161 protein-coding genes, 1 tRNA gene and 1 pseudogene (1 of these 163 cut by a window edge) are annotated in these 172,473 nt (G+C 65.6%); 68 read left to right on the top strand and 95 right to left on the bottom strand.

The genetic code is table 11. The features are described from left to right. From AC6H42_RS08510 to AC6H42_RS08490, 5 genes are all read right to left on the bottom strand, one after another. Positions 1-2,535, bottom strand: a 2,535-nt coding sequence (locus AC6H42_RS08510; protein WP_497547826.1) for a TonB-dependent receptor, incomplete at its 3' end; no start/stop codon positions are given. Between the two features lie 196 nt (positions 2,536-2,731). Then, a complete protein-coding gene (locus AC6H42_RS08505) occupies positions 2,732-5,314 on the bottom strand; it encodes a TonB-dependent receptor (protein WP_497547825.1) in 2,583 nt (860 codons plus the stop codon). A 34-nt stretch (positions 5,315-5,348) separates the two neighbouring features. Then, a complete protein-coding gene (locus AC6H42_RS08500; protein WP_497547824.1) occupies positions 5,349-7,781 on the bottom strand; it encodes a beta-galactosidase in 2,433 nt (810 codons plus the stop codon). 110 nt (positions 7,782-7,891) lie between these two features. Then, positions 7,892-9,538 (bottom strand): NAD(P)-binding protein, encoded by a 1,647-nt coding sequence (locus tag AC6H42_RS08495; protein ID WP_497547823.1) that lies wholly within the window; start codon positions 9,536-9,538, stop codon positions 7,892-7,894. Continuing rightward, a complete protein-coding gene (locus AC6H42_RS08490) occupies positions 9,538-11,049 on the bottom strand; it encodes a polyamine aminopropyltransferase (RefSeq protein ID WP_497547822.1) in 1,512 nt (503 codons plus the stop codon). Before AC6H42_RS08490 ends, AC6H42_RS08495 begins: the two co-directional genes overlap by 1 nt. Before the next feature lie 61 nt (positions 11,050-11,110). Between AC6H42_RS08490 and AC6H42_RS08485 the strand changes: the two genes are divergently transcribed. From AC6H42_RS08485 to AC6H42_RS08445, 9 genes are all read left to right on the top strand, one after another. Beyond that, positions 11,111-11,497 (top strand): DUF350 domain-containing protein, encoded by a 387-nt coding sequence (locus AC6H42_RS08485; RefSeq protein ID WP_082551664.1) that lies wholly within the window; start codon positions 11,111-11,113, stop codon positions 11,495-11,497. 27 nt (positions 11,498-11,524) lie between these two features. Continuing rightward, entirely contained in the window at positions 11,525-12,568 is a 1,044-nt protein-coding gene (locus tag AC6H42_RS08480; RefSeq protein ID WP_497547821.1) for an SPFH domain-containing protein, read from the top strand. A gap of 10 nt (positions 12,569-12,578) precedes the next feature. Next, complete coding sequence (locus AC6H42_RS08475; RefSeq protein ID WP_497547820.1) at positions 12,579-14,045, top strand: DUF4178 domain-containing protein; 1,467 nt, start codon at positions 12,579-12,581, stop codon at positions 14,043-14,045. Continuing rightward, entirely contained in the window at positions 14,042-14,218 is a 177-nt protein-coding gene (locus AC6H42_RS08470; protein WP_200953936.1) for a hypothetical protein, read from the top strand. Before AC6H42_RS08475 ends, AC6H42_RS08470 begins: the two co-directional genes overlap by 4 nt. After that, on the top strand, positions 14,215-14,592 hold the full coding sequence (gene speD / locus AC6H42_RS08465; RefSeq protein WP_057154299.1) for an adenosylmethionine decarboxylase: 378 nt from the start codon (positions 14,215-14,217) through the stop codon (positions 14,590-14,592). Before AC6H42_RS08470 ends, speD begins: the two co-directional genes overlap by 4 nt. Before the next feature lie 253 nt (positions 14,593-14,845). Further along, the gene (rsgA, locus tag AC6H42_RS08460; RefSeq protein WP_057154298.1) at positions 14,846-15,895 is read left to right on the top strand and encodes a ribosome small subunit-dependent GTPase A; all 1,050 of its coding nucleotides are present in this window, start codon (positions 14,846-14,848) and stop codon (positions 15,893-15,895) included. 173 nt (positions 15,896-16,068) lie between these two features. After that, positions 16,069-16,434 carry a VOC family protein gene (locus AC6H42_RS08455; protein ID WP_057154297.1) on the top strand — a complete coding sequence of 122 codons (366 nt, stop codon included), beginning with the start codon at positions 16,069-16,071 and terminating at the stop codon, positions 16,432-16,434. Between the two features lie 44 nt (positions 16,435-16,478). Then, positions 16,479-17,030, top strand: a complete 552-nt coding sequence (locus AC6H42_RS08450) for a hypothetical protein (RefSeq protein ID WP_057154296.1) — start codon at positions 16,479-16,481, stop codon at positions 17,028-17,030. A gap of 52 nt (positions 17,031-17,082) precedes the next feature. Beyond that, positions 17,083-17,316, top strand: coding sequence for a DUF433 domain-containing protein (locus AC6H42_RS08445; protein ID WP_082551663.1), 234 nt, complete (start codon positions 17,083-17,085; stop codon positions 17,314-17,316). Here the strand turns inward: AC6H42_RS08445 and AC6H42_RS08440 are convergent. The 15 genes from AC6H42_RS08440 to AC6H42_RS08370 all read right to left on the bottom strand — a co-directional run bounded on the left by AC6H42_RS08440 (position 17,303) and on the right by AC6H42_RS08370 (position 30,922). After that, positions 17,303-18,262 carry a DUF2268 domain-containing putative Zn-dependent protease gene (locus tag AC6H42_RS08440; protein WP_497547819.1) on the bottom strand — a complete coding sequence of 320 codons (960 nt, stop codon included), beginning with the start codon at positions 18,260-18,262 and terminating at the stop codon, positions 17,303-17,305. The genes AC6H42_RS08445 and AC6H42_RS08440 overlap by 14 nt on opposite strands. Positions 18,263-18,375: 113 nt before the next feature. Beyond that, positions 18,376-18,798 carry a F0F1 ATP synthase subunit epsilon gene (locus tag AC6H42_RS08435; RefSeq protein WP_057154294.1) on the bottom strand — a complete coding sequence of 141 codons (423 nt, stop codon included), beginning with the start codon at positions 18,796-18,798 and terminating at the stop codon, positions 18,376-18,378. A 60-nt stretch (positions 18,799-18,858) separates the two neighbouring features. Next, positions 18,859-20,259: a F0F1 ATP synthase subunit beta gene (atpD, locus tag AC6H42_RS08430; RefSeq protein WP_025595448.1), complete on the bottom strand. Its 1,401-nt coding sequence runs from the start codon at positions 20,257-20,259 to the stop codon at positions 18,859-18,861. A 30-nt stretch (positions 20,260-20,289) separates the two neighbouring features. Then, complete coding sequence (gene atpG, locus AC6H42_RS08425) at positions 20,290-21,165, bottom strand: F0F1 ATP synthase subunit gamma (RefSeq protein WP_057154293.1); 876 nt, start codon at positions 21,163-21,165, stop codon at positions 20,290-20,292. Positions 21,166-21,226: 61 nt separating this feature from the next. Further along, entirely contained in the window at positions 21,227-22,768 is a 1,542-nt protein-coding gene (gene atpA / locus AC6H42_RS08420; protein WP_057154292.1) for a F0F1 ATP synthase subunit alpha, read from the bottom strand. Positions 22,769-22,839: 71 nt separating this feature from the next. Then, the gene (locus AC6H42_RS08415) at positions 22,840-23,373 is read right to left on the bottom strand and encodes a F0F1 ATP synthase subunit delta (RefSeq protein ID WP_057154291.1); all 534 of its coding nucleotides are present in this window, start codon (positions 23,371-23,373) and stop codon (positions 22,840-22,842) included. A 2-nt stretch (positions 23,374-23,375) separates the two neighbouring features. Further along, positions 23,376-23,846: a F0F1 ATP synthase subunit B gene (locus AC6H42_RS08410; RefSeq protein ID WP_057154290.1), complete on the bottom strand. Its 471-nt coding sequence runs from the start codon at positions 23,844-23,846 to the stop codon at positions 23,376-23,378. 38 nt (positions 23,847-23,884) lie between these two features. Continuing rightward, positions 23,885-24,166, bottom strand: a complete 282-nt coding sequence (atpE, locus tag AC6H42_RS08405) for a F0F1 ATP synthase subunit C (RefSeq protein ID WP_057154289.1) — start codon at positions 24,164-24,166, stop codon at positions 23,885-23,887. A gap of 63 nt (positions 24,167-24,229) precedes the next feature. Continuing rightward, positions 24,230-25,027 (bottom strand): F0F1 ATP synthase subunit A, encoded by a 798-nt coding sequence (gene atpB / locus AC6H42_RS08400; RefSeq protein WP_057154288.1) that lies wholly within the window; start codon positions 25,025-25,027, stop codon positions 24,230-24,232. Between the two features lie 22 nt (positions 25,028-25,049). Then, positions 25,050-25,418: an ATP synthase subunit I gene (locus AC6H42_RS08395; RefSeq protein WP_057154287.1), complete on the bottom strand. Its 369-nt coding sequence runs from the start codon at positions 25,416-25,418 to the stop codon at positions 25,050-25,052. A gap of 216 nt (positions 25,419-25,634) precedes the next feature. Beyond that, a complete protein-coding gene (locus tag AC6H42_RS08390; protein ID WP_497547817.1) occupies positions 25,635-26,522 on the bottom strand; it encodes a ParB/RepB/Spo0J family partition protein in 888 nt (295 codons plus the stop codon). Between the two features lie 12 nt (positions 26,523-26,534). Beyond that, on the bottom strand, positions 26,535-27,305 hold the full coding sequence (locus AC6H42_RS08385; protein ID WP_057154285.1) for a ParA family protein: 771 nt from the start codon (positions 27,303-27,305) through the stop codon (positions 26,535-26,537). 96 nt (positions 27,306-27,401) lie between these two features. Continuing rightward, complete coding sequence (gene rsmG / locus AC6H42_RS08380; protein ID WP_057154284.1) at positions 27,402-28,046, bottom strand: 16S rRNA (guanine(527)-N(7))-methyltransferase RsmG; 645 nt, start codon at positions 28,044-28,046, stop codon at positions 27,402-27,404. Continuing rightward, on the bottom strand, positions 28,043-29,974 hold the full coding sequence (gene mnmG, locus AC6H42_RS08375) for a tRNA uridine-5-carboxymethylaminomethyl(34) synthesis enzyme MnmG (RefSeq protein ID WP_497547816.1): 1,932 nt from the start codon (positions 29,972-29,974) through the stop codon (positions 28,043-28,045). The genes rsmG and mnmG overlap by 4 nt, the downstream gene beginning before the upstream one ends. Positions 29,975-30,160: 186 nt before the next feature. Continuing rightward, the gene (locus AC6H42_RS08370; protein WP_497547815.1) at positions 30,161-30,922 is read right to left on the bottom strand and encodes a TSUP family transporter; all 762 of its coding nucleotides are present in this window, start codon (positions 30,920-30,922) and stop codon (positions 30,161-30,163) included. A gap of 199 nt (positions 30,923-31,121) precedes the next feature. Here AC6H42_RS08370 and AC6H42_RS08365 point away from each other — a divergent pair, with 199 nt between their 5' ends. Beyond that, positions 31,122-32,288, top strand: coding sequence for an iron-containing alcohol dehydrogenase (locus AC6H42_RS08365; RefSeq protein ID WP_057154281.1), 1,167 nt, complete (start codon positions 31,122-31,124; stop codon positions 32,286-32,288). A 67-nt stretch (positions 32,289-32,355) separates the two neighbouring features. Here the strand turns inward: AC6H42_RS08365 and AC6H42_RS08360 are convergent, their stop codons facing one another. The 8 genes from AC6H42_RS08360 to AC6H42_RS08325 form a co-directional block, all read right to left on the bottom strand. After that, complete coding sequence (locus tag AC6H42_RS08360) at positions 32,356-34,431, bottom strand: 3-hydroxybutyrate oligomer hydrolase family protein (RefSeq protein WP_497547814.1); 2,076 nt, start codon at positions 34,429-34,431, stop codon at positions 32,356-32,358. Positions 34,432-34,525: 94 nt separating this feature from the next. Continuing rightward, complete coding sequence (locus AC6H42_RS08355) at positions 34,526-35,497, bottom strand: branched-chain amino acid ABC transporter permease (RefSeq protein ID WP_057154279.1); 972 nt, start codon at positions 35,495-35,497, stop codon at positions 34,526-34,528. 12 nt (positions 35,498-35,509) lie between these two features. Continuing rightward, positions 35,510-36,394: a branched-chain amino acid ABC transporter permease gene (locus AC6H42_RS08350; protein ID WP_057154278.1), complete on the bottom strand. Its 885-nt coding sequence runs from the start codon at positions 36,392-36,394 to the stop codon at positions 35,510-35,512. 85 nt (positions 36,395-36,479) lie between these two features. Beyond that, a complete protein-coding gene (locus AC6H42_RS08345) occupies positions 36,480-37,688 on the bottom strand; it encodes an ABC transporter substrate-binding protein (protein WP_057154277.1) in 1,209 nt (402 codons plus the stop codon). Between the two features lie 44 nt (positions 37,689-37,732). Further along, positions 37,733-38,440, bottom strand: coding sequence for an ABC transporter ATP-binding protein (locus AC6H42_RS08340; protein WP_057154276.1), 708 nt, complete (start codon positions 38,438-38,440; stop codon positions 37,733-37,735). Then, positions 38,440-39,210, bottom strand: a complete 771-nt coding sequence (locus AC6H42_RS08335) for an ABC transporter ATP-binding protein (protein WP_057154275.1) — start codon at positions 39,208-39,210, stop codon at positions 38,440-38,442. The genes AC6H42_RS08340 and AC6H42_RS08335 overlap by 1 nt, the downstream gene beginning before the upstream one ends. Positions 39,211-39,362: 152 nt before the next feature. Next, entirely contained in the window at positions 39,363-40,994 is a 1,632-nt protein-coding gene (locus tag AC6H42_RS08330; protein ID WP_497547813.1) for a GMC family oxidoreductase, read from the bottom strand. Positions 40,995-41,021: 27 nt separating this feature from the next. Next, positions 41,022-42,059 (bottom strand): NAD(P)H-dependent flavin oxidoreductase, encoded by a 1,038-nt coding sequence (locus AC6H42_RS08325; RefSeq protein ID WP_057154273.1) that lies wholly within the window; start codon positions 42,057-42,059, stop codon positions 41,022-41,024. A 379-nt stretch (positions 42,060-42,438) separates the two neighbouring features. Between AC6H42_RS08325 and AC6H42_RS08320 the strand changes: the two genes are divergently transcribed. Next, the gene (locus AC6H42_RS08320; RefSeq protein WP_057154272.1) at positions 42,439-44,718 is read left to right on the top strand and encodes a bifunctional diguanylate cyclase/phosphodiesterase; all 2,280 of its coding nucleotides are present in this window, start codon (positions 42,439-42,441) and stop codon (positions 44,716-44,718) included. A gap of 547 nt (positions 44,719-45,265) precedes the next feature. Then, entirely contained in the window at positions 45,266-45,976 is a 711-nt protein-coding gene (locus tag AC6H42_RS08315) for a 5'-methylthioadenosine/adenosylhomocysteine nucleosidase (RefSeq protein ID WP_497547812.1), read from the top strand. 48 nt (positions 45,977-46,024) lie between these two features. Here the strand turns inward: AC6H42_RS08315 and AC6H42_RS08310 are convergent, their stop codons facing one another. Together AC6H42_RS08310 and putA are read right to left on the bottom strand one after the other, a co-directional pair. Continuing rightward, the gene (locus AC6H42_RS08310) at positions 46,025-46,717 is read right to left on the bottom strand and encodes a transposase (RefSeq protein ID WP_057154270.1); all 693 of its coding nucleotides are present in this window, start codon (positions 46,715-46,717) and stop codon (positions 46,025-46,027) included. 139 nt (positions 46,718-46,856) lie between these two features. Continuing rightward, entirely contained in the window at positions 46,857-50,489 is a 3,633-nt protein-coding gene (gene putA, locus AC6H42_RS08305; RefSeq protein ID WP_057154269.1) for a trifunctional transcriptional regulator/proline dehydrogenase/L-glutamate gamma-semialdehyde dehydrogenase, read from the bottom strand. Between the two features lie 221 nt (positions 50,490-50,710). Here putA and AC6H42_RS08300 point away from each other — a divergent pair, with 221 nt between their 5' ends. Together AC6H42_RS08300 and AC6H42_RS08295 are read left to right on the top strand one after the other, a co-directional pair. Further along, entirely contained in the window at positions 50,711-51,166 is a 456-nt protein-coding gene (locus AC6H42_RS08300; protein WP_028833852.1) for an Lrp/AsnC ligand binding domain-containing protein, read from the top strand. A gap of 37 nt (positions 51,167-51,203) precedes the next feature. Next, on the top strand, positions 51,204-52,760 hold the full coding sequence (locus tag AC6H42_RS08295) for a methyl-accepting chemotaxis protein (RefSeq protein WP_057154268.1): 1,557 nt from the start codon (positions 51,204-51,206) through the stop codon (positions 52,758-52,760). 47 nt (positions 52,761-52,807) lie between these two features. Here the strand turns inward: AC6H42_RS08295 and AC6H42_RS08290 are convergent, their stop codons facing one another. Beyond that, positions 52,808-53,776, bottom strand: a complete 969-nt coding sequence (locus tag AC6H42_RS08290; protein WP_057154267.1) for a LysR family transcriptional regulator — start codon at positions 53,774-53,776, stop codon at positions 52,808-52,810. 177 nt (positions 53,777-53,953) lie between these two features. Here AC6H42_RS08290 and AC6H42_RS08285 point away from each other — a divergent pair, with 177 nt between their 5' ends. Then, positions 53,954-54,196: a hypothetical protein gene (locus tag AC6H42_RS08285; protein WP_229418109.1), complete on the top strand. Its 243-nt coding sequence runs from the start codon at positions 53,954-53,956 to the stop codon at positions 54,194-54,196. Between the two features lie 76 nt (positions 54,197-54,272). Here AC6H42_RS08285 and AC6H42_RS08280 read toward each other — a convergent pair whose 3' ends face one another. The 5 genes from AC6H42_RS08280 to AC6H42_RS08260 form a co-directional block, all read right to left on the bottom strand. After that, complete coding sequence (locus AC6H42_RS08280) at positions 54,273-54,866, bottom strand: chalcone isomerase family protein (protein WP_057154265.1); 594 nt, start codon at positions 54,864-54,866, stop codon at positions 54,273-54,275. Positions 54,867-54,909: 43 nt separating this feature from the next. Next, positions 54,910-55,185, bottom strand: coding sequence for a YfhL family 4Fe-4S dicluster ferredoxin (locus tag AC6H42_RS08275; protein WP_057154264.1), 276 nt, complete (start codon positions 55,183-55,185; stop codon positions 54,910-54,912). Positions 55,186-55,194: 9 nt separating this feature from the next. Next, positions 55,195-55,698, bottom strand: a complete 504-nt coding sequence (gene coaD, locus AC6H42_RS08270; RefSeq protein WP_028833720.1) for a pantetheine-phosphate adenylyltransferase — start codon at positions 55,696-55,698, stop codon at positions 55,195-55,197. 91 nt (positions 55,699-55,789) lie between these two features. Beyond that, positions 55,790-56,428, bottom strand: coding sequence for a 16S rRNA (guanine(966)-N(2))-methyltransferase RsmD (gene rsmD, locus AC6H42_RS08265; RefSeq protein ID WP_057154263.1), 639 nt, complete (start codon positions 56,426-56,428; stop codon positions 55,790-55,792). Positions 56,429-56,473: 45 nt separating this feature from the next. After that, a complete protein-coding gene (locus tag AC6H42_RS08260) occupies positions 56,474-57,373 on the bottom strand; it encodes a DUF6279 family lipoprotein (RefSeq protein WP_497547811.1) in 900 nt (299 codons plus the stop codon). Positions 57,374-57,397: 24 nt separating this feature from the next. On the opposite strand from AC6H42_RS08260, the gene glmU reads away from it, so the two are divergent. The 10 genes from glmU (at position 57,398) to AC6H42_RS08210 (ending at position 70,586) form a co-directional block, all read left to right on the top strand. After that, a complete protein-coding gene (glmU, locus tag AC6H42_RS08255) occupies positions 57,398-58,786 on the top strand; it encodes a bifunctional UDP-N-acetylglucosamine diphosphorylase/glucosamine-1-phosphate N-acetyltransferase GlmU (RefSeq protein WP_057154262.1) in 1,389 nt (462 codons plus the stop codon). A gap of 472 nt (positions 58,787-59,258) precedes the next feature. Next, positions 59,259-60,437 (top strand): efflux RND transporter periplasmic adaptor subunit, encoded by a 1,179-nt coding sequence (locus AC6H42_RS08250; protein WP_057154261.1) that lies wholly within the window; start codon positions 59,259-59,261, stop codon positions 60,435-60,437. An 8-nt stretch (positions 60,438-60,445) separates the two neighbouring features. Next, positions 60,446-62,449, top strand: a complete 2,004-nt coding sequence (locus tag AC6H42_RS08245; RefSeq protein ID WP_497547829.1) for a MacB family efflux pump subunit — start codon at positions 60,446-60,448, stop codon at positions 62,447-62,449. Between the two features lie 13 nt (positions 62,450-62,462). Beyond that, positions 62,463-64,244, top strand: a complete 1,782-nt coding sequence (locus tag AC6H42_RS08240; protein ID WP_497547810.1) for a TolC family protein — start codon at positions 62,463-62,465, stop codon at positions 64,242-64,244. A gap of 87 nt (positions 64,245-64,331) precedes the next feature. Next, the gene (locus tag AC6H42_RS08235; protein ID WP_057154335.1) at positions 64,332-64,814 is read left to right on the top strand and encodes a sigma-70 family RNA polymerase sigma factor; all 483 of its coding nucleotides are present in this window, start codon (positions 64,332-64,334) and stop codon (positions 64,812-64,814) included. Continuing rightward, complete coding sequence (locus AC6H42_RS08230) at positions 64,811-65,743, top strand: FecR domain-containing protein (RefSeq protein ID WP_057154258.1); 933 nt, start codon at positions 64,811-64,813, stop codon at positions 65,741-65,743. The genes AC6H42_RS08235 and AC6H42_RS08230 overlap by 4 nt, the downstream gene beginning before the upstream one ends. Positions 65,744-65,835: 92 nt before the next feature. Beyond that, positions 65,836-68,262, top strand: a complete 2,427-nt coding sequence (locus tag AC6H42_RS08225; protein WP_497547809.1) for a TonB-dependent siderophore receptor — start codon at positions 65,836-65,838, stop codon at positions 68,260-68,262. A gap of 28 nt (positions 68,263-68,290) precedes the next feature. Then, positions 68,291-68,632: an iron transporter gene (locus AC6H42_RS08220; protein ID WP_497547808.1), complete on the top strand. Its 342-nt coding sequence runs from the start codon at positions 68,291-68,293 to the stop codon at positions 68,630-68,632. After that, positions 68,629-70,254: a PepSY-associated TM helix domain-containing protein gene (locus tag AC6H42_RS08215; RefSeq protein ID WP_497547807.1), complete on the top strand. Its 1,626-nt coding sequence runs from the start codon at positions 68,629-68,631 to the stop codon at positions 70,252-70,254. The genes AC6H42_RS08220 and AC6H42_RS08215 overlap by 4 nt, the downstream gene beginning before the upstream one ends. Continuing rightward, positions 70,251-70,586, top strand: a complete 336-nt coding sequence (locus AC6H42_RS08210) for a DUF3325 domain-containing protein (RefSeq protein ID WP_057154256.1) — start codon at positions 70,251-70,253, stop codon at positions 70,584-70,586. The genes AC6H42_RS08215 and AC6H42_RS08210 overlap by 4 nt, the downstream gene beginning before the upstream one ends. A gap of 150 nt (positions 70,587-70,736) precedes the next feature. Here AC6H42_RS08210 and AC6H42_RS08205 read toward each other — a convergent pair whose 3' ends face one another. Continuing rightward, positions 70,737-71,204, bottom strand: coding sequence for an Lrp/AsnC family transcriptional regulator (locus AC6H42_RS08205; RefSeq protein WP_057154255.1), 468 nt, complete (start codon positions 71,202-71,204; stop codon positions 70,737-70,739). Positions 71,205-71,345: 141 nt separating this feature from the next. On the opposite strand from AC6H42_RS08205, the gene glmS reads away from it, so the two are divergent. Both glmS and AC6H42_RS08195 read left to right on the top strand, forming a co-directional pair. Next, complete coding sequence (gene glmS / locus AC6H42_RS08200) at positions 71,346-73,175, top strand: glutamine--fructose-6-phosphate transaminase (isomerizing) (protein ID WP_497547806.1); 1,830 nt, start codon at positions 71,346-71,348, stop codon at positions 73,173-73,175. A gap of 3 nt (positions 73,176-73,178) precedes the next feature. After that, a complete protein-coding gene (locus AC6H42_RS08195; protein ID WP_057154253.1) occupies positions 73,179-74,144 on the top strand; it encodes a CE1 family esterase in 966 nt (321 codons plus the stop codon). Here the strand turns inward: AC6H42_RS08195 and AC6H42_RS08190 are convergent. Further along, positions 74,128-75,657: an FAD-dependent monooxygenase gene (locus AC6H42_RS08190; protein WP_497547805.1), complete on the bottom strand. Its 1,530-nt coding sequence runs from the start codon at positions 75,655-75,657 to the stop codon at positions 74,128-74,130. The genes AC6H42_RS08195 and AC6H42_RS08190 overlap by 17 nt on opposite strands. A gap of 411 nt (positions 75,658-76,068) precedes the next feature. On the opposite strand from AC6H42_RS08190, the gene AC6H42_RS08185 reads away from it, so the two are divergent. Then, complete coding sequence (locus AC6H42_RS08185; protein WP_497547804.1) at positions 76,069-76,866, top strand: alpha/beta fold hydrolase; 798 nt, start codon at positions 76,069-76,071, stop codon at positions 76,864-76,866. A 114-nt stretch (positions 76,867-76,980) separates the two neighbouring features. Here AC6H42_RS08185 and AC6H42_RS08180 read toward each other — a convergent pair whose 3' ends face one another. Together AC6H42_RS08180 and AC6H42_RS08175 are read right to left on the bottom strand one after the other, a co-directional pair. Continuing rightward, positions 76,981-77,667, bottom strand: coding sequence for a choice-of-anchor E domain-containing protein (locus AC6H42_RS08180; protein ID WP_162249885.1), 687 nt, complete (start codon positions 77,665-77,667; stop codon positions 76,981-76,983). A 242-nt stretch (positions 77,668-77,909) separates the two neighbouring features. Beyond that, positions 77,910-78,575, bottom strand: a complete 666-nt coding sequence (locus tag AC6H42_RS08175) for an O-methyltransferase (protein WP_497547803.1) — start codon at positions 78,573-78,575, stop codon at positions 77,910-77,912. A 79-nt stretch (positions 78,576-78,654) separates the two neighbouring features. Here AC6H42_RS08175 and AC6H42_RS08170 point away from each other — a divergent pair, with 79 nt between their 5' ends. Then, positions 78,655-79,353, top strand: a complete 699-nt coding sequence (locus tag AC6H42_RS08170; protein ID WP_497547802.1) for a TetR/AcrR family transcriptional regulator — start codon at positions 78,655-78,657, stop codon at positions 79,351-79,353. A gap of 108 nt (positions 79,354-79,461) precedes the next feature. Continuing rightward, entirely contained in the window at positions 79,462-81,204 is a 1,743-nt protein-coding gene (locus AC6H42_RS08165) for a cation:proton antiporter domain-containing protein (protein WP_497547801.1), read from the top strand. A 126-nt stretch (positions 81,205-81,330) separates the two neighbouring features. Here the strand turns inward: AC6H42_RS08165 and AC6H42_RS08160 are convergent, their stop codons facing one another. The 3 genes from AC6H42_RS08160 to AC6H42_RS08150 form a co-directional block, all read right to left on the bottom strand. Further along, on the bottom strand, positions 81,331-82,356 hold the full coding sequence (locus tag AC6H42_RS08160; RefSeq protein WP_057154247.1) for a MerR family transcriptional regulator: 1,026 nt from the start codon (positions 82,354-82,356) through the stop codon (positions 81,331-81,333). A 29-nt stretch (positions 82,357-82,385) separates the two neighbouring features. Continuing rightward, entirely contained in the window at positions 82,386-83,252 is an 867-nt protein-coding gene (gene accD / locus AC6H42_RS08155; RefSeq protein WP_057154246.1) for an acetyl-CoA carboxylase, carboxyltransferase subunit beta, read from the bottom strand. Between the two features lie 97 nt (positions 83,253-83,349). Next, positions 83,350-84,093 carry a beta/gamma crystallin-related protein gene (locus AC6H42_RS08150; protein WP_229418105.1) on the bottom strand — a complete coding sequence of 248 codons (744 nt, stop codon included), beginning with the start codon at positions 84,091-84,093 and terminating at the stop codon, positions 83,350-83,352. 250 nt (positions 84,094-84,343) lie between these two features. Between AC6H42_RS08150 and AC6H42_RS08145 the strand changes: the two genes are divergently transcribed. The 6 genes from AC6H42_RS08145 to AC6H42_RS08120 all read left to right on the top strand — a co-directional run bounded on the left by AC6H42_RS08145 (position 84,344) and on the right by AC6H42_RS08120 (position 91,625). Beyond that, on the top strand, positions 84,344-84,859 hold the full coding sequence (locus tag AC6H42_RS08145; RefSeq protein ID WP_057154244.1) for a sigma-70 family RNA polymerase sigma factor: 516 nt from the start codon (positions 84,344-84,346) through the stop codon (positions 84,857-84,859). After that, on the top strand, positions 84,859-85,929 hold the full coding sequence (locus AC6H42_RS08140; RefSeq protein WP_497547800.1) for a FecR domain-containing protein: 1,071 nt from the start codon (positions 84,859-84,861) through the stop codon (positions 85,927-85,929). The genes AC6H42_RS08145 and AC6H42_RS08140 overlap by 1 nt, the downstream gene beginning before the upstream one ends. Positions 85,930-86,021: 92 nt before the next feature. Next, positions 86,022-88,451, top strand: a complete 2,430-nt coding sequence (locus tag AC6H42_RS08135; RefSeq protein WP_157200853.1) for a TonB-dependent siderophore receptor — start codon at positions 86,022-86,024, stop codon at positions 88,449-88,451. 37 nt (positions 88,452-88,488) lie between these two features. Continuing rightward, complete coding sequence (locus AC6H42_RS08130) at positions 88,489-88,845, top strand: iron chaperone (protein ID WP_057154242.1); 357 nt, start codon at positions 88,489-88,491, stop codon at positions 88,843-88,845. Positions 88,846-89,058: 213 nt separating this feature from the next. Next, positions 89,059-91,344 carry a hypothetical protein gene (locus tag AC6H42_RS08125; protein ID WP_497547799.1) on the top strand — a complete coding sequence of 762 codons (2,286 nt, stop codon included), beginning with the start codon at positions 89,059-89,061 and terminating at the stop codon, positions 91,342-91,344. A gap of 11 nt (positions 91,345-91,355) precedes the next feature. Further along, positions 91,356-91,625: a hypothetical protein gene (locus AC6H42_RS08120; protein ID WP_057154240.1), complete on the top strand. Its 270-nt coding sequence runs from the start codon at positions 91,356-91,358 to the stop codon at positions 91,623-91,625. A 19-nt stretch (positions 91,626-91,644) separates the two neighbouring features. Here the strand turns inward: AC6H42_RS08120 and AC6H42_RS08115 are convergent, their stop codons facing one another. The 5 genes from AC6H42_RS08115 to AC6H42_RS08095 all read right to left on the bottom strand — a co-directional run bounded on the left by AC6H42_RS08115 (position 91,645) and on the right by AC6H42_RS08095 (position 96,078). Further along, the gene (locus AC6H42_RS08115) at positions 91,645-92,952 is read right to left on the bottom strand and encodes an epoxide hydrolase family protein (protein ID WP_057154239.1); all 1,308 of its coding nucleotides are present in this window, start codon (positions 92,950-92,952) and stop codon (positions 91,645-91,647) included. 32 nt (positions 92,953-92,984) lie between these two features. Further along, complete coding sequence (locus tag AC6H42_RS08110; RefSeq protein ID WP_497547798.1) at positions 92,985-93,440, bottom strand: Ohr family peroxiredoxin; 456 nt, start codon at positions 93,438-93,440, stop codon at positions 92,985-92,987. A 71-nt stretch (positions 93,441-93,511) separates the two neighbouring features. Next, a complete protein-coding gene (locus AC6H42_RS08105; protein WP_057154237.1) occupies positions 93,512-93,967 on the bottom strand; it encodes an OsmC family protein in 456 nt (151 codons plus the stop codon). Positions 93,968-94,120: 153 nt separating this feature from the next. Beyond that, on the bottom strand, positions 94,121-94,405 hold the full coding sequence (locus tag AC6H42_RS08100; RefSeq protein WP_157200852.1) for a hypothetical protein: 285 nt from the start codon (positions 94,403-94,405) through the stop codon (positions 94,121-94,123). Positions 94,406-94,653: 248 nt separating this feature from the next. Then, complete coding sequence (locus tag AC6H42_RS08095; protein WP_057154235.1) at positions 94,654-96,078, bottom strand: glycoside hydrolase family 28 protein; 1,425 nt, start codon at positions 96,076-96,078, stop codon at positions 94,654-94,656. A gap of 185 nt (positions 96,079-96,263) precedes the next feature. Between AC6H42_RS08095 and AC6H42_RS08090 the strand changes: the two genes are divergently transcribed. Next, positions 96,264-96,674, top strand: coding sequence for a VOC family protein (locus AC6H42_RS08090; RefSeq protein ID WP_057154234.1), 411 nt, complete (start codon positions 96,264-96,266; stop codon positions 96,672-96,674). Here AC6H42_RS08090 and AC6H42_RS08085 read toward each other — a convergent pair. The 3 genes from AC6H42_RS08085 to AC6H42_RS08075 all read right to left on the bottom strand — a co-directional run bounded on the left by AC6H42_RS08085 (position 96,671) and on the right by AC6H42_RS08075 (position 101,025). Continuing rightward, positions 96,671-99,127: an FtsX-like permease family protein gene (locus tag AC6H42_RS08085; protein WP_497547796.1), complete on the bottom strand. Its 2,457-nt coding sequence runs from the start codon at positions 99,125-99,127 to the stop codon at positions 96,671-96,673. The two genes, AC6H42_RS08090 and AC6H42_RS08085, sit on opposite strands and share 4 nt — an antisense overlap. 148 nt (positions 99,128-99,275) lie before the next feature. Then, positions 99,276-100,241: a 2-hydroxyacid dehydrogenase gene (locus AC6H42_RS08080; RefSeq protein WP_497547795.1), complete on the bottom strand. Its 966-nt coding sequence runs from the start codon at positions 100,239-100,241 to the stop codon at positions 99,276-99,278. A gap of 25 nt (positions 100,242-100,266) precedes the next feature. Beyond that, a complete protein-coding gene (locus AC6H42_RS08075; protein ID WP_497547793.1) occupies positions 100,267-101,025 on the bottom strand; it encodes a substrate-binding periplasmic protein in 759 nt (252 codons plus the stop codon). A gap of 74 nt (positions 101,026-101,099) precedes the next feature. Between AC6H42_RS08075 and AC6H42_RS08070 the strand changes: the two genes are divergently transcribed. From AC6H42_RS08070 to arsH, 4 genes are read left to right on the top strand one after another with little or no spacing between them, the layout of a single operon-like run. Then, positions 101,100-101,453 carry an ArsR/SmtB family transcription factor gene (locus AC6H42_RS08070; RefSeq protein WP_497547792.1) on the top strand — a complete coding sequence of 118 codons (354 nt, stop codon included), beginning with the start codon at positions 101,100-101,102 and terminating at the stop codon, positions 101,451-101,453. Next, positions 101,454-101,933 carry an arsenate reductase ArsC gene (locus AC6H42_RS08065; RefSeq protein WP_057154230.1) on the top strand — a complete coding sequence of 160 codons (480 nt, stop codon included), beginning with the start codon at positions 101,454-101,456 and terminating at the stop codon, positions 101,931-101,933. Beyond that, positions 101,930-102,598 (top strand): aquaporin, encoded by a 669-nt coding sequence (locus tag AC6H42_RS08060; protein ID WP_057154229.1) that lies wholly within the window; start codon positions 101,930-101,932, stop codon positions 102,596-102,598. The genes AC6H42_RS08065 and AC6H42_RS08060 overlap by 4 nt, the downstream gene beginning before the upstream one ends. Continuing rightward, positions 102,595-103,308 carry an arsenical resistance protein ArsH gene (gene arsH / locus AC6H42_RS08055; protein ID WP_497547791.1) on the top strand — a complete coding sequence of 238 codons (714 nt, stop codon included), beginning with the start codon at positions 102,595-102,597 and terminating at the stop codon, positions 103,306-103,308. The genes AC6H42_RS08060 and arsH overlap by 4 nt, the downstream gene beginning before the upstream one ends. On the opposite strand, the gene AC6H42_RS08050 is transcribed toward arsH, so the two are convergent. Next, a complete protein-coding gene (locus AC6H42_RS08050; RefSeq protein WP_057154227.1) occupies positions 103,309-103,869 on the bottom strand; it encodes a PEP-CTERM sorting domain-containing protein in 561 nt (186 codons plus the stop codon). It lies immediately after the preceding gene. 135 nt (positions 103,870-104,004) lie between these two features. On the opposite strand from AC6H42_RS08050, the gene AC6H42_RS08045 reads away from it, so the two are divergent. Then, a complete protein-coding gene (locus AC6H42_RS08045; protein WP_373888163.1) occupies positions 104,005-104,502 on the top strand; it encodes an arsinothricin resistance N-acetyltransferase ArsN1 family B in 498 nt (165 codons plus the stop codon). A 10-nt stretch (positions 104,503-104,512) separates the two neighbouring features. On the opposite strand, the gene AC6H42_RS08040 is transcribed toward AC6H42_RS08045, so the two are convergent. Beyond that, positions 104,513-104,635, bottom strand: a complete 123-nt coding sequence (locus AC6H42_RS08040) for a hypothetical protein (RefSeq protein ID WP_267877824.1) — start codon at positions 104,633-104,635, stop codon at positions 104,513-104,515. Then, entirely contained in the window at positions 104,632-105,831 is a 1,200-nt protein-coding gene (locus AC6H42_RS08035; RefSeq protein WP_057154226.1) for an MFS transporter, read from the bottom strand. The genes AC6H42_RS08040 and AC6H42_RS08035 overlap by 4 nt, the downstream gene beginning before the upstream one ends. A 182-nt stretch (positions 105,832-106,013) precedes the next feature. Between AC6H42_RS08035 and AC6H42_RS08030 the strand changes: the two genes are divergently transcribed. Then, positions 106,014-106,343: a DUF2917 domain-containing protein gene (locus AC6H42_RS08030; RefSeq protein ID WP_057154225.1), complete on the top strand. Its 330-nt coding sequence runs from the start codon at positions 106,014-106,016 to the stop codon at positions 106,341-106,343. 53 nt (positions 106,344-106,396) lie between these two features. Here the strand turns inward: AC6H42_RS08030 and AC6H42_RS08025 are convergent, their stop codons facing one another. Both AC6H42_RS08025 and AC6H42_RS08020 read right to left on the bottom strand, forming a co-directional pair. Further along, complete coding sequence (locus AC6H42_RS08025) at positions 106,397-107,335, bottom strand: LysR substrate-binding domain-containing protein (protein ID WP_497547790.1); 939 nt, start codon at positions 107,333-107,335, stop codon at positions 106,397-106,399. Positions 107,336-107,405: 70 nt separating this feature from the next. Then, positions 107,406-109,565 (bottom strand): TonB-dependent receptor plug domain-containing protein, encoded by a 2,160-nt coding sequence (locus tag AC6H42_RS08020; protein WP_497547789.1) that lies wholly within the window; start codon positions 109,563-109,565, stop codon positions 107,406-107,408. A gap of 149 nt (positions 109,566-109,714) precedes the next feature. Here AC6H42_RS08020 and AC6H42_RS08015 point away from each other — a divergent pair, with 149 nt between their 5' ends. Both AC6H42_RS08015 and AC6H42_RS08010 read left to right on the top strand, forming a co-directional pair. After that, complete coding sequence (locus AC6H42_RS08015; RefSeq protein ID WP_497547788.1) at positions 109,715-110,821, top strand: sensor histidine kinase; 1,107 nt, start codon at positions 109,715-109,717, stop codon at positions 110,819-110,821. Beyond that, positions 110,818-111,624: a LytR/AlgR family response regulator transcription factor gene (locus AC6H42_RS08010; RefSeq protein WP_057154222.1), complete on the top strand. Its 807-nt coding sequence runs from the start codon at positions 110,818-110,820 to the stop codon at positions 111,622-111,624. The genes AC6H42_RS08015 and AC6H42_RS08010 overlap by 4 nt, the downstream gene beginning before the upstream one ends. 9 nt (positions 111,625-111,633) lie before the next feature. Here the strand turns inward: AC6H42_RS08010 and AC6H42_RS08005 are convergent, their stop codons facing one another. Further along, positions 111,634-112,431 carry an SDR family NAD(P)-dependent oxidoreductase gene (locus AC6H42_RS08005; protein WP_057154221.1) on the bottom strand — a complete coding sequence of 266 codons (798 nt, stop codon included), beginning with the start codon at positions 112,429-112,431 and terminating at the stop codon, positions 111,634-111,636. 92 nt (positions 112,432-112,523) lie between these two features. On the opposite strand from AC6H42_RS08005, the gene AC6H42_RS08000 reads away from it, so the two are divergent. Beyond that, on the top strand, positions 112,524-113,465 hold the full coding sequence (locus tag AC6H42_RS08000) for a GlxA family transcriptional regulator (protein ID WP_057154329.1): 942 nt from the start codon (positions 112,524-112,526) through the stop codon (positions 113,463-113,465). Between the two features lie 28 nt (positions 113,466-113,493). Here AC6H42_RS08000 and AC6H42_RS07995 read toward each other — a convergent pair whose 3' ends face one another. Both AC6H42_RS07995 and AC6H42_RS07990 read right to left on the bottom strand, forming a co-directional pair. Then, entirely contained in the window at positions 113,494-117,015 is a 3,522-nt protein-coding gene (locus AC6H42_RS07995; RefSeq protein ID WP_497547787.1) for a response regulator, read from the bottom strand. A gap of 110 nt (positions 117,016-117,125) precedes the next feature. Beyond that, positions 117,126-117,569, bottom strand: a complete 444-nt coding sequence (locus tag AC6H42_RS07990) for a MarR family winged helix-turn-helix transcriptional regulator (protein ID WP_057154219.1) — start codon at positions 117,567-117,569, stop codon at positions 117,126-117,128. 110 nt (positions 117,570-117,679) lie between these two features. On the opposite strand from AC6H42_RS07990, the gene AC6H42_RS07985 reads away from it, so the two are divergent. Genes AC6H42_RS07985 through fnr form a run of 3 tightly spaced genes read left to right on the top strand, consistent with a single transcriptional unit; the run spans position 117,680 to position 119,211 of the window. Beyond that, on the top strand, positions 117,680-117,901 hold the full coding sequence (locus AC6H42_RS07985; protein ID WP_057154218.1) for a YgaP-like transmembrane domain: 222 nt from the start codon (positions 117,680-117,682) through the stop codon (positions 117,899-117,901). Further along, positions 117,888-118,406, top strand: a complete 519-nt coding sequence (locus tag AC6H42_RS07980; RefSeq protein ID WP_057154217.1) for an RNA polymerase sigma factor — start codon at positions 117,888-117,890, stop codon at positions 118,404-118,406. The genes AC6H42_RS07985 and AC6H42_RS07980 overlap by 14 nt, the downstream gene beginning before the upstream one ends. 46 nt (positions 118,407-118,452) lie before the next feature. Continuing rightward, entirely contained in the window at positions 118,453-119,211 is a 759-nt protein-coding gene (gene fnr / locus AC6H42_RS07975) for a fumarate/nitrate reduction transcriptional regulator Fnr (protein ID WP_057154216.1), read from the top strand. Positions 119,212-119,217: 6 nt separating this feature from the next. On the opposite strand, the gene AC6H42_RS07970 is transcribed toward fnr, so the two are convergent. The 13 genes from AC6H42_RS07970 to AC6H42_RS07910 all read right to left on the bottom strand — a co-directional run bounded on the left by AC6H42_RS07970 (position 119,218) and on the right by AC6H42_RS07910 (position 133,896). Beyond that, complete coding sequence (locus tag AC6H42_RS07970; RefSeq protein ID WP_057154215.1) at positions 119,218-119,733, bottom strand: FixH family protein; 516 nt, start codon at positions 119,731-119,733, stop codon at positions 119,218-119,220. 23 nt (positions 119,734-119,756) lie between these two features. Next, complete coding sequence (gene ccoG, locus AC6H42_RS07965; protein WP_497547786.1) at positions 119,757-121,142, bottom strand: cytochrome c oxidase accessory protein CcoG; 1,386 nt, start codon at positions 121,140-121,142, stop codon at positions 119,757-119,759. Beyond that, positions 121,117-122,085 carry a cytochrome-c oxidase, cbb3-type subunit III gene (gene ccoP, locus AC6H42_RS07960; RefSeq protein ID WP_057154213.1) on the bottom strand — a complete coding sequence of 323 codons (969 nt, stop codon included), beginning with the start codon at positions 122,083-122,085 and terminating at the stop codon, positions 121,117-121,119. Before ccoP ends, ccoG begins: the two co-directional genes overlap by 26 nt. Beyond that, positions 122,078-122,236, bottom strand: coding sequence for a cbb3-type cytochrome oxidase subunit 3 (locus tag AC6H42_RS07955; RefSeq protein ID WP_057154212.1), 159 nt, complete (start codon positions 122,234-122,236; stop codon positions 122,078-122,080). The genes ccoP and AC6H42_RS07955 overlap by 8 nt, the downstream gene beginning before the upstream one ends. A 1-nt stretch (position 122,237) precedes the next feature. Then, positions 122,238-122,852 (bottom strand): cytochrome-c oxidase, cbb3-type subunit II, encoded by a 615-nt coding sequence (gene ccoO / locus AC6H42_RS07950; RefSeq protein ID WP_057154211.1) that lies wholly within the window; start codon positions 122,850-122,852, stop codon positions 122,238-122,240. A gap of 30 nt (positions 122,853-122,882) precedes the next feature. After that, positions 122,883-124,301, bottom strand: a complete 1,419-nt coding sequence (gene ccoN / locus AC6H42_RS07945; protein WP_057154328.1) for a cytochrome-c oxidase, cbb3-type subunit I — start codon at positions 124,299-124,301, stop codon at positions 122,883-122,885. 102 nt (positions 124,302-124,403) lie between these two features. Next, on the bottom strand, positions 124,404-124,547 hold the full coding sequence (gene ccoS, locus AC6H42_RS07940; RefSeq protein WP_057154210.1) for a cbb3-type cytochrome oxidase assembly protein CcoS: 144 nt from the start codon (positions 124,545-124,547) through the stop codon (positions 124,404-124,406). 10 nt (positions 124,548-124,557) lie between these two features. Next, complete coding sequence (locus AC6H42_RS07935; protein ID WP_082551652.1) at positions 124,558-127,092, bottom strand: heavy metal translocating P-type ATPase; 2,535 nt, start codon at positions 127,090-127,092, stop codon at positions 124,558-124,560. After that, on the bottom strand, positions 127,089-127,967 hold the full coding sequence (locus tag AC6H42_RS07930) for a sulfite exporter TauE/SafE family protein (protein ID WP_057154209.1): 879 nt from the start codon (positions 127,965-127,967) through the stop codon (positions 127,089-127,091). The genes AC6H42_RS07935 and AC6H42_RS07930 overlap by 4 nt, the downstream gene beginning before the upstream one ends. 7 nt (positions 127,968-127,974) lie before the next feature. Beyond that, complete coding sequence (hemN, locus tag AC6H42_RS07925; protein ID WP_497547785.1) at positions 127,975-129,468, bottom strand: oxygen-independent coproporphyrinogen III oxidase; 1,494 nt, start codon at positions 129,466-129,468, stop codon at positions 127,975-127,977. 14 nt (positions 129,469-129,482) lie between these two features. Further along, positions 129,483-131,147, bottom strand: a complete 1,665-nt coding sequence (locus AC6H42_RS07920) for a methyl-accepting chemotaxis protein (protein WP_497547784.1) — start codon at positions 131,145-131,147, stop codon at positions 129,483-129,485. Positions 131,148-131,261: 114 nt separating this feature from the next. Further along, the gene (locus AC6H42_RS07915; protein WP_497547783.1) at positions 131,262-131,729 is read right to left on the bottom strand and encodes a MarR family winged helix-turn-helix transcriptional regulator; all 468 of its coding nucleotides are present in this window, start codon (positions 131,727-131,729) and stop codon (positions 131,262-131,264) included. A gap of 43 nt (positions 131,730-131,772) precedes the next feature. Then, positions 131,773-133,896: an EAL domain-containing protein gene (locus AC6H42_RS07910; RefSeq protein ID WP_497547782.1), complete on the bottom strand. Its 2,124-nt coding sequence runs from the start codon at positions 133,894-133,896 to the stop codon at positions 131,773-131,775. Positions 133,897-134,017: 121 nt separating this feature from the next. Here AC6H42_RS07910 and AC6H42_RS07905 point away from each other — a divergent pair, with 121 nt between their 5' ends. Next, the gene (locus AC6H42_RS07905; RefSeq protein WP_057154205.1) at positions 134,018-134,353 is read left to right on the top strand and encodes a TfoX/Sxy family protein; all 336 of its coding nucleotides are present in this window, start codon (positions 134,018-134,020) and stop codon (positions 134,351-134,353) included. 21 nt (positions 134,354-134,374) lie between these two features. Here the strand turns inward: AC6H42_RS07905 and yiaA are convergent, their stop codons facing one another. Both yiaA and AC6H42_RS07895 read right to left on the bottom strand, forming a co-directional pair. After that, the gene (gene yiaA, locus AC6H42_RS07900) at positions 134,375-134,800 is read right to left on the bottom strand and encodes an inner membrane protein YiaA (protein ID WP_057154204.1); all 426 of its coding nucleotides are present in this window, start codon (positions 134,798-134,800) and stop codon (positions 134,375-134,377) included. A 62-nt stretch (positions 134,801-134,862) separates the two neighbouring features. Next, entirely contained in the window at positions 134,863-135,810 is a 948-nt protein-coding gene (locus AC6H42_RS07895) for a DUF808 domain-containing protein (protein ID WP_057154203.1), read from the bottom strand. A 187-nt stretch (positions 135,811-135,997) separates the two neighbouring features. On the opposite strand from AC6H42_RS07895, the gene AC6H42_RS07890 reads away from it, so the two are divergent. Then, positions 135,998-136,651, top strand: coding sequence for a LysE family transporter (locus tag AC6H42_RS07890; protein WP_497547781.1), 654 nt, complete (start codon positions 135,998-136,000; stop codon positions 136,649-136,651). Positions 136,652-136,774: 123 nt separating this feature from the next. Beyond that, entirely contained in the window at positions 136,775-138,685 is a 1,911-nt protein-coding gene (locus tag AC6H42_RS07885; protein ID WP_497547780.1) for a DUF6600 domain-containing protein, read from the top strand. A 201-nt stretch (positions 138,686-138,886) separates the two neighbouring features. Here AC6H42_RS07885 and AC6H42_RS07880 read toward each other — a convergent pair whose 3' ends face one another. Then, positions 138,887-139,372, bottom strand: coding sequence for a phage regulatory CII family protein (locus AC6H42_RS07880; RefSeq protein ID WP_057154200.1), 486 nt, complete (start codon positions 139,370-139,372; stop codon positions 138,887-138,889). Positions 139,373-139,454: 82 nt separating this feature from the next. On the opposite strand from AC6H42_RS07880, the gene AC6H42_RS07875 reads away from it, so the two are divergent. The 4 genes from AC6H42_RS07875 to AC6H42_RS07860 all read left to right on the top strand — a co-directional run bounded on the left by AC6H42_RS07875 (position 139,455) and on the right by AC6H42_RS07860 (position 142,341). Further along, complete coding sequence (locus tag AC6H42_RS07875; RefSeq protein ID WP_497547779.1) at positions 139,455-140,387, top strand: hypothetical protein; 933 nt, start codon at positions 139,455-139,457, stop codon at positions 140,385-140,387. A gap of 19 nt (positions 140,388-140,406) precedes the next feature. Continuing rightward, positions 140,407-141,171 carry a DUF2491 family protein gene (locus AC6H42_RS07870; protein ID WP_229418103.1) on the top strand — a complete coding sequence of 255 codons (765 nt, stop codon included), beginning with the start codon at positions 140,407-140,409 and terminating at the stop codon, positions 141,169-141,171. A 49-nt stretch (positions 141,172-141,220) separates the two neighbouring features. Beyond that, positions 141,221-141,991 carry a hypothetical protein gene (locus AC6H42_RS07865; protein ID WP_057154197.1) on the top strand — a complete coding sequence of 257 codons (771 nt, stop codon included), beginning with the start codon at positions 141,221-141,223 and terminating at the stop codon, positions 141,989-141,991. Positions 141,992-142,062: 71 nt separating this feature from the next. Beyond that, complete coding sequence (locus AC6H42_RS07860; protein ID WP_057154196.1) at positions 142,063-142,341, top strand: DUF493 family protein; 279 nt, start codon at positions 142,063-142,065, stop codon at positions 142,339-142,341. A 5-nt stretch (positions 142,342-142,346) separates the two neighbouring features. Here the strand turns inward: AC6H42_RS07860 and gcvA are convergent, their stop codons facing one another. Beyond that, on the bottom strand, positions 142,347-143,240 hold the full coding sequence (gene gcvA, locus AC6H42_RS07855; protein WP_057154195.1) for a transcriptional regulator GcvA: 894 nt from the start codon (positions 143,238-143,240) through the stop codon (positions 142,347-142,349). A 128-nt stretch (positions 143,241-143,368) separates the two neighbouring features. Here gcvA and yfcF point away from each other — a divergent pair, with 128 nt between their 5' ends. Genes yfcF through lipA form a run of 3 tightly spaced genes read left to right on the top strand, consistent with a single transcriptional unit; the run spans position 143,369 to position 145,718 of the window. Then, the gene (gene yfcF, locus AC6H42_RS07850) at positions 143,369-143,992 is read left to right on the top strand and encodes a glutathione transferase (protein WP_057154194.1); all 624 of its coding nucleotides are present in this window, start codon (positions 143,369-143,371) and stop codon (positions 143,990-143,992) included. A 42-nt stretch (positions 143,993-144,034) separates the two neighbouring features. Beyond that, the gene (gene lipB, locus AC6H42_RS07845) at positions 144,035-144,718 is read left to right on the top strand and encodes a lipoyl(octanoyl) transferase LipB (protein WP_497547778.1); all 684 of its coding nucleotides are present in this window, start codon (positions 144,035-144,037) and stop codon (positions 144,716-144,718) included. A gap of 4 nt (positions 144,719-144,722) precedes the next feature. Next, positions 144,723-145,718, top strand: a complete 996-nt coding sequence (gene lipA / locus AC6H42_RS07840; RefSeq protein WP_057154192.1) for a lipoyl synthase — start codon at positions 144,723-144,725, stop codon at positions 145,716-145,718. A 359-nt stretch (positions 145,719-146,077) separates the two neighbouring features. Here the strand turns inward: lipA and AC6H42_RS07835 are convergent, their stop codons facing one another. Further along, the gene (locus tag AC6H42_RS07835; RefSeq protein WP_497547777.1) at positions 146,078-147,121 is read right to left on the bottom strand and encodes a 2-dehydropantoate 2-reductase; all 1,044 of its coding nucleotides are present in this window, start codon (positions 147,119-147,121) and stop codon (positions 146,078-146,080) included. Between the two features lie 131 nt (positions 147,122-147,252). Here AC6H42_RS07835 and AC6H42_RS07830 point away from each other — a divergent pair, with 131 nt between their 5' ends. The 3 genes and pseudogenes from AC6H42_RS07830 (at position 147,253) to AC6H42_RS07820 (ending at position 149,006) form a co-directional block, all read left to right on the top strand. After that, positions 147,253-147,675, top strand: a complete 423-nt coding sequence (locus AC6H42_RS07830) for a PaaI family thioesterase (RefSeq protein ID WP_497547776.1) — start codon at positions 147,253-147,255, stop codon at positions 147,673-147,675. Between the two features lie 17 nt (positions 147,676-147,692). Next, positions 147,693-148,094 (top strand): annotated as a pseudogene (locus AC6H42_RS07825) (group I truncated hemoglobin); the annotation flags it as partial. A gap of 45 nt (positions 148,095-148,139) precedes the next feature. After that, complete coding sequence (locus AC6H42_RS07820; RefSeq protein WP_057154325.1) at positions 148,140-149,006, top strand: DUF3034 family protein; 867 nt, start codon at positions 148,140-148,142, stop codon at positions 149,004-149,006. 30 nt (positions 149,007-149,036) lie between these two features. Here AC6H42_RS07820 and AC6H42_RS07815 read toward each other — a convergent pair whose 3' ends face one another. The 5 genes from AC6H42_RS07815 to AC6H42_RS07795 form a co-directional block, all read right to left on the bottom strand. Beyond that, positions 149,037-149,546, bottom strand: coding sequence for a TlpA disulfide reductase family protein (locus tag AC6H42_RS07815; RefSeq protein WP_057154188.1), 510 nt, complete (start codon positions 149,544-149,546; stop codon positions 149,037-149,039). A gap of 2 nt (positions 149,547-149,548) precedes the next feature. Further along, positions 149,549-150,172: a BON domain-containing protein gene (locus AC6H42_RS07810; protein ID WP_057154187.1), complete on the bottom strand. Its 624-nt coding sequence runs from the start codon at positions 150,170-150,172 to the stop codon at positions 149,549-149,551. After that, positions 150,165-150,761 (bottom strand): phosphoheptose isomerase, encoded by a 597-nt coding sequence (locus AC6H42_RS07805; RefSeq protein ID WP_497547775.1) that lies wholly within the window; start codon positions 150,759-150,761, stop codon positions 150,165-150,167. Before AC6H42_RS07805 ends, AC6H42_RS07810 begins: the two co-directional genes overlap by 8 nt. 76 nt (positions 150,762-150,837) lie before the next feature. Next, on the bottom strand, positions 150,838-151,194 hold the full coding sequence (locus AC6H42_RS07800; RefSeq protein WP_497547774.1) for a YraN family protein: 357 nt from the start codon (positions 151,192-151,194) through the stop codon (positions 150,838-150,840). 9 nt (positions 151,195-151,203) lie between these two features. Beyond that, positions 151,204-152,349, bottom strand: a complete 1,146-nt coding sequence (locus AC6H42_RS07795; RefSeq protein ID WP_497547773.1) for a penicillin-binding protein activator — start codon at positions 152,347-152,349, stop codon at positions 151,204-151,206. 201 nt (positions 152,350-152,550) lie between these two features. On the opposite strand from AC6H42_RS07795, the gene rsmI reads away from it, so the two are divergent. Beyond that, on the top strand, positions 152,551-153,462 hold the full coding sequence (gene rsmI, locus AC6H42_RS07790) for a 16S rRNA (cytidine(1402)-2'-O)-methyltransferase (protein WP_497547772.1): 912 nt from the start codon (positions 152,551-152,553) through the stop codon (positions 153,460-153,462). A gap of 127 nt (positions 153,463-153,589) precedes the next feature. Continuing rightward, complete coding sequence (locus tag AC6H42_RS07785; protein WP_057154183.1) at positions 153,590-154,240, top strand: hypothetical protein; 651 nt, start codon at positions 153,590-153,592, stop codon at positions 154,238-154,240. 16 nt (positions 154,241-154,256) lie between these two features. On the opposite strand, the gene AC6H42_RS07780 is transcribed toward AC6H42_RS07785, so the two are convergent. Continuing rightward, on the bottom strand, positions 154,257-154,943 hold the full coding sequence (locus AC6H42_RS07780) for a hypothetical protein (protein ID WP_497547771.1): 687 nt from the start codon (positions 154,941-154,943) through the stop codon (positions 154,257-154,259). Between the two features lie 120 nt (positions 154,944-155,063). Here AC6H42_RS07780 and AC6H42_RS07775 point away from each other — a divergent pair. Further along, positions 155,064-155,140: transfer RNA gene (locus AC6H42_RS07775), tRNA-Pro, on the top strand. A 137-nt stretch (positions 155,141-155,277) separates the two neighbouring features. On the opposite strand, the gene AC6H42_RS07770 is transcribed toward AC6H42_RS07775, so the two are convergent. From AC6H42_RS07770 to AC6H42_RS07715, 12 genes are all read right to left on the bottom strand, one after another. Then, entirely contained in the window at positions 155,278-156,189 is a 912-nt protein-coding gene (locus tag AC6H42_RS07770) for a hydroxymethylglutaryl-CoA lyase (protein WP_057154181.1), read from the bottom strand. 13 nt (positions 156,190-156,202) lie between these two features. Next, positions 156,203-157,135, bottom strand: a complete 933-nt coding sequence (locus AC6H42_RS07765) for a 2-hydroxyacid dehydrogenase (RefSeq protein WP_497547770.1) — start codon at positions 157,133-157,135, stop codon at positions 156,203-156,205. 13 nt (positions 157,136-157,148) lie between these two features. Then, positions 157,149-159,206 (bottom strand): acetyl-CoA carboxylase biotin carboxylase subunit, encoded by a 2,058-nt coding sequence (locus tag AC6H42_RS07760; RefSeq protein ID WP_057154179.1) that lies wholly within the window; start codon positions 159,204-159,206, stop codon positions 157,149-157,151. A 110-nt stretch (positions 159,207-159,316) separates the two neighbouring features. Beyond that, complete coding sequence (bioB, locus tag AC6H42_RS07755) at positions 159,317-160,360, bottom strand: biotin synthase BioB (RefSeq protein WP_497547769.1); 1,044 nt, start codon at positions 160,358-160,360, stop codon at positions 159,317-159,319. A 13-nt stretch (positions 160,361-160,373) separates the two neighbouring features. After that, positions 160,374-161,093 (bottom strand): dethiobiotin synthase, encoded by a 720-nt coding sequence (gene bioD / locus AC6H42_RS07750; RefSeq protein ID WP_157200858.1) that lies wholly within the window; start codon positions 161,091-161,093, stop codon positions 160,374-160,376. Between the two features lie 133 nt (positions 161,094-161,226). Then, complete coding sequence (gene bioF / locus AC6H42_RS07745) at positions 161,227-162,423, bottom strand: 8-amino-7-oxononanoate synthase (RefSeq protein ID WP_497547828.1); 1,197 nt, start codon at positions 162,421-162,423, stop codon at positions 161,227-161,229. Continuing rightward, a complete protein-coding gene (bioA, locus tag AC6H42_RS07740; protein ID WP_057154177.1) occupies positions 162,423-163,760 on the bottom strand; it encodes an adenosylmethionine--8-amino-7-oxononanoate transaminase in 1,338 nt (445 codons plus the stop codon). Before bioA ends, bioF begins: the two co-directional genes overlap by 1 nt. 10 nt (positions 163,761-163,770) lie before the next feature. Beyond that, positions 163,771-164,556 carry an enoyl-CoA hydratase/isomerase family protein gene (locus AC6H42_RS07735; protein WP_497547768.1) on the bottom strand — a complete coding sequence of 262 codons (786 nt, stop codon included), beginning with the start codon at positions 164,554-164,556 and terminating at the stop codon, positions 163,771-163,773. Positions 164,557-164,567: 11 nt separating this feature from the next. Then, positions 164,568-166,190, bottom strand: a complete 1,623-nt coding sequence (locus AC6H42_RS07730) for a carboxyl transferase domain-containing protein (RefSeq protein WP_057154175.1) — start codon at positions 166,188-166,190, stop codon at positions 164,568-164,570. A gap of 45 nt (positions 166,191-166,235) precedes the next feature. Further along, positions 166,236-166,664 (bottom strand): YchJ family protein, encoded by a 429-nt coding sequence (locus tag AC6H42_RS07725; protein WP_057154174.1) that lies wholly within the window; start codon positions 166,662-166,664, stop codon positions 166,236-166,238. Between the two features lie 161 nt (positions 166,665-166,825). Beyond that, positions 166,826-168,094, bottom strand: a complete 1,269-nt coding sequence (locus AC6H42_RS07720) for a D-amino acid dehydrogenase (RefSeq protein WP_497547767.1) — start codon at positions 168,092-168,094, stop codon at positions 166,826-166,828. Positions 168,095-168,204: 110 nt separating this feature from the next. Then, positions 168,205-169,599 carry a serine hydrolase domain-containing protein gene (locus tag AC6H42_RS07715; RefSeq protein WP_497547766.1) on the bottom strand — a complete coding sequence of 465 codons (1,395 nt, stop codon included), beginning with the start codon at positions 169,597-169,599 and terminating at the stop codon, positions 168,205-168,207. 180 nt (positions 169,600-169,779) lie between these two features. On the opposite strand from AC6H42_RS07715, the gene AC6H42_RS07710 reads away from it, so the two are divergent. From AC6H42_RS07710 to AC6H42_RS07700, 3 genes are all read left to right on the top strand, one after another. Beyond that, entirely contained in the window at positions 169,780-170,523 is a 744-nt protein-coding gene (locus AC6H42_RS07710; protein ID WP_497547765.1) for a GntR family transcriptional regulator, read from the top strand. Between the two features lie 123 nt (positions 170,524-170,646). Next, positions 170,647-171,528: an N-acetylmuramic acid 6-phosphate etherase gene (locus AC6H42_RS07705; protein ID WP_497547763.1), complete on the top strand. Its 882-nt coding sequence runs from the start codon at positions 170,647-170,649 to the stop codon at positions 171,526-171,528. Between the two features lie 20 nt (positions 171,529-171,548). Beyond that, on the top strand, positions 171,549-172,473 hold the 5' portion of the coding sequence (locus AC6H42_RS07700) for an MFS transporter (RefSeq protein WP_057154169.1). It continues 341 nt past the right edge of the window; the window shows 925 of its 1,266 coding nt (coding positions 1-925); the start codon lies at positions 171,549-171,551; its stop codon lies beyond the right edge, outside the window.

Raw genomic sequence — 172,473 nt, 5'->3', positions numbered from 1 at the left:
CGAGAAGTGGTTGCGCCAGTTGTAGCTCACGCGGGCCGAGAACTTGCTGTTCTCATAGAAGATCGAGCCGTTGTACGACTGCGGCGACAGGCCGGGGTAGCCGCAAGCGGACGGACCGCCGTTGCGGCTTGCCTGCGCATCGACGTAGGTGTAGTTGGCGGCCACGCCGAAGCCCTGCAGCCAGGGGATTGCGGTGTCGAAGGCATACTGGCCGGCCAGCTCCAGGCCCTTGATCTTGCCCGACTGCCCGTTGCGCACGCGCGTGTCGTGCACCACTTCCGTGTATTGCGGAATCCGCAGGTCCACCAGCTGGGTTTCCAGGAAGTTGGAGACCTTTTTCTGGAACAGCGCGGCGCTGACGTAGTTGGTCTTCGACAGATACCATTCGTAGGACACGTCGAGGTTCTTCGACTCCATCGGCTTCAGGTAGGGATTGCCGCCGCCGGTCTGCACGTCGCCAAAGCGGCCGCCGTACCAGTTGTCCACGCCCATCTGGTTCAGGGTCGGGCGGGTTTCGGTCTTGGAGGCGCCCAGGCGCAGCAGCATGTCGCTGCTCAGGTCGAACTTCAGGTTGGCCGACGGCAGCACGCTGTTGTAGCTGTTGCTCACGGTGGTGGTGCTGGCCGGGCCGTAGTTCAGGATATAGGTGGTGTCGTTCGGGCTCTTGGTCGCCGACAGCAAGGTGCGGCTGATGCCGGTGGAGGCCGAGTTCACGTGCACCACGCGCACGCCCGCGTTGGCGGACCAGCCCTCGCCTTCCCATTTCGAGTCCACGAAGAAGCTCGATACCTTCTCCTTCACGCCCCACATGTTCGGCTTGGTGTAGTCGATCGCCATCGGGCCGTTCGGGAACCTGGTCTTGTCCGAGTACAGTGCCGGATCGTTCGACTGGGCCAGCAGCGCGGGCTGGTTCAGGTAGTTCATGTAGGCGTACGGGTCGAAGCTCAGATACGCATCCGGCATCTTCACGTCCGCCCCCATGAACTTGTCCATCGGCGTGACCGTAAACAGCGACGACGGCAGCGCCACGTGGTAGCCGCTGAAGGCGTTCCACGAATCGCTGTTCCACTGGCTGCGGCCCACACTGCGCTGCGAATAGGCGACGCCCGAATCGACGCCTTTGAAGTAGCCCATCTCGTGGTTCCAGGACAGGTTCATGCGCCCTTCATGCAGCTTGTCGCTGTTGCGGATGTCGCCGTACGACACCGCGTGCGCGCGCACGGCGGTCGGGTCGGCAATGCCGTCGCCGAAGGTGATGCTGGGGGTACCGTTGAAGGACAGCACGTCGCCGTTTTTCGGCACCATGCCGGCCACGATCCACATGTCCGGCGACTGGGAACTGGTGCGGGAACTCGACACGTCCGCCTCCAGCTTCCACTCCGGCGCCAGCGCCCACCTGGAGTTCAGGCCGAAGGCGCGCGTGGTCGACAGGCGGTCGCCGCCCTTGACGATCATGTCGTTGGAGTTGGCCTCGCCCAGCAGCTTGCCGCTGCCGGCGATGGCGGGATTGTTGGCGTAGAAGGTGGCGCCGGGACGCAGGAAACTGGTGATCTGGTTGTTGGAATCGTACTTCACGCCCAGCTGCTGCGGGTTGTTCCAGTCGCTGAAGGCGATCACCGCGTTTTCCTGGTCCAGGCGGGAATACAGGGCGTCGGCGGTCAGCTTCCAGGTCGGCGACGGGTTGTATTGCACCGTCAGGTTGCCGACCAGGCGCTTGCGGGTTTCGTTCTCCTGCTGGAAGCCGTAGCTTTGCGGGATGTACAGCTTCCTGGTGGTCACGTCGGCCATGGTCAACCCCTTGGAGTTGAGGTCGCCGTTGATCATGTTCACGTCGCGGTAGTTCCAGGCGTCGGTGACGGCCTTGTTCTGCTTGGACTTGCGGTCGGTGAAGGACAGCGAGCCGGTCACGCCGAAGGTGCGTTCCTCGTTGGCGAAGGAGTACATGCCGCTGGCGTTGGGCGTGTGCTTCCGGGAATTGGAGTCCCAGGAATCGGACACGTTGAGCACCGAGGAGTGGCCGGTCTTGCCGGACAGCGGGCGCGCGGTCTGGATATCGACCGTGGAGCCGATGCCGCCTTCTGGCAGGAAGGGCTGCGAGGTCTTGTAGACCAGCGCTTTCGAGATCAGGTCGGAGGACAGCAGGTCGAAGGAGAACTCGCGGCCGCCGGTGTCGCTGGTCATGGTGCGGCCATTCACCAGCACGTTGTTGAACTCCGGCCCCAGGCCGCGCACCGAGATGTAGCGCCCCTCGCCGTTGTTGCGCTGGATCTGCACGCCGGTCACGCGCTGCAGCGATTCGGCGATGTTCGTGTCCGGGAACTTGCCGGCGTCTTCGGCCGACACGGCGTCCACCACGCCGTCCTGCATGCGCTTGGTGGTCAGGGATGAGGACAGCGAGGCGCGGATGCCGCTGACGATGACCTTGGCGCCGGCCTCCACCGGTTCGGCTGCGGTTTGCGCGGACGCGGAACCCGCCACCAGCATTTCGGCGATGAGCGCCGCCAGTACGGTCTTCCGCATGTGGGATTTTTGCATTTTCGTCTCCGTTGGTTTTTATGATTGCGCTTTTGCCAGCGCTGAATTCATGCTACGCAATTGCAGAATGGCCAACCAATCTCCAATTCGATCAAACGTATGATCATTTCGTATAGCTCAGGCCGCCAAGGCGATGTGCGCGCGCGCGCAAGCGCACCGGGCGCCGCGGCGCCCGGTGGCAGAGGTATGGCAGGCCTTAGAACTTGTACGTCAGGCCGAGGTTATAGCGGCGGCCGAACTCGGTCACTTCCTGCTGGTATGGATTGTTGGCGCTGGTGTAGACCACCTTCTGGTTGGTCAGGTTCTCGATGCCGAAACGAAGCTGCAGCTGCGGCGTGAGCTGCCTGGCCAGGTTCATGGAGACAAAGGTTTCGGCCTCGTTCTCGATCAGCTGCCCGGCGTTCCAGGTCGGATTGCGTACGAAAGCGCTGTGGTAGTTGGCCGACAGGCGCGCCTCGTAGCCGTTGCGCTCATACCAGAGCGTGGCGCCGCCGTTGTGCCGCATCAGGCCTTCGATCGGGAAGCGGTTCCCAGCCGGGAAATGCTCCTTGATATCGCTGCTGGTGTACGAGTAGTTGCTGGAGATGCCGAAGCCGTTGGCGAAAGACTGCTGGTAGATCAGCTCCAGCCCGCGCACATAGCCGCCCTCGCCGTTTACCGAGCGCGTGATTTCCGCTGCGCGTCCGTTGATGACGGTGGAGTCGGCGGTGATGCCGATGTAGCGGCTGATCTTCTTGTAGAACAGGCCCGCCGACAGCAGCGAACCCTTGTCGAAGTACCACTGGTACGCCAGGTCGGCCTGGTTGGCCATCATCGGCTTCAGGCCGGGATTGCCGGCGCTGCCGGTGAGCGGCTGGGCGGGGTTGGAATCGACGTTCAGGTTGCGCGAACCGCGCATTTCATCCAGCGGCGCGCGCGACATGGCGCGGGCCAGGCTGAAACGCACCTGGCGCTCCTGCTTCTCGTCCAGGTTGAAGATCAGGTTCAGGCTGGGCAGGAACTCGGTGTAGCTGCTGTTCTCGCTGACAGCGGTGGGCGCGGCGCCGTTCAGCGACTGCATGCCGGCGCCGGTCTGGCGGGTGCGCAGCACGCGCAGGCCGATATTGCCGCGATAGTTAGCGCCTTCCAGTTCGCCCTGTCCGTACAGCGAAGTGCTGCGTTCGGTGACCTTCCAGCCGGACAGCAGGTCGTTCTGCGTCGGCGTGCGGCCGGCCGGATCGAAGGCACTGGCGCCGAACACCTTGGAGGTGGTGCCGAGGAAGTCCCTCAACGCGATGTAGGGTGCGAAGCCGCTCACCACCACGCGCTCGTAGTCGGCATCGGCGATGCTGGCGCCGGCGGCCGGCGACAGGCTCCATGTGGTCTGGCCGTAGCGCTTCTCCCGATCGGTGGCGCGCGCGCCCAGCTTGATGCGCTTGAGCGGACCGGCTTCCACGTCGCGGGCTGCGCTCAGGTGCAGCGCGGCAAGCTTGTCGTTCAGGTGGCCGTCGGTATCGACATACAGCGTTGCCGCGCCGAAAGCGGCCGGGTTGCCGGTGTCCTGGCCGAAGGAATAGTCCTGGCGCTCATTGCCGGTGAATGCCCAGCTGATGGTGCCGGTGCCCTTGCTCACCTGGCGCAGGTCGCGCCACTGGCTGTCGCGGCCTGAGCGCGAGCTCGACAGGTCGCCTTCCAGTTTCCAGGCGCCTGCGTTGAACTTGCCGTTCAGGCCCAGGGCCAGCGTGTCCATGTCCTGCGTCCACAACGTGTCGTTGGTGGTCAGGCCCACGTCCTTCACGCTGGCGCCGACCACATAGCCGTCGCGGATGTCCACGTTGCTGTAGTTCGGCTTCTGCCAGTTGTCCCAGTTGCCCACGTCGCCGCTCCAGTGCGACAGGCCCGGTTCACGGATCCTGGCCGACGAGTAGTAGGCGTCGGCCGTGATGAAGGCGTCCGGGCTGGCCTTGAACTCGACCTTGCCCAGCACGCTGGAACGCTTGTCAGTACCGCGCTTGACGCCGTCCTCGAAGCCCCATGGCGACTTGTCCACCTTGCCGTCGCCATTCAGGTCGCCGGAATTGAATTCGTTGAAGCCCCAGTGCTTGATGTTCTTCTGCACTGAAGGCTGGTCCTGGTAGCTGAAGGCCAGCGCCACGCCCAGCGTGCGGTCGTTGAACTGGTCGATGTAGACGCCGCCCACGCGCGGCGCGGTCTTGTCTGCGCCGGGAACGTCCCTGGCGATCGGGTAGTACAGCGCATCGGCGCGCAAGCTGGCCTGGCGGCCGTTGTACTTCAGCGGCTGCACGGTCTGCAGGTCGATGGTGGTGGCCACGCCGCCTTCCACCAGTTCGGCCGACTGCGTCTTGTACACGGTGGCGCCGCTGAGCGACTCGGACGGGAACTGCTCGAAGCGCACCGCGCGCGCCGGTTCGGAAGAGGCCAGCTCGCGGCCGTTCAGGGTGGCGCCGATGAAGCGCGGGCCGAGGCCGCGCGCCACGATCTGGCTGGCGTTGCCCCGGTCCAGCCCGGACGACAGGCCCGGCAGGCGCGCCAGCGATTCGGCGATGGTGGTGTCGGGCAGCTTGCCGATGTCTTCGGAGGCGATGACTTCGACCATGCTGTTGGACGCTTCCTTGACGGCCAGCGCGTTGCGCACCGAGCTGCGGATGCCGGATACGGTCACTTGCTGGACCGCTTCAGCCGCCTTGGCGTCGGCCGTTGCCTGCGCCATCGCTTCCGTGGAGGCGAGCGGCATCGTGAACAGACTGGCGATCAGCCAGCTGAGCTTCTTTTGTTTCATGGAGATCTCCCTCGATTTTATTTGTATGTGTTTTTTATGGTTGTATTGCCAGCGTGTAGACCGGCGTGACTTTCACGCCGCGCAGCTCCGCCACCTGCTGCTTGCCGCCGAAATCGGGACGGCCTTCCCTGGGAAGATAGATGGGCGCGTCGGCGCGCAGCGGCAGCACCGACAGTGTCAGCGGGCCGGCGCCCGCCTGCGCCACCGGGTACTGCCAGCCATAGCCGCTGTAGTACCAGTCGTCCAGCATGCGGGTACCGTTGAACAGGCGGCCGATATCGCCCACGAAGTCCAGCTCCACCAGCGCGTTCTTCTCGCCCTGCGGCAGCTCGATGCGCCAGGCGGCCGCGTTGCGGAACGATTCCGGTATCGGCTGGATGGCGGCGCGCGCCAGGCCGCCGACCACCACGGGCGCTACGTTTTTCGCTTCGCGCAGCGGCGTGATCCTCGCTTCGGCGCGGCGCTCCGGCAGCTTCGCTTCAAAGGCCTGGAACACGCCGTCCGCGCTGGCGCGCAGCGGCGTGCCCGACTTCGGCGCTTTCGCCAGCGCAGGGTAGACCGCGAAGCGGAACGCAGGATCGCCGTCCGAACGCATGCGCAGCGCGCCGCCGTCGAACCAGGCCTGCTGCCCGCTCAGCACCAGGCGGCGCTGGCCGGCGAACTGCTCCACCGTCATGCTCTCGGCCTGCTGCGGTGTGAGCACCAGCAGCGTGACGGGCGGCTGCTGCGGACGCTGTATCGTCACGGCCGCGCCGGTGCCGGGGGTAATGCCTTCAACGACCAGGTCGCCGTTCGCGCCGCCGTTCGCCGTCACCATCCGCGCGCCGGGCGCCGACAGCCGGCCGGCTGCGCCGCCTTCAAACGCCAGCTCCACCGGCACGCCGGCGCTGGCGGCGAACACGTAGGTAATGCCGGCCTTGCCGCTGTCCAGGCGTGCCACCGGCTGCGCAGTGGCGTAGGACAGGCGGGTACCGTCCAGGTCCATATTCACCGGCCAGATGAAATAGCTGCCGTTGGCAAGGTCCACCGGCTGGCGCGGGAAGGTCTTGGTGCCGCCGGGCAGCTGCACCGAAAAGCGCAGCTGTTTCTGGGCCGGCATGGCGTACTGGCGCACATGGTTGCTGACAAAGAGGAAACCGCTGTCGCCCTTGCTGCGCAAGGCGAAACGCGGCGTTGCCAGGTCCGCCGGAGTGCTCGGCGTGACGTCCGGCTTGCGCACCGTCATCGGCGCCAGGCGGTCGCCGAAATCGCGCATGAACAGGTGGTAGGGGCGCAGCTTGGCCAGCACCGGGCGCTGCTGGCCATCCGGGCCGAGCGGCGCCTGGAAGTCGTAGCTGATCATTGGCGTGTCGTTGTAGCCGCCGCTCAGCGAGCTTTCCTCCAGCGAGGTCAGGTCCATGGGATTGCGGCCGCCGTGGAACATGTAGTAGCCGATCAGGTTGACGCCGGAGCCCAGCTGCACCGGCAGCATGGACGCGATATCGTCCGGCGACACCACGGTGCGGCGGCGGTACATGAAGGGCAGGCCCGCACCGTATTCGGCGCCGAGGAAAGGCGTGGTTTCCATGTCGGAGTCCGCCGTGCCCTTGCCTTTGGCCTTGGTCTGGGCACCGAGGTCGCCGCTGACGCGGCTGTCGAAGCGGAAAGCGTAGGTTTCCTTCGGCGGCAGCTCCTTGGTGCTGACCGCCCACGGCTCGTCGGGATAGCCGCCGAACACCGGCGTCACTTCGCCGGACGGGTAGACGGTCTGGTCCCAGCCGGTGACCGTGTACAGCGGCACGTCCACGCCGGCCTTGCGCGCCAGCTGCTTCAGCGCGCTGATGTGCGCAGCGCCCTCGCCCGGGCCGTCCAGGTTGTATTCATTCTCCAGCTGCACGCCGACCACCGGGCCGCCGTCTTTCCACAGCAGCCCCTTGATCTGCGCGGCGATCTGCTGGTACAGGCGCTCCGTGTGGCGCATGTATTGCGGGTCGTTGCTGCGGGTCGGCATGGCGTTCACCACCCAGTCGGGAATGCCGCCGTAGCGCACTTCCGCGTGCACCCACGGCCCCATGCGCACCACCACTTCCAGCCCGGCCTTGGCGGCCAGCTGCACGAAGCGGCGCAGGTCGCGCTGGCCCTTCCAGTCGAACTGGCCGTCGCGCGGCTCGTGGTGGTTCCAGATCACGTAGCTGGCGACGATGTCGATGCCGGCCGCCTTCATTTTTTTCAGCTCGGTTTCCCATTCGGCGGCGGGCGTGCGGCTATAGTGGAACTCGCCCATCACGGGCAGCCATGGCTTGCCGTCGCGGGTCAGGTACTGGCTGTTGGCGCCCAGCCTGACGCCAGCCGGCGACACGGAAGCGCCCATTTGCAGCTTGTTTTCGAGTGGGGTCTTGGCGGGGGCGCTGGCGTCGATGCGCAGCAGTGTTTCGGCGTTGGCCATGCCTGCGGCCAGCAAGACGCTTAACGCGTATGCTTTTTTCATTACGTTTCTCCGGAAGTCTAGTTATGTTTATTGCCAGTGAGTGTAAGTTCACCAACTAGAACGGAAATATGAATAATGACGCAAGATCTATACAATAATCACATAGGTGATTATTTATCCGCGAGCTGCGCGGCGCGGCAGCCCCACCACGCGGCTTCCTCGAACACGGAAAAACCGGACAAGTCCGCGTGCGCAAACAGGATGGGACCATCCAGTTCGCGCAACGCTTTCAGGCCGGCGTTGCTGCGGAATCCGGGCAAGGGCGCGGCCATGGCATGGCCGCGCAGCGTGATGTCGACACGCTCGACGCACGAGGCGAACTGCGCCCCGTAAGCGGTCTTCAAATCGGCGCTGGCCAGTTCCAGAAGCTCCTCCGGTCTCGCCGTCACCATCCAGCGGCGCGCGCTGACGGGCGTGCGGTGCGACAGCGCGACGTAAGCGCTGAAGACGGTTTTCTCCGGCGGCGTCACGCGGATGTCCTGATGCGTGGATACCACAAAGCCGAGGCCGGGCTCCTGATAGACCACGTTGTCCCACGACAGCGGCGCATGCGGCAGCTCGGCCGGGAAGCGCTTGAGCAGGAAGTTCGCCACCATCCACGGCGCGTAGACCGGCGTATCGCGCTGCGCCTGATAGCCCATCTCGCCAATGCCCTCCACTACGCGCTCGGCGACGTACAGCGGCATGGCGCATATGGCCTTGCGCGCTCTCACCAGGTAGCTGCGCGGCTTACCATTTTCGAGGCGGAAGCAAAGCGCCTCGACACGCGCTCCGGCGCCGCTTCCAATGCGCTTCACCGACACCACCGTGCCACCCACGCGCTTGACTCCCGATGCGCGCCCCATGCCGGAAGCGAGCGGCTGCAGGCCGCCCGGCCACGTGAGCCAGGTGCCGTTCTCGGCGTTGGCCGCATGGCCCCAGCGGCTGCAGTAGTAGTGCAGGCCAGCCCATGCCGAGACCTGGTCGTAGCGCGCGCCGTAGTCGTCGCGGCAGCAGTAGTTCAGATACCAGTGCAAGGTGGGCGAACGGTAGCCGTTCTGTTCCAGCCACTGCTTGAGGGTGACGTCGTCCAGCTTGCGCCACTCGGGATCCTCCGACGACTGCACGGTGGGGAACACGAAAATCCGGCGTCCGTCGCTGCCGCGCGTCTGCCGCAGGCGCTCCACTTCGGCGAAGAAGCGTTTGTGCTCGGCCAGTTCTTCCGGTCCCACGCCCTCGGTCGGAATAAAGCCTTCCTGCCACTGGCCCTTGTACAGCAGGCGCTCCTCCGGCGCGTGCAGCAGGAAGCGCTCGTCGTAGTAAGGCTTATCGCCATACGGATCGCGCTGTATCACACCCAGGTCGGCCAGGATTTCCCGCACATGCAGCGACTCCGGCGACGGCAGCGGCAAATAGTGGCCGCCGGTCGGATATTCGAGGTCGCCGAAGCGGCCCCCGGCCGCGTTGCCGTAGGGCTGCGGTCCGTCCACCATCAGAAAATCCTTGCGCCCCAGCTTGTTCAGCTTCCACGCGGCCGACAGGCCGGCGATGCCCGAGCCGAGAATGGCGACGTCCGTCTCCAGCACTTCGGACGGCGGCGGCAAGGCGCGGCCGCCGTGTCCTGGGCCACGCATCAGGTCGCGCATGAAATGGCCTTCATCGCGCCCCGGGAAATGCAGCGTGGGCGTGATCTCCTGCCAGCGCTGGAAGGCTGCCACGCTGCCGGCGGCGGCCAGTCCGCTGGCGCCGGCCCAGGCCAGGAAAGAACGGCGCAGCATCAGCGTATCACCCGTCGCCAGTCCTGCTCGAACTCGTGCACCAGGGACTGCGTGTTGAGCCGGTTGGGCTCCATCTTCAACGGCTTCATATCCGGCGGGAAGATGAACATTTCGCGCGTGGTGTCCGCGTTCAGATAGCGCATCGGCAGCTTGTAGCTGGTGGGCGGCGCGTATTCCAGCTGCGGCGACGCCAGGATGAAGCCCCATTCCCCGAACGAAGGAACATAGGCGTGATATGGATGCGTTCTGAGGCCCACCTCTTGCAGCGTGGCGTTCACAGTCCAGTAGGCGTGCGGCGCGAAGAACGGCGAGGTCGATTGCACGACCACCAGCCCGTTGGCGGCCAGGTGCTTCTTCACCAGGCCGTAAAAAGGTACCGAATACAGCTTGCCCAGCGCGAAGCTGGACGGATCCGGGAAGTCGATGATGACCGCGTCGAACATCTCGGTGGAATTCTGCAGCCACACCGCTGCGTCGGCATTGATGACGCGCGCGCGCTTGTCGCGGAAAGAGCCGCCATTCAGCTTCACCAGCTCGTCGCGCGTGGTGAAGGCGCCGGTCATGGCCGGGTCCAGGTCCACCACGGTGGCTTGCTCGATGTTCGGATAGCGCAAAATCTCGCGCAGCGCCAGGCCGTCGCCGCCGCCCAGCACCAGCACCCGCCTGGCCCACGGCAGCGCTTCCATCACCGGGTGCACCAGGGCCTCGTGGTAGCGGTACTCGTCGCGCGACGAGAATTGCAGGTTGCCGTTGATGTACAGGCGCAAGTCGTCCTTCCAGCGCGTGATGACCAGGCGCTGGTAGGGCGTGGTGGTGGAGTAGACGATTTCGTCGCCGAACAGGCCCTGCTCACCCCAGTGCGTCATGCGGTCGGCCGAGGCAAAGCCGAAGATCAGCACGCACATCACCGCCGAGGCGCGCAGCACGCGGCCGGTGAGGTTGGCCAGCTCGGCGCGGAACACGTAGATGGTCCACAAGCCCACGCCGACGTTGAGCATGCCGAACAGGAAGCCGGTGCGCACCAGCCCCAGGTAGGGCGCCAGCACCAGCGGGAACAGCAGCGACACCGCCAGCGCGCCCAGGTAGTCGAAGGTCAGCACGCGGCTGACCAGCTCACTGAATTCGGTGTTGCGCTCGTTGAGCGCGCGCATCACCAGCGGCACTTCCATGCCCACCATGCAGCCGATCATGAACACGGTGGTATACAGCAGCGCGCGGAACGGCGCGGTCATCCAGCTAAAGGTGAGGAACAGCAGCGCGGCCGAGACGCCGCCGATCAGGCCCACCGCCAGCTCGATGTCGACGAAGCGCGCCAGCACGTCCTCGTCCTTGACGTATTTGGACAGGTGCGCGCCCACGCCCATGGCGAACAGATAGCATCCAATGATGGTGGAGAACTGCAGTATGGAGTCGCCCAGCAGGTAGCTGGACAGCGCCCCGGCGATCAATTCGTACGCCAGCCCGCATGACGCGACCACGAAAACGGACAGGATCAGAATCTTTTTTGTCATGTGGGTGCGAATGTTTTATGATGAACAATTATCAGGATAGCCACTTTAACCGAGGAACGCCGTGCCGCCCATCCTAAACTACGTAATTCACCTGTTTCTGGCCGCTGTGCTGCTGGTGATGTTCTTCATGATCTACACCCGCCTCACGCCGTACAACGAGGTGCTGCTGATCCGCCAGGGGAACAACGCGGCCGCCCTGTCCCTGAGCGGTTCGCTGCTTGGCTTCTCGATGACAATCGCCTCCAGCCTGATGCACACGGCGGATTACCAGCAGTTCTTCCTGTGGGCTTTCGGCGCCATGGTGGTACAAATCCTGGCGTACTTCTGCACCACGCGCGCGCTGCGCATGGCGCAGGACCATATTGAATCGGGCAACACGGCGTTCGGCGGCCTGCTGGGCGCCATTTCACTGGCGATCGGCGCCATCAACGCCGCCTGCATTTCCTGACACCGCTTTACTTTAAGGACGACTATCATGGGTCTCGGCAGCTTTATCAAGAAGCAGTTTATCGACGTTCTGCAATGGACGGAAGACAAGGAAGGCGTACTGGCCTGGCGCTTCCCCATGGCGGATATGGAAATCCAGAACGGCGGCGTGCTGGTGGTGCGCGAGTCGCAGGTGGCGGTATTTGTCAACGAGGGCCAGATCGCCGACGTGTTCGGCCCCGGCACCCACACCCTGACCACGCAAACCCTGCCGCTGCTGACCAACCTGAAGAACTGGGACAAGCTGTTCGACTCGCCGTTCAAGTCGGACGTGTACTTCTTCAGCACCCGCGTGCAGACCGGGCGCAAATGGGGCACGCAGCAGCCGATCACCATCCGCGACAAGGACTTCGACATGATCCGGGTGCGCGCCTTCGGCATGTACTCGTACCGCGTGGCCGATCCGCGCAAGTTCTACACCGAATTGAGCGGCACCCGCGAGGAATACACGCGCGACGACGTGGAAGACCAGCTGCGCGGCATCCTGATGGCCACCATGGCCAGTTCGCTGGGCTCGGCCAACGTGGCCTTCCTCGACATGGCCGCCAACCAGGCGCTGATGGCGCAGGAAGTGCGCGGCGACCTGGCCGACGCCTTCGCGCGCTACGGCATCGGGCTGGACGAATTCAACGTGGCCAGCGTGAGCCTGCCGGAAGAACTGCAGGCGGCGCTGGATGAACGCATCTCGGCCGGCATGAAGGGCGGCCTGAGCGCCGACAAGATGAGCGGCTTCACCAAGTTCCAGACTGCCACCGCCATTCCGCTGGCGGCGCAGAACGAAGGCGGCATTGCCGGCATCGGCGCCGGCCTGGGTGCGGGCGTGATGCTGGGCCAGGCCATGGGCCAGGCGGTCGGCTCCACGCTGGCGCCGGCCAGCTCGCACCCCGGCGCACCGGTGGCAGCCGCAGCCCCGGCCGAAGAAGGCATCGAAGCGCGCCTGGAAAAACTCAAGGGCCTGCTGGACAAGGGCCTGATCTCGGCCGCCGACTACGACAGCGCCAAGTCCGAGCTGCTCAAGAAACTGATAGGCTAAGACCGCGTACATGCAAATTGTTTCCTGTCCCAGCTGCGGCGCGGAAGTCCAATTCCGCTCGCACGCCTCGGTCATGGCCGTGTGCGAGTACTGCAACACGCGCGTGCTCAAGGATGCGGACGCGGTCAAGGACCTGGGCAAGATGTCCTCCGTGCTGGAGGACTACTCGCCGCTGCAGATCGGCACCTCCGGCGTGCTGGGAGGACGCGCATTCAATGTGATCGGCCGCATCCAGCTGCGCTATGCGGCGGGGATGTGGAACGAGTGGTATCTGATGTTCGACGACGGCGCCACGTCCTGGCTGGGCGATTCGTCCGGCCTGTACACCGTCACTGCCGCCCGTGAAACACCGGCGCCGTTGCCCGCGTTCGACGAACTGCAGGCCGGCGAAATGGTGCGCGTGGGCGCCGAGCGGCTGATGGTCTCCGAGGTGCGCACCGCCGATTGCATCGGCGGCCAGGGCGAGTTGCCGTTCAAGGTCGGCGACGGCTGGCAAGCCAAAGTGGCCGACTTCCGGCGCGGCGGCACCTTCCTCACGCTGGACTATTCGGACGGCCCGGAGCCGGTGGTGTACACCGGCGTGTCCGTCACGCTGGAAGCGATGCAGTGCCAGCTGCTGCGCGACGACGAGCAGATCCAGCGCAGCGCCGGGCGCTACCGCGGCAAACTGACGGCACTGGACTGCCCCTCCTGCGGCGGCGCCATCAACTACCTGCCCGGCCAGACCGCCAACCTGCTGTGCCCCTCCTGCCACGCCCAGATCGACGCGGCCAGTCCCAAGGCACAGGTGCTGGCGGCTGGCGAGCGCATGGAAAAAGTGGGCACCACCCTGTCGCTGGGCGCTGAAGCCACCATCAACAAGCAGCGCTACCGCGTGATCGGCTTCATGGTGCGCGAAGACGACGAGGGTTCGCGCTGGACCGAATACCTGCTGTCCGGCGCCCGTTCCGGCTTTACCTGGCTGGTGGAGACCGACGACGGCTGGTGGCGCGCCAACGTCATGCCTGAATGGCCGGCCTGGGAACGGGTGGGCGCGGACACGGTAATGCTGGACAAGATCAAGTACGCCAAGCTGTACGACTACGACGCCAGGGTCGTCTACGCGGCCGGCGCCTTCAATTGGCGCGTGCAAGTGGGCGACCGCGTGCACGTCTACGAATTCGAGGCCGGCCAGACCCGCCTGGCGGCGGAACTGAGCGCCGAGGAGCTGACCTGGTCGCGCTCGACCCGGGTGCCGGCCGACCAGGTCCACCTGTGGTTCGGCGTGCCGGTGAAAAACCTGATGCGGGCAGCGCCGCCGCAAAAAGGCCGCTACGCCAGCGCGGCGAAAAAATTCATCATGGTGATGCTGGCCGTAAACGCCATTCCCATGCTGGTGAATTTCGGCGGCTCCTTCACCTTCAACCTGCTCGGCGCGCTGGCCATCTACTTGCCCGCCCTGTTCCTGGACTCCATCGATAAAGGGGACAAGTCTTGAGCCGCTACATTATCTATGCGCTGGTGGTGTTCACCATGACCAGCTGCAGTAGCTGGGGGCGCATGTTCAACTCCTTCGGCCCGTCCACCGGCGGCGGCTCCGGCTGGAGTTCGCATACGGGCGGCGGCGGCGGCAGTTTCGGCGGCGGTTCGGGCGGCGGGGGCCACAAGTGAGCGAGGCCGGCGCACACCGCCTCCACCTGCCGGCCGGCAGCCACCTGCTGGCCGACCTGTCCGGCATCGAAGCCAGCCGCCTGGGCGACTGCGACGAGCTGGAGGCCCTGTTGCGTTCGGCGGCTGCGGCGGCCGGGGCGCGCGTGCTGCATAGCCACTTCCACGGTTTCGGCGACGGCTACGGCGTGACCGGCGTGGTGCTGCTGGCCGAATCCCATATCTCCATTCACACTTGGCCGGAAGACGGCTTCGCGGCTGTGGATATCTTCATGTGCGGCGCCAGCCGGCCGCAAACTGCGCTGGAGCTGATCCAGGCCGCGCTGGCGCCACAACATTGCCAGTTAAACACCGTCCGCCGCGCTGCCGGCAATTGACTGTTTCTGCCTCCGGTGCGACACTGGCGGCTTCCCCCACTCATCCACAGGAGACTAAAAAATGCGTACCTTGGACATTGCCCTCCTGTCGGCTGCCTGATCGCCCGTCTACGCCCCTGTTCTGACCGAGCTGGTGTCGAGCCGCGCCTGATCGCGCGCCGGCCTATCCCTGACTTTTCGCGCCTCCGCTTTTCGCGGATGGCTGTGCTCGCGCGCGCCGCGAGCGACCCCGGATACAGGAACACCACTCATCATGATCGAATTCAATTTCGAAGTTTTACGCCGCATCGGATTTCAGCAATTCACCGCCAGCCAATTACATACGCTGGAGCCCGCCGCTGAAGGCGCACGCCTGATGCGCATAACCGAAGTGCAGCGCAGCTGGTTCACGGTTCACGATGGCGAGCGCGAATATAAGGCGCGCGCGCTGCCCCGGGTGTGGGCTGACTGCACGCTCGCGGTAGGGGACTGGATCGTCCTTGAAAACCATGGCGAAAATGAACTGTGGATAAGCCAACGCTTATCCCCAGTCAATCTAATCGCCCGCCGCGCAGCGGACGGGCACCGTCAATCAATCGCCAGCAATATCGATACAGCATTGCTGGTAATGGGCCTGGATAACGATTTCAATCTGCGCAGACTGGAACGTTATATCGCGATGGTGCAATCCGCCGACATTGCGCCGGTTATCGTTCTGACCAAATCCGACATTTGCCGGAATACCGGCCAGCGTATTGACGCTATTCGCGATCGCTTGCCCGCTTATATCCCAATAATTTACACCAACGCATTAAGTCCGGAAGCGATCGGTGAATTAAAACCCTGGCTGGGCGCCGGGCAGACATTATGCCTGCTTGGTTCATCCGGCGCGGGAAAATCGACGCTGACCAATACATTAAGCGCAGCGCATCAGGAAACCGGCGGTATCAGAAAAGGCGACGGCAGGGGACGCCACACGACAACCGCCCGTTCCCTGCATTTGTGCCCGGATGGCGCTTGTATTATCGACACGCCAGGATTGCGCACCTGGCGGCCGGACGCGGATGAAGAAGCCTTGTCATCGGTATTCTCCGATATCGACATACTGGCCGCCGCTTGCCAATTCCGCGACTGCCGACATGAATCGGAACCCGGTTGTGCCGTGCGCGGGAATATCCATGCCGACCGGTTATTAAATTTTCACAAGCTTATGCGCGATGCGCAGCGCAGCCTGCAAACCCCGCTGGAAAGGATTGCGCAGCGGGCGAAGTGGAAAGTGCTGAACAAGGCTGGCACCAAGCGCAGCCACGATAAACGGAACTAAGCCACCAGGCGGACGCTGTGGGGTTTCAGAGCGTCCGCCCGGCCCTTTTCCGCCAAATTCATGCCAGTTTCTGGCTTGATCGTGCCTGATTTGTGCATAATCAACCCGGCACGCTTGAATGCGTGCCGCAAAGCGCCTAGTCTAGGAAAGTCGACTTAGTTCAGGAGGTGAAAATGGCGTTATGCAAAATTGGCCAGATCGCACTGGCCGTATCCGATGCGGACCAGGCCGAGAAGTTTTACGGCGAAACCTTGGGAATGCACAAGCTCTACCGTTTCGGCGAGCTGGTGTTTTTTGACTGCGACGGTGTCCGCTTAATGTTGGAAGGCACGGACCGACAGGTTTACCCTGGGCAAGGGACCTGTATTTACTTTACCGTGAAAGACATTGAAGCCGTCGCCGATAAGCTGAAAGAAAAATCCGTCCCATTCGATGGCACCCCGCATTTGGTGACAAAAATGTCGGATCATGAATTGTGGATGGCGTTCTTCCGCGATCCCGACGGCCATTTGCTGGCTTTAATGGAAGAGAAGCGCTGATTTCTGATACCATGCGGGTATTCAACTACTCACCGGTAATCCTTATGCGCCGCTACGCGCCTCTTTTCCTGTTGCTTGCCCTGGCCGCTTGCGGCGATAAGTACACTCCCGCCGACTTGTACCAGGCAAAAACGCCTGATTGCAGGAACTGGGTGGATGAATCGCGTTTTGATCTACCCGATGGCATTTATGTGACGGCCACAGCGCCCGTCGCAATACCGGAGGGCGGTGTGGAGATTGGGCTGGTTTATATGCTGCCTCGGAATACCCAAGCGCAATTCACCAGCCGCGCATTCAAAATTTACCAGCCCAAAGGCGCGCCGCTCATGAATGCAGAAATTGCCAGTATTTACCAGCGCGGCACCAGCGCGCGGCCTGAAATGGTGGAAGTCATCAAGGAAATGCCTGTGCTGATGGTGGCGACCGCAAGGTCGGACGCCACCCAATTCCGCTTCCGCCTGCAATTCAAAGGCAAGCTGCCGGACCGTTTCGATTTCACGCCGCCGCCGATGGTGATCGAACGCGAGCGTTATCCGGTCCGCACATTCACCTACCGTTATTTCGAAGACCGTAAAGCCTATGGCATGTGCAGTTGATTTTTCGCCGGCCGCGTACGGAGCCAGTATGGAGTAGTTGAAGGAGGCAAAAATGCACGCGACTGCCATTCAGGGCGACCCGCAAATCCAGGGGGTTCCAATCTTTGTCGGAACGCGTGTGCCGGTCAGAAACATGTTCGACTGCCTCGCGGCAGGAGATCCGCTTGAGGAGGTCCTCGATCAGTTCCCGTCCGTGAGCAGAAGCGCCGCTGTAGCGACATGGCTCGCCCAAACTGTACTAAACGCTTATGCCTTGGTACGCGACGGGCGGCTCAGTGTTCCTTGAGGGGCTGCTGCTGCAGACTGCGTATCGCTGCGGCCATCAGCGGACGCGCTTCCGCGCAGCTGAGCTTGGCGAGTTGCGCCGGGCTGCGGGATTTGCCCAGTTCCTGGGCGATCAGATAACCCAGCATATAGCCGCGCCGGGGCGGCAGCCCGCCTTCGCTACGGCCGTCCATCAGGAACAGACTCGCAAATTGCTGGCGGTCGCCACTGTCCAACACCTGCTCCAGTTGAGCCAGGCTGGCATAAATCCGGCTCCGGACGAGATCGGCGCTGCCTTTTGGCAGGTCAAGCAGCATTTCCTGGTCGCTGGCCTGCGGGTTCATGACTTTCGACATGTAGGTGGCCAAGCCCTCGGTCCACAGGCGGTCCGCCAGCCTGTCGTCGTCGCAGTTCACCGCCTGGGCCGCATGGTGGATATGGAACAGCTCGTGATGAAAAAAGGCGGCTTCGTCGCCGGCGCCGTGATAGCGCACCATGCCGTCGGCGCCGAAGATCAGATAGTTGCGGCCGTTCAGCTCGCGCGTGCCGCCGTCCATTTCGCCGAGCGAATGAACGAAGTAGGTGCTCACTGTCGGCTTAAACTCGGGAAACGCTGCAGTGAAGGTCGCGATGTGCCGCGGCAGATCCGCATCGAAGCGGGCCACTTTATCCAGGTAAGCCTGCCGCATCGGACCGAAGCCGGCCAGATTGCGGCGTATCAGCTCATCCTGCTCGGCCTGCGTGCGCGTGCCGGCGTAGCGTTCAATACCGTAGAACTCCGGGAAACGCGCGCCGATCTGTGTTTTAAACGCCGCCACGCGCTGCGCTTCCGGCATGCCCTGGCTGCCGTCCCAGAAGGTCACAAACTCCCGCGCAAGGCTGCGCACCTCGATGGTCGGCGGTGCATCAGCCGCAAAGCAGGGCAGAAAGGCAACCAGGCCCAGGCAGGCGATCAGATACTGTTTCATATGCGAATTTCAACCGGGAAATGCGCAGTTTGCCATAAAAGCAATAGTATAAATATATTTCGAGCAATAAAAAAGGCAGCCGAAGCTGCCTTTTTGGCGTCTGCTGACCGAGCTTATTGCTTGGCGCGCAGTTTGGCGATGGCGGCCAGTTGGCCGATCGCGGCGGCCAGCTCGGCTTGCGCTTTCGCGTAGTCGATGCTGCCGGTGTTGTTGGCCAGCGCTTCTTCCGCCAGTTTCTTGGCGGCCGAGGCTTTGGCTTCATCCAGGTCTGCACCACGGATCGCGGTGTCAGCCAGTACCGTGACGGCGTTCGGCTGCACTTCCAGCAGGCCGCCGGCGACGAAGACGAACTCTTCTTCAGCCTTGCCCGCTACCTTGATGCGTACCGCGCCTGGACGAATACGGGTGATCAGCGGGGTGTGCTTGGGGTAGATACCCAGCTCGCCCTGCTCGCCCGGCAACGCGACGAATTCGGCTTCGCCCGAGAAGATCTGCTCTTCCGCGGAAACCACGTCTACGTGTATGGTATTTGCCATGTGTGTCCTATCGGGATATGACGGCCCCGCCTTGCGGCGGGGCCGAAGCAAACTCAGCGATTAGTTGAGTTTTTTGGCTTTTTCGATTGCTTCTTCGATCGTGCCGACCATGTAGAACGCCTGTTCCGGCAGGTGGTCCAGTTCGCCCGAAGCGATCATCTTGAAGCCCTTGATCGTGTCTTTCAGCGAAACGTATTTACCTGGCGAACCGGTGAACACTTCAGCGACGTGGAACGGCTGCGACAGGAAACGCTGCATCTTACGAGCGCGTGCCACCAGCAGCTTGTCTTCCGGCGCCAGTTCGTCCATGCCCAGAATCGCGATAATGTCGCGCAGTTCCTTGTAGCGCTGCAGGGTGCCCTGTACGGCACGCGCGGTGTCGTAGTGGTCCTGGCCCACGACCAGCGGGTCCAGCTGGCGCGAGGTCGAGTCCAGCGGGTCCACCGCAGGGTAGATACCCAGCGAGGCGATGTCACGCGACAGAACCACGGTCGAATCCAGGTGGCCGAAGGTGGTCGCTGGCGACGGGTCGGTCAAGTCATCCGCTGGAACGTACACGGCCTGGATCGAGGTGATCGAACCGGTCTTGGTGGACGTAATACGCTCTTGCAGGCGGCCCATTTCTTCGGCCAGGGTAGGCTGGTAGCCCACTGCGGAAGGCATACGGCCCAGCAGTGCGGATACTTCGGTACCGGCCAGGGTGAAGCGGTAGATGTTGTCCACGAAGAACAGAACGTCTTTGCCTTCGTCACGGAACGCTTCGGCCATGGTCAGACCGGTCAGCGCGACGCGCAGACGGTTGCCTGGTGGTTCATTCATCTGACCATACACCATCGCGACTTTGGAATTTTCCGGGTTTTCCAGATCCACCACTTTCGCATCGGCCATCTCGTGGTAGAAGTCGTTACCTTCGCGGGTACGCTCGCCCACGCCGGCGAACACGGACAGACCCGAGTGCGCTTTGGCGATGTTGTTGATCAGTTCCATCATGTTCACGGTCTTGCCCACACCTGCACCGCCGAACAGACCGACTTTACCGCCTTTGGCGAACGGGCACACCAGGTCGATCACCTTGATGCCGGTTTCCAGCAGGTCTTGCGATGGCGACAGTTCGTCGTACGCAGGGGCCGTGCGGTGGATCGAAGCGATCTGGTCGTGCGCAACTGGACCGCATTCGTCGATCGGGTTGCCCAGCACGTCCATGATGCGGCCCAGCGTGGCTTTACCCACGGGAACCATGATTGGTTTGCCGGTGTTCTGGATCATCATGCCGCGGCGCAGGCCGTCGGACGAACCCAGAGCAATGGTACGGACCACGCCGTCGCCCAGCTGTTGTTGTACTTCCAGGGTCAGCTCGGAGCCTTCCATTTTCAAGGCATCAAATACCTTAGGCATCGCGTTGCGTGGAAACTCAACGTCCACCACAGCGCCGATACACTGAACGATTTTGCCATCAGCCATGTTCGTTCCTTCAAATATAGTTAAATTCGTTTAAACCGCAGCCGCACCGGCAACGATTTCGGAGAGTTCTTTGGTAATCGCAGCCTGACGCGTCTTGTTATAGATCAGCTTCAGTTCACCGATGACGCTACCTGCGTTGTCGCTGGCGGCTTTCATCGCCACCATGCGGGCCGATTGCTCGGACGCCAGGTTTTCCGCCACCGCCTGGTATACCAGCGCTTCAATGTAGCGCTCCAGCAGTTCGTCAATCACGGTCGCTGCATCCGGCTCGTAGATGTAGTCCCACTTGAGGCTACCCTTGTCGGCCGTGATGTTGTCCGCCGTCAGCGGCAGCAGCTGCTGCACTTGCGGCTCTTGCTTCATCGTGTTGATGAACTTGGTATAGCACAGGTACACTGCGTCGAGTTTGCCTTCCGTGAACTTCTCGAGCATGACCTTCACAGGCCCGATCAGTTTCTCCAGATGCGGCGTGTCGCCGATCTGCGTTGCTTGCGCAACAACAGGGACGCCTACCCGATTCAAGAACCCCAAACCTTTGTTACCGATGGCTACCGCTTCAACCTTGACGCCGGCCGTTTCCAGCTCGCGCGTTTTCGCCGTCACCATGCGCAGCACGTTGGTGTTCAGGCCACCGCACAGACCCTTGTCGGTCGTGACGATGATGAAACCCACTGCCTTCGCTTCGGTTCCCTGGGCTTGCGCCAGGAACGGGTGCGTGTATTCAGGGTTGGCGGTCGCCAGATTAGCGGCGATATTACGAACCTTGTCACTGTAGGGACGGGCGGCGCGCATGCGATCCTGCGCCTTGCGCATTTTCGATGCGGCGACCATTTCCATCGCCTTGGTGATCTTTTTCGTATTCTCTACGCTTTTGATCTTGCCACGTATCTCTTTGCCTACTGCCATGAGTCCTTACTCCTTCTGCGCTGAAGGCGGCCCGGGGTCGCAACCCCGGCCGCCGTGCCGCTTAAAATGCGCCGGATTTCTTGAAATCAGCAATGGCGGCCGACAGGGCGGCTTCGCCGTCTTTGTCCAGTTGCTTGGTTTCTTCGATCTTGGCCAGCAGAGCAGCTTGCTTGGTCTTCAGGTAGGCGTGCAGGCCGGCTTCGAATGGCAGTACTTTCTTCACTGCCACGTCGTCCAGGAAGCCCTTGTTCACTGCGAACAGCGATGCGCCCATCAGGGAAATCGACAGCGGCGAGTACTGCGCCTGCTTCAGCAGTTCGGTCACGCGTGCGCCGCGGTCCAGCTGTTTGCGGGTCGATTCGTCCAGGTCGGAAGCGAACTGCGCGAACGCAGCCAGTTCACGGTACTGCGCCAAGTCGGTACGGATACCGCCGGACAGGTTTTTGATGACCTTGGTCTGGGCCGCGCCACCAACGCGCGATACCGAGATACCCGCGTTAATCGCAGGACGGATACCGGAGTTGAACAGCGAGGTTTCCAGGAAGATCTGGCCGTCGGTAATCGAAATCACGTTGGTTGGCACGAACGCCGAAACGTCGCCAGCCTGGGTTTCGATGATAGGCAGTGCGGTCAGCGAGCCGGTCTTGCCTTTGACTTCACCCTTGGTGAAGGCTTCGACGTAGTCGGCGTTCACGCGTGCTGCGCGTTCCAGCAGGCGGCTGTGCAGGTAGAACACGTCGCCTGGGTACGCTTCGCGGCCTGGTGGGCGGCGCAGCAGCAGGGAGATCTGACGGTAGGCAACTGCTTGCTTCGACAGGTCATCGTACACGATCAGGGCGTCTTCGCCGCGGTCGCGGAAGTATTCGCCCATGGTGCAGCCGGAGTAGGCCGAGATGTACTGCATCGCTGCCGATTCCGACGCGGTGGCAGCCACGACAATGGTGTACTCCATCGCGCCGTGCGTTTCCAGCGAGCGCACGATGTTCTTGATGGTGGAAGCTTTCTGGCCGATTGCAACGTAGATGCAAGTCATGCCCTGGCCTTTTTGGTTGATGATCGCATCAACCGCCACCGCCGACTTACCAGTCTGGCGGTCGCCAATGATCAGCTCACGCTGGCCACGGCCAATCGGTACCATCGCGTCGATCGACTTCAGGCCGGTCTGCATAGGCTGCGACACGGACTCACGGGCGATCACGCCCGGTGCGATCTTCTCGATAGGCGAGGTCAGCTTGGCTTCGACCGGACCTTTGCCGTCGATCGGCTGGCCCAGGGCGTTGACCACGCGGCCGCGCAGTTCAGGACCGACTGGCACTTCCAGGATGCGGCCGGTGCACTTGACGGTGTCGCCTTCCGAGATGTGCTCGTAAGCACCCAGGATCACGGCGCCGACCGAGTCGCGCTCCAGGTTCATCGCCAGGCCGAAAGTATTGCCTGGGAATTCCAGCATCTCGCCTTGCATTACGTCCGACAGACCGTGGATGCGGCAGATACCGTCGGCTACGGAAATAACCGTGCCTTGATTGCGCACTTCAGCGCCGCCATCAATGCCTTGGATCCGGCTCTTGATCAGCTCGCTGATTTCAGATGGGTTGAGTTGCATACTAACTCCTAAATGTAGTTCTCTCCGCTTGCGCGAGGGTATATTTGGTCTGCCGTAGCGGCCAGCGGGTCTTAAGCGACCAGCGCGACGCGCATCTGCTGCAGCCTGGCGCGGACCGAAGTGTCGAGCACTTCGTCACCGACGACCACGCGCACGCCACCGATCAACGATGGGTCTACGGTCACGCTCGGGTTGATCTTGCGGCTGAATTTCTTTTCCAGCGTGGCAACCAGCTCGGCAACCTGGGCGGCGCTCATGTCGAACGCGCTCGTGATCTCGGCATCCGCCGCACCTTCCGCGCTGTTTTTCAACAGCTGGAATTGGGCGCCGATCTCCGGCAGCAATTCGATACGATTGTTGGCGACCAGCATGCCGAGGAAGTTATTGGCTTCCGCGTTCAGCGGCGATTTCACCAGAGACTGAATGGTGGCGATGACATCGCTTTCCGAAACTTTCGGATTGCGGGCATAGTCCAGCACATCGGCGTTGCCGCCGATCTGGGCCAGTTCGGACACCAGATCGGACCACTGCGCGAGGTTGCCGGCTTGGGCTACGCGGAAGAGGGCTTCCGCGTAGGGACGGGCGACGGTTGCGAGTTCAGCCATGATTACAGCTCAGTCGCGAGGCGGGCCAGCAGGTCGGCGTGGGCCGACGCGGTGACTTCACGCTTCAAGATCTGCTCGGCACCTTTGACCGCCAGGTCGGCCACCTGGGCGCGCAGAGCTTCGCGGGCCTGGGTAACTTGCTGTTCGGCTTCAGCTTTGGCTTGCGCAATGATGCGGTCCGCTTCGGCTTTGGCGTTGGCCTTGATTTCTTCAGCCACCAGTTGCGCACGCTTCTCGGCGTCCGCGACGCGCTGGGCAGCTTCGTCGCGGGCGGAGGTCAGGGCTTCGGAAGCACGCTTTTCAGCGATTTCCATCGAAGCCTTGCCCTGGTCGGCCGCAGCCAGACCATCGGCGATACGCTTGGCACGCTCGTCCAGCGTGGAATTCAACGCTGGGAAAACGAATTTCATCGAGAACCAAACGAGCACCGCGAAGGTGATCATCTGGCCGATGAGCGACATATTAATGTCCATACCTTGCTCCTAAAAAGTTTCCCCGGTTGGAGCGGTGATTACTGCGCTACAGCGGCGGTCAGGGCGGTCAGGAACGGGTTGTTGAACGTGAACAGCAGAGCAACACCAACGCCGATCATGGAGATCGCGTCCAGCAGACCGGCGATAACGAACAGTTTGGTTTGCAGTTGTGGCATCAGTTCTGGTTGACGTGCCGAAGCTTCCAGGAACTTGCCACCCAGGATAGCGAAGCCGAGTGCGGTACCGATGGCGCCCAGGCCAATGATGATTGCTACGGCCAGAACGGTCATGCTTTGTACTTGTGCGATCAGAGCTTGCATTAGATTTCTCCTAAATTTAAAAAAAACGAAAGATACTTCAAAAACTAAAAATAAAGTTGCTGATTAATGCTTCTCAACCGCGAGGGAGAGGTACACAACCGTCAACGCCATAAACACAAAAGCTTGCAGAGTTACAATCAGGATGTGGAAGATTGCCCATGGACCACCCAACAGCCACTGCGCCCACCAAGGCAACAACGCGATCAGAATGAAAATCAGCTCGCCGGCGTACATGTTGCCGAACAGTCGCAGCGACAGCGAAATTGGTTTGGCCAGCAGTTCCAGCATCTGGAAGATGAAGTTGACCGGCGCCAGGAAGATGGCGGCGATGCCGTGCGCGTGGAACGGGGCGGTAAACAGTTCCTTACCCCAGCCGCCGACGCCCTTGGCCTTGATCGAGAAGCCGATAATGCACAGCAGCACGCCGATCGACATGCCGAAGGTGTGGTTCACGTCGGCCGTCGGCACCACGCGCAGCTTGTAGACGCCGAAGAATTCCAGCACTTTCGGCAGCAGGTCAACCGGCAGGAAGTCCATCGCGTTCATCAGCCATACCCAGACGAAAATGGTGATGGCCAGCGGCGCGATGACGGCGCTCTTGGCGTGGAAAGCGGAATTGACGGTGTCGTTGACCAGTTCCATGATCCATTCGACGAAATTCTGCAGCTTGCCCGGCACGCCGGGGGTGGCGCGGCGCGCAGCCATGGCGAACACGCCGATAAACACCAGGCCCAGAATGGCCGAAACCCAGAACGTGTCCAGGTTGATGGTGGCGTCCGCATTTTTCAGGTGCGACAAGTGGTGCTGAATGTACTCTGTGGCGTTAGCCGGGGCCGCGTGGCCCCCGTGTTCAGTGGTCATAATGTTTGCCAGATATTGTTAATTAAACTGCTAGCAGCGCGAACCAGTAAGCCAGGGTCGCTACCGCGAAACCTATGATCAGCCATAACCATGCGGCCGACGAGAACAGTACCAGCGCCGCAATGAACAGCGCTGCCGTTATGAAAACTTTAACCATCTCGGCGCGGAAATGCGTCCGGAATGCTTTCTTGGCGTCATTCGTTTCGCCCGCGACAATCATCGCGTACACCAGGCTCCCGATGACTGCGATCGCTCCGCCTAAAGCGGCAGACCAGCCTCTCTCAACGCTGCCGAAATATGCGGTGGCGGCGGAAAAAAACGTGGCGATTGTGAACTGCAAGGCAACTACTTTAAACACCGGAGAGGCAATGCGCTGAAAAAAATCACTCACTTGCCGGGTTCCCAGAGAAAGCGTATACACCTAAAGACACGGGATTATATTAGGAATTGCTTAGTTTGGTCAAACATGGTGCGCCGCAACATGGCTGTTTGGGCAAGAAAGATACGGTTTTGCACCGCTTTTAGAGTAGATGCACCAAGATAGCGCACGGTGTGCGCGCTATCATAGTGTCAACGTTGCCACGACTTCTGGTTACCGGCTTGTAACTTAGCCGCGCAAGCGTGTCAGCAATCCGTCCAGCACATCCAGGTCGGCAAAATCGATCACCATCTGGCCGCGGCCCTTGGCGCCCATCTTGAACACCACTGGCGTGGCCAGCAGGTCGGCCAGTTCTTCCTCCAGGCGCAGGATGTCGCCGGACTTGTCTTTTTGCTTGCGCTGGGCCTGCTCGGATTGCTCCTCCTGCGCGCGCTGCACCAGCTTTTCCGTTTCGCGCACCGATAGGCGTTTCGCCACAACAACGTTAGCCAGGGCGATCTGGGTGGCGGCATCGACCGCCAGCAGGGCGCGGGCATGGCCCATGTCGATGTCGCCGGCCATCAGCATGGTCTGCACCGGCGCCGCCAGGTTGATCAGCCTTAACAGATTGGACACGGCGCTGCGCGAGCGGCCGACGGCCGTGGCCGCCTGCTCGTGGGTGAAATCGAAGTCGGTGATCAGGCGCTGGATGCCCTGCGCCTCTTCCAGCGGATTCAGGTCCTCGCGCTGGATGTTCTCGATCAGCGCCATGGCGGCGGCGGTCTTGTCGTCCACCTCGCGCACCAGGACCGGCACGTTTTCCAGGCCGGCCAGCTGCGCCGCGCGGAAACGGCGTTCTCCGGCGATGATTTCATATTTGACCACACTGCCCTTGGCCGGCGCGATCGGCCGCACCAGGATGGGCTGCATGATGCCCTGGGTCTTGATGGAGGCGGCCAGCTCGGCCAGCCCACCCTCGTCCATGCGCGTGCGCGGCTGGTACTTGCCGGCTTGCATCTGTGCCACGGCCAGCTCGGTCGGCGCGCTGCCGTTCGCCGCCGGGTTGGATGGATCGCCGTCGCCGCCCAACAGGGCGTCTAGGCCGCGACCCAGGCCTTTCAGTTTCTTGGTTGCCATAGTTTTATCCTGTTACATCTTCTTGATGCGCTTGACCATCTCGGCGCCGAAGGCGATGTACGCCTGCGCGCCCTTGGAGGCGGGATCGAAGGTCACGCCCGGCATGCCGTAGGACGGCGCTTCGGCCAGGCGCACGTTGCGCGGAATGATGGTCTTGAAGACCTTGTCGCCGAAGTGCTGCTCCAGCTGCGCCGACACCTGCTGCGACAGCGTCATGCGCGGATCGAACATCACGCGCAGCAGGCCGATGATCTTCAAGTCCGGGTTCAGGTTGGCGTGCACCTTCTTGATGGTGTTGACCAGGTCGGACAAGCCTTCCAGCGCGTAGTACTCGCACTGCATCGGGATGATCACGCCGTGCGCGGCGCACAGGCCGTTCAGCGTCAGCATCGACAGCGCCGGCGGGCAGTCGATCAGGATGAAGTCGTATTCCTTGTCGACCGCGGCCAGCGCATCCTTCAGGCGGCGCTCGCGGTTGTCCAGTTCCACCATCTCCACTTCGGCGCCGGCCAGCTCGCGGTTGGACGGCAGCACGTCGAAGCGCCCGGCTTCCGAACGCTGGCGCGCCGTGGCCACGTCCGACTGGCCCAGCAGCACTTCATAGGTCGATGCCGCAAGGCCGGCCTTGTTGATGCCCGCGCCCATGGTGGCGTTGCCCTGCGGGTCCAGGTCCACCAGCAGCACGCGCTGGTTCAGTTTGGCCAGTCCGGCGGAGAGGTTGACCGTGGTGGTGGTCTTGCCCACGCCGCCCTTTTGATTCGCTACACAAAAAATTTTGGCCATGTACTTTTCTTATTCGCTATATCGTTTATTCGGTATAAATCGTTTATATGGTTTATTTCGTTTATACGGTATAAATGATTTATACCGTTTATATCGTTACTGTCTGGCGATGAAAACTAGGTGGCGCTCCGCCGCCAGTCCCGGCACTTTCAAAGCCTGCAGCCGCTCCACCTTCCACGGCTCCGGCAGGCGCTCGCGCTCGTCCTGTGGCGCTGTGCCTTTCAGGGCGATAAAGCGGCCGCCTTCGGCCAGCAGGTGCCCGGACCAGTTCACGAAGTCGCTCAGGTCGGCGAAGGCGCGCGACGTGATCACGTCGAACGGCTGCTTGACCTCCAGTTCCTGCACCTTCTTGGTGTACACGGTCACGTTGGCCAGGCCCAGCTCCGCCTTCACCTGCGTCAGGAAGGCGGTTTTCTTGTGCACGGTGTCGATCATGGACAGCTTCATGTCCGGCTTCGAGATCGCCAGCACCACGCCCGGCAGCCCGCCGCCCGCGCCCACGTCCAGCACGTTCTGCGCCCCCTGGAAGGCCGGCACGGCGGCCAGCGAGTCCAGCAAATGCAGCGTCATCATCTGCATCGGATCGCGCACCGAGGTCAGGTTGTAGACGCTATTCCACTTGTTCAGCAGCGCCAGGTAATCCAGCAGCTGCTCCTGCTGCGCGGCGGACAGCTCCAAACCCAGTTCCGCCACGCCCTTGTTCAACACTTCGGCCAAAGCTGCACGGTCGAATACCTTCATTGCACTGCCTCATCTTTCAAATTCACGAAACCGCCGAAACCGGTCTTTTTCAGGTGCACCAGCAGCAGCGAAATCGCCGCCGGGGTCACGCCGGAGATGCGCGAGGCCTGGCCCAGGGTCTCCGGGCGCTGCGCGTTCAGCTTCTGGCGCACTTCCACCGACAGCGCGGTGATGTCCAGGTAGTTGAAACCTTCCGGCAGTTTCAGGTTCTCGTAGTGCTCGTGGCGCTCCACTTCCTTGCTCTGGCGGTCGATATAGCCCGAATATTTGAGCTGGATTTCCACCTGTTCCTGTACCGCCGCATCGTCCACGCCGGGGCCGGCCAGGGCCTGCCCTTCCATGCCGGACATGGTCATCAGCTTATCGTAGGCCACGCCCGGACGGCGCAGCAGGTCGGCCAGCGAGTACTCGCGTTCGATGGCCTGGCCAATCACGCGTTCGGACTCGTCCGCCGCCAGGATGCGCGGGTTCACCCACGTGGAACGCAGGCGCTCCAGCTCCCTGGCCACGGCTTCGCGCTTGCGGTCGAAGGCTTCCCACTGGGCGTCGCCGACCACGCCCAGCTTGCGGCCGATCTCGGTCAAACGCATGTCCGCGTTGTCTTCGCGCAGGCTCAAGCGGTACTCGGCACGGCTGGTAAACATGCGGTACGGCTCCTGCACGCCCTGTGTCACCAGGTCGTCCACCAGCACGCCCAGGTAGGCTTCCGAGCGCGCCGGGGTCCAGGCGTCCTTGCCCTGGGTCTGCAGCGCGGCGTTGATGCCGGCCAGCATGCCCTGCGCGGCCGCCTCTTCGTAGCCGGTGGTGCCGTTGATCTGGCCGGCGAAATACAGGCCGCCCACGGCCTTGGTTTCCAGCGACGCCTTCAGGCCGCGCGGGTCGAAATAATCGTATTCGATGGCGTAGCCGGGGCGCAGGATGTGGGCGTTTTCCATGCCTTTCATCGAACGCACCAGCTCGATCTGCACGTCGAACGGCAGGCTGGTGGAGATGCCGTTCGGGTAGAACTCGTTAGTGGTCAAGCCTTCCGGCTCCAGGAAAATCTGGTGCGATTCCTTGGACGAGAAGCGGTGAATCTTGTCCTCGATGGATGGGCAATAGCGCGGGCCGACCCCCTCGATGACGCCGGTATACATCGGGCTACGGTCCAGGCCGGCGCGGATGATGTCGTGCGTTTTGGTGTTGGTGTGCGTCACCCAGCACGGCATCTGGCGCGGGTGCATGGTGGTGTTGCCCATGACGGAAAACACCGGCACCGGGTCCAGGTCGCCCGGCTGTTCGGTCATGGCCGACAGGTCGATGCTGCGGCCGTCGATGCGCGGCGGGGTGCCGGTTTTCAGGCGGCCCTGCGGCAGCTTCAGCTCCTTCAGGCGGGCCGACAGCGAGATCGCGGGCGGGTCGCCGGCGCGGCCGGCCGAGTAGTTCTGCAGGCCGACGTGGATCTTACCGTCGAGGAAAGTGCCGGCCGTCAGCACCACGGCAGGCGCCAGGAACTTCAGGCCGATCTGGGTGACGGCGCCGACCACACGGTCGCCCTCCACCATCAGGTCGTCCACGGCCTGCTGGAACAGCCACAGATTGGGCTGGTTTTCCAGGCGCGAGCGGATCGCCTGCTTGTACAGGATGCGGTCGGCCTGGGCGCGGGTGGCGCGCACGGCGGGACCTTTGGAGGAATTCAGGATGCGGAACTGGATGCCTGCCTCATCGGTGGCGATCGCCATGGCGCCGCCCATCGCGTCGACTTCCTTGACCAGGTGGCCTTTGCCGATACCGCCGATGGAAGGGTTGCACGACATCTGGCCCAGCGTCTCGATGTTGTGCGTCAGCAGGAGCGTCTTCTGGCCCATGCGGGCAGAAGCAAGGGCCGCCTCGGTGCCGGCGTGACCGCCGCCAACGACGATGACGTCGAATTGGGTAGGAAATAACATTTTTGGTATTGGGGTGAATGCGAGGAATGAGATCAGATTATAGAGTCTTTTTGCTGCTGCGACTTTTTTAGGCAGAAATATCGCCATGAAATTTCTGATTGTTCCACGTGGAACACTGCGATTGGCCAGGCCCGGACGTAAAAAAGGGCGCCGAAGCGCCCTCATCCACTGTTCCACGTGAAACAATCACTTCAGGAACGCGTCGTACCCGGTCTTGAAGATCAGTATCGTCACCACCACCAGGAAAAGGCGGCGCACAAAGCCGCTGCCATGTTTCAGCGCCAGCTTGGTGCCGAGGATGGAGCCGCACACCTGGCACACGGCCATCATCAGGCCCAGCTGCCACAGCAGGTGCCCGCTGTAGCCGAACCACACCAGCGCCGCAAAATTGCAGGCCACGTTGACCACCTTCGCCACGGCGGACGCCGCCAGGAAGTCGAAGCCGAAAAAGCGCACGAACAGGAACACCAGGAAGCTGCCGGTGCCGGGGCCGAAGAAGCCGTCGTAGAAGCCGATCAGCGCGCCGATCACCACCGCCCAGGCCTGCTCGCGGAAACCCGTGTGCAACGGCGCATGCACGCTGCCCAGATCCTTCTTGCAGAACGTGTAGACAGCCACGGCGATCAGCACCACCGGCAGCAGGCTGCGCATGAAGTCGGGCGGAATCTTGGTGACGGTGTAGGCGCCCAGGAAGGCGAAGATCAGCGCGGCCGCCGAGGCCGGCGCAGCGGTGGACCAGGCGATGCGCACCCGGCGCGCATAATTGACGGCGGCAGCGGCGGTGCCGAAGATGGAGGCCAGCTTGTTCGTTCCCAGCAAGGTGGCCGGTGCCGTGGTGGGAAATACCGAGAACACTGCCGGGATCTGTATCAGCCCGCCCCCGCCCACCACCGCATCGACCAAGCCCGCCGCGAACGCCGCCACACCCAACACCAGATAATCAACCATAACGCCCCACTGAACACCGCCTGCACGGAAACAACCAAGCCCATCATTGTACGGAAGAAACAGCCCCCCTGCCGAGCTGAGCCGCATTACCCCCGATCCGGGGTCAGACCCCGAAGTGGGGCGAATGCGGCTCAGCTCGCCAGGTTTTGGTGTAAGCTGGAATGCCAACATTCCACGCCAGCTACTAGCCGACCTCGCCATGAATGACTTCCCTGCTTTCGCTTTCAGCACCGTTGCCCACATCGTTTCTGAACTGGGCGCGGCCCGGAAACTGGGGGAGCATGTGCGCTCCCGCTTCCCGTCGGCGCAGCGCGCGCTGCTGGTGACCGATCCCGGCTTCCTGAAAACCGGACTGGTGCAGGCGCCGGCCGACAGCCTGGCGGCGGCAGGGTTCCACGTGAAAATCTATTCGGACGTGGTGGCCGACCCGCCGGAGCACATCGTGCTGGCTGCCGTGGCTGCCGCGCGCGAGCATGGCGCGGACGTGGTCATCGGCCTCGGCGGCGGCAGCTCAATGGACGTGGCCAAGCTGATTGCCGTGCTGGCGGCAAGCGAGCAGCCGCTGTCGGCGATCTACGGCATCGGCAACGTGAAGGGCGCGCGCCTGCCGCTGGTGCAGATTCCCACCACCGCCGGCACCGGCTCCGAAGTCACCAACATCGCCATCGTGACCACCGGCGAAACCACCAAGATGGGCGTGGTGGCGCCGCAACTGTATGCGGACCTGGCCATCCTGGACGCCGAGCTGACCATGGGCTTGCCGCCCATGGTGACCGCGGCCACCGGCATCGACGCCATGGTGCATGCGATCGAGGCCTACACCAGCCGTCATAAAAAGAATCCGCTGTCGGACATGCTGGCGCGCCAGGCGCTGGGGCTGCTGTCGCGCAATCTGATCCCGGCCTGCGAGAACGGCAGGAACCTGGCCGCGCGCCAGGCCATGCTGCTGGGCGCCATGCTGGCGGGGCAGGCCTTCTCCAACGCGCCGGTGGCAGCGGTGCACGCGCTGGCGTATCCGATCGGCGGCATTTTCCACGTGCCGCACGGCCTGTCGAACTCGCTGGTGCTGCCGCACGTGCTGCGCTTTAACGCGCCGGCGGCGGCGCCGCTGTATGCCGAGCTGGCCGGCATCGTGGTGCCGCATGCGGCGGGATCGGTGGAGGCGAGGGCGGAAGCGCTGGTTGTTGCAATGCAGCAGATCGCTGTGATGTCGGGGATAGAGCGCACGCTGCAGCAGGTCGGCATCGCGGAAAGCGACCTGGACCGGCTGGCCGACGACGCCATGCTGCAGACACGTTTGCTGGGCAATAACCCGCGCGAACTGACCCGCGCCGACGCGCGCGCCATCTACGCCGCAGCATTGTGATGCCTTGTGGTTTACTGTCGCCAATCGCCCCCCACCTGCGTTCGCAGGCGAGAGGCGGCCGGCAGGCTTAGTTGGGCACGTCCACCGTGGTGCTGGTGGCGGTGATGGCGTTGGCGCCGGCCGAGGCGGCAATTGGCGGCAGGTTGGCGACCGTGATCGGCACCGCGTTGCTGGCGCGCGTGGTGGTGCGCACCAGCTGCGAGGGCGGCAGCGGCGCACCGGCCGGGTTGCGCAGGTTGGCGTACACCGCGTCCAGTGCGCGGAACAGGTACACGTGCAGCGGCACCACCGCCGTCGGCAGCGCATTGCTGAACGAGTCGAAGTGGTTGGCGTTGGTCACCTCGATGTAGCGCAGCTTGCTGGCACTGCCCTCCACGCTGGCGTTCAGGCCCAGGTAGGCACGCGCCGCATGGTTGACCGGAATCAGCGCGTCGCTGCGGCCGGACACGATGATGGCCGGCTTGCCCTTCAGGTTGCCGCTTGCCAGCACTTCGCCGATGCCGGCTTTCACCCGGGCGCTCTGCTCGGCCAGCGTGCCGCTGAGCGCGGCGCCGGTGACCGGATTCGTCCCCGTGGCCAGCGAACGCAGGCACAGGAAGCCGTCCAGCGACTGGTCGGCCGCATTGGTCGACGGCGACACGCCCAGGTTGTAGGCCTTGGCGCCCCCTACCGAGTTTTCATAGATCACGCTGCCGATGATGCCGTTCTGGCTGGCGAAGCTGGACGCCTTGACGGCGGCCGCCATCGGCGCCGGCGCGCCGCTGGCGTCCACGCCGGCGAAGCTGAAGCCGCATACCTTGTCGAGCACGCTGAACTTGCCGTAGGCGTAGGCGTAGGTCACGGCCACCAGGATGTTGGTGCCGGCGTGGGCCGCCTGCAGCACTTCGGCCTCCGGCGTCCAGCCGTAAGCCTTCAGGCGCGCGCGGGCGTCGTTCTGCTGCTCGGCCAGGCTGCTGCCGGTCAGCAGGCCCTTGGCGGCCAGCGCGCTGCAGCGCCCGCCAGCGGCCACTTCGGCCAGGCAAGGCTGGTACAGCGCGGCAAAGGTCGAGTAGTCGAACAGCGGCTTGCCCTGGGAAGGCACAGAAGCGCCGCCAAGGCGCACGGAGTAGCCGGTGGCTGTCCTGGGCTGGATTTGCGGCTCGGTGGCCGCCACGGCGCTGATAAGGCCCTTGGTGTCCTGCTCTGCAGCAAGCAGGGCCGCGCCGGCGCCGTTGGAGATGCTGGAGGCGATCGCCACGCTGTTCTTCGGCGTCAGCCGCACCAGATGGCTTTTGCCGTCGGCCGCCAGCTGGCCATAGCGTTCGTTCAGCACGTAGTAGGCGAACTCCACCGCCTGCAGCGTGAGCTTGCCCCAATCCTTTTCCGGGTTCAGCTGCGAGTGCGCATGCTTGAAGGCGACCCGGCCAGGGTTGGCGGCGGCGAACGCGGTGCGCTCGGCCTCGCTGATGGCCGGCGCAAAGTTGGCGTTCTTGCCGGCCGCGGCGCGGGTGGCGCGCTGGCCGTTCTGCAGGTTCACGCTGTCGTCCTCAATGGTGTAGAGACCAGTCCCGCTGCCCTTGTCGGCGTAGGCCACGGCGCAGTTGTTCTTCAGGCCCCACTCCCCTGCGCTGCCGATGGCGCCGTAGATGCCGCGCGAGCCGCTGGAGGTGCCGGTGACGATGCAGGGGTTGACCGGGTCAAAGGTGGCCGGCACCTGCACCAGCAGGGTCACGTTCTGCTTGCCGGTGCCGTCGTCCGCATAGGCCACGTATTCGGTGCCCGCCACCTTGCCCTCGCCGCTGCCGGCCACGCCGGCCGCGTTCACGTTGGGGCCGTACATGGTGCCGTAGCCGCTGTTGGCGTTAATGTCGAGCACGGCGCGGTAGTTGGCATAGATGGCGTTGCGGCGCAGTTCGGCGGCGGTCGGCTTGAGCGGGTCGGCATACGCAGGCGCGGCGGCGGCGGCCAGGCCGGTGCGGCCCAGGCCCGCCGTCAGCAAGTCGTCCGAATTGCCGTCGTAGCTGGTGCTGGTGACCGTGCCCAGGTAGGACGGCAGCACGTTCAGTTCTTCCGGCGCGTTGTTGCTGTCGCCGCAGGAAGCGAGGGTGGCCACGGCGGCGGCCATTGCGGTGAGCCTGGCCATGCGGATGTTGTTCTTGTTCATGTCTCCTCCATGCTTGCAGTTGGTTGTGGTGGTTGTGTTGGTTGTAAATAAGAAGTGAAAAAAAACGCCGGACGAGTCCGGCGTTCTTGCTTGTTCAGGCTGGCTTCTTGTGACCGAAGCGCGCCACCATCTCCCCTATTATTCCGCGCCGGAACAGCAGCACGCAGGCCACGAAGATCAGGCCGGTGACCATGCTGACCGCTTCGCCCAGCGTGTTGAACCACTCCACGCCGGTCAGGCTGGCGAGCAAGGTGCCGATGTCGCCCAGCTTGTTCTCCAGCAGGATGATGATGACGGCGCCCAGCATCGGGCCGGCCAGCGTGCCCATCCCGCCCACCAGCGTCATCAGGATCACCAGGCCGGACATGGTCCAGTGCACGTCGGTCAGGGTTTCAAAGCCCAGCACCACGGTCTTGGTGGCGCCGGCCAGGCCGGCCAGCGCGGCCGACAGCACGAAGGCCATCAGCTTGTACTTGTCGACGTCGTAGCCCAGCGAGATGGCGCGCGGCTCGTTCTCCTTGATGGCTTTGAGCACCTGGCCGAACGGCGAATGCACGGTGCGCACGATCAGCGCGAAACCGGCCACGCAGATGGCCAGCACGATGAAGTACAGCACGGTGTCGTTGGCCAACTCGACCGTGCCCAGCAGTTTTCCACGTGGAACGCCCTGCAGGCCGTCCTCGCCGCCGGTGAACGGGGCGCGCAGCGCGCCGAAGTACACCATCTGCGCCAGCGCCAGCGTGATCATCGAGAAATAGATGCCCTGGCGGCGGATCGCCAGGCCGCCCATCACCAGGCCGATCAGCGCGGCGGCCGCCACGCCGGCCAGCAGGCCCAGCTCGAACGGCCAGCCCAGGTCGCGCAGCACGTAGCCGGCCACGTAGCCGGCGCCGCCGAAGAAGGCCGCGTGGCCGAAGGACAGCAGGCCGGTAAAGCCGATCAGCAGGTTGAAGGCGCAAGCGAACAGCGAGAAGCACAGCAGCTTCATCAGGAATACCGGATAGCCGACGAAGGGTGCGGCCAGCGCGATGGCAAAAGCGATGGCATAGCCTATGTTTTTATTCATGGATGCTTCCTCTTATTTCTCTTTGCCGAACAGGCCGGCGGGACGCAGCAGCAGCACGATGACCATCACCACGAACACCACCACGGACGATCCCTCCGGATAGAGCACGCGGGTCAGGCCCTCGATCACGCCCAGCGCCAGGCCGGTCAGGATGGAGCCCATGATGGAACCCATGCCGCCGATCACCACCACCGCGAACACCACGATGATCAGGTTGGAGCCCATCAGCGGCGAAACCTGGATGATGGGCGCGGCCAGCACGCCGGCGAAGCCCGCCAGCGCCACGCCGAAGCCGTAGGTCAGGGTGACCATCAGCGGCACGTTGATGCCGAACGCTTCCACCAGCTTGGGATTCTCGGTGCCGGCGCGCAGGTAGGAGCCGAGCTTGGTTTTCTCGATCACGTACCAGGTCAGCAGGCAGACCGCGAGCGAGGCCGCCACCACGAAGGCGCGGTAATTGGGCAGGAACATGAAGCCGAGGTCGGTGGCCCCCTGCAGCAGCGCCGGCGTCTCGAACGGCTGGCCGGACACGCCGTAGAAGGAGCGGAACACGCCCTCCACCACCAGCGTGATGCCGAAGGTGAGCAGCAGGCCGTACAGGTGGTCCAGCTTGTAGAGCCAGCGCAGCATGGTCTTTTCTATGACGATGCCGAACAGCCCGACCACGATGGGAGCCAGCGCCAGCATGGCCCAGTAGTTCAGGCCGAAATACGTCATGCCCATCCAGGCCAGGAAAGCGCCCATCATGTACAGCGCGCCGTGGGAGAAATTGATGACGTTCAGCAGGCCGAAGATCACGGCCAGGCCGAGCGACAGCATGGCATAAAAGGAACCGTTGACGAGTCCCAGCAACAGCTGGCTCATCCACGCGGACAGGGGGATATCGGTTATAGCCATGGCTCGCGAGATAAAAAATCACCGGGACCGGTGATGTGGTAGAGACATGCCGCCCCCTGCGGGGGGCGGCGCGGGTGCAGCTAAGTTATTTCCAGAGCGCGCACTTGGTTTCGGCCTTGGTCACATACGCCTGGTCGCCGGGTATGGTGGCCACCACCTTGTAGTAGTCCCAAGGATATTTCGAGTCCGCCGGCTTCTTCACTTCCATCAGGTACATATCGTGCACCATGCGGCCGTCCTGGCGGATCACGCCGCCCTTGGCGAACATGTCGTTAATCGGGGTCTTCTTCAGGTGCGCCATCACCTTGTCCGAATCATCCGTGCCGACCGCCTTCACGGCCTTCAGGTAGTTGGCGGTGGCCGAGTAGTCGGCTGCCTGCAGCATCGACGGCTCCTTCTTCATCTTCTCGAAGTAGCGCTTGGACCAGGCGCGGGTGTCCGGGTTCAGGTCCCAGTACCAGCCGTCGGTCAGGTACATGCCCTGGGTGGTGTTCAGGCCCAGCGAGTGCACGTCGTTAATGAAGATCAGCAGGCCGGCCAGCTTCATCTTCTTGGTGATGCCGAACTCGTTGGCCGCCTTGATCGAGTTGATGGCGTCGCCGCCGGCGTTGGCCAGGCCCAGGATCTGCGCGCCGGACGACTGCGCCTGCAGCAGGAAGGAGGAAAAGTCCGACGCCGACAGCGGATGCTTGACGCTGCCCAGCACCTTGCCGCCGGCCGCTTTCACCACGTCCGACGTGTCTTTCTCCAGCGACTGGCCGAAAGCGTAGTCGGCGGTCATGAAGTACCAGTTCTTGCCGCCCTGCTTGGCGATGGCGCCGCCGGTGCCGCGCGCCAGCGCCACGGTGTCGTAGGCGTAGTGCACGGTGTAAGGCGTGCATTCCTCGTTGGTCAGGCGGGCCGAGCCGGCGCCGATCGAAATGAAGATCTTTTTCTTCTCGCCCGCCACCTTGGCCATGGCCAGGTTGGCGCCCGAGTTGGTGCCGCCGATCAGCAGGTCCACGCCCTGCTGGTCGAACCATTCGCGCGCCTTTGAGGCGGCGATGTCGGCCTTGTTCTGGTGGTCGGCGGAGATGAATTCAACTTTCTTGCCGGCGATGACCACGCCGGCATCGGCGATCGCCATCTTGATCGCTTCCGCGCCACCCAGGCCGTCGATGTCGGAGTACAGGCCGGACATGTCGGTGATGAAACCGATCTTGATGGTGTCGCCGGACACCTGTGCTTGCGCGCCGCAGGCCAGGCCCAGGGCGCACGCTGCTGCGGTTGCGGTGGCGATAGTTTTGAGTTTCATATTTTTGTCTCCGTCCTAAGGGTTTTGTAGTGGTACGGTAAAAATCAGACGCCGAGCAGTTCGGTCAACACTGGCATCTTTGCGCTCAACTCGGATGCAGCAAAAGTCTCGACAATCTGACCATGCTCCATCACGTAAAACCGGTCCGCCAACGGAGCGGCGAAGCGGAAATTCTGTTCCACCATGACGATGGTGTAGCCCTTCGCTTTCAGGGTGGTGATCATGCGCGCCAGGCCCTGCACGATGACCGGCGCCAGGCCTTCGGAAATCTCGTCCAGCAGCAGCAGGCGCGCGCCGGTGCGCAGGATGCGCGCCACCGCCAGCATCTGCTGCTCGCCGCCCGACAGCCGGGTGCCCTGGCTGTGCTTGCGCTCCTCCAGGTTGGGGAACATGGCGTAGATCTCCTCGACCGGCATGCCCTTCTCGCCGGTGGCCAGCTGCGGCGGCAGCAGCAGGTTTTCCTCGGTCGACAGCGAGGCGAAAATGCCGCGCTCTTCGGGACAGTAACCGATGCCGAGGTGAGCCACTTTGTGCGTCGGCAAATCGATGGCTTCCACGCCGTTCACCTTGATGGAACCCTTGCGCGCGCCGGTCAGGCCCATGATGGCCCGCAGGGTGGTGGTGCGGCCAGCGCCGTTACGGCCCAGCAAGGTCACCACTTCGCCCGGCTGCACCGTGATGTTCACGTTGTGCAGGATATGCGATTCGCCGTACCACGCCTGCAGATTGCTGATTTCCAGTGCGGCCGCCATCAGTGCGCCCCCACCAGTTCGCTTGCCTCGGTGCCCATGTACGCTTCCATCACTTGCGGGTTCTTCGATACCTCGGCATAGCTCCCCTCGGCCAGCATGGCGCCGCGCTGCAGCACCGAAATCTTGTCGCAAATACCAGATACCACGTTCATATTGTGTTCCACCATCAAAATGGTGCGGCCGGCCGATACCTTCTTGATCAGCTCGGTTACCCGGTGCACGTCCTCGTGGCCCATGCCCTGGGTGGGCTCGTCCAGCAGCATCAGCTCCGGCTCCATCGCCAGGGTGGTGGCGATCTCCAGCGCGCGCTTGCGGCCGTAAGGCATGTCCACCGTGACGGTGTCGGCGAATTCGGTCAGGTCCACCTCGGCCAGCAATTGCATGGCGCGCGCGTTCAGCTGGTTCAGCGAGCGTTCGCTCTGCCAGAAATGGAACGTGGTGCCCAGCTGGCGCTGCAGGCCGATGCGCACGTTCTGCAAGACGGTAAGGTGGGGAAATACGGCGGAAATCTGGAAGGAACGGATCACGCCCATGCGCGCGATGTGCGCAGGCCTGGCGGCCGTGATGTCATTGCCGTTGAACAGGATCTGGCCCGAGGTCGGCACCAGGAACTTGGTCAGCAGGTTGAAGCAGGTGGTCTTGCCGGCGCCGTTGGGGCCGATCAAGGCGTGAATGTGGCCGCGCTGGACCTTCAGATTCACGTCGTTAACAGCAGTGAAACCCTTGAATTCCTTGGTCAAATTTCTTGTTTCCAAGATGAAGTTTGACATCGTATCTCCTGGTTATTCTTTATAAACTGCCAAATTTTCAACCGATCATACACACAAAAAAAATCGTGAACAATACAGTATAAATACCATCAAGATAGCAAGTTTGGCTACAAACTGGGCAGTTTGATCTGGCTCAAAGTATGGCGCAAGGATCAGGAGTCTTTCCAGGTAGAACGTATGATCTGCGCGGCTTTCTCGGCAATCATGATGGTCGGGGAGTTGGTATTCCCAGACGTTATAAAGGGCATCACCGAGGCGTCCACCACCCGTAGTCCAGCTACACCGCGCACGCGCAATGCGCTGTCGACCACAGCGGAAGTGTCGTTTTTTCGCCCCATGCGGCAAGTGCCCACCGGGTGGAAGATGGTGGTGCCGATGGCACTGGCCGCCGCCGCCAGTTCCTCGTCGGTCTGGAACGCCGGCCCCGGCTTGAATTCCTGCGGCGAATACCTGGCCAGCGCGGGAGCGGCGGCGATGCGGCGCGTCAGCTTCAGCGCGTCGGCCGCCACCTGGCGGTCCTCCGGCGTGCTCAGATACATCGGCGTAATCTTGGGCGGCGCATAGGAATCCGCGCTGGCGATGCGGATATGGCCGCGCGACGTGGGGCGCAGATTGCACACGCTGGCAGTGAAGGCCGGGAAAGCATGCAGCGGATCGCCGAACTTCTCCAGCGACAGCGGCTGCACGTGGTATTGCAGGTTCGGCGTGGCCTGGCCGGGGTCCGAGCGGGCGAACGCGCCCAGTTGCGACGGCGCCATCGACATCGGTCCGCTCTGGAACATCGCGTACTCCATGCCGATGCGCATCTTGCCGAACCAGTTGCTGGCCAATACATTCAGCGTCTTCACGCCGTTCACCTTGAACACCATGCGCAGTTGCAGATGGTCCTGCAGATTGGCGCCCACGCCGGGCAGGTCCGCCACCGGTGTGATGCCGAGATCGCGCAGCATACCCGCCGGCCCGATGCCCGACAGCTGCAGCAACTGCGGCGAGCCGACCGAGCCGGCCGCCAGGATGGTTTCGCGCGTGGCCTGCGCCTGCCAGCGCGTGCCGCCCCCGGTGAACGCCACGCCGGAGCAGACGGGCCCCTGCTCGCCCTGCTCCACCAGCAGCTTTTCCACGTGGCAGCCGGTCATCAGGGTCAGGTTGGGGCGCGTGGTGGCCAGCTTCAAGAACGCCTTGGCCGTGTTCCAGCGGATGCCGCGCTTCTGGTTCACCTCGAAATAGGCGCAGCCCAAGTTGTCGCCGCGGTTGAAATCGTCCACTTTGGGAATGCCGGTCTGGTCGGCCGCGTCGCGGAAAGCATCCAGGATCTGCCAGGACAGGCGCTGCTTTTCCACCCGCCACTCGCCGCCCGCGCCGTGGAAATCGCTGGCGCCGCCGTGATGGTCCTCGCTCTGGCGGAACAACGGCAGCACCGCGTCCCAGCGCCAGCTGTCGTCGCCGCATTCCTCGGCCCAGCGGTCGTAGTCGCCGGCCTGGCCGCGCATATAAATCATGCCGTTGATCGAGGAACTGCCGCCCAGTACTTTGCCGCGCGGATAAATCAGGCTGCGCCCGCCCAGGCCGGGATCGGCCTCGGTGCGGTACAGCCAGTCGGTGCGGGGATTGTTGATGCAATGCAGATAGCCCACCGGGATATGGATCCACAGATAATCGTCCTTGCCGCCCGCCTCGATCAGCAGCACTTGCACGTTTTTATCGCGCGTAAGGCGGTTGGCGAGAACACAGCCGGCAGTGCCGGCGCCGATGATGATGTAGTCGAACTGTCCTGCAGATTCCAAAATCCACTCCTTGCGCCTAGGGCTAAGTCAGACTGCTTGCATTTCCTTCACCAGCGTTTCCACCAGCCGGGCCGCCGGCATGCCGCGCGCCCGGTCCACGCTGCTGCCGCACCACAGCGACATCCACTCCGTGTCGCCGCGCCGCGCCGCCTCCGCGCGGATGCTGCCGGTCAGCGCGTTCTGCACCGGATAGGCGGGCACTTCCAGTTCCACCTCCGCCATCATCTGCATGAAACGGTTCTCCAGGCCGCGCGCATAGCGGCCGGAAAACGCGCGCGTCTGCCGGGTCGGGCGCGCGCCGGCCGTCAGCAAAGCCTGCTTGTACGCCGGGTGGATGCCGGATTCATTGGTCACCAGGAAAGCCGTGCCCATTTGCACCGCCTTGGCGCCGGCCGCCAGCGCGCGCCGGATATCCTTGCCGTCCATGATGCCGCCGGCCGCGATCACCGGTATCCGCACCGCCGCCACCACCGCCGGCAGCAGCTCGAAGGTGGTCAGTGTGGCGTCCTTCTGCGCGCCGATGAAGGTGCCGCGATGGCCGCCCGCTTCCACTCCCGACGCCACCACCGCGTCCGCACCCGCCGCCTGCCAGGCCAGCGCCTCGGCGATGGTGGTCACCGTACCCACCACGGCAATGCCAGCGGCATGCAGCCGCGCGACCTGGGCCGGCGTCAGGATATCGAAAGTAAAACTGGCCACGGCGGGACGCAGTTCCAGCAGCGTTTCAAACTGCGCGGCGAAATCCTCGCACCACTTGGCAGGCGTCGGCAACTGGTCCCAGCCCAGTTCCTCGTAAACCGGCTTCAGCAGTTCCTTGGCGCGCGCCAGATCCGCTGCGGACGGCGTGGGCGTTCCCTGGACAAAGAAATTGAGCAAGAAAGGCTGCGCCGTCAGGGCGCGGATGGCCGCCACCTGGCTGCGCAGCGTGTCCGGCGACAGCAGCGAAGCGGCCAGCGAGCCCAGCGCGCCGGCGTTCGATACGGCCGCAACCTGCTCGGGCGTATTGCCGCCGCCGGCAGTCGGCCCCTGGATGATGGGATGGGAAAACAGGGACAGCAACTCCATAACAGCCTCCTGAGGCCTGTTGATAACTATCTGGATATCCACAGGCATGATTTGTGAGTAAGCAAAAGCTAAACCTGGACGCCAAAAATTGTCCAGATACAGTCCTTTCGCCGTACACCGTTTACGCGCCGCCTTGTACAAGACGCAAACGACTGATTCTAATCCAGTTAACCCGGTTATCCACAGAAAAGTGGCGACGTTAACAACTACTATTATTTTGTATACACAGCTTTAAAGTAAACCAAAGGCCGACGCTGCGTCACTTCCGCAACGAAAGCCACTGCGAATGTTGGCTTCTTGAAAAATTTGATTCTCGCCAGCTTGGCCTTTCCCCTATACTGAAATGGCAGCGATCACTCAGCCGGAAGCCGGAGTTGCCGTGGCCATACAGCGCAAAAAAACGGAAATCGTCCGCTCCAAAGCCTACCTGCGCTTTCGCCAGCGCTTGTTGTCCGGCTTGCTGACCATGGCGCTGATCGCCATCGGCATAGTCGCCTGGCAACTGCACACCGCCTATCTGGACCGGGAAGCCGGCTTGCGCCGGCAAACCCAGCACTTCGCGCGCGCCATGGAAGCCCATGTGCTGTACGCGATCCAGTTTGCCGACCTGTCGCTGATCGGTTTTTCCAATGCCATCAAGGTCTTGCCGCCCAACAGTTCGGCAGAGTCCATCGCCGCCCTGCTTTCCTCGCGCAGCAGCTCCTTCACGCACGATTTCTGGATCAGCTTTATCGACGCCAACGGCAAAGGCGTCGCCACCTCCAACCATCTGCCCATTAACGGCGTCGACTACAGCGACCGCGACTATTTCCAGTTCCACCAGGACAGCGCATCGCCGCACCAGCTCTTCATTGGCGGCCCCACGCTGGGGAAAGTATCGAAGAAAAAATTGTTTTACCTCAGCCGCAGAGTGGAAAGCAGCGACGGCCGCTTCCTCGGCGTCATCGTCGCCCCGCTGGATGCCACGCGGTTCGCCGCCGTCTTCGAGAATTCCCGGATCACGGACGACGTCTCCATCACCCTGGTGCACCGCAACGGCCGCATCATCGCGCGCGCGCCGCTGTTCGAAGAGGCCTACAACCTGGACCTGTCCAGCGGCGTGTTGTTTGCCAGCCTGAAAGACAGCCTGATCGGCACCTTCCGCACGCCCAGCCAGGTGGACAAAGTGTCCCGCCTGTTCAGCTACCGCGCACTGAACAATTTGCCGCTCATCATAGTTGTCGGCGGAACCGACAAGGATGCGGTCTGGTTCGCCAGCCCCACCTTCATCGTCGCCGGCGGCGGCCTGGCCCTGCTGCTGTTGCTGATACTGCTCAGCGGCATGTTTGCGCTCAAATCCTATGCAAAACTGGAAGAACGCGAGCTGCGCTACCGCCAGCTGTACGAATCGAGCCGCGAAATGGAAGCCAAACTGTCGGCCAGCGAGCAACGACTGCGCCTGATCGCCGACAATCTGCCCATCCTGATCACCTACATCGACCGCCAGGAACGCTACACCTTCACCAACCGCCGTTTCGATGAAGTGTTTGAAATCGGGCCGCAGGCGGCGCTGGGGCGCAAAGTGGAAGAAATCGTGGGTCCGGCTGCCTACGCGTTGTCCCAGCCGCACCTGCAGCGTGCCATGGCCGGCCAGGTGGTCCATTTCGAGCGTCCGATCCAGACCCGGCACGGCCAGCGCTGGGACGGTATCACCTATGTGCCCGATTACGATGCAAACGGACAAGTACGCGGCCTGTTCGTCATGGCCGAAGACATCACCGCCCGGCGCGCCACCGACGAAACCATGAAGCTGGCCAGCCTGATGTACCAGAACAGCAGCGAAGGCATGATGGTGACGGACGCCGACGGTAAGATCCTGTCGGTCAATCCGGCCTTTTCCCGCCTCAGCGGCTATAGCGAAGACGAAGTGAAGGGCCACTGGGCCTACGAACTGACCTCCGGCCGGCAGGACCAGGAATTTTTCCGCAAGATGCAGCACGCGCTGCGCCAGACCGGAGAATGGGAAGGCGAAGTCTGGCACCAGAACAAGCAAGGTGAGCACTACCTGGTATCGCTGCGCTTCAACGCCGTGTTCGACGAGCGCGGCCAGGCCTACCGGCGCGTGGCGCTGTTCTGCGACATCACCAAGCGAAAAGCCACCGAAGAACTGATCTGGCGCCAGGCCAACTTCGACGCCCTGACCGGATTGCCGAACCGGCGCATGTTCCAGGAGCGCATGCGGCTGGAAATGAAGAAGTCCGACCGCGCCGCCTTGCCAATGGCGCTGGTTTTCATCGACTTGGACGGATTCAAGGCCGTCAACGACAGCCTGGGCCATTCCATGGGCGACGTCCTGCTCAAAGAAGTGGCGGACCGGCTCAGCCACTGCGTGCGCGGCACCGACACCGTGTCCCGGCTGGGCGGTGACGAGTTCACCGTCATCCTTGGCGAGCTCAAGGACAGCACCGACGTGCAGCGCATTGCCCGGGACATCCTCGAGAACCTCGCTACGCCCTTCAAATTGGGGCCGCAAATCGTCCACATATCCGCCAGCATCGGCATTGCCTTGTATCCGGAAGACGCGGTGGACCCGGAAACCCTGCTCAAACAGGCCGACCAGGCCATGTATTCAGCCAAACAGCAGGGGCGCAACCGCTACCACTACTACGCAAGCAGCTAGCCTGTTGATAAGTCCATGGATATCCACAGGATGAGATGTGAGTAAGGAAGTGGAAAGTCCGGCGCTCAACATTTGTCCAAGTTTTACCCCTGCACTGGTACAAGCCTTGTCCAGCACCTTATCTTTTCTCCAAATCCCTGTTTTTTAAGCAGTTAACGTAGTTATCCACAGCGAAGAGGACGTTTACTATTACTATCATTTTATATAAAAGCCTTAGTTAACAAACTAAAGAAGCCGCTGATTTGCATGCAAGGGACTGCAGGACAAAAAACTGCGAAAAACACGTAATGTGGATAACCTCATGCATATCCACAGGATGACTTGTGCGTAAACCAGCCACTTCTGCACAGTGAAAATCTTGTCCAGAAGTCGTCCTGCGTAGATACAATGCTTGTTCAGGTGCTTGTAAACGCTGTAAACCCCTGATTCTTAGCTTGTTAACAGACTTATCCACAGAAAAGCGCTGGTTTACTATCTACTACTATTTTTTATATATATCTTTGTTGTAAACCTATAAAAAAACGCGAAGCCCAAAAACGGAGGAAAAATGCGTCTTGGCATCATCAGCGCACTCGCTGAAGAGCAAAACGGACTGATAGAAGCCATGGAAAGCCCGAACAAAGCGAGCCACGGCATGCGCGACTACACCGCAGGCAAGCTATGGAACGTAGACACGGTCTGCGTGCTGTCCCGCATAGGCAAAGTAGCTGCCGCCATGACTGCCAGCATCCTTGTGGAAAAGTTCGGCGTTACCCACATCGTCTTCACCGGCGTTGCCGGCAGCGGCGACCTGGGCGTCAGGGTGGGAGATGTGGTGGTTGCAGACAGTCTGGTGCAGCACGACATGGACGCCAGCCCGCTGTTTTCGCGCTTCGAAATCCCGTTAACAGGCCAATCGCACATCGCCAGCGACCGCGAACTGACGCGCCGCCTGGCAGCGGCAGCCCGCGACTTCCTGCAAAACGAGCCCGGCAGCCCCCAATTTCATCGCGGACTGATTGCCAGCGGAGACCAATTCATCAACAAACGCAGCCAGATCGCCGCGCTCAAGGATGCATTGCCCGAATTACTGGCAGTAGAAATGGAAGGCGCAGCGGTTGCGCAAGTGTGTTTCGAGCTGGGCATACCGTTCAGCGTCATCCGCACCATCTCCGACAACGGCAATGAAGACGCCGCGGTCGACTTCATGCACTTCGTCCAGACAGTCGCCTCCCGCTACGCCTACGGCATCCTCAAAAGCTTCTGTGGACAAACCTGAAGTTATCCCCACGCGCGCTCATTTCCTGCCCGACAAATGGGGTCAGGGTTAATTATCCCGGGCGCAAGGTCTGCCGGGCAGCAAGATGTCGCACCGCACTTCCGTCATTTTTTCCACCTTGTGGAGAAACTCCGGGTTACCCACAGGCTTGTTGTGGTTGAGTGCGTTGCGTATTGCGTGCAGAAGATCGTCGCCTAGGCGGCTGCCGAAGATAGCGCGATAAGTGGACTGCCTTTCAGCGGCGTCTTTTCCCAGGCCCATGTACAGCTCGTGCTGCGTGAGCAAAGGATTCCGTTCTCCCAGCGCGTTGGCGCGAAAGCTGCTCCAGCGGTAGAGGTCCGGCGCCTTCACCATGCGCGCCCGCACCGGATTGAGCTCGATGTAACGGTGACAATGGAACAAATAGGCTTCGGCCTGCACCAGCGAAGAACGATAGCGACCCTCCCACAGCGTGCCGGACCTGTCGTACTTTTCGTTGATGTAGCGTACATACCGCCGACCCATGGACATAAACAGCCTGGCCACGCTGTCGCGATGCTCGGGCGTGAGGAGCAAATGCACGTGGTTCGTCATCAGCACATAGGCATGCAGCGAGCATGCATGCTCGTCGAGCGCACGGCCCAGGCAATGCAGATAGAACTCGTAGTCGTCATCGTCGAAAAAGCAGTCGGCGCGATTGTGTCCGCGCTGCACCAAGTGCAGGGGAACGCCGTCTAGCTGGATGCGGGGTGGGCGGGACATTTGGCAAGCTTATGCCGGGCAGCAATTGGCGTCATGACGTGACGCAATAATTGCAAAATTAATTAACCCTGACCCCATTTTGGTTTGGGGCAAAAAAAAGCCAGGCGGGGTGCCTGGCTTGAGGGGAGACGCCGGAAATTTAGGCGCTGAGGGTCATCAGGCTGGCGTTGCCGCCGGCCGCCGTGGTGTTGACGCACAGGGCGCGCTCGGCTACCAGGCGCCACAGGGGGATGGCTTCTTCCGCCGAGGTGTCGATAACGGCCACCAGAGCCCCGTCACGGGCCGCCAGCTGCTCGCGTACACCCGGGGCCAGGGCGGACTCAACCAGCGCCACCTGGAAGCTGCAATCGATGCTGGCGAGGCTTGCCGCCTGCTTGACCTGGTCCAGCACCGCCGCCGGCAGGTCCGCCGGCAGCGATGCCGATACCACCACCGCCCGGTTGCCCGTCGCCAGCACAGCGGCGATCTGGTTCAGCAGCACCTCGGCCGAGTTGGCCAGGCAGACCACGTTGCCGCGCGAAGCGAAGCGCAGGGTGTTGCGCTCGCCCGTCGGGCCCGGCAGCTCGATGGTGCTGCCCAAGGTGGTGCTGTGGGCGTACTGGTCGGCCAGCGAGACCAGGCGCTCGCGTCCCTGCCCCTTGGCCCACACTTCCAGCGCGTCCAGCGCCGGCGTGGCCAGGCGGGCGTGCTGGGCCGGCGCGGCGGCGCCGCGCTGCAAGCGCTTGAGGTACAGCGGGCCGCCGGCTTTCGGGCCGGTGCCGGATTTGCCTTCGCCGCCGAACGGCTGCACGCCCACCACCGCGCCGACGATGTTGCGGTTGATGTAGATGTTGCCGACGTGCGCGCGGGCGGTGATGAAGTCGATCGTCTCGTCAATCCGCGAGTGCACGCCCAGCGTCAGGCCGTAGCCGCTGGCGTTGATCTGCTCGACGATCTTGCCCAGGTCGGCGCGCTTGTAGCGGATCACGTGCATCACGGGGCCGAACACTTCCTTGCTCAGCTCGTCAAGCGAGCGGATTTCCAGCACGGTCGGCGGCACGAAGGTGCCGGCCGAGGCCACCGGCAGGTTCAGCGAGAAGTGATTGAGCGCGGATTTTTTCATCGCGTCGATGTGGTTCAGCAGGTTCTGCTGCGCTTCGCTGTCGATCACGGGGCCGATGTCGGTGACCAGGCGGTCCGGGCTGCCGATGTTGAGCTCGCTCATCGCGCCCTTCAGCATTTTGATGGTCTTGTCGGCAATGTCTTCCTGCAGGAACAGCACGCGCAGCGCGGAGCAGCGCTGGCCGGCGCTGTCGAACGCGGACGAGATCGCGTCCTGCACCACTTGCTCGGGCAGCGCGGAGGAGTCGACGATCATGGCGTTCTGGCCGCCGGTTTCGGCGATCAGCGGGATGTCCGCGCCCTCGGCCACGGCGCGCTTGGCCAGGGTGCGGTTGATCAGCTGCGCCACTTCGGTGGAACCGGTGAAGATCACGCCTTTGACGCGCGCGTCGTTGCACAGGCCGGCGCCGACCACTTCGCCGCGGCCCGGCAGGAATTGCAGCGCGGCGCGCGGGACGCCCGCTTCGTGCATCAGTTCGACCGCGCGGTGGGCGATCAGCGGGGTTTGCTCGGCCGGCTTGGCCAGCACCACGTTGCCGGCCGCCAGCGCGGCGGCGGCCTGGCCGGTGAAGATGGCCAGCGGGAAGTTCCACGGGCTGATGCAGGTCACGGGACCAAGCGCCAGCGTATTGGCGGACGAGCCCACCTGCTGCGCGTAGTAGCGCAGGAAGTCCACCGCTTCGCGGATCTCGGCGACGGCGTTGGGCAGCGACTTGCCCGCTTCGCGGATGGCCAGCGCCATCAGCTCCAGCATGTTTTTCTCGAACAGGTCGGCCGCGCGCATCAGCGCGGCGGCGCGCAGCGACGGCTCGGTGGTTTGCCAGTCCATGGCGTAGGCGCTGGCGCTGGCCAGCGCGCTGTCGACATCGGCGGCGGTCGCTTCGGTGACGCTGCCGACCACGTCGCTGCGCTGGGCCGGGTTGATCACCGCTTGCGATGGCTGGCCGATGGTCAGCGCGCCCGCCAGCAGCGGGCCGGCGCTCCAGCTGCGCGGCTCGGCCAGCGCGGCGGCCACCTGGCGCAGCACGTCCTCGTTGGACAGGTCCAGGCCGGCCGAGTTGCGGCGCTCGTCGCCGAACAGGTCCAGCGGCAGGCGGATGGCCGGATGCGGCAGGCCGCCCTGTTCGCGCGCGGCGTCGATCGGGTTCTTGATCAGCGATGCGACCGGAATCGCTTCGTCCACGATCTGGTTGACGAAGGAGGAGTTGGCGCCGTTTTCCAGCAGGCGGCGCACCAGGTAGGCCAGCAGCGTTTCATGCGAGCCGACCGGGGCGTAGATGCGGCAGGCCTTGTCCAGGTTGTCCTTGCCCACCACCTGGTCGTACAGCGATTCGCCCATGCCGTGCAGGCACTGGAACTCGTAGTTGCTGACGCCCGCTTCCTTGGCCCAGGTGTAGATGGTGGCCAGGGTTTGCGCATTGTGGGTGGCGAACTGGGCAAAAATGCGGTCGGTGGCGCCCAGCAGCTTCTGCGCGCACACCAGGTAGGACACGTCGGTGTACACCTTGCGCGTGTAGACCGGGTAGCCGGGCATGCCGTCCACCTGGGCGCGCTTGATCTCGGCATCCCAGTAGGCGCCCTTGACCAGGCGCACCATGAATTTGCGGCCGCTGCGCTTGGCCAGGTCGATCAGGTAGTCGAGCACGAAGGGGCAGCGCTTCTGGTAGGCCTGCACCACGAAGCCGATGCCGTCGAAGCCTTCCAGCGCCGGGTCGAACGCCATGGCTTCCATCAGGTCCAGCGACAGTTCCAGGCGGTCGGCTTCTTCGGCGTCGATGTTCAGGCCGATGTTGTATTGCTTGGCCAGCAGCACCAGCGCGGTCAGGCGCGGCAGCAGTTCTTCCATCACGCGGGCGTGCTGGGCGCGCGAGTAGCGCGGGTGCAGCGCGGACAGCTTGACCGAGATGCCCGGGCCGTCCTTGATGCCGCGGCCGTCGGACGCGCGGCCGATGGCGTGGATCGCTGTCTCGTAGGCGGCGTAGTAGTTGGCCGCGTCCGCTTCGGTCAGCGCCGCCTCGCCCAGCATGTCGTAGGAATAGCGGTAGCCGCGCGCTTCGTTGGGCTGGCCGTTCTTGATCGCCTCGGCTATGGTCTGGCCGGTGACGAACTGGTTGCCCAGCATGCGCATGGCCAGGTCCACGCCTTTGCGGATCAGCGGTTCGCCGCCCTTGGCGATCAGGCGCGTGATGGCCGAACCCAGGCCCTGTTCGCTGCTCGAGCCGACCAGCTTGCCGGTTACCAGCAGGCCCCAGGTGGCGGCGTTGACGAACATGGACGGCGATTCGCCCAGGTGCTTGCGCCAGTCGCCCTTGCTGATCTTGTCGGCGATCAGGCGGTCGGCGGTGGCGCTGTCGGGTATGCGCAACAGTGCTTCGGCCAGGCACATCAGCGCCACGCCTTCTTCCGACGACAGCGAAAACTCGTGCATCAGCGCGTCCACGCCGGAGGCGCGGGTGCGTTCCTTGCGCACCGACGACACCAGGCGGTGCGCCAGCGCCTGTGCGTCGGCGGTGCCGCTTTCGCGCACCTGCCCCAACAGCCACTGCACGGCGCCGGCTTCGTCGCGGCGGTAGGCGGCTGTGATGGCGGCGCGCAGCGGGCTGGGCTGGCGCAGGATTTCGGCTTGCAAGGTGGAGAACGGAGTGGCCGGAGCCGGGGTGGCTGCTTGCATGAAGAGAGGCTTTCTACAATGAGGATTTCAACGCGCACACAGTAAAAAACGCCCGTCCGGCACCAGGCTGGGCGAGCGTAATCGTCTGTTTTGCTACCGCGCTGCTAATGATTCGATTGTAGAGTGAAATCTTCTGGATTAATTCTGGTATTACTAAAGACTAGCCATACATAGTTTTTGATGAGAGAATTTAACCAAATATAATTTGAGGGGGATAACTCATGCTGGACAAGATCAGTAAGAAGATACTGATGGAGCTACAGAGCGACGGACGCATCAGCAACGTGGAGCTTGCTGCGCGTGTCAACCTGTCGCCTGCGGCATGCCTGGAACGGGTGCGCAAGCTGCACGAGTCCGGCTACATCATGGGCTACACCGCCCAGCTCAACCCGCAATTGCTGGATGTGTCGCTGCTGGTGTTTATTGAAGTGGTGCTAGATCGTACCACGCCCGAAGTCTTTGATGCATTCAAACATAGCGTCCAGGTGATCCCCGAAGTACTCGAGTGCCATATGGTGGCCGGCGGTTTCGACTACCTGGTGAAGGCGCGCGTCAAGGACATGGCGGCCTACCGCGAGTTCCTGGGCAAGACCTTGCTGCAAAAAGGCGTGCGCGAGACGCATACATATGCTGTGATGGAGGAAGTAAAAAATACGAGCAAGCTGCCGATCAAATAACTGATTTGCAAGCCTAAGCCGCTACTAGGGAGGTCAGATGAAGTTGCAGCACAAGCAGGTGCGACAGATTTTACGGATACTCGGCGCCACGGCGGCGGGCGCTTTGGCAGCGTGGCTGGCACAGACGGCTGGCGCCGGCGCGCTGTGGCAGGCCACCCTGGCTGGCCTGGTGGCGGCGCTGACGGCGCAGCTGGCCCAGGCGGCGGCCGGCAACGGCGACGACGGCACGCGCCGCTTCGCGCACACGGTGGGCGAGGAAATCGACGCCATCATGATAGGCGCGGCGGAGACCTCTTACTTCGTCGATTCCGTCAAAAAGAAAATCGAAAGCGACGTGCGCACGGCCAGCGAGATCGTGGCCAGCTCCAGCCACAACGCGCGCGCCACCGAGCAGATCGCGGCCAACGCCGAGCGCGCCGCGCAGGTGGCGGCGCGGGTCCGCGCCGAAACCGAAACCGGCCGCGCCGAGGTCGACCAGGGCCTGTCCCGCATCAGCCGCGCCCGCGGCGACGCGCAGCAGGCAGCGGCCACCATGGTCAGCCTGCAGGAAAAGGCCAAGCGCATCTACGGTTTCACGGAAGCCATCACCGAAATCTCCGCGCGCACCAACCTGCTGGCGCTGAATGCCGCCATCGAGGCCGCGCGCGCCGGCGAACAGGGGCGCGGCTTTGCGGTGGTGGCCGGCGAAGTGCGCCAGCTGGCGCAGCGCACCAAGGAAGCCACCGACGAGATCAGCGCCATGGTGCGGGCCATTAACGAGCAGGCCGTGTCGGCCACCGCCGGCATGGCTTCGCTGGCCGGCATGGTGAGCGAGGCGGCCGGCAATGTGGAAACGGTGCACGGGCTGCTGAGCAGTATCGAGCAGTCGTCCGGCGTGTCGGAAAAAGAGATCGGGCAGATCGCCCAGGCTTCGCGCGAGCACGTGGAAACCACGCGCGTGATCGCGGACGCCATCACCCAGATCCGCGACAGCATGCTGTCCACCGACGCCGAGCTGCCGCGCGCCACAGGTTCCGCGATGGCGCTGGCCGAGCGCGCCGAAGTCATCACGGCGGCGCTGGGCCTGTCGGAGATACCGACCGCGCACGATGAAATCCGCACAGCGGCGCAGACAGCCGCAAAGGAAGTGGGCAAGCTGTTCGAGGCGGCCATCGCCAGCGGCAAGATCACGCACGCGGCGCTGTTCGACCGGCAGTACACGCCGATCCCGAACACCGACCCGCCCAAGCACAACACCAGGTTCGACGCCTTCACCGACCGCGTGCTGCCGGACTTGCAGGAAAGCCTGCTGGCGCGCATGCCGCACCTGGCGTACGCGGGCGCGGTGGACAACAACGGCTACTTCCCCACCCACAACAAGAAGTTCTCGCAGCCGCTGACGGGCAATTACGATGTCGACATCGTCAACAACCGCACCAAGCGCATCTTCAGCGACCGCACCGGCAAGCGCTGCGGCTCAAACACCAAGCCCTTCCTGCTGCAAACCTACAAGCGCGACACGGGGGAAGTGATGCATGACTTGTCGGCGCCTATCTTTGTCAACGGCCAGCACTGGGGCGGGTTCCGCATCGGCTACCGCTCGGCTGCGCACTGATCGGCGCGCGGTGACGGGTGAGCGGCACCGCCGCTTAACCCGCCGGCTCAGTAGGTATCGCTGCGCGGGCTGGTGCCCGGCGCGGTGCGCTGGGCCACGCTGTTCATGCCTTCCAGGTTGGCACGCAGCCATTTATGCGCCGGGCTGCGCGCGTCGCGCTCGTGCCAGAGCATGTCCAGGTGCACCGCCGGTAGCGTGAACGGCAGTTCCTTGTGGATCAGTGCCTCCGTCATGCCGGTGGAGGCGATCAGGTGCTTGGGCAGCACGGTGATCAGGTCCGAGTTGGCCACCACGCGTCCGGCCGTGAAGAACTGGTTCACCGTCAGCAAAATGCGCCGCTCGCGCTGGATCTGCGCCAGCGCTTCGTCCACCAGGCCGTGTGCGCGTCCCGAGAAGCTCACCAGCAGGTGGTTGGCCGCGCAATAGTTCTCCAGCGTCAGGTCGCTCTTGGCCAGCGGATGGTCGCGCCGCATCACGCACACATAATGTCCGGAATACAGGCGCTCATGGCGAATCGGCGAACTGGTGTCGCTCGACAGTTGGGCCGCCACGCCGGGGAAAAAGCCCACCGCCAGGTCCACGTCGCCGCGCAGCAGCATCGGGCGCGGTTCGCGCGTGGTCAGCGGCACCATGCGCACGTTCACCCCCGGCGCCTCGCGTTCGATCGAACGCATCAGCGACGGCAGCCAGAAGGCGGCGGTGGCGTCGGCCATGGCCAGGCGGAAGGTGGCATGCGCCTTGGACACGTCGAAAGTCTCGGGCGTGACCGCCGCCTCCAGGCTGGCCAGCGCGCTGCGCACGGACGGCCACAGGGCCTCGGCGCGCGGGGTCGGCTTGACGCCGTAGGCGGTGCGGATCAGCAGTTCGTCGCCCAGGCTTTCGCGCAGGCGCTTGATGGCGTTGGAGACGGCCGGCTGGGTCATTGCCAGGTGGCCGGCGGCACGGGTGAGGTTTTGCTCGGTCATCACCGCGTCGAATACACGCAGCAAGTTCAAGTCCAGCGTCAGGAAGCTCATAAATACTCGGCTCGGTGGTAAGGACTCTTATTCACGTTCCGTATAGTTGATATCGGGAAACGGAATTGGATTTATATGTTGCAGCGCACTATAGTGACACTTGATTGTAATTGCACCTGAACTTCAATGTCTACCTTCATTTCTGCTGTACAAGCCTTAACTACTGGAATTTCTATCATGGAAGCCGTTCAAATCCTGCTGGGCGCCGTGCTGGCGCTGGCCATGCTGCTGTTGTTCAAGCCGCTGCTGCGCGGTATCGCGCGTGCGCTGCTGCTGGTGGTGAAACCCAAGCTGAGCAAGGAAGAACGGCTGCAGCGCCGCCTGATGAAGGACGCCATGATGCTGAACCGCATGCTGAATTCGATGGAAAGCGCCCCCAGCCACGCCGCCGAATTGCGCGCCATGGCCGCCCGCGCCTGAGTTGCCCAAGATTTACGCAGCACAGATGGTATTGCGCGGCAGAACGGTTTAATACGTCTGCCGCGCCGCAACAACTTTATTTTTCCCCCAGCAGCTGAGGCTTCAGCGAGCTGTCCACCGGCTTGTCGCCCAGCCAGATGCGCAGGATGGCGTTATAGAACGCCACGTCCGGCAGCGTGCCTCCGACATTCTTGCCGTTCAACATCACCTGCGAACCGGTACCCGGTATCCAGTCCACCGTCAGCACATCGCCCTTCTTCAGCGCGGGGAACATGGCGAACATTTCACCGAATTGTTTGGTTTGCGGCACCAGCTTGGCGCGCTCGGCCGCGTCCGTGTTGTCATTGAGGCCACTCATGAAGGCTTTGCCGAACTCGTCCGACGTGAGCTCGCGCAGCACCACGATTTTCACACGGCGCGGGCCCTCGGCGGCCAGGATCTCGGCCACGGTCGATTTCTTTTCAGGGAGATACAGGCCCAGCGCGTAGACCTTGAAGATGACTTTGGTGCGCAGGCCGGCGCCATTCAGTTTCAGCGTGGCGCCGTTGACGGCGATGGTCTCGTCGAACTTCACGCCGGCCACGTCGGCGGCGAAAGCGGGCAAGGCGGCCAGCGCAAGCACAGCGGCTGCGGCGGCGCTTTTCAGGATGGAACGGCGGGCAAAGGTCATGTTGTCTCCATAAAGGTGTTATGGAGGCAAATATACCATTCCTTTAAGCGTTGTCAGCTTCGCCTTCACCCTTGCCTGCGGTCAAACGCTCGTATTTCGCCATCAGCTGCTCCTTGGTCTCAATCCAGGCCGGATTGAGGGGGATGCATTCCACCGGGCAGATCGCCACGCATTGCGGCTCGTCGAAGTGGCCGACGCATTCGGTGCACTTGTTGGGGTCGATCTCGTAGATCTCGGCCCCCATGTAGATGGCGTCGTTCGGGCACTCGGGCTCGCACACGTCGCAGTTGATGCACTCGTCGGTAATCAGTAAAGCCATGGTAAATCCTTAGCCCGCCGCCTGCGCGCCCTTGATCGCTGCAATTTTCTTTTGCAGCCAGCGGTCGACGGAAGGGAATACAAATTTGGACACGTCGCCGCCCAGCATGGCGATCTCGCGCACGATGGTGCCCGAAATGAACTGGTACTGGTCGGACGGGGTCAGGAACAGCGTTTCGACGTCCGGCAGCAGGTAGCGGTTCATGCCCGCCATCTGGAACTCGTACTCGAAGTCGGACACGGCGCGCAGGCCGCGCACGATCACCCGCGCGTCGTGCTGGCGCACGAAGTCTTTCAGCAGGCCGGAGAAGCTCTCCACTTTCACGTTCGGATAGTGGCCCAGCACCTCGTTGGCGATTTCCAGGCGTTCTTCCAGCGAGAAGAAGGGGTTTTTGTTCTGGCTGTCGGCCACGCCCACCACCAGCGTGTCAAACAGGCCGGAGGCGCGGCGCACCAAATCTTCATGCCCGCGGGTCAGCGGATCGAACGTTCCCGGATATACGGCTACTACCATTGCGGCTCCCTTGCGACGCACCATAGAACGCGCATTATGCCTGAAAATCAGGCGCTCCCGCAGGTCCGGGCCGGGTTTGGCCTGGTCCAGCCTAGCCCTGGTACTGAAGTAAATGATAGAACACCATCCCGGCCTTGTCAGCCCGGACCACGTTCCAGCCATTCATCCACTCGGGCGCCTCGCCCTCTTCGAAGGTCAGCGGCAGCCCGGATTCGGCATAGACCAGACCCTTTTCCTTGAGCAATTTGCTGCAAAGCGGCAAAACGCGCGCCAGGAAGTCCTGCTGGTAGGGCGGGTCCAGGAAGATCAGGTCGAACTTCTGGCCGCGCACGGCCAGCGACTGGGCGGTGGCCAGCGCGTCGCTGCGCAGCAGCTGCACATTGGCGGCGTTCAGCTTATTCTTGATCGCGTCCAGCTGGCGCACCACGGCGGTGTTGGTGTCGGCCATGATGACGCCGGCGGCGCCGCGGCTGGCGGCTTCGAAACCGAGCGCGCCGCTGCCGGCGAACAGGTCCAGCACCTGGGCGCTGGCCCATTCGCCGTCGCGCAGGTGGCTGATCCAGTTGAAGGCGGTCTCGCGCACGCGGTCCGGCGTCGGACGCAGGCCCAGCGCTTCCAGCACGGGCAACGGGGTGCGCTTCCAGGCGCCGCCGATAATGCGGACCTGGTTGCTGTGTTTTGGCCCGTGGACGGGCACTTTGGCGGGTTTTTTAACGGGCTTCTTTTGCATGGCGGCACTATAACATGCGGCGCCGGGCCGCTTCCCGGGCTGCGCCTACCTGGCCTGCACCGCCAGCGCGTTCAAATCCTCGATCCAGCCCTGCATGCGCTTGTGCGCGTGCGCCTTTTGTTCCGGCGTGGCGATGCGGATCACGGTCAGCACCAGTTCCATGGTGCCGTTGGCGTAGGCGTCGAAGAAAGGCTTGCGGTCGGACGGCTTCTCGGTGCGCTCGAAGTTTTCCTGGATCAGCTCGCGCACCATGGTCTCGGCCGCCGCCTGCGACGGCTTTTCCTGCTGGATGCGGTGCGCCAGCGCGAGAATGCCCTTCTGGCGCCGCATGCGCTCGTCCAGCCACAGCTCGTTGTCCAGCGGACGGGCGTCGGACGCCTTGCGGATCACGGCCTCCTGCTCGCGGCTGAAATTGCCGAACCATAACTCGAACTGCTCCATGGATTTCTTGTAGCGGAACTTGAGCTGCTCGTCGCGCCCGCCCTTCATGTTCTTTTTGCGGAAGTCGCGGTTGTTCTTGTCGAACTTCTCTGCCATCTGCTCGAGCTGCTCCGGCTTCAGCGACAGTGCCAGCTCGGCGATGTCCGGCGCCGCCTTGAGCAGCATGGCCTGGGTGCGCGCGCGGATGTCCTTGTAGTCCGCCTGCAAATCGGCCAGGCTGGGATTGGCCTGCAGTTGCTGCTGGGCGCGCTGCAGCACCTGGGCGTAGTCCTGCAGCTGGGTTTTGCGGTGCCAGCGGAAGAAGTTGCCGATGTCCGACTTGACCGGCGGCTTTTGCGCCGAATCCAGGTCCACATAGGCGTCCAGCCACCAGAACAGCAGCGTGTCGCCGTTGTTATAGGCCAGGCGCAGCGAGCTGCACGCGCCCAGCAGCACCAGGAAAAGGAAGGCGAAAATGTACCGTGCGCCCCGGTTGCGGGTGTCCTGCATGTTAAACTTTTCCATATTCTTAACTCTTTGAGTAGGCCTATGAACGTAGTTATTCTCGCCGCCGGCATGGGCAAACGTATGCAGTCCGCATTGCCCAAGGTATTGCATCCGCTGGCAGGCAAGCCGCTGTTGTCGCACGTGATCGATACTGCGCGCGGCTTGTCCCCGGCCAAATTATGCGTGATTTACGGCCACGGGGGCGCAGCCGTGCTGGAGCAGCTGGAAAAGGAGAAGCAGGTGCCCGGCGCCGATATCTCCGCCGCGCTGCAGGAACCGCAGCTGGGCACCGGCCACGCCGTCATGCAGGCGCTGCCGGTGCTGGACGAAGCCCACCCCACCCTGATCCTGTACGGCGATGTGCCGCTGACCACTTCGGCCTCGCTGCAGCGCCTGGTGGACGCGGCCGGGTCGGACAAGCTGGGCATCCTCACCGTGGAGCAGGATGATCCGTTCGGCCTGGGCCGCATTGTGCGCGAAGGCGGGCAAAGGACCGGCCAGATCATCCGCATCGTCGAGGAAAAGGATGCCAGCGCGGAAGAACGCGCCATCAAGGAAATCAACAGCGGCATCATGGTGGCGCCTACCGCGCGCCTGAAGAAATGGCTGGCCGCGCTGCAGAACAATAACGCGCAGGGCGAGTACTACCTGACCGACATCGTGGCCCAGGCGGTGGCGGACGGCGTGCCGGTGGTCTCGGCCAACCCGGGCGGCGTGTGGGAAGTGGCGGGCGTCAATTCCAAGGTGCAGCTGGCCCAGCTGGAACGCATCCACCAGCTCAATATTGCCCAGGCGCTGCTCGAGCGCGGCGTGACCGTGATGGACCCGGCCCGCATCGACGTGCGCGGCGAACTGGTTTGCGGCCGCGACGTCACCATCGACGTCGGCTGCGTGTTTGAAGGCAAGGTCGAGCTGGCCGACGGCGTCACTGTCGGTGCGCACAGCGTGCTGGTCAACGCCCGCATCGCTGCCGGTGTGCAGATCAAGCCCTTCTGCCACATCGAAGACGCGGTGGTGGGCGCCAAATCCATCATCGGCCCCTACGCGCGCCTGCGCCCGGGCACCGAGCTGGCCGAAGACGTCCACATCGGCAACTTCGTCGAAATCAAGAACAGCCAGATCGCCGCGCACAGCAAGGCCAACCACCTTGCCTACGTGGGCGACGCCACCGTCGGTTCGCGCGTGAACGTGGGCGCCGGCGTCATCACCTGCAATTACGACGGCGCCAACAAGTTCCGCACCGTGATCGAGGACGATGCCTTCATCGGCAGCGACAGCCAGCTGGTGGCCCCGGTGACGGTGGGCCGTGGCGCCACTATCGGCGCCGGCACCACGCTGACCAAGGATGCGCCGGCCGAGCAGCTGACCATCTCGCGTCCCAAGCAGCTGACCATTCCCGGCTGGAAGCGCCCGGTCAAGATCAAGAAGTAAGTTTCCGCATGCAGTGCACGGCGCCTTCGGGCGCCGTTTTTTTTGTGGATAACCATGTGAGCAAGCTTGTAGACAAGCTGTCCATATGCGGTGGGCAAGCAGGGGGTAAGTTGGCATAGGCGCAGTGGCTACTTGCTTGCTAGCTTTAGCGAGGTGCGCATGCGGACGGCTGCGCCGATTGTGGATAAGATTGTTGATATCCCACTGAAAAAGTCCTGAACAAGTGTTGGATAAGCCGGTATAAGCGGATTTTGATTCCGGACGGCCATATTTGCTGTGTGCATAAGCCTGTGGAAATCGGCAGGAAAACTGCTGGATAACAGGGCTCCGACCGGGTGACGGCTGGGCGGCCGCCGGAGCACGCCGGCCGCGCGCTGATTTTTTTGCCCGCGCTGACCCCTTTTTCCGTTTCGGCGGTCATGGATAGTAAGGATGCCTTCGGCGTCCCTCCTGTCCGAAAAGGTTTGAGTGCATGGCAATTCCGCTTCCTTCCAAGTTCCGCCGCAACGCCGTGCTGGCGCTGCTGGGCGCCGCCGCGATAGCGGCCGGCGTTGCCGCATGGCGCCAGCAGCAGGCGGCGCCCAAAGTTGAAACCGTGCGCGTGGCGCGCGCCAGTATCGAGGCCAGCGTCATGGCCATCGGGACGCTGCAGCCGCGCAGCTATGTGGACATCGGCGCGCAAGTGTCCGGCCAGGTGCTGCGCCTGCATGTGGCGCCCGGCGCCGTGGTCGAAAAGGGCGACCTGCTGGTGGAGATCGACCCCAGCGTGCAGCAGGCCACGGTGGACGCGGGCCGGGCCGCGCTGGCCGGGCTGACGGCCCAGCTGGCCGAGCAGCGCGCCCAGCACCGCCTGGCCAGGCAGCAGGATGCGCGCCAGCAGCAAATGGCGCGCGACGGCGCCACCCGCGAAGAGGACGTGCAAGTGGCCGCCGCCGCCGTGGAGACGGCCGTTGCCCGCATCGCCAACCTGCGGGCGCAGATTGCGCAGACCGAAGCCGCGTTGAAGGCGGACGTGGCGCGCCTGGGCTACACCCGCATCTACGCGCCCATGGGCGGCACCGTGGTGTCGGTCGAAGCGCGCGAGGGGCAGACCTTGAACGCCACCTACCAGACGCCCAACGTGCTGCGCGTGGCGGACCTGTCGGGCATGACGGTATGGACCGAAGTGTCCGAGGCCGACGTGCGGCGAGTGAAGGCCGGCATGCCGGTCTATTTCACCACCCTGGGCGCCAGCCAGCGCCGCTGGGAGGGCAAGGTGCGGCAGGTGCTGCCCGCGCCTGCGGCCCAGCCGCGCGACGGCGCCACCGCGCTGGCGCCCACGCCCGGCAAGGTGATTCTGTACACGGCGCTGTTCGACGTGGACAACGCGGACGGGGAGCTCATGCCGCAGATGACGGCGCAGGTGTCCTTCGTCACCGCCGCCGTGAAGAACGCGCTGGCGGCGCCGCTGCCCGCCCTGGCCGCACGGGAAGGCAAGCCGGGACGCTACACCGCGCGCGTGCTGAACGGCGCGGGCGAGCTGGAACAGCGCGAAGTGGAAATCGGCGTGCGCGACCGCCTGCACGGGCAGGTGCTGCAAGGCCTGCGCGAAGGCGAGCAGCTCGTCCTGCGCGACATCGCGCCCGAAGGCACGGGCAGGTTCCAGCTGTGAGCGCGGACATGTACGCGCCGCCGCGCGCGCCGCAAGCTGGGGCCACCCGGTTGCTGCCGGCGGCCGCGCAGCCGCTGATCGCCCTGCGCGGCCTGCGCAAGCGCTACGGCGGCGAGAACGGCTCCCCGGCGGTGGAAGTGCTGCGCGGCGTTACGCTGGACATCCATGCCGGTGAGTTTGTCGCCATCGTCGGCGCCTCCGGCTCCGGCAAGTCGACCCTGATGCACCTGCTGGGCTGCCTGGACCGCCCGAGCGAAGGCAGCTACCGCTTCGCCGGGCACGACGTGGCGGACCTGGGCGCCGACCAGCTGGCATGGCTGCGCCGCGAAGCATTCGGTTTCGTTTTCCAGGGCTACCACCTGATCGCTTCCGAAACCGCGCGCGAGAACGTCGAACTGCCCGCCATCTACGCCGGCATGCCGGAGCACCAGCGCAAGGAGCGCGCCGGGGCGCTGCTGCGCCGCCTGGGCATGGGCGAGCGCCTGGAACACCGTCCCAGCCAGCTGTCCGGCGGCCAGCAGCAGCGCGTGTCGATAGCGCGCGCGTTGATGAACGGCGGCCGCATCCTGCTGGCCGACGAACCCACCGGCGCGCTGGACAGCGCCAGCGGTGCGGAAGTGATGGCGCTGCTGAACGAGCTGGCCGACGCCGGCCACACCATCATCCTCATCACGCACGACCGCAGCGTGGCCGCGCAGGCGCGCCGCGTAATTGAAATCCGCGACGGCGCCATCGTCGGCGACAGCGGCGCCGCGCCGTCCGGACAGGGCCTGCCCGCCCCGGACATGGCCAGCGCTGGCGCCACGGGGCACAGCGCTGCTTCCTTCTGGGCCGACCTGCGCGAGGCCGCGCGCGCCGCCTGGCGCGTCATGTGGATCAACCGCTTCCGCACCGGGCTCACCTTGCTGGGCATCGTCATCGGCGTGGCGTCGGTGATCGTCATGCTGGCGGTTGGGCTGGGCGCCAAGCAGCGCGTGGTGGCGCAACTGGGCGCGTTCGGCTCCAACCTCATGTACATGTCCTCCATCGGCGCCAGTTCGCGCATGCCGGGCCGCAGCATCACACTGGCGGACCTGGACGCGGTCGCTACACTGCCCAACGTCGCGCACGTGCTGCCGAATGTGACCGGCAACCAGGTGGTGCGCTTCGGCGGGCGCGACGTGCAGACCTATGTGCGCGGCAGCGGCCCCGCACTGCCCGAAATCCAGACCTGGCCGGTGGCCAGGGGCGGCTTCTTCACTCCGGACGACGAGCGCGACATGGCCAATGTGGCGGTGCTGGGCCATAAGCTGGCGCGCGAACTGATGCCGGACGTGGCCGACCCGGTAGGCAAGGTGATCCTGATCGGCAACCTGCCGCTGCAGGTGATCGGCGTGATGTCGGAGAAGGGCGCCATCAGCGGCGACCGCGACGAGGACAACCTGCTGATCCTGCCGTTCTCGACCGCCGGGCTGAAGGTGTTCGGCCAGCGCGAGCCTACCTACACGGTGATGGCGGTCGACGACGTCAGCCGCGTCGCGCAGACGCAGGCCTCGGTGGAAGCGCTGATGCTGGAGCGCCACGGCCTGCGCGACTTCGACATCGGCAACGCCGCCGCCTCCATCGCCGCCGAGGCGAAAACCGGCGACACCATGACGCTGATGCTGAGCCTGATCGCCGCCGTGTCGCTGGTGGTGGGCGGCATCGGCGTGATGAACGTGATGCTGATGACGGTGCGCGAGCGCACCCGTGAAATCGGCATCCGCATGGCGACCGGTGCGCGCCGGCGCGACATCCTGCGTCAGTTCCTTACCGAAGCGGTGCTGGTCACGCTCACCGGCGGCAGCATCGGCGTGGCCGTGGGGCTGGCGGTGGGGTCGGCCCTGCTGTGGTGGGACGTGGCGCTGATCTTCTCGCTGAGCGCAATTGCGGGCGCGTTCGGCTGCGCGCTGGTTACCGGGCTGGTATTCGGCTTCATGCCCGCGCGCACCGCCGCCGCGCTGGACCCGGTGCAAGCGTTGGCCTCCGACTGAAATGGAATCGACTATGACAAGAATATCGGGGCTGCTGGTCCTGCCCCTGCTGGCGCTGGCCGGCTGCCGCACCGTGCCGGTTTCGGAGCGCTTTGCCTCCCACCCCGCCCCCCCCGCCGCCTGGCGCCAACCAGCGCCAGCAGTCTCAGCGCCCCTCGTCGCGCCGTCCGCCGCTGCGCCGCCATTCGCTGTCGCCGCCGCACGGCCGCCAGCCGCTTTGCCCGCAACACCCGGCGACGGCTGGTGGCGCAACTTTGGCAGCGCCGAACTGGCCGAGATGGTCGAAGCTGCGCAGCGCGACAGCTTTGACCTGGCCGCCGCCATCGCCCGTGTCGGCCAGGCCGACGCCGCATCACGCGTGGCCGGCGCCGCCCGGCTGCCGGTGCTCTCCACATCGCTGGAGGCCAGCGGCGGCGGCAGGGCGGACGGCCTGGCTCGCGGCAGCGTGGCGCCAGCCTCCGGGGCGGCCGGCAACACCGCCAGCACCGGCGGCGCCTACGGTCTCGCCTTTCGCGCCAGCTACGAAGTCGACCTCTGGGGCGGCAACCGCGCGCGTGACGACAGCGCCGCCGCCCTGCTGCAGGCCAGCCGCCACGCGCGCGACGCGGCACGGCTGGCCGTCACCGCCAGCGTGGCAGCCGCCTGGCTGCAAAGCGCCGGCTTGCGCGACCGCCTGGGCGTCGCCGACAGCAACCTGGCCAGCGCCGAGCGCATGCTCGCAATGGTGGCTTCCCGCTCCAGCGCTGGCGCCGCGCACCCGCTCGAACTCGCCCAGCAGCGCGGCCTGGTCGCCGCCCAGCGCCGCCAGCGCGCCGAACTCGCCCAGCAACTCGAGGACAGCCGCACCACCCTCGCCATCCTGCTGGGCCGCACTGTTGCCCCCGCCGCCCCGGACGTCGTCCCCGTCCCGGCCGTCTCCCCGGGGCCCGCTGCTGCCGACCCTGCAGTCGCCACCATCCCGGCCGCCGCCGTAGCCGCCGCCCCCTATCCCGCCCCGGCCGCACGCCTTGCCGACCCTGCCGCCGCCACCGCCGCCAACGCCAACGCCAACGCCAACGCCAACGCCAACGCCAACGCCAACGCGAACGCCAACGCCAACGCCAACGCCAACGCCAACGCCAACGCCAACGCCAACGCCAACGCCAACGCCAACGTGGCGCCGCCAGCCCCCAGCCTGCTCGCCAGCCTGCGCTTGCCCGCCATTGATGCCGGCCTGCCGTCCGCCCTGCTGGCGCGCCGTCCCGACATAGCGCAGGCCGAAGCCCAACTGGCCGCAGCGGACGCCGACATCATCGCCGCCCGCGCCGCCATGCTTCCCAGCGTCGCGCTGGGCGGCATCCTGCAATCCAGCGGCCACCGCCCATCCGGCTTGCTCGACAACCCGCTCTACAGCCTCGCCGCCAGCCTGGCCGCCCCCATCTTCAATGGCGGCCGCCTCGCCGCCCAGCGCGACCTGGCCGCCGCCCGCCGCGCCGAACTGCTGGCCGGCTACCGAAGCGCCATCGTGGCTGCCTTTGGCGACGTCGAACGCGCGCTGAACGCGCTGTCCTCCCTTGCCGAACAGCACGCCGCCCAGGAAGAAGAACTGGCCCAGGCCAGCCGCGCCTTCGACCTGGCCAGCGCCCGCTACCGCGCCGGCGCCGACAGCGCGCTCACCCTGCTCGACGCCCAGCGCACCCTGTACGCCGCGCAGGACGCCGCCCTGCAACTGCGCCTGGCGCGCCTGCAAGCCTCGGTGGCCCTGTACCGCGCGCTTGGTGGTGGATGGCAAATCGATACCGGAAACGGCGCCTGATATGTATAATGAGAATCATTCGCATTTATATGTCAGGATGTTCCCGTGTCCACCATCGCCCGCGCGCCCCGCTCCGACCTCGCCGCCATGTATGTGGACCACCACGGCTGGCTGGTGGGCTGGCTGCGCCGCAAGCTCAATGGCGCCGACCATGCGGCCGACCTCGCGCACGACACCTTCATGCGCATCCTCTGCCTGCACCAGGAAAAGCGCGCTCCGGCCATCCAGGAGCCGCGCGCCTACCTGACCACGGTGGCGCGCCACTTGCTCATCAACCACGCGCGCCGGCAGTCGCTGGAACTGGCCTATCTGGAAGTGCTGGCGCAAATGCCGCCCGCGCTTGCCCCGTCCCCCGAGGAGCGCCTGGCGCTGCTGGAAACGCTGCACGAAATCGACGCCATGCTTGACAGCCTGCCGCAAAAAGCCCGCGAAGCCTTCCTGCTGTCCCAGCTCGAAGGGCTAACCTATGCCGAGATCGGCGAACGGATCGGCGTCACCGTGCGCACTGTCAAGCGCTACATGGCGCTGGCTTTCGAGCAGTGCATCCTGCACGCGCCGGACCACGCATGAACCTCTCCCAGCGCGCCGCGCGCGAAGCCGCGTATTGGATGATGCGCATGCAGGACGGCGGCCTGTCCCCCGCCGCCCGCAGGCGCTGGCGCGCCTGGCGCGCCGAAAGCGAAGAGCATGAACGCGCCTGGCGCCGCGCCGAACAAGTCACTGGAACACTGGACAGCGTGCCATCCGCCCTGGCCGCCCCCGCACTGCGCCGCGCCGCCAGCCGCCGCAACGCCGTCAAGACGCTGGCGCTGGTGCTCACCGGCGCCCCACTGGGCTGGGCCGCCTGGCGCGCCGCGCCGTGGGACGAATGGCGCGCCGACCAGTGCACCGCCGCCGGCGAGCGCCGCGATATCACCTTGCCCGACGGCAGCAGCCTCACCCTCAACACCGATACCGCACTCAATGTCCGCTTCGATGCCGCCACGCGCACCGTGCACCTGCTGCGCGGCGAGATCCTGGTCCAGACCGCGCCCGATCCGGCAGGGCGGTCTTTCATCGTGCGCGGTCCGCAAGGCTCCATGCGCGCGCTCGGCACCCGCTTCACGGTGCGCCTGGATGAAGCCCACACCCGCCTCGCCGTGCTGCAAGGCGCAGTCGAAGTCTCCCCAGCCAACGCATCCGCCTACCGGTTGCCTGCCGGCAGCCAGACCCGTTTCAGCACCGCCGGCGGCGCCGTCGAAGGCCTGAACGAGGACGCGGCCGCCGCCTGGGTGGACGGCGTGCTGTACGCCGAGCGCATGCCCTTGGGCGAATTCATCGCCGAACTGGCGCGCTATCGTCCCGGGCTGCTGCGCTGCGACCCCGCCGCCGCGCATCTGCGCGTTTCCGGCGCCTTCCAGCTGCGCGACACGGACGGCGTGCTCAAGGCCTTGGCCTCCTCCCTCCCTGTGCGCCTCCAGGCGCGCACCCGCTACTGGATCACCGTGGCGCCGGCCTGAGCTTATTTCGCGCCGGCGTGTCCCCTTTCCGAACCTCGCGTGTCAAACAACTCAGGAGCAGCACAACTCATTCACGCACAAGGAAAGTTTTCATGGTTCGCACGTCCATCACCGCCGTCATGATCGCCGCCGCAGCGGTCGCACCTACCCTGGCCCTCGCCAAGGACTACCAGATCGCCGGGGGCGCCCTCAGTCCGGCGCTGTCGCGCTTCGCAGGCCAGAGCGGCGTCACCCTGTCGTCCAACCCGGCGCTGACCGACGGCCTGTCCACGCGCGGCCTGCAAGGCAACTACGGCGTTGCCGAAGGCTTCGCGCAACTGCTGGAAGGCAGCGGCCTGGAAGCGGCCCAGCAGGGCGGCGGTGTGTACGTGCTGCGGAAAACTGCGGCCGCAGCCACAGCGCAAAACGCGGCCGTGATGCAGCAGGTGACGGTGCTGGGCCAGGCGCTCGGCGCCAGCACCGAAGGCACCGGTTCCTATACCAGCGGCGCCATGCGCACCGCCACCCGCATGGAAATGTCGGTGCGCGATACGCCGCAGTCGGTCAGCGTCATCACCCGCGCGCGCATGGACGACCTGGGCATCAGCCGCCTGGACGAAGCGCTGGCGCAAACCACCGGCATCATGGTCGGCCAGCAGGACAGCGAGCGCACGCGCTACTATGCGCGCGGTTTCGGTATCAACAACATCCAGGTGGACGGCATGCCGCAAGGCGGTAACGCGCCGCTGTCGGACACCATCCTGTACGACCGCGTGGAAGTGGTGCGCGGCGCCAGTGGCCTGATGGGCGGCACCGGCGACCCGTCCGCCGCCATCAACATGGTGCGCAAGCGCCCTACGCGCACCTTGCAGGGCAACGCCGGGGTGGTGCTGGGGCGCTGGGACAGCAAGCGCGTGGAAGCCGACCTGTCCATTCCGCTGGCGGCGGATGGCAGCGTGCGCGGACGCGCCGCCGTGGCGCACCAGGAACGCGACTCCTACATGGATATGTACCAGGAGCGCAAAACCGTCGGCATGGCCATCGTGGAAGCGGATCTGGCCGAACGCACCCTGCTGACCGTGGGCGCGGACTTCCAGCACAACGCCCCCAAGGGCTCCACCTGGGGCGCAGTGCCGTACTGGAACTCGGAAGGCGGACTGGCCAACCTGCCGCGCAACTTCAGCCTGAGCGCACCGTGGAGCACCTGGGCCAACGAACAGGAAACCGTGTTTGCCTCGGTTGACCAGCGCTTCGCCAACAACTGGAAACTGCACGCCGGCTATGCGCGCACCACCAGCCGCAACAACACCGCCGTGGTCAACGGCGGCAGCGGCTACCCGAATGCCGCTACCGGCGCCGGCATGACGCTATGGACCGGTGTGTGGGGCGAAGGCGAATACGTGGACGACAACTTCGACGTCTACGCCACCGGCCCCTTCTCCCTGCTGGGCCGCCGCCACACCCTGATCGCAGGCTGGAACGGCGGCAACCAGACCTACACTACGCAAGGCGGTGAAGCGGACGTGAAATACCCGGCCAAGATTCCGGATTACCGCACCTGGACCGGCAATATCCCGCGCCCCGTATTCATCCCGGACGGCACCCGCAGCGAAGGCGTCACGCGCCTGACCGGCGCCTATCTGGCCGGCCGTTTCAGCCTCGCCGACAGCCTCACCGCCATCGTTGGCGCGCGCATTAGCAGCTACCGCACCGAGACCCGCAACTTCGATTCCAGCGGCAAGCACACCGGCACCACCGACTCCGTCGCCATGCCCGACGAGCGCACGCCCTACGTCGGCCTGGTGCTGGACCTGGGCGACAACCTGTCTGCCTACGCCAGCTACACCACCTTGTTCAATCCGCAAACCAGCAGAGACAAAAACAACAACTTCCTGCCGCCGGAAACCGGCACCAACGCGGAACTGGGCATCAAGGGCGAATACCTCAACGGCCGCCTTAACGCGTCCGCCGCCGCCTTCCAGACCAAGAAAAAAAACCTGGCGGAACTGGACAAGAGCGTGGCCCCCGGCTTCACGCTGCCGGACGGCGGCATGGCCTATGTGGCCAACGGCGAAGGCATCACCGCGCGCGGCCTGGAGTTCGACCTGTCCGGCCAGGTGGCGGCGGGCTGGAACCTGAGCGCCGGCTATACCTGGCTGGACGCCAGCGAAGCGAACGGCAAGCGCGCCGTGCCCACCCAGCCGCGCCACCTGCTGCGCCTGTCCGGCGCCTACGACTTCGGCGGCGCGTGGCAAGGCCTGAAACTGGGCGCTGGCATCACTGCGCAAAGCGCTACCTACGGCGAGTCGTGGTACGGCCGTCCGAAGGCGCCGAAGACCGAAGAAGCGCGTCTCGAACAGGGCGCGTATGCGCTGGTGAGCGCCATGGCCTCCTACCGCATCAACCGGCAGGCCAGCGTACAGCTCAACATCAACAACCTGCTGGACAAGCACTACTACCGCAACGTGGGCTTCTACGACAGTGTGTTCTGGGGCGAGCCGCGCAATGTGTCGCTGTCGCTGAACTACCGCTTCCAGTAAGCATCACCAGCACCGATCGGGAGCCATCATGACCACCAAGCACGCTGCCACCGCCACCAGCCGGCTCGCACTCCTCCTCAACACGCGGCGCCCTGTGCTCGCGCGCACCCTGGCCGCGCTGCTGGGGGGCTATCTGTTCGCATCTGCCGGCGCCGTGCTGGCCTCGGTGATGTTCGTCGACCGCGACGGCCTGCCATCCGATGCGCTGCTGGGCGGCGCGCTGTGGGGACTGGTGCTGTACGCGCTGGCCATCATCTGGGCCTTCGGCGTGCGCAGCCCGGCCAAGGCATGGGGTAGCCTGTTGGGCGCGACCGTCGTGCTGGGCGCCTCGGCGGCATTGCTGGTGCTGGCGCAGCGGGGTGCGGCGTGAGCGGCGGCCTGCGGCAGCGCATGTCCTGGCTGCACACCTGGGGCGGCCTGTGGTTCTGCTGGCTCGCCTTCGCCATATTCCTGACCGGCACCCTGAGCGTCTTCACCGACGCCATCTCCGACTGGATGCGCCCGGAAGCGCCGATGCACGCCGACGCCGCGCCCTACGCGCGCGCCGGCAACCATGACGCGCAACTGGCGCACGGGCTGGCGTTGCTGCAGCGGAAAGCCCCGCACAGCAACATGTGGGAATTGTGGCCGCGCGAAGGCGAACAGCGCTTCAACATCTATTGGCTCAATGCGCAGGGCCGCTACGAGGACGCGCACGTCTCCACCGCCACCGGCACCGAACTGCCGGAGGAAGCGCGCACCGTGCGCGACACGGCGGGCGGCAACCACTTCGTGGAGTTCCACCACGCGCTGCACGCCGGCGTCGCCGGCCTGTGGATAGTCGGCGCCGCATCGGTGGCCATGCTGGTGGCGCTGATCTCCGGCGTCATCACCCACAAGCGCATCTTCAAGGACTTCTTCACCTTCCGTCCCGCCAAGGGCCAGCGCTCCTGGCTGGATGCGCACAACCTGCTGGGCGTGCTCACGCTGCCCTTCCTGTTCGTCATCGTCTACAGCGGCCTGGCGATCAGCTGGCACACCTACGTGCCGGCTGTGCTGTGGGCGCAGCAGCTGCGCGGCGAAGGCCACGTTAACGTGAAGGACTACGGGCCCGAACGGGGCGCAACCGGCAGGCCAGGCGTGCTGGCACCACTGGCGCCGCTGGTGCGGCAGGCCGAGGAAACCTTCCGCAGCCCCGTATTCGCGGTGGTGATCAACCATCCGGGCGACGCCGGCATGACGGTGCAGGTGTACGGCACCACGTCCCCCGCCACGCAGGACGGTAACCTGCTCAGCACGCGCGGCGTGCTCACCTTCGACGGCGTCAGCGGGGCCCTGCTGGAGACGCGCATGCCGCACCGCGCGCCCGCCAACGGCGCCCGCGCCACCATGAGCACCCTGGACGAGCTGCACCGCCTGCACTTCGCCGGCAGCGCCATCCGCTGGCTGTACTTCGTGTCCGGCCTGGCCGGCACCGCCATGATGGCCAGCGGCGCCGTCCTGTTCATGGTGAAGCGGCGCCAGAAGTCGCAGCGCGAGTTCGGCGCGCGCACGCCGCAGGTGTACCGCCTGATTGAAGTGCTCAACGTGGCCTCGATTGCAGGCCTGTCGCTGGCCTGCATCGGCTACCTGTGGGCCAACCGCCTGGTCCCGCTCGGCATCGACGAGCGGCATGACTGGGAGATTCTCGCCTTCTTCGGCGCCTGGCTGGCCACCCTGTTGCACGCCGCCCTGCGTCCCGCCGCGCAGGCCTGGCGCGAACAGCTGCTCGCCGCCGCAACGCTTTGCCTGCTGCTGCCGGCGCTGAACGCCGCCACCACCGGCCAGCACTTCGCCGGCTACGTCGCGCAAGGGGACTGGGAGCGCGCCGGCGTGGAGTTGACCTCGCTCGCCTTCGGCCTGCTGTTGGTAGCCGCCGCCTGGCGCGTGCGCGGCGGAGCGGCCGCCAAGCCTGCGGCGAGCAATACCGCCGCTGTCGCCGGCGCCCGCACCGCCGGCAAGGCCGGTGCATGATGGCCGCGCTGCAAACTCTGGGCGCGCTGGCGCTGTGCTACGCGGGCATGGCTGCCCTGGCACTGGCCATGGACCGCCACCACCAGCAATGGCGCGGCCGCGATGCCACGCCCCTCGCGCGCAGCAGCCTGCGCGTGGCCGGCGCGCTGCTGCTGGCGGCAGCCCTGCTTTCCTGCAGCGATTTGTGGGGCGTCGGCGCTGGCGTAGTCGGCTGGACCGGCTTTCTCACTGCCGGCGCGCTGATCCTGGCCTTCCTGTTGCCCTACGGAGCAAGGCTGGGTGCGGCTTTGGCGCCCGTCAGCGCCATTTTCGGCCTGTGGACAACCCTGTAGAAAACCCTCTGGAAAAGCATGGAATAAGGCTGGTATAACCGTGGTAAAGATGGTGGATAACCCCGTGCATAAGCGGTGAATATACGGTGGATATACGGTTGGGTAATCGTTGGATAAACCTTGGATAAGCTATGGATAAGCCTGTATAAGCTACACCGCGATGCGCGTTTCGAACTTGCTGCGCAGGGTGGAGAAGTAGGTTTTCACGTTGCGCACGTTGGTATGCGCCGCGAACAGCCGGTGCGCCAGCGCGTTGTAGGCTGGCATGTCCGCCACCTGTATCACCAGCACGAAGTCCGGCCCCGGCGACACCCGGTAGCACTGCAGCACCGCGTCGTCGCCTGCTACATGCTGCTCGAACTCCGCCATGCGTTCGGCCGCCTGCACATCCAGCGTGATCTCCACGATGGCAGTGAGGCGCGCGCCCACGCTTTCCGGTGATACGATAGCGACCTGCCGCTGGATCACCCCGGTTTCCGTCAGCTGCTTCACGCGCCGTAAGCACGTGGGCGGCGACACGTGCACTGCAAGTGCCAGCTCGGCATTGGTCAAAGCCGCATTCTGCTGCAGCACGTTCAGGATGCGACGGTCTACTTCATCCAGTTCTGGAATATTCATAAAATATAAGACAATAAATGAAATTTAATTTCACGATTATACTTGAGTGAAAGAATATTTCATGCACGATTGAATTTAGAAAGCTTATTTCAAGACCGCTGCTCTAGTATGGATTCATTAACTATCCATACAGAGGTTTTCATGTGCGGCATCGTCGGCGCGGTAGCGCAACGTAACATCACCCCCATCCTGCTCGAAGGCCTGAAGCGCCTGGAATACCGAGGCTACGACTCCTGCGGCGTGGCGCTGCACGTGAACGGCCAACTGCAGCGCTCGCGCAGCACCTCGCGCGTGGCCGACCTGGAAAAGCAGGTCGCGGAAACCGGCCTGAGCGGCTTTACCGGCATCGCCCACACCCGCTGGGCCACACACGGCGCACCCGCCTCGCACAACGCCCACCCGCACTTCTCGCCTAGCTCGGACAACGCGCGCATCGCGCTGGTCCACAACGGCATCATCGAAAACCACGACGAGCTGCGCGCCGAACTGACCGCGCTGGGTTATGTGTTCCAGAGCCAGACCGACACCGAAGTGATCGCCCACCTGGTCGACCATATGTACAACGGCGACCTGTTCGAGACCGTGCAGCAAGCCGTCAAGCGCCTGCACGGCGCTTACGCCATCGCCGTGTTCTCGCGCGAGGAGCCGCACCGCGTGGTGGCAGCGCGGCAGGGCTCGCCGCTCATCGTCGGCATCGGCGAAGGCGAAAACTTCGTCGCCTCGGACGCGATGGCGCTGGCCGGCACCAGCAACCAGATCATCTACCTGGAAGAAGGCGACGTGGTCGACCTGCAACTGGGTAAAGTGTGGATCGTGGACGTCAACGGTAAGTCCGTCGAGCGCGAAGTCAAGACCGTGCACGCGCACACCGGCGCGGCCGAACTGGGTCCGTACCGCCACTACATGCAGAAAGAGATCTTCGAGCAGCCGCGCGTCATCGGCGACACGCTGGAAGGCATCACCGGCATCATGCCCGAGCTGTTCGGCGACGGCGCCTACAAGGTGTTCAAGGAAATCGACCGCGTGCTGATCCTGGCCTGCGGTACCAGCTATTACGCCGGCTCCACCGCCAAGTACTGGATCGAATCGATCGCCAAGGTCCCGGTCAACGTGGAAATCGCCAGCGAATACCGCTACCGCGACTCGGTGCCCGACCCGCGCACGCTGGTGGTCACCATCTCGCAATCCGGCGAAACCGCCGATACCCTGGCCGCGCTCAAGCACGCGCGTTCGCTGGGCATGGAGCACACCCTCACCATCTGCAACGTGGCCACCAGCGCCATGGTGCGCGAATGCAAACTGGCCTACATCACCCGCGCCGGCGTGGAAGTGGGCGTGGCCTCGACCAAGGCCTTCACCACCCAGTTGGCCGCGCTGTTCCTGCTCACCTTGACCCTGGCGCAAGTGAACGGCCGCCTGACGGACGAAGAAGAAAGCGCGCACCTGAAAGCCATGCGCCACCTGCCATCGGCCATCACCTCGGTGCTGGCGCTGGAGCCGCAGATCATCGCCTGGGCCGAAGAATTCGCGCGCAAGGAAAACGCCCTGTTCCTGGGCCGTGGCCTGCACTACCCGATCGCGCTGGAAGGCGCGCTCAAGCTCAAGGAGATTTCCTACATCCACGCTGAGGCCTACCCTGCGGGTGAACTGAAGCACGGCCCGCTGGCGCTGGTGACCGAGGAAATGCCGGTGGTGACCATCGCCCCGAACGACACGCTGATCGAAAAGCTGAAATCGAACATGCAGGAAGTGCGCGCGCGCGGCGGCCAGCTGTTCGTGTTCGCCGACGTCGATTCGCGCATCACCTCCGGCGACGGCGTGCACGTGATCCGCATGCCCGAGCACTACGGCCAGCTGTCGCCTATCCTGCACGTGGTGTCGCTGCAGCTGCTGGCCTACCACTCCGCCCTGGCGCGCGGCACCGACGTCGACAAGCCGCGCAATCTGGCCAAGTCGGTGACGGTCGAGTAAGGCTTGCGGGACTTCTTCCGGGGCAGCGAGACCAGCACAGGCGCTAAGGCGCGCATTGAAACCGGTACGCTGTTCCGCCCCGAAGGCGTCCGCCACTTCCTGAAGGCGGTGCCCAGCCGCGCCGCTATGGGCAAGCGGCCGCTGGTGATATTGCTGCACGGCGCTGGTTCCTCCGCCGAGCAATTGCTCGGGCTGAGTTTTCCGCCGTCTCCCTTGTCGCTGTGGCTGGAAATCGCCGAGCGCGAACAGCTGCTGGTGATTGCGCCGAATGGCAGCAAGCGCCGGGGCGAGCGCGCGTGGAACGACAGCTACGCCGGTGTCACCGCCAATCCCAAATCCGACGACAGTGCGCTGATCGGCGCCTTGATAGACCGCGCCATTGCGGAGGATGACGCCGACCCGGCGCGGGTCTATCTCATGGGCGTTTCCAAGGGCGGCATGATGGCCTACCGTGCGGCGACGGAGATCGCGCCGCGCCTGGCAGCCTTGTCGGTGGCGCTGGCCGCCATGCCCGTTGCCAGTAACTGCGGCCAGCCCCGCACGCCGCTGCCGGTCCTGTTCATGGCAGGCACGGCCGATCCCTTTATTCCCTACACGGGGCGTAAGTTCCTCTACCAGTTCCGCATCTTCTCCTCGCTTGCCGCGCCGATGACCAGCGTGGAGGAATCGGTCGCCGTGTGGCGCGAGCTGGCCGGTTTGCGTGGCGAACCCGCCGTCACCGCCATCGCGCAGCAGCGGCCTGGCGCCGCCACGCGCGTTACCCGCTATACCTGGGGCGCCGACCCCGCGGCGCTGCAGGTCTGCTTGCTGAAGATAGAAGGCGGCGGCCATGCCGAGCCCAGTGCGCTGAAACGCTATCCTGGCCTGTTTTCCTGGTTCCCCGGCGCCCAGAACGCCGACATCGAGGCAGCCGAGGAAGCATGGGCCTTTTTCAAGGACAAGCGCGCTCCGGTTACCGCATCAGCGTAGCGACCAGTTCGCCGATGCTGCCGCCGTCGGGCGCGCCCTGGCTGCGCCAGCCGATGACGCCGTCCGGCCGCACGACGGTGGCGCCTTCCGGCGGTACGCCGAACAGGGCGCCGAAGGGTTGCGCGGGCGGGAATACGATGCCGGTGCCCGCCGCCACGGGCTGCAGACCCAGCTCCCCGGCCACGGCCAGCCACGTCTCGCTCGCCGAGATCAGCACATAAGCCTTACCGAACAGGTCGAGCGACGACATGCGCCGGCCCGCCCTTTCCAGCCACACGTGCGGCGCGCGGGTTCCGGGTTGGCCGATCCATTGCCCGGGCGCGGCGGCGGCCGGCAGGTCCGGGCCTGCGCCGGCCACTGCTGCGGATCGAACCAGCTGGCCAAACTCCAGGGCGTCGTTGCCGAATAGCGGGTCTGGTGTGAAGGCCGCGCCGGCCCGCGTCGCGTAATCGGGTCGGGAAAACGTCTGCTGGTGCCGCAGCCAGCCGATCGGCCGCCGCTCCGCGTCGTAGGTATCAAGCAGGCCCGGTGCCGCCTCGCCGGCGAGCACGCGCTTCAATTTCCATGCGAGGTTCCAGGCGTCGTCGATGCCGGTGTTGGCGCCGAAACCGCCGCGCGTGGGCGGCAGCTGATGGGCAGCGTCGCCCGCCAGGAAGATCGGCCCGTGGCGGTAGGTATCGGCAACGCGCCCTGCCAGTTCCCAGCGCCCCGTCGTGATGATCTCGAAGGCCAGGTCCGCACCGAGCGCGCGGCGGATCGCCGACTGCAGCTCCGCGCCGGTGCGGTCTTCGTCGCCGTCCAGCATCAGCACCCAGCGGCTGTCGCCATACGTGGTCAGGAAGGCGCGGTATCCCTGTTGCTCGATGGTGAACTGCTGCGCGCCGCGCTGCAGAAAGGCATCCGCGCCCGGACAATAAAACAGTACGCTGCGCAATACGCCAAGATGGCCAACTCCGCTGCGCGGTATGCCGAGTTTTTCGCGGATGGGACTGGCGGCGCCATCGGCTGCGATCAGGTAGCGCGCGCCGATTTCATACTGCTGCCCGCTAATACGGTCGCGCACCTGCGCCAGCACGCCGTCCTGCTCCAGACGGAAATCGATGAGTTCGGTACTGGTGCGGCAATCCGCGCCGCGCTTGATTGCCGCCGCCCGCAGAATCGGCTCCAGCCGGTCCTGGGCGATGGCGGCACCGGTGCACGGCGATAGTTCGCTCGGCCGGACCGGCGCTTCGCCGGGTGTCCAGGCCTGTTCGCTTTTCCAGTCCCCGGCCAGGCTGTCCACTGTCACGCGCCGCAAGCGCGTGCCGGCCGGCACCTGTGGAATCTGGTCGGCGATGCCGACCGCGCGGTAATGCTCCAGGGTGGTTTCGGTAAAGCCCATGGCGCGGGGATGCGGCGAACTGCCGGGGTGCTTGTCGATAACGATGTGGGCCACGCCGTGCCACGATAGGAACAGCGAGGTGGAGAGTCCAACCAGGGACCCGCCGACAACGAGGATGGGAGTATGTTGCATGGGAACGTCCTTTCTTGCCTATGGCTACAAAGGACGCGCGTCGATCCGCGAGAACCACAGCCCCGCCGGGCGGCAGGGCACGTCAAAAAAGTTCCACGAGAAATCGGCGCACGTCCGCTCTCGTCGTGGTTTTCAGCGCTGAGGCTGAGAAAATACATCACTCCATGCCTGGAGTTGGCCGGGGCTCACCACGCCGGCCCACCTTTTTCGACAGGGCGATTGTAGCATCGCAACGCGGCGCCGATTTTGTCCTCTTCGCACGCCTGAAAAATTTTTACAAAAATAGCTTGCTATTGATTAGCGTACTACTTATACTTCTTCACATCGGTTGCAAACAAAGAAGCCTGTAGTAAACAAGTAGTGCACTATATATTGGTTCGCTAAATAAAATCTCTCACGAAAGGATTCACCATGAAAGCCATCAAAAACATCGCCCTCGCCCTGTCGATCATCGGCGCCGCCGCCGCACCTGCCATGGCAGCGTCCGCAGCGCCTGCAAGCAGCGTCAAGCCGACCGTGGTCCTGGTGCACGGCGCCTTCGCCGACGCAACCAGCTGGAACGGCGTCGCCGCCAAGCTGCGTGCAGACGGGTACAACGTCATCGGCGCAGCCAATCCGCTGCGCAGCGTGAAGGGCGATGCGAATGTGGTGGCCGATATCGTGCGTAGCGTGAAAGGCCCGGTCGTGCTGGTGGGACATTCCTACGGCGGCGCCGTCATCTCGGCGGCAGCGAACGGCCAGCCCAACGTCAAGAGCCTGGTGTACGTAGCCGCGTTCGCCCCTGAACAGGGTGAGACCGCGCTCGAGCTGTCCGGCCGCTATCCAGGCGGCACGCTGGGCGGCGCGCTGGCCGAGCCGGTGGCGCTGGCGGACGGCGGCAAGGACTTCTACATCCAGCAAGATAAGTTCCACAAGCAGTTCGCTGCCGACGTTCCGAAGGCTGAGGCCGATCTGATGGCAATTGCCCAGCGTCCTATCGCCGAGGCGGCCCTGGCCGAAGCGGCAGGTGCGCCAGCCTGGAAAAGCGTGCCGTCCTACTTCGTCTACGGCACCGCCGACAAGAACATTCCGGCTGCGGCACTGGGCTTCATGGCTGAGCGCGCCAAGTCGCGCAAAACCGTCGCCATTCCGGGCGCTTCGCATGTGGTGATGACCTCGAATCCGGCCGCGGTGGCCAAACTGATCGAGGAAGCGGCGCAGGCCAAGTAACACGCCGCGGATCAGCGCCGTCAAACGACAAAGCCGTCTTGCCGATCGAGGTTGGCAAGACGGCTTTTTTGTTCGCGGCAGGCCAGTGCGGCCAGCCCTTACGGCGTTACGGTATTACGCCTGCTTCTTCGCGCGGCGGCGTACGGCGCCCATCAGGCCGAGGCCGGCGATCAGCGTTGCCAGGGTTGCTGGCTCTGGCACTTCGCCGGTAGGCGTGTAGGTGTAGGTGACCAGCACGTTACCGGCTGCCGACGTGTTGAACTGGGTCAGCAGGTTGCCGGCGCCGGTGCCGCTCGAATTGCCGATGGCGTTCAGGCCCAGATTGATGGTGCCGCCACCCAATGCCGAGAACAGCGAGAAGTCGCTGGCATTGAAGCTGGTGAAGGAGTTCGAGCCGTTTGCCGACACGGTGCCGGTGCTGCCGCCGGAAGCGCCGCTGAAGTTGATGGTGCCGTCGAAGGCGCCGAATTCGAATACCTGGCTAAACAGAGGATTGGTCACAACCAGCGTGCTGCCGTCTGGACGGGTCAAGCCCAGCAGTGCGCCCAGGCTCAGGGTGACGCTGGAAGCTGCGGCATCCAGGCTCTCGGCGTTGCCAGCACCCTGGACCGTGCCGCTCAGGTCGAATTTGATTGAGGTCAGGGTGCCCAGGCTGCTGTCGAATTTACCGAAGCTGAGGAAATCGGTCCAGTTCGTGGTGGCGATGGATTTGGTATCGGCAAAGCTGATGGTGGCGGCTTGGGCGCTGGCAAACGGGGACAGGGCGGCGGCAACCGCCAAGGCTGCAAAGATTTTTTTCAAGATAATTCTCTGGTTGAAAGGAAATGATCGGATAGGTGCTACGGCTGTATCGTTATGGAAGCGAAGTCGTTGGAAGTCTGATTCCTAATGAATACATCGATTACCTAAGAGCACAATCTATGCCAACTGGAAATGTTTCCTTAAAAACAAAGACTTAACTCTCGCACAACTGATATGACCTCTGCGGATGTAAAATTTGCCGACAGCCCCGTATCCTCCGCGACACATTTCCCCCTGGCCTGCTAGCCGCACTTCATCGACAGCTCCACATCGCCGCCGAACGGCAGGGACAGATACCCGCTTTGCGGCGCGCGTACCAATGCCAGGTACTCGGGGCAGTAGTCGGCGTTGTCGGCAACGATGAGGGCGCCGGGCCGGAGCTGCTGCTCCACCAGGCGCAGCACATCCGCATACAGCGCCTTGGCGCCGTCCAGCAGCAGCAGGTCGATCCATTCCGGCAGGTCCGCGCGCAGCGTTTCGAGCGCGTCGCCTTCGCGTATTTCCACCAGGTCCAGCAGGCCGCCGGCATCGAGATTGGCGCGCGCGCGCTGCGCCTTGGATGGCTCGAATTCCGTGGTGATCAGCCGGCCGCCGCCGTTGTCGCGCAAGGCTGCGGCAAGATGCAGGGTCGAGATGCCGAACGATGTGCCGAACTCGACAATGGCGCTGGCCTGAGTGCTGCGCGCCAGCATGTACAGCAGCGCGCCGGTCGCGCGGCTGACCGGAATCGCGGTCTCTTTCAATTGCGCGTACAGCTCGCGGTATTCGGTCTTGCTGCCCATCATGCGTGCGCGCTCCGCCGGGAGCAGCGCGGCGAACGCCGCCATTGCAGGTATCGGCGTGCTGCTGGCCTCGGCGAACAGACGCTCAAGCAGCGGGCCGACAGGGGTGTTGGTCAGGGTCGTCATGGGTATTCCTTTCTGAATTGAGAGCAGTAATAATATGAAGAATCCTTCACATTTCATATTCGCGTTCCCTGCTCCCGCCATGACGCCACCCCGCAGCCCCCGCATTTCCTCGCGCAGACAGCCGAAACAGGCACGTTCGAACGAGCTCGTTTCCGTGATTTTGCAAGCGGCTATTCAGGTTTTGGCGAAGGAAGGGGCGCACCGCTTCACCACCACCCGTGTGGCGGAGCGCGCCGGCGTGAGCGTGGGGTCGGTGTACCAGTACTTTCCGAACAAGGCGTCCATCCTGTTCCGGCTGCAAAGCGATGAATGGCAGCAAACGTCGGCCATGCTGGCCAGCATTCTGCAAGAGGCCGGCACGCCGCCGCTGCAACGCCTGCGCATGCTGGTGCACGCCTTCGTGCGCTCGGAATGCGAAGAAGCGGAGGTCCGCACGGCGCTCGACGATGCCGCGCCCTTTTACCGCGACGCGCCGGAAGCGGCCGAGGCCAGGGCCGCCGGAGACCGCATGGTCCAGGCCTTCATGCTGGAAGTGCTGCCGGCCGCCGCCGAACCGGTGCGCGCAATGGCAGGCGATCTGCTCATGGCTACCCTCGGCGCCGTCGGCAAGCAGTTCTCGGAAATGCCGCGCACGGATGGGGAAATCACGGCATATGCGGACGCCCTCGCCGACATGCTGTGCGCCTACCTGGCCACGCTGTCCGTGCGCGGCGGCCTGGACGCTGACAGGCGCCCCGCAGTCAGCGGCGCAGCTGGCGAGCCGGCAGATGTTCCATGATAAAGCTCATCTCTTCCGGAAAAACGCACTGGGAACTGCCCGCCTTACTTGTGCCGCCGCCATCGGGCCCCTACACTCGCAGCAACCCTACACCGCCCTGGATCCCGCATGTCCGCCTACGAACTACGTGAAGCACTCTTGTTTTTGGCCTTGGCCGGCATCCTCGTGCCGGTAATGCAGCGCCTGCGCATCAACCAGATGCTGGGCTTCCTGATCATAGGCGTTTGCTTCGGACCGCATGGCCTTGCCAGCTGGGCTGGCGGCATGCCTTGGCTGTCGCATGTCACTTTCCATGACGTTGAGCGCATCCAGCCGCTGGGCGAACTGGGCATTGTGTTCATGATGTTCATGATCGGGCTGGAGCTGTCGCCAGGCCGCTTGTGGGCGCTGCGGCGCGACGTATTCGGCACCGGCGCTGCGCAGGTGGTGCTCACCGCCGTTGCCATCGGCCTGTTCGCATTCGCGTTCGGCAATCCGCCACCTGCCGCCATGGCCATTGGCATGACACTCGCCATGTCCAGTACCGCCGTGGCCATGGCGCTGCTGAGCAAACAGCATGCGCTCAAGACCCCCCTGGGACAGAAGTGCTTCGCCATCCTGATGCTGCAGGACCTGGCCGTGGTGCCGGCCTTGATCCTGGTCGAGGGCCTCGCAGGCGATAGCGACGAGGCGCTGTGGCTGTCGCTGCTGCTGGCGGTCGCGAAAGCGGTTGCGGCGATTGCGCTGATCTACATCGTCGGGCGGCGCGTCGCCCGGCCCCTGTTCTCGTCGGCAGCCGTGCAGCGCCAGCCGGAAGTGTTTGTCGCCCTCATCCTGCTGCTGACGCTGGGGATCGCCGCCCTCACGGCAGCGGGCGGCCTGTCGCTGGCGCTGGGCGCCTTGCTGGCTGGCTTGCTGCTGGCCGATACCGAGTTCCAGTACGAAGTGGAAATCATCGTCGAACCGTTCAAAGGCTTGCTGATGGGCCTGTTCTTCATGTCGGTCGGCATGGGCGTCGATTTGCGCGTGGTGGCGGACTACCCGTTGCTGCTCCCGGCCTCCGTGCTGGGGCTGCTGGCGATCAAGGCGCTGGTCATCATGCTGCTGCTGGCGCCGCTGGGCTGGGCCACCGCCTTGCAGGGCGGGCTGTTGCTGGGACAGGGCGGTGAATTCGCCTTTATCATCCTGGCCTATGCGGTCAGCACGCAGTTGCTGACGCCCGCCGACAGCCAGTTTCTGCTGCTGGTGGTGAGCCTGAGCATGCTGCTCGCCCCCGGCGCGGCGGCGGCCGGCGCGTTCATCGCGCGGCGCGGCCGCGCCGGCCAGGACGCAGCGGGCGAAGCGCGTGGCGATGGCCAGGCGCTGGGCCACCGTGCCGGCCACGTCATCATTGGCGGCTACGGCCGGGTCGGCCAGCTGGTTGCGGATGTGCTGGGGCGCCAGGGTATCCAGTACATCGCGGTGGAGCGCGACCGCCATTTGGTGGAAGACGCGCGCAAGAAGCGGCAGGAGGATTGCGTGTATTCGGGCGACGCCGCCTTGCCCGAGCTGTTGCAGCGCCTGGGCAGCGTTGACGCGGCTTGCGTGGTGCTGACCATGGACGACCCGCGCGCGGCCCTGCAGGCAGTGAGCGCGCTGCGGCGCCACTACCCGCACCTGTGCCTGCTGGCCAGGGCGCGCGACGCGCGGCACGCCCAGGCCCTGAAAGCCGCCGGCGCCACGGAAGTGGTGTCCGAAGCTATTGAATCCGGCCTGCAGCTGGCCTGCTTCGCGCTGAACGCGGCGGGCATGCCGATGGGGACGGCGGGCTATCACATCGAACAGGAGCGCGCCAACCAGCTCGCCCGGATAGCCGACGCACCGCCCGGTTGAGACTGCCGGCAGCTCGCCCCATTCAAGCTGGCTGCCGAAGATGGACCGCGCCGGCCGCGCTGGCATCGCGCACCATCGGCAGGGACGACAACCGCAGGACCGGTTCCGGTTCGACAGTCGTGACGTTCAACCGCTGAAATCGGCCTGCGCGGCGCGGATGTAGTCCAGCATGGCAGCGCTGACCCAGGTGCCCTTCAGCAGCGCTGGTTCGCGCTCGTGCGCAAGCCGGATTCGCTCCAGCGTGGCCGGATCGCCGCCGCAGCGCAAATGGAATAGTCTCATCCACTCGGCGGCCAGTCCCTGCGATGACGGTTCATGGGCCGCAATGCCGCTGGCCATGTGGCGGTGCACCGTCACGATCAGCGCCATCCACGCGCGGAAGTGCTTGCCGCCATGCTCGCGCATGTGCTGAACTTCGGCGGCATGCAGGTATTTCGCATACAGCGCCAGGCGGTGCGCGCCCCATGCCTCGGCCACGTACTGCTTGAGTTCCGGCGTGATGCGGGTGAGCCGCTGCGCCGAGGCTTCCTGCTCCAGCATGCGCGTCATGCGCCACGCGAATTCCGGATCCCCGCCGGTGTCGTCTTCCAGCATCTGCATCCAGCGCTGCGCCAATGCGCCGGCTTCCGGGGCGGCGGCGGGCAGGCCGCGCGCAATCGCCTCCAGCAGTTCGGTAACCAGCGTGGCCCAGGCCTGGTTGCGGCGCGCGTCCTGCTGCCAGAAAGGTAGCCGGCGCAGCTCCTCTTGCGAGAAGTATTGCTCGTACAAGTGCATATGTTCCAGGGTGGCCAGCCAGTCTTCCAGCTCCGGCTTGCCGCCGCCGTCCATATGCCGCTGCAGTTGCGTGAGCTGCGCCCGCAGCGCCGACGCTTGCGCGATCTGGCGGTCGAGCGCTTCGATCTGCTGCGCCACGACGCCGGCAAACGGCGCGTCCGGGCTGGCCAGCAAGGTGCCGATGTCGGCCAGCGCCATGCCGAATTTGCGCAGCGCCAGAATCTGGTGCAGGCGCGCGGCGTCGTCCCGGTTGTACAGGCGGTGGCCGGAATCGGCGCGCGCCGACGGCCGCAGCAGGCCGATGCTGTCGTAGTGGTGCAGCGCGCGCACCGTGAGTCCGGAGCGTGCCGCCAGTTCGCCGATTCTCAGTGCTTTCATGTCAGTGCTTTCATGCGCGCCAGTGTACTTCACACCACTGCGTCGCTGGGCAGCTTGAGCAGCAGCGCTAGCAGCGCCGCCAGCTCGGTGCGCATCTCGCGCCGGTCGACAATCATGTCGATGGCGCCGCGCTCCAGCAGGAACTCCGGCCGCTGATAGCCGTCCGGCAGCGTGACGCCGAGCGTGCTTTTGATCACGCGTGCGCCGGTGAAGGCAATCAAGGCCTTCGGCTCAGCGATCACCAGGTCACCCAGGAAGCAGAACGAGGCGGAGATGCCGCCGGAAGTGGGATCGGTCAGCACCGACACGAATGGCAGGCCCTGCTCCGCCAGCTTGGCCAGCATGGCGGTGGTCTTGGCCATTTGCATCAGCGACAGCAAGCCTTCCTGCATGCGTGCGCCGCCGCTGGCGGTGATGCAGACGAAGGGCACGCGCTGGTCGATTGCCGCCTGCACGCCGCGCACAAAGCGTTCGCCCACCACGGAGCCCATCGAGCCGCCCATGAAATTGAACTCGAAGCAGGCCACCACCACCGGCACCGACAGCACCGCGCCGCCGATGACGATCATGGCGTCGGTTTCGCCGGTGCTGTCCATGGCGGACTGCAGGCGTTCGGGGTAGCTTTTGCTGCCTTTGAATTTCAGCGTATCGACCGGCAGCACTTCCTGGCCGATTTCGTAACGGCCGCCCGCATCGAGCAGCGCGTCCAGCCTGGCGCGCGCGGCGATGCGCATGTGGTGGCTGCACTTGGGACAAACCTGCAGGCCCGCTTCCAGGTCGGGGCGGTACAGCACCGCTTCGCAAGCCGGGCATTTGATCCACAGTCCCGCCGGTACCGCCTGGCGCGCGCTGCCGCCCTTGATGCGGGGCGGCAGCAATTTTTCAATCCAGCTCATAGGGTCGCTCGCATGGTGTAGTCATGCGGTGCATCCTAAATCCTCACGTTACGTCAGGTTCAAGCGGAATTTCGCGCGCCTGCGGCAACGCGCCTTCCTACATGCGCGGCACGCCGTCGCGGTTCACCGGAATGTACTCACCCGGCGCCGAAGCCAGCTGGGTACGGTGTTCCACGCCGCGGTGCACATAGGTAACGTCCCAGTACTGCGGCGTGGCGTTGGCCACGTTTTCGCAGCGCCGCACATCCTGGCCATAGGTGTTGTTGCCGCCCCGGCCTGCGTTGGCGCCGATCGCGCCGCCGGCCAGCGCGCCGCCCACGGTCGCGATGTCGCGTCCCGACCCGCCGCCCACCTGGTGGCCCAGCACGCCGCCGAGGATGGCGCCGGCCAGCATGCCGCCGGTGCTGGGGCGGTTGTCCTGGGATTGCACTTGCTGGCGTTCAACCCAGCAGCGCTGTTCCGGCGGCCCCACCACGGCGCGCACCGAGGTCACGCGCGCCTCATAGGTGCGTTCGTTCGGGCGCTGGCGGTATTCGTAGCTGGGTTGCGGCATCGGCGCCGGGGCCTCGTTGTCGACCCGGCGGTTGCCGCGCACCTGGCGCACGGACGAAATGCTGTTGTTCAGGCCCATGCCGGCCAGCGAGTCATAGCTGCCGCGCTTGAGGATGCGGCATGCGCCACGGAAGCCGGCGTCCTCGCACACCTCCCAGCGGCCCTTTTCCACCACCACGGATGAGGCGCGGTCGTTGAAGTCGGCCCGGCGCAAGTCGTCCGAGGTGCTGGAAATGGTGACGGCGCGTCCGCGCCAGCCTTCGCCTTGATACAGCGTGATCTGAGCCATTGCTTGTCCGCCAAGCAGCATGGTGCAAGCCGCAAGTGTTGTTTTTAATGGGAATTTCATGATGGTCTCCTAGTCATTAGGCCTTGAACAGCCCGGTATCATCAAGCTACCCGATAACAAACAGTTGGTCTGTGCGGAAGCGCGCTTAGGACACTGCCAGATGGCAATTGCTTAAACAATAAGCGTGCGCTAAAATGAGAATAATTCTTATTCACATTTGTCGGTGCCCGGCACCTGACCGGGAACTGTCATGTCCGTCGCCGAACCGGCCCTCCTTGAGCTGCAGGTCCACAGCCTCTACAGCCACCACCACGGCTGGCTGCAGGGCTGGCTGCGCAAAAAGCTGGGCTGCTCGCACCGCGCCGCGGACCTGGCGCACGACACCTTCCTGCGCCTGCTGGCGCGCGACGAGCCGGTCGCGATAGCCGAACCTCGCGCCTTCCTCACCACTGTGGCGCAGCGCGTGCTGGCCAACCACTGGCGCCGCGAGCAGATCGAGCGGGCTTACCTGGACGCGCTGGCGCAGGCCCCGGCGGCGCTGTCGCCGTCGCCCGAAGAGCGCGCCATGCTGCTGGAAACGCTGGTCGAGATCGACTGCCTGCTGGCCGGCTTGCCGCCGCAGGTCAAGCGGGCTTTCCTGTACGCCCAGCTGGACGGGTTGAGCCAGGCGGAGATTGCCGCCGAGCTTGGCATTTCGGTCAGCACCGTCAAGCGCCACCTGGTGCGCGCGGGTACGCAGTGCTACTTCGCCCTGGCGCAGGACTGATGCGCGGCGCCGACACCGCCGAAGCCGCCGCCGCCGATGCCGAGGTCGCCGCCGCAGCGGCAGCTGCGCCGCCTGTACCGCCAGCGGTGGCGCGGCGCGCGGTGGAGTGGCTGGTCGAGCTGCAGTCCGCCGAGACCGGGGACGCCGCCCGCGATGGCCTGGGGCGGTGGCGCCAGCAGCATCCGGATCATGAACGCGCCTGGCAGCGCATAGCCGCCGTCAACGCGCAGTGGCGCAGCGCGCTGGGCGGCTCTGCCGCTGCGGGACGGGCGGCGTCCCCGTTCGTGTCACAGGTGGCCCGTGGCGCGCTGCTCGATGCGCCGCAGGCCGGTCCGCACCAGGCCCGGCGGCGCGACGCCATCAAGACGCTGGCACTGCTGTTCGGCGCCGGCGGCGGTGCCTGGCTGGCGCAGGAGCACACGCCCTGGCGCGCGTGGAGCGCGGACGAACGCACCGGCGTGGGCCAGCGCCGCACAATCGCGCTGGCCGACGGCGGCAGCATCGACCTGAACACCGGCACTGCCATCAATGTGCGCTATTCCGGCGCCGAACGGCGCGTGCACCTGGTCAGTGGCGAGATCCTGGTGCGCACCGGCAAGGACGGCGCAGGCCGGCCGTTCGTGGTCGAAACCGTCCAAGGCGAACTGCGGCCGCTGGGCACGCATTTCGCCGTGCGCCAGCATGCCGCTCACGGCCGGGTCGACGTCTTCGAAGGCGCCGTATCGGTGCAACCGCGCGGGGGCCCTGGGCGCATCCTGCAAGCCGGCGAACTGGCCCGCTTTAGCGGTAGTGCCGTTTCGCCCGCCGAAGCCGTCAACGGCGACAGCATCGCCTGGAGCGACGGCATGCTGGTTGCCAGCGGCATGCGCCTGGATGACTTCCTGGCGGAAGTGGGGCGCTACCGCCATGGCCGCCTCGGCTGCGACCCGGCTATCGCCGGCCTGCGTGTGTCGGGCAGCTACCCGCTGGCGGATACCGGCCTCATCCTGGACACGCTGCGCGCCACCCTGCCGGTGGAGACACAGTTCATCACGCGCTACTGGGTCACGCTGCGGCCTGCGCACCGCTGAAAATATTTTGCGCCAGGGTGGTCTGTTTTCGGTTCTCGCGGGACATGGAAGGTGAGCAACGCACATCTTCAACTTTGTCCAAGGAACCGATCATGGGAGCACGCGCCCAATTGCCTTACTCTTTCAAGCACTCCGCCCTGCTGGCCGCCCTAAGCCATGCCCTGGCCGCCGGCACGGTCGCCGCATCAGCGTGGCCGGGCGCAGCACTGGCAGCTGAGGGCGCCGCCGAGGTGGCCCCGGCGCCCAGGGCCTACGCCATTCCCGGCGGGCCGCTGGAAGCGGCACTGAACCGCTTCGGCAGGGAAGCGGGCATCTTGTTGTCCTTCACCACCGAGACGACCGCCGGCTTGCACAGCAAAGGCTTGAGCGGCAGCCACATGGTGCCGGACGGCCTGGCCCTGCTGCTGCACAACACGGGCCTGGCGGCGGTGCCGCAGCCCAACGGCAGTTATGTGGTGCGGAAGCGTGCTCCTGCCACCGCTGCCGCTGCCGACAGCTTGCCGGTGGCGGCGCAGACCCTGTCCGAGATCACGGTGCAGGGCAGCGCCGCCGAGGACAGCGCCACCGGGCCGGTGGTCGGCTACGTGGCAGCGCGCAGCACCACGGCCACCAAGACTGCCACCCCGACGCGCGAAATACCGCAGTCGATCTCGGTGGTGACACGCGATGCGCTGGACGCGCGCGGCGTATCCACTCTTGCCGAGGCGTTGGAATACCTGCCCGGATTCACGCCCCGCACTTACGGCCGCGACGACCGCTATGACTGGTCGATCGCGCGCGGCATCGGCAACACCAACGGCGCGAACTTCCGCGACGGCTTGAAGGACAAAGGCCACAACTACGCCGTGCCGCGCCTGAACAGCTACGGCGTGGAGCGGGTGGAATTCATGCGCGGGCCGGCCTCCCTGATGTTCGGCAGCAACATCCCCGGCGGCGCGGTCAATTCGCTCACCAAGCGCCCCACGGAGGCGGCGCAGGGCGAGATCCGCCTGCGTGCTGGAGAGATTGACCGGCGCGGCGTGGCGGGCGATCTCTCCGGCCCCGTGAGCAGCGACGGCGCCGTGCGCTACCGCCTGGTGGCGCTCGCCGAGCAGTACGACCTGATGACGCCAGGGGCCAGCAAGGAAGAACGCTACTTTGCGCCTTCGCTGAGCTTTCGGCCCGGCAGCGGCACCGAGGTGACGCTGCTGGCCGACTACCAGCAGGACCGCATCGACGGCGACGCCTACCCGTACAACTACTACGAAGCGGTGGGCCGCTACATCCCGGTCGCGGAAAAAGGCTGGGACCGCTTTTACCGCGATCAATGGTCGGCTGCCCTGCTGCTGGACCACCGTGTCAGCGAACGCCTCAGCTTCCACAGCCGCAGCCGCTACAGCCGGGTCAAGCTGGACTACCGCGTCAATTTCCTCCGTGGCTTGGTGAGCGACACCGTGGTCACGCGCGCCGCCCAGCACATCGATGACGCATCGCGCGCCTGGCAGACCGACAACTACCTTGAGGCGCGCTGGAACGCCGGCAAGTGGGAGAACAGCACCATCGCCGGAATCGACTTCAGCAAGCTGACCGGCGCGCTGTCTCGTGGCGACGGTGACGCCATGCCCTACGACCTGGCACAGCAGCGCGGCCCCGGCGCGTTCGTCTCGCCCGCGCTGGCGCCCAACTATGTCTCCGCAACCCGGCAGACCGGCCTCTACCTGCAAAACCAGGCCAAGTTCGACCAGCGCTTCGTGATCGTGGCGGGCGTGCGCAATGACAGATACCGCGAGCGCGCGGTGGCTGCCTGGGTCGAGGGGCCCGTGCGCCACAACAAGGCCACCGGCCGCCTGGGCGGCGTCTGGCTGTTGCCGGCCGGCGTTTCGCCCTACGTCAGCTACGCCACTTCCTTCGAGCCGCAGTCCGGCGCCACTTACGAAGGCGCGTCTTTCAAGCCGACCTCGGGACGCCAGTATGAAGCCGGCGTGCGCTACGAGCCGGCCGGCGCGAACGCCATGTTCTCGGCAGCGGTATTCGACATACTTCAGCAGAACGTGCCCGCCGGCGATCCGCAGCATCCCGGCTTCAACGTCCAGCGCGGCGAAGTGGGCTCGCGCGGCCTGGAACTGGAGGCGAACGCCAGCCTGGCGCAGGGACTGGATTTCACGGCCAGCTACAGCTACACCGATGCCAGGATCACGCGGGACACCAATCCCGCTGCGGTAGGCCTCAAGAGCGGCCTGGTGCCGGCGCACAAGGCGGCGCTGTGGCTCAACGCGCGCCTGCCCGGCGACTGGCTGCGCGGCGCGAAGGTCGGCCTGGGAGCGCGCTACAACAGCAAGGTGCCGGACTTCGACAATACCCGCTGGGTGCCGGGCGTGACCCTGGTGGACGCGCGCATCGGCTACCAGTTCGATACGCACTGGGAGCTGGCGGTCAACGCCCGCAACCTGTTCGATAAGCAGCACCTGGGCAACTGCAGCTACGGCAGTTGCTATCCCGGCGACCGGCGCGAAGTGATCGCCACGGCGAACTACCGCTGGTAAGCTGGACGGCGCGCCCGCATGTGTGTAAAACACGGGGATGAGCGCGCCGAAATTCCATTCCGTCGAGGACTACCTGGCCACACTGGAGCCGGTGAAAGCCTCGACCGTCAAATCCATCATCGATTTCACATTGGCGGAATTTCCCGGCCTGGAAGCGAAGATCGCCTGGAACGTGCCGACCATACACCGCAAGGGCCAGTACGTCGCCGGCCTGGCCGCCTACAAGCGCCACCTGACTTTTTCTCCGTGGAGCATCTGGGTCATGGAAGACTTCAAGGACCGGCTGCAGGGTTTCGTGGTGTTCAAGAATTGCTTTCAGATTCCGGTTGACTGGGAACTCGATAAAGATCTGGTGCGCGACCTGGTGCGCGCCAGGCTGGCCGAACTCGAGTAAGAAGGCGGCACGCTAGCGGCCGCCGCACGCGCGCCTGCGAACTGGCATACTGGGCTACAATCGCTCCCACTTCCTGCAAGCAGGCCTCGCAGGCACGGCGACAATTCCCGGGTAGTTCAGTGGCAGAACGCTTGGCTTCAGACCGAGAGGGCGCAGGTTCAATTCCTGCCCCGGGACCCTTTACCCTGGCGAGGTTGCGACTTCGGGCGACATATGACTGACGGAAAACAGCACGGTAGCCCGGCCCCGGCCTATGCGGCCTTTCAGCTTGCCAAAGCCCTTCGGACCAGCGAGGACCACCAGCACCCGGACACCCGCGCGCGGGCGCTGGGCAAGGCCTCCACCTGGCAGGCGATTCTCGACAATATGCTGAGCGGCGCAGTGGCCTACGGCTCGCGCCAGCCCCTCGAAGGGATACCCGAGTGGGCCACGCTGGATGTTGCGGCCGGCGGTTTCGCCAGCGGGCGCCTGCTCGCGGGCGGGCCGCTGCTGCCGCACGAGCAGGCGCTGCTGGCTACGCTCCCGGCAGGCGCGGCGCGCGGCGGCCGGCTTGCCCTGAACGCGCATTTTCTGACCGAGGCGGGGCTGGCGCAGCTTCAGGAACGGCTGCGCACGGCCTGCTACCAAGTGGACGTGCCCGAGGAAGGCGCGCTGCTGGTGGTCGCCTGGCTGGCGGTGCACGGCCACGCTGAGCAAGCGCGCACAGTGCTGGACCAGATCGCTCCCTTCTTTTCCTCGCTGCGCTTCTATCCGGCGCCGCGTGACAAGCCGCAACGCGGCGGGCCGCAGGTGCATCGCCAGGATGTGCGGGCAACGGTGGAAGAGCTCCGCGGCATCAGGGAGCACCAGCGCATTCAGCGCCAGAAAGAGGCGGTGGAAATCTGGGCGCCGCTGTACGACCGCATGGTTGCAATGTTTTTGGAAACCGTGGCCGAAGACTGGCCGTGCAGGCAGTATCCGCAAGGCTGGGATGCGCGCGCCCGCGCGCTGCTGGCCGACTACGCCACGCTCAGGGAGCGGCACCGTTTGTGCGGCAAGTTCGAGCGCAGCGGCGCGCACAGCGCACAGCTCAGGGAGTTCCTGGGCCGCTGCGCGCGCGATCCGGCTTCCCTGTCGGGCCGCGATGTGGGACGAATCCGCCTGATCCTTCAGCGCTACCGGGACAAGCGCGGCGAACCTGGCTCCCCGGCCTGCAGCCGCATGCGCAGCCAGCAGGCGGCCGACGTGGGCGCACCCTCCTTCCCTTCGATTGCGCGCGTGGTGCTGTCGCGCCTTGCCGGCTATCCGCAGGATGAGGGCCTGGACGAGGTAGGCATCCTCGCGCACGCCGTGACTGCGGAGGAAAGCACCCGCACCGGTGTGCCGCAGGATACCGCGATTCCTCCGTCCATGCGGGCCAAGGCGGAGCGCTGCCTGAACGACACCATCGATGCGCTGATCGAACGCGGGCTGATCGGCTCGGGCGAAGTCCTGGCGCAGGTATTGCCGCAGATGACGTCGGACATCCGGGCTGCCGGCATAGACGAGCCGGTACTGCGTCAACTGTACGCCGCCATCTACCGCGCGTTCCGGCGCCGCCGCTCTTTGCTGTTGTTGAGTATGGAGAAGCAGGTGCAGCTGGAGAGCCTGCCGTGGGTGGCCGCAATCGACCGTTACCGTTCCACAGAGCCGGATGCGCGCAGCCTTGCCAGGCAAACGCTGGAAGAGCTTGCAGTCGCCACGCTGGCGGCGTTCCCGCAGGCCGTGGTGCCCAACAAGCTGATACAGGAATTCGACGCGCTGGTGGCCGGCGCCGGCTTGCAGATTCCCCTGGTGAACCAGCTGGCCACGGACATCTTCATGGGGCAGTTCTCCCCGAAATTCACTGCGGCGGCAAAGGTGGCCGCCGGGCTGCTGAAGGGCAGCCTGTATGCAGCCTATTACGGGATCGACTATGACGAAATCGAGCGCCTGCCTGCCGGGGAAAAAACCGCGCGGGGCGCCGATGCCTTCGCCCGGATTTGCGCGGCGCGCGCCGGGGTGCCGCCAGGCGGATGGAATCCTGCAGTCAACGGCATGCTCATCGAGCAGCAACAGATACTGACCACCCAGAACCTGGCCGCCCTCTGCGCCGGCCTGCACTTGTCCCAGCCGCTGGCCGCCCGCCTGCACGACATGGCGATGCGCTGCTTCACCTGGATGTGCAGCCGCCAGCAAGTCAAGGCGGAAGGCTGGCACGCCCGGCTTATCGTGGTCAAGAACACCGCGTACGCCTGGCGCCAGATGCTGTTCTTCCTGGCCCTGCTTCCGCCGCCAGGCCTGCAGCAGTTTCTTCGGCTCGCGGCTGCACACCTCAAAGCGCAACCGGACCAGTACCAGGCCCGGTTTGCCCCCGCGATGCAAGGCTTGCTGCTGGCTGCCGCCGGCGTGCCGCTCGACAGCGCGCAGGCGGCCGGCGCAGGCGCGCGCCGTTTTCTGGGATGGTCGCGTCCCGGCACCAGCCACTGGCTGCTACCTTGATGGAGATACGCATGTCAAAACCACTGCCGCAGTACATTCCTGTCAGCTGCGAGTTCCACGACCGGCTGGAGGATCTCGCCACGCTGCGCAAGCAGGCCAGCGTCAGCTACCTCGACGGCGGCGGCGTGCTGCAGCAGCGCGACGCCGTCATCAAGGATGTGTTCGCCCGGGAAGGCGCCGACTATGTGGCGCTCAGTTCCGGCGAGACCGTGCGGATGGACCGCCTGGTGGAAGTGGACGGCTACCAGCTGGCCGACTTCCCGCCGGACTGCGCGCTGTAGCCGGGCAGCGGCGCTGCGCTCACTTGCGCAGCGGACGGAAGCCGGCCCGCACTTCCTGCGTGAACAGCGCCGGCTGTTCCCATGCCGCGAAGTGGCCGCCCCTGTCGAGCTTGTTGTAGTACACCAGGTTCGGGTACGCGCTCTGGGCCCAGCTCTTCGGCGGCTGGTACAGCTCGTCCGGGAACACGCTCACGGCGGCCGGGATCTTCACGCCCTTGACGGCGAAGAAGGGATGCTTGTTTTCCCAGTAGAAGCGGGACGACGAGACCGCCGTGTTGGTCAGCCAGTACAGCGTGATGTTGTCCAGCACGTCGTCCCGCGTCAGGCCTTCCGTCTTGCCGTTGAATACGCGGCTGATCAGCTCCTGGCTGGGGCCGTCGTGATCCAGCAGGAAGGCCGCCAGGCCCACCGGCGAGTCCGTCAGGCCGGTCAGCGTCTGGGGACGCGAGCCCATCAGGCGGGCGTAGGCCACGTGGTCGTACACATAGGTCAGCTGGCCGGTCGCGCTTTTCTCCTCGGCGCTCAGGCCCGCCGGCAGCGGATTGCCGGCCCACAGCGCCTTGTCGATATCGGTCGGCACCGCGCCGGCCATATTGGTGTGGATGCCGATCAGTCCCGGCGGCGCCTGCACCGCCATCAGGTCGGTCACGATGGCGCCCCAGTCGCCGCCCTGCGCCGCGTACTTCTTGTAGCCCAGGCGCGTCATCAGTTCAGCCCAGGCGCGCGCGGTGCGGTCCGGACCCCAGCCGGTTTCGGTCGGCTTGCCCGAGAAACCATGGCCCGGCAGCGACGGGATCACCAGGTCGAACGCGTCCTCCGCCTTGCCGCCGTGCGCGGTCGGATTGACCAGCGGATCGATGATCTTCAGCTGCTCCACCACCGAGCCCGGCCAGCCGTGCGTGACGATCAGCGGCAGCGCGTTCTTGTGCTTGGAGCGCACGTGGATGAAGTGGATGTCCACGCCGTCGATCTTGGTGACGAACTGCGGCAGCGCGTTCAGTTTGGCCTCCACCTTGCGCCAGTCGTAGCCGGTGGCCCAGTAGTCGGCCAGCGCCTGGACGGTGGCCAGCTTCACGCCTTGGGTCGAGTCGGTGACGGTTTCGCGGTCCGGCCAGCGCGTCGCCTTGATGCGTGCGCGCAGGTCGGCCAGTTGCGCTTCCGGCACGTCGATGCGGAAGGGGCGGATCTGGCTGGCGTCGGCGGTGGCCGCGGCGGTTGGCGCCGTCGCTGCTGCCGTTGCCGCGCCGGCAAAACCTGGCGCGAAGGTGAAGGCGGCGGCCACGGCGAGGCTGGCGGCGGTCTTGAAGAGGTTGCGGCGGATGTGCATGGTGTTTTCCTTAGGGCGGTGGGCAGCGGCGCTCAGGCGGTAACGACGGTCAGCGCGACGTCGATATTGCCTTTGGTGGCTTTCGAGTAGGGGCAGATGGCGTCGGCGCCGTGGGCGATGGCGGTGGCCACTTCGAGGTCGAGGCCGGGCACGATCAGGTTGATGCGGGCCTGGATGAAGTACTCGTTGCCGCCCAGGCCCAGATCCACGTCCAGCTCCACCGCCGTGTCGGCAGGCAGCGTCACGTTCATTTGCCTGGCGACGATGCCGACCGCACCGCTATAGCAGGCCGACCAGGCGCCGGCAAACAGCTGCTCGGCGGTCGGGTGGGCTACCACGGCGTCGAAGCGGTATTCGCGCACGCCAGGGTTGCCCGGCGCAGTCAGGTGGATGTCCAGCTTGCCTTCGTGGTTGCCGGAGAAGATGGCGGCATCGGTGCCGGTGGTGCGGGTCTTGCCGGTGGTCAGGACTTTGGTGATTTTGCTCATGATAATTACTCCTTTAAAGCGTTATTTTGTTCGCATACGTTTACATCGCATGCGATATGTGTATCGTTGTTTTAAGCGGTCACGACGTTGATGGCCACGTCGATGTTGCCTTTGGTGGCTTTCGAGTAAGGACAGATGGCGTCGGCGGCATGGGCGATTTTGGCGGCCACTTCGGCATCCAGGCCGGGCACGATCAGATTGATGCGGGCCTGGATGAAGTACGCGGCGCCGCCCAGGCCCAGGTCCACTTCGATTTCCACGGCAGTGCCGGCCGGCAGCGCCACGTTCAATTGCTTGGCCGAGATACCCACAGCCGCGCTATAGCAGGCCGACCAGGCGCCGGCAAACAGCTGCTCGGCGGTCGGGTGCGCTTCGACGGCCTCGAAGCGGTGCTCGGGGGCAACTGGGTTGCCGGGCGTGGTTAGATGGATCTCCAGCTTGCCTTCATGGTTGCCGGAGAAGATGGCGGCGTCGGTGCCGGTGGTGCGGGTCTTGCCGGTGGCCAGGACTTTGGTGATTTTGCTCATGATATTTCCTCTGTAAAGGTACGGTTCACTCCGAGTGGATTTGTGTCGCACTCGTTTAGATCGGATGCGATGAATGAATCATAGACCTCCGAAACGCGGAGGTCAAGCATTATTTTCGCATCCGATTAAAGCGTTTGCGATATAAATCCTAGCTTACCGGCGCGCCCGGCCGCATTCGGCCACGAGGTAGCGCCGCAGCTTGGGGCCGGACGGGGTGCGTTCGGTATTGTGGTAGCGGTCCAGGATGGTGTATTTGCCGTCGCAGGCATCCGCCGCTGCGTTGTAGCAGGCGTCCCAGTCCTGCTCGCCGCCGTCGCAGGAGACCACGAAGCCGGCGCGGCCGTTCGGCGTTGTGATGGGTTTGACTTCAGCCACGCAGCCAGCCAGCAGCGCAACCGCCGCTGCGGCGAGCGCAAATTGGAGAGAGTGAGAAAGCATGATCGACCTCGCATGGTTGCTGGCGGCCACATTGCCGCCGGACGCAGTGTGCGGGCCGGGCATGAAGAAAAACTGATGGGTGCGTGAAGATTGAATTAAGCGGGGCCGGTCAAACGCCTGTCATAAACGGGCGATACCATGCAAGCCGGCTCAAGAACACGGGCCACTATCAAGCGCCACTCGATGGCTGCTCTACCGGCGCCGGCGGTCGGGAAACATACCGGCACCAAACAAGACCCGCGCTGCGCCTACGCGGCGTGCACGAAACCCTGCACGTTGACGGTGCTGACCGGGGCTTCGAGCACCTTGGCCACCGTCACCCCGCGCAGCGAGACGTCCTTCACCGGCATTTCCGCCTCGCCCTGGATGCGGCACACGAAGGCGGCCTCGTCCACCTTCACATTGCTCACGTGCAGGCCCTCGATCGGCGTCAGCCGCCGCTCGTAGGTCGGTACCAGGTCGCGCCACTGGTATAGCACGTCCGTCTCCACGCTCAGCACGCCGCCGGCGATCCTGGTCGCGCTCACGTTCGACACGTGGATATTCTTCACGTAGCCGCCGCGCCGCTCGTTGGTCTTGACGAACAGGATGTTGTTGATGGTGCTGCGCGCGCCGGAGCCGGCATTGTCGAAGTGGCAGTTGTCCACGAACACGTTTTCCACGCCGCCGGACAGCTCGCTGCCGATCGCCATCAGCTGGTGGCCGTTCTTCACGCGGCAATTGCGCATGATGATGTTGCGGGACGGCACGTTGAGGCGCCAGGCGTCCTGGTCGCGGCCGGACTTGACCGAAATTGCGTCGTCGCCCTGGTCGAACACGCAGTCCTCCACCAGCACGTTCTGGCTCATTTCGGGGTCCACGCCGTCGTTGTTGTGGCCGTGTGCGCGCACCTTCACGCGGCGGATCACCACGTCGCGGCTCAGGTAGGGATGCAGCACCCAGAACGGGCTGTCGACGATGCTCACGTCCTCCACCAGCACATTGCGGCAGCGGTTGAACTGCACGAACTGCGGGCGCAGGTTGGCCTGGCCGACAGCCATCTGGCGCTGCTCCACCGGCACGCGCTTGGCGGCCAGGTGGTACAGCGCCACCAGCGCGTCCATGTGCGGCTTGGGGCGCGCGTACCAGACCTTCCACACGTCCAGTTTGGCCTTCAGCGTGCCCTCGCCGGTGATGGCCACGTTGTCGCACCCGTAGGCGTACACCAGCGGCGAATAGTTGTAGCACTCCAAGCCTTCCCAGGTCGTCATGACGGCGGGCAGGTAGTCGTCCGGGCGTTCCGAGAACAGCAGCGTGGCGCCCTTGGCGACATGCAGGTTGACATTGCTTTTCAGATGGATCTTGGCGGTGGGCCACACGCCCTCCGGCACCACCACCACGCCGGACCCGGCGGCATGCGCCGCTGCAATTGCCTGGGCGATGGCGGCGCTGGTCTTCTGCTGGTCGCCCTGCGCGGCGCCGAAATCGGTGATCGGGAAGCGCCGGCTGGCGGAAAAATCCGGTACGCTGATGTCGGGCATGGGGAATGGCGCGGCAGCGCGCACCCGCTCCTGCGGCAGTTGACGGGACGATGCCGATGCGGTCCCCGCGCGCGGTAGCGGCGCGCAGCCGGCGGCGGCGAGGGCCAGGCCGGCCAACAGGGCCTGGCGGCGGGAGGGTAAGTGGCGTGTCAAAGCGGTCTCCAGAGTGTTTTTCCCATGGTAAACCGCCCTGCCGTGCGCAGCGGCCGGGCCGGGCAAACACTCACGCAATTGATCCGGAAAAAATAATTTGTCGAATTTGTCGAATTCCGGCGGCGCCAGCCGTCGTGCCTGTGAAAGCCACCGAAATACATTGAACCACCTAACCTGGAGACATCATGAACAAGCAAATTTTCGTCAACCTGCCCGTCAAGGACTTGCCACGCTCGAAAGACTTTTTTGCCGCCCTGGGCTATAGCTTCAACCCGCAGTTCACCAATGACCAGGGGGCTTGCATGGTGATCTCGGAGAACATCTTCACCATGCTGCTGACGGAAGAGTTCTTCAAGACCTTCATCAACCGCCCGCTGTCCTCCGCGCACGAGTCGGCCCAGGTGATCAACTGCCTGTCCTGCGAAAGCCGGGAGGAAGTCGACGCCACCGTGGCCAAGGCGGTCGCCGCCGGCGGCGCCACGCTGCGCGAGCCGCAGGACATGGGCTTCATGTACAGCCACGGCTTCTCCGACCTGGACGGCCACCTGTGGGAATTGGTATTCATGGACCCTGCGGCCGTCCCGCCGCAAGCCTAAGCCCGCAGCGCGTCCGCCGCCCGCATGCGCATGGCCAGCCAGGCGTGGCGGGCTACGGCGGCGGCGGCCACCGCCAGCGTGGCCGCCAGCGCCAGCAGCAAGGTCCAGCCGCCTATCGGCGCGTGCTCGACATAGCCTGCCAGGTAGCGCTGGATTGCGAGCGCTGCCGGCGGCAGGCCGATCAGCGCGGCCAGCAGCGCCAGCAGGCCCACTTCCTTGACCACCAGCGCGCCGATGGCGCTGCTGCCCGCGCCGTACAGCTTGCGCAGCACGATCTCGCGCGCGCGCCGCTGCACGGTGTGCGCCGACAGCACATAGGTGCCGAACGCCGCGATGGCCAGCGCGATGCCGGTGGCCAGCGCCAGCAGGCGCGCCATGCGCGCGTCGTCGGCGTAGTTGACGGCCAGGATGTCGGCGGCCGGCCGGGTTTTCAGCATCGCATCCGGGAAGTACCTGGGCCACAGCGCGCGGATCGCCGGTTCCAGCCCGGCGGCCCCGGCGCCGTTGCCGCTGTCCGCGCGCACGCTGAGGGTAATGCCGGCGGTCCACAATTCATAGGCCACCGCGCGCGGCGCGGTGCGCAGCGAATGGAAGCGCAGTTCGGGCGCGATGCCCACCACGCGCTTGTGGATCACCTTGTTGTCGAAGCCGCTGAACAGCAGGGTTTGGCCGATGGCGGCGGCCGGATCGGCAAAGCCCAGCTCGCGCGCGGCGATGGCGTTCAGCACCAGCGGCACCGGGTCGTCTTCCTGGTCCAGCCGTGCATCGAACAGGCGGCCCGCCTGCGGCCGGATACGGTATTGTTCGAAGAAGTTGGCGCTCACCGACTTCATCTCCATGGCGGCGCTTCTGCCGTCCAGCCGCTTCAGGTCGCGGAACCAGGACACGTTGCTGCGCCCTACCGCATCCTCCGAAATCGCCACGCCTGCCACGCCCGGCTGGGCCTTCAGCGCCGCCACGAAGCTGTGCGCCGTGGGGCTCATGCGCACCGGCTCGGGCAGGTCCACGATCAGCAGCGGCGCCGGATCGAAGCCGGGCGAGGCACGCATGGCGTACCCGGTTTGCCAGCTGATGGCCACGGCCACGCTGGCCAGTCCCATGGCGGCGGCCACCTGCAGCACGGTCAGCACGCGGCGCGTGCGCAGGCCGTGCGCGGATTCGGCGTCGCCCCGGCCCGCCAGCACCTGGCTGGGCCGCACGCGCAGCGCGATCCAGGCCGGATAGAGCGCCGTCAGCACGCCGAGCAGGCAGCCCAGCAGCAGCGCGGCGCCCACATAGCCCGGCGATAGCACACTGTCCAGCCTGCGGTTTACCAGTGCCGAGAACAGCGGCAGCGCCAGCCACGCCAGCAGCAGGCCGATGACGGTGGCCAGCATGGCCACCAGCATCGATTCGGCCAGCAGCTGCAGCGCGATCTGGCGCGCACCGGCGCCCAGCACTTTGCGCATCGCCACTTCGCGCTGGCGGCGCAGCACGCGCACCGCAGCCAGGTTCACGTAGTTGACTGCCGCCAGCGCCAGGATCAGCAGCGCCACGGCGCCCAGGCCGGCAATGGCGGCCGGATGGGCGCGCGGGCCGGGCGCGGCGACGAAGTTCTGCGCCACGTCGGTGTCGAAGTAGGCGTCCTTCAGCGGCGCCAGCGCCACATCCATCACCTTGCGCTGGCCCAGGCGCTGGCGCACTTCGGGCGGCTGCTTCTTCAGGCCCGGATTGGTGTCCACCGCGCGCTGCAGCGCCTCGGTGATGGCGGGCACGGACGCTCCCGGCTGGACGCGCACCAGCATCTTGCCCCACCAGCCGCGCGCGCCGGACGCCAGTTCGTCGCGCACCTCTGCCTCCACCAGTACCGAGTGCACGCCGAGCAGGGTTTCAAACGGGATGGTGCTGCTGGGCGGCGGCGTGCGCAGCACGGCGCCCACGCGCAGCAGCTTGCCTTCGGCCAGCATGGTCATGCCGAGCGCGCCGGTCGTGCCGAACAGGCGTTGCGCGGCTTCCTCGGTGATGGCAAAACTGTCCGGCCGCTGCAGCGCGGCAGCCAGGTCGCCCTGCACCGCCTGCAGGCCCAGCATGGCGGCGAAGTCGGGCAGCACGGTCAGGCTGTCGAGCTTGCGCAGCTGGCCGCCGATGCGCACCGTCAGGCCCATGCTTTCCGCCCGCGAGGGCAGGTAGCCGGTGGCTGCGGCCACGCCCGGGGTGCCGGCGGCGGCGGCGCGCAGCATCAGCGGCGCCTGGTCGAACCAGGGCGCCTTGGGGTCGGCATTGAAGCGCTGTTTCACCACGTAGACCTGCTCCACCTCCGGTATGTGGCGGTTGTATTGCCAGGAATGGCGCACCAGCCCGAGCAGCAGCAGCGCGGCGGCCAGGCCGATGCCGAGTCCGGCAACAACGACGAATGAGTATGCCGGGTCTTGCAGCAAGCTGCGCCAGCCGATACGGAAGTCCCGCAGTGTCATGATGAGAGCGTAGTGGTTGATCCGGGCTGGTAGGTGCAACATCTGTGCCACGCCGGGGCGGCGCGCCGCTGGGCGCGCCGTTGCGCCGCCTGGCGGCCCGGCGTCCGGAAGCGGACGCTGCGGTGTGCGCTTCCGGACAGTGTCCGCGCTAGGGCAGCGGCGTCAGCAGCGGCTGGCCGGCGAAGTGAGCCAGCAGGTTGTCCACCGCCAGCTGGCCCATGGCGTGGCGCGTCTCCACCGTCAGGCTGCCGATATGGGGCGTGAGCACCACGTTGTCCAGCGCGCGCAGCGCCGGCGGCACCTCCGGCTCGTGCGCGAACACGTCCAGCGCCGCCGCGCCCAGCGTGCGCGCCTGCAAGGCGGCGATCAGCGCGGCTTCGTCCACCAGCGCGCCACGGGCGATGTTTACCAGCGTCCCCTCCGGGCCGAGCGCTGCCAGCACGGCGGCGTTCACCGCGTGGCGGGTGGCCGCGTTGGCCGGGGCGCTCAGCACCAGGTAGTCGCTCTCATGCGCCAGCGCCAGCAGCGAGTCGGCGCGCGGCACGGCAACGCCCTGCACCGCCGCGCCGCCCACCGGGCGCGGCTGGTAGTAGCGGATCTGCATGCCCAGCGCAGCGAGCCGGCCGGCGATGGCCTGGCCGATGCGGCCGAAGCCGAAGATGCCGGCCACCTTGCCGCGCACGCTGCGCGACGGCGCCAGCGGCTTGCGCGCGCTCCAGTCGCCGTCCCGCACGTAGCGGTCCATGGCGGGCAGGCGGCGCGCGGCGGACAACAGCAGCAGCACGGCAAGGTCGGCCACGTCGTCGGTCAGCACGCCAGGCGTGTTGGTCACCGGGACGCCGCGCGCGCGCAGCGCGTCGAGGTCGATCTTGTCGTAGCCCACGCTGTTCAGGCTGACGATCTCCAGCCGCGGCAGGCGCGCGGCCAGCGCCGCGTCCACGCCCAGCGGCCCGGTGGTGACGATGCCGCGCACCCGGGCGGCCACGCTGTCCACGTAGGCCTCCTGTTCGGCGGCGGGAATCGACCACAGGTGGTGGCACTGGAAATGCGCATCGAGCTGCTGCATGACGGAAGCCGACGGGCTGGGGGCGAATACGAGGATGTCTGGTTTCATGGGGCTTTGAATAGGGGGGGCGGTTTCAATCCAGGCCGTATCTGGCCAGGATGCGGCGGCTGCTGCCGTCGGCGGCCATGGCGGCCATGGCGCGCTGGAACTGCTGGACTTCGTCCGGGCTGAAATCGAGCGAGCCGGCCAGCCAGGCGGTGGTGCTGCGCAGCGGCGCACTCAGTTCGAAATCGGCCTCTTCGCCCCGGTTGCGCAGCGATGTGCGGATGATGTTGCGCTCGCCAAAGGCGGCGTCGGCGATGCCGGTCAGCAGGAAGCGGTGCACTTCGTCTATGGAGGCAGCTTCCACCAGGTTGCTGTAGCCGAGCTCGCGCAGCATGGCCGCCTGTCCCGCCCCGCGCAGCATGGCAATGCGGCGCGTCTTCATTTGCTGCCCACTGCGCACGTCGAACGGTCCCTTGCGCAGCGCCAGGAACACGTAGTGTTCGTCGTACAGCGGGGCCAGCCAGCGGTACTGGGCTTCGCGCTCGGGCAGCCGCGTCAGCGGGTAGATGGCCGTGGCCGGCATGGTGGTGGCCAGGAAGGTGGCGCGCCGCCATGGCACGAACTGGGTCTGCGGCGCCAGCTGCATGCGCTTGCACAATTCCGCCACCAGCTCCGTCAGTGCACCTGGCCGGGCGCCCCCGTGCTCGAGCACCAGCGGCGGCAAATGCGTGGTGACGAGCCGCATGCGGGCGGCGGCAGGGCTGGCGGCGGTTTTGGTAGGGGCGGCGGCCCAGGCATGGGGCGCGAGGCCCAAGATGGCGGCGGCAATGACAAGTCGTCTGTTCATGCGGCTAGTTTCACACATTTCCACCGTGTTGTAGTATATTTCGATAATCGTTGAAATATCGAATTGGAGCAAGCATGGACACCAAACAAGTTCTGGCGGCGCTGTCGGCACTGGCGCAGGAATCGCGCCTGGCGGCGTTCCGGCTGCTGGTGCAGGCCGGTCCGGACGGCCTGGCGGCCAGCAGGATCGCCGAGCAGCTGGATATGGCGCCGTCTTCGCTGTCCTTCCACTTGAAGGAGCTGGCCCATGCCGGGCTGATCGTGGCGCGCCAGGACGGCCGCTTCATCATCTACAGCGCCGGCTTCGACACCATGAACGGCCTGCTGGCCTTCCTCACCGAAAACTGCTGCGGCGGCGTGCCATGCGCGCCGGGCGCCGCCGGCACCCCGGCCTGCTGCGATCCGGCCACCACCACCAAGGAAGCCTAAATGAACGTTTTAGTACTGTGTACCGGCAACTCCTGCCGTTCCATCCTCGGCGAAGCCACTTTCAACCACCTGGCGCCGGCCGGCTGGCATGCCGTGAGCGCCGGCAGCAAACCGGCCGGCTATGTCCACCCGCGCTCGCTGGCGCTGCTGGCCCGCGAAGGCATCGCCACCGAGGGCTGCCACAGCAAATCGTGGGACCAGCTGCCGGTCACGCCGGACATCGTCATCACCGTGTGCGGCAGCGCGGCGGGCGAGGAATGCCCGGCCTACCTCGGCCCGGTGCTGCGCGCGCACTGGGGCGTGGAAGATCCGGCCCATGCGACCGGCACCGAAGAGGAAATCGACGCGGCCTTCCTGCACGCCTACCGCGTGCTGCGTGCGCGCATCGAAGCCTTCTTCGCGCTGCCGCTGGAGCAGCTGAAAAACAATCCGGCCCGCCTGAAGGCGGAGCTGGACAAGATCGGCGCCCTGCTGCCATGACCCTTGCCAAGCGCATCGTGGCCGAAGGCCTGGGCACGGCGCTGCTGCTGGCGCTGGTGGTCGGCTCGGGCATCATGGCCGAGCGCCTGGCCGGCGGCAATGTCGCCATCGCCCTGCTGGCCAATGCGCTGGCCACCGGCGCCGGGCTGGTGGCGCTGATCCTGATGTTCGGCCCCGTGTCCGGCGCCCATTTCAATCCCGTGGTGACGCTGTCGGCCGCCTGGCAGGGCCTGCATGCGCCGCGCGAAGTGCTGCCCTACCTGGCGGCGCAGACCGCCGGCGCCCTGGCCGGCGTGGCCGCCGCGCACGCCATGTTCGGCCTGGAGGCGTTCACCGCGTCGGTCCACGCGCGCACCGGCGCGGCGCAGTGGTGGAGTGAATGCGTGGCCACCTTCGGCCTGCTGGGCGTGATCATCGGCTGCACCCGCAGCCGGCCCGGCGCCACGCCGTTCGCGGTGGCGGCCTACATCACCGCCGCCTACTGGTTCACCGCGTCCACCTCGTTCGCCAATCCCGCCGTCACGCTGGCGCGCAGCGTGACGGACACCTTCGCCGGCATCCGTCCCGTGGACGCGCCCGGCTTCATCGCCGCGCAGCTGCTGGGCGCGGCCGCCGCCACCATCTTGTTCCGCTGGCTGTACGCGGAGAAAAAGGAGTTGTCATGAGCATCCCCAAGCTGCCCAACATCAAACCCGAGCTGCTGGACATGCCCACCCTCGCCAAGCTGGCGCCGGTGGGCGAGCTGGACCATCCGCCGCGCATCCTCATGCTGTACGGCTCGCTGCGCGAGCGTTCCTTCAGCCGCTTCCTGGTGTACGAGGCGGCCCGCATCCTGGAGCAGTTCGGCGCCGAGGTGAAGATTTTCGATCCGATGGAATTGCCGATGGCGGGCAGCGTGCCCGAGACCCATCCCAAGGTGGTGGAACTGCGCGAGCTAAGCTTGTGGTCCGAGGGCCAGGTGTGGTGCAGCCCGGAGCGCCACGGCGCCGTCACGGCCGTGATGAAGAACCAGATCGACTGGATACCGCTGGAACAGGGCGCGCTGCGCCCCAGCCAGGGACGCACGCTGGCGGTGATGCAGGTGTGCGGCGGCTCGCAATCCTTCAATGTGGTCAACACCTTGCGCTTGCTGGGACGCTGGATGCGCATGTTCACCATCCCCAACCAGTCCTCGGTGCCGATGGCGTACAAGGAGTTCGACGAGGAAGGCCGCATGCGCCCATCGGCTTATTACGAGCGGGTGGTGGACGTGATGGAGGAATTGTTCAAGATAACCCTGCTGCTGCGCGGCCGCACCGGCTATCTGACGGACCGCTACAGCGAGCGCAATGAACGGGCGGTCAAGGCCATCGACCGCCAGATTCAGAAGATTTGATCAGGCCTGGCCGGCCTTGCGGCGGCGCGCGGCCAGCAGGCCCAGCAGGCCGATGCCGGCCAGCGCCAGGCTGCCAGGTTCGGGCACGGCGCCGTTGCGGGTGATGCTGGCGGCGGTGAACCTGCTGGCGCTGGAGGCGCTGGCGTTGTTGTAGTAGCTGATGTAGCTGCTGTTGTTCAGGATGAAGATATCCGCACCCGGGGTGACGCCGTAGGTGGTATCGATATTCCAGGCGGTCGGCAGGAAGTTGGCAAAACTCATGGCGATGGTGAAGCGGCTGGTGGTGCGCACGTTGTCGAAGGTATTGTGGCCATCCTGGAACATCCATTTGATGCCGGGGTGGATCTGGCCGTGCGACGTGGAAATGTTGCCGGTGCCCTGGGCGCTGAGCAGGCTGGAATCGAAGCTTACATAGCCGGTGATGCGGTCGGCGGTGGTGAACGCGCCGCCGACGTTGGTGAAGGCCGGGCCGTTGAAGGTGTAGGTGATCGGGGTGGCCTGGGCGGTGGCGCAGGACAGGGTAATGGCGGCGGCCAGGGCCAGTTTGGAAATCAGGTTCATCGTGACTCGGTAAATAAATGGATGTGGCATGATGTTAAGCAATAACTGTTCCACTATAGAAATATCAACCACTTAGCGGAAATTCGTGTATTTTCATATATAAATATTTTGCGACTGTAAAGTTTTCCGACACCCATGCCCATGCCAACCATCCGCCCCGCCCGTGCCGCCGACGCGGCCGCCATCGCCGCCATCTACAACCACTACATCGCCACCACCACCATTTCCTTCGAAGAGCAGCCGGTGCCGGCCGAGGAGATGGCCGGCCGCATCGAGACCGTGGGCGCCATGCTGCCGTGGCTGGTGTGCGAGCACGATGGCGCCGTCGTGGGTTATGCCTACGCCACGCCGTGGCGGGTGCGCAGCGCCTACCGCTTTTCGGTGGAAAGCAGCGTCTACGTGTCGCCAGAGCATCCGCGCAAGGGCGTGGGCACGCGCCTGTACCGCGAACTGCTCGACCAGCTGCGCGCGCGCGGCCTGCACATGGTGATCGGAGGCATCGCCCAGCCGAATGAGGCCAGCGTGGCGCTGCACGAATCCATGGGCTTCAGGAAAGTGGCGCACTTCGCCGAGGTCGGCATGAAGTTCGGCCGCTGGATCGACGTCGGCTACTGGGAGCTGAAACTGGCCTAGTCTGGTCCGTTCAGCACAGCGCGGCCAGGCTGGCGAAGGACAGCAGATTGTCAGGCCGCAGTATCGCCAGCCAGGCCCAGCCGCACACGGCGGCCAGCGCGCCCCACAGCAGCAGGCTGTGCAGCGGCTTCATGCCGGCTCCAGCCCGGCCACGGCGCGGTCGTCGATGGGCCAGTGCAGCAGCGCTGCCACCAGGCCGATGCCGACCGACGCGGCCCACACCAGGTCGTAGGATCGGGTGGCGTCGAACACCGCGCCGCCCAGCCACACGCCGAGGAAACCGCCCAGCTGGTGGCCCACGAACACCAGGCCGAACAGCGTCGAGATGTATTTCACGCCGAACAGCTGCGACACCAGCCCGTTGGTCAGCGGCACCGTACCCAGCCACGTCAGTCCCATCGCGAACGAGAACAGGTAGATGCTGGCCGTGCTGATGGGCGCGGCGACAAACAGCAGCATGGCGGCCGAGCGCGCGCAGTACAGCCAGGCCAGCAGGTGCTTGCGCCGGTAGACGTTACCCAGCTTGCCGCACAAATAGGTGCCCGCCACGTTGGCCAGCGCCACGATGGCCAGCGCCATCACACCGGTGCTGGCCGAAAAGCCCTTATCGAGCAGGTAAGCGGGAAAGTGCCCGGCGATGAAGGCGAGCTGGAAGCCGCAGGCGAAAAAGCCCAGGTTCAGCAGCCAGAACCCCCGGTGCGCCAGGGCCTCGGCGATGGCGCGCCGCATGGACTGGCCGGGCCGCTGCGGCGCGCTGGCGGCGGCGCTGTCGTCCATGGGGAAGGCCAGCGGCGCGGCCAGCGCCAGCACGAAGGCCAGCACGGCCAGGGCGGCCATCCAGCCGGCGCCGGCGATCAGCCCTTGCGCGGCGGGCACCATGGCGAACTGGCCCACGCCGCCCACCGCGCCCGCCAGGCCCAGCGCCCAGCTGCGCCGCGCCGGCGGCACGATGCGGCTCAGCGCGCCGTACACGGTGCCGAAGGCGGTGCCGGACAAGGCCATGCCGATCAGCAGGCCGCCGGTGAGCGCCAGCTGCATGCTGCTGGCCGCGTGCGCCATCAGGTACAGGCCGAGCGCGTACAGCAGGCTGGCGCCGGCCAGCACGCGGCGCGATCCGTAGCGGTCGGCGATCATGCCGGTGAAGGGCTGTGCGATGCCCCAGACCAGGTTCTGCAGGGCGATGGCGAGCGCGAACTCTTCCCTGCCCCAGCCGCGCGCCGAGGTCATGGGCAGCATGAACAAGCCTTGCACGTGGCGCACGCCCAGCGCCAGGCCCATGATGATGCCGCCGCACAGCACCGCCGCCAACGGCGTCTTCAGGAATTTCATCGCGTTTCTCCCCGGTTTTCTGCAAGTGTGCTGCCAGCATAGCCAGGACGGTGGCGTGCGCGCCAACGGTAAATCGGCATGCGACCCATGCGCCGCACGCATGGATGGCATGCCGCGATAACGGTTGCCGCCAGGTCGTCGCAAGGCAACAATGCAGGCATAGCCAAACCAGGGAGAAAGCCATGCAAATCACCTTGCACCCGAAGGAAGGCGCCACCATGGCGCCCGGCCTGCCAGTGCGCATCCACTGTCTGGCCGGCACGCTCTGGATTACGAGCGAGCGCGACAGCAATGACCGTGTGCTGACGCCGGGCCAGAGCATCGAGTTGCCGGCCACGCATCGCCAGTACCTGTCCAGCGTGGGGCGTCACGAACTGGTGTCGTTCGACGTGAGCGGCGCGCTGGCCCGCATCAGCGTGAACCGCAGCGGCGCGACGGCAGCCAGCCCAGCGCGCGACGGCGTGCGGGCATGGCTTCAAGGCGTCTGGAGCAGTGGCTGGAGAGTGGCCTGACGCGAGAGGCAACGGCTGAGCGCTATGCGGTTGGCAACTGCGTGTCTGGTGGGTCAGGCCATGGCGCCGTAGGCCTGCGCCAGCTCCTGCGCCGTCAGCGCGGCCTGTTGCACCAGCCAGTCGCGGAAGGCGGCCACTTCCGCGCGCTGGGCGCCGGGCGCCTCCATCAGCCAATAGCGGTAGTCGTCCACTTGCAGGCACTGGTCCATGCGCGCGGCCAGGCGGCCGTCCTTGAGCATCGGCAGCAGCAGCGGCAGCCGCCCCACCGCCACCCCGTGTCCACCCAGCGCCGCGTGGATCAACTGGTCGTAGTGGTTGAAGTGCAGCCGTCCTTTCGGCTTGCGCCGCTCCAGCCCTTGCTCCTGCAGCCAGTATTCCCAGTGCAGCCACGGCCCGACCTTGTCGTCCAGGTCCAGCAGCACATGCTGCAGCAGCGCTTCCGGCTTGCGGAACGCTCTGGCAGCCACCACCGGACTGGCCACCGGCGCCACCACCTCGTCGAACAGCAGCTGGCCGCCCTGCGTCGCGTGCGAGGCGGGGCTGTAACGGATGGCGAGGTCGATGCCGTCGCGTTCCAGGTCCAGCACGCGGTTGCTGGTGGCCACGCGCACGTCGATGTGCGGATGCGCGCTCTGGAACCCGCCCAGCCGGGGCAGCAGCCACAGCGACGCCACGCCCATGCTGGCCGAGACCGTCACCGGCCGCACGCGCTGGTCCTGCCGCAGCGACTCGGCCAGATCCACCAGGCGGTCCATCCACGGCGATGCCAGCTGGAACAGCTGCTCGCCCGCCGCCGTCAGCGCGATGCTGCGGTTGCTGCGCGTGAACAGCGGCGTGCCGAGGCGTTCTTCCAGCGCCTGGATCTGGCGGCTGACGGCCGATTGCGTCAGGCATAAATCGTCCGCCGCAGCGGTAATGCTCATGCGCCGCGCTGCCGCGACAAAGCCGCGCAGCGCGTCCAGCGGCGGCAGGGAAACGAGGCGGTTCTGCATGGCGGCTCCGGCAAGGTGAATACATGATTCTAGCGCATGGATCATCCGCGTGTGGGCAGCCGGGTGCGGACTACAGCGGCGTTTCGTACTGCAGGCGGATGCCGGCAGTGGTGGGGGCGGTGGTGCTGCGTCCGGTGCTGCCGAAGGCGTCGGCGTAGTACTGGGCGCTGCGGCGGTCCCGGTGCAGCGCGTTGGCCACGGACAGGCGCAGTTGGCTGGTCTTGCCGGGCTTCCATAGCGCGTACAGGTCCAGGGTGCGCGCCGTTGCGGTGTCGCTGCTGAGCGTCTGCGTGATACGGGCCGGGCCGCCGCCTTGGACGTTGAAGTTGAAGCCGCCGCTCCATGCTGGCGTGACCCTATAGTCGAGGCCGAGATTGGCTGTCAGCGGCGTCTGTTCGGCCAGGCGGTTGTGCGGCCCCGGCACGCTGTCCAGGCGCGACCAGTTGCGGCTGGCGTTGACGCGCAGATCGATGCCGGGCGCGCCGGCGTATAGCGCGGCCAGCGGGAACCTGGCGTCGAATTCGATGCCGTGCGATGCGGCGCGGCCGTCGTTGGCGAGGGTGCCGACCCAGGTGGCGCCGTCCTGGAACAAGCGCTGCACCGTCACGTCGCTGATGCGGCGCGCGTAGGCGGACAGGCTGGCCACGCCGCCCTTGCCGAAATAGCTTTCGTAGCCCATGTCCACGCCCCATGCCAGTTCCGGCTGCAGCTTCGGATTGCCTTCCACGTCCGGGTTGGTGGGGCCGTTGCCGTTGTTGATGGTGTAGCGGCGCGGCACCAGGTTGCGCGTCAGCGGCGCCTTGTAGGTGCGCGACAGGGCGAAGCGCAGCTGGTCGCGCTCGCGCTCGGGGAGCCGCCACAGCATCTGCAGCACCGGGCTCCACACGCTGGAGCGGCTGCGCACCTTGTCCATGGCGCGGCCCACGGTGCCGGTGTCCAGCCCTTCCCAGCGCAGCCCGAGGTAGGCCTGCAGGCGCGGCGTCACGTCCCATTCATCCTGCGCATACAGCGCCATGCGCCTCACGTCCGCCGTGTAGTCCTGGTCCAGCGTGTACAGCGGCGCGCCTTGCGGCGTGCTGTCCTGTTGCAGGCGCGTTTCGCGGCGGCGCGTGAAGCTGCCGTCCCAGCCGGCGCCGAAGCTATGGCCGGGCCACAGGGGCATCAGGTATTTGCCGCTGCTGCCGGCGCTGTTGTCGCTGGCGCTGGAGGTCACCTTGCGCACCAGCCAGGGCACACTGTTCGCGTCCGCGCCCTGGAAGACATAGTCGATGTCGCGCTGGTTGACGTTGACGCCAGCCTTGACGGTGAGCTTGCCATCCCCGCCCGTGCTGTGCGTCCAGCTGGCGTCGCTGCGCAGCGCGTCGTTGCGGATGCGGGAGCGGTAGGTGCTGACGGGCGAGCGCGTGGCGGCGCCTTGCAGCGTGGTTTCACGCGCGCCGCCGTGGTTGTCGATGCGCGCCAGGTCCAACAGGCTTTGCCAGGACACCGTGTCGCCGCCATCCAGCGTCCAGTTCAGGCGCGGCGCCAGGCTGGCCTTGGCGACGCTGCCGAGGTAGCGTTCGTCGAACCGGCGCTGCGTGGTGGCCAAGCCTGGTTCGCCGTCCGGGGCCGGTGCGCCTGCCAGCGTTTCTCCGATGCTGGCGCCGTTGTCGTAGCCGGTGCGCGACAGCGTGCCGGCCACCGAGTACGCGTAGGCGCCATCGCTGCCGGACAGCTGCATGGTGGCGGCGGGGTTCCAGCGCTGGTCATGCTCGGCTTGCAGCTTCAGCTCGCGCCGGGCGCGGCTGGCGCCTTTCCTGAGCACGATATTGATGCTGCCCGCCACCGCCTGCGCGCTGAATTCCGCCGCCGTGGTGCGCATGATCTCGACGCGCTCGATCAGCTCCGGCGCCAGCGTATCGACGGCGAAGCCCGGCGGTGCCGGATCGCCGTTGATGAGGATTTGCGTGTAGCCCGCGCCCAGTCCGCGCATGCGCACTTCGCTGCCGGCGACGGACAGCCCGGGCAGGCGTTTCAGCACGCCGGACAGGGCGCTGTCGCCGTACTGCAGCAGCTCGTCCCTGCCCACCACGAGCTTGCCCGCCGTGTCGTTGCGGCGCTGGTTCTCCGCACCCGGCCCGCTGACTTCCACCCTTGCCATCTCCGCAGGCGCGGTATCGGCCGCGCAGCAGGCGCCGGCGTGGAGCGCGCCGGCCAGGGCGCTGAGTTGAAGGCGGCGGAATGAGTTCATGCAAGGCGTCTGCGAGGTTGGTCGAGGCTGCGAGTGTAATGACGCCTCTGCCGGCGCGCCTCGGCCATGTGACGAAGCGGCCCGGGCGCGGGACGAATTCCTGGGCTTCGCCGATGTTCCGGTCCATCGCCGCGGGTATACTTCCCGGCATGAATTCTTACCTCTATGCCGCCCGTGTGCTGGCGATCAACGCCGCATTGTGGACCATGCTGTGCGCTCTCGGCGCCCTTGGCAGCTACAGCGACGGCCTGCGCGAAGGCATGACGCGTTCCTACGTGGTGCCGCTGTGGAACTGGTTCAGTACCCACCTGCTGATGATGGTGTTCAGCAGCGCCATGTATCTGCTGTTCTCGCGCCGGGGCGCCCTGCTGGGGCACGCGCGCCGCATCGCCGCCGTGTATGCGCTGGTGGTGCTGCTGTTCCTGCCGCTGGAACTGGCCTACGTGGGTGCGGTGTATGCGGTGCGCGGCGGCGCGGCCCTGTCGCCGGACCACGTGTGGGCCGCCGTGCAGCGCCTGCACAATTTCGACCTGTTCATGGAACTGGCATGGACCAGTTTCACCTTCATCGCTGTGGTGGCGGTGTGCACCTGGCAGCGGGCGCGCGAGCGCGAGCAGGCCTGGCGCCAGGCGCAGACCGACAACCTGTCGCTGCGGCTGGAACTGGAGCAGCAGCGCTTGCTGGCGCTGCGCAGCCAGCTGGAGCCGCACTTCATCTTCAACGCCCTGAACGCCATCAGCGCGCTGGTGCGCTCGGACGACAAGCGCGTGGCGCTGACCGGCATCAGCCGCCTGAGCGACCTGCTGCGCTACGCGCTGGCCGCCAGTTCGCGCGACCGGGTCAGCGTGGCCGAGGAATTGCAGTTCGTGCGCGACTATCTCGACCTGCAGCGCCTGCGCTATGGCGAACGCTTGCGCGTCAGCATCGAAGGCGGCGATGGGCCGGTGCTGGCGGCGGACTGTCCGCCGTTGCTGCTGCAGCCGCTGGTGGAGAACGCGCTGCGCCACGATCTCGATTGCCATGACGGCGCCAGCGATATCCGCCTGGAGCTGGTGTGCGAGGCAGGCCTGCTGGTGATCCGCATCAGCAATCCGCTGGCGCAGGCGGCGCCGCCCAATCCCGGCCTGGGCCTGGGATTGCGCAGCACGCAGGCGCGTTTGCAGATGGCGGCCGGCGCCGCCGCGTCGCTGCATACGCGGCGGGACGGCGGCCGCTTCGTGGCCGAGGTGCGCATGCCGATGGAGCTGGCGGCATGATTGGCGGGCATGGGCAAAGCCGGGACCAGATTCGGGCGCTGATCGTGGACGACGAGGAGCCCGGCCGGGTCAACCTGCGCTATGCGCTGGCCGAGCATCCGCATTGGCTGGTGGCCGGCGAATGCAGCAACGCCGCAGCCGCGCGCGCCGCGCTCGAGGGAAACGGTATCGACGTGCTGTTCCTCGACGTCCAGATGCCGAACGAATCCGGGCTGGTACTGGCGCGCGAGTTGGCACAGCGGCAGGAACCGCCGTTGATCGTGTTTGTCACCGCCTACAACAGCTACGCAGTGGAGGCCTTCGACGTGCATGCGCTGGATTACCTGCTCAAGCCCTTCGACGACCAGCGCTTCGCGCAGGCGGTGGAGCGCGCGCAGGCCATGCTGGCGCAGCGCCAGCGCGCCAACTATGGCGCCGCCCTGAGGGTGTACGCGCAGGATTCGGTGCAAGATTCGCCGCAGGATTCGCCGCAATACTGGCGGCAGCTCAGTGTGCGTTCGGTCGGCCGCATCGAGTTCGTGCAGCTGGAGGACGTGCTGTGGATGGAGGCGGCGGGAAATTATGTCGAACTGCACATGGCCGGGCGCCGCGTGCTGCACCGGGTGACCCTGGGCCGCCTGGAGCAGCACCTGGACCCGGCGCGCTATGCGCGCGTGCACCGCAGCGCCATCGTGCCGGTGGCGCAGATCGCCAGGCTGGAATCGAACGGCGACGGCATCTGCCAGGCGGTGCTGCGCTGCGGGGATACTGTCCCCGTCAGCGAGCGCCACCTGGCATCGGTCAAGGCGCGGCTGGGCGCGTAGGGCCTGCGGTCAGGCCGTGTAGCGCGCGGCAGGCCTGCTGCGCGAGAGGTTGGGGCCCATGGCCAGACGCGCGGCCTCGAACTTGTCCCAGTCGGCACGGTCCGGCAGCGACGGTATCGTCACCACTTCGCCCAGGTCCAGGCCGGCCAGCGCCGCGTCCACCAGATCGTTCACGTTCATCACGATTTCGCCCGGCAGGTGCGCCACCGGCACGCCCGCGTGGTCCCAGAACTCGGTGCCGGTGGCGCCCGGCAGCACGGCCTGCACGCGCACGCCCTTGGCGCCCAGTTCGTGCTGCAGCGATTGCGTGAAGGCCAGCACATAGGCCTTGGTGCCGCCGTAGGTGCCGTTCAGGACTTCCGGCGCCACCGCCACGATGGAGGCAATGTTGATGATGCTGCCATGTCCGCGCGCGGCGAAGCCCGGCGCCACGGCGCGCGTGAGGCGGGTCAGCGCGTGCACGTTCAGGAAGATCATGCGGTCCAGATCTTCCTGCTTCGACTCGACCAGCGGCGCGGTGGCGCCCAGGCCGGCGTTGTTTACCAGCATGGTGATGCCGGCGTCGTTCGCCAGCCGCTGCTGCACCTGTGCCAGGCCGTCCTCCTGCGTCAGGTCGGCGGGCAGGATCTCCACGTTGCGGCCGGTGGCGGCGGCCACGCTGGCGGCGACGGCTTGCAGGCGTTCGCGATTGCGCGCCACCAATACCAGGTCGTAGCCGCGTTCGGCCAGGCGCTGGGCGTAGCGCGCGCCGATGCCGGTGGAGGCGCCGGTGATGAGGGCAATGCCGGGATGTGCGTTGGTGTTCATGGTTGCTGTCCTTGGGTTTAAGTTGACAAGTGCAGTGTAGGCGCCTAGATTGAGTCCCGTATGCCATATATACCTCGTTTTGGGACATGAACATGACACGCAAGATAGGACTGCTGCTCTTCCCCCGCTTCCAGGTGCTGGACCTGGTCGTTACCACCGTGTTCGAGGTGGCCAATGAACTGAAGGGGGAAAGCTGCTACAGGATGGAGCTGTTGTCCGAGCACGGCGGCGTGGTGCCCAGCTCGTCCGGCGTGCCGGTGATGACGGAGCCGTTCGGCAGCCATAGCTACGATACGGTGCTGGTGGGCGGCGCGATGGAACTGGTGGTGTCGACGCCCGGCTTCATCGATTTCCTGCGCTCTGCCAGCGCGCTGTCGCGCCGCACGGCGAGCATCTGCACCGGCGCCTTCCTGCTCGCCGAAGCGGGCCTGCTGGACGGGCGCCGCGCCACCACGCACTGGTGCCAGGCGCGCGTGCTGCAGCATATGTATCCCAAGGTGAAGGTGGAGGAGGACCGCATCTTCACGCACGACGGCCGCGTGTGGACCTCGGCCGGCATGACGGCCTGCATCGACCTGTGCCTGGCGATGGTGGAAGCGGACCATGGCGTGGAGCTGGCGAAGGCGGTGGCGCGCAAGATGGTGGTGTACCACCGCCGCAGTGGCGGGCAGTCGCAGTTCTCGGCGCTGCTGGAGCTGGAACCGAAGTCGGACCGCATCCAGGTGGCGCTCACCTATGCCAAGAGCAATCTGCGCAAGCCGCTGTCGGTGGATGAACTGGCCGATGCGGCAAACCTGAGCAGGCGCCAGTTCAGCCGCACCTTCCGCATCGAGACCGGCCAGTCGCCGGCGCGCGCGGTGGAGGTGCTGCGGGTGGAGGCGGCGCGTGCGCTGATCGAAGCGGGCACGCTGTCCATCGACGTGGTGGCGCGTGAGACGGGATTCGCGGACCCGGAGCGCATGCGGCGCGCTTTCCTGCGCGCATATGGCCAGCCGCCGCAGGCCATCAAGCGCGCGGCGCGCGGGCAGGCATGAGGGAGCCGGCCGGGCCGTCCTGCTGCGCCTAGCGGTCGGTGCGCTCCAGCCAGTCGGCGGCTTCCTGCAGGGTGGCTTCCAGCACGCCGCGCACTTCGGCCAGGCGCGCGGGCAGTTCGCCGCTGCGCTGCTGGGAAATGGCGCTTTCCGCCTCCAGCGTGACGCGGATCAGGCGCTTGGCGCCCAGCACGCCGATGGCGCCGCGCAGTCCGTGCAGGACTTGGGCGGCCTCGGCGGCGCGGCCCTCGCGCCAGGCGCGGTCGGCGTCGTCCATCGGCTGCATGCCTCCTTCCAGCGCGCCGCGCACCATCTTGAACATGACCTGGCGGCCTTTCGGGTCCTTGCCCATCACCCGCACCAGGCTGTCCATGCTGAACAGGGGTTCGGCCGCCGCCGGGGCAGCGCTGGACGCCATCGCCGAGGCCGGCGCGGCGGCGGGGGCTGTCAGCGCCGGCGCGGGCGCAGGCGGCGCGTCGCCGGCGCGCTGGCCCGGCAGGTGGCGCTGTATCACCGCCATCATTTCCTCCACCACCACCGGCTTTGGAATGAAGTCCGTGATGCCCGCCTCCACGCAACGGTCGCGTTCCGAGGCCAGCACGCCGGCCGTCATCGCAATGACCGGCAAGGTCAGTTTGAACTCGCGGCGCAGCATGGCGGTGGCGCTGAAGCCATCCAGCACCGGCATCTGCATGTCCATCAGCACGATGTCGTAGCGGCCGGCGTGCTCGCGCATGATGTCCACCGCCTGCTGGCCGTCGCCCACCACGTCCAGCGTGGCGCCGGCCAGTTCCAGTATGCCGCGCGCCACCGCCTGGTTCAGCAGATTGTCCTCCACCAGCAGGAAATGCCGGCCCTGCAGGCGGCCGGCGATGCCTTCCGCCTGCGCATTGTTCTCCTCGCCGCTCTTGGCCACCAGCGCCTGGTGCAGTGCGTCGAACAGGCTGGAACTGGTGATGGGTTTTACCAGCACCACGTCGGCCTCCGGCGCGCCCGAGATCTCCTCCAGCTGGCCGCGCGCGAAGGCGTTGACCATGACCACGATGGGCTGCGCGTGCGGCCCGGCAGCCTGCCGTATGGCCTTGGCGACGGCCACGCCGTCCATGCCGGGCATGTGCCAGTCGGCCAGCACCACGTCGTAAGGCTTGCCGGCCTGTTGCTGTGCGCGGAAGCGCGCAATCGCTTCAGCGCCGGACGCCACCTCGTCCGCCGCCCAGCCCCAGGCGCGTATCAGCTTGCCCACCAGGTCGCGCGTGGTGCTGCTGTCGTCCGCCACCAGCAGGCGCAGCGCGCCCAGTGCGGGCTGGCGCTTGGCCGCAGGCGGCAGCACGGTAAACGGCAGGCTGAACCAGAAGCGGCTGCCCTGGCCCTCCTGGCTGTGCACGGAGATCTTGCCGCCCATGAGTTCTATCAGGCGCCGGGTGATGGCCAGCCCCAGGCCGGTGCCGCCGAAGCGCCGCGTGATGCTTTCGTCCCCTTGCGAGAAGGCGCCGAACAGTTGCCCCAGCTGCGCTTCGCTGATGCCGATGCCGGTGTCGCTGACGTCGAAGCGCAGCACTGTGCGATGGTCCGCCGCGTGCCCGCCATGGTTGCCCGCGGCCTGCTCCACGCTGACCCGCACCACCACCTCGCCCTGCTGCGTGAACTTGACGGCGTTGCCGGCCAGGTTGACCAGCACCTGCTGCAGCCGCAGCGCGTCGCCGTGCAGCAGGCGCGGCACGTCCGGCTCCACGGCGATGGCCAGCTCCAGTTCCTTGTCGCCGGCGTTCATGGTCATGGTGGTGGCCAGCGTGCTCATCACCTCGTCCAGGTCGAAATCGGTCGGCGCCACTTCCATGCGGCGCGCTTCGATCTTGGAGAAATCCAGTACGTCGTTCAGGATGGCCAGCAGGGTCTGGCCGGAGGACTGCACCATGGAAAGGAATTTGCGCTGCTGCGCCGTCAGCGGCGTATTGCCAAGCAGGTAGGCCATGCCCAGCACCGCGTTCATCGGCGTGCGGATTTCATGGCTCATATTGGCCACGAAGTCGCTCTTGGCGCGGTTGGCCGCCTCGGCGCGGTCGCGCGCCTGCTCCAGTTCCGCCGCGCGCGCCTCCACTTCGAGCTGCAGGCGGTGGCGCTCGGTGATGTCGGCGATCATGGCCAGCACCTTGGCGCCCTCGCCGGTCTGGATCGCGCTCAGGTTGACCTCCACCGGGAAGCCGCTGCCGTCCTTGCGCTGGCCGAACAGCTGCCGGCCCTCGCCCATGCGCACCGGCTCCGGCGTCAGCCGCGTGGCGGAGAAGCCCTGCCGCAGCCGGACATGGGCCGCACGCTGGACCGACGGCAGCAGCGTCTCGACCGGCTGTCCCAGCACTTCCTCCCGCTGGTAGCCGAAGTAGCGCTCGGCCTGGCGGTTGAAGGTTTCGATGCGGCCGTCCGCGTCCACCACTACGAAGGCGTTCGGCGCCAGTTCGATCAGGTCGTTCAGGCGCCTGTCGGCGGCCAGGCGCTCCTGCATCAGTGAATTGAAGGCGGTCGCCAGCGCGCCGATTTCGTCCTCCTGCCTGACCGTTATCGGCGTGTAGTCGGCTGCGTTGCCGCGCATGCGCTCGATGGCCCCGCGCAGCTGCGCCAGCGGCGACATCAGCCGCATGGTGAGCCAGCCGATCAGCGCGGCGGCCGCCAGCGAAGCCAGGCAGCTCCACACCGCCAGCCGCGCCAGCATGCCCTCGAAAGGCTCGAACGCCTCCTCCACCGGCAGCGAGGCGGCCAGCACCCAGTCCACCGACTTGAGGGTCTTGAAGCTGTTCAGCGCGCGCAAGCCGACGCTGTTGGTGCTGATGACCGTGCCCTCGAAGCCTTCGTTGAGGGCGCGCGTGGTGGCCGGATTGGCATTGGCCGGGCGCGGCTTCATCAGCCGGTTCAGGTCCGGGTACAGCACGTACAGCGGCACCTCGGCGCGCGTGACGGCGAAATAGTAGCCGGTGCGGCCGACCTTGGCGGTACGCAGGTGGCCCAGCACATTGTCCTTGTACAGGCGCAGCACGCCGATCAGCACGGCCCGCACTTCGCCCTTGTGGTCCAGGATGGGCGCGGCCATCTGCACGATGGGCTGCTTGCCGGTGCGCCCGATCACCGGCTCGGCGATCAGCGGCTGGCGCGTGGCCATCACGCGCTTGAAGTAGGCCCGGTCGCTGGCGTCCACGCCCATGCGGCCTTGGACCACCGGCAGGTCGGAGATCACCCGTCCCTGCGGGTCCAGCACCAGCACGTCGTCGAACAGGGACAGCACGGCGCGGTTGGCGTAGTAGGCGCGCAGGGCGGCCGCATCGCCGGCGATCTCCAGCGGCTGGTTTTTGGCCGACAGGGCGATAATCCCCAGCAGCATATTGAGCTTGTCGTCCAGCTCTTCGGCGGTGCGGTTGATCAGGGCGGTTTGCTGCGAAAACAGCACGCGCGTGAAATCGGCCTCCATGCGCTGCATTTGCATCACCGTTACCAGCACCACCATCACCACCGAGGTGATGCTGGTAGCCAGGGCAACCTTGACTTTGATACCGAGAGGTTTCATGTCTTCCTTGAGGAGGGACGCTGGGGAATTCTCCTATCAAAGTGGTTTTTTAGCAAGACACGCATGGTCCGGCGGCTGCGGGGTGTCGCCTTTCGCGCCAGCGTGGCCTTTCAGGAAAGGTTGCTGTTCAGTTTATCCAGCCCGCTGGCCAGCTGCTCCACATCCCGGTGGGTGATGGCGCAGGCGTGGGCGAACTGCTGGCTCACCCGCAGGCCGGCGGCGCGCAGCTCCTTGCCCTTGTCGGTCAGGGTCAGCACGCGGTTGCGCTCGTCCTGCGGATCGCGCCCGCGCAGCAGGTAGCCTTCCGCCTCCAGCCGCTTGACCAGGGGCGTGATCGAGCCCGAGTCCTGCTGCAGGCGCTGGGCGATGTCCTTGATGCCCAGGCCTTCCTGCTCCCACAGCACCACCATCACCAGGTACTGTGGATAAGTGAGATTGAGTTCGGCCAGCAGTGGCTTGTAGTGCTGCGTCATCTTCAGCGACGTCGAATACAGCTTGAAGCACAGGTGCTGGTCCAGCGTCGGGGGCTTGGGATGGTTATTTTTTTCGCTCATGGCGTGTAGCCTACCAAAATATTTTTGAATCCGCGAATCCAAACCCGCTTTGCCCGCCTCTTAGTAGCCGAGGGACGTCCTCTTGATGCAATCTACCAAAGGAGAGCAAAATGTTCTATGTGAAAAATGTACCGAATGGCGAGCGCGTGTTGCGCGTGGTGGCCGGCCTGGCGGCAGCGGCTATCAGCCTGATAGCGGTGGACGGCGCGCTGGGCGCGCTGCTGGCGGCGTCGGCGGGCGGCATCGCCGCCTCCGGCCTGTTCGGCTTCTGCCCCATGTGCGCCTTGGTGGGCCGCCGTCTCGATAAAGCGAAGAAGAATGGCACTGTCTGATCATCATTTGCCGGTGCTGGACGCCGCCCACCGCGGCGATCCGGCCGCGCTGGCCCAGTTGCTGCGCCTGTGCCAGCCCGACATCCGGCGCTACGCCCAGCGTTCCTGCCTGATCAGCGACGTCGACGACGCCGTGCAGGAGGCGCTGCTGGTGCTGTCGCGCCGTCTGGAGGCAGTGCGCATGCTGGCGGCGTTTTCCGGCTGGCTGTTCAAGGTGGTGCAGCGCGCATGCCGCCGCCTTGGCCGCGCCGCGCTGAACTACGACCCCTACGGCGAGGAACACGCCGAGCAATGGCTGGCCGCGCAGGACACGGCCGGTCTGCGGCGCGACCTGGTCAACACCCTGGAGTCGCTGCCGGCCGACTACCGCGAGGTGATACTGCTGCGCGACTTCGCCGAAATGAGTATCGCCGAAATCGCTGCGGAGCTGGGCTTGAGCGTGCCGGCGGCCAAGAGCCGTCTGCACCGCGCGCGCCAGATGGCGCGCGAATACCTGATCGCCTGAGTGCGGATTAGGCGATTTGCGGCGGTGCATCGTTTACACTGCGCGGATGACTATCGAGCTTCCATCCCTGACCATTCCCGGCATGACGGTCGACGTGCTGCGCGCCAAGTGCGCCAATTGCAGCATGCACCAGCTTTGCCTGCCGATGGGACTGGGCGCGGCCGACATGGATCGCCTGGACGAGATCATCGGCCGCCGCCGCAAGGTGCCGCGTGGCGGAACGCTGTTCCGCATCGGCGACCCCTTCGCCAGCCTGTACGCGATCCGCCTCGGCCACTTCAAGACCTACCAGGTGAACCCGGACGGCGCCGAGCAGATCACCGGCTTCCAGATGGCGGGCGAATTGCTCGGCATGGACGCCATCAGCACCGACCGCCACCACTGCAACGCCATCGCGCTGGAAGACAGCGAAGTGTGCGACATTCCGTTTGCCAGCCTGCAGCAGCTGCTGGCCGACATGCCGGCCCTGCTGCGCCACTTCCACCGGATGATGAGCCAGGAGATCACGCGCGAACAGAGCGTGATGCTGTTGCTGGGGAATATGCAGGCCACGCAGCGCTTCGCCGCGTTCATCGTCAACCTGTCCTCGCGCTACGAGGCGCGCGGCTACTCGGCGACGCAGTTCCAGCTGCGCATGTCGCGCGAGGAGATCGGCAACTACCTGGGGCTGACCATCGAAAGCATCAGCCGCCTGCTGTCGAAGTTCAAGAAGGAGGCGCTGCTCAAGGTCAGCAACCGCGAAATCGAACTGCTCGACCTGCCGCGCCTGAAGGCCATCACGGCCGGCACCGACCGCTGCGGCTGACCTTTCCTAGTCGGCCCGCACCGTCACTTCGCGCTGCGCTGGCCACTGCCAGCTGCCTTCCAGGCGCCAGTCGCGCTGTTCGTTTTCCAGCAGCACCTGCCAGCGGCTGCGCTCCAGCATCGGCAGCGCCGCTTCGAAGCTGCCGTCGGCGGCGGGCGCCAGTACCAGTTTGATGTCCCGCTCCGGCTGCGTGGCGTGCGCCAGGTGCAGCAGCACGCGTTGCGTTGCCGCGCCGCTGGAGACGCCGGCGACGGAGCCCCTCAGCACGCCGCGCGCCACGTCGTAGCGCAGCTCGGCCGACAGCCCCAGCGCGCTGGCCGCGCGGTCGCGCCGCAAGTCCTGGTTGATGGCCTTGCCGCGCTTGTAGTAGTCGCCCACCACCAGCGAATCGGGCTGCGAGAAGGCCAGCCAGCCGGTGTACAGGCCAGCCAGCAGCACGATGAACGGTCCCAGCATCAGCAGCCAGGGCCAGCGCTGCGACCACCACGGCTGGGGCGGGGCGGAAAAAGTAGTCGATTGCATGATGCGTCCCTCAAGTTATCCAGTTATCGCGGCACGATGAATACCGCTTCTTCCTTCACCCGCAGCGCCGGATCGTCCACCGCCGTCAGCTCGACGGCGATCTTGTTCGAACCCTTGGCGCCGTCGCCGTGGGCCGCGCGCAGGCGGATCGGCACCGCGCGCGTTTCCGTGCCGGCCAGCTCCACCTCGTTGTCCGTCACCACCGCCAGCGACGGCAGGCCGGACACGCTGATGCGGTAGCGGTGTCCCTGCTCGGAGGTGTTCATGATCTGCAGCCGGTACACGTTCTCTATCATGCCGTCCTCCACTTCGCGGCCCATGGCGCCGCGGTCGCGGATCACGTCCATCTTGAGCGGCGTGCGCAGCCACAGGGCGGCGCCGACCGCGCCGATGATGAACAGCAGGATGGCGCTGTAGATCAGCACGCGCGGGCGCAGCGCATGCTGGCGGATCTGCTTCGGCGTGTAGCGCTCGGCCAGCGCATGGTCGGTGCTGTAGAGCACCAGGCCGCGCGGCTGGCCGATCTTGTCCATCACGCTGTTGCAGGCGTCCACGCAGGCCGCGCAGCCTATGCATTCGTACTGCAGGCCCTTGCGGATGTCGATGCCCACCGGGCACACCTGCACGCACATGGAGCAGTCGATGCAGGAGCCGTTGCCGTCCTTCACGCCGCCTTTGCCGAGCGGGCCGCGCGGCTCGCCGCGCTTGGCGTCATAGGTGATGATCAGCGTGTCGCGGTCGAACATCGAACTCTGGAAGCGCGCATAGGGGCACATGTACTTGCACACCTGCTCGCGCAGCCAGCCGGCGTTGCCGTAGGTGGCCAGGCTGTAGAACAGCACCCAGAACCATTCCCATGGTCCGAAGCTCAAGGTCAGCGCTTCCTGCGCCAGCGACTTGATGGGCGTGAAATAGCCCACGAAGGTGTAGCCGGTCCACAGCGCCACCGCGCCCCAGGCCAGGTGCTTGCCGCCCTTGCGCCAGGCCTTGTTGAAGGTGGCGCCCTCCTTGGCCAGCCGCATGCGCGCGCTGCGCGTGCCTTCGAACTTGCGCTCTATCCACAGGAAGATCTCGGTGTATACGGTCTGCGGGCAGGCGAAGCCGCACCACACCCGCCCCGCGATGGCGGTGGCCAGGAACAGCAGGTAGGCGCAGATGATCAGCAACGCCGCCAGGTAGATGAAGTCCTGCGGCCACAGCACCAGGCCGAAGATGTAGAACTTGCGCGAGGCCAGGTCGAACAGCAGGGCCTGGCGGCCGTTCCACGTCAGCCACGGGGTGCCGTAGAAGGCCAGCTGCGTGAGCCAGACAAACGCCCAGCGCAGGCTGGCGTAGCGGCCCTTGGTCTCGCGAGGATAGATCTCCTCGCGGGCCGCGTACATCTTAATGACTTGTTCCGGCGCGTTCATGCTCGCTGCTTTCAGCCTTGGCTACGGCCGGTTGGTTCGACAAGCCCCACACGTAGGCGGCCAGCACGTGCACCTTGCCTTCGCCGAGGAAGTCCGCGAAGGCCGGCATGGTGTTGTTGCGGCCCTTGCGGATGGTTTCCATGATGGTCTCGGCGCTGCCGCCGTACAGCCACACCTTGTCCGCCAGGTTGGGCGCGCCCAGCGCCTGGTTGCCGGTGCCGGCGCCGGTATGGCAGCCCATGCAGGCGTTGAACTTGTTCTTGCCGAACACCACCTTGATCGGGTCGGCCGCGCCGCCGGACAGGCTCAGCACATAGTGCGCCACGTTCTCCACGTCCTTGTCCGACCCGAGCGCCGCGCCCATCGGCGGCATCACGCCGTGGCGGCCGTTCATGATGGTGGTCTTGATGACGTCCGGCGCGCCGCCGTACAGCCAGTCCTTGTCGGTCAGGTTGGGGAAGCCCTTGTTGCCGCGCGCGTCGGAGCCGTGGCACTGGGCGCAATAGGTCAGGAACAGGCGTTCGCCAATGGCCTGCGCCTTCGGATCGGCCGCCACCGCCTGCACCTCCTGCTTCAGGTACTGGTTGAACAGCGGGCCGTACTCCGCCTCGGCCAGCTTCAGCTCCTTGGTGTACTGGCCGCTGGACTGCCAGCCCAGCTTGCCGGCGTAGTCGCCCAGGCCGGGATACAGGAACAGGTAGGCCAGGCCGAACACGATGGTGATGTAGAACAGCCACATCCACCAGCGCGGCATCGGCGTATTCAGTTCCGTCAGGTCCTCGTCCCAGATATGGCCGGTGGTGCCCACCGGCGCGTTCACATCCTTGAGCGCCTTGACCTTGTGCTTGGACTGCGACCAGAGCAGCACCGCGCAGCCGAACACGCCGAGCAGCGTGAGCGTCACAATGTAGTAGTTCCAGAAACCGCTGGTGAAGTCAGACATGGTCTTTCTCCTCGTCGGCGAATGGCAGTTGCGCGGCTTGCGCAAAGCCGGCCTGGTTGCGGCGCGCGTAGGCCCACGCAACGATGCCCATGAAAGTGATGAATGAGATGACGGTCATCACGCGGCTGGCGTTGTCAAACAGGTTTTCCATGTCAGTTCCTCGTCTTGATCTGGGTGCCCAGGCCTTGCAGGTAGGCGATCAGGGCGTCTTCCTCGGTCTTGCCTTCCAGTTCGGCCGGAGCGGCGGCGATCTCGGCGTCCGAGTACGGGTCGCCCAGGCGCTGCAGCGCGCGCAGGCGCGGCACGATGTCGGCCGGTTTCAGCGCGGCCTTGGCCAGCCACGGGTAGTTCGGCATATTCGATTCCGGCACCACGTCGCGCGGGTTGGCCAGGTGGGTCTTGTGCCATTCGTCGCTATAGCGGCCGCCTACGCGCGCCAGGTCCGGGCCGGTGCGCTTGGAGCCCCACTGGAAGGGACGGTCGTAGACGAATTCGCCGGCCACGGAATAGTGGCCATAGCGTTCGGTCTCGGCGCGGAACGGGCGCACCATCTGCGAGTGGCAGTTGTAGCAGCCTTCGCGCACGTACACGTCGCGGCCCGCCAGGCGCAGCGGGCTATACGGCTTCAGGCCCGCCACCGGTTCGGTGGTCGATTTCTGGAAGAACAGCGGTACGATCTCCACCGCGCCGCCGACCGACACCACCAGCGTCACCAGCACGATCAGCAGCCAGGGGTTCTTCTCTATCCATTCATGCGAAAATTTCATGTTCTTAACTCCGTTGTCATTGCGCTGAAATCAGGCGGCTTTCAGTTCGGGGATGCGGGCCGTAACCGGGGCGCGGCCGCGCAGCGTCATCCAGGTGTTGTAGCCCATCAGGCACATGCCGCCCAGGTACAGCAGGCCGCCGGTGAAGCGCACCACGTAGTAGGGGTAGGTGGCTTTCACGCTCTCGACGAAGGTGTAGGTCAGCGTGCCGTCCGGGTTCACCGCGCGCCACATCAGGCCCTGCATCACGCCGGCGATCCACATCGCGGCGATGTACAGCACGATGCCGATGGTGGCGACCCAGAAGTGCAGGTCGATCAGCTTGACGCTCCACATCTGCTTCTGGCCGGCCAGGCGCGGCAGCAGGTAGTAGATCGAGCCCATGGTGATGAAGCCGACCCAGCCCAGGGCGCCGCCGTGGACGTGGGCGATGCCCCAGTCGGTGTAGTGCGACAGTGCGTTGACGGTCTTGATCGACATCATCGGGCCTTCGAAGGTGGCCATGCCGTAGAACGACAGCGAGACGATCATGAATTTCAGGATAGGGTCGGTGCGCAGCTTGTGCCATGCGCCGGACAGCGTCATCATGCCGTTGATCATGCCGCCCCACGACGGCGCCAGCAGGATCAGCGAGAACACCATGCCCAGCGACTGGGTCCAGTCGGGCAGCGCGGTGTAGTGCAGGTGGTGCGGGCCGGCCCACATGTAGGTGAAGATCAGCGCCCAGAAGTGGACGATGGACAGGCGGTACGAATACACGGGACGCTCGGCCTGCTTTGGAATGAAGTAGTACACCATGCCCAGGTAGCCGGCGGTCAGGATGAAGCCCACCGCGTTGTGGCCGTACCACCACTGGATCATGGCGTCCTGCACGCCGGTGTACATCGAGTAGGATTTGGTCAACGTTGCCGGCATGCTCATGCCGTTCACCACGTGCAGCAGCGTCACGGCCAGGATGTAGCCGCCGAAGAACCAGTTGGCCACGTAGATGTGTTCCACCTTGCGCTTGATGACGGTGCCGAAGAACACGATGGCGTAGGCGATCCACACCAGCGCGATCAGGATGGTGATGGGCCATTCCAGCTCGGCGTATTCCTTGCCGCGCGTGAGGCCCATCGGCAGCGTGACGACCGCGCTCAGGATCACCGCCTGCCAGCCCCAGAAGGTGAAGGCGGCCAGCTTGTCGGAGAACAGCCGCACCTGGCAGGTGCGCTGCACCACGTAGTAGGAGGTGGCGAACAGGCCCGAGATGCCGAACGCGAAAATCACCGCGTTGGTGTGCAGCGGACGCAGGCGTCCGTAGGTAAGCCAGGCGATGTCGAGGTTGAGGCTGGGCCAGGCCAGCTGCGCGGCGATGATGACGCCGACCAGCATGCCCACGATGCCCCAGACCACCGTGGCGATCGCGAACTGCTTCACGATCTTGTAGTTGTACTGTGCTTGATCCACTTTGTGTTCTCCCAAGAACGCTTTGATGATGTAAGTCAAAGGTTACGTGGGTGGGGCCTAAAAAACTTTGATGTGGATCAAAATTGGCCGAACGAGGAAGAGCTAGCTGTCGTCGTCCTGCAGCACGCGTAGCGCGGGGCCGACAAGGTCGTCGAACTGGCCGTTGTCGGACGCCTTGAAAAAGATCCACAGCGCGCCGAAGACCAGCGCCACGCTCAAGGGGACCAGCAGATACAGGGCTTCCATGATATTTCCTCTATTTTTCCGCGCGCAGGCGCAGCGCATTGAGCACCACCACGGCGGAACTGATGGCCATGCCGGCGCCGGACAGCCAGGGGTTCAGGTAGCCCAGCGCGGCGGCCGGAATGGCGGTGACGTTGTACAGCGTGGCCCAGGCCAGGTTCTGGCGTATCACGGCCATGGTGTGTGCGGCGGCGCGCGCGGTGTCGGCCACTGCGCCGAGCTGGCCGTTCATCAGCACCGTGTCGGCGTGGGCTTGCGCCAGCGCGGCGCCGCTGCCCATGGCAAACGAGACATCGGCGGCGCTGAGCACTGCGGCGTCGTTGATGCCGTCGCCCACCATCGCCACCACCGCGCCATCGCGCTGCAAGTCCTGCACGAACGCCAATTTTTGCTGCGGCAGGAACTCGCCGCCCGCCGCCGCGATGCCCAGGCCGCGCGCAACCTGCTGCGTGATCGCCTCATTGTCGCCGCTGAGCAGCACCAGCTGCTTGCCCTGGGCGCGGAAGTAGTCGACGGTGTCTTGCGCGTCCGGCCGCAGCGCGTCGCACAGCAGGAAGCGCGCGATCCACTCGCCGCCGCAGCCCAGGTACACCGGCGTGGCCTCGGCACCATCGGCGGCGGTGTCCGGCAGGGCCGCGACGGCCAGCTTGGCGGAGCCGGCGATGCCGGCCACGAAGGCCGCGTTGCCGAGGCGGTAGCGGGTACCCTGCACCACGCCTTCCAGGCCCTGGCCCGGCAGTTCCTGCACGTCGGCGGCGTTCCAGCGCGCCATCACGGCCGCTTCGCCCGCTGCCGCCAGGATGGCGCGGCCGATCGGGTGCGCACTGTTGGCCTCCAGCGCGGCCGCCACCTGCAGCGCGGCGCTGGCGGCGGTGTGGCCCAGCGGGTCCACGCGCTGCACCGTGGGTTTGCCCAGCGTGAGCGTGCCGGTCTTGTCGAATACCACGTGGGTGGCGCGGTGCAGCGTTTCCAGCACGTGCGGCCGCACGATCAGGATGCCTTTGCCGAGCAGGCGGTCGGTGGCGGCGGCCAGCGCCGACGGGGTGGCCAGCGACAGCGCGCACGGGCAGGACACCACCAGCACCGCGATCGCTATCGGCCAGGCGCGTGCGGCGTCGTGCCAGCTCCACCAGGCAAATGCGGCCAGCGCGAACAGCAGCAGGGCGGCCACGAACCGCGACGCGGCGCGGTCGGCCCACTGCGAGATCTGCGGCTTGTCCGAGCCGGCGTTCTCGATCAGCTTGAGCAGGCCGGAAAGCGTGCTGTCGCTGGCCGGCTTGACCACGCGGGCCACCACGGCGCTGCCGGCGTTGATAGCTCCGCCGGGCACCGCGGCGCCCACCGCCCTGTGCTGAGGCGCGCTCTCGCCGGTCAGCAGCGACAGGTCGACCGAGGTATGGCCCTCCACGATGTCGCAGTCTGCAGCGAAGGTCTCGCCCGGCTTGACGTGGATCAGGTGCCCGATGCGCAGCGCGGCTGCCGGCACGGTGCTGACGCGGCGGTCCAGTGGCCAGTCCGGCATATGCGAGGCCGACGCCGGCAGCCCGTGCTGCATGCGTTCCAGCGCGGCGCTGGCCTTGCGCCGCGCCGCCAGTTCCAGGTAACGGCTGCACAGCAGCAGGAAGATGAACATGGTCACCGAGTCGTAGTACACGTCGCCGTGCCCGCGCCAGGTGGCAATGCAGCTGGCCGCGAAGGCTGCGGCGATGCCCAGCGCCACCGGCACGTCCATGCCCAGCGCGCGGGCGCGCAGGCTGTTCCAGGCGCCGCGGAAGAAGGGCAGCGCCGAATAGCATACGGCTGGCAGCGTCAGCAGCAGGCTGGCCCATTGCATCAGCGCGGCCATGCCGGCGTCCAGCGTGCCGTCGTCGGCCAGGTAGGCGGGGGCGACGTACATCATCACCTGCATCATGGACAGGCCGGCGACGAACAGCTGGCGGCCCAGCGTGCGGCCGGCCTGCTGCAGCTGCCTGCTGTGGCGGGCGGCATCGTAGGGCCAGGCCTGGTAGCCGATGCCGTGCAGCGCGCCCAGGATGTCGGCAGGCCGGCACCGGTCTTTGTCCCAGCGCACTTGCAGGCGCTCGGTGGCCACGTTCATGCTGGCGCGCTGCACGCCGGGCAGCTGCATCAGGCGCCGTTCTATCAGCCACACGCAGGCGGCGCAGCGGATGCCTTCTACCAGCAGGGTGGCTTCGGCGTTGGCGGTGCTGCCGTCGCGCGCGCGGAAGCGCGGATCGGCGTTGTCGTACAGGGCCAGTTCGGGCGGCACCAGCTGCCCCTGCGCGGCGGTGGCGGCGTAGCCGGTGCGGTCCTTGTAGTAGGAGGCTTGCCCGGCGTCGGCAATGGCTTGCGCGACGGCGGCACAACCGGGGCAGCACATGGCGTGTTCGACACCGTCGATGCTGGCGGACCAGCGCTCGCCGCGCGGCAGCGGCAGGCCGCAGTGGTAGCAGTCGGATTGCGCAGGCGTGCCGTGCGGCGCCGCAGCCGTCGACGGTGCTGGCGCGGCGCTGCGGGCTGCGCGGGAGGCGTACTGGCCGTCGTTCATGGCCGGGTTCCTATGCACAGCGCGTCGAGCCAGCCGTGGGCTGCCGTGGCGTCGGGCATGCCGAGCGCGTGCAGCAGCGGCGCGGCGGCGCCGCTGGCGCGCAGCAGGCCCAGCAGGCCGAACGCCAGGACCAGCAGGCCGCAGGCGGTGCGCGCGGCGCGCCGCTGCAGCAGCTGGCGCACCTGCAGGCCCAGCGCGCCAAGGGCTGCCAGCATGGGCAGGGTGCCGAGTCCGAAAGCGAGCATCACTGCCGCGCCGCGCGCGGCCGAACCGCTCAGCGCTGCGGTCAGCAGCACGCTGTAGACCATGGCGCACGGCACCCAGCCCCACAGCCCGCCCAGCGCCAGCGCCTTGGCGGGGCTATCCATCGGCAGCAGGGGGCGCAGCAATGGCTGCAGGCGCTTCCACAACGCGCCGCCGGCGGCCTCCAGTCGGGACAGGCCGCGCCAGGCGTTCATCAGGTACAGCCCGAGCGCCACCAGCATCAGGTTGGCCAGCAGGAAGGCCGCGTTCTGCCAGAATGCGGCCTTCGACAGGCTGGCTGCGCCGCCCGCCAGGCCGCCGGCGATGGCGCCCGCCAGCATGTAGCTGCCGATGCGGCCGGTGTTGTAGGCCAGCAGGCGCAGCGCGGCGCCGCCGGCCACTGCCGCTGCCGGCGCGTGCTGCGCGGCGGGCGTGCAGGGCATCGCCTGCATGGCGGGGGCGGCAAGCCGCAGCGGGGCTGGAGCGGCGGCGATGGGGATCACCCGCCCGGCTGCCTTGGCGGCGCCGGGCGCGGCCGACAGCGCGCCGACGATGCCGCCGCACATGCCTATGCAATGCACGCTGCCGGCCAGGCCGACCAGGAACACCGGCAGCAGATTGACCCCGTCCATGGCGTTCTCAGATCGTTTTCGAGTAGCGCAGCGGCTGCGTTGTGGAGGCGGCGGATGCGCAAGCGGCGTCGTCCTGCGCACGCGGCATGCCGAGATAGCGGTCGAACACCATGCAGATATTGCGCACCAGCAGGCGGCCCTTCAGCGTTACCGACAGCCACTCGCTGTCGATGGCGATCAGCCCGTCCTCCTCCAGCGCGCGCAGCTGCGCCAGCTCGCCGGCGAAGTACTCCGCGAAGCGCAGCGGGTAGGCCATCTCGATGGAAGCGATCGACAGCTCGAAGCTGCACATCAGCTTTTGGATGATGATGCGGCGCAGCAGGTCGTCGGTATTGAGCTTGATGCCGCGCGCCACCGGCAGCACGCCCTGGTCCAGCTTCTCGTAGTAGGCCTCCAGCGTTTTCTCGTTCTGGCTGTAGGTATTGCCCACCGAGCTGATGGCCGACACGCCCACCGCCACCAGGTCCGCTTCCGCGTGCGTGGAATAGCCCTGGAAGTTGCGGTGCAGCCGACCCTGGCGCTGGGCCACCGCCAGGTCGTCGCCAGGCTTGGCGAAATGGTCCATGCCGATGTACACGTAGCCGGCCGCCGTCAGTTCACGGATGCACAGCGCCAGCATGTCCAGCTTCACGTCGGCCGGCGGCAGGTCGGCTTCGAGGATGCGGCGCTGCGGCTTGAACAGGTGCGGCAGGTGCGCGTAGTTGTACAGCGAAATCCGGTCCGGGCTGGCGGCGATCACTTTCGCCATGGTCTGGCGCATGCTGTCCAGCGTCTGCTTGGGCAGGCCGTAGATCAGGTCGATGCTGATGGAGCGGAAGCCGGCGTCGCGCGCGGCCTGCATCACGGCCAGCGTTTCCGCTTCGGGCTGGATGCGGTTGACCGCCTTTTGCACGTCCGGGTCGAAATCCTGCACGCCCAGGCTGACGCGGTTGAAGCCCTGCTGGCGCAGCGAATGCACCCGTTCGCGCGACACGGTGCGCGGATCGATCTCGATCGAGTACTCGCCCTCTTCGTCCGGCGCGAACTCGAAGTTCTTGCGCAGGTGGCTCATCAGCTCTTCCATCTGGCGGTCGCTCAGGTAGGTCGGCGTGCCGCCGCCGAAATGCAGCTGGCCGAGCTGGTTCATGCCGGAGAACAGCTTGCCCTGCATGCCGATTTCCTGCTTCAGGTAGCTCAGGTAGGTGGCCGCCTTGCTGCGGTCCTTGGTGACGATCTTGTTGCAGCCGCAGTAGTAGCACACCGTGTCGCAGAACGGCACGTGCACGTACAGCGACAGCGGGCCGCGCCCGCCGCCGCGCATCTTCAGGCCGGCCACCGCTTCCAGGTAGCTGCCGTAGCCGAAGTCGGCGCTGAAGCGGTCGGCGGTCGGGTAGGACGTGTAGCGCGGGCCGGAGGTGCTCAGGCGGCGGATGGTGGCGGGGTCGAAGCGCAGCGGCTGGGCTGCATCGCCAGTGCTGGGCGCAGCGGTGGCGCCGGCGGCGCCGAAGATTTCCTGGGTCATGGCCGTCACCGCTTTCACGCAGCCAGGCGCTTGGCGCCGCTGTCTTTGCCCTTGCCGCTGCTGCGGATCGGGCTCACTTTGCCGCGCTGCGCCGGCAGCGCGCGCTTGCCGAACTTGAACAGGCTGACCGCCTGCGACAGGCCGCCCGCTTCCACCGCCAGGCTGTTGGCCGCCGCCGCCGCTTCCTCCACCAGCGCCGCGTTCTGCTGCGTCACCTGGTCCATATGGGCAATGGCCTGGTTCACCTGGTCCACGCCGATGCTCTGTTCGCGCGAGGCCACCGAGATCTCGTGCATGATGGCCGTGACCTGCTTGACCGAGCTGACCACCTGTTCCATGGTGGCGCCGGCGCGGTGCACCTGCGTCATGCCGGCGCTGACCTTGCCCACCGAGACGTCGATCAGGTGCTTGATGTCCTTGGCCGCCACCGACGAGCGCTGCGCCAGGTTGCGCACCTCGCCCGCCACCACGGCGAAGCCGCGTCCCTGTTCGCCGGCGCGGGCCGCCTCGACCGCCGCGTTCAGCGCCAGGATATTGGTCTGGAAGGCGATGCCTTCGATCAGGGCGATGATGTCGACGATCTTGCGCGAGGACGCGTTGATGTCGTCCATGGTGGCGATCACGTCGGCGACGATCTCGCCGCCTTCCACCGCCACGCTGGAGGCGGCCAGCGCCAGTTCGTTGGCCTGCACCGAATTCTCGGCGTTCTGCTTCACGGTCGAGGCGAACTCCTCGATGCTGGACGCGGTTTCTTCCAGGCTGGCGGCCTGCGCTTCGGTGCGGCCGGACAGGTCGGCGTTGCCGGCGGCGATCTGGCGCGTGGCCACGGCCATGGTTTCCACGTTGACGCGCACGTCGCGGATGGTGGCGATCAGGTTGCTGTTCATCTGTTGCAGGGCGCGCAGCAGCTGGCCCACCTCGTCGGTGGCGCTGGTGTCGAAGGACCCGGACAGGTCGCCCGCGGCGATGGCGCGCGCGCCGTCCAGCGCCTTGCCCAGCGGCTGCAGCACGCTGGTGCGCAGGGTGTACCACAGGAACACATTGACCAGCAGGCCGATGAAGGTGGCACCGAAGATGGTGTAGCGGGTCAGCCCGGAACTGCCGTCGCCGAACAGGCTGGCCAGGCAGACGAACAGCAGCAGCGTGTTGACGCCGCTGGTGGCGGCCCAGATGCGCGCGGCCAGCGAGAAATGGCCCAGGCGCGACAGCAGGTTGCCCACGCCGGGGTGGATCAGCTGGCCGTTCTTGATGACGATGCCGGCCGTCTTGCCGCCTTCGCGGATCTGGCGGTAAGCCTGCTCGGCGGCCCGCACCTGCTCGTTCGAGGCCTTGGTGCGCACCGACATATAGCCCAGGGTCTGGCCGTTTTCGCGGATCGGCGTGATATTGGCCTTGACCCAATAGTAGTCGCCGTTCTTGCAGCGGTTTTTCACCAGCCCGGTCCACGGCGTGCCGCTGCGGATCGAGCTCCACAGGTCGGCGAAGGCTTGCGGCGGCATGTCGGGATGGCGCACGATATTCTGCGGCGCGCCGATCAGTTCCTGTTCGCTAAAGCCGCTGACCTGCACGAAGTAGGGATTGACGTAGACAATATTGCCATTCAGATCAGTCTTCGAGACGATGGCCTGGTCTTCTGCAATCTCGACTTCACGGTTGGTGACGGGTAAATTGGTGCGCATCTGTGCTCTCCTGCGGGCTGTTTGCTTGCTCTATCGCAAGACATGCAGCCAGTGTAAGGAGTGCGGCGGGCAATTTTATTGATGTAGATCAAAAATGCCCGGATTGCGCCCGCTTCATTTCTCGGGCAGCGATCTCAGCAGGTTGTCGCGCAGCGCCACCACGCTTTTTTGCATTTTCGGAAATTCCTGGGCCGACAGGCCGCAGGCCTGGAACAGGTTTTTGCCCTCGGAGGCCTTGCGGCGCAGTTGCTGGCCCGCGTCGGTCAGGCTGACCAGCACCTGGCGCTCGTCGGCCGCGTCGCGCCGCCGCGTCAGGTAGCCCTGGGCTTCCAGCTTCTTCAGGATGGGCGTCAGCGTGTTCGACTCCAGGAACAGCTTCTCGCCCAGGCCGCTGACGGTCTGGCCATCCTGCTCGGACAGCGCGATGATGGTGATGTACTGCGTGTACGTCAGGCCCAGCTCGTCGAGGATGGGCTTGTACGCCTTGCCGAAGGCCAGGTTGGCCGAATAGATGGCAAAGCACAGGTAGTCCGCCAGCGGCAGCTTGGCGGCGTCGGGTGCAGCGGGGGCGGACGGGTCCATGGGAACTCCTGGTTGAGAGTTCCCATTATACATCGTATGCGATCTAATCGGTGCTGCTTAACATCGGCCGCGGCATTCCCACCGCGTGCCCCTGGGCATAATCGACCCCGAGGCCGCGCACCAGGCTGAGGGTTTCCTCGTCCTCCACGTACTCGGCCACGGTCAGCATGCCCATCACGTGGCCCACTTCATTGATGGCTTTGACCAGCGCGCAGTTGATGGCGTTGCTCTTGATGTCGCGGATGAACATGCCGTCGATCTTCAGGTAGTCCACCGGCAGCGCCTTCAGGTAGGCGAACGAGGACAGGCCGCTGCCGAAGTCGTCCAGCGAGAAGCGGCAGCCCAGGGCTTTCAGGCGCGACATAAACACCTGCGCCTTGGGCAGGTTGGCAATGGCGGCCGTTTCCGTGATTTCGAAGCAGATGCGCGTCGGATCGACGCCGAACTCGGCGAACTGCGCCAGGATGTAGTCGTGCAGCCCCTCGTCGTTGAGCGAGGTGCCGGACAGGTTGACCGAGTACAGCGTGCCGTTCGAGCGCTGCGCCACCCGCTCGCTGCGCACATAGTCGCACACCGCGCGTATCACCCAGCGGTCGATCGCCACCATCAGGTCGTAGCGCTCGGCGGCCGGGATGAAGGCGCCCGGCAGGATCAGGTCGCCCTTGTTGTTCTGGATGCGGATCAGCACCTCGTCGTGCTCCTCGTCGTGCGTGCCCAGGTGCACGATGGGCAGCGCGAACAGGCGGAAGTAGTTGTGCTCGAAAGCCTCGTTCAGGCGCGACACCCACTGCATCTCGCCTTGCCGCTGGGCCAGCTTCAAGTCCGACTCCATGTAGTGGTGCACCCGGTTGCGGCCCTGCTCCTTGGCCAGGTAGCAGGCCTGGTCGGCCGCCATCAGCAGGTCGGTCATCGACTTGCTGTCGTGGTTGATCTCCACCAGGCCGATGCTGGCGCCGATCTCGAAACTGCGGCTGTCCCACACGAAGCGGAAATTCTTGATCGACTGGCGCAGCTGGTCGGCGATCAGCATGGCCTGGTTGGGCGGACAGTGCGGCAGCAGCACGCCCAGCTCGTCGCCGCCCAGCCGGGCCAGCACGTCGCTGTCGCGCATCTGGGTTTGCAGCATCTTGGCCAGCAGCTGCAGCAGCACGTCGCCGGCGCTGTGGCCGCAGGTGTCGTTGACCACCTTGAACTGGTCCAGGTCGATGTACAGCAGCGCGTGCGTGTGGCCCTCGTGCTTGGCCGAATGCAGCGCGGCGGCGATCTGGTGTTCGAATTCGCGCCGGTTCATCAGGCCGGTCAGCGTGTCGTGGCTGGCGTACCAGGACAGCTGCTGGGTCAGCTTGCGCTCGTGGCTCACGTCGCGGAACACCACCACCGTGCCCAGCATGTCGCCATTGCCGGACCAGATCGGCGAGGCCGAATCTTCGATGGCGATCGAACGCCCGTCCCGCGTGATGAGCTGGGTGCCGTTGCTCACCCCGATAGACTGGCGCAGGCGCAGGCAGCGCGTGGCCACGTGCTCGGGGGCGCTGACCGGGTCGGCGCGCAGCGCCTGCGGCAATTGCTGGTCCCCCGGCTGCGGGCTGTCGTACACCAGCTTCATGGTCTGTTCGATCGGCAGGCCGCTGGCCAGGTCCTGGCTCCAGCCGGTCAGCTGCTCGGCGACGCGGTTCAGGAAGCGCGTGTTGCCTTTCGCGTCGGTGGTGACCACGCCGTCGCCGATCGACGCCAGCGTCACTTCCGCCAGTTCTTTTTGTTCCGCCGTTTCCAGTTCCTGCAGCTTGCGCGCGGTGATGTCCCAGACGATGCCCAGCGTGCGCTCGGCCACGCCCTGTTGACTGCAGTCGGCGTGGGCTTTCGCGGCCAGCCAGTGCACGCTGCCGTCCTGCCACACCACGCGGTACTCCACCTCGTAGTCGCGGCAGCGGTCGGCGGCGTCCTGCATGCGTTCGAACAGCTGGTCGCGGTCGTCCGGGTGCACGAATGCCAGGAAGTCCCGGAACGGCTGCTCGCACTGGCGTGCGGGCAGGCCCAGCAGCGCCGCGCCGTCGGGCGACCAGTGCACCATGCCCTCGGCAACCTTCCCGTCCTTCAACACGGAGTCCCAGATTGCCATGTGCGCTGCCGACATCGCCATGTGCAAGCGTTTTTGCAGGTCTGTCATCGCTGTCCTCCACGGTGCTTGGTCTCGGTGTGACTTGGGCGCCGGCGGAAAGTTCCGGCCCCTGCTGGCATAATAGGAAAGCAAATGAGGCAAGACAAGCAACGCGGACCAGGGAGCGGCGATGGCATCTCAGCAGGGCACGGTGGATTTTCTGGTGGACCAGATGGCGGGCGCGGGCACCTTGGCGGCGCGCAAGATGTTTGGCGAATACGCGCTCTACTGCGACGGCAAGATGTTCGCACTGGTGTGCGACGACCAGCTGTTCATCAAGCCGGTGGCGGCCAGCCGCGCCTGGATAGGCGAGCCGCGGCAGGCGCAGCCTTATCCGCAGGCCAAGCCGTGGTACGTGATACCGGGCGATCAGTGGGACGACCGCGAATGGCTGGCGGAGCTGGCGCGGCGCACGGCGGCCGCGCTGCCGTTGCCGGCGCCCAAAAAGAAGAAGCCGGCTGCGTAGCATGGGCGCAGCCGTGTTGCATCACACTTCGCCGGACTGCGGTTCGTCCTTGCTGCCGGCGCTGTCGCGCACGTTTTTCTGCACCGCCACGGCGGCAAACAGGCTCAGCACGAAAGACATGGCGTAGAAGCCTTTTTCGCTGGGCGCCAGCGTGGCGTTGAACAGGCCCACCGACAGCAGCAGCAAGGCCAGCAGCAGCGAAATCCAGCACAGGCCGAAATACATATTGGTGACCGGGATGCCTTCCATGCGGTCGCGCACCGACTTTTGCAGCGACACGGCGGCGAACAGGCCGTAGGCCAGCAAGGTGAAGTAATAGCCCTTCTCGTTGAGCTGCATGGTGGCGTTCCACAGCCCGGTCAGATAGGTGGCGGCGCCCACCAGCAGGGCCGCCCAGGAGGCGCCCACGAAGGCGGCGGTCGGGCGTTGCGGCGTGTTCTTGTTCATGCTCTCTCCATTCTTATGGCCGGGCGCCGGCTGGCGCCCGAACTGCTATCAAACCAGAAATGTCAATGCGAGCGCTTGAACAAGCGCAAGAATCGGCCGGCCGCCATCACGCCCACCAGCACCAGCGCGCCGGCGATCACGCCGGCGACGGCGTCCAGCAGCGACGGCGTGACCGCCTGCAGCACGCCGCCCAGGCCGGGCGCGGAACCGACGAACTCGGCCGCGTGGTGGATCACGTCGTGCGCGGCGGGAATGCCGTGCGTCAGGATGCCGCCGCCCACCATGAACATGGCCAGCGTGCCGGCCACCGACAGGAACTTCATCAGCTTGGGGGCCGCCGCCAGCAGGAAGCGGCCCAGGCCGCGCGTGAAGCCGCTGGCGCCGGGGCGCTGCGTCAGGTACAGGCCGGCGTCATCCATCTTGACGATGGCCGCCACGATGCCGTACACGCCCACCGTCATCGCCACCGCGATGCTGGCCAGCACCGCCACCTGCTGCGAGAACGGCGCATTGGCCACCGTGCCCAGCGCGATCACGATGATCTCGGCCGACAGGATGAAGTCGGTGCGGATGGCGCCCTTGATCTTGTCTTTCTCCAGCGCCACCATGTCCACGTCGGGATTGGCCACGGCGGCCACCAGCTCGGCGTGGTGCTGCTCGTCCTCGTGCTCGCTGTGCAGGTATTTGTGGGCGATCTTTTCAAAGCCTTCGAAGCACAGGTAGGCGCCGCCCAGCATCAGCAGCGGCGTGATGGCCCAGGGCGCGAACGCGCTGATGGCCAGCGCGGCAGGCACCAGGATGGCCTTGTTCTTCATGGAGCCGATGGCCACCGCCCACACCACCGGCAGTTCGCGGTCGGCGTTCACGCCGGCCACCTGCTGGGCGTTCAGGGCTAGGTCGTCGCCCAGCACGCCGGCGGTTTTCTTGGCGGCGACCTTGCTCATGGCGGCGACGTCATCAAGGATGGTGGTGATGTCGTCGATCAGGGCCAGCAGACTGGTGCCGGCCATCTCAGCGGCCTCCCCGGACAGCGGTGGACAGGCGGGCGGGAGCGTGTTTTTTCATGGTGCGTGGGAAATAAGTGGAAGCAGCGCTAATCTTACATCATAAGCAACTGCCGCCAGGCATGAGTTGACGCAAGCGCGTGCTGCCCGCGCTACAATGGCCGCTCAACAAACCCGCACCGGAACCCTCAGCATGGCCTTCAGCACCTGGATCACTTTCGTTATCGCCGCCTCCATCATTGCCGTCTCGCCCGGCTCCGGCGCGGTGCTGTCGATGTCGCACGGCCTGTCGTATGGCGTGCGCAAGGCCAGCGGCACCATCCTGGGCCTGCAGGCGGGCCTGCTGCTGGTGCTGGCCATAGCCGGCGCCGGCGTCGGCTCGCTGCTGCTCGCTTCGGAGCTGGCCTTCAACGTGGTCAAGACGGTGGGCGCGCTGTACCTGATCTGGCTTGGCTTCAGCCAGTGGCGCGCCAAGGTGCAGCCGGCGCCGGCCGGCGCCGATCGCGGTGCGCCGGCCAGGGCCGAGCTGCCGTCGCTGCAAAAGCGCGTGCTGACCGGTTTCCTCACCAATGCCACCAATCCCAAGGGCATCATCTTCATGGTGGCGGTGCTGCCGCAGTTCATTTCGCAAGAGCATCCGCTGCTGCCGCAGCTGCTGATCCTGGCCGCCACCATGTGCACCATCGACCTGGTGGTGATGCACAGCTACGCTTTCCTGGCCGCCTCCATGCAGCGCTTCTTCCGCGACGCGCGCGCCGTCAAGCGCCAGAACCGCGTGTTCGGCGGCCTGCTGATGGCGGTGGGCGCCGCGCTGTTCTTCGTCAAACGCGGCGGTTCCCACGCCTGAGCACCGCGCCTGAGGATGTAGCCGCGTTCTACAATGTGAAAACATTTGTAACCGGCGTCGCCGGAAACGCAAATGCGGCGTTAAATGAGTCCATCAGTACCAATCACCTATTGGAGTGCCGCCATGGGCCGCAAACTTGTACACATCATCCTGCTGACTGCGCTGGTTGCCGTCAGCTCGCTGGCGCTGGCGGACGACGATCCGCCCGGCCGCGTGGGCCGCATTTCCAGCGCCGAGGGCCAGGTGACGGTCGAGGCCGACGGCGAAGAAGCCAGCGGCAGCCTGGTGAACTGGCCGGTGGCCAGCGGCACCCGCATCACCGCCGCCCGTGGTTCCCGCCTGGAATTTCGCATCGGTTCGGCAGCCATCCGCATGGACGGCGATTCCAGCCTGGAAGTGGAAGCGCTGGACGACGACAGCCTGCGCCTGCGCCTGAATTACGGCACCGCCAGCGTGCGCCTGCGCAGCGGCGAAATGCTGGGCGACTTTGAGCTGACCACCCCGCAAGCCCGCGTCACCCTGCTGGAACCCGGCCTGGTGCGGGTCGATGCCGAACGCCAGCCGGACACCAGCACGGTGTCCGTGCTGCTGGGCGTGGCCAGCGTCGATGGCGGCGGCACGGCATTGACGCTGCGCGCCGGCAAGCGCGCGGTGGTGCAGGGCGACCAGGTCAGCACCGGGCAGGCGCAGCGCGACCGTTTCGACGAATGGGTGATGGCGCGCGACCAGCGCGACGAGAATTCCCAGTCGCTGCGCTACCTGACGGCCGACGTCACCGGCTACGAGGAGCTGGACCAGCACGGCAGCTGGCGCGACAGCGACGAGTACGGCCCGCTGTGGTCGCCGCGCTCGGTGCCGCTGGGCTGGGCGCCCTACCGCGACGGCCGCTGGACCTGGCTGGACCCGTGGGGCTGGACCTGGGTCGACGACGCCCCTTGGGGCTACGCGCCCTCGCACTATGGCCGCTGGGTGATGCTGGACACGCGCTGGTACTGGGCGCCGGGCCGCTTCACGTCGCGCCCGGTGTGGGCGCCGGCGCTGGTGGGCTGGGTGGGCGGCAGCAACTGGAGCGTGGCGTTCGCCAACCGGCATAACGGCCCCGGCGTGGGCTGGTATCCGCTGACCCCGCGCGACCGCTTCGTGCCCTACTACCGGGTATCGGCCGAGCACGAGCGGCGCCTGGGCTGGCACCACCAGAACAGTGTGCGCTGGAAGCCGCAGCGCGAAGTGCGCCGCGAAGGCGTGACCGTGCTGCCGCGCGACCAGTTCGATGCGCGCCGCACCGTCAACGTCAACAAGGCGCCGCGCATTTCTCTGGCGCCCAACGACGCCCGCAATGTGCCGATCTCGACCGCGCCGCTGCCGCTGACCCGCATGACGCCGGGCGCGGTGACGCCGGGCCGCGTGATTGAAACCCGGCGCGAGCGGGGCGACGGCTTCGTGCGCCAGCCGAGGAACAGCATCAGCCAGCCGTTTGCGCAGCCCCCCGCCGCTGCTCCGCAGCAGCAGGCTCAGCAACCGCAGCAGCAGTTTCCCGCGCCTGCCGCGCCGATCGTCACGCCGCGTCCGCAGACGGCCGACCGTAACGGGGACGACGAGCGCCGCGCGCGCATGGTGCGCGAGCGGGAGCAGAATGACGACCGCGAGCGCCGCGAAGGGGGCCAGCGCTGGAATCGCCAGTCCATCCAGGCTCAGCAGCCGCAGCCGCAGCCGCAGCACCCGTTTGCGCAGCCGGCGCAAGCCGCGCCGCAGCCGGCCGCCCAGTTCCGCCAGCGCGACGACGGCGCCGAGCAGCGCATGCGCGAGCAGCGGGAACGGGTGCAGCGCGAGCAACGTGAGCAGCGCGAGCAGCGTGAAGCGCCGGTGTTCCGGGCGCCGCCACAGCAAGCCCAGCCGCAACCTCAGCCTCAGCCGCAAGCGCAGCCCGCGCCCCGGCCGCAGATGCAGGCGCCGCAGCCGCCACAGCAGCGCGACGACAACAGCGGCCGCCGCTACCGCAACGACAAGGACGAGCGCGGCAAGATGCGTGAATAGGGACAGGGCGGGAACGCACTGCATTTCAGTCCGGGATTTCGCGCGTCCAGGGCGCGATTTATGCAGTTCATCACATTCCGATGGCAGCCTGGCTCCCGTTTTCATACAGTGGAGCCAGTCAAAAGTTCCCGACTATTTTTCTTTTCCCAATTAAAAATAGTGTTCGAGCCGGCCCTCCCAGCCGGCTCTTTTTTTACCGTCTTACTTTCCGCCTGCCAAATTGCGTATCCGCGCCCGCCATTCCCCCAGCGCCGACAGCGCGTCGTGAAACTCGCGCTCTATCAGATCCGCCTCGGATGGTGTAATCTTGCCATCTAATAAAGATTGTGAAACGGCCTCGGCGACGTCACCCACCTGGCTCATCACCCGGCACACGGTTTGCGACAGGTCGTCCTGCGCCACTTTCTCGGGCAGCGGCACGACGAACGCAGCCATGCCGTGCCGCGTCAGCAGGGCATGCAGGGGCAGCAGGGCGTCTTTCACCCCCGCTTTCTGGCACAGTTCTATGATGGCCGAGACCTCTTCGAACGAGGGGTAGTGCGAGGCAATCGTGGGTGACAATTTGTTACGTAATACGTTCACGGAAATACCCATGCATTGCGACAATGCCTCTATGCCGCCGGGATAGCCCCGGGCCACGGTGTAAAGCGCGTCGTGTTGATTCATATCAGAGTATTTGCGGGTCATGGTGAAGCGCGTCCTTTTTTACCGATGCTTTTATGAAGCATCAACATTATGCTGTTAATCATTCAACTTTGAGGTTGGGGCAATGAAGAAGTCTCTCCGCACTACGATAGCGCTGGTTTTGTCGATGACGCTGGCCATGAACGGCGCCTATGCCGATACGCGCCCGGCCAAGAGCTCCGGCTCGTTCAAGAGCGGATTCTCGTCGCAAAAGAGCAGCCCTGCAAGAAGTAGCAATTCTAACAAGGCCGACAGCGCCCGCAGCGGCAATACCTCGTTCGGCTCGTTCGGCTCGGCGCGCCGGGCGCCGGACAGCGCCGCGGGTTCGCGCAACCAGTCGGCCATGTCGCAGGACATGACGCGTCGCCAGGCCGAAGAAAACGCGCTGCGCACCATGGACAGCCGGCGCGCCGCCCGCGAAGCGCAGCAGCGCACCCTGCCGCCGCTGGACCCGGTCATGCCGCGCCAGCCGCAGCAGCAGCAGTCGCCGCAGTACGGCCAGCAGGCGCCGCGCTATGACAATCGCGGCTACGACAATCGCGGCTACGACAACCGGGGCTACGACAACCGTGGCTATGACCGGAGCGGCTACGACAACCGCGGTTACGACAGCCGGGGCTATGACCGCAACGGCCGCCTGGCGACCGCCGGCGCCGCAGCGGCGGGCGTGGTGCTCGGTTCCATCCTGAGCGGTCCGGCCCATGCCAACCGCACGCCGGCCCAGGCGCCGGCGCCGGTACCGGGCAATGTGCCGGCCGACATCGGCGCGCTGGGCCCGGTGGACCCGGCCGCCCCGGCTGGCCCCGCAGCGGAAACGGCCGGCGCCGCTGCAACCGGCAGCGCCACCGGGATGGATGCGGTGCAGGCCGAGCAAGCCAAGCCGCAGCGCAAGGAATCGGGCGGCCTGGGCTGGTTAGGCTGGGCCATGATCATCGGCCTGGGCTACGTCGGCTGGCGCTTGCTGCGCGGCCGCCTGACGAAGCCGAAAGCCGGCCGTAACTATTCTTTGGGAGATTGAGATGGGTTGGAAAGATGCAATGGATTATGTGCGTGGCGCGGCCACCAAGCGCGGCCTGGCCGAGGCGCCGGCGGACCAGCAACTGCCGCTGGGTGCGCGCATCGGCAGCGTGCTCAGCCTGCAGCAGTCGCCACTGCTGCGCGCCAGCACCGCCGGTTCGCTGATCCGCATGCCGAACGGCAGCGACACACGCATCCTGGCCGTCTCGCGCATCAAGCTCAACCTGTCCGGCAAGCTGTACCGCTACTACCTGGACAAGGGCGACGACGCCGACGATGAGAAGTTTCTGCAAGTGTATGTGAACGAGCAGGGCCAGGTGGCCGAGATCCTGTACTGCACCCAGCTGGCGCGGGTGATCCCGCAAACCGCCGAGGACCAGGAAGCCTATACCGGCGAAGCCGGCTACGGCCTGGGCGACGCCAGCTACACCCTGTGGCGCGCCCAGCTGGACGGCTACGGCCTGGACCCGCAAGACCTGGACCTGGCCTTCGGTGGCGAGGAGGGCCTGGAATACCTGCGCGACGCGGGCGATCCGGACGCGGAATTCGTGGCGCCGTTCAAGGGCACTGAAACCCGCATCGACGACGCCGGCGGCATGGGCGGCTTGCAGCAGGAAATGTATTTGATGCCCTATGTGCGCCAGCTGAACGGCGCAGGCAAGGAGTTTTTGCTGATCAGCACGGAGATCCTCCGCAGCGTGAACGGCGACGCAGGGAAACGCGGTATCCATGTCGATTTTGTCATCGGCATACCGGTTGAGCAGGAACGTCTCGTCATCCAGTGAGGACGGCGGCACGCACAGGCAGTTTCAACTTACTGAAAGGAAGCACAACATGAGCACTTCGAATGGCTGGGGTTTAACCGCGCGTCTGATCACCAAACACTTCGGCGCCCTGGGCGACCGCGTCTCCGAAGCGATTGCCAATTTCGATCCCGAAACGGCGACCGAGGCTGACCGCGACCGCCTGGCCGACACCTTGCGCGCCACGGCCCAGAAGCTGGCGTCGGCCCGTTCCTCCTTCGAAAAGGAGCACGCGGACGTGGTCAAGCTGCAAGAGCTGATCGCCAACGACGAAAAGGCCGCCGAAACGCTGGGCGAGCGCCTGGCCTCGGGCCGCATCTCGGAAGCGACCATCAACCTGTTCTGCGACGAGCTGGAGTCGAACAAGGCCCGCCTGCCGCTGGAAATCCAGGAGCAGGCCGACGCCGAGGAATACATGAACGAGCTGCAGAAGATCGTCGACGCGCTGTCGCAGCAGCTGGCCGACTTCGACGCCGCCGCCAAGAAGGCGCTGCAAGCGCTGGCGCAAGCCAACGCCCAGCGCGACCTGCAGCAAGTGCGCGCCGAGCGCCAGGAGCAGCTCAACGGCCTGAAAGGCCTGCAAGGCAACTCCAGCGCGCTGAATGCGCTGACCCGCCGCGCCCAGTCGGTCAGCAATGAAGCGGCCGGCATGAAGATCGTGGCCGACATCGGCCAGCGACCGATCGACCAGGCCGCCGAGCTGGACGCCATCCGCAAGTCCGTCAGCAATCCGGGCGCGGCCGGCGGCGAGTCCGCCCTGGCCCGCCTGCAGCGCCTGTCCGGCAAAACCGCCGCGGCGTAATCCGGCCATGCATGCCGCCGATATTGTGACCGCGTTACAATATCGGCTGGCATTCATTTTCTGGAATTATCATGGCAACAGCGATCCCCCCGGGCGAGTCCCTCATCGAATACCCGAGCGATTTCCCCATCAAGGTGATGGGTCCGACGCATATCGACTTCGCTCCCACCATCCTGGAGCTTGTGATCAAGCACGATCCGACCTTTCACAAGGGCAAGATGGAAGAGCGTCCGTCGGCCAAGGGCAACTACACCGGCCTGACGGTGACCGTGCGCGCCACCAGCCGTCCGCAGCTGGACGCGCTGTACACCGAGCTGTCGGCGCATCCGATGGTCAAAATCGTGATGTAAGCGCCTTAGCTGTGCTGGAGCTGCGCGGTGAACGCCGCCATCTCCGCCAGCATCCACGCGCGGAAGGCCCGCACCTGCGGCTTGGCCGCCGCCCCCGGCGGACTGACAAAGTAGTAATCGTGCGGACTGGGCGCGGCAATATCGAACAGCCGCACCAGCTGGCCCGACGCAATCTCCTGCATCGCCACCACGTGCCGCACCAGCGCCACGCCGTCGCCATCGACGGCCGAGCGTATCAGCATCGACAAATCCTCGAACATCACGCCGCCGGCAGGCTCCGGCAGCTCCAGCCCGGCCGCGCGGAACCAGGGCAGCCACGGCTCGTTGGAGCGCAGCAAGGTGGCTTGCGCCAGGTCGGCCGGCGTGGCCGGCAGCGTCCCGCCCCGGTAGTGAGGACTCACAGCCGGATAGTAGATGTCGCCCATCAGCCGGTCCACCACCATGCCCGGGTACTGCCCGCGTCCAAAGCGGATGCCCACGTCGATGGCTTCCCGCTCCAGGTCCTGCATGTGGCCGCTGGCCTGCAGCAATACCTCCACATTGGGATGGCGCTCGATGAAATGGCCCAGCCGTGGCGCCAGCCAGCGCGCCGCGAAGGATGGAATGGCCGACACCGTGAGGCGCTGCGTGCCCTGGCCGGGCCGCAGCGCGTCGGCCCCGGCGGCGATGTCGCCGAACGCCCTGGCCAGCAGCTGCGCGAACTTCAGCGCGTCCGGCGTCACCTTCACGTGGCGGCCGTTGCGCACGAACAGCGGCGTGCCCAGTTCCTGTTCCAGCGCGCGCACCTGGTGGCTGATGGCGCCATGGGTCAGGTGCAGCTCGTCGGCCGCGCGCGAGAAATTCTCATGCCGGGCCGCCGCCTCGAAAGCGCGCAGTTGCTGGAAGGTGGGCAGGCGCATGGCTGTGTGAACTCGATGGACGGTTTTTATGTGAATGAGATTAGCAAGAACAGTCAAAATATATCGTTATGTGGACGCATGGGCAAGCTTTACCATGTGTGGAAACCCTCACTACGCCGGAGCGCATCATGAGCCTTACCCTGTACGTCGACAGCCAGTTCACCAGTCCCTACGCCTTGTCCGTGTTCGCCACCCTGAAGGAAAAGGGCTTGCCGTTCGAACTGAAGACCGTGGACCTGGACGCCGGAGCCCAGCTGCAGCCCCCGTTTCGCGACCTGGCGCTGACCGCGCGCGTGCCGGCGCTGGTGCACGACGGCTTCGTGCTGACCGAGTCGAGCGCCATCAGCGAGTACCTGGACGAAGTGTTTCCGGCGCCCGAATACCACGCCGTGCTGCCGCGCAATTCGCAGCGCCGCGCCCAGGCGCGCCAGATCCAGGCCTGGCTGCGCAGCGATTTGATGCCGATCCGGCAAGAACGCAGCACCATCACGGTGTTCTACGAGCCGGCCACGCAGCCGCTGTCGGCCGAGGCGCTGGCCGCGGCCGACAAGCTGATCCGCACCGCCGGCAAGCTGGTGGACGGCCCCAACCTGTTCACCCGCTGGTGCGTGGCCGACACCGACCTGGCCATCATGCTGCTGCGCCTGATCAGGAGCGGCCACGAGGTGCCGCAAAAGCTGGTCGACTACGCCGAGGGCCAGTGGCAGCGTCCGCCGGTGCAGGCGTGGCTGACGCTCCTGCCCAAAAAATAGGCGCGGCAAGAAAGTATTTCATCACTGACTTATAATGTCGGGATGTCTATCGCCCCGGCAATCATCCGCCACCTCGGCCAAGCCGAGTACGAACCCACCTTCGCCGCCATGCGCGCGTTCACCGACGCGCGCACGCCCGATACGCCCGACGAACTGTGGATCGTCGAGCATCCGCCTGTCTTCACGCTGGGCCTGGGCGCCGACCGCGGCCACCTGCTGGCGGGCGCGGCGGCCATCCCGGTTGTACAGACCGACCGGGGCGGCGAAGTCACCTACCATGGCCCCGGCCAGGTGGTGATCTACCTGATGATGGACCTGCGCCGCAACAAGCCGGGCGGCAAGCTGTACGCCCGCCAGTTCGTCCATAAAATCGAGCAAGCCATCATCAATGTGCTGCAGGCGTATAATCTCGGCGGTGAACGCGTCGAGGGCGCGCCCGGCATCTATATCGCCGGCGGCCCGAAAAAAGGCGCCAAGATCGCCGCGCTCGGCCTGAAAGTGCGCGGCAACGGCTGCACCTACCATGGGGTGTCGCTGAATGTTGGCATGGACCTTGCTCCGTTTACCTGGATTAACCCATGCGGCTACTCCGGACTGGAAACCATCGATATGCGATCCATGGGGGTTGAAGCGCCGCTTGCCGACGTGCAGCTGGCGCTGGCCAACGAACTGGTGCGGCTGCTTGAGGCAGCTGTTCCCGCCGAAGAAACTACTGTATCAATTTAAGCCTATGACCACCGAGACCCCTTCCAGCACCGCCCCCGCCGCCCCAGCTTACAACGCTAGCGAAAAGCAAAAAGGCGCCAGCAAGACCTCGCGCATTCCGATCAAGATCACGCCGATCGAGCAGATCGAGCGCCTGAAAAAGCCGGACTGGATCCGCGTCAAGGCCGCCTCGGCGAACACCCGCTTCTACGAGATCAAAGAGATCCTGCGCGAGAACAAGCTGGTCACCGTGTGCGAAGAGGCGAGCTGCCCCAACATCGGCGAATGCTTCGGCAAGGGCACGGCCACTTTCATGATCATGGGCGACAAGTGCACGCGCCGCTGCCCGTTCTGCGACGTCGGCCACGGCCGCCCGGACCCGCTGGACGTCGACGAGCCGCAAAACCTGGCCAACACCATCGCCAAGCTGCGCCTGAGCTACGTGGTGATCACCTCGGTGGACCGCGACGACCTGCGCGACGGCGGCGCCCAGCACTTTGTCGAGTGCATCACCAAGACCAAGGAACTGTCGCCGAAGACGCAGATCGAAGTACTGGTGCCGGACTTCCGCGGCCGCCTGCAAAAGGCGCTCGACATCTTCGCCAACGGCCTGCCGGACGTGATGAACCACAACCTGGAAACCGTGCCGCGCCTGTACAAGGAAGCGCGTCCGGGTTCGGACTATATGCATTCGCTGAAGCTGCTGAAAGACTTCAAGGCCATGTACCCCGGCGTGAAGACCAAGTCCGGCATCATGGTGGGCCTGGGCGAGACCGACGAGGAAATCCTGCAGGTGATGCGCGACATGCGCGAGCACGACATCGACATGCTGACCATCGGCCAGTACCTGGCGCCGTCCAACAGCCACCTGCCGGTGCGCCGCTACGTGCACCCGGACGTGTTCAAGATGTTCGAGGAAGAGGCCTACAAGATGGGCTTCAAGCACGCCGCCGTGGGCGCCATGGTGCGTTCCTCGTACCACGCCGACGAACAGGCGCATAACGTGCTGGAAGCCGTGTAAGCCTGGCGCAGGTGCGCATCGAACCGTCCTGGAAGCTGCAGCTGCAGGACCGGTTCGGGCAGCCGTACTGGTCCTCGCTGACCGCCTTCGTGAAGGAAGAGTACGCGGCGGGCCACTGCTGCCCGCCCGGCCGCGACATCTTGCGCGCCGTCGGCCTGACGCCATTCGACGACGTCAAACTGCTCATCCTGGGCCAGGCCCCCTACACATGCCGGGCTTCTACGCAGCCTGAGTGGACCCGGCACGGTTGGCCGCAAAATGCCGCCCTACCTCGCCGATGGACCGGCGTTTTTAAAGGATGGCTCCGTTACTGGCGAGTGCAAATCACTTTCCGCACCTATCGCGCAGTCCTGGCAGAGCTAGTGCGTGTCTGCCGTCGAGGACAATATCTTGAACATGTCTGCGGCGCCGAGCGTGCCCTGTTTGCCCTCTTCCGCCGCCGTCACCAGTTCCGTCATGCGGCGGTTGACGGGCGCATCCATGCCCAGCGAGGCCGCCAGCGCCGTGATGGCGCCGTTCAGGTAGTGCACTTCGGTCTTGCGGCCGGCCTGCAAGTCTTCCCACATCGATGAACGCGCTTCCGGGTCTATCTTCAGCATGGACGCCGCCACCCGCGTGAACAGCGCGTCCGGCAGCCGCAGGATCAGCGAGAACGCGCGCGGGCCGACGCTGACCACCTTGGCCGGCTTGATGCCCGCCCTGGCCAGCACCGCGCGGCCCTCGTCCACCATCAGTGCCAGCGAGCGCCGGTAGCCGCGCTGGCGCAGCTGCTGCACCAGCGGCACGCCGGACAGCGCGTTCACGGAATTGTTCAGGTTGATGAGCAGCTTGCCCCACTGGATGGACGCGAAATCCGCACATTCGGTGACCGGCAGCTGCGCCGCTGCGAACGCGGCCAGCCACGGCTGCAGCGCGGGCGATGCCTCCGCCATCAGTTCGCCCGCCGTGCCCCGGTGCAGGCGGCCATCGGGCATTTGCACCACGTTGAAGGGCGCCATGCCGCCGAGTACCGTCCAGCCGGGCAGGATGCGGCGCAGCGTGTCCGCATTGCCGACGCCGTTCTGCAGGCTGAGTACCAGTGCGCCGGGCCCCGCATGCACACGGATGGCCTCGGCTGCCGCTGCTGTGTCCGCGCTTTTCACCGTCACCAGGATCAGCGCGGCGCCAGCCAGCGCGGCGGCATCGTCCGTGTAGGGTATGCGCGCGCCGTCCAGTCTTAAAGCGCGGCCATGCAGGTCGGTCAGCTGCAGGCCGTGCGCGGCGATGCGCTGGCGCATGCGCGCCCGCCCCAGCAAAGTCACATTGGCGCCCGCGCCCAGCAGCGCGCCGCCGACGTAGGCGCCGATCGAGCCGGCGCCGAAGACGGCGATCGCGCCGGGAGAGGGAGCAAGCGGACTGTCCATGAATAGCAATAGAATACTGTTGTGGGCCAGGCTCCAATATGAACGCAAACGCCGTCGTGAACAGTAAAAATAGAGACAATCCGGCGGCGCTTCTCTATGATTCGTCTAAGACAAAGTGAATGGAACAACGCATGAACGCACCGAAATTCAGCATCGAACAGTTCAACGAACGCAGCGAAGGCAAACTGCCAGGGCACATGGGCATCCACTTCACGGCCATCGCCCCGGGCGAGGCCAGCGCTGAACTGACGGTGGCGCCCCACCACCTGGCGCCGAACGGCTACCTGCACGCCGGCACCGTGGTCACCCTGGCCGATACCGCCTGCGGCTACGGCTGCATCGCCAGCCTGCCGGAAGGTGCGGTCAATTTCACCACGCTGGAGCTGAAGTCCAACCATCTCGGCACCGCGCGCGAGGGCGTCGTTGCCGTCACCGCCAAGGTGGCGCACATGGGCCGCACCACCCAGGTCTGGGACGCCACCGTGGTGCACAAGGATACGGGCAAGACCATCGCCATGTTCCGCTGCACGCAGATGATCCTGTATCCGAAGTAAGGCGCTAAGGATTGCTCATGATCGAAGCCGCCCGTACCGCAACGCTCGGCCTGCTGCTGGCGTCCTCGCTTGCCTGCGCGCAGACTCCGTACAACGACGATGCCACCTACCGGGGGCTGGGCGGCCAGGAAGGGATCAAGAAGATCACCGATACCTTTGTCGCGCTGGTGCTGGCCGACCCCCGCATCAAGGAGTCGTTCGACGATTTCGACATTCCGCAGCTGAACCTGCGCCTGCAGGAGCAGTTCTGCGAGTTCGCGGGCGGCCCGTGCAAGTACACCGGCAAATACCGCGACAAGACCATGGACGGCGTGGGCACGGTGCGCGACATGAAGTCGGTCCATATCGACCTGAAGATCAGCAACGCGCAGTTCAACGCGCTGGCCGAGGATCTGCAGATCGCCATGGAACAGCACGGCGTGGCCACCAGCGTGTCGAACAAGCTGATCGCCAAGCTGGCGCCGATGCAGCGCGATATCGTGACGTCCTCGCCGGGTGTGCAGCTGGGCGCCCGGCCGGACATGGGCAAATTCCTGGCTACCGGCGGCGTGAGCCAGCTCGAAGGCGCCGGTGGCGGCGGCATCACGCCGTGGGCGCTGATCACCGGCTACGGCTCGCGCGACAGCTGGGGCGCCAATGCCCACTACACGCAGGTGAAAACGCAGGACTATTCGCTGGGCGCCTACGGCGTGGCGATCGGCATCGGCGACCGGCTGGAGCTGTCGCTGGCGCGCCAGGACTTCAAGGGCGACCTGGCGCCGCTGCACGACTTGCGCATCAAGCAGGACATCGTCGGGCTGAAGGTGCGCCTGATGGGCGACGCGGTCTACGAGCAGGACTCCTGGCTGCCGCAGGTGGCGGCGGGCATCATGTACAAGAAAAACAAGGGCGTCGGCGGCCTGGGCGCGCTGGGCGTCACCAATGTGACCCAGCTGGGCGCCAGGGATGACAGCGGCTACGACTACTACGTGGCCGCCACCAAGGTGCTGTTCGAGCAGAGCCTGCTGGTCAATGCCACCTTGCGCGCCACCAAGGCCAACCAGATGGGCATACTCGGCTTCGGCGGCGACCAGGGCGACCATGCCAGGATCATGCCGGAAGCGTCGGTGGCCTACCTGATCAACCGCAAGCTGGCGCTCGGCGCCGAGTACCGCCGCAAGCCGCACAACCTGGGCGTGGACCCGGAAAAAGCCTACTGGGACGCTTTTGTGGCCTGGTTCCCGACCCGCAACATGTCCGTCACGGCGGCCTACGCCAACCTGGGCGAGATCACGGTGTTCAACAAGAAAAAGCAGAAGGGCTGGTACCTGTCGGTGCAAACCGGCTTCTAAAACGAAAAGGACGCCGGCGGCGTCCTCTTTTTAACCCTGCAGCGCTTTTTCAAGCAGCTTGTGCAGCGCCGGGAATTCCGGCTCGCCCACGTAGCGCTTGATGATGCGGCCTTCCTTGTCGATGACGAAGGTGGTGGGCGTCATGGCCACGTTGCCGTAGGCCTTGGCCGCGTCGCCCTTCACGTCCAGCGCCACCTTGAACGGCAACTGCCGCGTTTCCGCGAAGTTCAGCACGTAACTGGGCGGATCTTCCTTCATCGCCACCGCCACGAACTCCAGGCCCTTGTCCTTGTACTTGTTGTACGTGTCCACCATCTGCGGCATTTCCTTGACGCAGGTGGCGCAGGAGGTGGCCCAGAAGTTCACCATCACCACCTTGCCGCGCAAGCTGGCCGGCGTGATCTGCTCGCCTTTGATGCCGAGGAAAGTCACATCCGGCGCACTGCTGTGCTGGTTCAGCGAAAAGTAAGCGGTCACTCCCAGGCCGGCGATGACAGCGGCGGCCAGGGCGGGTTTGATCCAGGCGGTGGAGGAGGACATGATCAGTTGGCGGCAGGTTTAGGCTGGTACTGTTTCCATTCTTCTTCAGTAATATACTCGAAAACCTTGACCACCTTGTAGACGCCGCTCACGCCGCGCGCCACGTCGGCCGCGATGGTGCCTTCGCGCTGCGTCACGCGGCCCATCAGGTAGACGTTGCCGCGCTCGGTGACCACCTTGAAGGAGTTGGCCGAGATGTCTTTCATGTCCACCAGGCTGGCTTTCACCTTGGTCGTGATGAGGGCGTCGTTCGAGCGCGAGGTGTAGCTGGCCGGACCGGCGATTTCCAGCTCGTTGGTGACCGACAGCACGCCTTCGATGGCGCGTACTTCGCGTTCCACGTTGTCCTTCATGGCCTGGTCGCGCACTTCGCCGGTCAGCAGCACGCGGCGGTTGAAGCTGGCCACGTTCACATGGCCGGCGTCGCCCACCAGGTTGGGCAGCTTGACTTCGGTCTTGACGGCGATGGCCTTGTCTTCGGTTTGTGCGCCGAAAGTGCGGCGGTCGGATGCGGCCAGGGTGCCGCCCACGGCGCCGCCCACCACCAGCGGAACGCAGGCGGACAGCGACGACAGCAGGACAGCGCCAAATACCACGCGGCGAACTACGGTGCCGGCTTTACTCATTCACATCTCCTCCAAATAGCGCGACGTCGATGCCGTCGCACAAAGCATGTATGGTCACCAGGTGGACTTCCTGGATGCGGGCGGTACGGTCGGCCGGTACGCAGATGTGCACGTCGGCGTCGGTCAGCATTTTGCCGATGGCGCCGCCGCCCTTGCCGGTCATGGCGATCACGCGCATCTCGCGTTCCAGCGCCGCTTCGATGGCCGCCATCACGTTGGCCGAGTTGCCGGACGTGGAAATGGCCAGCAGGATGTCGCCGGCCTGGCCGAACGCCTGCACCTGCTTCGAGAAGATCTCGCGGTAGCTGTAGTCGTTCGCCACCGCCGTCAGGATGGAGGTGTCGGTGGCCAGCGAAATGGCCGGCAGCGGGAAGCGCTCGCGTTCGAAGCGTCCCACCAGCTCGGCGGCGAAATGCTGCGCGTCGGCAGCCGAGCCGCCATTGCCGCAGGCCAAGATCTTGTTACCGTTGGACAAAGCCGAAAACATCAGTTCAATAGCCTGCCAGATCGGCTGCGCCAGCACGGTCGCGGACTGGATCTTGATTTCGGCACTTTCGTGGAAGTGGGAGAGGATGCGTTGAGTATTCATGGTGTGGGATTATAGTGCAGTCGCGAGACAGACCGGACAAGCGCTGTTAAAAATGCTTACATATCAAGCAGGGCGCTCAGGAACCCGCCTCCAGCACGTTTTTGAGCCAGCTTAACTTCCCGGCATCGATGGCCACCAGGTCGAAGCGGCACGGCGGCAGCCGTTTCATGCGCAGCAGGTAGAACTGCGCGGCGTGGACCAGGCGGCGCTGCTTGGCCGGCGTGACGCTGGCGGCGGCGCCGCCGAAGCCGCGGCTGGTCCGCTGGCGCACTTCGACGAACACCAGGCCCTTGCCGTCGCGCATGATCAGGTCGATCTCGCCGCCCTGGCAGCGGAAATTGCGCTCCACCAGTACCAGGCCGTGCTGCTGCAAGTGGGCCAGCGCCTCGTCCTCGCCTGCGTTGCCCTGCAGCTGCCGCGTGGTGAGGGGCATGGCGCCGGCCTAAGGCTGCACCGGTTGCGGCACGCCGTTCTTGTACACCGCCGGCTGCACGCGCCGCTCGAACACGGCCGGGCCGTCGCCAAAGCGCACCTTCAACTGCCCGGTCACCCCATCCAGCTTGAAATCGGCGCTTTGCTTGTGCTGCGCGTTGCGGGCGATTTCGTGCGCGATGCGGAAGGCGTCGATGCCCAGCGCGTACAGGCGCTCCATGTCCGCGTCCCGGCCCACCGTTTGCGGATAGACCATCACCGCCGGGTGGTCGCGCTGTATTTGCCATGGCAGGTCCAGCAGGCGCACGCCGTCCAGCTCGGGGCCGGGCAGCTGCCTGGCCTTGCCAGGGTTGAGCGACGAGGTGCCGTAGACCGGGATCTCGCCCAGCGGCGGCGCCTGCAGCGCCACGCGCAGCTGGCGCGCCTGGTCCGGGTCCAGCGCGGCGAACACCAGCGCCGACGGCTCGCTTTGCAGCCGCGCGCGCAGCGCCACCATTTCGCCGTCGCTCAGGTAACCGTTCAGCACCATCATTTCCGCCGTCTTGGCCGAGCGGCCCAGGCGCTGCCATTGCGCGGCGAAGGCGCTCGCGCTGCGGCGCTGGTACTGGGCCTGATTGGACAGGATGTAGGCGATGGCGCCAGGCTGCTCGCGCGCGGCCCAGTTGGCGGCCTGGCGCGCCTCGTCCTCGATCGACAAGCCGATCACCAGCATTTGCGCAGGCAGCGTGGTTTCGCCGCGTCCGTCCGGGTGGTTGAGGGCGATGGTGGGTTTCTGCACCAGCGGGCTGGCCGCCACGGCGGTGACCGCCGAACGGGCCAGCGGGCCGACTATCATGTCCTGCTGCTCCAGCGCCGTGCCGTAGGTGGCCAGCACGTCCTGCGCCGCGTCGCCGGTTTCGATCACGGTGACGGCGATGCCCGCGCGGTCGCGTTCCCAGGCGGCCAGGAAGCCGTCGCGCACGGCCTCGGCGGCCACGCGCAGCGGTTCGGAGCGCAGCGGCAGCATCAGGCCGATGCGGTAGCCGGGAGCGGCATCGGCTGCCGCGCCTGCGGTGGCGCTGGGAGCAGCGGCGGATGCGTCCGCGCCGGCGCTGGCCGGCAGCGCGGCAGGCGATTCGGTCTGCGTGCCGGGCATGGCCACGGCAAAAGTTTCCACGACCGGCTGCGGCGCTTCCGGCGGGCGTTCCGGCGCGGGCCGGGGCGCGGCGGGCGCCGGTTGCGGCATCGGGCTTGTAATTGACGTCACAGGCGCGCACAATTTGCCCGGCGCGTCGCAAGGCGTGCTGCAAGCGCTGGTCAGACCGGCTGCCAGGCACAACAGCAGCATTTTCACTCTTATAGGCAGCATCCAACCTCCATGACAGACCAAGCAACCAGCATCGCCACCCTGCCCGTACTGGGCGAGACAGCCAACCAGACCTATCCTATCGCAACATTGTACGTAGTGGCGACCCCGATCGGTAATGTCACCGATATAAGTCTGAGGGGGTTGCATGTTTTGAGCCTGGTGGATGCGGTGGCCTGCGAGGACACCCGCAACACCGCCCAGCTGCTGACCCGCTTCGGCCTGCACAAGCCGCTCATCGCCGCCCACCAGCACAACGAGCGCGAAGCGGCCGAAACGCTGGTCGCGCGCCTGCAGGCGGGTGAACGCATCGCCCTGGTGTCGGACGCCGGCACGCCCGCCGTGTCCGACCCCGGCGCGCGCATCGTGGACGCGGTGCGCGCGGCCGGCCTGCGCGTGGTGCCGCTGCCCGGCGCCTCGGCGGCCGTGACGGCCATCTCCGCCAGCGGCCTGCTGAACGACCAGTTCCACTTCATCGGTTTCCTGCCGTCCAGAGCCAAGCAGCGCGAAACCATGCTGCAGCAACTGCGCAACGTCACCGCCACCATGGTGTTCTACGAAGCGCCGCACCGCATCGTCGAATGCGCGGCTGCGCTGGCGGCAGCGTTCGAGCCCACGCGCCAGGTGGTGTTCGCGCGCGAGCTGACCAAGCTGTTCGAAGAAATCCACCGCTGCCCGCTGTCCGAGGCCGTGGCCTGGCTGGGCGCGGACGCGCACCGCGAGAAGGGCGAATACGTGGTGCTGCTGGAAGGCGCGGCCGAAGCGGAGGACGCGCAGGACGCCGAAGCCGAGCGTATCCTGGCCCTGCTGGTGGCCGAGCTGCCCGTCAAACAGGCCGCCGCGCTCACCGCGCAAATCACCGGCCGCAAGAAAAACGCGCTGTACGAGCGCGCCCTGCAGATGAAGGCCGGCGCTGGCGCATAAACGCCCGGATGATATAAATTTAGCAATTGATTTGCAGCTGCTTTGGCCGCATACTGGGCTGTTTGATACTTAATGTTGTTCATTAAGCCATGCAAGTAACCCATCGCTGTTCTTACAAGGAGCTCTTATGATCTCGTCGGAAGAATTGAGCCAACTGACTGCCAAGGCTGCAAAAAAAGAGGCTTTTCAAATGGGAAAAGCCAACAAGTCCTGGGACGATTTTGAAAAGTGGATGAAGGACAAGTGGGGGCAGCCGCATGCGGCCAAGTTGCAGGCGCTGTACTACGATGCGATCGCGAATACCCAGATACTGGCGGACTACAACGCGGTGTGTCAGCGGTTTCTGAACCTTAATCTGGGAAATTTTCAAACTTGCAAAATCGGATTGAGTGAGCACCGTAAAGTGCGTCTTTGCAGTTTGGTCGATGGGCTGAATATTGCCCTGCCCGGTAATGTCGACTTCCAGCCGACCATACTCATCAAGCTGCAGCCCAGCTCCGAAGAGGCGGGCGGCAAGAACCGAAAAGAGCTGTTCAAGTCCCAGATCAAAGCCAGCGTTACCCTGCTCAACGCGGCTACCGCTTTGTTGACCTATCTATGCGATCTGTCGGATACGGCGCGGCAAAATATGAGATCCGAAGACGGACTGGATTTCCGCTTTCTGCTGACCACCGACTTTTACAAGACTGCCAGCGGCCTGCCGGGAGGAATTTGCCACGTCCAGGTTCATAAGGCTTTATCCGCCAAGTCCGCACAATTCTTCTTGCGCAAGGGGTGATTGCCGCCGGCAGGCGCTACCATTTGCAGCCGTGATCCTTTTTGTCCATGGCCAGCAATAGCGGCGCCAGCAGGCCGCCCGGGATGCCGTCCTTGCAGTCGGCGCGCGCCGCCCGCGACATCTTGCGCGCCAGCGGCGTTTCGCTGGCCAGCGGCTTCTCGGGAAATTGCCCCACCGCCGTTCCCGCCTTGGCCGGATCGCGCTCGTTCGCCACCTTGCGCGCCGAGCGCCGCGCCGCATCCATATCGAACTTTGGGGCCGTCTCGGCCTGTGCCGGCTCCGCGAACGGATCGGCCGGCGTCGCCGGCGCTTCCGATGCGGGCGCAGGGGCCACCCAGGTCATGCCCGGCGCTTCGCTTGTCGGCGTGGCCTCAGGGTTTGTTGCTGGCGCTGGTGTGCGCGCAGTGCGTTCCTTGCGGATGTTTTTTTTCGGCGGCGGCGGCGGTTCGGCTTGCACCGTCAGCGGCACGCGCTGCGGCGGCAGCGGCTGCGGGATGGGCGGCGCGACGGGCGCCGGGCGCAGCCAGACCGTGATGGTTTCCTGCTGCGGCAGTACGGGCGCCGGCGGCGTCCAGCCGAAATGGGACTGATACAGCAAGACCACATGCAGCACGATGGAAATCGCCACGCCGATGGCAATGCCGCCCGGCCTGCTGGCCGGCGAGCCATACCGCTCCACTGCGTAGGAAGAGTGCAGGCGCATGATGTTTTGCTTAATTAATATGCAGACAGTGTCCCATAACGAAGAAAAACCTGCATTTCTGAAGTTTTTTCGCCGCTGCCCTTGACCGAAGAAAACCCAGCTTGTATTATCTTGCTTCTTCGGAGTGTAGCGCAGCCCGGTAGCGCACCTGGTTTGGGACCAGGGGGTCCAAGGTTCGAATCCTTGTACTCCGACCAAAATTTAAAAACCCGCTTGATGGCAACATCAAGCGGGTTTTTTCTATTTCAGGCTGATGAAATTTAAGGCAAGCTAAGCCGCATTTCCCCCACCTCGGGGTCAGACCCCGAAGTGGGGGGGAATGCGGCTCAGCTTGCTAGCCGGCGCGCTTCGCCGCTATGGCGTTGCCGGCGCGGCTGGCGCCTTTGCGGCCCAGCACTTGCGAAATGTATTGCCCCGCGTCCACGACGATGTCGAGGTCGATGCCGGTTTCAATGCCCAGTCCGTTCATCATGTACAGCACGTCTTCGGTGGCCACGTTGCCGGTGGCGCCCTTGGCGTACGGGCAGCCGCCCAGGCCGGATACCGAGGAGTGGAAGATCGCAATCCCCAGCTCCAGGCTGGCGTAGATGTTGGCCAGCGCCTGGCCGTAGGTGTCATGGAAGTGCCCTGACAGGCCGTCCAGGCGGAACGCGCCAATGGCAGTTTGCATCACCGCCTGTGTCTTGCGCGGCGTGGCCACGCCGATGGTGTCGGCGATGTCGATCTCGTCGCAGCCCAGGTCGCGCATGCGGCCCACCACGTCGGCCACCGCGTCCAGCGGCACGTCGCCCTGGTACGGGCAGCCGAACGAGCAGCTGATGGAGCCGCGCAGGCGCAGGCCGTTGTCCTTGGCGGCCTTGGCCACGTCCACGAAGCGGGCGATCGATTCGGCGATGGAGCAGTTGATGTTCTTCTGCGAGAACGCTTCCGAGGCCGAGCCGAAAATCACCACCTCGTCCGCCCTGGCCGCCAGCGCCGCCTCGAAGCCTTGCATATTTGGCGTCAGCGCGGAGTAGATCGTGCCCGGCTTGCGCGCGATGGCGGCCATGACCTCTTTGCTGGTGGCCATTTGCGGCACCCATTTGGGCGACACGAAGGACGCCGCTTCGATGTTGGCGAAACCGGCGCTGGTAAGGCGGTCCACCAGCTCGGTCTTCACCTCGGCGGAGATGGTCTCCTTCTCGTTCTGCAGGCCGTCGCGCGGGCCGACTTCAACGATTTTGACTTGCTTGGGCAGTGCGTTCATTTGAGTCCCTTGTTCAGTATCCATGCTGGCGGTTGATGACGTCGGCCACCGCCTCGCCGCGTTCCATCTGGCGGATCTTGCCGGCGATTTGCTGCACGCTTTCGCGCCGCAGCGTCAGGGCCGAAATATGCGGCGTGATGGTGATGCGCGGCTCCTGCCAGAACGGGTGCTGCACGGGCAACGGCTCGTTGCGGAACACGTCCAGCGTGGCCGCCGCGATATGGCGGGATTTGACCAGCGTCAGCAGGTCCGGCTCGGCCAGGTGTGCGCCGCGGCCGACGTTGATCAGGTAGGCGCCTTGCGGCAGCTTGCACATATTGGTGCGGTTGAGGATGTTGGCGGTGTCCGGCGTCAGCGGCAGCAGGCATACGGCCACGCGCGAGCCACGCAGGAAGGTGTCCAGCCCGTCGGCGTCATGGAAGCACTGCACGCCGTCCATGCTTTTGGCGCTGCGGCTCCAGGCGCGCAGCGGGAAGCCGAACTCCTTCAGCGCCTGCAGTACGCGCGTGCCCAGCATGCCCATGCCCAGCACGCCCACTGAAAAATCTTCGCGGTTGTGTTGCTGCAGCGGCGTCCATTGCCCGGCGCGCGCCTGCGCCTCGTACTCGTCGAAACGGCGGTAGTAGCGCAGCACCGCGTGCGTGACGTATTCGGCCATCTGCACGCCCATGCCCGCGTCGCCCAGGCGCACGATGGGCACGTTGTGCGGCAGCTGGGCGTCGAACTTCAGGATGCCGTCCGCGCCGGCGCCGGTCAGGAATACCGCCTTCACATCGGCCAGCGCCTGCAGCATGGCTTCCGGCGGCGCCCACGTCACCGCGTAGTCGCAGGGCTGCAGCGGCTCGTCTGCTTGCCATACCACCACTTCGGCCTCCGGCAGGTGCCGCGCGAAGTCCTTGATCCAGGGCTCGGTCTGGCCATCCGCCCTGTGCAGCAAAATTCGCATGCCGCTCTCCTTCTCAGGCGGCGGCCTTGAACGCCAGCAGCGGAGCGCCGTCGGCAACCTGGTCGCCCACCGCGTACAGCACGTCTTCGACCAGGCCGTCGTGCGGGGCGGAGATGGTGTGCTCCATCTTCATCGCTTCCATGATGACCAGCGCGTCGCCCTTCTTCACTTGCCTGCCCTTCTCGGCCAGCACCGCCACCACCTTGCCCGGCATCGGCGCGGTCAGGCGGCCGCCATCGGCTTCGGCCTCGCCGGCATGCGCCATCGGATCGTTGTAGGCCAGCGCGTAGTGCGCGCCGCCGGTGAATACGTGGAACACATCCCCGTCGCGGCGCACGCTGCCGTGCCAGGCGGTGTCGCCCAGCTTGATGCTGAAGTCCGTGCCCTGCTGCGACATCAGGCTCAGGCGCTCGGGCTGCGCCTCGGCGCAAGCCGGCAGGTTGAACAGCCAGTCCGCGTCGCGGTAGGTGATCTGCACGTTGTAGGCTTTGGCCGGCAGCGCCGCCGCGTAGTCGTCCGTGAAGGACAGGCCGCGCGTGTAGGCGTTGTTCATGCGCCAGCCCAGCGCCTGTCCCCACGGGTCGGCGGCATTGGCGCCGGACTGCGCGGCCGATGCGTCCTTCTCTGCTTCGATCAGCGCCACGGCGGCCAGCGCCAGCGCGCCTTCGGCTGCCGGCTGGGCGGCCGGGAACAGCGCGTCGTGGTTGCGTTCAATCAGGCCGGTGTCCAGGTCGGCGGTGGCGAAGGCTTCGCCTTCCACCAGGCGTTTCAGGAAGGCGATGTTGGCCGCCAGCCCCACAATCTGGTACTGCGCCAGCGCCTGCGACATGCGGGCCAGCGCCTGCTTGCGGTCCGCGCCCCAGACGATCAGCTTGGCGATCATCGGGTCGTAGAACGGCGAGATGGCGTCGCCCTCGCGCACGCCGGAATCGATGCGCACGCCGGACGGATGGCCCGGAATGCCGCCCAGTTCGAAGTTCACCGCATCGGGCGTGTCCAGGTGGCGCAACGTGCCGATCGAGGGCAGGAAGCCCTTCTCCGGGTTCTCCGCGTAGATGCGCGCTTCGATGGCGTGGCCATGGATGCGCAGCTCGTCCTGCTTCTTCGGCAGCGGCTCGCCTGCGGCCACGCGCAGCTGCCATTCCACCAGGTCGGTGCCGGTGATCATTTCGGTCACCGGGTGCTCCACCTGCAGGCGGGTGTTCATCTCCATGAAGTAGAACGAGCCGTCCTGGTTGGCGATGAACTCCACCGTGCCGGCCCCGACGTAGCCCACCGCCTTGGCGGCGGCCACCGCCGCTTCACCCATGGCGGCGCGGCGTTCGTCCGTCATGTTCGGCGCCGGCGCTTCCTCCAGCACTTTCTGGTGGCGGCGCTGCACCGAGCAGTCGCGCTCGAACAGGTAGATGCAGTTGCCCAGCGTGTCGGCGAACACCTGGATCTCGATGTGGCGCGGGCGCTGCAGGTATTTCTCGGCCAGTACCTTGTCGTCGCCGAAGGAGCTGATCGCTTCGCGCTTGCAGGAGGCCAGCGCCTCCTTGAAGGCGTCCGAATTGTCAACCACGCGCATGCCTTTGCCGCCGCCGCCGGCGGAGGCTTTGAGCAGCACGGGGTAGCCGATGCGGTCGGCTTCCCGGTTCAGGAAATCGGCGTCCTGGTTGTCGCCGTGGTAGCCGGGCACCAGCGGCACGGCGGCCTTTTCCATCAGCGACTTGGCGGCGGACTTGGAGCCCATCGCGCGCATCGCCGAAGCCGGCGGGCCAATGAACACCAGGCCCGCTTCGGCGCACGCGTCAGCGAACTCGGCGTTCTCCGACAGGAAGCCGTAGCCGGGGTGGATCGCCTGCGCGCCGGTGGCCTTGGCCACAGCAATGATCTTGTCGCCGCGCAGATAGCTTTCCTTGGCGGCGGCGGGGCCGATCAGCACCGCTTCGTCGCACACCGCGACGTGCTTGGCATTGGCGTCCGCTTCCGAGTACACGGCAACGGTCTTGATGCCCAGGCGGCGTGCGGTGGCGGCGACGCGGCAGGCGATTTCGCCACGGTTGGCAATCAGGATTTTCTTGAACATGTGGTCTCTCTCTATTCAGCTCGTGGCTTTAGATTTTTTGGTGCGCTTGGCCGGTTACGCTTCGCTAACCCGCCCTACGGTGTTCGTGATCCGCTGGCAAAGAAGTTCGTTCAGCAGGCGCAGCTTTCCTTCTGCACCGATTCCAGCGTGTTGGCGCGGGTGGGCAGGCCCAGCTTGGCCAGCAGCGCGCGGTCGTCGTTCGCTTCCGGGTTGTCGGTGGTGAGCAGCTTGTCGCCGTAGAAGATGGAATTGGCGCCGGCCAGGAAGCACATGGCTTGCACCGCTTCGCCCATCTGGCGGCGGCCCGCGGACAGGCGCACGCGCGCCTTAGGCATGGTGATGCGGGCCACGGCGATGGTGCGCACGAACTCGAACGGGTCCAGCGGGTCCATGCCGTGCAGCGGCGTGCCTTCCACCTGTACCAGGTGGTTCACCGGCACCGATTCAGGGTAGGGGTTCAGGTTGGCCAGCTGCGCGATCAGGCCGGCGCGCTGCAGGCGCGTTTCGCCCATGCCGACGATGCCGCCGCAGCAGACCTTCAGGCCGGCGTTGCGCACGTGGCCCAGCGTGTCCAGGCGGTCCTGGTATTCGCGGGTGGAGATCACGTTGTTGTAGAACTCGGGCGCGGTGTCCAGGTTGTGGTTGTAGTAGTCCAGGCCGGCGGCCTTCAGGCGTTCGGCCTGCTGCTCTTCCAGCATGCCCAGCGTGGCGCAGGTTTCCAGGCCCAGCGCCTTCACTTCGCGTACCATTTCCTCGACCTTGTCCATGTCGCGGTCCTTCGGGCTGCGCCATGCTGCGCCCATGCAGAAGCGGGTGGCGCCGTTTTCCTTGGCCTGGCGCGCCGCTTCCAGCACGGTGTCGATGCCGAGGATCTTCTTGGCTTCCACGCCGGTGTCGTAGCGCGCGGCCTGCGGGCAGTAGCTGCAGTCTTCTTCGCAGCCGCCGGTCTTGATCGACAGCAGCGTGGCCAGTTCCACGTCGCCGGCCGGGAAGTTGGCGCGGTGGGTTTCCTGGGCGCGGAACATCAGCTCATTGAACGGCAGCTCGAACAGCGCCATCACGTCGTCCAGCGGCCAGGTGGCCGCTTCCGGCAGTTTGATGGCAGGGCTTGGGCGATGCAGTTCTACGGTCTTTGGTTCTTGCAGGGACATCATGTTTCCTTCACGTTCAGGTATTGTTGCGGCGGGCCGGCCAGTTCGGCAGGCCCGTAAAATTCAGGTGCGCGGCTGCCGCTGCGGCAGTCGGCTGTTCCAGGCGCGGCACGCGTCCCAGCAGCGGCGCCGGGATGCGCTGCGCCAGTGCGGCCACGTTCTCGTCGGCGAAATTCATCTCGGCTTGCAGCTCGTTGGCCACCCAGCCAACCAGGGTCAAGCCGCGCGCGACGATGGCCTCGACCGTCAGCAGCGCGTGGCTGATGCAGCCCAGCCGCAGGCCCACCACCAGGATCACCGGCAGGTCCAGCTGCTGCGCCAGGTCGGCGGTGTCGAAGCTGTCGTTCAGGGGCACGCGGAAGCCGCCCACGCCTTCGACCACCACCGCGTCGGTGGCGGCGGCGATCTCCAGGTAGGCGGCCAGGATGGGCACCGCGTCGATGGCCACGCCTTCCATAGCGGCGGCGATGTGCGGCGCCGCCGGTTCTTTCAGCATGTAGGGCGTGGTCAGCGACTGCAGCATGGTGACGTTGCCGGCGGCGGCCAGCTGGTCGGCGTCGTCGTTGTGCAGCTCGCCGTCGCGCAGCTCGGCGCCCGCCGCCACCGGCTTCATGCCGCAAGCGCGCACGCCCTGCTTCACCAGCGCGTGCAGCAGCGCCGAGGAAGTGAGGGTCTTGCCGATCTCGGTGTCGGTGCCGGTGACGAAGCAGGCGAAACGCGGCGGCAGGCCGGCCATCGCCGGCGCTGGCGATGGGCTGGCCTGCGGCGCAGCCGCCGCAGCAGGCGTGGCCAGGCCAACGGCAAGATCCGTGTCTGGCGCGGCCACGATCACATCCGGTGCGTCGGCGGTGGGCGCGATGGTCGAATTTTCAGGGCGCATGGCTGGTCCTTTCCAATGCGTTCAGTGCTGCGATGAGCTGTTCCACTTCGGCTGCGGTGTGGCCGGCGGCCAGCGTCACGCGCAGCCGCGAAGTGCCTTGCGGGACCGTGGGCGGGCGGATGCCGCCTACCCACAGGCCTTGCGCGTACAGGGCTGCCGCCGCGCGCATGGTTTCCGGGTTCTCGCCGATGATGATGGGCTGCACCGCCGTATCGGACGGCATGTGCTGCCAGCGTTGCAGCTTCAGGCCGGCGCGCAGCTGTTTCACCAGGCTTTGCACGTTGGCGCGGCGCGCGCGGCCTTCGTCGCCGGCGATGATGTCGATGCTGGTGAGCAGCGCGTGCGCCAGCGCGGGCGGCGCGGCGGTGGTGAAGATGTAGGGACGGGCTTTCTGGATCAGTGTTTCGATCACCACTTCATGCGCGGCGACGAATGCGCCGCCCACGCCGGCAGCCTTGCCCAGCGTGCCCATGTAGACCAGGTACGGCGAGCGCAGCTTGAAGTGCTCCAGCGCGCCGCGTCCGTTCTCGCCCAGGGTGCCGAAGCCATGCGCGTCATCCACCACCAGCCAGGCGCCGTGCTGTTCGCACAGCGCCAGCAGTTCCGGCAGCGGCGCCAGGTCGCCGTCCATGCTGAACACGGAATCGGTGACCACGATCTTGTTGGCGGCCGTGCTGGCGGCCAGCAGGCCGGCCAGCGCCGCCACGTCCGCGTGGCCGTACACCTTGATGGCGGTGCGCGACAGGCGCGCGCCGTCGATCAGCGAGGCGTGGTTCAGCGATTCGGAAAAGAACTCGGTGTCCTTGTCGCCTGCGGCCAGGCCGGTCAGCACGCCCAGGTTGGCCATGTAGCCGGTGCAGAAGTACAAGGCGCGCGGCGATTCGATATACGGGCCGACGAATTCGGCCAGGCGTTCTTCCAGCTGCGCGTGGGCGCGGCTATGGCCGCTGATCAGGTGCGAGGCGCCGCTGCCGGCGCCGTACAGCGACACGCCTTCCTGCAGTGCGGCCATCACGCGCGGGTGGCTGGCCAGGCTCAGGTAGTCGTTGCTGCTGAAGCACAGCAGTTCGCGGCCGTCCACCGTCAGGCGCGGGCCGGTGGCCGAATCGACGGTGCGGCGCTTGCGTATCAGGCTGCGCTCTTCCAGCACGTTGAGCTGGGATTGGAGATTGTTCAGCAGTTCCATCATGCCTCCGCTCCGGCCAGCGTTGCTTCGAACACGGACAGCGTGCGCGCGGCCAGGCCGTCGATTTCCCCGTCGTCGAGGATGTAGGGCGGCATCAGGTAAATGGTGGGACCGATGGGGCGCAGCAGCAGTTCCTGGCGCGTGGCTTCGGCGAAGTAGCGGCGCGAGAAGGTGGGGCCGGCGTCGATGGCGTCGAAGGCCCAGATCATGCCCTGCTTGCGGGCGTTCTTGATGCGGGCGTGGTTCGCCAGCGGTTCCAGCGCTTTCGTCAGGCGCGCGGCGCGCAGCTTGTTCGCTTCCAGCACGTTGTCCTGCTCGAAGATGTCCAGCGTGGCCAGCGCGGCGCGGCAGGCCAGCGGGTTGCCGGTGTAGGAGTGCGAGTGCAGGAAGCCGCGCGTCACGTCGGCGCTGTAGAAGGCCTGGTAGATCTCGTCGCGCGACAGCACCAGCGACAGGGGCAGGTAGCCGCCGCTGATGCCTTTCGACAGGCACAGGAAGTCCGGCCAGATGCCGGCCTGTTCGCAGGCGAAGAAGGTGCCGGTGCGGCCGCAGCCGACGGCGATTTCGTCCAGGATCAGGTGCACGGAATGCTGGTCGCACAGCGCGCGCACCAGCTGCAGGTAGATCGGGTCGTGCATCGCCATGCCGGTGGCGCATTGCACCAGCGGCTCGATGATGATGGCGGCGATTTTGTCGCCGCGTTCATTGAACAGGCGCTCGACGTCGGCGGCGGCGCGGCGGGCGACATCCTGTGCCGTCTCGCCTTCGGCAGCCTGGCGCGCGTCCGGCGACATCACCGTCTGGGTGGCGCGCAGCAGCGGGCCGTAGGCGTCCTTGAACAGCGCCACGTCGGTCACGGCCAGCGCGCCGATGGTCTCGCCGTGGTAGCTGCCCTTGAGGCAGACGAATTCCTGTTTCCCGGACCGGCCCTTGTTGCGCCAGGAGTGGAAGCTCATCTTCAAAGCGATTTCGACGGCGGAGGCGCCGTCCGATGCGTAGAACGCGTGGCCGAGCTTGTGGCCCGTCAAAGCGGCCAGCCGCTCGGACAGCTCGATCACCGGCTCGTGCGTGAAGCCGGCCAGCATGGCGTGCTCCAGCGTGTCCAGCTGCTCCTTCAGCGCGGCGTTGATGCGCGGGTTGGCGTGGCCGAACAGGTTCACCCACCAGGAGCTGATCGCGTCCAGGTAGCGGCGGCCTTCATGGTCGTACAGCCATGCGCCACGGCCGTGCTTGACCGGGATCAGCGGCACAGTCTCATGGTGCTGCATCTGGGTGCACGGATGCCATACACTGCGCAGGCTGCGTGCTACCCAATCACTTTGTAAATTCGATTCCAAACATACTCCATTAGTTTAGCCATGCCGGCTTGCGCTTCTCCAGGAAGGAAGCGACGCCTTCGCGGCCCTGCTCCGAGGCGCGGATATGCGCGATGCGCAGCGCCGTGTCGGCCAGCAGCGCGTCGGTCACCGGCTGCCCGGTCACCTCGCGCACCAGCGTCTTGGCTTCCTTCACCGCGTTCGGGCTGTTGCCCAGCAGCGCCTTGACGATCTCCGCGACTTTCGCGTCGATCGCCTCCGCCGGCACCACCTCGTGGGCGAAACCGATACGGTAGGCTTCCGCCGCGCCAAAGCGCTCGGCGCTCAGGAAATAACGGCGCGCAGCCTGCTCGCCCATGGCTTTGATCACATAAGGTGAAATGGTGGCCGGGATCAGTCCCAGCTTCACTTCGCTCAGGCAGAAATTGGCCACATCGGCCGCCACCACCACGTCGCATGCGGCCACCAGGCCCATGCCGCCCGCGTAGCAGTCGCCGTGCACCTTGGCCACCACGGGCTTCGGGCACAGGTAGATGGTGCGCAGCATTTGCGCCAGCTGCATGGCGTCTGCATTGTTCTCGGCGTGCGTGTAGCCCGCCATTGCTTTCATCCAGTTCAAATCGCCGCCGGCGCAGAAGGCGGCGCCATTGGCGGCCAGCACAACCGCGTGTACCAGCTCGTTGCGGCCCAGCTCATCGAAAGCCAGCGCCAGTTCGTTGATGGTCTTCTCGTTGAACGCGTTGCGCACGTCCGGGCGGTTCAGCGTCACCGTCGCCAGTTTACCCGCGATTGTCACTTCCAGGGTTTCGTAAGTCATATATGTCCCCCTTACATGCGGAATACGCCGAACTTGGTGTCCGGGATTTCCGCGTTCAGTGCCGCCGACAGGCCCAGGCCCAGCACCATGCGCGTGTCGGCCGGGTCGATCACGCCGTCGTCCCACAGGCGCGCGGTGGCGTAGTAAGGGTGGCCCTGGTGCTCGTACTGGTCCTTGATCGGCTGCTTGAACGCCGCTTCCTCGTCGGCGCTCCACTGGCCGCCCTTGGCTTCGATGCCGTCGCGCTTGACGGTGGCCAGCACCGAGGCGGCCTGGTCGCCGCCCATCACCGAGATGCGCGCGTTCGGCCACATCCACATGAAGCGCGGCGAGTAGGCGCGGCCGCACATGCCGTAATTGCCTGCCCCGAAGCTGCCGCCGATGATGACGGTAAACTTCGGCACGGCGGCGGTGGCGACAGCCGTCACCATCTTGGCGCCGTTGCGGGCGATGCCTTCGTTCTCGTACTTGCGGCCCACCATGAAGCCGGTGATATTCTGCAGGAACACCAGCGGGATCTTGCGCTGTGCGCACAGCTCGATGAAGTGCGCGCCCTTCAGCGCGGACTCGGAGAACAGGATGCCGTTATTGGCGATGATGCCGACCTTCATGCCGTAGATGTGGGCGAAGCCGCACACCAGCGTGGCGCCGTAGCGCGCCTTGAACTCGTCGAAATCGCTGCCGTCGACGATGCGCGCGATCACTTCGCGGATGTCGAACGGCTTGCGGGTATCGACCGGGATCACGCCGTACAGTTCCTGGGTCGGGTATTTCGGTTCCACCGATTCGCGCAAGGCCATCTGCTGCGGCTTGGTGCGGTTCAGGTTGGAGACGATGGTGCGCGCCAGCGACAGCGCATGCAGGTCGTTTTGCGCCAGGTGGTCGGCCACGCCGGACAGGCGCGTGTGCACGTCGCCGCCGCCCAGGTCTTCCGCCGTCACGACCTCGCCGGTGGCCGCCTTCACCAGCGGCGGGCCGCCCAGGAAGATGGTGCCCTGTTCCTTGACGATGATGGACTCGTCGCTCATGGCAGGCACGTAGGCGCCGCCGGCGGTGCAGGAACCCATCACCACCGCGATCTGCGGGATGCCCTTGGCCGACATATTGGCCTGATTGTAGAAGATGCGGCCGAAATGGTCGCGGTCCGGAAACACCTCGTCCTGGTTGGGCAGGTTGGCGCCGCCCGAGTCCACCAGGTAGATGCATGGCAGGTTGTTCTGGTCGGCGATTTCCTGCGCACGCAGGTGCTTCTTCACCGTCACCGGGTAGTAGGTGCCGCCCTTGACGGTGGCGTCGTTGCAGACGATGACGCACTCCTGGCCGGACACGCGGCCGATGCCGGTGATGATGCCGGCGGCCGGCGCCGCGTCCACGCCCTTGGCGTCCTGGTACATGCCGTAGGCGGCCATTTGCGAGAATTCGAGGAAGGGCGTGCCCGGATCGAGCAGCATCTGCACCCGGTCGCGCGGCAGCAGCTTGCCGCGCGCAACGTGCTTGGCGCTGGCAGCCTCGCCCCCGCCCTGGGCGATCTTGGCCACCTTGTCGCGCAAATCATCGACCAGGGCTTGCATGGCGGACGCGTTGGACTTGAAGTCTTCGCTGCGCGGATTGAGTTTGCTTTCGATGTGCGGCATTCGGGTTCCTCTTGTTCTGGTCGCGCTGTCTCCGGCGCGTGCTGTCTATTCGGGGAAAGTACCGTCTACGTAAAACCAGCGCAGGCCCTCGGGGGAGGGTTCGCGCAGAAAGCGGCTGACTTCGTGCAGGCGCTGGCCGCGTCCGTTGACGCGAAAGCGTGCCACAAATTCAACAAAATCCTCGTTTTCTGCCTGATTTGCTTTACGTTGACGTAAACGTAAAGCAGATTTTACCTCAAGTCCCAGCCATTGCAATTTTTCATCGCTGCTGATGATGGGGTCCTGCGGGCGGGTACTGGCGTGCCAGGTGGCTTGCAGGTAGGGTTCGATGCCCAGGCTGTAGGCACTGTAGCGCGAGCGCATCAGTGCCTCCGCCGTGGGCGGCAGGGCCGCGCCCTCTATATAAGGGCCGCAGCAGGCGGCGAACGACGGCCCGCCGCATGGGCAGGCCGCTGGGGATTTGGACTTGGACATCCCGCAATTATCCGCCATAACGGGGTGGCCCGCCTTAAGGCGGTGCGCTTTCGTCGCGGTTCAGTATGGCGATACAGGCCGTATCGGCGTAGCTATGGTTGCGTTTTTGGCCAGACAGTTCGCGCACGATGCCGAACTCATCCGCTGGCGTTGCGGGCTGGTCAGGCGGCCAGCGTCAGGCCGTCGAGGGCGAAGGGGGTGGATTTACCGCGCATCAGGTCGGCCAGCAGGGCGGCCGTGCCGCAGGCGAAGGTGAAGCCGAGCGGGCCGTGGCCCACGTTGAGCCATAAGTTCGGATAGCGCGTGGCGCCGATGATGGGCGAGCTGTTCGGCGTGGCGGGACGCAGGCCGGCCCAGGCTTCGGCGCGGCTGTAGTCGGCCGCCGTCGGCATGGCCGCGCGCGCCAGGCGCTTCAGGCCGGCCACGCGGTCCGCGTCCAGGCTGGTGTCCTCGCCCACCATGTCCACCATGGCGGCGATGCGCAGGCTGTCGCCGATGCGCGCATACAGCACCTTGCGCTCGAAGTCGGTCACGCTGATTTCCGGTGCGCAGTCCTCGGCCCGGATCGGCGCGGTCAGGCTGTAGCCCTTCAGCGGGTAGATCGGCAGGTAGATGCCGGCGCTGGCGGCCAGGTCGCGGCTCTGGATGCCGGCGGCCAGCACGAACTGGTCGGCCTGGATCCAGCCCTCGCTGGTGTCGATCGCGGCGATGCGGCCGTGTTCGGCGAAGATGCCGCGCGCCTCGGCGTGGATCACGCCCTGGAAGCGCGGATGGGCGCGCAGGCGCTGCTCCAGCGCCAGGCAGAACGCGTGGCAGTCGGCCACCGCCTCGCCCTTGTTGTAGATGCCGCCCGCCAGCTGCGGGCTCAGTTCGGCCAGCGCCGGCTCCATGCGCGCGGTGTCGGCCGCCGACAGCACCTGGCGGTTGCCTTCGGCGTCGGGACGCGCCACGGCGGCGTCGAAGATCTTCCGGGAGCGGTACACCACCAGCTTGCCGGCGTCGCGCCATTCGAATTCGGACAGCGGCAGCACCAGTTCCAGCTGCGCCATGGCGTTGCGGCTCAGTTCGCCCAGTTCCAGCAGCTTGGCGGTGGTGCGGTGGTTGCTGGCGGCGTTGCAGTTGGCCAGGAAGCTGGCCAGCCAGCGCCACTGGCGCAGGTCCGCCTCGGGACGGAAACGCAGCGGGCCGTCCTGCTGCAACAGCCATTGCACGGCTTTCAGCGGCACGCCGGCGTCCGCCAGCGGCGCCACGTAGCGATAGCTGAGCTGGCCGCCGTTGCGGTAGCTCGAGGCGCTGCCGACGATGGGCGCGCGCTCCAGCAGCGTGACGCGATAGCCGGCCTCCAGCAGCCACCAGGCGGATGCCAGACCCACCACGCCGCCGCCGATGACCACTACCTGCTGTGCGTCTTGCTGTGTAACCTGATGCATCTGGAGAGCCGTTTATTGAAGATGGTTCAGAGTGTGGCGGCAGGCCCCGCTTCTTTCCAATGAATCGTCATGCGCAGGCCATAACCTTGGGTGATGTGTAAAGCCAGGCGCTACTCAGCCCGGCGCAGCACGGCGCGCCGGTACAGCGCCGTCAGGATCAGCTCCTCGGACCGCACCAGCGCCGAGTACTGGCCCGGATACTGGTCCGGATCGGCGCCGAAGCCGCCGATCAGCGAGACCAGGCCGTTGCGCCCGGCCAGGTCGAGCGCGAAGGTGGACACCAGGCCGTAGGCCTCGCCCAGGTGGCCCACGGCGCTGAAGCCGCCGCCCTGCACCAGGCGGTTGCCGCTGCCGGGCGCGTCGGCGAAGCGCTGCGTGCCCAGGCCCCAGCTGTGGTACAGGCCGCGCAGCGTATCGCCGTTGCTGCCATTGTTTGTCCATTGTTCGCTGAACATCAACTTGATCGTGTCCGGTTTCAGGATCTGCTTGCCCTCGTGCTTGCCGTGGTTGATCAGCATCAGCATGACTTTGCCCATGTCCGGCGCCGAGATGCGCATGCCGCCGGTCGGGCTGAACAAGGTGCCGTTGCTGCCGACGGCGTAGCCGTCGATGCCGGCCGGGGGAGCCGGCGGCGCTACGCCGTAGTTGTCGACCTGCGCGATCCACGGGCCGGCCGGGTCCCAGATCTCGGTGTCCGTGCTGCGCTTGCGGTACAGCGTGGCCGTGTCCGCCACTTCGGCCGGCGAGAATTCGGCGGTGTTGTAGCCGCCGCGCAAGCCCATCGGCGCCAGCAGCAATCGCTTCATCAGGCGGTCGAAGCGTTCGCCGCTCACGCGCTCCATGATGGTGCCGATCACACCCCAGTTCAGGTTGCAGTAAGTGAAATAGGCGCCGGGGGCGGCGTCGCCTGGCGCGGCCGCCTGTTGTGCCCACATGGCGCCGCTGCCGTATTTGCCGCCGCCGGGCAGCAGCACGTCGCTCAGCCTGGTGTCCGTGCCCCAGGAGTAGCCGGCGTCGTCGCGCAGCGAGGAGGTGTGGGTCAGCAAGTGGCGCAGCGTGATGGCGCGGTCCGGATAGTGCGGGTTGCGCAGCGGGAAGCCCAGGTAGGCGCTGACGTCGGCGTCCAGTTGCAGACGTCCTTCCTCCACCAGCTTCATCAGGCCGAAGGTGGTCATCATCTTCGAAATGGAGGCGATGCGGAACATGGTGGCCGGCGTGACGGGCGCGGTGGCGTTGACCTTGCCGCTGCCGGCGGTGTCGATGCGGCGCAAGCCAAACTGTTGCTGGTAAGCCACCTTACCGTCGCGGATGGCCAGCACGGACAAGCCGCTCAGCGGATGCTGCGCGTCGTTGACGACGGCGGCCAGTTCGCGGTCCAGCAGGGCGGCGGCGGCCGTGGGCGGCGCCGGGACCGCGCCAGCCGCTGCCGGGCCCGCCGCCACGGCCTGCATCAGCCCGCCGCCCATCAAGGCCCATCCCAGCAGTGCGCGCATGCCCATTTTCATGGCCTGATCCCCTTCGTGTTGTTGTTGGAATGAGCATACGGGGCGCTTTGGGCCGCGCCTAATGAAATCGTTTCATCCGCGCATAACTTGGCGCTATGCGATGCCAGTATATTTTCATGCAACCAAAAATGAGCGCAAATTGGCCATCGCTATTACACTAGACGCCTTAGGAGATACCGTATGAGCCAGACCAGCGTTGAATTTCAAGCCGATGCAAAAGACAATTCGCCGCTGTACATGCAAATTGCACGCAAGTTGAGTGACGATGTGCGCAATGGACGCTACCAGGTCGACCAGGCGCTGCCGTCCGAGCGCACCTTGTCCGAATTGTTGAACGTATCGCGCGTTACCGCCCGCAAGGCTATCGACCAGCTGGTGGAGCAAGGCCTCGTAGTGCGCCGCCGGGGTTCCGGCAACTATATCGCCCCGCGCATCGAACAGCCGCTGTCCAATCTCACCAGTTTTTCAGAGCAGCTGCAGCAGCGCGGCTACAAGCCCGGCTCGCGCTGGCTGAAGCGCGCCATCGTCAGCGCCAGCGCGGACGAACAGATGAGCCTGGCCCTCTCGCCCAACAGCAAGGTGGCGCGCCTGGAGCGCCTGCGCCTGGCGGACGACGTGGTAATGGCCTATGAGGTCAGCGTGCTGCCGCAAAGCGTGGTGCCGCGTCCGGAAGCGATCGGCGATTCGCTGTATGAATTCCTGGACGCGTCCGGCAAGGCGCCGTCGCGCGCGCTGCAGCACATCCGCGCCATGAATGCCTCCGGAGAACTGGCGCGCCAGCTGGACGTGCCGGAAGGCCAGGCCGTACTCTTCATCACCCGCATCGCCTACCTGGAATCCGGCGAAGCGGTGGAGCTGACTCATTCCTATTGCCGCAGCGACCATTACGACTTCGTCGCCGAAATGCGGCGGGCGCCGGGATGAGCGGCTTAGCCGCCGTATAACTTTTACGCATGCCCGCGCATCGAGCTTTCATGGGCGGGGCGTCAGCGTAGGTGTTGTTTTGGTATTACACTGGTCTCATCGTATCACCACTGACAGATGACGATGTTAAAAACCGAAACACCTAGCCAGCAGCACGCGCAGCTGGACCAATACCTGGACATCGAGCTGGTGTCCGCCTTCATCGACGACCAGTACAACGCCGTGCGCGCCGTGCAGGCGGCCGCGCCGCGCATTGCCGCCGCCGTTGCCGCCGCCGTGCCGCGCATGCAGGCCGGCGGACGCCTGATCTACGCCGGCGCCGGCACGTCCGGCCGGCTCGGCGTGCTCGACAGCGTGGAACTCAACCCCACCTTCTCCTGGCCCAACGAACGCGCGCTGGCCCTGCTGGCCGGCGGCAACGGCGCCATGTTCCAGGCCGTGGAAGGCGCCGAGGACGACCGCGCACAGGGCGCCGCCGACCTGCTGGCGCTGGCGCCCGGCCCCAACGACGTGGTCTTCCTGCTGGCGGCCTCGGGCGGCACGCCCTATGTGCTGGGCGCGCTGCACGCGGCGCGCCAGGCCGGCGCACTGACCGTGGGCCTGGCCAACAACGCCGACGCCCCGGTGGCGCTGGAAGCGGAAATCGGCATCACGCTGGACACCGGCGAGGAAGTCATCTCCGGCAGTACGCGCCTGAAAGCGGGTACGTCGCAGAAGATCGCGCTGAACACCATTTCCAGCGCGCTGATGGTGCGTTTGCACAAGGTGTACGGCAACCTGATGGTAGACTTGAAGCCCACCAACGCCAAGCTGGTGCAGCGCTCCGTGCGCCTGACCATGCACGCCACCGGCGTGGAGGAAGCCGCCGCCCGCGCCACGCTGGAGCAGTGCAACTTCCACGTCAAGGTCGCCATCGTCGCGCTGCTCAACCAGCAGACCGTGGCCCAGGCGCGCGCCGCGCTGGAAACGGCGCACGGCAGTGTGAGGGCGGCACTGGCAGGATAAAGACATCGATAAAGGACGGAATGAAAGACGCGCATCAACGTAGCCCCTGGTGGTGGATCCCCAGTTTGTACTTCGGCCAGGGCATTCCGTATGTCGTAGTGATGACGCTGTCGGTGGCGATGTACAAGAACACCGGCATTTCCAATACCGACATCGCGCTCTACACCGGCTGGCTGTACCTGCCCTGGGTGATCAAGCCGCTGTGGTCGCCCGTGGTGGAACTGCTGGGCACCAAGCGCATGTGGATCGTGGCGCTGCAGCTGGTGATCGGCGCCGCGCTGGCCATGGTGGCGTTTACCATGCACCTGCCGGATTTCTTCCGCGCCAGCCTGGCGGTGCTGTGGCTGATGGCCTTCAGTTCCGCCACGCACGACATTGCCGCCGACGGCTTCTACATGCTGGGCCTGCGCCAGCAGCAGCAGGCTGCGTTTGTCGGCGTGCGCTCCACCTTCTACCGGCTGGCCATGATCGCCGGCCAGGGCGGCCTGCTGTACCTGGCCGGCCAGCTCACCGACCAGCTGGGCGACCCGCACGTGGCCTGGTCCATCGTGCTGTTCATCCTGGCGGCGCTGTTCGGCGTGTTGTTCGTCTACCATTTCTTCATGCTGCCCAAGCCCGCTGCCGACGTGCGCGCAGCGGCCGGCGGCGACCTGTTCCGCGAGTTTTTCGCCACCTTCGCCTCCTTCTTCCGCAAGGAAGGCATCCTGGTCACGCTGGGTTTCCTGCTGCTGTTCCGCCTCGGCGAAGCGCAGCTGCTGAAGCTGGCCGTGCCCTTCCTGCTCGATCCGGCCGCCAAGGGCGGCCTGGGGCTGAGCAACCAGGAAGTGGGCCTGGTGTACGGCACCATCGGCATCATCGCGCTGACGCTGGGCGGCCTGGCGGGCGGCGTGGTGATTTCGCGGTTCGGCCTGAAGCGCTGCCTGTGGCCGATGGCGTTCGCGGTGC

It is taken from the genome of Massilia sp. NBRC 108631 (assembly GCF_059704565.1).
Note: the sequence above shows the minus strand (reverse complement) of the source record. Positions and strands in the feature narration are given on the sequence as shown.

Coding starts and splice junctions, on each gene's coding strand:
- AC6H42_RS07995 (WP_497547787.1), bottom strand. CDS start 117,015: ATGAAACCTCTCGGTATCAAAGTCAAGGTTGCCCTGGCTACCAGCATC.
- rsmG (WP_057154284.1), bottom strand. CDS start 28,046: ATGAAGGTATTCGACCGTGCAGCTTTGGCCGAAGTGTTGAACAAGGGC.
- AC6H42_RS07935 (WP_082551652.1), bottom strand. CDS start 127,092: ATGAACGACGGCCAGTACGCCTCCCGCGCAGCCCGCAGCGCCGCGCCA.
- AC6H42_RS08445 (WP_082551663.1), top strand. CDS start 17,083: ATGCACGCGACTGCCATTCAGGGCGACCCGCAAATCCAGGGGGTTCCA.
- AC6H42_RS08235 (WP_057154335.1), top strand. CDS start 64,332: ATGTATGTGGACCACCACGGCTGGCTGGTGGGCTGGCTGCGCCGCAAG.
- bioB (WP_497547769.1), bottom strand. CDS start 160,360: ATGATGTCCCTGCAAGAACCAAAGACCGTAGAACTGCATCGCCCAAGC.
- bioD (WP_157200858.1), bottom strand. CDS start 161,093: ATGGCCGGCCTGCCGCCGCGTTTCGCCTGCTTCGTCACCGGCACCGAC.
- AC6H42_RS08290 (WP_057154267.1), bottom strand. CDS start 53,776: ATGAGCTTCCTGACGCTGGACTTGAACTTGCTGCGTGTATTCGACGCG.
- AC6H42_RS08120 (WP_057154240.1), top strand. CDS start 91,356: ATGTCAAAACCACTGCCGCAGTACATTCCTGTCAGCTGCGAGTTCCAC.
- gcvA (WP_057154195.1), bottom strand. CDS start 143,240: ATGCGCCTGCCCACCTTCCAGCAACTGCGCGCTTTCGAGGCGGCGGCC.
- AC6H42_RS07705 (WP_497547763.1), top strand. CDS start 170,647: ATGTTAAAAACCGAAACACCTAGCCAGCAGCACGCGCAGCTGGACCAA.
- AC6H42_RS07760 (WP_057154179.1), bottom strand. CDS start 159,206: ATGTTCAAGAAAATCCTGATTGCCAACCGTGGCGAAATCGCCTGCCGC.
- AC6H42_RS08385 (WP_057154285.1), bottom strand. CDS start 27,305: ATGGCCAAAATTTTTTGTGTAGCGAATCAAAAGGGCGGCGTGGGCAAG.
- AC6H42_RS07815 (WP_057154188.1), bottom strand. CDS start 149,546: ATGTCCTCCTCCACCGCCTGGATCAAACCCGCCCTGGCCGCCGCTGTC.
- AC6H42_RS07880 (WP_057154200.1), bottom strand. CDS start 139,372: ATGACCCGCAAATACTCTGATATGAATCAACACGACGCGCTTTACACC.
- glmU (WP_057154262.1), top strand. CDS start 57,398: ATGAACGTAGTTATTCTCGCCGCCGGCATGGGCAAACGTATGCAGTCC.
- AC6H42_RS08140 (WP_497547800.1), top strand. CDS start 84,859: ATGCGCGGCGCCGACACCGCCGAAGCCGCCGCCGCCGATGCCGAGGTC.
- AC6H42_RS08025 (WP_497547790.1), bottom strand. CDS start 107,335: ATGCAGAACCGCCTCGTTTCCCTGCCGCCGCTGGACGCGCTGCGCGGC.
- AC6H42_RS08450 (WP_057154296.1), top strand. CDS start 16,479: ATGCGCCGCTACGCGCCTCTTTTCCTGTTGCTTGCCCTGGCCGCTTGC.
- AC6H42_RS07905 (WP_057154205.1), top strand. CDS start 134,018: ATGGCATCTCAGCAGGGCACGGTGGATTTTCTGGTGGACCAGATGGCG.
- rsmD (WP_057154263.1), bottom strand. CDS start 56,428: ATGCAAAAGAAGCCCGTTAAAAAACCCGCCAAAGTGCCCGTCCACGGG.
- AC6H42_RS08105 (WP_057154237.1), bottom strand. CDS start 93,967: ATGAGCAAAATCACCAAAGTCCTGGCCACCGGCAAGACCCGCACCACC.
- AC6H42_RS07820 (WP_057154325.1), top strand. CDS start 148,140: ATGCAGCGCGATATCGTGACGTCCTCGCCGGGTGTGCAGCTGGGCGCC.
- AC6H42_RS07915 (WP_497547783.1), bottom strand. CDS start 131,729: ATGGACCCGTCCGCCCCCGCTGCACCCGACGCCGCCAAGCTGCCGCTG.
- AC6H42_RS07895 (WP_057154203.1), bottom strand. CDS start 135,810: ATGGCCGGCACCAGTCTGCTGGCCCTGATCGACGACATCACCACCATC.
- AC6H42_RS08145 (WP_057154244.1), top strand. CDS start 84,344: ATGTCCGTCGCCGAACCGGCCCTCCTTGAGCTGCAGGTCCACAGCCTC.
- AC6H42_RS08165 (WP_497547801.1), top strand. CDS start 79,462: ATGTCCGCCTACGAACTACGTGAAGCACTCTTGTTTTTGGCCTTGGCC.
- AC6H42_RS08280 (WP_057154265.1), bottom strand. CDS start 54,866: ATGACCTTTGCCCGCCGTTCCATCCTGAAAAGCGCCGCCGCAGCCGCT.
- AC6H42_RS08435 (WP_057154294.1), bottom strand. CDS start 18,798: ATGGCAAATACCATACACGTAGACGTGGTTTCCGCGGAAGAGCAGATC.
- AC6H42_RS08295 (WP_057154268.1), top strand. CDS start 51,204: ATGAAGTTGCAGCACAAGCAGGTGCGACAGATTTTACGGATACTCGGC.
- AC6H42_RS07875 (WP_497547779.1), top strand. CDS start 139,455: ATGAAGAAGTCTCTCCGCACTACGATAGCGCTGGTTTTGTCGATGACG.
- AC6H42_RS08360 (WP_497547814.1), bottom strand. CDS start 34,431: ATGAACAAGAACAACATCCGCATGGCCAGGCTCACCGCAATGGCCGCC.
- AC6H42_RS08070 (WP_497547792.1), top strand. CDS start 101,100: ATGGACACCAAACAAGTTCTGGCGGCGCTGTCGGCACTGGCGCAGGAA.
- AC6H42_RS08110 (WP_497547798.1), bottom strand. CDS start 93,440: ATGAGCAAAATCACCAAAGTCCTGACCACCGGCAAGACCCGCACCACC.
- arsH (WP_497547791.1), top strand. CDS start 102,595: ATGAGCATCCCCAAGCTGCCCAACATCAAACCCGAGCTGCTGGACATG.
- fnr (WP_057154216.1), top strand. CDS start 118,453: ATGACTATCGAGCTTCCATCCCTGACCATTCCCGGCATGACGGTCGAC.
- hemN (WP_497547785.1), bottom strand. CDS start 129,468: ATGACCCAGGAAATCTTCGGCGCCGCCGGCGCCACCGCTGCGCCCAGC.
- ccoO (WP_057154211.1), bottom strand. CDS start 122,852: ATGAAATTTTCGCATGAATGGATAGAGAAGAACCCCTGGCTGCTGATC.
- AC6H42_RS07770 (WP_057154181.1), bottom strand. CDS start 156,189: ATGAACGCACTGCCCAAGCAAGTCAAAATCGTTGAAGTCGGCCCGCGC.
- AC6H42_RS08150 (WP_229418105.1), bottom strand. CDS start 84,093: ATGGCTCAGATCACGCTGTATCAAGGCGAAGGCTGGCGCGGACGCGCC.
- AC6H42_RS08115 (WP_057154239.1), bottom strand. CDS start 92,952: ATGCACATCCGCCGCAACCTCTTCAAGACCGCCGCCAGCCTCGCCGTG.
- mnmG (WP_497547816.1), bottom strand. CDS start 29,974: ATGTTATTTCCTACCCAATTCGACGTCATCGTCGTTGGCGGCGGTCAC.
- yiaA (WP_057154204.1), bottom strand. CDS start 134,800: ATGAACAAGAACACGCCGCAACGCCCGACCGCCGCCTTCGTGGGCGCC.
- bioF (WP_497547828.1), bottom strand. CDS start 162,423: ATGGAACTGCTGAACAATCTCCAATCCCAGCTCAACGTGCTGGAAGAG.
- ccoG (WP_497547786.1), bottom strand. CDS start 121,142: ATGAACGCGCCGGAACAAGTCATTAAGATGTACGCGGCCCGCGAGGAG.
- AC6H42_RS07800 (WP_497547774.1), bottom strand. CDS start 151,194: ATGCCCCTCACCACGCGGCAGCTGCAGGGCAACGCAGGCGAGGACGAG.
- AC6H42_RS07785 (WP_057154183.1), top strand. CDS start 153,590: ATGATCTCGTCGGAAGAATTGAGCCAACTGACTGCCAAGGCTGCAAAA.
- AC6H42_RS07980 (WP_057154217.1), top strand. CDS start 117,888: ATGGCACTGTCTGATCATCATTTGCCGGTGCTGGACGCCGCCCACCGC.
- AC6H42_RS08185 (WP_497547804.1), top strand. CDS start 76,069: ATGAAAGCCATCAAAAACATCGCCCTCGCCCTGTCGATCATCGGCGCC.
- atpA (WP_057154292.1), bottom strand. CDS start 22,768: ATGCAACTCAACCCATCTGAAATCAGCGAGCTGATCAAGAGCCGGATC.
- AC6H42_RS08020 (WP_497547789.1), bottom strand. CDS start 109,565: ATGAACTCATTCCGCCGCCTTCAACTCAGCGCCCTGGCCGGCGCGCTC.
- rsgA (WP_057154298.1), top strand. CDS start 14,846: ATGATCGAATTCAATTTCGAAGTTTTACGCCGCATCGGATTTCAGCAA.
- AC6H42_RS08015 (WP_497547788.1), top strand. CDS start 109,715: ATGAATTCTTACCTCTATGCCGCCCGTGTGCTGGCGATCAACGCCGCA.
- AC6H42_RS08010 (WP_057154222.1), top strand. CDS start 110,818: ATGATTGGCGGGCATGGGCAAAGCCGGGACCAGATTCGGGCGCTGATC.
- AC6H42_RS08325 (WP_057154273.1), bottom strand. CDS start 42,059: ATGGAGTTGCTGTCCCTGTTTTCCCATCCCATCATCCAGGGGCCGACT.
- AC6H42_RS07985 (WP_057154218.1), top strand. CDS start 117,680: ATGTTCTATGTGAAAAATGTACCGAATGGCGAGCGCGTGTTGCGCGTG.
- AC6H42_RS08410 (WP_057154290.1), bottom strand. CDS start 23,846: ATGGACATTAATATGTCGCTCATCGGCCAGATGATCACCTTCGCGGTG.
- AC6H42_RS07990 (WP_057154219.1), bottom strand. CDS start 117,569: ATGAGCGAAAAAAATAACCATCCCAAGCCCCCGACGCTGGACCAGCAC.
- AC6H42_RS08225 (WP_497547809.1), top strand. CDS start 65,836: ATGGTTCGCACGTCCATCACCGCCGTCATGATCGCCGCCGCAGCGGTC.
- AC6H42_RS08475 (WP_497547820.1), top strand. CDS start 12,579: ATGCAAATTGTTTCCTGTCCCAGCTGCGGCGCGGAAGTCCAATTCCGC.
- AC6H42_RS07865 (WP_057154197.1), top strand. CDS start 141,221: ATGAGCACTTCGAATGGCTGGGGTTTAACCGCGCGTCTGATCACCAAA.
- AC6H42_RS08495 (WP_497547823.1), bottom strand. CDS start 9,538: ATGCTGCGCCGTTCTTTCCTGGCCTGGGCCGGCGCCAGCGGACTGGCC.
- AC6H42_RS08505 (WP_497547825.1), bottom strand. CDS start 5,314: ATGAAACAAAAGAAGCTCAGCTGGCTGATCGCCAGTCTGTTCACGATG.
- AC6H42_RS08130 (WP_057154242.1), top strand. CDS start 88,489: ATGAGCGCGCCGAAATTCCATTCCGTCGAGGACTACCTGGCCACACTG.
- AC6H42_RS08480 (WP_497547821.1), top strand. CDS start 11,525: ATGGGTCTCGGCAGCTTTATCAAGAAGCAGTTTATCGACGTTCTGCAA.
- AC6H42_RS08085 (WP_497547796.1), bottom strand. CDS start 99,127: ATGACACTGCGGGACTTCCGTATCGGCTGGCGCAGCTTGCTGCAAGAC.
- AC6H42_RS08060 (WP_057154229.1), top strand. CDS start 101,930: ATGACCCTTGCCAAGCGCATCGTGGCCGAAGGCCTGGGCACGGCGCTG.
- AC6H42_RS08040 (WP_267877824.1), bottom strand. CDS start 104,635: ATGAAGCCGCTGCACAGCCTGCTGCTGTGGGGCGCGCTGGCCGCCGTG.
- AC6H42_RS08080 (WP_497547795.1), bottom strand. CDS start 100,241: ATGAAACCAGACATCCTCGTATTCGCCCCCAGCCCGTCGGCTTCCGTC.
- AC6H42_RS08350 (WP_057154278.1), bottom strand. CDS start 36,394: ATGGCTATAACCGATATCCCCCTGTCCGCGTGGATGAGCCAGCTGTTG.
- AC6H42_RS08340 (WP_057154276.1), bottom strand. CDS start 38,440: ATGGCGGCCGCACTGGAAATCAGCAATCTGCAGGCGTGGTACGGCGAA.
- AC6H42_RS08355 (WP_057154279.1), bottom strand. CDS start 35,497: ATGAATAAAAACATAGGCTATGCCATCGCTTTTGCCATCGCGCTGGCC.
- AC6H42_RS08065 (WP_057154230.1), top strand. CDS start 101,454: ATGAACGTTTTAGTACTGTGTACCGGCAACTCCTGCCGTTCCATCCTC.
- AC6H42_RS07720 (WP_497547767.1), bottom strand. CDS start 168,094: ATGCATCAGGTTACACAGCAAGACGCACAGCAGGTAGTGGTCATCGGC.
- rsmI (WP_497547772.1), top strand. CDS start 152,551: ATGACAGACCAAGCAACCAGCATCGCCACCCTGCCCGTACTGGGCGAG.
- lipB (WP_497547778.1), top strand. CDS start 144,035: ATGTCTATCGCCCCGGCAATCATCCGCCACCTCGGCCAAGCCGAGTAC.
- AC6H42_RS07890 (WP_497547781.1), top strand. CDS start 135,998: ATGGCCTTCAGCACCTGGATCACTTTCGTTATCGCCGCCTCCATCATT.
- AC6H42_RS08250 (WP_057154261.1), top strand. CDS start 59,259: ATGGCAATTCCGCTTCCTTCCAAGTTCCGCCGCAACGCCGTGCTGGCG.
- AC6H42_RS07870 (WP_229418103.1), top strand. CDS start 140,407: ATGGATTATGTGCGTGGCGCGGCCACCAAGCGCGGCCTGGCCGAGGCG.
- AC6H42_RS08170 (WP_497547802.1), top strand. CDS start 78,655: ATGACGCCACCCCGCAGCCCCCGCATTTCCTCGCGCAGACAGCCGAAA.
- atpD (WP_025595448.1), bottom strand. CDS start 20,259: ATGGCTGATGGCAAAATCGTTCAGTGTATCGGCGCTGTGGTGGACGTT.
- ccoP (WP_057154213.1), bottom strand. CDS start 122,085: ATGTCTGACTTCACCAGCGGTTTCTGGAACTACTACATTGTGACGCTC.
- AC6H42_RS08300 (WP_028833852.1), top strand. CDS start 50,711: ATGCTGGACAAGATCAGTAAGAAGATACTGATGGAGCTACAGAGCGAC.
- AC6H42_RS07835 (WP_497547777.1), bottom strand. CDS start 147,121: ATGGACAGTCCGCTTGCTCCCTCTCCCGGCGCGATCGCCGTCTTCGGC.
- AC6H42_RS07805 (WP_497547775.1), bottom strand. CDS start 150,761: ATGAATACTCAACGCATCCTCTCCCACTTCCACGAAAGTGCCGAAATC.
- AC6H42_RS08345 (WP_057154277.1), bottom strand. CDS start 37,688: ATGAAACTCAAAACTATCGCCACCGCAACCGCAGCAGCGTGCGCCCTG.
- AC6H42_RS08175 (WP_497547803.1), bottom strand. CDS start 78,575: ATGACGACCCTGACCAACACCCCTGTCGGCCCGCTGCTTGAGCGTCTG.
- AC6H42_RS07735 (WP_497547768.1), bottom strand. CDS start 164,556: ATGACTTACGAAACCCTGGAAGTGACAATCGCGGGTAAACTGGCGACG.
- AC6H42_RS08135 (WP_157200853.1), top strand. CDS start 86,022: ATGGGAGCACGCGCCCAATTGCCTTACTCTTTCAAGCACTCCGCCCTG.
- AC6H42_RS08310 (WP_057154270.1), bottom strand. CDS start 46,717: ATGTCCCGCCCACCCCGCATCCAGCTAGACGGCGTTCCCCTGCACTTG.
- AC6H42_RS08230 (WP_057154258.1), top strand. CDS start 64,811: ATGAACCTCTCCCAGCGCGCCGCGCGCGAAGCCGCGTATTGGATGATG.
- AC6H42_RS08365 (WP_057154281.1), top strand. CDS start 31,122: ATGAATGACTTCCCTGCTTTCGCTTTCAGCACCGTTGCCCACATCGTT.
- atpB (WP_057154288.1), bottom strand. CDS start 25,027: ATGACCACTGAACACGGGGGCCACGCGGCCCCGGCTAACGCCACAGAG.
- AC6H42_RS07710 (WP_497547765.1), top strand. CDS start 169,780: ATGAGCCAGACCAGCGTTGAATTTCAAGCCGATGCAAAAGACAATTCG.
- AC6H42_RS08035 (WP_057154226.1), bottom strand. CDS start 105,831: ATGAAATTCCTGAAGACGCCGTTGGCGGCGGTGCTGTGCGGCGGCATC.
- ccoS (WP_057154210.1), bottom strand. CDS start 124,547: ATGGAAGCCCTGTATCTGCTGGTCCCCTTGAGCGTGGCGCTGGTCTTC.
- AC6H42_RS07725 (WP_057154174.1), bottom strand. CDS start 166,664: ATGTCCAAGTCCAAATCCCCAGCGGCCTGCCCATGCGGCGGGCCGTCG.
- AC6H42_RS08440 (WP_497547819.1), bottom strand. CDS start 18,262: ATGAAACAGTATCTGATCGCCTGCCTGGGCCTGGTTGCCTTTCTGCCC.
- AC6H42_RS07930 (WP_057154209.1), bottom strand. CDS start 127,967: ATGGACGGGGTCAATCTGCTGCCGGTGTTCCTGGTCGGCCTGGCCGGC.
- AC6H42_RS08335 (WP_057154275.1), bottom strand. CDS start 39,210: ATGTCAAACTTCATCTTGGAAACAAGAAATTTGACCAAGGAATTCAAG.
- AC6H42_RS08260 (WP_497547811.1), bottom strand. CDS start 57,373: ATGGAAAAGTTTAACATGCAGGACACCCGCAACCGGGGCGCACGGTAC.
- AC6H42_RS08160 (WP_057154247.1), bottom strand. CDS start 82,356: ATGAAAGCACTGAGAATCGGCGAACTGGCGGCACGCTCCGGACTCACG.
- AC6H42_RS08100 (WP_157200852.1), bottom strand. CDS start 94,405: ATGCTTTCTCACTCTCTCCAATTTGCGCTCGCCGCAGCGGCGGTTGCG.
- AC6H42_RS08030 (WP_057154225.1), top strand. CDS start 106,014: ATGCAAATCACCTTGCACCCGAAGGAAGGCGCCACCATGGCGCCCGGC.
- AC6H42_RS08125 (WP_497547799.1), top strand. CDS start 89,059: ATGACTGACGGAAAACAGCACGGTAGCCCGGCCCCGGCCTATGCGGCC.
- AC6H42_RS07970 (WP_057154215.1), bottom strand. CDS start 119,733: ATGCAATCGACTACTTTTTCCGCCCCGCCCCAGCCGTGGTGGTCGCAG.
- AC6H42_RS08415 (WP_057154291.1), bottom strand. CDS start 23,373: ATGGCTGAACTCGCAACCGTCGCCCGTCCCTACGCGGAAGCCCTCTTC.
- AC6H42_RS08285 (WP_229418109.1), top strand. CDS start 53,954: ATGGAAGCCGTTCAAATCCTGCTGGGCGCCGTGCTGGCGCTGGCCATG.
- AC6H42_RS08000 (WP_057154329.1), top strand. CDS start 112,524: ATGACACGCAAGATAGGACTGCTGCTCTTCCCCCGCTTCCAGGTGCTG.
- AC6H42_RS08370 (WP_497547815.1), bottom strand. CDS start 30,922: ATGGTTGATTATCTGGTGTTGGGTGTGGCGGCGTTCGCGGCGGGCTTG.
- lipA (WP_057154192.1), top strand. CDS start 144,723: ATGACCACCGAGACCCCTTCCAGCACCGCCCCCGCCGCCCCAGCTTAC.
- yfcF (WP_057154194.1), top strand. CDS start 143,369: ATGAGCCTTACCCTGTACGTCGACAGCCAGTTCACCAGTCCCTACGCC.
- AC6H42_RS07810 (WP_057154187.1), bottom strand. CDS start 150,172: ATGAGTAAAGCCGGCACCGTAGTTCGCCGCGTGGTATTTGGCGCTGTC.
- AC6H42_RS08245 (WP_497547829.1), top strand. CDS start 60,446: ATGTACGCGCCGCCGCGCGCGCCGCAAGCTGGGGCCACCCGGTTGCTG.
- AC6H42_RS08275 (WP_057154264.1), bottom strand. CDS start 55,185: ATGGCTTTACTGATTACCGACGAGTGCATCAACTGCGACGTGTGCGAG.
- AC6H42_RS08220 (WP_497547808.1), top strand. CDS start 68,291: ATGACCACCAAGCACGCTGCCACCGCCACCAGCCGGCTCGCACTCCTC.
- AC6H42_RS08050 (WP_057154227.1), bottom strand. CDS start 103,869: ATGAACCTGATTTCCAAACTGGCCCTGGCCGCCGCCATTACCCTGTCC.
- AC6H42_RS07830 (WP_497547776.1), top strand. CDS start 147,253: ATGAACGCACCGAAATTCAGCATCGAACAGTTCAACGAACGCAGCGAA.
- AC6H42_RS08315 (WP_497547812.1), top strand. CDS start 45,266: ATGCGTCTTGGCATCATCAGCGCACTCGCTGAAGAGCAAAACGGACTG.
- AC6H42_RS08205 (WP_057154255.1), bottom strand. CDS start 71,204: ATGAATATTCCAGAACTGGATGAAGTAGACCGTCGCATCCTGAACGTG.
- AC6H42_RS08390 (WP_497547817.1), bottom strand. CDS start 26,522: ATGGCAACCAAGAAACTGAAAGGCCTGGGTCGCGGCCTAGACGCCCTG.
- AC6H42_RS08005 (WP_057154221.1), bottom strand. CDS start 112,431: ATGAACACCAACGCACATCCCGGCATTGCCCTCATCACCGGCGCCTCC.
- AC6H42_RS07730 (WP_057154175.1), bottom strand. CDS start 166,190: ATGCCGCACATCGAAAGCAAACTCAATCCGCGCAGCGAAGACTTCAAG.
- AC6H42_RS07860 (WP_057154196.1), top strand. CDS start 142,063: ATGGCAACAGCGATCCCCCCGGGCGAGTCCCTCATCGAATACCCGAGC.
- AC6H42_RS08455 (WP_057154297.1), top strand. CDS start 16,069: ATGGCGTTATGCAAAATTGGCCAGATCGCACTGGCCGTATCCGATGCG.
- AC6H42_RS07885 (WP_497547780.1), top strand. CDS start 136,775: ATGGGCCGCAAACTTGTACACATCATCCTGCTGACTGCGCTGGTTGCC.
- AC6H42_RS08210 (WP_057154256.1), top strand. CDS start 70,251: ATGATGGCCGCGCTGCAAACTCTGGGCGCGCTGGCGCTGTGCTACGCG.
- putA (WP_057154269.1), bottom strand. CDS start 50,489: ATGCAAGCAGCCACCCCGGCTCCGGCCACTCCGTTCTCCACCTTGCAA.
- atpE (WP_057154289.1), bottom strand. CDS start 24,166: ATGCAAGCTCTGATCGCACAAGTACAAAGCATGACCGTTCTGGCCGTA.
- AC6H42_RS07920 (WP_497547784.1), bottom strand. CDS start 131,147: ATGCGCACCAATTTACCCGTCACCAACCGTGAAGTCGAGATTGCAGAA.
- AC6H42_RS07765 (WP_497547770.1), bottom strand. CDS start 157,135: ATGCGAATTTTGCTGCACAGGGCGGATGGCCAGACCGAGCCCTGGATC.
- AC6H42_RS08090 (WP_057154234.1), top strand. CDS start 96,264: ATGAACAAGCAAATTTTCGTCAACCTGCCCGTCAAGGACTTGCCACGC.
- AC6H42_RS07910 (WP_497547782.1), bottom strand. CDS start 133,896: ATGACAGACCTGCAAAAACGCTTGCACATGGCGATGTCGGCAGCGCAC.
- AC6H42_RS07955 (WP_057154212.1), bottom strand. CDS start 122,236: ATGGAAAACCTGTTTGACAACGCCAGCCGCGTGATGACCGTCATCTCA.
- AC6H42_RS08045 (WP_373888163.1), top strand. CDS start 104,005: ATGCCCATGCCAACCATCCGCCCCGCCCGTGCCGCCGACGCGGCCGCC.
- AC6H42_RS08240 (WP_497547810.1), top strand. CDS start 62,463: ATGACAAGAATATCGGGGCTGCTGGTCCTGCCCCTGCTGGCGCTGGCC.
- atpG (WP_057154293.1), bottom strand. CDS start 21,165: ATGGCAGTAGGCAAAGAGATACGTGGCAAGATCAAAAGCGTAGAGAAT.
- AC6H42_RS08490 (WP_497547822.1), bottom strand. CDS start 11,049: ATGACAAAAAAGATTCTGATCCTGTCCGTTTTCGTGGTCGCGTCATGC.
- AC6H42_RS08500 (WP_497547824.1), bottom strand. CDS start 7,781: ATGAAAAAAGCATACGCGTTAAGCGTCTTGCTGGCCGCAGGCATGGCC.
- AC6H42_RS08075 (WP_497547793.1), bottom strand. CDS start 101,025: ATGAACAGACGACTTGTCATTGCCGCCGCCATCTTGGGCCTCGCGCCC.
- AC6H42_RS08190 (WP_497547805.1), bottom strand. CDS start 75,657: ATGCAACATACTCCCATCCTCGTTGTCGGCGGGTCCCTGGTTGGACTC.
- coaD (WP_028833720.1), bottom strand. CDS start 55,698: ATGGTAGTAGCCGTATATCCGGGAACGTTCGATCCGCTGACCCGCGGG.
- AC6H42_RS07715 (WP_497547766.1), bottom strand. CDS start 169,599: ATGAAAATGGGCATGCGCGCACTGCTGGGATGGGCCTTGATGGGCGGC.
- glmS (WP_497547806.1), top strand. CDS start 71,346: ATGTGCGGCATCGTCGGCGCGGTAGCGCAACGTAACATCACCCCCATC.
- AC6H42_RS07780 (WP_497547771.1), bottom strand. CDS start 154,943: ATGCGCCTGCACTCTTCCTACGCAGTGGAGCGGTATGGCTCGCCGGCC.
- accD (WP_057154246.1), bottom strand. CDS start 83,252: ATGAGCTGGATTGAAAAATTGCTGCCGCCCCGCATCAAGGGCGGCAGC.